The sequence below is a fragment of the Pseudomonas sp. TTU2014-080ASC genome (genome assembly GCF_001446935.1).
GTDB lineage: Bacteria > Pseudomonadota > Gammaproteobacteria > Pseudomonadales > Pseudomonadaceae > Aquipseudomonas.
In genome coordinates, this window is the sequence record NZ_LKKK01000001.1 from 57672 (window position 1) to 288357 (window position 230686).

Consider the following 230686-nt stretch of genomic DNA (forward strand, 5'->3'; position numbering starts at 1 on the left):
CTCACTGGATCTGCACGGCATGACCGTGGAGCAAGCGCGCGACACGCTGTGGGAGTTCATTGCCGAGGCCAATCGCCTGGAAGTCCGCTGTGTGCGCGTTACCCACGGCAAGGCTCAGCGCAAAAATGGCCGGGGCCCGATGATTAAAAGCCACGTCAACACCTGGCTACGCCAGCACCCACAAGTGCTCGGCTTCACCTCATGCCAAGCCAAACACGGCGGAACCGGGGCGGTCTACGTGATGCTCAAACGCCTGATGATGGACGGACGCGACGACTAAGCTGACGCCACTGACAAGCACTACACTTGCCAGTGCCTAACCTGCGCCCTAACCTGCGCACTTTGAAAGACCAACGAGATTCCCATGTCCCTGGAACAAAACTACACCGCTATCCTTGGCCAGCTCGGCGAGGACGTTTCCCGCGAAGGCCTTCTGGATACGCCAAAACGTGCCGCTAAAGCCATGCAGTACCTGTGCCGCGGCTACCAGCAGACGCTGGAAGAAGTCACCAACGGCGCACTGTTCAGCTCCGATAACAGCGAAATGGTGCTTGTGAAAAATATCGAGCTCTACTCCCTGTGTGAGCATCACTTGCTGCCCTTTATTGGCAAAGCCCACGTGGCTTACATCCCTGATGGCAAAGTACTGGGCCTGTCCAAAGTCGCGCGTATCGTCGACATGTACGCCCGCCGCCTGCAGATCCAGGAAAACCTCAGTCGTCAGATTGCCGAGGCTATTCAGCAAGTCACCGGTGCGTTGGGCGTTGCCGTGGTTATTGAAGCCCAGCACATGTGCATGATGATGCGCGGCGTAGAAAAGCAGAACTCCTCCATGGTCACTTCGGTGATGCTCGGTGAATTCCGGGAAAACCCGGCTACCCGCAGCGAATTCCTCAGCCTGATCAACGGCTGAAACCTAAAAAACCGGCCTACGCCGGTTTTTTATTGCCTGTTATCGCAATTACAGCCTTATCTTGGCGAAAAACCGCCAACACCCCCTCCGAAATTGGGACCTAATGGCGGATATCCACCACATCACTTGCCCATAGCTACAATCAGCAGCCGCTCTGTAGCAGGCTGGCACATTTCCTGCCTTCCTCGACCTGCACCTGCCTCTTGGCCCTCCACAAAGGGCGCACCGCCGGCAGGCAGTCACTGTTAGTAACTGGACGAGCGCGACAGCAATATGTGCGCGCCGACCTAAACTGGTTACTACCCCTACCATGGAATGGCATTCCCTATGAAAAAAATACTTTTGTCCTTGCTCTGTGTAAGCGTCATCGGTTGCTCCAAGCAGCCAGACGCTGACTCCACCGTCGATGTAGTGCTCATTGGTGGCGGCATCATGAGTGCCACATTGGGCACCTACCTCACTGAACTGCAGCCAGACTGGAAGGTTGAGGTTTTCGAGCGCCTCGACCAAGTTGCCGCCGAAAGCTCTAACCCCTGGAACAACGCAGGCACTGGCCACTCCGCCTTTGCCGAACTGAACTACACCTCCGAACAGGCCGATGGCAGCATCGACATCAGCAAAGCCGTGGCGATCAACGAATCGTTCGAGATCTCAAAGCAGTTCTGGGCCTATCAGGTTACCCAAAAGGTCCTCAACAACCCTTCCAGCTTCATTAACAACACACCGCACATGAGCTTTGTATGGGGAGACGACAACGTCGAATTCCTCAAAAAGCGCCATGCGGCGTTGCAACACAGCACCCTGTTCCGTGGCATGGAATATTCCGAAGACCCGCAACAGATTAAACAGTGGGTACCTCTGATCATGGAGGGCCGCGATCCGAGCCAGAAAATCGCTGCTACACGCATGTCTATCGGAACGGATGTGAACTTCGGTGAAATCACCCGTCAGCTGTTCAGCTCACTTGCGCAAAAAGACACGGTAAAGATCAACCTGAAGCACGAAGTCCGCGACCTCAAGCGCAATGCTGACGGAACCTGGAATGTTGTCGTGGCCGATCTCGGCAACGCAGAGGCGGAAAAGGTCGTCAAAGCCAAGTTCGTATTTATCGGTGCCGGTGGTGCCGCTCTGAAGCTGCTGCAGAAATCCGGTATCAAAGAAGCAGACGGCTATGCGGGCTTCCCGGTAGGCGGCTCCTTCCTCGCCACCAGCAACCCGGAGATTGTCTCCAAGCACCTGGCCAAGGTGTACGGTAAGGCCTCAGTCGGCTCCCCGCCCATGTCAGTACCGCACTTGGACACCCGCGTGATTGACGGCAAGAAAGTACTGCTATTCGGACCGTTCGCAACCTTCTCCACCAAATTCCTGAAAAATGGTTCGCTGCTGGATATGTTTGGCGCCATTACCACCCACAACATCAGCCCGATGCTGAGTGCAGGCTGGGACAACATCCCACTTAGCACCTACCTGATCGGCCAACTGATGCTCACGGACGACGATCGCCTGGCTTCGCTGCGCGAGTACTTCCCAGAGGCTAAAGCGGCCGACTGGAAACTGATCCAAGCCGGACAGCGCGTGCAGATCATCAAGAAAGACCCACAACACGGCGGTGTGCTGCAGTTCGGCACTGAGGTCGTCAGCGCTGAAGATGGCAGCATCGCAGCCCTTCTGGGCGCTTCACCTGGCGCCTCAACAGCAGCTCCGATCATGCTCTCGCTGATTGAGAAAACCTTCAAAGAGAAGGTTAAAACGCCGGAATGGCAGGCCAAACTCGCGGAAATTATTCCGACTTATGGTCAGAAGCTGAACGGTAATCTCGAACTGACCAATCAGACCCGCGCCTGGAGCAGCGAGCGTCTGGGTCTGCCGTTTGTTGAGGTTCAGCCGGAGGGCCGTCCCGTTCCACAAGCCAACACGGACGCGACTAGCTCAAACGCCGACTCAGAGAACAGCAAGTCGACGGCACTGTGACCCGTTAAACCACTGCAGGAGCCCGAAAACGGGCTGCTGCAGCATCCGCATCATCGACCTTTAAGCGGCTGACGCGGCCTGCTCCGCAGCGGATCAAGCAGACCACTCAGGCCGTTATGATCAATCTCCTGCATTAGGGCCAATAGCCTGCCGATTTCCCCTTTGGGAAACCCTTCACGGGCAAACCAGTTCAGATAGTGGCCCGGTAAGTCTGCCAATAACCGCCCTTTGTATTTGCCATAAGGCATTTCGCGGCTGACCAGCAGCAGTAAATCTTCGGGTTGCATGACGAATCCTGTTACGGCTATGACACCGGCCAGGATTATGACGATGCAAGCCGGTGTAAACCACCCTGCCACGCACAGCCGAACTCAGGTAAGCTGCGCGGCCCTTTTTTCACCCAAGGTTTCTCTCTGCATGATTATTACCGCCCTGCGCAAAGGCCTCGGTCAGTTGATTATCTTCATCGACTGGATCACCCGTCCGGCAAAAATGAAGCGCCCGCAAGCAGCTCAGGCTGCTGTTGAGGTATCAGCCAAATCGCTAAGCCTGTATCAGTTTCAAGCCTGCCCGTTCTGCGTTAAAACCCGCCGCACCCTGCATCGCCTGAATGTGCCGGTGCAATTGCGCGACGCGAAAGAAGACGCACAAGCACGCCTTGAGCTGGAACAGCAAGGCGGCAAGATCCAAGTGCCTTGCCTGCGTATTGAAGACGGCGGGCAGGTCACTTGGCTTTATGAGTCCAAAGCGATCATTGCTTATCTGAATGATCGCTTTGCCAACGTCTGACCCAATAACTGGGGCCATAACAAATGGCCCCAGCATGGTTTAGCGCGGATTGACCTTGATCTTGCCGATCATGCCTGACTGGTAGTGACCGGCGATCAAACAGGCAAAGTCAAACGTTCCAGCTCGGTTAAAGGTCCACAACACCTCTCCGGCTTGTCCAGGATCAACGTGAGACATCCCGGTCTGGCCGTGCTGCATCCCCATACCTTGCAGGACCATGTTGGCGTACTCATCCAACCCCGCCTTTTCCCCCAACACAAATTCATGCTGTACAGCACCCTTGTTAGGCAACACAAACCGTATGGTTTCGCCCTGCTGCACCTCAATCAGTTCAGGACTGAAGCGCATGTTGTCATCCATGCTGATTTCAATGGAACGACTGACAGCTGCCGCATCTCCGGCAATCCCCCAGGGTTGCTGCTCAGGAGCTGCCGCGTGATGGTGACTGTGATCCATCATCTGATCAGCAGCAACGTGGCTGCTGGCAACACTCAAAAATACAGCCATAGCGATGGCGTTCAGGTGCATAATCTATCCTCGAATTAATCCGTATCTGGCCGATCACACGCCCCGAAGGCACGCACAATCGCCGTTTTTGCGTGACGAATACTTAAACGAGGAGGTATTTGGGAGGCTTATCGGCCAGACCGGGTACCGTACTGCGCACGGCAAAAGACCAGGCAGTCAATTGTGAAACCGGAATAAACGGCACTGCCAGATTAAGCGAAGACGTCAAAGCCACACCAGCCGGACAGAAAACGCACAGCGCGCATAAATGACCACCATGCTGGTGAGCCATATCAGCCTGTGCAGCACAGCCAGAGGCCGTCGGGAGAGAATCCTGATGATGCCCCTCATGCGCACTGGCTGACGCACAGTTGCCCCCCTGAACAACCATGCGCACACCTGCCATGCTCTGCACGGACAGAGCACTCAGCAACAGCGCAATCAGGATTAGGCGGATCAGCGGCATAACGGGCTATAAGCAGAAAAAAATAAGCGCTGCACTAAAACACCCTTCATCTGCCTTGTCCACCACCGCCCGTAGGCAAGACGCGAAGAAGCTGGCTATGATCTGGCCCCATGAACCAATCACTGCCCATTCGCCAGCCTTGCCCTCCAGGCGCCTGCAACTGCGGGCGTGAAGAGCTACTGGATAATGCTCAGGCAGACCACCGCATCCTTCTACTGACCCGCAATGAAGAGAAGCGCATGCTGGAGCGTCTGGAGAATCTTGAGAGCCTTGAGCACCTCTACCGCATGCAGCAGAGGATGGAGCAACAGTTGGGGATTCGCCTGAGCGTAGAGCCCGGCTATAACGAAGTGCGCAGCATGCGCGGGATTCAAGTTCTGATCGACGAGCAACCCGGCCTGTGCCGAAAAACCCGCCAGGCGATCCCAACAGCCATTCGCCGCAGCCTGGAGAAGCGCCCTGAGATAGCCTACAGCCTGCTCAACGCGCACGACTTGTTGCGCGATACCTGAACCGGAGCGAGTCCGGTTCAGGCAATAACAGTCAGCGGAGGAACAGGAAGGTCACCGCCAGATACAAACCCGCAGCCAGCGACATCGCCACCGGCAAGGTTAATGCCCAGGCCATCAGAATGTTGCGCACGGTACCGGACTGAAGCCCACTGCGGTTCGCCACCATGGTCCCGGCCACACCCGATGACAGCACATGAGTGGTCGAAACCGGCAGACTAAAGATGTTCGCCAGACCAATCGCCATGGCCGCAGTAACCTGCGCACTCATGCCCTGAGCGTAAGTCATACCGCCCCGGCCAATCTTCTCGCCAACAGTCAGTACAACCCGCTTCCAGCCGACCATGGTGCCCAGCCCCAGAGACAGCGCAACCGCCAGTACAACCCAGAACGGAACGTACTCAGTAGTTGCGGTCAGGTCCTGGCGCAGTTTTTCCAGATCGCTCTTCTCCCGCGCTGGCAGCACATCCAGCTTGGAGACCTTACGCGCTGCATCATCCAGGCACAGCAGATAACGACGCATTTCAATGCGCTGGGCCGGTGGAATGTCCTCGTAATCGTGCACCCCATTGAGAATGGTCAACAGCGAGGCCAGAGTTGCCTCGGTCTGCTGCGGGTCACAGTGGAACTGCTTCGGCAGATCAGAGCCATTACCCTTGCCCAGAGCCAGATACTCAGAGAGCGAATCACTGTTGCGGTGGTAGAAGTCCCCCAGATGGACAGCGGCATCACGGGTGCGGGCAATCTCATAGCCAGTGGCATTAAGATCAACCGCAAAGTGCGCAGGCACGATACCAATCAGCACCAGCATGATCAGACCAATCCCCTTCTGGCCATCATTCGAACCATGCACAAAGCTCACAGCCATGGCCGACGTCACCAGCACCATACGGTTCCAGAACGGCGGGTGCTTTTTACCCTTTTCTTCAATACGCTGCACCGGCGAACTGTGCATGGTTGAGTTGGGTTTCCACAGCTTGAGTGCAATCAGCAACAGCGCAGCTACAGCAAAACCGGCCAGCGGCGAGAACAGCAGCGACATGCCGATATCAGTGGCCTTCTGCCAGTTGACGCCTTCGCCGACGGAAATATCTGTGATCAACGCATTGGCAAGCCCAACACCGAGGATCGAGCCAATCAGCGTGTGAGAGCTGGACGCCGGGATCCCGAAATACCAAGTGCCGAGGTTCCACAAAATCGCCGCTGCCAGCAGGGAAAAGACCATCACCAAACCTTGTCCGGTATTGACGTTGATCAGCAGATCAACAGGCAGCAAATGCACAATCGCATAGGCGACACCAACGCCTCCCAGCAATACGCCTAGGAAGTTGAAAACACCCGAGCAAAACACTGCCAGGTTCGGCGTCATGGCTTTGGTGTAGATCACGGTAGCAACCGCGTTGGCAGTGTCGTGGAAGCCGTTGATGAACTCAAAGGCGAGGACAAAGGTAACGGCAATGACGAGGCAGGCAATCAGCCAGGCGTCCATGCTGGAAAAGAGGGAGAGCATGCAAAAGCACTCGATATTAGCGGGCGCGCATTGTCACAAAGTATTGCGAAAAAATCAGCTTTAACGTGATCCAGCTGAAGCACCATCGTGCAGATTTTGACGAAATACCATGACAGGGCGGGCTCTGCCGCTGGTCGACTTTATCTGTTACTGCCACCTGACGGCCTCAGCGCCCTCGTTGTCCCAGCAAACGGGTCGCGCCCTGGGCCTTCTGGCAATACCAGAACACCCGACTTACGCCACGGGTAATAGCCACGTAAGCCAAGCGCAGACTTTCATCACGCATCGCCGAGTCGTAGTTGTTACTGAAAAAACCACTCTGAGCGTACAGGCCATTGCGTAGCGGGTGCGGCACCGGCGGCATGCAGTCATCCAGGATAATCGCCACTTCCGCCTGCAAGCCTTTGGCCCGGTGAATGGTCATAGCCCGGACCGGTAGCTTTCTGTCCAGCTCAGCCATGATGCGCTTGAGTGGCTCGTTGCGTCGGCTGAGTAGCAACACACCGGTACGTTCACGCTTGCGGGCTGTAGCGTAGGTGCATTGGCTGCGAATCTGCTCAAGCAGTTCGGGCAAGCGCCGATTCAGATCAAAGCGCTGAATCAAACGCACACCATGATCTCCCGCCTCCGTCTCACGGCTGGCCAAACTGGCTTTGCTCTGCTTACAGACAACTTCCTCCAAAACGGCTTCCGCATCCCGGATAACCGGCTCAACGCTGCGGTAGTTAGTTGCCAGCGTCAGCACAGAACTGCGTTTACCACGCCCTTTGCAGGGAAAATGCCGGTCAAAGTCCATAAACAATTCCGGTGAGCTGCCGCGCCAACCATAAATTGACTGCCAGTCATCGCCAATAGCCATGAGACTGACCGGGTTACCCGCACGGACAATCCTCCGCTGAAGCGCCTGCAGCCATTGAACAATTTGCGGCGATATATCCTGAAATTCGTCGATCAAGAGGTGATTAAATGGCGCAAGCAACGCAGCATCAATGACAGAGTCCGTACTGGCGAGCTTATCTGTCAGCACTTGGAAAGCCCAATTAAAGGTAGTCAGCCCTTGCGCTTCAAGCACCTGCTTGAAGCAACGCCAATAAAGCACCAGAGCCTCAGCAAATTGCTTTTCCCGATCAGGGCACTCAAGGGCCCGCACCCGAAGTTGCTCAACCCGTAAGCCGATACTTTCAGCAAATGCACCCTGGGCATAAAACGCCTCATACAGGGGCACTGCCGTGAACTCCCCAGCTAAGGTGATTAACCCTTCTGGGGCTTTGGTCGCTACGACCTGGGGCTCACCCAGCAGCTGCCTGATACATTCAGCAAAGCGTGGTTGCTCGCTAAAACACTGTTGATACGCCTGCTTGAGTAAACGCTGCTGAGCGGGACGCAGACGGGACGCCAGCAGAGGGTTTTCCGGCTCCTGCTCAGCCGCGCCTCGTTCGTCCAGTTGCTCAAACCAGTTGCAAGGCCCCAACAGCCCCTTGGCCAGAAGCGCCATTGCCGAATGAAAGGTGCGCACCATTTGCTGGACCTGGCCCTCAGATAGGTTGCAAGCAAAGTGCCCGGCGACCTTCAGCAGCTGCTGACGCAGCTCGGCGCAGGACGCGTTAGTGAAGGAAATAATGGTCATCTGCTCGGGCTTGATGCCCAGATGAACCAACATAAACATGACCCGCAGAATCAACGTGGTTGATTTTCCAGAACCGGCACCGGCAAAAATTCTCGTCAGAGGCTGCGCACTGAGAATCATCGCCCACTGCTCGGCTGAGGGCGGAGCAATAAGCCCTGCCTCCACAGCTCGAGCAACCTGCTCTTGCATGTTTTTAACCTGAACGGCATCCACTTGCATGGGGACAGCACTGTAGATACCAGTACCAGCCGATTTACTGCGCTTAGCTGCACCACCCGACTTGGGCTTGTCGGCAGTTTTTTTCGGCTTGGCTGACGCGCTTTTCCCTTTGCTCCGGGCAGGTTTGGCTGGAGCGGATGCCTCACGCTCAGCCTGCAAATACGCGGTGGTATGGGGAAAATAGCGCGCCAGGGCGTCGGAGATGAGCTTTTTATAGCGCTGTACAGCAGAGGGCATTCGCTGACCCGTCATGGTGATAGATCATTGAATGATAAGTGTTTTTCGTCATCAGTACGTGACCGGCGAGAGCCTTCATGGCGCCCGCCGGTCTTGTTGCTCAGTCGTGCATACCCACATAACGCGGATGCGCAGCAATACGCGCCAACCAAGCCTGTATCGCTGGATACGGAGCGAGGTCAAAGCCTGCCTCATCGGCCACGTGGGTATACGCATATAGGGCAATGTCAGCAATCGAAAAGAACTCGCCAACCAGATACGGCGTACGCTGAAGCTGCTGTTCCATCACCTTGAAAGCCCTGTAGCCCAACTCCACACACGTCTCATATTCGCTGCGGCGATCATCAGGCATCCCCTGATAAAGCTTGATGAAGCGTGCCACCGCGACATTCGGCTCATGGCTATATTGCTCAAAAAACTGCCATTGCAGCACTTGCGTTCGCAGTCGGGGCTCCGTGGGCAGGAACTCACTGTTATCGGCCAAAAAGTTGAGAATTGCGTTGGACTCCCATAAGCAGCTGCCATCCTCGAGCTCCAGCACGGGAATCTTGCCGTTAGGGTTTTTCTCCAGAAAAGCCGCCTGGCGGGTGTCGCCTTTAAGAATATCCATCGCGACCCATTGGTACTCCAGGCCAAGCAAATGCAGCATCAGCTTGACCTTGTAGCAATTGCCCGAACGGTAATCGCCGTAAACTGTGTACATGACGCCCTCCAAGCCCTGCAGCGCACCGCCCGCCTGTCAGCGGGCCTGTGCCTCACGGATAACAGCAGCCAGACGCTTGATACCTTCATCAAGACGCTCCGGTGCAACATGGCTGAAATTAAGACGCAGATAGCCAGGGTTCAGATCAGGATCAATGAAGAACGGCTCACCTGGCATAAACGCCACATTCTGCGCCAGTGCCTGATCCAGCACAGTGCGAGTATCCATCGGCTGCTTGAGCTTGAGCCAGAAGAACAGACCGCCTTGCGGTACCTGCCAATCCGCCAGATCACTGAAGTGCTCAGCCAGCACACTCTGCATAGCATCTCGGCGCACACGGTAGAAATCACGCAGCTCACTCAGGTGGCTGCGGAATTGCTCAGTACCGAGCCATTGCAGAGCTTGCCACTGGCCAACGCGGTTGGTGTGCAGGTCGGCCGACTGCTTCAGACGCAACAGGTACGGGAACAAATCAGGCGTAGCGATCAGATAACCCACTCGCAAGCCTGGCAGCAGGGTTTTGGAAACAGTGCCGGTGTAAATCCAGCTGGCCTTTTGCAGGCGCGAGACGATCGGCGTCGCGCTGCCAGCATCGAACACCAGTTCACGGTACGGCTCGTCTTCAATCAGCGTTACGCCGAACTCGTCCAGCAGCGCCGCCACGGCATCGCGCTTGGCTTCGCTGTAGCGAACAGCCGACGGATTCTGGAACGTCGGGATCAGGTAGGCAAAGGCAGGCTTACGGGTTTCCAGGGTTTTGCGCAGCGCATCAATCTGCGGACCATCGGCTTCTTGCGGCACCGCGATGCAATCTGCACCAAACAGTTGAAACGCCTGTAAGGCAGCGAGATAGGTCGGAGCTTCCAGCAGCACTTCAGTGCCCGGATCGATAAACAGCTTGCTGGCCAGATCGAGTGTCTGCTGAGACCCGCTGACAATCAGTACCTGGCTGGCTTCACACGGTACACCCAAAGAGCGGGCTTCAGCGGCGATAGCTTCGCGCAGCGCGGGCTCACCTTCACTCATGCCGTATTGGCCCATGCTGACCGGCATTTCGCTCCAGTCGACTTTAGGCAGCATCGGCTCTGCTGGCAACCCGCCAGCAAAGGACATAACCTCTGGACGCTGCGCCGCAGCAAGAATTTCACGAATCAGGGAGCTTTTCAGGCGGGCAACACGTTCAGAGAAAGCCATGGACATCACCGGTAGCAAAGACAAATATAATTAGGTCAAACTGTTTGACCGAAATTACGCCGACAGTAGCAGATACGTCAATATGATTGACCTTAAAAATCCAACCGCCCAACAAAATGCCATGGAAGCCTTCTTCTTCGGCTATCAGGCATTCACCTCAAAAGCGGATGAAATGCTGGCCCGTCGCGGCCTGTCCCGGGTGCACCATCGCATTCTGTTTTTTATCGGTAAGTACCCTGGCATGAGCATGAAGGACTTGCTGTCTTATCTGGGCGTCAGTAAGCAGGCCCTGAGCATTCCTCTGCGTCAGTTGCTGGAAATGAATCTGGTCGAAAGTCTGACCGCCGAGGATGACAAACGTAAGCGCATCTTGGCCTTCACCGCCGAAGGCGCCAAACTCGAGCAGGCGCTGCGCCGCGAGCAAGCCAAACTACTGCAGCGGGCCTTTAGCGAGGCTGGTGATGAAGCTGCCCGAGGCTGGCTGGCTATCAACCAGACCTTGAACCGCATCGTCTGAGCCCTTCTTGCTCAGATAAACTGTACTGGCTACTTATTACAGTCAGTTGAAACTGTACCGCTAACAGAGGTTTTCGCTGTATCGCGACGGATGCCGTCCAGCCCCCTAGTCTGTGCGTCTAATCTGAGAATACAGCTATGACCACCGACCTCCTCCTCGCCTTCGTCCTCTTTGCTCTGGTCAGTTCACTGACACCTGGGCCGAACAACATGATGTTACTGGCCAGCGGCGTGAACTTCGGCATCCGCCGCAGCATCCCGCACATGCTGGGTATTAGCCTGGGCTTTATGCTGCTGGTGGTGTGCGTTGGATTAGGTCTGGGCCAGCTTTTCGATCAAGCCCCCATTCTGCATACGCTACTGCGCTACGCCGGAGCCGCGTATTTACTGTATCTGGCCTGGAAGATTGCCAACGCGGCCACCCCTGACGTACAGAGTGAAAGCTCCGCCAGACCCTTTAGCTTTTTGCAGGCGGCTGCTTTTCAGTGGGTCAATCCAAAAGCCTGGATCATGGCTATTGGCGGTATCACCACGTATGCACCGCATGAGAACTTCACCACCAACGTACTCATCATTGCCGCATTGTTTGCCTTGGTGAATTTACCTAGTGTCGGGCTCTGGGCCGCTGCCGGCACACTCCTACGCCGCTGGCTGACAAATGCGAAAGCACTGCGTATGTTCAATATCGGCATGGCCTTGCTGCTTGTGGCCTCGCTGTACCCTATCCTGACCGATTCTGGATTGTTCTGATGCAACCTACGAGCACTGCCTCTTTGCGGCCGCTGGCCGACACCTCGGTTTCTGCAATTGTCGCCGGTTTTGTCGCCGTACTGACTGGCTTCACCAGCTCCCTGGCCCTGCTTCTACAAGCTGGTAACAACGCTGGCTTGAGCAGCGGGCAAATCTCTTCGTGGATCTGGGCACTGTCCATAGGCATGGCAATTGGTTGTATCGGCCTGTCATTGCGCTATCGGGTGCCGGTGATGATTGCCTGGTCCACACCAGGCGCCGCCTTGTTGATTACCAGCCTTCCCGGCGTTCCCTATGCAGAAGCCATTGGCGCTTATATCTTCGCATCAGCGCTGATTTTGTTGATCGGCCTGACCGGAACGTTCGACCGTCTGATGCGCCGAATTCCCGCCTCGTTAGCTGCGGCCCTGCTGGCTGGTGTGCTATTCAAGATTGCCTTGGAAATCTGTATGGCTGCCGAGCAACACACCCTATTAGTGGTGTGCATGCTGCTTGCCTACCTGCTGGGTAAACGCCTGATGCCACGCTACGCAGTGTTGGCAGCGCTGATTATCGGCGGGCTGTACGCAGGATTAACCGGCCTGCTGGATTTCACAGGCTTTGATGTGCAGATGGCCACGCCGGAATGGACAACGCCTGCCTTCTCACTGGCCGCCATAATCAGCATCGGTATTCCGTTGTTCATTGTGGCCATGGCTTCACAGAATCTGCCCGGCATGACGGTGTTGCGCGCTAACGGTTATGACGTACCCGCCAGCCCGCTGCTGAACAGCACTTCGCTCCTCTCGATTCTACTCGCTCCGTTTGGCAGCCACGGCATTCACATGGCCGCCATCAGCGCCGCTATTTGTGCGGGCCCGGAAGCCCACGAAAATCCGCAAAAACGCTACACCGCTGCAGTGTGGTGCGGCATTTTCTATGCAATCGCTGGAATTTTCGCAGCAACATTAGCTGCTCTTTTCGCTGCTTTTCCCAAGGCACTGATCTTGTCGATTGCAGCCTTGGCGCTGTTCTCGTCAATCATCGGCGGGCTGACTCAGGCGATGCAGGAGCCAGAGGAACGTGAAGCCGCGCTGATCACCTTTCTTGTCACCGCATCGGGCATGACGCTGTTTACCGTCGGCTCGGCATTCTGGGGAATTGTGGCGGGGCTGTTGACGCTGGCGGTGCTGAATTGGGGCAAACCCCGCAACTCAGCCTCCTGAAACGACTTCGCGGCTGAAGCCAGCTCCTGAACGGAGCGACTTCAGCCTCGATTCAATGCACTTAGTCGTTAGCCGCGAACGCGCTTAGGCAGCACATCCTTGAGTTTGGCATGCATGCTACGCAGGGTTTTCTCAGTGGTATCCCAGTCGATGCAGGCATCGGTGATAGATACACCGTACTGCAGCTGGCTGAGATCCTTCGGAATCGACTGATTACCCCAACCCAGATGGCTTTCGACCATCAGACCGACGATGGACTGGTTACCTTCCAGAATCTGGTTAGCGACGTTATCCATAACCAGCGGCTGCAGCGCCGGGTCTTTGTTGGAGTTGGCGTGGCTGCAGTCAACCATGATGTTCGGCTTGATCTTGGCCTTAGTCAGCTCCTGCTCACACACCGCAACACTGACCGAATCATAGTTCGGCTTGCCGTTACCACCACGCAGAACCACGTGGCCGTATGCGTTGCCTTTGGTGGTGACGATGGAAACGCCACCTTCCTGGTTGATACCGAGGAAACGGTGCGGGCTGGAAACAGACTGCAGGGCGTTGATAGCAACGGTCAGACCACCATCGGTGCCATTCTTGAAACCAACAGCCGAGGACAGGCCAGAAGCCATTTCACGGTGAGTCTGGGACTCAGTCGTACGCGCACCAATGGCTGACCAGCTGATCAGATCTTGCAGGTACTGCGGGGAAATCGGGTCCAGCGCTTCAGTTGCGGTTGGCAGGCCCATTTCGGCCAGGTCCAACAGCAGCTTGCGGCCGATATGCAGACCGTCCTGAATTTTGAACGAATCGTCCATGTACGGATCGTTGATCAGACCTTTCCAGCCCACTGTGGTACGCGGCTTTTCAAAGTACACGCGCATCACCAGGTACAAGGTGTCGGACAGCTCTTCAGACAGTGCCTTCAGGCGCGCTGCATATTCGTGAGCAGCCTTAATGTCGTGAATCGAGCATGGACCCACGACGATAAACAGGCGGTGATCCTTACCATCGAGAATATTGCGAACTACCTGACGACCGTTAGTAACGGTGCGCTGAGCCGCTTCAGTCAGCGGGATTTCACGCTTGAGCTGAGACGGAGTGATCAGGGTTTCATTGGAGGCGACGTTCAGGTCATCAATCGGTAAATCAGCCATCGTGCTTGTCATCTATTGTAGGTAATCAGGTACGGCTGCCGGCCTCCAGCGCACTTCCGAAAGCGGAGCGCAGCAGTTGCGAGCGCAGCGGGGTGCAGAACCTTAGCGCGTATAGCCCTGCTTCGACAATGGGCTTATAGGCTTAAAGGCCCGCTATAGGGGTGATTCAGGCCGGCTGTTGGCCAGTCCAAAGCCATCAGCATGCTCTTCAATCCACTGCCGGGCCGCGGTTTCAAAATCGCATGGACAGCCGCACTCCTCAGCCAATTGACGCCTGAACTGCTCAATGCAGCAAACCTGCTCCACCATACGTACCCTGAACAGGGTGTCGTGATCGAGAAAGGCAATCCCTATCAGATAGTGCCCGCCCTCTTTCCGACTCCAAGCCACCAGCCCCGGATAACAGGCATTCGGGCCAAACAGAGGAATTCGCATTTCCACGGCTGTTCCCCGCCTGAACCCTCGCGGGCTGTTACAGGCGATACCGCCCAAACTTATATTGTGCAGGCGCTGTCGTGGTATAAATCGCTGCTTGCGCAGTACCAGCTCAACAGGCATTTCTGTCGGATGACGCAGAAAACGACGCATCGTCGATCCCTCCCGAGCCATCATTCGGACATTACATAGAGCAGTATAGTGACTGAGCTTGAACTGACAGACCTCGACGCAGATCATCAGCTGCTGGAGCTTTCAGGGACTACCCTACTTATTTTCACCAGTACTGGCTGCAGCAGCTGTCGCTGGGCCCGCCTGCATCTACCTGATCTTGAGCTGCCTGTGGAACGCCTTGCCTGGATTGACGCCGGCAATAACGGCGGGCTGGTTTCTCGTTATGAGATCTTCCACCTTCCAGCTTTGTTTGCCATCAAAGATGGCCAGTTTTACGGCCCGGTTCAGGCCATAATGAACCCAACCGCATTAACCCAGGCGCTGAACAACGCCCTGTCGCGCCCTGCTGAGGAATTACCCTGATGAACCCAACACCCCGTATCGGCATTATCGGAGCCGGTGCAATTGGTGGCTTTTATGGCCTGATGCTGGCGCGTGCCGGTTACGACGTGCATTTTTTACTGCGCAGCGAGTACCGGGCGGTTCTTCGCGATGGGCTCCAGCTCAACAGTAGCGTGCATGGCAACCTCACCCTTGAGTCAGTTCAGGCCTACCAGAACACTGCCGAGATGCCCGCCTGCGACTGGCTACTGGTCTGCGCCAAGACCACCAGTAATGCCGAGCTGGCACCGATCATCAGTCAGGTGGCCTCTGCAGGCGCCAAAGTCGTCATGATGCAAAATGGCCTGGGCATTGAAGATGAACTGCGCCCACTGCTGCCTGACTCCCTGCATCTGTTGGCCGGCCTCTGCTACATCTGTGCGCACCGTAGTGGGCCAGGCGTGGTCGAACACCAGTCTCTGGGTAATCTCAATCTGGTCTATCACAGTGGACCGAAAATCGAAGAGAGCGAGCAGCAAGCCATCCTCAGTGAAGGCTGCGAGTTCTTTAAAGCAGCTGGCCTAGACTGTGGAACCATGGCCAATCTGAATCAAGCACGCTGGCAGAAACTGGTGTGGAACGCACCGTACAACGGCCTCAGCGCCCTGTTAGACAGCGACACCAGAGCCATTATGCAGAACGCCGACAGCCGCGCACTGGCCGGTGCCATCATGCAGGAAGTGGTCGATGTAGCCACAGCATGCGGTTATCAGATGCCCAACAGCTTTGTCAGCAAGCTGTTGGCCGCCACAGATCGTATGCCAGACTACCTGCCGAGCATGTACCACGACTTTGCGCTGAAACGGCCGATGGAGTTACACGCTATTTATGAAGTGGCCCTGCAAACCGCCAGAGAAGTAGGCATTGCCATGCCGCGCACTGAAATGCTCTATCAGAGCCTGCGCTTCCTGGCTCAACGTCCTTAATCCAAACAGGAACTACGCCATGAGCAAGGGACTTCACGACAAACTGGTTCTGGCCATCTCCTCCAGCGCCTTGTTCAACCTGCGTGACAGCCATCAGGTATACGAGCGGGAAGGCGTCGATGCCTACCGCCAGTACCAGATTGAACATGAGGAAGAGATTCTCCAGCCCGGAGACGCGTTCCCCTTGGTCGAAAAGCTGCTGGGCCTGAACAGCGCCCTGAAGCAGCAACGGGTGGAGGTAATTCTGGTATCGCGTAACAGTGCGGATACCGGCCTGCGTGCCTTCAACTCTATTCAGCACTATGGATTGAGCATTTCCAGAGCTGCTTTCGTCGGCGGACGCAGCCCGGAACCGTATCTGGCCGCGTTTGGCTGCCATCTATTTCTCTCCACCCACGCCGAAGATGTGCGCCGAGCTTTGGCATCCGGTTTTGCCGCAGCAACGATCCTGTCGGGTGGCGCGCGACGGGCGGCGAGCAACGAATTGCGTATCGCTTTTGATGGAGATGCAGTGCTCTTTTCTGATGAATCAGAGCGGGTCTACCAGCAAGGCGGCCTGGAGGCATTCCAGAGCCACGAACGCCAGTCAGCGCGACAACTGCTCGGAGGTGGACCGTTCAAACCCTTTCTTTCTGCCCTGCACAGCCTGCAACAGGAATTCCCCAGCGAGCAGTGCCCGATCCGTACAGCACTGGTTACTGCGCGCTCGGCACCGGCACACGAACGGGTCATTCGGACCTTGCGTGAATGGAATATCCGCCTGGATGAGTCGTTCTTTCTCGGCGGACTGGATAAGTCTTCCATTTTGGAGACCTTTGGTGCCGATGTGTTCTTTGATGACCAAGCCGGACACTGTGAACGAGCTCGCGATGTCGTCGCGACAGGCCACGTTCCACATGGCATAAGTAATGAGCAGCAGCTTTAATTAATAGTGCGGTCCCATTAAGAAGCTCTCTAGAACGCGTTTTTTCGTATAGCCCCTGCCCATCCGACCGAAAAGCGCCCGCTATACTCTAAAGAGACCAGCCAGTCACGCCGCTAAAGGAGAGCGCATGATTCGCTCCATTCTCTATGCAACCGACCTGGGCGTATACGCACCCTATGTATTGCAACATGCGATTTTCCTGGCTTCCTCCTTCAACGCCAGCCTCTACGTAGTCCATGCAGTCGAACCCATGGGTCTGTACGCAGAGTCAGTGCTGCAGACCTACCTAGATGCGGATGAACTCAAAGAGCTACGCAGTAACGGCCTTAATAGCGTGATGAAGGACCTGAAAAAGCGCGTACTTGAAGGATTCAAGGAAGAAATTCAGGACACCGAGCGCGGCTCAAAGCTGATCAAAGCTGTACACGTCGTACAAGGCGATCCCCCCACCGTTATCCTCGAAGAAGCCCGCAAGCTTGGCGTAGATATGCTGGTTATCGGCAGCCACAGCCATGGAACGGACTCCGGAATTCCACTTGGACGTACTGCTTCACGTCTGGTCCAGCTGTGTGAGATTCCGCTGTATCTCGTTCCGATGCTGCAGCACCGCGCTCACAAGCATCTCTGAAAAATTTCCAATTACACAAAAATGATCTAGATTTAATGCCTTAATAACCACTATGGTTATATCAATGCAGATGACCTGCCGCCGTCATCCGGTTCTTGAGGGATATATATGAAGCTTCAGCAATTGCGCTACATCTGGGAAGTCGCTCACCACGACCTCAATGTATCGGCTACAGCACAGAGTCTTTATACGTCACAACCTGGCATCAGCAAGCAGATACGCCTGCTGGAGGACGAACTGGGCGTTGAAGTTTTTGCCCGCAGCGGCAAGCACCTGACTCGTGTCACACCAGCAGGCGAACGCATCATCAACACTGCTGGTGAAATTCTGCGCAAAGTCGAGAGCATCAAGCAGATCGCTCAGGAATTCTCCAACGAGAAGAAAGGCACCCTTTCCATCGCCACCACCCACACCCAGGCACGTTATGCGTTGCCACCGGTGATCAGCAACTTCATCAAACAGTATCCTGACGTGTCGCTGCATATGCACCAGGGCACGCCGATGCAGATCTCGGAAATGGCTGCTGACGGTACCGTAGACTTCGCCATTGCGACCGAGGGTCTGGAGCTCTTCAACGACCTGATCATGATGCCTTGCTACCGCTGGAACCGTTGCGTCGTGGTTCCTCAGGGACATCCGCTTACCAAGTTGCCGAAGCTCACCCTCGAAGCCCTCGCCGAATACGCCATCGTCACCTACGTTTTTGGTTTTACCGGCCGCTCCAAACTGGACGAAGCCTTCAGCCAACGCGGCCTGACACCGAAAGTGGTGTTTACCGCAGCCGACGCCGACGTCATCAAAACCTACGTCCGCCTGGGCCTGGGCGTGGGGATTGTGGCGAAAATGGCGGTGGACACTCAGTTGGATACCGACCTTGTTGTCCTCGACGCCAGTGAGCTGTTCGAATCCAGCGTGACCAAGATTGGCTTCCGCCGTGGCACCTTCCTGCGTGGGTTTATGTGCGACTTTATTGAACGCTTCGCCCCGCACCTCACCCGTGACGTGCTGGCCAAAGCCGTTCAGTGCCACAACAAGACTGAGCTGGAAGAGCTGTTTGAAGGAATTGAATTGCCGGTGCACTGATCCGGCAAAGCCGACAACAGCCCCACAAAAAAGCCCGTCATTACGACGGGCTTTTGCTTTTAGCCAATGAGTGCCAGAGCCCTACTGGCGCATGCCTTTTCCGCTGACCAACAGGCGGATACAGACCAGATACAGCACCACAGAAGCCGCCACCATAAAGCCAATGGCCACACCAATACTGATATCCGAGACGCCGAGAATTCCGTAGCGAAAGGCGTTAACCATATGCAGGACCGGGTTGGCCAGGGAAACGGTCTGCCAAAACGCTGGCAACAAGGTAATGGAATAAAACACGCCGCCCAGATAAGTCAGCGGGGTCAACACAAACGTCGGGATAATCGAAATATCATCGAAGTTGCGTGCAAAAACGGCGTTAATAAAGCCACCCATGGAGAAGATCGCAGCGGTCAGTACGACCACCAACGCGGTAATCCCCAGATGATGCACCTGCAGATGAGTGAAAAACAGCGACAGCACGGTCACGATCAGCCCCACCGCCAGCCCGCGCAAAATGCCACCAATCACATAGCCGCTGAGGATCACATGAGGTGATACAGGTGACACCATCAGCTCTTCAATGGACCGGTGAAACTTGCTACCAAAGAAGCTCGACACGACGTTACCGTAGGAGTTGGTGATCACCGACATCATGATCAAGCCCGGCACGATGTATTCCATATAGGTGAAGCCACCCATATCGCCGATCCGGCTGCCGATCAGATTCCCGAAAATCACGAAGTACAGCACCATGGTGATCGCAGGAGGAAGCAGCGTTTGTGGCCAGATTCGGGTGAAGCGACGAATTTCACGCACCACAATCGTGTGCAGCGCCACCATGTTCGCTTTGAATTCGGAACCCTGCTCATACGCGGTCATAGCGCCACCTTCTGAAGATTTTTTTCAACCAACGACACAAACAACTCTTCAAGGCGGTTGGACTTGTTACGCAGGCTGAGCACCTGAATATTTTGCAGCGCCAACTGGCGGAACAACTCGGTGATACCCAAGCTCTTTTCCACTTGGACTTCCAAGGTTTGAGCATCAACCACTTTCGCCGGATAGCCCTGTAATTGCGGAGTAGTCAGCAGCGGCTCCGCCAAATCCAGTAGGAATGTCTCCACATGCAGGGTCTTGAGTAGCTCCTTCATGCTGGTGTTTTCGACAATACGACCGTGATCAATGATGCCGATATTGCGGCACAGCTGTTCGGCCTCTTCCAGATAGTGAGTCGTCAGAATGATGGTGATGCCCTGCTCATTCAGCTCAGTCAAAAAGCCCCACATTGAGCGGCGCAGCTCAATATCAACGCCGGCAGTGGGTTCATCGAGAATCAGCAGGCGCGGCTGATGCACCAGCGCCCGCGCAATCATCAAACGACGCTTCATGCCACCTGAGAGCTGCCGCGACGGTACGTCATGCTTGCCCCACAGCCCCAGCTGAGTCAGATACTGCTCGGCACGCTCCTTGGCGATGCGGGCCGGAATTCCGTAGTAACCCGCCTGCGTCACCACGATATCGAAGGGCTTCTCAAACTGGTTGAAGTTGAACTCCTGCGGCACCACACCCAAGCAACGTTTTAACGCCAGAGGCTGTTTGTCCAGATCGTTACCAAACACATTGACCGTGCCACTGCTTTTGGTCACCAGCGTTGAAAGAATCCCGATTGTGGTCGACTTACCGGCACCGTTAGGGCCGAGCAAGGCAAAGAAGTCCCCTTCAGCGACATCCAGGTCAATCCCATGGAGTGCCTGAAATCCGTTACCGTAAGTTTTGGTCAACTGCCGGATGGAAAGAGCAGTACTCATAAAAATCAGCACACCTGCAAAGAAAATGAACGCGCAACAATTAGCGCGCTGAAAAGCGCGCAATTCTAGCGTCAGCTTAAACAGAACCGTAGTAGAGAGTCGTCCGAACAGAAATTAGCGCAATTTAAAACCTAATCGGATGCGCTCAACGCTCGGCGGCACTGGCACATAGACTACACAGCTGGGCTGAGGCAGTTGTACAAATATCCTGATCTTAGCCATCAAGCTGGTCGATACCGGCTCAGCTCTCCTCAGGACAAGGCAACCTCTTCGGCCATATCGCCATCCAACGTCAGGTACATATCGCTGAACAGGTGCGGGTAACAGGCCGCCAAATGGCCAAAGAAGCGCTCTACAGGAAGATCGGCAAACTGACCATGATCATGCAGGTACTCCATATGCCGCTGGCCTTTGGTGTTGTACTCATGGAAAACACTGTCAGTGACGCCATCAAATTCCAAGGGTTCAACCTTGAACAGGCGACACAGGGTGAGGTTGAACGCGGGAGTCGCTTTGACCCAGCGCTGATTCAGGTACAACTCGGTGTAACCGTGCATGGCAAACACTTCGCTGCGGAGTAAGGCAATCAGGCGCGGCGTTGACAGGTGATTACGCACATCCGCCAGACCAATGCGCGCCGGAATACCGCAATGGCGGGCGCAAGCAGCCAGCAGCATGGCCTTAGGCACGCAATAACTCTCTCCTGCCTGGGCGGCCCAGCTGGCTTTAAGTGTTTCCTCATCTCGGCTGAAGACATAAGGGTTGTATCGTATTCGGTCACGCACGGCGTAATAGAGGTTGATCGCCAGCTGCTGTGGCTCTACAGCAGAGCCACGGGCTTGCTCGGCGAACTCGACCACTGCCGGGTGGTCACTATCAATGAATCGGCTGGGCTCGAGGTATTCGCGCATTAGGCTTCTCCGGGGCTGATAATTCAGTCTACTCAGACGAATCCGACCCATGCCATGACGATTCTGCCAAGCTCACCGCTCATGTCGCCAACAAGGGTGACTATGCTGATGACAGTGTTTTGCACATCATCATGGAGGAATATGCATGCTTGTTCTCTGGTTAATCGTATTAGTGCTCGGCATTGCCTTACTGGCTCATCGCCGCGCCGCGCCCTTGCCAGCCATTGCAATGGTGGCCGGCTTCCTGATCCTGACAGCACTGTTGAGCAATATACCCGTCTGGTTGCAGGTGATCTTCTGGGTGGCACTGGCAGCCGTGGCCTTGCCGCTGCTATTACCACAACATCGCCAACGCTTATTCACCCAACCGCTGTACAGCTGGTTCAAGCGCGTCTTGCCGCCGATGTCGGATACCGAGCGTGACGCCATTGAAGCCGGAACTGTCTGGTGGGACGGTGAACTGTTCAGCGGCCGCCCCAACTGGGATACCTTGCTCAATTACCCCAAAGCCCAGCTCACAGAAGAAGAACAGGCCTTCATTGACGGCCCCACCGAAGAACTCTGCGCGATGGTCAGCGACTGGCAGATTGGCCAACACATGGACTTGCCGACCGAAGCCTGGGAGCACATCAAACAGCACGGATTCTTCGCCCTGATTATTCCCAAGGAGTATGGCGGCAAGGGCTTCTCGGCTTACGCTCACTCGCAGGTCGCGATGAAGCTGGCGACCCGTTCTGGCGATCTGGCCTCCACTGTAATGGTGCCCAACTCCCTGGGCCCGGCAGAGCTGCTACTGCATTACGGCACCGATGAGCAGCGTAATCACTACCTGCCGCGCCTTGCCCGCGGGGAAGAGATTCCCTGCTTCGCTCTTACCGGCCCGCTGGCTGGCTCGGATGCCGGAGCCATGCCCGACACCGGGATCATCTGCAAAGGCCAGTGGCAAGGCGAGGAAGTCATCGGCCTGCGTCTGAACTGGGAAAAGCGCTACATCACCCTAGGCCCGGTGGCGACACTGTTGGGCCTGGCCTTTAAAGCCTATGACCCTGAGCACCTATTGGGTGATCAGGAAGAACTGGGCATCAGCCTTGCACTGGTTCCCACCAACACCCCAGGCGTTGAAATTGGCCGCCGTCACCTGCCCTTAGGCGCTGCGTTTATGAACGGGCCCAACTCGGGCAAAGATGTCTTCATCCCCTTGGACTACCTGATTGGCGGGCGCGAGATGCTCGGCAAAGGCTGGATGATGCTGATGAACTGCCTATCTGTTGGGCGCTCCATTTCGCTGCCTGCGGTGGGCACCGGCGCGGCCAAATTCACCAGTCTGACCACTGGTCAGTACAGCGAGATACGCGAGCAGTTCAGCGTGCCCCTATCAGCCTTTGAGGGCATTCAGGAAGCGCTGGCACGGATTGGCGGTAATGCCTGGCTGATGGACAGTGCGAGAATCCTCACGGCCAACGCAGTCGATCTGGGTGAGAAACCCTCCGTCCTTTCAGCCATTCTCAAATACCACCTGACTGAGCGCGGCCGTGAATGCATCCGCCACGCCATGGATGTGCATGGCGGCAAGGGCATCATCATGGGTCCAAACAATTATCTGGCCCGCTCCTGGCAAGGTGCCCCGATCTTCATCACGGTGGAAGGTGCCAACATCCTTTCACGCAACCTGATGATCTTCGGTCAGGGAGCTATCCGTTGCCACCCTTACGTGCTCCGTGAAATGTCCCTTGCGGGCCGTGACGACCAGCAAGAAGCGCTACGGGAGTTTGATCAGCTTTTGCTTGAGCACATTGGCTTTGCCGTCAGCAACGCCGCCAGCAGCCTGTTGCTAAGCCTTGGTTTCGGCATTTTCAGTAAGGCTCCGGGCGATGCTGTAGCCCGCCCTTATTTCCGTGCGCTGAACCGTCTGGCCGCAGCCTTCGCCCTTCTGGCGGACACCAGCATGATGATCCTCGGCGGTGAGCTTAAACGCCGCGAACGCCTGTCTGCCCGCCTCGGTGACGTACTCAGCCATCTCTACCTCGCCTCGGCGGCCCTTAAACGCTATCACGATCTCGGTTATCCAGGGCATTTACAGCCCCTGCTGCGCTGGGCACTGGAAGAAAGCCTGAGCCAGGCTGAACAGGCGTTGGAAGGTCTGTTGCACAACTTCCCGAACAAGTGGCTGGGCTGTGCACTGCGACTACTGGTATTACCGTTTGGGCGCAGACACAAAGGGCCGAGCGACGCACTGGATGCCCAAGTAGCAGAAATACTCGGCCGTCAATCTGGCGATGCCGCACTGGAGGCCGTGCTTGAAGGTTGCTATCGGCCAACACAAGCGGACGACGCCGTAGGTGCTTTGGTGAATGCGCACACTCTGCTTCAAGCCTCCAAAGCGATGAGCAGAAAGCTGCATAAAGCCCATAAATCCGGCGAGTTTGCTGTGAACCCCGGTCAGTCATTAATTGATGCTGCGCTTGAGGCTGGGGTGATCACAGATCAAGAGGCTGCGACGCTGAAAGATGCAGAAAGCGCCCGGCGCGCCGTCATTGATGTCGATGATTTCAGCAAGGAGGAACTGAGCCTGCATCCCGGAAGTATTCGCTAAAGACTGATAGATAACTGACAGGACAGCGGGCGACGCGAGCTTTATACTTGCGCGCCCGTTTTACCTACAGGACAGCGTCATGGCCAACCCTCACCTCGAACACCACCTCTCCCTGCTACAGCATCTGCGTACCATCCTGGTGGCCCTGGGCGAAGCCGAGCAGATTCTCGATGACAGCCACGCCTTGTTTGTTGAACGCTTTGACGAGCTTCTGGCAGACCTGCCGAATGACCCTGATGCCAGCCAATACCTGGGCCAGGACCTGATCAGCCAGATCTTCCAGCGTTACCCGCAAATCGCTCATTTGGTTCCCCGCGACCTGCTGTGGTTCTTCGGCGGCGACTGCCTGCACTTTATGCCCGACGAAGAAATCGAGATGTATCAGACACTCGATGAGCGTCGCTTCCAGGCTGAAGAAAACGATGAGCCGTTTGACTGGAATATGGAAAAACAACTGCTGGCCATGCCAGCTGAGGGCAGTACGCACTAACCCTTCCCAAGGCCGCGCTGCAAGCGCGGCCAGTCCTTCCTTGCTCGCCGTGCTGTGTCCGCCTCCCTTTCAATGCGGCCCTGACTCCTCCTGTTCCAGCACCGCACCTCGCAGTTCCTCACCATCCACAGTCATCTCCCCCCTTAAGGCCTCAGCTGGAGCTGATAGGCACAACACTCCGTTTTTGCACGTCATTTCCAATCAATAAAACAAAGTCAATCAGAAAAATCTATGCATATACCTTGTCGGACGTATGGACAAGATAGAGTCGCGACGGGAAAATGACTGCACAAAAAATTAACACCATTTTCACGTCATATTTTTGACTGATGTTTTATTGACGCCCTATGAATAAAAAACATTAAACTCATTCAGGGCATTAGGAGTTGGAATCCAGGCGTCATAAGGCTTTAAACCAAGCCTGCAGCATTAATCGCTACAACAACCTAACGCATAAGCGATCCTGCGACTTTCCATATAACTGAAGCATTTTTTGCGCGTGCATGCGGCCATCAACAGGTCCGCACTGTCATCGCATGAGGCATTTCCAGCCCATTTTATGGGCCTGAAAGCCCAGCGATTTTTACGTCGTTTTCAATGGCCATGATGGCCAGGGTTTTTAACAAGGAAGTGCATATGAAAGATGCTGTTCTTCTCGTCCCCTGCATTATTTCAGGGGGGTCAGGTACCCGACTTTGGCCTGTATCCCGCGAGAGCCTGCCCAAGCCTTTCATCCGCCTCAATGATGACCAGAGCCTGATACAAAAAACGTATCTGAGAGCTGCACAGCTCCCTGGCGTCACCTGCGTGCTCACCGTGACGAATCGCGAGCTGTTGTTCCAGACGCTGGATCACTATCAGCAGGTCAGCTGCCCCCCCCTCGCACATGACTTCCTGCTTGAGCCCTTTGCCCGGAATACCGCACCAGCGATTGTCGCTGCTGCCTTGCATGTACATCAGCACTACGGTGAGCAGACGCAACTGCTGGTCCTTCCGGCAGATCACCTGATTGCTGACCAAGCCGCTTTCGCCCAGGCCGTAAGCCAGGCTCAGGAACTGGCGAACGCAGGGCATCTGGTTACCTTTGGCATCACGCCTGAACACGCCGAAACCGGCTTTGGTTATATCGAACAAGGTGCCCCCTTGAACCCAGGCTATCGGGTTGAGCGCTTTGTCGAAAAACCTGATCTGGCCACTGCCATCAGCTATTTCAACAGCGGTCGTCACCTCTGGAATGCCGGCATATTTTGTTTTCAGGCCGGGGCCATCTTGAACGCCTTCGAACGCCATGCCCCCGAAATTCTGCAGGCGACTCAAGCAGCTTTCGAGGCTGGCAGTCAAACCCAGACGCCCACCTATACACAGCGAGAGCTGGACAGCACTGCTTTTGCCAACGCTCCCGATCTGTCCATCGACTACGCACTGATGGAACGTGCCGAAAACGTTGCCGTGATCCCCTGCTCCCTTGGCTGGAGCGATGTAGGCAGTTGGCAGTCGCTGCGTGCAACCTACCCGTCTGACGACAACGGCAATCAGGTGCTCGGCGAAGCCGTGCTCCAAGACGTGCACGACTGCTATATCGATTCAGGCAAACGCCTGGTTGCTGCACTCGGGGTTAAGGATCTTCTTATTGTCGATACGCCAGATGCCCTTCTGGTGGCTGACGCCAGACGTGCGCAAGAGGTGAAAGGCATTGCCCAAGAGCTAAAACAGCGCGGCCATGATGCATTCCGCCTGCACCGCACCGTCAGCCGCCCGTGGGGAACCTACTCAATTCTTGAAGAAGGCTGCTGCTTTAAGATCAAACGGATCGTGGTCAAACCCGGTGCCTCACTCTCCCTGCAAATGCACCACCACCGCAGTGAACACTGGATCGTGGTGTGTGGAACGGCTCAGGTCACTAACGGCGAACAACAGTTCCTGCTCAACACCAACGAATCCACCTTTATCCCGGCTGGACACAAGCACCGCCTGAGCAATCCGGGTTTGATTGATCTGGTCATCATCGAGGTGCAAAGCGGCGCTTATCTGGGCGAAGACGACATCGTGCGCTTCGAGGACATCTATGGCCGCAGCCACGGCGAGAACGGGGGGCAAGCATGATGCGCGTTGCCCTGATTATCCCGACCCGAAATGCTGGCCCACACCTTGACCGCCTGCTTGCCGCCCTGGCAGCCCAAACCCGCCAGCCTGATCAGATTTTTGTTGTCGACAGCAGCTCAACAGACAATACCGTGGCGCGCTACCGCGAATTTGGCGCGCAGGTTGAAGTAATCCCGGCGGAATCCTTCAACCACGGTGGCACACGGCGTTGGGCCAGCCAGCAAGTGGATGCGGATGTGCTGATCTACATGACCCAGGACGCCATCCCCACCTCGCCAGACAGCTTTGCCAACCTGCTGGACGAACTCTGTTCGGAAGCCGATATCGGCGTCGCTTACGGCCGCCAGCTACCCCATGAAGATGCCTGCCTGCTGAGCGCACAGTCGCGGCAGTTCAACTACCCGCCACACAGCCGTACCAAGCGCCGCGAGGATGCCGACGAGTTGGGCATTAAAACCTGCTTCAGCTCAGACTCATTTGCAGCCTATCGCAGAGAGGCCTTAGCGCAGTCCGGAGGGTTTCCTGAGGACGCCATCGGCAGCGAGGATGCCTATGTGGCCGCACGCCTGCTACTCAATGGCTACGCCGTACGCTACGCCGCCAACGCCGAGGTGTATCACTCGCATAACTACAGCCTCCTGCAAGAGTTCCGGCGCTATTTCGACATTGGCGTTTTCTACGGCAGAGAACGCTGGATTCGCGCCGCGTTTGGCGGAGCCAAGAATGAAGGATTGCGTTACTTCTGCCAGGAGGTGTCAGCGCTTTTCAGCGTCCGCGCATACCACCTGCTGCCTGAAGTGGTTATCCGCACTTTTTTGAAGCTTGTTGGCTATCGCCTCGGCCAGGCCGAACAGCGGCTGCCGCAATCCCTAAAACGACGAATCAGCATGTTTCCAGGCTACTGGAAATGAAGTTCGCAACCTGAGGAAGTGTCCCCACATGAAGCGCCCATTACTCATGCTTGCCTTGATGGCTCTCGCTGCGTGCAACACACCGGCCCGGATTCCAGTGCCGGACAGCGACACGGTTGACCAGGGCAAACTGGCTTTGACTGAGCTTGCCAAGCTGCCTCCGGCAATTGAGCGCATACGTGTAGGCGACACCCTCAGGATCGTACGGGACTCAGGCGAAATGCCGACGCTGTCTGCGATAAACACCAGCACTATCTATGAGCTGACCCTATATACCGTGCTAACCGACGGCAGCTTCTATTACCCCTTTATCGGCCGCGTCCAGGCCGTCAACCGAACCCCGCAGGACATTGCCGATGAATTGCGCACCAAGCTGGCGGATATCTACCGCGAGCCCGGCGTCACCGTAAACATCAACCAAGCCCCGGGTAATACCGTGTTCGTCGGCGGCGCAGTGCGTAATCCGTCGGCGGTACCTATTCCGCTTGCCAACAACATGGAGCAAGCAATCCTCGGCGTTGGCGGCATTCTCCCGGTTGGAGATGCGCGCCGAGTGGCGCTGCTGCGTGAAGACGAAAACGGCCGCTACAACGCGTTCTTCCTAGATTTCAGCCAGTTGCTCGCAACCGGCCCAGAAGGGCGTAAGAGCCTGCCGCTGCAGCGTGGCGACATCATCTTCGTGCCCAAATCCATGGTTGGAGACCGCATCGAAGGGGTTGATGTTTACCTCAACCAGTTGCTGCCTTTCACCAAGTCCATGGGTGTTGGCTTCAGCTACACCATCAACGATAACTAAGGCGGCGCAGTTCCATGATTGAAATTCGTTCATTACGTGACTTGCTGCGGCTGCTGTTTATTTTCAAACGCGAATTCCGCCTGGCTGCACTGAGTGCTCTGGTCATCATCATCCTGGGTGCCTTCCTGTTGCCCCCCAAATACGAGTCCACTGCCCGACTGCTGGTTAAACCCGGCCGCGACTCCACCATGCCGATTGAGGTCAGTGACCGTCAGACCCTGGTCATGCCGAGCACCCAGCGTGACCCGATCGTGGATGAAGAGCTGATGCTCACAGGCCGTCCGATCATCCGCCAGGTTGCCGAGCGTTACCTTGAGGTGCTGGCCAATCAGCCGCCACCGGAAGGCCTGTGGAAACGCACCAAGTTCTATATGAAGAAAGCCATTGGTGCGGTCTTTAATGGGATTCGCGTCACCCTGGAAACCGTCGGCATTATCGAAGAAACCACGGCCCTGGAACGTCTGGCCAAAGACCTCAAAAAGAAATTCTCAGTCACCCATGAACCCGGCTCTACCGTGATGGAAATCAGTTTTTCCTGGAGCGAGCCGGAAGTTGCGCAGGCAGTGGTTGAAGCCTGGGTTGATATTTATCTGAAGGAGCGCACCCAGGCCCTTGGGCGTAAGAGCCTGTACGTGTTCTATGAGAATCAGACCGCCGACTCCGCCGCACAGATCAAGCAGTACAAAGAACAGATTCTCGACCTGCTCAACACCATCGGCGCAGCGAGCATCGAAGACCGCCTGCAAGACCTGTCTGAGCGCATCAATATCCTGCGCGGTGAGCGCTTTAACACAATTCGCCTGCTGGCCTCATCTGACAGCGCGCTAAACAGTACCCGCGAGCAACTGAAAACCTTGCCTGGCGAGGTGGTTACAGTCCGCCAGATTGCCCTGAACCCAGCGCAACAGGACCTGCGCCGCTTGCTCAACCAGAAGCGTCTTGAGCGCGCAGATATGCTGCGCACTTACACCGATAACGCCCCACCGGTTAAGGCCCTGAATGCCTCCATTGCAGCGTTGGAGAAAGAGGTCAGCCTCGAGGGTGATACCGTCCAGAGTTCAGAAGACCGCGCCCCGAACACCCTGTCCATCCATCTGCAGCGTGTCCTGCTGGATGAAAGCAGCAACAACGCAGCGCTCAAGAGTCAACTGACCGAGCAGGATAAACAGTTGGCCGAACTGGAGGCTCAGCGCAGCGAAGCCATGGCCCTGGAGCCGACGCTGGCACGCCTGAACCGCGAGTTGCAGGCCGCCGAACGCAACTACAGGCTGTACGTTGAAAGCTTGGAAAAATCCCGTATTGACCGCGAGCTGGACAACAGCCAGATCAGCAATATTTCAGTGATCGAAGAAGCCACCTATAACCCAGGACGGGTGTTTCCGAAGACCTTGCTAATGCTGTTTTTGGCCCTGCCTTTCAGCTTGGCTGTCGGATTGTTGGTGGTTTATCTGTGCTATCTGCTGGATCAACGCATCCACGATGGTGGCCTGACTGAAGAAAAACTCGGCCTGCCGCTGTGGAGCACCATCCCGGAGCAAGATACATCCTCCGCTCACAGCAATGCCTTTACCGCCAGCATTTATCGCCTCTACAGCCTGCTGCCTTACCAGCAGATTGAGCAGAGCGGACTTACGCTTGGACTGGTTGCGGCGCGTCCTGGCGAGGGCGTCAGTTTCGTCATTAACAAGCTGCAACAGGTGCTTGAAGAGAACGGCATCAACGTCCGCCGTGAGGGTGGCCCGGCACAGCCCGGCGAAGTACTGCTACTGGATGCTCCGGCACTGACGAGCAGCAGCGGTGCATTCACCAAACTGCGCCAGGCCAACCTGATTGCCCTGGTAGTAGAAGCCCAGAAGAGCACGGTGCCGGTGGTGCAAAATGCCCTGTCGATTCTCGGCACCGCGTTCGGCAAAGTGGATGGCATCATTATCAACCGCCGACGTTTTGAAGTGCCGGCAAAAGTCCTGCAGGCGATTGCCCGATACAGGAGCGCGTTTTAATGCGAATTGCTTTGCTGGCTCCCTTGCCGCCAGAGAAAAACGGGATTGCCGACTACGCCAATAACTTTCGCAACGCCCTGATGGCGTTGGGGGTTGAAGTCGTCACTCCACTCAAAGGCACGGCAATCAACAGCAACAACGTTAAAAGCGTACTGGAGGCCATTAACTGGCACGGCATAGATTTGGTTCATGCCGAGCTCGGTGGCGGACGCCTGACTGAATTCACTGCGCTGCGAGAACTACGCAAGCATTTTCCGCAACTGCCACTCACCGCCACCGTGCATGATCCGGAGCGTCTGGTGTGGCGACGTGAGCGATTGCCCTTCCCTCTGTCCCTGCTTGAGCGACTGCCCAGTCCATTCCCTCAGGCTGCTGTGGTGCTAGCGGACCCGATGACACTGAGTGAAGAACGCCGGCTGGCCCAGCGTCTCAATCGTCTGATCACCCTCACCCACACAGGAGCTGACAGCCTGTCCAGACGCATGCACCTGGACGCCAGCAAGGTCGAGGTGATTTACCACGGCAACGTGCACATCCCGCCGGCCCCATTGCCGCCGATGGAGCCCTTACGCCTGCTCTACTTCGGTTTTATTTACCGCGGAAAAGGCATAGAAGATTTGCTCCAGGCACTGGCGAACCTGTTTGCCGCGCACCCTGAACTGCGTCAGAGCACGCGCCTGACCCTGGCCGGTGGCACCGCCGCCGAAATGGCCTTTGGGGTCAGGGGCAACTACTTGCAGGAACTGGAACAGCTGATCAACGACCTGGACCTGAGCCACGCTATCGACTGGAAGCTGAACCTGCCCACCGAACACATTGCGCAAACCATTCAGGCCCATCATGTGATGGTGCTGCCTTACCGTGAATCAAAAAAACTGGCCCTGCTCGGTCGTCAACGCGGCACCAGCGGCGCGCTGTCGTGGGCCGCTGCGTGCGGTCGCGGGGTGATTACCTCCGACGCCAGAGCATTCGCAGAGGAAGTCGCACTCGGCAATGGCAGCCTCTACCGGCAAGGCGATGTCAGTGCGCTCACCCAACAACTGCGCACCCTTGCACACACACCGGGCCTGGCCCAAGCATGGGCAGACCACGCTCAGGTTATTGGTAAGCAGCGCTTGTGGAGCAACACTGCCCAGCATTTCTATGACCTGTTCAACACGCTGCTTGAGGCCCGATCATGAAAAACGGTCGTGGCATTCTGTTTACCGCGATTCTGATCATTCTGCTCGCCCTGCTCATATCGAGCCTGCTTAGCCGCAAAGCCGACGCTGAAATTCAGGAGCTCAGAGCCCCCCGTGAAGTTGTCTGGAAAGACTTTCTTGGGGTCAACGCCCAGTTCCTCTGGTTCAGCCCTGATCGCTATCAGAAACAGATCGATCGTTTGCAAGCACTGGGGCTGAACTGGGTGCGGATTGACCTGCACTGGGATCAGCTTGAAGTGGCCGAAAACGATTACCGCGTGGCCTCACTCGATCAATTGGTCAAAGACCTGGAAGCACGCCAGCTCAAAGCCATGTTTTACCTGGTCGGCTCCGCGCGGTTTGCCACCACAGCCCCAGTTTCCTCGCCTTATCAGGATCAGTTCCCACCCAAAACACCCGAATTATTTGCCTCGCGCATGGCCATGCTGGCTGATCGTTATCCCAGCGTGGCTGCCTGGCAGGTGTGGAATGAGCCGAACCTGATCGGTTTCTGGCGCCCAGAAGCCGACCCGCAAGGCTACGCCCAGCTACTGCAGGCCAGCACCATTGCCTTGCGTCAGGTTGCCCCAGAAAAGCCAGTAGTGGCTGCCGGTATGGCCTTCTTCAGCGAAATGCCCAACGGTCAGACCATGTTCAATGAGCTCGGTGAACTGGGCGTACAGAACCTGGGCACCATCGCCGCCTATCATCCCTATACCCAATTGCCGGAAGGTAACCATCCGTCACTGCTCAACTTCGTAGCTCAGGCCAACTTTATTAACCGGGCTTTGCGCAACAGCGGCGTACCGGAAATCTGGAGCACCGAATGGGGCTGGTCAGCTTACAAAGGGCCCAAAGAAGCTCAGGACATCATCGGTCTGAGTGGCCAGGCCGATTATGTATTGCGGCGCCTGGCACTGATGAGTGCACTGGATTACGACCGAATTTTTCTGTTCACCCTGAGCGATCTTGATCAGCGTGCGAGTGTGCGGGATCGCGATTACGGCCTGATTGATCTGGAAGGCAACCCAAAACCGGTCTATCTGGCGTTGCAGCGCTTCCTAAAGATAACCGGACCACGCTTGATCCCGGCAGATCCACCGGTTGCCCATGAGCTTCCGGGCGGCACCTTCAGCATCGGCTGGACTCGGGAAGACGGTCGCCATCTCTGGCTATTTTGGGCCGCACGCGGCGGCAAGGTGACCTTACCCAACATCAGCAAGGCGACTTTGCATGACCCACTCAGCGGCAAAGTTACCGAGCTGAAAGGCACGAACGGACTAGAAGTACCGGTCAAAACCAGCCTGCAAATGCTGGTATGGGAGTAATTGCTGCATGCGTATTCTTTGGATCCTTCCCTATTCGCCCTGGCCGACCACCAGCGGCGGTAAGACCCGGCAATTCCATCTGCTGCGCAGCCTGGCAGCCCGAGGTCACCGCATCACCTTGCTCCTGCACAGCAAACAGCCAATGACAGACGCAGAACGCCAAGCTCTGGAACCGATGCTGGAGCGCCTGATCGTCCTGCCACGTCGTCCGTTACGTAGCCTGACCACGCTCACAGCGGCACTCCTCGCGCCCTACCCGTTACTGGCCTGCACCAACGGCATGTCCAAAGGGCTCGAACAGGCAGCGCGCACGCTGCTGCAAGAGTCCTGGGATGTGGTCCAGATTGAGCACAGCTACACCTTTCAGCCTTATGAGAGGGTGCTGCGTGAGCGCCAACAGCCTTTTGTGATGACCGAGCACAATGTCGAGTCCTCACTGGGCAGCGCAACTTACGCCAACATGCCTGCCTGGCTGACGCCCTTCATCCATTACGATCAATGGCGCTACCGCCGCTGGGAGCGCCGGGTGATGAAACATGCCGCACAAGTGATTGCCGTCACCGAACAAGACGCTCAGCAGTTGGGCAGCATGCTCGGACGCACCCTGCCGGTTGTGGTCAACGGTGTCGACTGCGCTCACTTTGCCAGCGCCAATCCGGCACCGGAGCAGCAGCGCATCCTCTTCCTCGGCAATTACGAATATGCGCCCAACGTTGATGCGGTGAAGTGGATGTTGGACGAAATCCTGCCTTTAGTCTGGCAACGCTGCCCACAGGCGCGGGTGGCCATCTGTGGGTATGCTCTGCCTGAACAATGGTCCCAGCGCTGGCCGGATGCACGCATTGAATGGCACGGCTTTGTGCCAGACCTGTTGCAACTGCAATCCAGCAGTTCAGTGTTTCTGGCTCCGCTGCGTCATGGAGGCGGCTCCAAACTGAAAGTTCTGGAAGCCTTAGCTGCGGGTTTACCGCTGGTGACAACCGCCCAAGGCGCTTCCGGTCTGGCGCTGCATCCAGGCGACGACTACCTCGCCGGAGAAAATCCCGGACAACTGGCCGACGCCGTTGTACAGCTGTTACAAACGCCGCAACTGGCACAACAAATGGGCGAAAACGGGCGTGCTTATGTGCGCCAGCAACATGACTGGAGCGTAGCGGCTGCACAACTGGAGCAGGTGTACGCCAAATTGAAAACGGACAACACCCCATGCGCATAGGGCTGGATTACCGCACCGTCGGCACATCGCCGCACTCTGGCATCAGCCGTCAGGTATATGCCCTGGAGGACGCCCTTCAGCACCTGCCGGACTGCAGCGTAACCCGCTTTGCCGTAGCCCCTGTCAACGACCCGATTCGTCAGCACGCACAGTGCCCAGCGTGGAGCTGCGCGGCCACAGCCATGCATCAGCCACACCAGCGCGTGCGCTTCGAGGCGGGTTTTCTGCCTAAGGCCCTGCGCCGCGAACAGATCGATCTGTACATCAGTACTTTCAACATGGGGCTGCCGCTGCCGCCACGGGCGCCGGGGGTGCGCTATGCCCTGCTGATTCATGATCTGTTCCAGATCACGCTGAAGAATTACCACGCTAATCGCCTGAAGGCGCTGCTTTACCGCGTCACCGATTACCTCTCAATCGCCTATGCCTTATATGCAGCGGATCGTGTCTGGACGCCCTCACAGTACAGCGCCGATGAGGCAGCTCGGTTGTTCCCCCATGTTGCCCACAAAATCAGGGTTCTGCCCAATCAGGTTGACGGTTTTAGCGGCGTGCCGGCTGATCTTTCGACCTACAAACTACCGCAGCGTTTCTGGCTACTGGTCGGTACCCGCGAACTGCGTAAGAACGTGCCCTGGTTTGTCGATGCCTGGCAGCAGGCCCGTGCCCACTCTGCCGAAGTCCCGCCTCTGGTTCTGGTTGGCAGCCTTGACCACCTGCCGCCCGAGCAGCGCAACCTGCCTGGTCTGCAGGCGCTGAACGGGCTTAACGATGCACAGTTACACAGCCTTTATCTGCAGGCCGAGCGGCTTTGGCAGCCATCCTATGCAGAAGGGTTTGGCCTGCCGGTGATTGAAGCCCTCAGTGTTGGGACTCCGGTAGCGGTCGCCAGCGGTACTTCACTGGATGAAATCACCCCGCCATCGGCTCCGCGTTTCGCCCCGGACAATGCCCAGGCTTTGAAAAAACTCATGATCGATCTGGCCCACCCTCAGCCTGATGCCGACCCGCAACCACTAAAAGCCTGGGCTGCACGCTACAACCGCGAGGCCTATCAAAAACGCCTGGCTGAACTGATTGAGGAACTGCGTTGAGACTATCTCTCGGCAATCTGACCGCCATCGTTGCTGGCCTGGTTTTTGGCGCGGCACTCCTCCTGCTGTCTCCACTCAAGGCGGCCGCCGCCATCGTTGCCCTGGCGGCAGCGGTCACGGTACTGCGCTTCCCGCTGTGGGGCCTGCTGTTATTTGTTCTGGTGGCGACGTTTGCGCCCTACTCCACCGTCAATCTCGGCATTCGAACCACCGTCAGCGAAGCCATTCTTGCTCTGACCTGGGCCGCGGTAATGTGGCAACTGTTTTTGTCCCGCCTGCCTGCTGTAACCCCGTTACGCGAACGCTCGACGGAACAGATGCTGCTGTGGCTGATGCTGTTTACGGTGGTTCCGTTTGTAGTAGGCAAAGTCACCATCAACGCCCAGGGCAGCGGCCTGTCCAGCTGGCTGCGCTGGTTGTTGAACCTGTCGATTGTGTTCCTCGCAGGCCGCCTGTTGACCGACCCAAAACACCGCGAAACCGTTGTCGTTGCACTGCTACTGGGGACATTGGCAATGCTGGTGATGTCGATCGCGGTGTTTATCCGTTACCGCTCGGCATCCGGCATGGGGCCGATTCTGACTCTGTTTAACTACGGCAATCTGGACACCCTGAAGTTTGGTCTGGAAGCCCTGTCTTCACGCATGGGCTCGCCGTGGATGCACCCAAACGCCACCGGCGGCATCATGGCCCTGCTACTGCCTTTGGCGTTCTGCTATGGCGTCGCTAATCAGGGCTGGCGGCGCGGTCTCGGGCTTAGCGTGGCAGTCTTGGGCGCCGCGGCCGTGCTCCTGGCCAGCTCCCGGGGAGCGATGCTGAGCCTGGCTGCCGTGCTGTTCTGGATGTCCCTGCGCAAAGTGCCCTACACCGGCCGCATGATCATGGTTGGTGCTGCGCTGGTGGTGCTGCTAGTACTAAGCTACCCGCCTTTGCAGGAACGTCTGGCCACCATATTCTCGACTCAAAACGCCAGTACCCAGGTGCGTTTTGATGAATACCGTCTGTTCCCCGAGGCAGTTGCGCGCTATCCGCTGGGCATTGGTTTTAAAGTCGACCCGCCAGTGCCGGGCACTCAACTGATGGGCATTTCCAACCTGTGGCTGAACTTTATGTACAAGGTCGGACTGATCGGCATGCTGCTGTACATCGCTGTGACTTGGCGTTGGTGGCGTGAAGCCCGGCCGGAAAAAGGCCCAATCGTCCTGACCCGTGACAACGCCATCTGGCTGGGCAGCACCGGTGGCATTCTAGCCGCGTTGGTCAGCGGACTATTTGACCATTACTTCAGTTTCGCCGTGGTGATGATCGGCCTGTTCTGGCTGCTGGTCGGGATCAACCTACTTGAGGCGCGCCGCCTGTTTCCAAACCGTCATAAACAGCACCATCAGGCACAGCGACCGACCTTGTCTGCCAACAGGAGCAATGCCTGGTGATTGGCTCGGCGTTCTGGCTCACGGTGGTCACCCTGCTCGGCTTGTGCCTCGGCTTCGCTCGCGAATGGCTGTTGGTGACATCCTGGGGTGCCGGTGAACAAAGCGACGCTTTTCTGATTGGCCTGTTCCTACCCGAAGCCCTGCGCATCTCACTGGCTGGCGGCCTTTTGAGCGCAGCCGCACTGCCCCTGTTTCTGCAACGCACCGGGCAGCGTCAACTCGACTGGCTGGCGGCAATGCTGCCGGCACTGGCAGGCCTGGCACTGCTCCTGAGTCTGCTGATTTACGCCACAGCACCGTGGCTGGTGAAACTGCTCGGCCCCGGTCTCGCCGCGCCGGCCAACGCTCAAGCGGCCAACAACTTACAGGTGCTGGTTTGGTGCATTCCGGGCCTGATGCTACACGCGCTGTTCACTGTTGCGCTGCATGCCAGGGAACGCTTCGTTCTGGCCGGGCTTGGCTCTTTGTTATTCAACCTGCCACCGGTGATTTACCTGAGCCTTAACGGACTCAACAGCGAACCACTGCAGCTAGCCAGATGCTGCTTGCTGGGCAGCCTGCTGATGCCACTGATTCTCCTGCCAGCATTGTGGGCGCAAGGCTGGCGGCCATGGCATTGGCGTCAACCCGGGGCTGAGCTGCGCGAACTGGGCCAACGCATCGGCCCACTGCTACTCAGCAACGCCGCCAGCCAAGGGCTAACCCTGCTGGAGCGGCTGGTGGCGTCCCTGCTCGGTGAAGGCGCGGTGACCTGGGTCAATCTGGCGCGCAAACTGATCAACTTGCCGCTGGTAGCTCTGATGAGCCTGAATCAGGTGCTGCTGAGCATGATGAGCCGCCGCCAAGGCAGTGAACGCCTGCAAATGCTCAGGCGCGGCATAGAAAGCGCCAGCCTGCTGACCCTACCTGCCGGTGTCGGCCTAATTGCAGCGGCTCCCAGCCTGGTCACGCTGATGTTGCCTGAACACGGCAGCCAATCACCCTTACCGCACCTACTCGCTTGGTTCGCCGTACCGCTGGTGATGGGCAGCTGGAATGCACTTCTGGCCCGGTATGCCTATGCCGACGGCGATACCCGCTTGCCGTTGCGTTGCGAGCTGCTCGGCAGCGCAGTCAATGCTGTGCTGCTAGCGGTATTGCCCTTTGCATTTGGCCTCGCCGGACTGCCCCTTGCCGCCAGCGCGGGAGTGATCTGCACAGGCGTACTGCTGATGCACCGCCAAGGCCTTCTGATGTCTCTGCCATGGCTGCGTTTGTGGTTGCTCAGCGGTGTATTGATGGCCACAGCGGCACTGTTCTTACTGCCGATCAAGGCCTTCGCCTTGCAGCTTGGCCTCGCCACAGCATTAGGTGCAGTGGTCTGGCTTGGCATGGCCCTCTGGCTGCGGCCGTGGCGCAAGGATTAATACAGACTAACCGGCAAGCAGGCGTTGCCGGACGATGACTCAACACAGGTGTGTGAAGTGGGGATAGCAGGTTGAAACAGCGCTGGATTCAAATGGATGTTGCACGCGGGATTGGTATTTCGATCATCGTATTTGGCCATGGATGGTTTGTTGCACGCTCACCGGACGTGCTCTATCCCATGCTTTCAGTCTTTATCCTGCCGCTGTTCTTTTTCATCTCTGGAGTGCTGTTCAAACCTGAACAGCCGTTTGCCGAAATGGCCCTGCGCAAAGCCGACGCTCTGCTCAAACCCTTTTTCGTGACCATGCTCGGCTACGTCATCGTGCGTGACCTTATCCGCAACCAGCCGCTGCTGCCGGATATCGCCGGTGTCCTCTATGCCAGCGTAGAAACTCTGCCCTGGCAGGCTTTGTGGTTCCTCCCGCACTTCTGGCTGGCATTGCTTTTCGCTTGGCTGATTTTGCGACTGATCAAACGACTGGAGCTGTCACTGGCGCTCAGTTGCCTGCTGCTGATCGCGCTGTTAGGGCTGGGTATCCTAACCCTCAGGGCCTTCTGGCACTTGCCCGTGCAACTGGGTGGACAGCAGTATCTGCTTCCGGGTCTGCCCTTCAGCCTCGATGTGATGCTGGTTAGCAGTGCCTTCTTCATGCTCGGCTATGTCCTGCGCGACGTCCTGCGCAACCACCGCAGCTCTGTGCTTACGTTGTGCCTGGTGCTGGCAGTCAGCACAGCCGTGTTCCTGTACCAACCTGTGGTCATGGATCTGGCCCAACGCCGTTACGACCACTGGTTCATCACCACCTTCCAGGCCCTGTGCGGTGTTTATATCTGCTGGGCGCTGGCGGGCGTCATTATGCAATGGCCTGCTTTGGGCAAGCTGATGACCTACATCGGCCAGTCGACTCTGATTCTGTTGATTTTTCACGGCGAAATTCAGCACAAAAGCTTTGCCCTGTTCAGACAGCTAGGTCTGTCAGAGGCAGCCTCAGCCAGCATTGCGCTGGTCATTGCCTTTATCGCCCCACTGCTGATCGCCGAAGTGATCAAGCGAGTCAGCCTGCTGCGGGCGCTGTACTTCCCGTTTCCAGTACGCAAGAAAACCGCGCCAGTAAGTGCTGGTTAAAACCCATGCGGGGGCAAGAAAAGCGCCCCCGCATGCGCTTGCATTACACCCGGAAGTGCCCCACCAGCGTCTGCAAATGCTGCCCTAAACGTGCCAGATCCTGACTCGACGCTGCCGTCTCCTCGCCCGCTGAAGCGGTCTGCTCGGAAACATCCCGCACGTTCTGCACGCTGCGGCTTATTTCTTCGGCGACCGCACTCTGCTGTTCAGCAGCAGTAGCGATCTGCTGATTCATCGACTGAATCGTGGCCACCGTCTGGGTGATATTGCCCAGCGCTTCGCCCGCCTTACGGCTCAACGTCACGCTGTTCTCAGTCAGGTTACGGCTGTTCTCCATAATCTCAGCCGCCGACTGGGTGCCTTGTTGCAGGCTGCTGATCAGCGCTTCAATCTCCTCGGTAGATTGCTGCGTGCGCTGAGCCAGGCTGCGCACCTCATCAGCTACCACTGCAAAGCCGCGCCCCGCTTCTCCGGCTCGGGCTGCTTCAATCGCCGCATTCAGCGCCAGCAGGTTGGTCTGATCGGCGACCGACTTGATCACATCCATCACGCTGCCGATCTTGCCGCTCTCCTGTTGCAAACGCCCCATTGCCTCCGCTGAGCGCTGCACTTCGAGAGCCACCCGCTCAATCTGAGCAATCGCCTCAGCCACAACCCGGTCGCCCTGGCTCGCCTCAGTGTCCGCTTGAGAAGCAGCCTGAGCCGCCAGTTCCGCGCTGCGGGCGACGTCATGTACGGTGGCCGACATTTCATGCATCGCCGTGGCGACTTGATCAGTCTCCTCACGCTGTTTGTTGGTGCCGGCGCTGGTCTGCTCGGTAATGGCCGAGAGCTCTTCAGCAGCGCTGGCAATCTGCGCCACGCTGTCACGGATATTGCCGATCAAAGCTTGCAACGAGGAGGTCATACGCTGCACCCCCTGCTGCAACTGGCCGATTTCATCACGCCGGGTGACCTCAATCACCTTCGACAAATCCCCGGACGCAACACGCTCAACATCTGCCAGCGCAGCCTTTAGGGGCACGGTGATCTGCCGGGCTATCAGCCAAGCCGACAGCCCGCCAACTATCAGCGCAATCAGCGTCACAATCACTTGCCAGCGTTTTGCCGCCTGCCCCTCAGCGGCCTGCTGCTCAAGCTGGAAGCCATACAGCTGACCGCTCAGATCGATGATCCGCTGCTGCCTTTCAGTCAACACCGTGCGGGCGTTGGCGATGGCGTCATCGGCACTGCGCCGGGTATCAAACACCGCCCTCGACGCCTTCAAGGTATTACTCAATTCAGCCAGCTGGTCATCAAATCCGCTCAGGGCGCTACCAAGTTGGCTGATGTCCTGCTCTGTCATCTCATAGCGTGCGTACACCGACTTGGCCGCTTCCAGCCCACTGCCATCGGTGCTGTCATGATTGAGGTAATCGGCAGCCGTTTGATGCATCTGCCGCAGGCTATCGAGCCCTCGGCTCAGCGCACGGTAAGCGTTAAAGCGGGATTCGTCATCAACTGGTAGCGCCTCAACAGCGCTTTGCAGCGACAACAGTGTCGTCACCATCTGTGCGTGCAGCTCTGTCAGACGTGCTGCCGAGGCATGTGCGGACTTGTAACCGGCACGCATGTTGTTAAGCGTCGCCTGATAGGCCTCTATCAGCGAGGCCTGCTCGTCCAGCATCTTCACATTGATCGGATTGCTGTATTTATGACGGGTTTCTTCGTGAAGGCTGCGAAAAGCATTCAGGGCGCTTTGCACCTTCTCCGCAAGCGCCTCATCGCCTTGCGCCACCATATATTGCAAGCGCACCACACGAAGTTTGGTCAGGCTCTCACCCAACCCAGTGATGCCATTCATCCATACGCTGCGCTGTACCAACTGGCCAACACCCTGCCAACTGACAACCGCCAGCAGACAGGCCAACAGCAAAATCACCCCAAAGCCCAACAACAGCTTCGCCGATACCTTCAGGTTTCCTAACCAGACGTTCATTCCTATCTCCAGAAGGCTCCGTTCCGACACTCAATCCATTAGCCACACCCTGTGCTTCAGTGCAGGCACATTCGGCTCAGAAATATCTCGGCAGCGCCCCGGAAACCTTTAGACAAAAACAGGCCGAAAGCCGCGAAATAGAGCGAACGAAGCAACACATAAAAGCAAAATAATGGCGCTGAGAATCACTTCTGAGTCCAGACCCGTTGCAGGCCTGCTGAATACGGACAACTGAAAGATTAAGAAAACGACAGGCACAAAAAAGCCGCTCTATTGAGCGGCTTTTTTGTTTATTTGGAGCGGGAAACGAGACTCGAACTCGCGACCCCGACCTTGGCAAGGTCGTGCTCTACCAACTGAGCTATTCCCGCGTACAAATTGGCGTCCCCTAGGGGACTCGAACCCCTGTTACCGCCGTGAAAGGGCGGTGTCCTAGGCCACTAGACGAAGGGGACCTTGGAACTTATTTGAAACCCCGCCTAAGCAGAATTTCTGAAACTGGAGCGGGAAACGAGACTCGAACTCGCGACCCCGACCTTGGCAAGGTCGTGCTCTACCAACTGAGCTATTCCCGCATTTACAACTTGGTACATCTCACTTCGTTAGAAGTGGCGTCCCCTAGGGGACTCGAACCCCTGTTACCGCCGTGAAAGGGCGGTGTCCTAGGCCACTAGACGAAGGGGACGCTGCCCGGAAAACACTTCTCATCCGGCTTCCTAATCGCTTTGCTGTTTAGCTTTGCGCTGGAAGTGGCGCGCATTCTATGGATGGTTTGGATAGTCGTCAACCCTTCTTTTAAAAAAAAATTTAAAAATCAAAGACTTCATCGTCTCGTACTAGCAAAACACTATCTCCGTTTAGGCTAAGCCACTACACTCGAGCGAAAATGGTGACCGAGAGTCCAATCCATGTCCCCACTCTTAATTACCCTTCTGGTAATTGGCGGTGTCGTCCTGCTAATGGCCATCACTTACATTAACCAGATGGTTGAAGCCAATAGAATAGAGAAGGCACGAATCCGTGCCGAACTCACTGATCGCCTTCGCCGCTGTGCCGACCTAAATGAAACCTTTCCCGGCCAGCTTATGTCTCCTGCCCTCAAACAGATGCTGATCCGGCTGCAGATAAATGCCGTCGAGCGACTGCTAACACTTAATAAGAATGACCAAGAAGCTAAGTCCAAGCTCGAAGAGCTGCACAAACAGCAGGCTCTTGGCGATGCGATTGCTATCAATAACCCGCAAGAGCACATTCTCAGCGAAGCCAAAGGTAAAGAAGTTCGCTTCCAGCTGGAGTCCCTACATGCCCAGCTCACCCGCGCAGTTAAAGAAGGCGTGATTACCCCTACCGAGGGCAAACACTGGGTCGGGCAAATTCGCCATATGCTTTGCAAGGTGCATATTGAACTGTTCAGCAACCTTGGCCAGCAGGCACTGCAAAAGCAACAACCTGGGCAAGCCAGACTTGCTTTTGAGCGTGGCGTTCAGTACTTGAGCAAACAACCTGACCAGGTTACGTATAAGGAAGCACTGGCTAAATTCCAAAATCAGCTGGCCCGGGCCAACGCCATGGTTCTGGACAACATCAAACTTGCCAAGGACCAGCCCAGTGAGCTGGATTCTGGACTGAACAGCCTTGGCGGCGATGATGAATGGAAGAAAAAGAACATATACGACTAAGCCTGCCCCATCTGCCGTTCTACTAACACGTCGAGAGTGCACTGTATGAGCCTGACCGTTTTTGGAGCCCCTCTGTCCCCGTTTGTGCGCAAAGTTCGCTTGCTGCTTTTAGAGAAAGGCCTGGACTACCAGCTGGAAATCGTCCTGCCATTCAATAAGCCGAACTGGTACAGCGAGATCAGCCCACTAGGCCGCATTCCCGCACTGAAAGACGGCGATACCGCACTGGCTGACTCCAGCGTGATCTGCCAATACCTAGAAGAGAAATACCCTGAAGCCCTACCTCTGCTAGGCAATTCGCCTGAACAACGTGCCAAAGTCCGCTGGTTGGAGAAATACGCAGATTACGAACTGGCCCCCCAAAGCACCTTTGCAGTGTTCCGTAACCGTATTCTGCTGCCAATGCTGGGCCAGTCGTGCAATGAAGAAGCGGTACAAAAGGCCCTCAGCGAGAAACTCCCGCCGCTGTTCAACTATCTGGAAGAGACATTGGGCGAGCAGGAATACTTCGTAGGCAATCAACTGACCCTGGCGGACCTAGCCATCGCTTCACAGCTGATCAACCTGCAACACGGTGGTGAACAGCTGGACGCCCAGCGCTGGCCACGACTCAGCGCCCATTTCGCCCGCATAAAAGCTCGCCCCAGCACCTCTGCGCTGCTCGAGAGCGAGCACAGGGCACTGGCCAAAATGGCAGGCAAATAACCACAAACAACAAAGCCCGGAACTCCGGGCTTTGTTGTAATTGCAGCGCTTGATTAACAATCAGTCAGTTGCAAGAAGATCTGCGCCAAGCGCTCAATCCCGGCCTGGTCAGACTCACTGAATCGCCCAAGTTCCGGGCTGTCCAGATCCAGCACCCCAATCAACCGACCATCCTTGATCAGCGGCACTACCAGTTCACTGTTGGAGGCGCTGTCGCAGGCAATGTGCCCGGCAAACGCATGCACATCCTCAACCCGCTGCGTCTGGCGGGTCGCCGCCGCAGCTCCGCATACGCCGCGCCCGAAAGGAATTCGCACGCAGGCCACCTTGCCCTGGAAAGGGCCCAGCACCAGCTCCTCCCCTTTGGCCAGATAAAAACCTGCCCAATTCAAATCGCTGAGCTCCTGAAACAGAAAGGCGGAGAACTGCGCTGCATTAGCTACAAAGTCCCGCTCATCTGCCAGTAATGCCTGCAGTTGCGCGTGTAGAAGCGGATAGCCATCCAGGCCCTGCCCGCTTTGTTGTAAATCAATCATCATGATTACTCAGTAATTGCATTCCCACCCAGTCACGGGCGAATTGATAAGCGCAGCGGCCATTCCTGTTACCCCGCGCCAAAGCCCAACGTATTGCCGCCTTTTCCAGTGCCTCATGCCATTCCCAGGTCAAACCGGCCTGGCCGGCATGCACGCCGACCCAGTGCCGCACCACATCAAGAAAGTGCTCTTGGCTGAACGGATAGAAAGACAGCCACAAACCGAAACGATCAGACAGTGCAATCTTGTCCTCCACCGCTTCGTTGGGATGCAGCTCACCATCGACCCGCTCCCAGTTCTCATTGTCGCTTTGTTTCTCCGGTACCAAATGACGTCGGTTGGAGGTGGCATAAAGCAGCACATTGTCCGGGGCCCGCTCAAGCGAGCCGTCCAGCACGGTTTTCAACACCCGGTAATCACCTTCACCGGCCTCAAACGAGAGATCATCGCAGAACAAGATAAAACGCTGTGGCAAGCCACTCAGCGCCTCTACGACGCGCGGCAGGTCCGCCAGATGATCACGTTCAACCTCAATCAGCCGCAGGCCCTCTGGTGCATGTTCAGCAAGCAAGGCCCGAACCAAAGACGACTTACCAGTGCCTCTGGCTCCCCACAACAGCGCATGGTTGGCCGGCAGGCCACTGACAAACTGGCTGGTATTGCGTGCCAACTGATCACGTTGCCGGTCGATACCCAGCAGATCATTGAGATGCAAATCGAGACTGACTGAAAGCGGCACCAGATAACCACTGCGCCCGTCTCGCTGCCAGCGGGCAGCCAGAACTTGGTGCCAGTTGATTTCTGGCTGCAGCGCAGGTAACAAAGGCTCAAGCCGCTCCATCAGCGTCTCAGCGCGAGACAAAAAGCGTTGTAAATAAGCGTCCACACTCCACTCCACATTATTCTGCCAAGGTTCGGGCTGCCGACGCCCCATGCAGATCGGCTATGCTACACGCTCACTGGGAAAGGGATAAAACAATACCGTTATGGATATCGCACTCACTCAACGCCTGTCATACAAGCAGGCAGGCTTGACTGTGTTGGTGGCCTTTATCCTCGGTACCGTTCTCAGCCTGGTGCAAGTAAGCATCGATTACGCCAGTGAAGATGCCTCCATCAATCGTGAAATCAATGCATTGATGGACATCAGTCACAACCCCGCCGCCCGCATCACGTACAACATTGACGCCGAACTGGCCCAAGAGCTGGTCCTTGGCCTGCTGCGTTCGCCTGCTGTGGTCCGCGCTCAGGTGATTGATAACACTCAGCAAGTCCTAGCCAGCGTCAGCCGACCGATGATGCAGAGCAGTTACCGACCGCTTAGTGATTTTCTGTTTGGCCAACGCCGCCTGTTTGTCAGCACCCTCTATATCAACCACGCCCCAGACGAAGCGCTGGGCAAGCTGGTGCTTGAAGTCGACACTTACGCCTATGGCAGCAACTTTCTGCGCCGTTCAATGCTGACCTTGGCCACCGGCTTTACCCGCAGCCTGCTGCTGTCGCTGATCTTGCTGGTGATGTTCTATTTCATGCTGACCAAGCCGCTAACGGGCTTTATTCGCTCCCTCAGTGAACGTGATCTACGTGATCCCAATGCGGAGAAACTGCCCTACCCGCCTGGCCATGAGCGCGATGAGATCGGCGTACTGGTTGACGTAACCAATCGTCAGCTGAGCAGTATCACCACTGAAATTGAGCAACGCCAACAAGCGGAAAACCGCCTGACGCGTTACCTGACTGAGCTGGAAGATATGATCTCCTCCCGCACTCAGGAGCTTGAAGCCGCCAACCGCCGCCTGCTCGATTCCAACCGCGAGCTGCAGGATGCCAAGCGCATGGCGCTGGACATGGCCCAGGCCCGCTCAGCCTTTTTGGCCAACATGAGCCATGAAATCCGCACCCCCTTAAATGGCCTGCTAGGCATGCTCGCGCTGTCTCTGGACGGCCCGCTCAGCGATGAACAACGCCAGCAGCTGTCGATTGCCCACAACTCGGGCAAGGTTCTGGTTGAGTTGCTTAACGACATCCTCGACCTTTCAAAATTTGAAGCCGGTCAGCTGGAGCTTGAGCAAATACCGTTTGACCTGGGGGGCATTGTCGAAGAAACCGCCAGTCTGCTGTCACAAAACACCGCAGCAGGCGTTGAGCTGACCTGTCTGATTGATCCGTATCTGCCGCCGTTACTGCTTGGTGACCCGACCCGTGTCCGACAAATCGTCAGCAACCTGCTATCCAACGCCCTCAAGTTCACCCGTTTCGGACGGGTCGACATCAGCGTCAACAGCAGCGCAACCGGCGTACAGATTATTGTCCGTGACACCGGCATCGGCATTGCCGAAGAGGCCCAGACACGGATTTTCCAGCCTTTCACTCAAGCAGGCGTAGACATCACCCGGCAATACGGCGGTACTGGTCTGGGGCTTGCGCTGACTCGTCGCCTGTGTGAAGCCATGCAGGGCAAACTCAGGCTGAAAACACAGGAAGGCTTTGGCAGCACCTTCTATGTCGACCTTCCACTCAAGCCGCAAAGTACTGCACTGCCTTTACCCTCGCTGCAGGGACGCGTTGTAGTGCTGAGCCCAGGCAGTTCAGGACTCAGCGAACAATTAGCCAGCCTGCTGCCAAGCTGGGGGCTTGATTACGAGCAACTGGACCACAACAGCAAGCTCAATCGCCTGACGGCCGATCTGGTCATCACCGATTGTCCGCAGCGACTGGCCGAACTGCGTGCAGACAGCCGTCTGCCAGTCATTCTGGTCAGTGCCTACGGCCATTTCCTGACTCCTCAGCAAGTTGCCAACCTGAATCCAGTCATTCAGCTAGCCCGCCCCTTGAGCCGCCAGGCCTTGCAGCAAGCACTGGAGCGCTGTCTGGCTCGAGGTGAAGATCCATTCCCCAACCCAACAATTGAGCCCCAGAAAAAACAGCAGTTCACGCTGTTATTGGTAGAAGACAACCCAGTCAACCAACTGGTTGCCAAAGGCATGCTGAATAAGTTGGGTTATCAGATTCTGCTGGCCAACCACGGCGGCGAAGCCCTGCGCCTGCTGAACAAGCATGAAATTGATCTGGTCCTGATGGATTGCAATATGCCGGTAATGGATGGCTATGAGACCACCAGACAAATTCGCCAGCGCGAAGAGTTCAAAGACCTGCCGATCATTGCTCTAACCGCCAATGCACTCTCTGACGAACGCGAGCGCTGCGAAAATGCGGGCATGAACGACTATCTGGCCAAACCATTCCGCAAGGATGAATTGGCATCTCTGCTCAGTCATTGGTTGCACCAAGCTGACTGAGCAAGCCATCCAATTGGCCGCGCAAGTCCGCCAGCGCTTCTATGTCTACATCGTGCTCGCACAGCAGTTGCTGCTTGAGCACTTGTACACGCTGGTAGAGCGCCCAGCCGCTGTCACTGAGGCGCACGTGAACCTCACGCTCATCCACAGACGAACGCTGACGCATAAGCAGCCCCTGGCTCTGCAGACGTTTAAGCAGCGGCGTCAACGTACCTGAGTCCAACAGCAGACGCCTGCCCAATGCCTTAACCGTCGGTTGCTCCGGCGCTTGGACATACCATTCACCCAGCACCAGTAAAACCAGGTATTGCGGGTATGTCAGCTGCAATTCAGCCAGCATCGGCTGGTACGCGCGGATCACTAGGCGTGAGGCGGCATACAATTTAAAGCACAGCTGATTATCCAACTGCAGCAACGGGCTGACGCTGTTCAGATCACTCATTTGAGCAGTGCTTCAATCTCAGTCACCAGATCTTCTGGCTTGCTCAGTGGAGCGAAACGGGTAACGCGCCTGCCATCGCCACTTAACAAGAACTTGGTGAAATTCCATTTAATTGCCTGGCTGCCCAGCACACCTGGCGCACGTTTTTTAAGGGCAGAGAACAGCGGATGGGCCTGGCTGCCATTGACATCAATCTTCTTAAACAGTGGAAAGCTAACCCCAAAGTTCAACTCACAGAACTGTGAGATCGCTGCCTCATCACCCGGTTCCTGTTTGCCGAACTGGTTGCAAGGAAAACCAAGTACCACCAGCCCTTGATCCCGGTAACGCTGCCACAGCTGCTCCAGACCTTTGTATTGCGGGGTAAAGCCGCAGTTACTGGCAGTGTTAACGACCAAAAAGGCTTTGCCTGAAAAGTCTGCAAGTGTCTTCTGCTCGCCGTTGATCGCGGTGATCGGTATATCCAGGAGTTGGGTGCTCATGCTGCTACCTCTGCTTGTTTGATCAGGTAAAGCTAGCTAACAATTAAATTTTGCACAATCTAATTTAATGAAAATAAGGCCCGCTGATAGCGGGCCCGTCTTTAACGGTATGCAGCGCAGCTCCGCGGCGTGTCCTAATCGGTTCGCTCCACCAGATTCAGTGAGGCCGAGTTGATGCAATACCGCAGTCCGGTCGGTGCCGGGCCGTCGGGAAACACATGACCGAGGTGGGCATCGCACTTGGCGCACTTCACCTCAATGCGGTGCATACCGTGGCTGAAGTCATCCACACTGCGGATTACCTGATCATCAACCGGCTGAAAATAGCTGGGCCAGCCACTGCCAGAATCATATTTGGCATCAGAATCAAACAGAGCCGTCTTGCAGCAGGCACAGTGGTAAATACCCGGGACCTTGCTGTCATGGTACTTGCCAGTGAACGCCCGTTCCGTTCCGCCAAGCCGACAAATATGAAACTGCTCCTCGGAAAGCTCTTCACGCCAGGCATCCAGCGGCTTATCCAATTTATCCATGGGTCACTCCTCAACAGAAAAAAGCCCGCACTGCACCTTTGCCAAGGGCGGACTGCAACGTATCATTCGCGCTCAGTCTGTCACCCGCACCCCAACCTGCCAAGGCTCGGCAGCACTAGGTATCGGGCCGGCATCGCCGCCCGGCAGTTTCCAGACCTGCGCCCCTGGTTGAAGTGCGGTATTTCCTTATTTCAGGACCCTATCATGCAGTTCAGCAAATCCAACAAGCTCGCCAATGTTTGTTATGACATCCGCGGGCCGGTGCTCAAGCACGCCAAACGCCTGGAGGAAGAAGGACATCGAATCCTCAAGCTGAACATCGGCAACCCGGCTCCGTTTGGTTTTGAAGCGCCTGACGAAATTCTCCGAGACGTAATCCGCAACCTGCCTACTGCCCAAGGTTACAGCGACTCCAAAGGGCTGTTCAGTGCACGCAAAGCCGTGATGCAGTACTACCAGCAAAAGCAGGTAGAAGGCGTCGGCATCGAAGATATTTACCTGGGCAACGGCGTTTCCGAACTGATTGTCATGGCCATGCAGGCCCTGCTCAACAACGGCGACGAAGTCCTTATCCCGGCTCCTGATTATCCGCTGTGGACCGCATCTGTGGCGCTGGCCGGTGGTAACCCAGTGCACTATCTGTGCGACGAGCAGGCCGGCTGGTTCCCGGATATCGCCGACATGAAGGCGAAGATCACCCCTAACACCAAGGCTTTGGTGCTGATCAACCCGAACAACCCGACCGGCGCTGTCTACTCCAAAGAAGTCTTGATGGATATCGTGGAGCTGGCACGCCAGCACAATCTGGTGCTGTTCTCGGACGAGATTTACGACAAGATTCTCTACGATGAAGCGCAGCACATTTCCACCGCCTCGCTGGCGCCGGATGTGCTCTGCCTGACCTTCAACGGTCTGTCCAAGTCTTACCGCGTGGCTGGTTTCCGCTCTGGCTGGATCGCAATCTCTGGTCCGAAACATCAAGCCAAGAGCTACATCGAAGGCCTCGATATTCTCGCCAACATGCGTCTGTGTGCGAACGTGCCGAGCCAGCACGCGATCCAGACTGCTCTGGGCGGCTATCAAAGTATCAACGACTTGGTCTTGCCCGGCGGCCGCCTGCTTGAACAGCGCAACCGCGCGTGGGAGCTGCTCAATGACATTCCGGGCGTCAGCTGCGTGAAGCCAATGGGCGCACTGTATGCCTTCCCGAAAATCGACCCAAAAATCTGTCCGATCCACAACGACGAGAAGTTTGTGCTGGATCTGCTGCTCTCGGAAAAACTGCTGATCGTTCAGGGCACTGCCTTCAACTGGCCATGGCCTGACCACTTCCGCGTGGTCACCCTGCCCCGGGTTGATGATCTGGAAGCAGCCATCACCCGCATTGGCAGCTTCCTGAGAACTTACAAGCAGTAAGCCACTCACAATCGGTGCAGGAACACCTGCACCGGTTATCTCATACGATCAGTAACGGAAACAGCCTGATGGATTTGCAGATTGACGACTTCTATAAAGACGCCGCCGCAGGTCTGCTGGCCTTGTATCAGGCCTTTCCCAGCAAAACGGCACTTTATGTTGAAGACTTGATCGGCCGCGAAGAACCGGATGAATTTGGCCTGCCTACGCCGCGCCACCAGAGTTGCCTCGGTGCCCTGCTGTGGCTGGCGGAGGAAGGCTATATCCGCTTTGACTCGACGATCGGTTACGACGCTCTGGATCAGGCCGTTCTGACTGAGAAAGCCTTCATGCGACTGACCCGAGGCGTGCCACATGCCATCGACCCGGCGCAGGAACTTCCCCCCAGCGTACGCAGAACAAGGGCTACACTGGCATTTCAGTTACGCGACGCCCTGGCTCAGCGTAACAGTGAGCGTGTGGCACGTCTCACCCGCCTTCTGTTTGAAAGCACGCTGGTCAGCTCAAACGACATAGTTTGAAATAGAAGCTCGGTTGAAGAACCGGGGTAGCCGCCCTTATATAGCCGGCAATAACCAATAGTTTCACCCGTGAGGAGTCTCTACACACCATGATGCGCATTATGCTGTTCCTGGCCACCAACATTGCGGTGTTGATCATTGCCAGCATCACCCTGAAATTGCTCGGGGTTGACCGCTTCACAGGCCAGAACTACGGAAGCCTGCTGGTTTTCTGCGCCGTGTTCGGCTTTGCCGGGTCGCTGGTTTCGCTGTTCCTGTCCAAGTGGATGGCGAAGATGAGCACCAAAACTGAAATCATCACCCAGCCGCGTACCCGTCATGAGCAGTGGCTGCTGCAAACTGTGGAAGAGCTGTCCCGTGAAGCCGGTATCAAAATGCCGGAAGTAGGGATCTTCCCGGCCTATGAGTCCAACGCATTTGCCACCGGCTGGAATAAGAACGACGCACTGGTTGCCGTTAGCCAGGGCCTGCTGGAGCGCTTCTCTCCGGACGAAGTCCGTGCAGTGCTGGCACACGAGATTGGCCACGTTGCCAATGGTGACATGGTAACTCTCGCGCTGATTCAAGGCGTAGTGAACACCTTCGTCATGTTCTTCGCCCGTATCTTCGGTAACTTCGTGGACAAGGTGATCCTGAAAAACGAAGAAGGCCAGGGTATCGGCTACTTTGTTGCGACCATCTTCGCTGAATTGGTTCTGGGCATCTTGGCCAGCATCATCGTCATGTGGTTCTCCCGTAAGCGTGAGTACAAGGCTGACGAAGCCGGTGCTCGCTTGGCCAGCACTGGCGCGATGATTGCTGCTCTGCAACGTCTGCGTGCCGAGCAGGAAGTGCCGGTGAACATGCCTAGCAGCCTGACTGCTTTCGGCATCAATGGTGGCCTGAAGAACGGCCTGGCCGGTCTGCTGATGAGCCACCCGCCGCTGGAAGATCGTATCGAAGCCCTGCGTCAGCGCGGCTAATCCCAGAGCACAACAAGGCGGCCTGCTGGCCGCCTTTTGTTTGCCTGTAAAACCCTCTCAACGCCTACACAGGCTATAAACACTCTCTTCGAGCCGAGTCAGCCCCCGCTTCAAGAAACGCCAGTTCTCCCCCAACACATCCTTCTGCAGCAGCCTTTTAAGTTCCCACTGTGCTGCGAAGAGCTCATCCGCCTCCTGTGAACTGACAGCAAACGGAGGACCGGGCATTTCCTCCTGCGGATAATCCAAACTGACCAATAGTCCCTTACAACCCTGCGGCAATATCATGCTCAAATGCTGAACGTAGCGTTCTCGCATAGGTGGCGGTAATGCAATTAATGCAGCGCGATCGTAAAACCCCCGACACTGCTGCACGTGCTGAGCTTCAAGTGCAAAAAAATCCCCGCAATAGATCTGTACATTGCCAGCGCTGTAGTGCTTGAACCCATCAACCGCCCTCGCGCTCACACTGAGCTTTTGCTCCTTGAAGAAATCTTCAATCGCCACTTGGGACAGCTCGACCCCAACAACCTGAAAGCCTTGCCCGGCCAACCAGAGCAGGTCCAGGCTCTTGCCACATAACGGCACCAGCACCTCAGCGCCAGGTTGCAGATCCAGCACTGACCAATAACGCTGGAGATAGGCATTGACCTCGCCCTGATGGAAACCAATTTCACTGCGCTCCCAGCGGCGATGCCAGAAATCTGCGTCCATACCTGCTCCATTCAGCCTGATGAAGGCATTTAATTAAAATTAACGATAGTAATCCTCAAATTATTCAGCTTTAACGCAAGCCGCTGCTCGCTGAAAATAAGGCATCACTGATGGAGTAAAGCGACATGTTAATGCCCAGCCTGTTTATTTCACACGGCTCACCGATGATCGCTCTAATGCCGGGTGGAACAGGTCAAGCGCTCGCCAGACTGGCGGCGCATTTACCACGCCCTAAAGCGATCGTCGTAATGTCAGCACACTGGGAATCACAAGATTTGCGGGTCAGCAGCAGTAGCCAGCCGCATACTTGGCATGACTTTGGGGGGTTTCCGCCTGAGCTTTACGCGCTGCAGTATCCTGCTCCCGGGAATCCGCAATTAGCTGACGATATTGTTCAACGTTTAAATGATGCGGGCCTACCGGCCAAACCTGACCCACAGCGTCCATTTGACCATGGCACTTGGGTACCACTACGCCTGATGTACCCCGAGGCAAACATTCCTGTGGTGCAGGTATCGTTACCGAGCGCGCAGGACACAGGCTTGATCAAACGCATCGGGGAAGCACTAAAACCACTGAGAGAGCAAGGCATTCTGCTGATTGGATCCGGCAGCATCACCCATAACCTGCGTGATCTGGATCGCTTCGCAGGCCCGGAAGCAGTCGAGCCTTGGGCTCAGGCGTTCCGTGATTGGGTCGTAGAAAAGCTACAGGAAGGTGATATCCAAGCCCTGCTCGACTATCGCAAGCTGGCCCCCAACGCGGTGCGCAGCCATCCCTCTGATGAGCACTTCTTGCCGCTCTACTTTGCCTTGGGCGCAGGCGATGTTTTCAAGATCGAGCATGCCGGCTTCACCTTCGCCACTTTGGGAATGGACATTTACAGCTTCAGTTAATCCAATCAGACCGTGGTGCAATGCAAGCCCCTACCAACGCCTCTTGCATTGCCCACTCCCTGAGCCTCCAAATAACCATGGGTCAGCTCAAGTTCCGGCACGCCCATCCCCTCAGGGCATCCTGTGCAGCGCTGCAACCGTTAAACAGTCGGGCCTTCGACTTCGTCAATAAAATCGGTTGCGTCAGATGGGGCTCGCCACGCATCTAAATCATTTAACACCCCCCGAATTTTCTGTTCAGCCAAAACATTGGCGATCCGGCCTGCGAACAGATGCAACGGTGGCTCGGCCACCTCAGAGGCTTGAAGTATCAAAGCAGCCACTTTCTCAGGATCGCCAGCCTGTTTGCCATCCAAACCGTTCAAGTGCAGATCAAGTGAGGCCTGAGCTTGTGTGTATTCATCAATTGATCGCTGTGCAACCGCCAAGCGCTCCCTTGAGAGAAAGCCAGTCCGTACCGGGCCTGGGTAAACCACCGTCGCGCGAACGCCAAGCTCCGCTAACTCAGCTGACAGCGCCTCCGTCAAACCAGCCAAAGCGAACTTCGAAGCCACATAACTGCCCCAACCGGCATAACCGCCCTGAAATCCAACTATGGAAGCAATGTTGAAGATGTGGCCAGTTCGCTGTTTCCGCAGATGCGGCAAGACGCAACGCAGTACGTGTAAAGGCGCAAACAGGTTTACGTCGAAGTTGCTGCGCAGTTCTGCATCGCGCAGTGCCTCTATCGTTCCGTGCTGCCCGTAACCAGCGTTATTCACCACACAATCGATACCTCCGAAAGCGGCCACGGAAGCTTCCACTGCCCTGCGGACACTCGCCTCGTTGATCAAATCCACCTCCAACACCAGCAGACGCTCATGAGCAGGGCCGAATTCCTCTACCAGGCTTTGCATCGAACGTGACGTGGCAACTACGCAATCGCCGCGTGCTAAAGCTTGTCGAGCCAACGAGAGACCAATCCCTCTGGCAGCACCAGTGATGAACCAGACCTTGGCTGCGGATGCTGTGTCGTGCATTGAAAATACTCCTGTGAAGTAACAGATACAGCCACCAACTCCCTTCCCTGCAGCCTGCAACGTGCAGCCGCCTGTTAAAACGGGCTACTGCAACCAGACGGGATACATCCAGATTTGCAGAGCCTGGTGGCAGGTGGCACAAAAATTACGGCACTCAGTGCGGGCTGGCGGTTGGGCGAACGATGATCTCGTTCAAATCCACGCTATCCGGCTGCGCAATGGCATAGGCGATAGCCTGTGCAACCGCCTCTGGGGGTAAGGCAACGCGACGAAACTCCTGCATCGCCAACCGCGCAGATTCGTCGGTGATGTGATCAGCTAATTCGGACTCAATCACACCCGGAGTTATCAGTGTCACCCTTATGGTCTCGGTTTCCTGACGCAGGCCATCGGAAATAGCCCGAACCGCAAACTTGCTGGCGCAATACACGGCTGATGATGGCCAGACCCGGTGCGCACCAACTGAAGCGATATTGATAATGTGCCCCTGCTCTTGCTGTTGCATGACAGGCAACACAGCAGCAATGCCGTACAGGACGCCACGCACATTAACGTCCAACATTTGATCCCACTCGGCGACTTTTAAAGCTGATAAGGGCGACAGCGGCATAATGCCCGCGTTATTAATCAGCACATCTACCCGGCCGTGATCATCCAGCGCTTTAGCCACAATGCGCTGAAGCCCTTCCAGGCGCGTGACATCCAAGTCCATCGCCACGACCTTACAACCTTCAGCGCGCAGCTCAGTCTGTAGCTTGAGCAGACGCTCCAGACGGCGAGCGCCGATATAAAGAAAGTGGCCCTGCCGGGCTAGATAGCGCGCTGTTGCCTCGCCAATCCCACTGCTGGCCCCGGTCAGAATGATGACTTTAGGGTCTCCCAATACGGTGAGTTTCATGATTTCTCCTTGTCACTGCCTGGCCTTTATGAGCAAGCCAGACGCTTAATGAACAGGTCGAAATCGTAGGTAGCGGAGCCATGGCGGGATAGGCCGATAACTCTTCAATGATTGCCTAATCCTACTCGTTTTCAGCAAATATGAGATTTATAAAGGGTAAATCTATACATTTACTCTTTTTCAGGAGCCTAGGCCGTGCAGACATCCTCCCCTGAACTATCGCGTCAATCAGAGATGGTAAGCCTGATCCGGCAACTGGCACCGCACGAAGGCTATACCCGCTCATTACTCGACGGCGTACGCCTGATGCGTGCAAACCGCCCGCTTGACCGTACACCTGTGCTGTATGAGCCGAGTATCGTGATCGTCTGCCAAGGACACAAACGCGGTTATTTAGCTGACCGGGTCTATCATTACGATGCCCAGCACTATTTGGTCTTATCAGTGCCGCTGCCGTTTTCCAGCGAAACGGATGCCAGTCCTGAAGAGCCCCTGTTGGCAGTGTCCATTCGGTTGGATTTGATGGCCGTCGCCGATCTGGTACTCGAACTCGATAAACACTCAGCCCCAGCGCCTGCAGCACCAGCCGGGATTGTTTCTACACCGCTTAACGCTACGCTTGCAGACGCCACCGTACGCCTCCTGCGCACCCTACGTTCACCGCTTGAGTCCAGTATGTTGGGACCCTCTATTATCAGAGAACTGTGTTTTCACATCCTGATGGGTGAACAAGGTGGCGCCATTCGCGCGGCTCTGGCCTACCAAGGAAATTTCGGGCGAATTGCCCGGGCATTGCAGCGCATCCACAGCGACTACTCGCAGCCACTTGATGTCAGCGGACTAGCCCGCGAGGCCGGCCTGAGTGTTTCGGCGTTCCATGCTCATTTCAGAGCGGTGGCCGCTACGTCCCCGATCCAGTACATAAAATCGGTACGCTTACACCAAGCCAGACTGATGCTCATTCGCGACAATCTAACCGCCGCAGGTGCAGCCTCACGAGTCGGCTATGAAAGCCCATCGCAGTTCAACCGCGAGTTCAAGCGGCTATTTGGTCGTAGCCCCGGTGAAGAAACACGTGAAATGCGCAGCGCATTCGCCCTGATGGAACCGCCCCAGCTTGAACAGGCCATTGCCACCCACTAAACGCTACTGGATGTGCCCAGTTTCTGCACGGACGGCAGGAGTCGCCCCCTCAGCCAAAGGCAAAGCGGATTGCCACTACTCAGACAAAAAAAAGCCCTGCATAAGCAGGGCTTTTTCTTAACGCCGTAGAAATCAGTCTTCGCGATAGCGACGCAGCTTCAACGGTTTGCCACCTACACGGGTGTCTTTCAGCTTGGCCAGCAGACGGTCCAGGCCGTCTTCTGGAAGCTCAACCAGACTGAAGCTCTCACGTACCTGAATACGACCGATTGCTTCACGTGCCAAACCACCCTCGTTGAGGATTGCACCGAGTAGGTTCTTAGCGGCGATTCCATCGCGAGCACCCAACGCAGTACGGCAACGCGCACGGCCTTCTGCCAGCGGCATTGGCGCACGACGCTCACGACCACCTTCGCGCTCAGGACGCGGACCACGCTCAGAGCGTTCTGAACGCTCACGCGGGCCGCCCGGCACCAACGGCTGCTCACGCTCCACTTCAGCCAGGCTCAGCGCCTGGCCGTTGGTAGCCTTGCGCAGCAGTGCAGCGGCCAGGGCACGTGGGCTGCAACCGATATCGGCGGTCAGGCGATCCAGCAGATCACCATGAGTCGCTTCAGCATCAGCAACCAGCGGAGCCAGGCTTGCAGTCAGCTTCTTGATGCGGGCATCCAGTACTTGCTGGGCGTTCGGCAGCTTGACTTCACCCACCTTCTGCCCGGTGACACGCTCGATTACCTGCAGCATACGGCGCTCACGTGGAGTTACCAGCAGCAGTGCACGACCGGTACGGCCAGCCCGGCCAGTACGGCCGATACGGTGTACGTAGGATTCCGGATCGTACGGCATGTCCACGTTCATTACGTGGGTGATACGCGGCACGTCGAGACCACGGGCTGCAACGTCAGTCGCAATTACGATGTCGAGACGACCGTCTTTCAACGAGTCGATTACGCGCTCACGCTGGTTCTGGGCGATGTCACCGTTCAGCGCAGCGGCTTTATAGCCTTTGGCTTCAAGGGCAGCGGCCAGATCCAGAGTGGCTTGCTTAGTGCGCACGAAACCGATCAGCGCATCAAACTCTTCTACTTCCAACAGGCGCAGAACGGCAGCGTGCTTCTGGTCGGCATGGACCATCAGGTGTGCTTGTTCAATGGCCGTCACGGTCTGAGTTTTAGAAGCGATTTTGATGTGCTGCGGTTCACGCAGGTGCTTTTCAGCAATGGCGCGAATCGAATGTGGCAAGGTGGCCGAGAACAGTACGCTCTGACGGCTGGCCGGCATGGCTTCGAAGATTACTTCGAGGTCATCCATAAAGCCCAGTTTGAGCATCTCGTCTGCCTCGTCCAGCACCAGGAACTGGATGGTCGAGAGCATCTTTTCGTCGCGACGAAGGTGATCCACCAAACGTCCCGGCGTTGCCACAATCACTTGAGCCCCCTGACGGATGGCTTTCAGTTGCGGGCCCATCGGCGCGCCACCGTATACCGCCACCACATTCAGGCCAGGCATTTGTTTGGAGTAGGATTCAAACGCGGTGGCCACTTGCAGGGCCAGTTCGCGGGTCGGCGCCAGAATCAGCGCCTGAGGTTCACGCTTGCTTGCATCAATTTTAGTCAGCAGAGGCAAAGCAAATGCAGCGGTCTTGCCGGTACCGGTTTGAGCTTGTCCGATCATGTCGCGGCCAGAGAGGATGACCGGAATAGCCTGCGCCTGAATAGGCGACGGCTCTTCATATCCAATGGCGGTCAGAGCAGCGACGATGCTGGGGTGAAGTCCGAGTGCGGCGAAGCCGCCGATTTCCTGGGTCATGGGTCTGCCTTAAATACATCCGCAAAAGACCCATATTCCAAAGCTGCGCATGCCGTGTACGACCCAAAGGTCACCCTGGCAGCTCTGTCGGCGGGGATTTGCGAAAACATGGTGATAAGTGAATCGTCAAGGATAGTCCGTGGCGGACTGGCTGCCGGAGTTTTGCCCCCGGGCGATTTGCGCTACCTGAACGTGGCCAAGTTTTGACCGGCGCACACTATACCGGAAATCCTGGCCGATGTGTTGAATTCCTGCGAAATTAAACAGGCAATGCGGTAGGCTCAAAAACTATTAATACCTGTAAGCCATATACAAAAAATCTCACTCCTGAGGACATCGCGCCATGAGCACCCACACAGAGGGACGTGTCACCCGAGAAAAACAAGGGCATGTCCTGCTTATCGGCCTTGACCGTGTCAGCAAACGAAATGCTTTCGACATGAGCATGCTCAATGAGCTGGCCTTGGCGTATGGCGAATTTGAGCGCGATGAAGAGGCCCGTGTAGCACTGCTATTCGCCCATGGCGAGCATTTCACCGGCGGACTGGACCTGACCAGCATTGCCGACGATTTGGCCGCTGGTTGGGCGATTCCGGAAGGCGGATATGACCCGCTGGGGACCTTTGGCGGCAAACGCGTGACCAAACCGGTGATTGTCGCGGCTCAGGGCTATTGCTACACCATCGGCATCGAGTTGATGCTGGCCTCGGATATTAACCTATGCGCCAGTAACACCCGCTTTGCTCAGATGGAAGTGCAACGTGGCATTCTGCCTTTCGGCGGAGCCACCCTCCGCTTGCCGCAGATTGCCGGCTGGGGCAACGCCATGCGTTGGCTGCTCACTGGCGATGCCTTTGACGCCCACGAGGCTTATCGCCTGGGGCTAGTGCAGGAAGTACTGGCCACAGAAGAGCTAATGCCTACCGCCCTCAAGCTCGCACAGCGTATCGCTGCACAAGCACCGTTAGGTGTTCGTGCCACATTAGCGTCGGCCAGGCAGGCAGTGATGGAAGGCGAAGCGGCGGCAAGTGCCGCACTGCCGGCTGTTGCCAGTCGTTTACTCGCCAGTGAAGACGCCCGGGAAGGCCAGCAGGCAATGCTCGAGCGCCGTCCAGGTGTGTTCCGCGGACGCTGATCAGCTGGCCTGACGGATACTTCTGATCAGGGATTCCAGGGAATAGCCGAACTTAGGCGCCAGCGCCTCATTGCGCTGGCGTAGGCACTCAAGGTCCAGACTCTGATCAAGATCAGCCGGCACCATCAGCACCACATTGCCCTCTTTCACCGGACACTCCCAGTAATGGCGGTGGAATAAGCCGCGCAGCAGAGCTGCGCCCAGTGGCTTGCCGTCATTGCTGGCCCACTGGTTGATGATCAGCCAGCCACCGGGGTTGAGCTTCTGCTGGCAGCTTTCGAGAAACTTCCACGCAAGGTGCCCGCTGGACGGTCCGTGATCGTTGTACAGATCAACAAACAGCAGGTCAGTTTTCTCCGCGCTATCCAGCAACTCGACAGCATCGCCGATGCGAATGGTCAGACGTGGATCATCCTCAAGGCCCATGTACTCCATTGCCAGACGCGGTACTTCCGGGCGCAGTTCAATCACCTCAACATCTTCCAGCGGCAGGAACTTCAGGCACGCCTGGGTCAGGTTGCCTGCGCCCAAGCCCAGAAACAGAGCGCTTTCCGGCGCTTCGCAGGCCAGCGCGGCCATCAGCATGGCGCGGGTGTAGTCATATTCCAGCCAGCTTGGGTCAGGCATAAAGGTGCAGCTTTGCTCGATGGCTTCGCCAAACTCGAGAAAGCGGTAAGCACCCATTTCGACCACCTGGATAACCCCGAACGCATCATGCACTTCAGCAATCAGTACCGGTTCAGGCATTTGATCGACTGGGGGTAAACCCGGCATCACATCACTCCACCATGACATCCCTGACCATTTTGGCCAGGCGAAAGTCGCCAATTGTCATTGAGCTCACCACCCCAGGTCACGCGATAATTTGTCGCAGCGCTGACTGGATCGCAGAGTCGGCAATCCACAAAAAAACAACAACGGATCGTGAGGTCATCATGCATGCCATTATCGGCGCAGGTCCAATGGGCCTTTGCACTGCCCGACAGTTGCTGAAGTACGGTATCGAATTTGTGGGTTTCGAGCAGCACAACGATGTGGGTGGTCTGTGGGATATCGATAACCCTCACAGCACCATGTACGACTCAGCACACCTGATTTCATCCAAAAGCACCACAGAGTTTACCGAGTTCCCGATTGCTGATGATGTGGCCACCTACCCGCATCACAGCGAGATGCGTCGTTACTTCCGCGATTACGCGAAACACTTCGATCTGTACAAGCATTACCAATTCAACACCCGCGTGGTCAGCGTTGAGCGCCTGGAAAAAGGCTGGAAGCTGATCAGCGAGACCGAAGGCCAGCAGCGTGAATGGCTGGTGGATGGTGTACTGATTGCCAACGGCACCCTGCACACCCCAAACCAACCTGCCCTGCCCGGCACATTTAGCGGCGAGCTGATGCATTCCAGCGACTATCGCTCGGCTGACATTTTCAGTGGCAAGCGCGTTCTGGTAATCGGCTGTGGCAACTCGGCCTGCGATATTGCCGTTGATGCCGTTCACCGCGCCAAATCAGTCGATATTTCGGTACGCCGCGGCTACTACTTCCTGCCCAAGTTCGCTTTTGGTCGCCCTACCGACACACTGGGCGGAGCGGTAAAACTACCCCGCCCACTCAAACAATTTGTCGACGGCCTGCTGGTGCGCACGCTGGTGGGTAAGCCGTCCCAGTACGGCCTGCCTGATCCTGATTACAAGCTCTATGAGTCACATCCGGTGATGAACTCACTGGTACTGCATTACCTCGCCCATGGCGATATCAAAGCCCGTAAGGATGTCTCGCGTATTGAAGGAAACACAGTGACATTCAGCGACGGACAGACAGCTGAGTACGATCTGGTTCTGCAAGGCACCGGCTACAAATTGAATTACCCCTTTATTGACCGTGCCCATCTGAACTGGCCGGAGGGTGCCGGCGCGCCGCAGCTGTACTTGAACATCTTCCATCCGCAATACGATGACCTGTTCATGATGGGCATGGTGGAGGCCTCGGGCCTCGGCTGGCAGGGGCGAGATGAGCAGGCCGAACTGGTGGCACTGACTATCCGTCAGCAACAGACCAATCCGCAGGCAGCCCGGGCATTCCGCCAACAGGTCGAACAAGGCTGCAATCAACGTGAGGATGGCGGCTACAAGTACCTGAAACTTGATCGAATGGCCTATTACGTGCACAAAGACACTTACCGGGCCACACTCAAACAGCAGATTGCTGAATTAAAAAAATAACAACACCTATAAACCTTGCATGCATCAGGTAATCCGCAATGACTGCCGTCAACCTTGAGTTCTCCCCCAGCGCGATGATCGGCCTCAACGCCATCATCGCGCTGATGATGTTTGGTGTATCCCTTGAGCTGCGCATGGATGACTTCAAGCGCATCCTGCTTGCGCCCAAGGCTCCGCTAATCGGCATGCTGGTTCAGTTCGTGCTGTTGCCAGCCTCGACCTGCCTGCTGACCATCCTCCTGCCCATTGATCCTGCACTGGCTATGGGGATGATTCTGGTCGCCACCTGCCCAAGCGGTACCTTCTCCAACATCATGACTTGGATGGCACGCGGCAATGTTGCGGTGTCGGCCAGTGTCACGGCAGTGTCAAGCGTTACTGCGGGGATTTTCACCCCACTTAACTTCGCCTTGTATGCGGGCCTGAACCCTCAGACCCGTGCCTTGCTTACCGAGATCAGTGTTGACCCAATCAGCCTGCTGCTGATGGTGCTGTTAGTGCTGGTATTGCCCATGGCGCTGGGGATGTTTATCGGCCGGATTCGCCCGCTGCTGGCGCAGAAGTTGGAACGGCCGTTGCGCCACTTCTCTTTACTGGTGCTGATTGCCTTTGTTGGCGGTGCCTTTATCAAGAACTACGAGCAGTTTCTGGAGCACTTCCACCTGTTCTTCTGGCTGGTGGTGCTGCTCAACACCATGGCCTTGGCGCTGGGTTACATCTGCGCCCGGCTGTGGCGCTTGCCTGCTGCGGATGTACGCGCGGTCACTCTGGAAACCGGCATCCATAACTCAGCACTGGGCATGGCGCTGATCTTCACCTTCTTCCCACAGGCTGGCGGCATGCTGTTGATCGCGGCCTTCTGGGGTTGCTGGCAACTGCTGGCCGGCCTGGTCCTGGCGCTGTACTGGTCACGCTCAGCACCTGCCGCAGCCCTTACACCTACCTCGATTAATCAAGGCAGTCACTGATGCAAATTGCACTGATCACCGGGGCCGCCAGCGGCCTCGGCTGGGAACTTGCACGCGTCTATCACGCAAAAGGCTACGGTTTGCTGCTCAGCGACATGAATGCCGATTGCCTGGCCGAGCGCGTAGCCTCGCTGGGTGATGAACGCGTGATTGCCGTCAGCGGCGACATCACCGATGAGAGCGTACAAAAGCGCCTGATACGCACCTGCGAAGAACACTACGGGCGGCTCGATGTGCTGATTAACAATGCGGGAATCACCCATCGCTCACCTACTGTCCGTACCGACCCTAGTGTCTTCCGCAAGGTGATGGCCGTGGATTACCACGCGCCCGCCGAGCTGACCCTACGCGCCTTGCCTTTACTGCAACTGACCCGTGGCCAGATTATCGCCATCGGCTCCATGGCAGGCTGGATGCCAGTGCTGGGCCGTGCGGGTTACTGCGCCGCGAAAAGTGCCCTGAGCCAATTCTTTGAAGTGCTACGCGCTGAAGTAAAGCAGGACGGCATCGACATGCTGCTGGTGTATCCGAGCTTTCTCAACACCCCCATTGAACAGAACGCACTCGGCGCGGATGGCCGAGCGGCGCAGCACAAGCGCTCAACCATCGGCAAGATTCGCGGGGCAGACTGGATGGCAGCCCGCATCCTCAAAGCCCATAAAGACGGTTGCGAACGCCTGTTCCCAGACCGTGGCAGCTGGCTGGCCAGTTTGCTCTGGCGCATCGCCCCCGGTCTGTATTACCGCAAGATGAGCGAGCGCTTTGCCGGGGAGATGCTCTGATGGAGATGGCCTGGATCGCTCTGGCAGGTTTTATTCTGCTGGCCTATACGCTGGAAGCCATCACTGGCTTCGGCAGCATCGTAATCGCCTTATCGTTGGGCGCGTTGTTGCTGCCTATCGATCAACTCCTGCCTGTTCTTGTTCCCCTGAATATCTGCATGACCGGCTTTCTGGTCTGGCGGCACCGCCAACAGATCGATCGGCGCTTGCTGCTGGGCATGATACTGCCCGGCATGGTGCTGGGTACCCTGATTGGCTATGCGATTTTGCCGTGGCTGGATGCGGCACTGGCGAAACACCTGTTTGGGGCTCTTGTGCTGTGGTTTGCCGCCCGCGAGCTGTGGCGCATGAAACGCAACGCTGTACAGGTGCCACGCCCCATGTGGCTGAACCGCATCATCAGCCTGTGCGCGGGGATCAGCCACGGTCTGTTTGCCTCCGGAGGTCCGCTTCTGGTGTTCGCACTGGCCGGCACCCAACTCGACAAGGCCCGTCTGCGAGCCACGCTGGTCAGCGTCTGGTTCACCCTTAACAGCTTGCTGACGATTTGCTTCCTGCTCGATGGCAGTCTGAAGCCAGCCCTGCCGCAGATTCTCAGTTATGCCCCGCTGTTGCTGGTAGGTGTATGGATCGGCGAGCGCTTGCACAAACGTTTCAATGAACAACACTTTCGCATTGCGATTTACTTGTTGCTGCTGGTCACCGGCGGCTTGCTTCTTGCCCCATGGAGGCTGATATGAGCCACGACATCATTATTAAAAACGGCCTGTATTTCGATGGCAGCAATCAACCCGGTCAGATTCGCCATATCGGCATCAAAAACGGCCGCATTGATGTGCTCAGCCTGAGCCCGCTGAATGAGAGCGGTTGCCCTAACGTGATCGACGCCAGCGGCAAGTGGATCACACCGGGCTTTCTAGAAATCCACTCGCATTACGACGCTGAAGTAATTGCCGCACCGGCTCTGAAAGAGTCCGTGCGCCATGGTGTAACCACCGTCACCATCGGCTCCTGCTCGATCAGCATGGTGCTGGCCGACCCGATCGACTGCTCCGATCTGTTCACCCGGGTTGAAGCCGTACCGCGTGAGTACGTGCTGCCGATCCTCGAAGAAAAGAAAACCTGGCGCGACGCCAAAGGCTACCGCGCCTTCTACGAGCAACTTGCGCTCGGCCCGAACGTCAACTCCTTCCTCGGTCATTCCGAACTGCGCGTTGCGGTGATGGGCCTTGAACGCGCCACCAGCCGGATCAAACCGACTGAAGCAGAAATGCAGCGCATGGAAGAACTGCTGGAAGAAGCCCTCGACGCCGGTTGCATTGGCTTGTCAGTCATGACCACGCGCCTGGACAAAATGGATGGAGACCGTGCTTGGTCCAGCCCACTGCCCTCCACTTTCGCCACGTGGAAGGAGTTCTCCCGACTGTTTGCCATCCTCCGTCGTCGCGGCGCGGTCCTGCAGGGTGCGCCAAACGCAGTCACCAAGGTTAACGTCTTCGCCTTCCTGTGGCAGGCCCATGGCTGGTTCCGCAAGCCGCTGAAGTGCTCAATGCTGACCGCGCTGGACCTCAAAGCCCAGCCGTTCCTGCACCGCATCACCCGCGCCTCGGGCTGGCTGGCCAACAAAGTGCTGCGCGGGCATTTCCGCTGGCAGACGCTGCCTGCGCCCTTCAACTTGCACCTCGAAGGCCTGAACGTGAACGCCTTTGAGGAGTTTGGAGCCGGGGAAATCCTGCGCAACATCAAAGACCCGGACGAGCTCTACAGCAAAGTCCAAGACCCTGAGTTCCGTGGCTTGTTTAAGAAGCAGGTCAAAGCAGTCCTCACCAAAGGTCTGTGGCACCGCGATTTCTCCGACTGCTGGGTGATCGACTGTCCGGACAAAAGCATGATTGGCAAAAACTTCAAACAGCTCGGCCAAGACCGAGGCTTGGATCCGGTGGACGCCTACTTCGAACTGGCCTGCCAGTACCGCGAAGACCTCAAATGGACGACCTGTTACGGCAACGTACGCATCCCAATCATGCGCCAACTACTGGCCAGCCCCTGGACCCAGCCGGGCTTTGCCGACTCCGGTGCGCACCTGCGCTCCATCGCCCAATACAACTTCCCTCTGCGCTTCCTTAAATATGTGCGCGACGCTCAGCTAGAAGGCGCTCCGTTTATGGAGCTGGGCCACGCGGTGCATCGCCTGACCGGTGAGCTGGCTGATTTTATTGGCGTGGATGCAGGCTATATCCGTGTTGGCGACCGCGCTGATCTGGTCATTGTTAACCCTGAAGGGCTGACCGATGAGCTGGATGAGATGCACGAAGCGCCCATGGAGGTGCTGGGTATGATGCGCGTGGTCAAACGTAACGACGCCGCAGTTGAAGCTACGCTGATCAATGGCCGTATCGCCTACCAACGCGAACAGGGATACCCGGACACGCTGGGTAAAACTCAGGACTTCGGGCGCTTCCTGCCCAGCCAACAGGTACAGCCACGCAATCAAACCGTAGGGCTACAGCCAGCGTTAGCCTGATGCCTGCACCAGGCGTGCCGCCTATCAGTCTTGGTTATCCGTTAGAATGGCCCATTCGCCTAACGGACTGACACCGAGAACTTTTATGCCGCACGCCTGGAGCCCTGAAAGCTGGAGAAGCAAACCGATCCAGCAACAACCGCAATACCCTGATCTTGAGCAGCTGGCGCGAGTTGAGCGCACGCTTGCGGGCTTTCCGCCGTTGGTGTTTGCCGGTGAGGCCCGGGAACTGCGCCGCCAGTTTGCCGAAGTAACTCAAGGCCGGGCATTTCTGCTGCAGGGCGGCGACTGCGCTGAGAGTTTTGCCGAATTCAGCTCCGCCAAGATTCGCGACACCTTCAAAGTGCTGCTGCAAATGGCCATTGTTATGACCTTTGCCGCAGGCTGCCCGGTGGTCAAAGTGGGTCGCATGGCGGGCCAATTTGCCAAACCGCGCTCGGCCAACGATGAAACTGTCGACGGCGTAACCCTGCCCGCCTACCGCGGTGATATCGTCAACGGCATCAGCTTTGATGCAGCCAGCCGCGTGCCGGACCCGGAGCGCCTACTGCAGGCTTATCACCAGTCCACCGCCAGCCTTAACCTGCTGCGCGCCTTCGCCCAAGGCGGCTTTGCCGATTTGCATCAGGTCCATCAGTGGAACCTCGACTTTATTGCCAACTCGGCACTGAGCGAGAAGTACAGCCAACTGGCCGACCGCATTGATGAAACCCTGGCCTTTATGCGTGCCTGCGGTATGGACAGTGCCTCGCAAGTGCGTGAAACCAGCTTCTTCACTGCCCATGAAGCGCTGCTGCTCAACTACGAACAGGCCTTTGTACGTCAGGACAGCCTCACCGGTGGCTGGTACGACTGTTCAGCGCACATGTTGTGGATCGGCGACCGTACCCGCCAACTCGACGGCGCCCATGTTGAATTCCTGCGCGGCGTAGGCAACCCGATCGGGGTTAAAGTCGGCCCGAGCATGGACAGCGAAGAGCTGATTCGCCTGATCGATATTCTCAACCCGGACAACGATCCGGGCCGCCTCAACCTGATCGTGCGTATGGGCGCGAACAAGGTTGAAGCAGGTCTGCCCCGCCTGATCCAGACGGTGCAACGTGAAGGCCGTCAGGTGCTGTGGAGTTCGGACCCCATGCACGGCAACACCATCAAAGCCAGCAGCGGCTACAAAACCCGCGAGTTCGAGCAGATTCTCACCGAGGTTAAACAGTTCTTTGCCGTGCACCAGGCAGAAGGCAGTTATGCCGGTGGCATCCACATTGAGATGACCGGGCAGAACGTCACCGAATGCACCGGCGGCTCGCGCCCGATTACTGAGGCTGGCCTGTCTGATCGTTATCACACCCACTGCGACCCACGCATGAATGCCGATCAGTCCCTGGAGCTGGCCTTTATGATCGCAGAGACGCTAAAACAGGTACGCCGCTGAGCAACCGGCGGGCTGACGCAAGGTCGGCCCGCCCTGTTAAACGCGGCTATGGTGAATAGAACACTCAGGAGGAAATCCAATGACTTGGTCCCTAGGGCTATTGATCTTACTGTCGCTGGCAGCAATTGTCGGCGGCCTGACCGTATTGCTGCGCACTGCCAAACCCTTGCCGCTGACCGATGAGCAACTCAAAAACATCAAGCAGCGTGAAGCCGAGCAGGAACGTAAAGACGAAGCAGAGCGCTGAAATGGCGCAGGGCTGATGTGCGCTGCACAGCGTCACCTGCTCCAACAGCGTCCCAGCCTTAGCGCATGCGCTGCTCCACACCCGCAACTACTACTTTAGTACTGCTTTTGCTGTCTATTGTAGGATTCCCAAAGCCCTCCCTTTGCCCTGTAATACCTGTACAAAAAGAATAGAGATGTAAGGTAATGAAGCTCCGCTTGCCCCTGCCTACCGGGCTTTCACTGCTTGCCTGCATGCTCGCAGCCGCTCCAGCGCCTGCCGCGCCTGAGCTGTTCAATGCAGACGGTTATCGCAGCAGTCATTACCGCAGCCCTACACCGGAACAGGCCACGCCTGCCCGAACCCTGGATACAGCAAGCCTACAACGCCTGCTCAACGAGCAGACGCCGGCACTGATCGACGTATACGGACGTCAGTGGCTGCACGGGCAATTTATTGAAGATGAAGTTCACGCCAATATCCCCGGTAGTACCTGGCTGGCCAACACCGGTTTAGGTGAACTGGACAGGCGCTGGCAGCAGTATTTCGAAGACAATCTGGAAAGAATCAGCCTGGGTAACAAAGACTGGCCATTGGTCTTCTATTGCCGCTCAGACTGCTGGCTGGGCTGGAATGCGGTCAAACGCGCCCATCAACTGGGGTATAGCAACCTTTACTGGTACCGGGATGGTATCGATGCCTGGGAGCAAGCAGGCCTGCCGTTGACGCCCGCCCACCCTGTTGCTGTAACTCCCGGACACTGAACAACCTCTAAAACAGCATCCATGCCACAACCACAACAACCAGAGGCAAGGCCATGTACAAGATTCTGATTGCCGACGACCATCCGCTGTTTCGCGAGGCGATTCGCAGCGTAATCGCCGACGGTTTTCCAGGCAGCACCATAATGGAAACGGCAGACCTGGACAGTGCCCTGGCACTGACTCATGAGCACGACGATCTGGACCTGATCCTGCTCGACCTGAACATGCCTGGCATGCATGGTCTCAATGGTCTGATCAACCTGCGTAACGAAGCCCCGACCATTCCTGTGGTGATTGTTTCTGCCGAGCAGGACAAGCAAATCGTGCTTCAAGCCATCACTTACGGCGCAGTCGGTTTTATCACCAAGAGCTCGCCACGTAACCAGATGACCGACGCTATCCAGCAGATACTCAATGGTAACGTCTACCTGCCGCCGGATATCATCCGCACCCAGAAGTCTGGCTCAACACGCAGTAATCCAGATCACCAGAGCTTCCCGCCGGAGCTACTGCAAGCGCTGACCCGTAAGCAGCTGCTGGTACTGGAACGCATGACCAAGGGCGAGTCGAATAAGCAGATCGCCTACAGCCTCGACATCGCAGAAACCACAGTGAAGGCTCACGTATCAGCGATCTTGCGCAAGCTCAACGTACACAACCGCGTGCAGGCGATTCTGTCAGCGGGTGACATTGATTTCGCAGCGTACCTGCGCCGATAGCTCTTGCTAGTAGTCACCACTGACCCGCGGATTACCCCGACTAATCCGCTTTCACTTACGGCACCTAGGGATAGCTCGCGTCATACAATCCCTGGGTAGTTCCTGTTGTGAACAATGAATTCTGGACACTGGTTTAGGTTTATCCGGCCAGTGACTCGGCGCCCCTGCTCCGCTGATCCGATCACGCCACAACATTTGGCGGTGCTCGATGCTGGTGTAATGGCTACCTTGGTCAGAGTGATACATCAGTTGCTGCGGACAGCCACGAAACTCAAAGGCCACGCGCAAAGCGTGTGTCGTAAGTTGCGCTTCTGCTCGGGGGCATAGGCTTGCTGTGTGAGGAGGTTGCACCACCACGTTCACAACGCAATTTCGCTGCTCATCGGCTCAACGCGGTCGTGCCTGCCCCCATCGACTTACAAGCTTCAGATATTGAATAGCATTGATCCAGAACCAAGCCGGCAGCTTCAAATTTGAAATCGGTACTGGATGACCTTCTGCTCACGTAAACACCGCATTTCACCCATTACTACGCTCCAACAAATGACTGATCGCCGTTTTCAGTTTCATTGGCCGGACTGGCTTATGCATCAAGGTATGCCCCAACTCGCGCATTTGCTGCTTGAGTTCGTTGCTGTAGTTGGCCGTGATCATCAGCGCGGGCAGCGGCGTGCTGCGTCGGGCATTGATCTGAGCTACGGCGTCCACACCGTTTTTGTCGTCGTCCAGGTGATAGTCCGCAATCAACAAATCTGCCTCGGCGTGGAAGTTGTCGACCTGTCTGGCCAGGTCCTCCTCCGACAGCGCAGTGATAACCTGACAGCCCCATGCCTCCAGCAAGGTACGCATGCCCGCACAGATGGCTGCATCGTTATCCAGCACCCAGATACGCGAGCCTCTGAGTCGCTCATCCAACGACTCCGGCGCATCGTGATTGACCTTGGCTTTGGGAGCCTTGGTGCTGATCGGTACCTCAATGGCAAACATTGAACCTTTGCCCTGCTGGGAAGAAACGCGAATGCGATGACCAAGCATCCGGGCGATCTTATCGACGATGGCCAGCCCTAACCCAAGGCCGCGATCATGCCGGCGATGCTGAACATCTCCGCGTTTAAATTCGAGGAATATCTCGCTGAGCTTGTCCTGCGCAATGCCCATTCCGGTGTCCCATACCTCAATCGACAAGCTCTGTTTGCGCCGACGGCACCCCAACAGAACGCGCCCGCTTGGGGTATATCGAATGGCGTTTGTGAGCAGGTTGCGCAGGATCCGCGCCAACAACTGAATATCACTGCGGACCAGGGCTGAACAGCCGACAAAATCCAAGTGCAGCCCTTCGCTCATCGCAATCTGCCGATACTCAACGGCCAGGTTTTCCAGCAGCTCACTGACGGCAAACGGCGCAATGTCCGGCTTGATCACCCCTGCATCCAGCTTGGAGATATCTACCAGGGTGCCCAACAGGTTCTCAACGTCCTCCAGCGAATTACTGACATTGCGCACCAATGCGCTGGTGTCTGTGCCCTGACGCTTCTCCTGCAGTGCACTAGTAAACAGGCGCGCCGCATTCAGCGGCTGCAGCAGGTCATGACTGACCGCAGCAAGGAACTTGGTCTTCGACAGGTTGGCCTGCTCCGCCTCGCTTTTAGCTTCGCGCAGACGAACCTCCATCTGAGTACGCTCGTCGATCTCACGCAGCAACTGGTTGTTCAACTCTGTCAGCTCGGCAGTGCGCTCACGCACCCGCTGCTCCAGATGCTGATAGGCCTGATGCAGCGCTTCGGCCGTGCGGCGGCGCTCGGTGATATCGCGGATCAGCACAAAGATGCCGACCACCTCGCCGGTGGCCAATCGGTTCGGCACGTAGGAGCGCAGCATGTAGCGCTCCTGGCCTTTGTGGTTGGTCTCCGCGACTTCGAAAGTCACACTTTCACCGGACAATGCGCGCTCCACGAATGGTTCCAGACGGCGGCAGTGCTCTTCGCTGTGGACCTCGCGCAGGCTTTGCCCGAGCATTGCTCCGCGCGGCCAGCGGTACCACTCTTCGTAGACTTTATTGGTGAACTGGTAGACCAGATCAGCCGTGAGATAGGCGATCAGCGCCGGCACATGGTCGGTAATCAAACGGATCCAGCGCTCGCTCTCGCTCAGCGCTTCAGCGTGTCGGTGACGCTCGGTGATATCAGTGAAGGTGTTGACGAAGCCACCGGTTGGCAAAGGATGCGTGCGAACTTCCAGCATGCGCCCGTCAAACAGGCACAGTTCCAGCTCCTTGATCGGCTTGCCCTTCTCATCGCACGTCTCCGGGGTTAGCAGTTGCAGCTCACTCTCGGCCATGACTTCCGCAAACGACCGGTGCGCACTGATCGGTGCCAACCCGCACAAATCCAGGAAACGGTGGTTCCAGAGTTCAAGCTGGCCCTCGGCATTAACCATCGCCATGCCCTGAGACAAGTTGTCGACCGCCCGTTGCAATAGCCGCGATTTCTGCGCCAGCGCCTGCTCACGGCGCATGGTTTCGTTGAGTTTGACCTCGGTGATGTCGGTATAGAGGATCACCAACCCGCCTTCACGGGTCGGACGCTCACTGACCTGAACCCAGCGGCCGTCTTGCAAGCGGAACAGGATGTTGTCATCACGGCCACTTCGTTGTTCTTCCACCACCAGCCCGGTGGTGCGACTCAGGCGTTTGATTTCTGCCAGACGTGTACCGGCAATGATCCGCGCCCGGGTACCGGACCAAAAGGATTTGAAGCGACTGTTAAACAGGACGATGCGTTTTTCGCGATCGAACAAGACAAAGCCATCAGAGATGCTTTCAATGGCATCGATCAGGTGCTGGTGGGCCGTTTCAGCGCGCAATCGCGCATCGCTCAATAGCTGGTTGCTCGACTTGAGCTCAGCCATCGCCTGATTCAGCGCATCGGTACGCTCACGCACTTGCTCGGCCAGCACCACGGAATGCTGAAACGCCGCATAGGCATCATCGCCACGGGAATGGACCGACTCGACCCGCTCAATAAGCGCCGCGTTGATCGAACGAAGTTTTTGATTCTGCTGCTCTAGGGATGCGCAGCGTGCTCGCAGTTCCGCTAACTCAGACACGTGTGGGTCGGCCAATGGCAACTCCGGTGAGTGTCTGGTTGATGTGCATGCCATTGAACTGCTCCCCATAGGTGTTGAAGCCGATTACGTTCTGGCTGCGCAGGAAGTCCGACACTTCCTCCACTCCACCTTGCTCTTCAATTTCCATGCGACGTAAAAAGCAGTCGCAGCCGATTGTCAGCAACAGCGGCCCGAGTCTTTCCCGCAACCCTTCAAATACACGCTGAGTATCAGCAAGCAGGGTTCCCGGACGCATCGCGGTCAGCACAATGCCGGTCTCGACTGCGCAGTAAAACGTCAGGCTCAAATCTTCGTTAACGCGCTGGATGGAGCGCACGTAGTACTGCTCGCCAATCCGCACACCCAGAGGATGGGCAGCAAAAACATTGTGATCGAGCGCCTCAACAGGGACGCCAATGAGATCGGCATACTCTTGCGCTGCCGGTACAGCATTCAGTTCGTAAACCCTGCGACTGGTGCTGTCTGCGCGGGTTACCACCAGTTTTTCAGTACGCGGTAACAGGTGGTTGGTGCTGAACACCTCGAAATCCAGCCAGGTATTGAACAGCACCACAACGGCTGCGCCCTTGTGAAATTCGCCACCGTAATACACATGGGTCTGATTGAGGCGGTTGTCATCCCCAGCCGAACCGCCGAAATGTGGAATGCTACCGAAGGCCGCGCTCAGAGCGCCGAGGACAATCTCTTCACGACTGGAAAGACCATCCAACAGGGTCAGGGCAAAGCTGTGGCCTTTAATCGAGGCCAGCTCGTTGGTACGGCATTCGCTGACCAGTTGTTCTACTAGCTGCTGTGCATCCAGCAAACTGAAGCGATCCATCTCGTCGATCAGTTGCCCCGCGATAGAGAAGCTGCGGTGATCAAAGCCAATCGCACTGACACAACCACGATCGTAGCCCTGAGCAGTAATCTCCCCGGCACTGGTGCAGCCGACTAGCTTGACGCCACCAAAATACTGATCCAGCGCTTCACCCAGCGCAGGCAGGTCGTACTCGGCAGAACAGAAGAACAACACAAAACCCAGATGAGGATGAATCAGTTGCCGCGCCAGCTCCTGAGCGACCAGCTCGACATCCGTCGCACACGAGGTCGCCGTAATCACATCATCCATAGGTGCAGGCGACATAACAGGCCCCATCAATACACAAATAATCAGGCTTCGATTTTAGTGGTGGCTCATGCACAGCCCCATGCCACTTGAGTAGCGCCAAAGTCATCCCTAAGTAGCAATTGCATCAATCAAGCACTAGACGGGCAAACCTACGCTGCGTTAGCCCCTGATAAAAAAGCCGGGCATCGCCCGGCTCTCTCAGACCCAACCTGAGCCTAAGGCCAGAACAGCAGGGTCAACACCAGCAGACCGACATAGAAACCAATTTCCAGGGTTTCCGTGATCGGTTGAATACGTTTGATCGCTCCGTAGATGTGCACCACGATCATCATCACGGCGACAGCTGCCAGAAGTTCGAATGTCACGTGAATCGCTTCGCCGGTCAGTGCTGCGCGAAACATCATGGCTTCGATAATCAGAATAAAAGCGCCCAGACAGCGACCAAAGTACACCGCGAGGTCTGTGTGCTCAGGGATAGTCCAGCGCATGACGCGGGACCAGGTAAGCGGAATGGCAAATATCGGTAAGGCAAATACCAGTGTGGTTACGATAGCCAGCACCAGCAGGTATTGCGCAGCATGTTCGCTCCATAAGCCCAGCATAGGATTCACCTCATCTGCGGGCGGCGCTGAAACAGGCAGCGCATCAGAACAAACGGCAGTGCAAGGACCACACTGCTCAAGGGCAACAGGATCAGCAACGCTTGAATATCCATAGTTACCTCCTAAATGAATCGGGCGGGGTTTCCCCCGCCCTCTTCAGTTGGCTGTCTTACCAGTTCAGCACGACGCCCAGTGCCAGGGTGTCAGTGTCTTCGGCCAGGCCGCTGCCTTCTTTCGCATCAATCTCGTACTGGTTGTACTCGGCAACCAGTTTCAGGTTGTCGTTGATGGTGCGGAAGTAAGCGACGCCGCGAGTTTCATAATCGGCCTTAGTACCCAGACCGTTACCGTCATCCTCGGTCTTGCCGTAGGAGATGGCGACGCGGTTTTTACCAAAGGTGTAGGAGCTCTGCAGCAGATAGCCAGTGCTGTCGATTTCACGCAGGCTTGGCTCACCCAGGTTGTTGGTGAAGAACGGGTTGATGCCTTCAGCTTCGAAGCCAGAAGCAGTCACAGAGAAACCACCGATTTTGGCTTGTACGCCGTAGCCCAGGCCTTTGGAGTCAATAGTGTCCACGCTGCTGTCGGTGTTTTCCGAGCTCTGCTGCATACCGTTGATCCAGGAGTAGATGGTCGCACCGCCTACGTCGAACTGGTAGCTGACTTCAGTTTCGTAGCGTGGCTGTTCCTGATAGGACTTGCCGAGCGCACTGTTATCGTTGGTATCAACCGGGTCCATGATACCGACAGCAATGCGCAGGCCTTCAGCCAGGTTGTTGTTGCGGTAGGTGATCTGAGCAGTCGGGAACGGATACGGATAGCCAGTACCGATATTGCCGAAGGACACGCCACCACCATCAACCAGACCCAGGGTATCGCTGACGTTGCCGTAACCCGCCAGCAGCTCATCCAGGAAGATGTTGGAACGCGAGAACAGACCGAAGTCTTTACCAACCAGCACCTCGCCCCACTCAGGCGAAGTTACGGTGCCGTAGAACTGACGAACGTCGATAGCTGTATCGGTACCGCCCGACTCACCGTCGTTGATGGTGACCCAGAAGGACGAACGGGCAGCCAGTTTCAGGCCGTCGACTTCCTTACCGAAGTTGAAGCCAATCCAGTTTGGCAGGAAGCCCATTTTGACGCGGGACTGACGGCGGTCGTACTGCTCACCTTCGCGATCAACGTCACTGTTCACATAGAAGGCGTTGATGTAGCCGTCAGTGGAAAAGGTAACGTCATCCTGGTCATACAGGACAATCTCGGCAGCTGCGTGCTGAGCAGTCACCAGGGCTACAGCCGAGGCGAGCGCCAATGGCAGAAAACGGGTGCTGGCATTCTTGTTGTTCATAACACTCTCCGGTGGATAGGACGACTCGTAACGGTCAGTCGGTCGACGGTGATTATCAAAAACACCCACCAGCCCCCATACGCTGCCATAGCCCTGATCCCTTGCTGCTTTGGAGCGAACATCAGTCGCAGCGCCAAGGTTGTAATACCTGCACCTCCTAAGAAGCAGACCTAAAGACCCCTACCCAAAGTCTTACAACCCTCATAAACAGGCACACCAAAGGCGTACCCGACCAGGTGGCGAGCAAGAGTTATTAAAGGAAGGAAACCAGTGCCAGATCAGGCTGACTGTTCGTGATTACTCAATACAAAGCGGCCGCCGTCACCGCTGGCCAGTGCGCGTTGCGCAGCACAAGCCAACTCCGGTGTCAGGCAATGCAGATGGGCTGTTACCCGCTCAAGATGACTGCTCTCCAGCCCGGCAAGTTGCGCTTGCCAACACTGCTGCGCCAACCCATCGACACTGGCTGCCTCCAGTTGCAGCTGGTGGATTAGCGCCTCACATGCCCTGCTGACTTCCTGCTCACTCAGGCTTTCCAGCCAGCCTGTGCGAGACAGAAGAAATGCCTGGATGTGCTCCAAAATGGCTGATGCCGACAGATGCGGAGATTGCACACCAAACAGTAATCCGCGCCGCCCCTGAATCTGCCGGTACTGGCAAAAGACGGCATAGCCCAATTGCAATTCACTGCGAATACGCTGGTAGAAGCCACTCTGATGCAAGTGCGCAAGCAAGCGCCAACTGGCCTCGGTCAGAGGGGCAGAGTCCGGCTGAGGGCAGAACAGCAACAGTGCGGCTTCGCCTTCGGCGGAAATTTTCTTCCATACAGTCACTGCATGATCCAGCCCCCGGCATTCAGCCGGCCGGACTGCATCACTGGAAGCGAACAACGAAGCAACTGCCAATTGGTCCTCAGCACTGAACCCAATTCCCAGAGCCTCAACATGCATCGTGGCATAACGCTCACGCAGATGGGCGATCCCTTCATCAGCAGTGGCAGTTGGTTCGAGCATTTCGTTGCACTGCAATAAAAGCGCGCGGATCGGCATTCCCGAGAAGCCCGACGAGCCTTCGAATGCCGCTTTCCAACAGAGAATATCCGGATTGGCAAGACGCTCCATCAGCGCCCCAATTACCCGTGTGATCAAGCAGGCAGGCCCATCAATACGCAGTTCAAGGCTGGCCGCCGTACAGTCAATCTGCACACGGAAACCCAACTGTGCGGCCTGCTTCACGACCTTCTGCGAACACACTCGGACCAACTGACGCAGCCGCCCGCTGCCCAGCGGTGCGGCAAAGCTCAGACGCGCCAGCCATACCCCCTGCGCAACAGGGCGTGGGTGACTGTTTACGGGCTCAGGCATCCAGCGCAACCGGGCCGGGATAGGCAACCCAGGCCGCCGCGTGACCTGAGTGAGTAAGGGATTGCTCCCCGGCACGCACCAGCCGGTGCTCACCTTGCCTTCTGGCTCCGGTGGCTGTTTCTGCATGCGCAACACAAAGCCAGTGCCCGGCCACACGGGTGAATCCTCAACCTGAGTGCGAATCACGACATAACGCTGCACATCCTGCATCTGTCTGATCAAACCCTTCACTACCGACTCATCACACGGCTCAGCAATACCGGCCGCGCTTGCTGCAAGCGCTCGGGCGAGCTGCAACGGTGCATTGCTAGTCTCTTGCCAAGATTTAACCTGCTGGTGATTGAACAGCAGCTGTTGGACGTCAGCATGTTTTTCGACAAACCCCAGCCAGTCATTCAGCAGGCGAAGCATTCGGGCTCCGTTGCTGACTCCGTGCAAACTGACTACGAGTACAGCCTGCTCGGCCTCTGCATACACAGGACGCACATAAATACCCTGACAGCCCTCAGACTGGCGTAGCTGCGCAGCAAAACTACCGACCTGTTCATCCATCAGACAAGCCGATAACAGATCAAGCGCATCCGCAGACTTCCCGGTCGCCAACTCCAACGCAAAGCCCAGGTGTACTCCAGACTCTTGTCCGGCAGGCAGCTGCATCCGCGCAGACTGAAAGCGCAGTGGCAAAAGCGAAACCGGTACAGCTGCGTCCTCAAGCGTGCACTCAGGCATAACTGAACCCATCTGCTGAGCGACTGCCCACAACCACTCAAGCGGCTGCGGGCCGACGATGCTCAACTGGCAGTTACCACCGAAATAAAAACGCTGATGCCAGCTGCGTAAAGCCTGCTGGAAGGCAGGAACGCCTACAGGCAAGGTTTCCCGGTTGCCTGCGACAAAATCGGCACAACGGTGCCCGGCCGCCATTGCCTGACCAAAAGCACACCCCAGCAGCGTCTCCGCATCTTGGTTACGTGCTTCAAATTCGGCATGCACAACTTCACGCTCCCGCTCCTGCTCTACCTCACTCAGTAACGGGTGCACCAACATGTCGAACAAACGCAGCAAACCACCTTCAAGCTGAGCAGCAGGCACCTCGAAAAAGAACTCCGTATGTCGCGCCTGCGTGGTTGCGTTGACCTGCCCACCACAAGCCTGAACATATGGCATAAGACGCTGATCGCCACAAAAGCGGGCAGAATCCAGAAACAACATATGCTCCAGAAAATGCGCCAATCCCGGATACCCCAGCGGCTCATCGTGGCTACCTGCAGCAACCCTGACACAGACACCTGCGCGCTTCAGCCATGGCTGGCTGAGCAATGACACAGACAAGCCATTAGGCAAGATGCGGACATCCGCATGCGCGCTCGCACCGGTTGCGGTCAACAAGGCAGTCATAAACGCAGGGCTCTGGTGGGCATATCAGGCGGAGCATCGGTGCCTACAACCACAGGGACAATACTTCTTTGGTAGGAGCCCACTCAGAGCACGGCGCATGCAATGGCTCTAATCTGCGGCCTTCAGGCCTTAGCGCCTCCTCCAGAAGAACTACCGACACACATTAGCGCTTTTACGTTCGATAACCGCCCGACATGCCGATTAGAGGATTGTTTGTGCTGCACTCAAGCAAGGAACATTGGTCTCACCGGGCTCTGGAACGGGCCATGGCCAATAAAAATAATGAGCGTCAGCCAGCGTAAACATCGCCTCTGACACCACTCATTCCTGTTTCGCCAAGTCTTCCTCGCCAGTCCAACTACTGGTCAGGCAGAGGACGCACAATCTGCAGGAATCCTTGCATGAACCGCCACATTTCATCGCCCGAGACGGGCATTCTGGACGTTCAGTCCTTCATCAATACTCAAGCCCTTTCCGCTCATCAGTGGCGCATCGTCCTGATGTGTTTCCTGATCGTTTTCCTCGATGGTCTCGACACCGCCGCGATGGGCTTTATCGCTCCGGCGCTAAGTCACGACTGGGGAATTGACCGCTCAAGCCTCGGGCCGGTTATGAGTGCAGCGCTGATCGGCATGATCTTCGGCGCACTTGGCTCCGGCCCAATTGCTGACCGGTTCGGGCGTAAGCTAGTCCTTGTTGCTGCAGTCTTCCTGTTTGGCCTCTTCAGCCTGCTTTCTGCATACAGCAGCAATCTCGAGCAACTACTGGCCCTGCGTTTTTTAACCGGTCTGGGTCTCGGCGCGGCAATGCCCAACGCCACAACTCTGCTTTCGGAGTACACCCCTGAACGCCTGAAGTCCCTGTTGGTAACCAGCATGTTCTGTGGCTTTAACCTGGGCATGGCCTCCGGCGGACTGATCTCAGCCTGGTTTATTCCGCACTACGGCTGGCAGAGTCTGCTGATTATTGGTGGTGTGCTGCCGATACTGATGGCCGGCATCCTAATGGTCTGGCTTCCCGAGTCCGCCCGGTTTCTGGTGGTACGTAAGGCCAGCATCGAAAAAATTCGTAAAGTTCTTAGTCCGATTGCCCCGCAAGAAGTAGCCAAAGCCCGAAGTTTCAGCGTGCCGGAACTCAACAGCGTAGCGGCCAGTAACGTCTTCAAAATGATTTTCTCCAAGACCTACACCGCCGGTACTCTGCTGTTGTGGCTGACCTACTTTATGGGCTTGGTGATCGTTTACCTGCTCACCAGCTGGCTACCGACACTGATGCGCGACAACGGTGCCAGCCTTGAACATGCCGCGTTTATCGGGGCCATGTTCCAGTTTGGCGGAGTACTAAGCGCCGTCGGCGTAGGCTGGGCTATGGATCGTTTCAACCCGCACAAAGTGATTGCCGGGTTCTACCTGTTAGCCGGGGTATTCGCTTACTGCGTCGGCCAGAGCCTTGGTGAGGTCACGCTACTTGCCACACTCGTTCTGCTCGCAGGCATGTGCGTCAATGGAGCCCAGTCTGCTATGCCCTCGTTGGCCGCACGTTTTTACCCGACCCAAAGCCGTGCTACCGGTGTTTCATGGATGCTTGGAATCGGCCGCTTCGGCGCAGTACTGGGCGCTTGGATCGGTGCTACTTTGCTCGGGTTGGGCTGGAACTTTGAACAAGTTCTGACTGCCCTGCTGGTTCCCGCGATCATAGCCAGCACGGCCATATTCATTAAGGGGCTGGTCAGTCACGCAGACGCTACCTAATCGGCAGCTACCCTACCGCTTTGCCTGCTCATCCCGAGCAGGCAAAGAATCCACCCAAATCAAAAAACAAAGTGCTACCCCAACAGAGGAAACTGAGGTTTAACCGCCCTTATTAGTGAAAAATCCTGAGCACCGAGCCAAAAAAAGATCGTCATCTGACGCTCGCTACATTTGGCCACACCCAACACTCAAACTTCTGTTCCATGTAGTAACGCATTTGAATGACTACATAGTCACATTTTCCACCCAAAATCGTCGTCAACGCCCCGCAGTCGTAAGGCCTCCCAGCTACTCATACAGCATCTGGCACGCTTTCTGCTCAAGACCATCACAACAGTGCTCGGACCTAACGTAAAGCCACTTCAACAAAGCACTACAGGTGGCTTCACGTTGTGCCCGCAGTTCCTCACGGATGAGGCGCAACTACCCAACATTAATCCCATGGGTAATTGCAGAAACTAACCAGGACGGACTCCAATGAAGCTGCTCAATACTCTCTTTTCTTGTGCCCGCTACACCCCTCACGCTAAGAAAATCGCCACCGTGTGCCTGAGCACTTCTGTACTACTCAGCGGCCAGGCAAATGCCGGGTTACTGGACTTTCTGGGGCTGAAAAAAGACGACTATACGCAGACCCGTTACCCAATAGTTTTCAGTCATGGTCTGTACGGATTCGACAGACTTCTCGGTGGTGCGGTTGAGTACTGGCATGGTATTCCCGGTGCACTACGCCAGAGCGGTGCAGATGTCTTCGTTACTGAAGTCTCCCCTGTTAATAGCACCGAAGTCCGGGGGGAGGAACTGCTTCAGCAAGTCGAGAACTACCTGGCCATAACCGGCAAAGGCAAGGTGAATCTTGTCGGCCACAGCCACGGCGGCCCGACCATTCGCTACGTAGCGGGTGTGCGTCCTGATTTGGTGGCCTCAGTCACTACAATCGCGGGCGTTAACAAAGGCTCGGCTCTGGCTGACTACCTGAAAGAAAACCCAGAAAACCCAGTCGCCCGCGCCACAATAGTTGCTCTCGCTGAGGGGCTGGGCGCTCTGATCGACGTACTGTCAGCCGACGGAAAATTCCATAAACAAGACGGCCTGGCCTCACTGGCTGCCCTATCAACTGAAGGCTCGCTGAAATTCAACAGTCGCTTCCCGGATGGCATCCCTAAAACCGACTGCGGTGAAGGTGATTATGTCGTCAAAAACATCCGCTACTACTCATGGAGCGGAGCCAGCCCCAGTACAAACATCTTTGACCCATCCGACCTGATTACCAAAGTGGCCTCACTGACTTTCCCTAAAGGCGTGGCAAATGATGGCATGGTAGGGAGTTGTAGCTCCCACTTAGGCATGGTCATCCGCGACAACTACCGAATGAACCACTTGGACGAAGTCAACCTGATGTTCGGTCTCACCAGCCTGCTGGAAACAAACCCAGTAACGGTTTACCGACAACACGCCAACCGTTTGAAGCTCGCAGGCTTGTAAACAGCCCGCTTTAAGTGACGGTCCGTAAAACATAACAACATCTATCGGTAAGTAGGCAGGCAGGACTGCAATGGTCCTGCCTATTCCAGGGATTGAGGCAGAGATGCCTCTTTAGTGGCCGCCTCATGGAAACATGAGTTTTATAAGTCTAAGAAGGAAGGACTCCTAATGGATCTACATCGTCGCATCACCGCTCGCATGCCGCACAATTTACAGGCTAAAACGCTGGCTGCACTTTGCCTCAGCTCAACACTACTCGTAAGTACGCAGGCCAGCGCCGGGCTGCTGGATTTTCTATTTCCCAAGAAAGATGACTACACCCAAACACGCTATCCAATCGTCCTGAGCCATGGCCTGTTTGGCTTCGGGCAGATTGCAGGCATTGACTATTGGTTTGGCATTCCCGGTGAACTGCGCAAAGGCGGCGCTGAAGTTCTTATTAGTGAATCTTCAGCGGTAAACAGTAATGAAGTCCGCGGCGAGCAACTTATCGCACAACTGGAACAATGGGCTGCAGCAAAAGGCTACAAAAAGTTTAATTTGATCGGACATAGCCAAGGTGGAGGGGACGTTCGCTATGTACTCGGAGCCCGACCTGATCTGGTGGCCTCAGTCACTACCGTCGGGGCGTCACACAAAGGGTCCGGGGTTGCCGATGCAATCGACCTTGCCCCTGATAACCCAGCCATACGCGAGCCCATTGCTGCGGTCGTCAATGTTGTAGGCAAAACAATCAACCTGCTGAGCGGCAACATCCCCTTGCCTCCACAAGATGCCCTGGGTGCACTTGGCTCACTGACCACTGTAGGTGCAGCAGATTTCAACAGACGCTTCCCTGCTGGTATACCAACTACTGCTTGCGGGGAAGGTTCGTATCAGTTGAACGGCATCCGCCTTTACTCATGGATCGGCAGCCACACGCTAACCAACCCCCTAGACGGTGGCAACGACCTCGGCATGGCAGCTGGAGCCCTGGTAAACAGGCTCATGGGCAAAGGCGACAGTGATGGTATGGCTCCAGTCTGTGGTTCTCACTTTGGGCAAGTCATTCGCGACAACTACGTCATGAACCACGTCGATGAAATCAACCATCTTTTCGGGAATGTAAGTCCACTCGAAACCAACCCGAAAACACTTTTCCGGCAGCACGCCAACCGCCTGAAACTTGCAGGTCTCTAATATAAATAGCGGGTTCTGCTTTGCAGAACCCGCACCGTTTGATTGCGAAATCTGGTTATGGGCCCTGCCATCCCTCACGGATAAAAGAGCTCCACTCTGACAGTTCCAATTCAGCCTCAAACAATAAAACCGCCTAAAAATGACGCAAACTGCAATACATAAATCTAATCAGGTGTGAACGTGAAAAAACTGCTTTTACTGATTACCGTGGCATTCATTGTCATTCTGGCTGCGATCATCTTGTTTAACCCACAACCTAAAACCACTGCCGTATCACAGTCCCCACAGCCTGCAATAGCGTCCACCCCAATGGAACAAGTTACGCCAGGCAACAAAGCATCCGCACAGAAAAAGCTGCCACAAATGCCGTCGTACATGCGTGACACGGAAGTAGACGGCGTATTCAAAGTTGATGAGGCAGGCAACCTGCTTATCACCGACGACATCCGACGTATATTCGATTACTTCCTCAGTACGATTGGCGAAGAATCAGTGGAACAAAGTCTAAAGAGACTGCGAGGTTATATTGACAACCAGTTACAAGAGCCGGCCAAAAGCCAGGCGCACGAGATTCTTAATCAGTATCTGCAGTACCAGCATGAGCTTATTGCTTTAGAAATGGAGCACCCTCAAACCACTGACATCAACACTCTCGCCCAACGTGAAGCAGCGGTAAAAGCATTACGCGAACGGATATTCAGCAGTGAAGTCGTAGCAGCATTTTTCGGTAGAGAACAACTCTATAACGAGTTCACCCTACAACGCCTCACCATCCTGCACGACCCTAATCTAAGTGACGAAACCAAAACCGAACGCATCCAGCAACTGCGCGATGCACTTCCAGAAGAAATGCAGGATGACGCATTGACCCGCCTGCTAAGCGAGCTTAACCAAAAATCTGCAGCCCTTCAGGCCAATGGTGGAAGCGCCGCTGATCTGCGCAAATTACGTCAGCAAACTGTCGGCGTAGAAGCCACTGAACGTCTGGAGCAGTTAGACAGCAAACGCTCTGAATGGCAAAACCGCCTGCTTGGATTCCAAGCTGAAAGACAAAAAATCAACGACAACACAGGGCTGAGCGACAACGAGAAAGAACAAGCCATCAAACGCCTGATGGAAGACAACTTCAGCGATACAGAGCGTCTGCGGATCGATGCCGCACTGCAGCTTTATGAGTTGCAGCAAAAAGAAAAGAAATAACTAATAATTGCATGACGGGCGTTGATAGGCATGTATCAACGCCTTGTTATTTGAGCGTTAAGAACTTGGCATGCCCCAGCTATTACTTTCTCAAGAGTTGCTGCAACTCCATCGCACTCTAGGTTTTCGCTGTCTTTTCTTTGAGATAAAAACCACAGCCCTACAAGTGACTCCATCTAGCTCGATAGCCTGCTGAAGTAAATTAAAATCATACTTGTAGCAAATAGGTAAACCTTAGATGGGCTCCCCCCTCCTCCCTTGATTAATATTGCTATATTTGCCAATGGCATTGCATCTGAAGCCGCTCACTCTCACAACATCGCAGGTATACTCCCCCGCCAAACCCTCTGCCGGGTTGCCACCGGCCTTATGAGTACATACCTATGCTCCGTATTACCGAACTGAAGCTGCCCCTCGACCATCCTGACGAGGCGCTGCGCCCCGCTGTTATTCAACGCCTGGGGATCAACGATTCAGATCTGCTCGACTTCACCATCTTCAAGCGCAGCTACGATGCGCGTAAGAAATCCAGCGAATTGCAGTTCATCTACACCATCGACTGCACAGTCAAAGACGAAGAAAAGCTGCTGCAGCAGTTCGCCGATGACCGCCACATCAACATTGCCCCGGATACCCGCTACAAGCCACTAGGACAAGCGCCTGAAAACATCGCAGAGCGCCCAGTCGTAGTCGGCTTTGGCCCCTGCGGTATTTTTGCAGCGCTGATTCTGGCCCAGGCCGGGTTGAAGCCGATTGTGTTGGAGCGCGGTAAGGAAGTCCGTCAGCGCACCAAAGATACCTGGGGCCTGTGGCGTAAGAAGGTACTTAACCCTGAGTCCAACGTGCAGTTTGGTGAAGGGGGTGCCGGAACCTTCTCTGACGGCAAGCTCTACAGCCAGATCAAAGACCCGAAGCACTACGGGCGCAAAGTACTGCAAGAGTTCGTCAAAGCCGGCGCACCAGATGAAATCCTCTACGTCAGCAAACCTCACATTGGTACATTCCGTCTGACTGGCGTGGTTGCCACCATGCGTGAAGAGATCAAAGCGCTGGGCGGTGAGGTACGTTTTGAGCAGCGCGTCAGTGATCTGCTGATCGAAGACGGCCAGCTCAAAGGCGTGGAGCTGGAAAACGGCGAACAGATTCTCAGCCGCCAGGTGGTTCTGGCGCTGGGCCATAGCTCACGTGACACCTTCCGTATACTGGAAAAGCGCGGCGTGTTTCTGGAAGCCAAGCCCTTCTCCGTGGGCTTCCGTATCGAACATCCACAGTCCCTGATTGACCGCGCCCGACTGGGCAAGTATGCCGGCCACCCAAAACTCGGCGCAGCGGACTACAAGCTGGTGCACCACGCTAAAAACGGCCGTGCGGTGTACAGCTTCTGCATGTGTCCCGGCGGTACGGTTGTGGCGGCGACATCCGAGCCTAATCGTGTAGTCACCAACGGCATGAGCCAGTACTCGCGTAACGAGCGCAATGCCAACTCAGGCATCGTCGTGGGCATCACGCCAGAGCAGGATTATCCGGGCGGCCCGCTGGCCGGTGTAGAACTGCAAGAACGCTTGGAATCTCATGCTTACGTTTTGGGCGGCAGCAGCTACGAGGCACCTGCGCAGTTGGTGGGTGACTTTATTGCCGGTAAACCTTCGACTGAGCTGGGCAGCGTCGAGCCGTCCTACAAACCGGGGATCAAGCTGGGTGATTTGGCGTTGGCCCTACCTGACTTCGCCATTGAGGCGATCCGCGAAGCGCTGCCAGCCTTTGGCAAGCAGATCAAAGGTTTCGACCTGCATGACGCTGTACTGACCGGCATCGAAACCCGGACGTCCTCGCCTGTGCGGATTACCCGTGGCGAAGACTTACAGAGCCTGAATGTGAAAGGTCTGTACCCGGCCGGCGAAGGTGCGGGTTATGCCGGCGGTATTTTGTCTGCTGGGGTGGATGGCATCCGCGTGGCAGAAGCAGTTATCCGCAACATGCTCAAGCTCGACTGAACCTAAGCGCTACTGAGGCGCAACTAGCTGCGCCTCAGCCCTCTTCCCACGGTCTGCCGCGGGTGCGCTCGAATAGCTTGACCTTCTTCTGAATCGCAGCCTTCGACAGCATGTGCGCGCTCACCGGAGCAGTGATGAACAGGAACAGCGTGATCAGCAGCTCATGCACGCTTACGCCTTCACCCTGCAAGCTAAAGAACAGGATGGAGCCAATCAGCAAACCGCCAACCCCCAGCGTCGTAGCCTTGGTCGGCCCGTGCAGACGTGTGAAAAAGTCCGGCAAACGATACAAGCCAATCGCGCCGATCAGGATAAACAGGCTGCCAATCAGCAGCGCCAGTGAAATCAATACCTCAGCCCACAATGGCATGGCCGCTCCTCAGTCAATGATGTCGCCGTGAAGCAGGTGTTTACCCACCGCAACCGTGCTGACAAAACCCATCACTGCAATCAGCAGCGCTGTCTCAAAAAAGATGTTGCTGTTCAACCAGATACCGAACAGCACCACCAGCGCCAAGCCGTTGATATACAGCGTATCCAGTGCCAGCACCCGATCCGGCATGCTCGGTCCTTGAATCAGCCGCGCGACGTTAAGGGCCAGCGCCAGTGAGATAAGCACCAGGCACACCGGCATTACGTACGTGAGCATTCGAATATCTCCATCAGCGGTGCTTCGTAGCGTTGTTTCACTTCATCAATCAGCGCTTGCCGGTCTGGCACATCAAGGCCGTGCAGCAGAAGAATCTTGTGATCGGCGCTGAGCCCAGCAGAAACTGTACCCGGCGTCAGCGACACGATGCTGGACAGCACCGCCAGTACGAAGTCGTTTTCAATATCCATCGGCACATCGACGAAGGCCGGATTCAGCCGCTGCGGCGACCCCAGCACTAACTTCGCCACCTGCAGGTTGGCGATGATGATGTCGTAGAACACCTTCAGCATGAAGGTAACCAGCAACAGCGGTTTACGGATGCGTGGCACCTCAAGCAAAAAGTGCTGAGTCAGCTGCACAATCGCCCAGCCCAAGAACAGCCCCAACAACACTTGGCCGAAGGCGATGCTGTTAACCATCAACAGCCAGAGAACGGCCAGCACCAGCATCATCAACGGATGGGGGAAGAGTCGTTTCATGCCTCACCTCCACGGACGATGGCCAGATAGGGTTGTAGATTCAGCAACTGTTCAGCGGTGGCCTGCATATACGCGCTGATCGGTTGCGCCGCGATTACCAGGACAATACTGCCGCTAAGCAAACCTGCCGTGGCCAGCAGTCTGACCGGGTCAGCTTTCTGCGCCACACCCGACACGTGCTGGCCCGCCCAGAACAACGCACTACCTGCCCGACTCAGGGCGATTAGCAGGCCCAATCCGCCGACCAGCAGGATCGGCCACAGCAGCAGCGCCTGGCCCTGATCCAGCACGGCGCGCAGCAGCATGACCTTACCGAGAAAGCCGGAGAACGGCGGCAAGCCGGCCACAGAGATACAACCAACAAAGAACAAACCGCCGAGCAGTAATGGCTGCTGCACTGCACCTGGCTGAAGTAACTCGCCTTGAGCCTCACCACGTTGACGGCTGATCAGGTCAGCCAAGAGGAACAGGCCTCCTGCAACCAGCGTACTGTGAACCAAGTAGTACATAGCAGCTGCCAGACTTTCTGAGTTGCCCAAGGCGAAACCGGCGAGCAAGGTACCGACCGACACCACCACCAGATAAGCCAACAGCACCTGCAACTGACGCGCCGCCAGCGCCCCGATAACACCCGCAACAATGGTCAATGCCGCCAGCCACCACAGCAGATCGTGGGCGAGAAATGCCAGCTCATTGGCGGCCCCACCAAAAATCAGGGTGAAAACGCGGATTATCGCGTACAGCCCGACCTTGGTCATGATCGCAAACAGCGCAGCCACCGGCGCGGTAGCCGCTGCGTAGGCACGTGGCAGCCAGAAGTACAGCGGTAGAATGGCCGCCTTCAGCGCAAATACCACCAGCAGAAAGTAAGCCGCTGCGGCAATCAGCGGCGCAGTCTCTGAGTCGGCCTGCCCCACCTTGACCGCCAGGTCAGCCATATTCAGCGTCCCGGTCAACCCATAAAGAATACCCACGCCTATCAGAAAGAACGACGATCCCAGCAAGTTCAGCACTACATAGTGCATACCCGCCTTTATCCGCGCCCCGCCATTGCCATGCACCAGCAGCACGTAGGAAGAAATCAGCAGGATTTCGAAGAACACGAACAGGTTGAACAAGTCGCCGGTGAGAAATGCCCCGTTAATGCCCAACAGCTGAAACTGGAAGATCGCATGAAAGTTCGGCCCGCGTTCATCGTCACCCCGCGCACCATAAATCAGCGCCAGACTGGCGAGCACCGAGGTTAACAGCAGCATCAGCGCGCTAAGGCGATCCAGCAGCAAAATGATGCCGAACGGCGGCTGCCAATTGCCCAGCGCGTAGATGCGTAACTGATCATCACTGGCCTGCAACAACAGACACAGCGCAACAGGCACCAAAGCGAATGTCGCCAGCAGCGACAGCACACGCTTGGCAGGTTTACCCATGCGGTGAACGACCAGCAGGGTCGCTCCCATAAACAGCGGAATCAGAACAGGGAGAATCAACAGATGGTTCATGCGCGCGGCTCCTCGCCATCGACATGATCCGTCTTAAGTTCACCCAAACCACGCAGCGACAGCACCACGACAAAAGCAGTCATCGCAAAGCCAATCACAATTGCCGTGAGCACCAGTGCCTGTGGCACCGGATCGGCATATTCAGTCGCACCGGTATTGAGTACCGCGGCTCCACCAGTTACTAAACGCCCCATACCAAACAGGAACAAGTTGACTGCATAAGAGAGCAAGGTAAGCCCCAGCACCACCGGAAAAATCCGTCCGCGCAGGATCAGGTAAATCCCTGAAGCGCTCAAAATGCCAAGCGTAATAGCGAATACAATTTCCATCAGAGTACCTCCTCGCTCGACTCATCTTGGCTGACGTGACCAATGTTAGAGAGGATCAGCAAGGTCGCACCGACCACGGCCAAATACACCCCAAGGTCAAAGAACAACGCAGTGGCTAGCTCAATTTCTCCAATCAGCGGAATCTCGAAATGACCAAACGACGTGGTCAGGAACGGATAACCAAATGCCAGACTGCCCAACCCCGTCAGGCCGGCCAACAACACGCCCCACCCCGCAATGGCGTGATAGCTCAATGGCTGGCGGGTCTGAGTCCAAGTCACACCATGGGAGATGTACTGCAGGATCAGCGCAATCGCAGTGATCAGCCCCGCAATAAAGCCGCCGCCAGGCAGGTTATGGCCGCGCAGGAAGATAAACACCGACACCAGTAAGGCCATCGGTAACAGCAGACGGGAGAGCTTGTCGAGAATCATCGGATGGCTGTCAGTGGACCACAGACGCCCGAACGCATCGCGCTCAGGATGCGGCAGATGCAACCCATGCAGTAAGGCGTAAATACCCACGGCAGCAATCGCCAGCACGGTGATCTCGCCCATGGTATCGAAGCCACGGAAGTCCACCAGAATCACGTTCACCACATTGGTGCCGCCACCGCCCGGGATACTGTTCTGCATAAAGAATGAGGCAATGCTGTCGTATGGACGGGTCATCACCGCATACGTCAGCAAGGCAATCAAGGTACCGACTGCCAAGGCCACCAGCAAATCACGCAACACCCGCGCACTGCTAGACTCTGGCGGCGTGCGATCGGGCATGAAGTACAGCACCAGCATCAGCAGGATGATGGTCACCACCTCCACCGACACCTGAGTCAGCGCCAGGTCAGGAGCCGAGTAACGTGCAAACGCCAGAACCACCATCAGGCCTGCACCGCCGATAATCATCAGCGCGATCAGCCGTTCACGGTGATAGACCACGGTCAGTAGCGAAGTCAGGCACAGCACGGCAAAGCCCAGCACGGTCAGACCGTCCACCGGCGTATACGGCAGTGATCCGCGCAATTGAGTCAGCGGGCTCAATGCAATGATCACCAGCACCAGCACGCTGCCCAGCATCCACAGCAGATAACGCTGCTGCGAGCCGTTCTCCAGCAAGCCGGTCACTCCCCGGGCAAATCTTTGCAGGCTGCGCATGGACTGCTCAAACAAATAAAGCGCACTGAGCACTGGAAGTCCCGCGTACCAGCTGAACAGCGGCTTGCGGCAAGCGTATATAAGCATGCCGCCGAACAGTGCGACACAGCTCATGATCAGCGGCAAATTAAAGCCATGCCAGATCGCCAGACTGTATTCAGGCAGTTGCCCGCCAAGTGCAGCCGAAGCACTGGTCGCCAGCAGCGGCGCGACGGTATAAGCCGGCACAACTCCGACCAGCAGGCAGAGGAATACCAAAATCTCTACCGGAGCCTTCATGTAGCGCGGCGGCTCATGAGGCGGGTATTTGGGCAGATCGATCGGTTCGCCGTTAAAGAACACGTCGTGAATAAAACGCAGCGAATAGGCCACTGCGAAAGTCCCGGCCAAAGTCGCAACGGCCGGAATCAGCCAGTTGAAACCACCGAGCAGACTGGAGTTCAGGGTTTCGTTGAAGAACATTTCCTTACTCAGGAAGCCATTCAGCAACGGCACCCCCGCCATCGCAGAAGCCGCAACCATGGCCAGTAGTCCAGTGTGCGGCATGTACTTCCACAGGCCGTTAATCTTTCGCATATCTCGGCTGCCGGTTTCATGATCAATGATGCCAGCCGCCATAAACAACGACGCTTTGAAGGTAGCGTGGTTAATGATGTGGAACACCGCAGCCACAGTGGACAACTGCGTATCCAGACCAAACAACAACGTAATCAGCCCCAGATGGCTGATAGTTGAATAGGCCAGCAGGCCCTTAAGGTCATGCTGGAACAGCGCCATCGCGGCACCCACCAACAACGTGGTCATACCGGTCAAACTAACCAAGTAGAACCACAAATCAGATCCAGACAACGCCGGATACAACCGTGCCAGCAAGAACACCCCGGCCTTGACCATGGTCGCAGAGTGCAGATAAGCCGACACTGGCGTCGGTGCAGCCATTGCGTGAGGCAACCAGAAGTGGAACGGGAACTGGGCCGACTTGGTAAACACTCCCAGCAGCACTAAGACCAGTGCCAGCGGGTAAAGGGCATGGTTGATGATCAGGTCACCGGATGCCAGCACCTGGGTCAGTTCAAAACTGCCAACGATATGGCCGATCAGCAGAATACCGGCGAGCATCGCCAGGCCCCCGCCACCGGTTACTGCCAGCGACATCCGCGCTCCACGCCGGGCATCCGAGCGGTGCCCCCAAAAGCCAATCAGCAGGAATGAAGCGAGGCTGGTCAACTCCCAAAACATCGCCAACTGCAGGAGGTTTTCAGACAGCACCACACCGAGCATCGCGCCCATAAACAGCAGCAAATAGGAGAAGAAGCGCCCCATCGGCTCCTTGTCCGACAGGTAGTAACGGGCATACAGGATCACCAGCAGGCCAATGCCCAAAATCAGCAGAGCAAATAGGAATCCCAAACCATCCAGGCGCACGCCCAGATTCAAACCCACTGCGGGTAACCAATCATAGGTGGCCAGCAGCGTCTGGCCTGCAAAAACCGCTTCGTAGTGCGAGAACAAGATAAATAAGGCAATGACGGGAGCGATTGCAGTCGCCACAGCACAGGCTGTGCGGCTTAATCGCTCGCCCAGCAAGGCCAAAAAAATGCCCAAAAACGGCAAGGCGATGATCATCGCTAGCGTCATAGAAATCCCCTTATTCAAAACTGGCGCAAGTCCAGGTACCGACTAACGCCACCTAACTTCCATCTGCTGCACGAATATGACGTTCCGAACCGGCTTCAGCTCTATGCTTAGAAAAGCTTGTACAGTAGTTCGGATGACAAAATGGACTCGATTATCCATAACTATCATCAAACAGTCATGGATAGAATTATTACTAAACACTCTATTTAAGCATGCGTAGCCTGCAACCTGTACGCACCGCTAAGCCACTGGTTTATTTGGGAAAGTTAATAAAAAACCGGATCAGCCAGCGCTGACCCGGTTTTCTGATGCATCAGTGAGTAACGCGACTGGTGCCGTTAACGGTCATGATGCGGACACGCTCGCCTACGCGGAAAATCTGATTTTCCTGCACTTCCTGCACATAAGCCCGCAGACTGCCGTCATCTTCACGCACAGTGATCTCGACGCCCTGAGTCCGAGTCAGGCCCTCTTCGGTTGCGGCGCCTAACAGCCCGCCTGCTACGGCACCGATCACAGCAGCCACGGCACTGGCGCGGCCCCCCCCGACACCACTCCCGGCAACGCCGCCGACAATGGCGCCAGCACCTGAGCCAATTGGGGTTTTGGTACCTTCAATTTTCACCGGGCGCAGCGACTCAATCGTCCCCAAACGCACGGTCTGCACCTGCCGCGCTTCTTCCCGGGAATAAGAATCCCCAGTCAGATTAGACGTACAACCGCCCAGCAAGGCCAGCGAACCCAGTGAAACCGCCACAACAATCGCTTTACGCATCTTTTATCTCCACACAGGCTTTGCGGCTGCAAGCCGCGCCTGGACTTACTGATTCATACCCGACTTACTGCGACCTTAAGCCATCGCCCGGATACTGTTTAAACAGGCTGATACCCGGCAATTTTCCATAACCGGGCAATATCGCTGGCACGGGCTTGAAGCTCGTACTCAGCATCTGCGCAGGCCTGCTCCAGCGTCATCGGGCCGGGTACCACACTGAAGGCGGCCACAACTCCTGCCTGATACATCTGCTGATAGCCCTCTCCTAAACTGCCAGCCAGAACCACAACCGGAATTCCATGGGACTGCGCCAATTTGGCAACACCAACCGGGGTTTTGCCGTGCAAGCTTTGAGCGTCGAAACGCCCTTCACCCGTGATAACCAGATTAGCTCCGGCCATGGATTGCGCCAGACCGGTTAGTTCGGTCACCAATTCGACACCCGGACGGAAGCAAGCGTTCAAAAAAGCCCGCGCAGCAAATCCCAAACCGCCCGCTGCCCCCACGCCTGGTTCCTGACTGAAGTCTTTACCCAGATCAGTAGCCACAACCACAGCCAGTTGCCGCAACGCATCATCAAGCTGTTCTACTTGGGCGGCCGATGCCCCCTTCTGCGGACCGAATACCGCAGACGCGCCGTACGGTCCGCACAATGGATTATCGACATCAGCAGCAACCTGCACGCTGACATCAGCCAGACGCGGATCAAGACCACTGCGATCAATCCGATGCAGCCCCGACAACGCCGCGCCTCCGTGCGCGAGCGTCTGGCCCTGCGCATCGAGAAAGCGCACCCCAAGCGCACGTAACAAGCCGGTCCCGCCGTCGTTTGTCGCACTGCCACCCAGGGCCAGAATGATATGACGAGCTCCCGCATCCAGTGCAGCACTGATCAACTGCCCTGTGCCATAAGTACTGGTACGGCCAGGATCGCGCTGTTCAGGCGCAACCAGAGCCAAGCCACTGGCGGCTGCCATCTCAATCAGCGCTGTTCCACCGGGCAACCAACCCCAATGCGCGTCCACCGGCTTGCCCAGCGGCCCCTCCACAGTTGTAACCCGCCGTTCGCCCCCAATGGCTGAAAGCACAGCGTCTACCGTGCCTTCGCCACCATCGGCCATTGGTCGTAGAACAATCTCTGCCTGAGGAAATACCGCTTTCCAGCCCCGACCGATAGCCGCTGCAACCTGCGCGGCCCCTAGGCTTTCCTTAAAAGAGTCGGGGGCAATCACCACTTTCATCAACCACCTCATGCGCGTTGTTCATCCCTGAGTAGCCGGTGCAATTAATACAACACTGCGACGGCACAGCGGGCACTGCGACATTGCTGCGCCTTCAACCGCCAGCCAGACATGCCGTAAGCTACCGGGCTTGATTGGGGAGCGTTATGGATTATTTCATTGTTGTTATCACCACCGTCACGGGACTGTACTTCCACTGGTGGATTTATGTGCGCATAAAGCGCTGGATGGACCGCGACCTGGCGCTGTCTCATGCAGGAGAGTCGGCAGAGAAACGCGCGTATATGCTGGAACGTCTGCGAGAGGCTCAAGCTAAGAGGATCAAGCGCAGCGACCTGCCTGCATGGCTGCAAGAGGCCGCTGAGCACTATCGCGAATAAGCAATCACGGATAGCTAGCTGCGCAGCCGCTACCGCCGGCTGCGGGATCCCACTCAGGGAGCCAAGCGCTCCCGCTTCCACACGCCGGCTTCAAGACGATAATTGAGGCGATCATGCAAACGGCTAGCACGCCCCTGCCAAAACTCAATGCGCTCAGGTAGCAACCGGTATCCACCCCAGTGCGGAGGGCAATGAGGCGCTGTGTCGAGGAAACGCTGCTCAGTGTCGGCCAGCAGCGCTTCAAGCTCTGCACGACCGTCAATCACACGGCTTTGTGGAGAGGCCCAGGCTCCCAGGCGGCTGCCCAGCGGGCGAACCTGAAAGTAGGCATCAGACTCCTCAGCACTGACCTTCTCAACCCGGCCTTCGATGCGCACCTGGCGCTCCAGCGTCGGCCAGAAGAACGTCATAGCCGCGAAGGGGCTGCCAGCCAGGTGTTGCCCTTTCGCACTTTCGTAGTTGGTGAAGAAGGTAAAGCCGCGATCATCCAGCGCTTTTAGCAACAGGACACGACAATGCGGGCGACCATTTCCGTCAACGGTCGCCAGAGTCATTGCATTAGGTTCTACGGGGAGCTGCTCGGTTTTAACCGCATCGGCAAACCAGCTCTGGAAAAGCGCAAACGGCTCAAGTGGAGCATCTGCTTCACTCAAGCCGTCTCGGGTGTAGTCGCGGCGCATATCCGCCAATTTCTGAGTCATGGCACATCCTCCTGAATGTGCCTAGCTTAACCGCGAGCGCGCGATTTAGCTTGATCTGAGGCAATCCGCCTCAGTTCATTAACGAGTGACAGGCTTTTCGGCCTTGGCCACCGTCTTGGCATTTTTATCTGCGGCCTTCTTCACATCTGCTACCACTGCTGCCGGAGCCGCAGCCGGCTGGCTGTACTGGGCAATCAGCGCATTGAGAGTGTCTTTGGAGGTCAGCATGATTTCAACGCGGCGGTTAAGTGCACGGCCTTGCGCACTGTCGTTAGCAGCACGCGGTGCCACAGAACCCAGGCCGCGCGATGTCAGACGGTTCTGCTTGAGGCCACTCATGCGGAAAATGGATGTGAAAGCGCGGGCACGCTGTTCACTGAGTTCAAGGTTCGTTTTGGCATCGCCGCTGCTATCGGCGTGACCCAGAATCAGAACACCAATGGTGTCGTCACTCTCAACCATTTTTGCCATGCGAGTCAGCGGCCCGAGCATGGACGGCAGCATCATATTCGGACGATCAGGGTTAAACGCTCCCTGAACCGGCGCAGTGATCACCAGGATGTTTTCGCGACGCTCGTATTCAAAGTGAGTGCCTTTGATAGCCTCTTTAACTTTAGGTTCGTAGTCGTCAAGACGAGCCTGGGTCACGGCAGGCGGAGGCATTTTTACAACTTGCGGTTTTTCATCCTTCGAGTCTCCAAAACCCAGCGAACTCAATTTAAAGGAGCCTAAATCCATGGAGCTGCAACCGCTGACAAGCAGGCAGAGAGTGAGTGCGAGTGTTTTATAGGCTGGCATCATGAATTCACTATTAGAGAAAGAAGAAAGAATTTAAGACCTTAGGGCCAATACTTAATAAGTTGCCTAGCAGTTTAGCTGAGCTTTTTACAAACAGGCAGCTAGGATTTGCGCCAGTTTCTGTGCCCGAGGGTCCATCAAGACGAACGGTCCCAGATTGTTTGTCACAAAACCGAATGCAACGTCCCGCTCAGGATCAGCAAAACCGATTGAGCCACCTGCTCCCGGATGGCCGAACGCCTGCGGCCCCAAACCATAAGTTGCATTAGGTACATCAGGTTGGTCCAGCATGCAACCCAAACCGAAGCGAGTTGAGGTCATAAGTGTCTTGTCCTCACCTACCGCATGCTCGCGGGTCAGCTCGGTCAGCATGTCATTCTCCAGCAAGCTGCCATCAAGCAAGCCCGCATAGAAGCCTGCCAAACTGCGGGCATTACCATGTCCGTTCGCCGCAGGCTGCTGCATGCGCCGCCATTCGGGCTTGTTGGTGCTAGTCATTACCGATGGCGGATTAGTAAATGCACGCGTACTCATGGCCGCTGGCTGGCTCATGGTGACTTTCAGTAACCGCTGCGCCGCTTCGTCGCCCAGATTGCCTTTACCCCGGGTGATCACCGCAACCCGCTCAAACTCCTCATCAGCCAAGCCAACATGGAAATCCAGCCCCAGCGGCCTTGCCGTACGCGCCACAATCGACTCACCTGGCCCGCGCCCCTCAATCCGGCGCAACACCTCACCCACCAGCCAGCCGTAAGTGATTGGCGCATAGCCATGGCCAGTTCCCGGCGTCCACCATGGCTGCTCAGCGGCCAGCGCCGACGTCATAGTCTCCCAGTCGTAGAGGGCCTCAGGCGGCAGCAGATCATGCAATGCAGGCAAGCCCGCCTGATGACTCAACAGCTGACGCAGGGTGATTTTTTCCTTACCGGCGGCCGCAAACTCTGGCCAGTAACGGGCAATCGGAGCGTCCAGCTCCAACATACCTTCAGCAACCAGCTGCAGGGCTGTCACAGCGGTGAAGGTTTTGGTGCAGGAAAACAGATTCAGGATGGTGTCGCTGTGCCAGGCCTGCTGCCCCTCGCGGTCCATTACTCCGGCCCAGAGGTCGACCACGGTTTCGCCGCCCACCATCACACACAGCGCCATGCCACGTTCCTGAGGATTCTCAAACAGCGCCGCAAAAGCATCGCGCAACGCCTCAAAACGAAGATCAAAATAGCCCTGAATCTGCACTCACCTTACTCCTGTAATCTGTATGCCCTAAGGCACAACCGAAAACGACGCACGTTTCCGGGCACACTGCATCACGGTTTGGCAGCCGCCGTACCTTCAAGTTGCTGTTTTAAGGTCTGCACTGCCTGGCGGTTGCTGCGCTGCACCGACTTAACGAACTCATCCCACGGCCGGTCAGTTATGGCTACCAGCCCCAAATGGCCATTCTCGCCATCCAGTAGCCTTCCGGTCACTGGTTGATCGAGATACTGGAACCAGTGCACGCCCACAATCTGCGGCTCTTCTAGAGCCTTGCTGAGGAACTGGGCATACGCAGGACCGCGTTCAGCCTCTTTGTACACCTCACTCACTCCACCCCAGAATGGGCCTCGGTCGCGGGAACCAAAGTGAAACTCAGTGACCATCAAAGGCTTATCCAGCTTACGTAGCACCTCAAAGTCGTAACCTTGCTGCGGCTCACGGGTGTAGAAGTTGAAGCTGAGCACGTCACAGATGGCAGCGCAGGCGCTCACTGCCTCCGGAATGCTGCTGGCAAAGCGTCCGCCCAACAATAGATGGTTAGGCGCATGCCATTTAAGCGACTCAGAGATGGTTTTGAAGTAGGTCTGCGCATACAAGCTCAAAAAGGCCTGCATGTCTGCTTCAATGGCCGGATATTCAGGGCTTGGCAGCGGCGCTTCAAAGCCTGGGTCTTCCATCAGCTCCCAAGCCTGCAGCTGGATGCCCCAGGCCTTGGAGAGTCCATCCTGATTACGGTACTTATCCCGCAACTGTTTGAGGAAGGCGCGCTTGGCCGGAACGTCGGTGGTCAGGCGCAATGTCGAATAGGCCAACGCATAACGGCCATTGGGATCTTCAGCCGGCCCGGCCCAAGCAAGCTCATTATCGGCAAAGAAACCAATCAGCCAGGGGTTATCCCGCACATCCCGAGCGGCAATCGCCACAGCCCGCTCAGCCGCCATGGCAAAGCGCGGATCAAATGGGTCTGGCATTGCCCCCCACCAATCCACCCCGGTACTGATGGTGCTGAAATCCCCCCTGATCGACAGCGGCAGCGTAAAAGGCACTCGTGGATTTACAGCGAACTCCGGGTCACTCCAGTTGCCAATTGTATTGAACCCCCAAGCTAGCAGGCGATCCTGACTGCGTTGCCGCCACGCCAGCGGATCAAACTGACCATAAGTACGCTGCAGGTTGGCCGCATAAAAATCGAACCAGCGCCCCTTAGCAAAGGCCCTATCACGATTAGAGCCATTGCCGTCCTGGTGATCAGCCGAACCGTAGAATGCGGCCAGAGCCTCCCCTTCTTTAGGTAAGGCACTGAACATGGACTCACGGCCTTCGATGTAAGTAGCGTTCTGCCCACTGTTAACCGCATTGACGCCCAGGGAGAAAAACGGGTTGCCATCCGGCGTCACCAAAAACCAGCGGCCGTTACGTTTTTCCGTATGGAAAAAGCCGGTTTTGGTTAACGGAGTGTTCGTCTTCCAACCACCGTAAGCATCCAGCTCATCTCCCCGCACCAGAGTCTTCTGAAGCTGTAGGGCCTCTTCCGCAGCTGCCTGCTGCAACTGCTCGTCGCGCTGAATCTTGCCCGGCCAACGGCCATTCGTGTACTGACCGTAGGCGTCGACGATGCCTTGGTAGATGGCCACTTCAGGCGATTTGGGCTGCACTGCAACATGGCTGATCAGCACACTCTGCGCCGAATCTGGATTCGGCACCGACAGGCTCACGGAGCGCACCAGCGCTTTATCCAGCTCACCGTTCACCGATTCGGCCAACAACACTCGACGCCCATCGTATTGAACCGGCATCGGCACACCAGCACGCATGCCATGCCGCTGCGGCGACGTCTCATACAAGGGGATTAGCAGCGTTTGCGCGGGTCCCGCGCGCAGATTGAGGCGGCTTTTCAGCAACTGACCTGCACCACTTTCAATCTCAACATCCAAGGTCAGATCCCAGTCCATCGCGTTTTGAATCCGCACGCTAAGCGCTTCCTGGTCGGACCAGTCCCAGCTACCGCTCTGTGGCGTGAGGCGCAAAGTCGGCTGCTTGGCAGACTGAAAAACCACGCGCCGGAACACTTCACCACCCGGCGACTCCTCGCCCTTGAGATCGGGCAATTCCGCGTCCTGTGTGACAACCTGAACGACATCCAACGGCCGGACAAAGTTGAATAGCTCTTGCTTATCTTGGGCAGCAACGGCCGACGCACACCCCAACAACACCCACGCACATACATGCAACCGCAGTCTGAACTTCACGCAACAAACTCCCTCAAGCGCATACCTCATCCGCCACTGGCGCAAATGCAGTGATCAGGAACATGAAATGGCTGACCGCATTGTGCTCGCGGCGTTCACTGATTCGCCAGAGGATTCCCGTTGAATCAACTGATTTCGCGGCGAAACGGCGGTAGTGCATTGAGAATAGCCTTGCCATAGCGCTGCGTGACCATCCTCCTGTCGAGCAGCGTGATCACGCCACGGTCCGCCTCAGTACGCAACAATCGTCCGCAAGCCTGGACCAGTCGCAGGGAAGCATCCGGCACAGCAATTTCCATGAACGGATTACCACCACGCGCCTCAATCCACTCCGCCAGTGCCGCCTCGACCGGGTCATCGGGCACGGCAAACGGAATCTTGGCGATCACCACGTGCTCACAATAGGCACCTGGTAAGTCCACACCTTCGGCGAAACTGGCCAGCCCAAACAACACACTCTCCTCGCCGCTGTCGACTCGCGCCTTGTGCTTGTTCAGAGTTTCCTGTTTGGAAAGATTGCCCTGAATAAACACCCGTTTACGCCAGTCGCGTTCAAGCCCGTCGAACACGTCCTGCATTTGTTTACGCGACGAGAACAACACCAGCGTGCCCTTTGAACCGGCCACCAACGCTGGCAACTCACGAACAATCGCAGCCGTATGCCCAGGCACATCGCGAGGGTCTGCATTCAGATTAGGAATGCGCAGTACACCCGCGTCAGCATGGTGAAACGGGCTTGGTACCACCGCAGTCACCGCATTCTTTGGCAGCCCCGCGCGCATCCTGTAGCGGTCAAAACTACCCAGTGCGGTTAGCGTTGCAGAGGTCACCAGCACACCGTAAGCCACATTCCATAAGTTGCGGCGCAGGGTTTCAGCGGCCAGGATCGGGCTGGCATTGACCTCAATGTCGTACAGCGCGCCACTGTCCGCCAGGGTCAGCCAGCGGGCCATCGGCGCACTTTCATCCGGGTCTTCCGTAGTGAAGGCCAACCACAGTTCCCAATTGCCCTGAGCACGGGACAGCAAACTGCCAAACAGCGGGTACCACTCTTCGGCCTGATGGCTGGCAATGCCCACCGAACCCTCGCCATCCATTGCCTCCTTCAACAGGTCGGCAATACCCGTGTACAGATCCGTGAGTTTGGAAAAGCCCTTTTTCAGCTCCAGGCCCAGCTCAACCAGATGCTCCGGTACAACGCCTCCGGGAAAGCGGTGACGAGGCCGCTCACGCCCTTCCATATCCTCGCCAGCGCGGAAATCTGCCAATTGCTCACACGCCGCAAACATGAACTGCTGTTGTGTTTTGATCTCACGGGCCAGCTCAGGAATCTGCTCAATCAAGCGACCGAGATCACCGGGCAGCGGATTTTGCGCCAGGAGCTTTGTCAGGTTCTTCGCGGTCTGCTCAAGCCAGTCAGCGGTGGAGCGCAGCCGGGTGAAGTGGGCGAAGTGGCCGATGGCTTTGTCCGGCAGATGATGGCCTTCGTCGAAGACGTACAGTGTGTCGCGCGGGTCCGGCAGCACCGCACCACCACCCAGAGCCAAGTCAGCCAAAACCATGTCGTGGTTGGTGACTATCACGTCCACCTTGCCCATGCCTTCACGGGCTTTGTAAAAGGTGCATTGCTGGAAATTCGGACAATGACGCCCGGTACACTGGCTATGATCCGTAGTCAGCTGCCCCCAGCGCGCGTCATCCAGCTCTTCCGGCCAACTGTCACGGTCGCCATCCCATTTATTGCCCGCCAGCTTTTCGATCATGACGTTGAACAGCTTCTGGCTCTGCTCGTCCACGTCGATCTTGAAGCCTTCCTCCTCAAACAGTTGCGCAGTCGCGCTCTGCGCCTGGCCTTCCTGCAGCAGGAGGTCAAGTTTGGACAGGCATAGGTAGCGCCCGCGCCCTTTAGCCAGGGCAAAGCTGAAGCTGAGACCGCTGTTACGCATCAGATCCGGCAAGTCCTTATGGACGATCTGCTCCTGCAGCGCCACGGTGGCAGTGGCGATCACCAGCCGTTTACCGGCTGCCTTGGCAGTCGGAATGGTTGCCATACTGTAGGCCACCGTCTTACCGGTGCCCGTCCCCGCCTCCACCGCGACAACTGCCGGTTCGCCAACCCGGCGACCTTCATCATCGGTTTGAATGGTGCCCAGTACCTTGGCGACTTCGGCAATCATCAAACGCTGGCCGTAACGAGGCTTGAGCGACTTGGCTTCAAGGAAACGGCTATAAGCGCCTTGAATCTGGGATTTTAGTTCGGGACTGAGCATGAAATACGCGACGCGGGAGGCTGGATAAATTTTCAGTGTCTGAAATCGGCGGCTATGATAGCGCGCTAATTGATAACGCGCTGAACCGCTTACCTCAGAGGAACCTTCATGACTCCATATGCCATGTCTTACAGCCTGCATGTACTCGCCGCCCTAATCTGGGTCGGCGGCATGTTCTTCGCCTGGATGGTACTGCGCCCAGCTGCCGTCAGCGCTTTGGAGGCTCCCTCGCGCCTGAAACTATGGCTGGCAGTATTCCCGCGTTTCTTCTATTGGGTGTGGGCTGCAGTTATCGTGCTGCCGGTAACGGGTGTCGGCATGATGCACTTGTCGTTCAAGGGCTTCCACGGCGCTCCGCGTTATGTACACATCATGATGGGGTTGTATTTGGCGATGCTGGCGCTTTTCCTGCGCATACAGGTACTTCAGTTGCCAGCATTGCGCCGCGCGGTTGAAGCCGAGAACTGGCCTGCCGGTGGTGAAGCGCTGGGGAAAATTCGTCGCTTGGTCGGCACCAATCTGCTGCTCGGCCTGTTGTTGGTGGCCATCGCTGCTGCGCGCCCCAGCTTCTGACAGAACAAGCCCGCTAAGCGATTAACATCGTTTAGCGGGCCCGCACTCAAAACTGAACAATATCGACTTGCCCGTCAGCCCCCGAAGAGCCCGGTTGACCACTCTGCCCCGGTTTACCGGCAGCGGCAGCTGAAGTGCTATACACCAGGCAACCCTTACTGGCCCCGCCCTTACCCGCCTCACCAGCTTGGCCTGGCTCACCGCCGGCGCCACCGGCTACCAAGACCCGGACCTGCTCAAGCGGATAGCTTTCAGGCACTTCAACTCTAACCTTAGCCCCCGCTCCGCCCGGCTGACCATCGCCGCCATCCAACCCATCATGGCCTTTACTGGCCTGGCCCCAGGTGCACCCACCTGGTTTGCCATCAGCACCGGCAAGCCCTGCATACCCGGGCGCACCTTTGCCGCCACGAGCATCTACAACCAGCTCACCCTCAGTGATTTCATTCAGACGCAGAGTGAGGCTACGCCCTGCTGTCGCAGGCTTCGTGTAAGTACCCTGCGCGCCTCGTGCGGAAATCAGCGCATTGTTACCCAACGTCGCGCTGTCGACTTGCAAGCGGACCGGACTCTCTCCTGGTGCAATCGATAAGTGCGCCTGCTGACCAAGGATCAGTTGGCCAATCTGAATTTCCGTGAGTCCAGCTGGGATCAGAAGCGTGCCGTTATCAGCCACTTCCAGGCGATCCACATTCAGCGCGCTGCCAACTGCAGGCAAACGCATCATTGAATTTGCGCTGACCTCAATTGCCGCCTGAGCCAGTGTCAGCGGGCTGAACAACAGTGCCAGCGCCAGGGTTTTCCGCATTTCCAGCCTCCTCCTTTATTTTTAGCTCCGGATCTACAGCCACTTCACCGGGCTGCTCAACCGCCACTGCTTTGTGCACAGGCAAGGCCAGCACATGAAACACACCAAACAGCACAACCTGCAGGCGCTGCCATGAAGATCGGGGCGCAGCCTTTAACTGGCGATTAAAGATGCCAAGTTCCAGTACATGCAAGGCCAGCAAAGCTGCACCCGCAACGCGCAGCATCAACTCAAAAGGCTGAGCAAGCGGCTGATACAAATTGAATAGCACAACTCCCCAGAAGAGCAGCGTTATCAGTTTTCCAAGGAGCCAAAAGGTTTTCATAACACCAACTCAATCATCCAACTGGCCGAAACATTAACCGCTTTAGAACTGGCTCGCCAGCACAACACTAAACCCGACCGCCCCCCAACAGGGCGCTATTACAGCGCCCACACAGCTGGCTTTAATCAGACGAAATAAAAAAGCCAGCCCGGTATGGGCTGGCTTTGCTACGCAGCTAGAAGGGCCAGGCAATCAGGGGCGCGCCTCAACCTCAGCTTCTACACGGCGGTTAACCGCGCGACCTTCTGCGGTAGCGTTGTCGGCCACCGGACGGCTTTCGCCATACCCCACGGCACTGACACGGTCAGACGGCACGCCGTACTCGTTCACCAGCACATCACGTACTGCGCTGGCACGGCGCTCAGACAGGTTCTGGTTGTAGGCATCGCTACCAACAGAGTCGGTGTGACCTTCTACAACCGTGGTGGTTTGCGGATACTGGTTGAGCAGATCAGCCAGATTTTTGATTTCGCCATAGCTTTCCTGGCGAACTTGGGCTTTGTCGAAGTCGAATTTGACATCGAGCTCGACGCGAACAGGTTCAGCCTGCTCAACGACAACCTCTTGTTCAACTACTTCTTCAACCGCTACTGCAACCTGCTCTTCTGCCCCATGAACCCAGCAGTATGCAGCGGCCATACCAGCCCCCAGCGCGGCACCGCCGCCTGCCCACGCAGAACTTTCAATTGCCCCCAACGCAGCACCACCAACACCACCAACGACAGCGCAAGTCGGCCAATCTGTTTTCTGGATGCCGGCACAACCTGTCAACAAGCTACTGGCGGCGATCAGGGGTAATGCTTTCCTGATAATGCTCATCTGTGTGTCTCCTATTGGTAAATCGGCATAAAGCCGATACTGACGAAGTAAAGACCCCAGTTTTAAAATGCGCCAGACAATTACACATTCCGTACCAGTACACCTGTAGCAGATTGGTTTGCTACAGCCTGCCGGGCTTCTGAACCAAATAAGGAATCACATGCCAGCTCCTCAATCAGAGAGAACACCTCAACAAGCCTTAGCAGGGCTGCTGGCGCGCTACTCACCCGAACGCCTACTGCTCGTGGGAAGCCGCGACCTGCCGGCAATCGAGGCATTTGTTCAGGCATACCCAAAATGTCATATCGCCCATGCGGAAAGTGGGAAGTTGCCCGCAGAATTAGCGGGAAAACGGTACGATCTTGCCATTCTTGTTGACTGCCTTGAGCACATGCAGCGACGCGACGCCCTGCAACTTCTCGGCGGCATCCGCAACCTCAACGCGAGTCGCATGGCCGTACTGGTTGATCTGAAAGCCTGCGACTGGAAAGAAACGGATCTCTTCGCCCTCGCCCTGCAAGCCAGCGAACGCTTCCATCGAGGCGAACAGATCCTAACCCTGTTCACTTACGATCTACTCGATTACAAACAGGTACCGGACTGGCTCAACGCCAAGTTTTGGGCCAACCCGGAAAATTTTGGCAAGTACTGGTGGTAACCCCGTGAACAACTCAACCTGCCCCTGCGGCAGCCAGCTGACATTGAACACCTGCTGCGGCCGCTACCATGCTGGTACAGCCGCTCCGACAGCAGAAGCCCTGATGCGCTCGCGCTATAGCGCCTACACACTGGGACTGGTGGATTATCTGGTTACCACCACACTACCAGCGCAACAGTCTGGTCTTGACCGTGAGGCTATTCAAAACTGGAGTTTGGGCAGCACTTGGCTTGGTCTCGAAGTTGAGGACACAGCACTGATTGAGGGGGCACCGGCCCACGCCTGGGTCACCTTTACCGCGCAATGGCAGGATATAAGCGGTAAACAGAGCCACCGTGAACGCTCAGCATTTGTGGAGCACCAGGGGCGATGGTATTTCATCGATCCTACGGTAGACCTTAAACCTGGTCGCAATGACCCCTGCCCTTGCAGCAGCGGCCAGAAATTCAAGAAGTGCTGCTCGGCGTTCTTTTAAACCGACAAGCAGAGCCTCCGTGCTCTGCTTAGAATCTCAATCACTCTTGCAGCTTAAGATGTGTGATATCCGGTACCACGACCGACCCCACGCGCTTGAGCTCGCCCATGTCACTGCCGACAGGAGCCAGACTGAACTGGCTTAAATCTACTGCCGGGGCTTGCGCCTCAGGCTTAGCATCCTGCAAGTCGTTGCCCAAAGGAGCGATACCGAAATCCGGTGCATCGACATCACTGAATGCAGCCATGTACTCATCCCGGGGGGCGACTTTAAGCCGCCCTTGTTCGCCCTGCACCGTCGCAGCAGGCTGCGCAGCAAACGCAGCTACTGGTGCTGGTGCTGGTGCTGGTGCTGGTGCTGTCAACACGATCTCTTCGATCTGCGAGTCCATGTCCACCACCTCAACCAACGCACCGGCGCGTTCTAGGGCTACACGGTATTTTTCAGCGCCAGCTTCATCGAGGTTATTTTTGATCACAATTCTGCGGCCGGAAAACAGCAGCGCCAGTCGTTGCTCATCGGCCTGAAACAGCTTGGCCACATTAGCCTTTACTGTTTCGAGCTGAGCCCCCGGCACCAATTGCGCACTGAATGCAATTTCATAACGAGCCATCGTCACACTCCTGACCTAGTCTTGCGTCACTATGGTGCAGATTATTTCAACTAACAACAGCTTGCAGCTCCGTGCTTGCTTGTTACACTGAGTGGTCATCGGGGGGCTGCAATGTTTTCACAGGCAAAATCATTACAAATACTTAGCCTTGCACTATTACTTGGCCTATTCGGTGGGTTGGCTGGTTGTTCCTCTACTGGCGACCTGAAATCACCGGACATAACCCTACTCAACGTTGAAGTGGTCAGAGCCAAGCTCCTTGAGCAACGATTCAACCTCAAGTTCCGCATTGATAACCCCAACGGTTTCAGTCTACCCATCAGCCAGCTTGAATATCAGGTCACCCTGAACAATGTAGAGCTGACCAAAGGCGAAGCCGATATTTCCCTCAGCGTCCCGGCTCGCGGCCATCGAACCTTTACTGTTCCAGTGCGAACCAACCTCTGGCGTCATGTCCGCCAGGTGGTAAAAGCGCTTGAAGAGCCTGATCACCCAATCCCCTATCAGTTCAAAGGCTCAGTTAAAACCGGCTGGTTTTTTGGTCAACGCGTGCACATGACACGCAATGGCGAGATAATTCCCGGAGATTACATCCCGGAGTAACTTTGCATGAACCAGCATCACGTCCACGGCCCCGACTGCAACCACGATCACGACCACCATCACGATCATGGCCATGTCCACGGTCCTCACTGCAACCATGGTCCACAAGAGCCGGTGCGCAACGCACTGAAGGACGTTGGCCGCAACGATCCTTGCCCATGCGGCAGCCAGAAGAAATTCAAGAAATGCCACGGCGCCTGAGCTGCCGATGAACCCGCTCACACTGACTGCTCTCAGCCTGGCCGCATTCATCATTGTGGCCCTGGCGGGCTATGCGCTGCATCTCTGGCGTAAGGTCTGGATACAACAGCGTCAAAACAAAGAGGCCCAGCAAAGCCGAAAGATTCGGCTGCGCGGAGATTTGCAGATCCTCGCCAGCAGCCTGCTCGACGGCCAGCTGCCGCTTATCGAGGGCGCTATTCGGATCAAAGTCCTGCTCGATAATTATGATTTGGCGCTTAGCCAGAGCAGTCAGTGTGAAATCTTTCAGCGTCTTTATGGCGCTACCGCCCACATCCCAACCCACCAGGGTTGGAAGGCACTCAGCCGCGAACAACACGCCGATTACGAGGCGCTATTTGCACAGCTGCAAGCCCAACATGAACAGGCCGCACATACAGCCGCACGCTGGCTGCTCGAGCACCTACCCAACCCCCACAATAAGAGCTGAACTGTCGCTTCAACGCCTTGTCAGCCTTGGCTGAGCTGGCTAACGTACGCCATCCAGCCATACACGCCTAAACTGTAACCAACTTATTGATCACGCCCGGTAAGGAGCCAGCTGCATGCTAGCGCGCGCATTTCGTCCAATAGCCTGTGTAAGCCTAGCGGCCATTGTGACCGCATCGATTTCACTTACCGGTTGCCAATCATTTCTCAACAGCCGTTACAGCGACAGTGTCCACCCGGATCAGGGCATTGTGAAAATCAAAGGGCTGGCCAACAGTGTAGTCGTGCGTCGCAACCCACTTGGTATGCCACTGATTGAAACCACCACATTCCACGATGCGCTCTTTGCACTGGGTTATGTGCATGCCAGCGACCGTCTAAGCCAAATGGTCGGCATGCGCCTGATGGCCGAAGGCCGCCTGGCCGAAATGGCAGGTCCAGGCGTGCTGGACATTGACCGGTTTATGCGCTCCGTCAACCTCCGGCAGAGTGCCGAGGTGCTCTACAAAAATGCCACACCTCGCTTGAAACAATTCTTTGAGGTGTATGCCCGCGGCGTAAATGCCTACCTCTTCCGCTACCGCGACAAACTACCAATGGACCTAGCTGAGGCGGGTTACCGTCCGGCTTACTGGAAGGCAGAAGATTCGGTGCTTATCTTCTGCCTGATGAATTTCGGTCTATCGGTCAATCTGCAGGAAGAAGTTGCAGCACTGGTGCTCTCACAAAAGGTCGGCGCAGACAAAGTTGCCTGGCTGCTACCAACCTATCCTGATGAGCCCCTGCCTTTTGCTGAAGCGGAAAAGCTCAAAGGGCTTAATCTCACTGGCCAATTAGCCGGGCTTTCTGGCCTGAACCAAGCCGTCAGCCAATTTGCCGACGCCCATATGCTCGGCGTTGCCGCGTCCAACAACTGGGCCTTCGCCCCGGCTAAAACCCGTAGTGGCCGCAGCATTGTTGCCAACGACACCCACCTTCCCCTCTCCATGCCTTCAGCTTGGAACTTTGTACAAATCCGCTCGCCGAAATTTAACGCTGCCGGTGTTTCGATTGCCGGGGTTCCAGCAGTTGTCGCTGGCTTCAATGGCAAGCTGGGCTGGGGCATGACAATGGTCATGGGGGATACACAAGACCTCTACCTGGAGCAGGTGCGCCGTGAAAATGGGCGCTTGTACTACCTGGCAGATGGCAAATGGTTGCCTGTTAAAGAGCGTCAGGAAACCTTCTTCATTAAAGGTGAGCGGCCAATCCGCGAGACTATTTTTGAGACCCGCCACGGCCCGCTGCTGAACTCAGTGCTGGGCGAGCGCAAACACATGCTACAACCGCTGCCGCTGAACAGCGGCTATGGGGTTGCTTTAAAAACGCCAGAGATGAATGGCGATAAAACCCTGGATGCAATGTTCGATCTATCCCGCGCACAGTCCGTGGAACAAGCCTTTGAGGCCACCCGTGAGGTCCGCGCCATCCCGCTCAATATTGTCTTCGCCGACTCGGAGCACATTGGCTGGCAAGTCACCGGGCGCTATCCCAACCGTCGAGCAGGTCTAGGCCTGATGCCATCACCCGGCTGGAACAGCGAATATGAGTGGGATGGCTACGCCGACCCTATGCTGCATCCCTATGATCAGGACCCACCCCAAGGCTGGCTGGGAACAGCCAACCACCGCACCGTGCCCAAAGGGTATGGCATGCAACTGTCCAACTCCTGGTTCTACCCGGAACGAGCTGAGCGTATTGAGCAGTTGGCAAACAGTGGCCGCCATGACACTCAAAGTTCAATCGCCATGCAGTACGATCAAACCTCGCCGTTTGTGGCCAAACTGCAGCGCATGTTCAGCGCACCAGGCATGGCAGAAAGCCTGAAAGCGTCTATTGATGCTCTGCCCCTGGCAGAACGCCACAAAGCCCAAGAGGCGCTGAGCCGTATCAGCAAATTTGACGGCAGAATGTCTGCAACTTCAGCAGATGCAGCGCTTTACAGCGCCTTCCTGTATCAAAGTGCCCGCGACACCTTCCTCGACGAACTCGGACCGGACACAAGTCCAGCCTGGAAGGCACTGGTCGACACAGCCAATAGTTCCTACTCCGCGCAGGCGGATCACCTGCTGGGCCGTGAAGACAGCCCCTTCTGGGACGACACCCACACCGCGCAAAAAGAAGACAAACCCGCCATTCTCGCCCGCAGTCTCGCGGGTGCAGTAACGCTGCTGGAAAATCGCCTCGGCGCTGACCGCAGCGCCTGGCAGTGGGGCAAGCTGCACACGTATACCTGGGCAAGCGACTCGAGCAAACTAGCCCCATCCCTCAGCTCCAGCCAGCGTGCAAGCATTAACGCCATCAAAGGCTATCTGGATCGTGGCCCCTATGCTGCTGGAGGCGACCACGGCACCCTCAACGTAGCTGCTTACGAGTGGGGCGACAACTTCGACACCTGGCTGATTCCAGCCATGCGCATCATTGTCGATTTCGGCCGTGCAGAGCCCATGATCGGACTTAACAGCTCAGGCCAGTCTGGCAACCCTGCCAGCAAACATTACGCAGACGGGATTGATGCCTGGCTCAAAGGTAGCTACATGAGTTTTCCTTTCCGCTCAGAAAACCTCGACAAGACCTATGGCAGCCGCCGCCTACTCCTCACCCCGGATAAATAGTCTGACCAATAAATCAAAGGGCGCTCTAGGCGCCCTTTGATTTGATCAACCCTCACACAACTAAGTGTGCTTCCCGCAGCCGGGAAATGGCCTGCAACCAGCGCGGGTCACTCTTATAATCAATCCCCGGAAACGCCTGCCTACGCATACGCGCAAGCCCTTGTGGCGGTGACACCTTGAGTCGCTGCATCGCACTGAGCGCCAATTCTGCTGAGGCCCGATCGTTACACACAAGCCCCATATCGCAACCGGCCAACATAGCCGCCTCAATACGACTGGCCGCATCCCCCACCACATGAGCACCGGCCATGGACAGGTCATCACTGAAGATCACCCCGTTGAAGTTCAACTCGCCACGCAGAATCTCTTGCAACCAGCGGCGCGAAAATCCTGCAGGCTGACTGTCAACCTGCGGGTAGATGACATGGGCCGGCATCACCGCTGCCAGTTGCTGGCTTAACTTGGCGAATGGCTGCAGATCGACAGCACGAATCTGTTCCAGGCTGCGCTCATCGACCGGAATTGCAACGTGAGAGTCTGCTTCAGCCCAGCCATGCCCTGGGAAGTGCTTACCTGTGGCTGCCATGCCTGCAGCATTCATCCCACTAATGAAGGCACCGGCCAATGCAGTCGCCCGCTGCGGATCACCTTCAAACGAGCGCGTACCGACCACTGCACTACGTTGATGATCGAGATCCAGCACCGGAGCAAAACTCAAATCAAGGCCAACCGCCAATACCTCGGTTGCCATCACCCAACCGCACAACGCTGCGAGTTCTTCCGCGTTGGGGTTATCCGCCAACGCACGCATAGCTGGGATGCGCACAAAGCCGTTACGCAAGCGTTGCACCCGGCCACCCTCCTGGTCCACTGCCAGCAAAACATCAGGACGGACAGCACGGATAGCCGCAGTCAGCTCACGCACCTGACGCGGATCCTCAATATTGCGCGCAAACAGAATCAGGCCAGCCACTTCAGGCTGACGCAGGATCGCTCGATCCTCTGCAGTCAGCCATGTCCCAGCGATGTCCAGCATCAGAGAGCCTTGCAGGGTTACACTCACAGGAATTCCTTATTCAAGCGCTGCGGCCGCCCATTGCGGGCAGGCTGCTTCTTCAATTTGCACGGCACAATGTGCCGGAACTCGGTCGTACAGCTCAATTAACGCATCATTACGCAGACGCACACACCCATGAGACAGAGGCACGCCCATTGGCTCAGTGTCCGGTGTCCCATGCAGATAGATATAACGGCGGAATGTGTCCACATCGCCCAGTCGATTACGCCCCGGCTCACAACCACTCAACCAGAGAATACGCGACAGAATCCAGTCACGCCCCGGGTATTGAGCATGCAGCTCGGGCGACCAAACTTCACCTGTCCAGCGCCGCCCACGCAACACCGCACCAGCGGGCAAACTGCCGCCAATCCGTGCACGGACTTGAAAGCGACCACGAGGCGTACAGCCAGAGCCATTCTTCTCGCCCACGCCATTGAGCGCAGTAGAAACGGCAGTACGAAAGGTCAATACACCATCGGCAAAGCCATAAAGCTGCTGATCAGCGATTGAAATATGGAGTAGATCGAGATTAGGCATGGCGGCTAGCTTAACGGATCAAGCCAAGCTAGCCCATCCACGCGTGTCAGACTTTCCCGGTCTGTACAGCAACTTTATTACGCGGCTTGAGTTGCGCATTGGCCAGCTGCTCATCGTTCAAAGCAGTATCAGAACGCATTCCGGCTGCCAGGAATGGCACCATTAGGCGCATGACCTGCTCAATTGAGGTGTTCACACCGAAATCGTTTTCGGACATAGCCCGTAGCGCTTTGATGCCAGACATACTGAAGGCCGCAGCACCAAGCATAAAGTGCACGCGCCAGAAGAGCTCCAAAGGCGGAATACGCGGAGCCGCCTCATGGACAAGAAGCATGTAACGGCGGAACACCTTGCCATAAACCTCCTCAAGGTATTTGCGCAGGTGCCCCTGACTCTGGCTGAACGCCAACCCCAGCAAACGCATGAATATGGACAAGTCATTACCGCTGCGCGGTTTCACCGAAAGCGCTTGTTCAACCAACAGCTCAAGCAAATCCTCAAGGCTCAGCTTGCACTCAGGCTTGGCTTGCCGACGATCCAGCTCTCGCTCTAGGCTGACACAAAATGGCCCGAGGAAACGGGAAAATACCGCCTGAATCAGCGCCTTCTTAGAGCCGAAGTGATAGTTCACCGCGGCAAGGTTCACCCCTGCCTTGCTGGTTATCAAACGCAGCGAAGTCTCAGCGAAGCCTTTCTCTGCGAAAAGCTGTTCTGCAGCATCAAGAATACGTTCGACAGTTTCCGACTGGGCCATAAAATATCATCTAGCAAACACTTGTTTGAAACATACGTTTCAGTTAATGGGATTGTCAAGCCAACCCGCCGTTTCACTGCTAAATCGACAATTTTACTCTAAGCAAAATAGACGATCAGATCACATTACAAGTTACACAGAACGCCCGTGCTTATTCAGGACGGAACAGTAGCCAGGAATGAAGGAGGATTGCCAACAAGCCAATACTGTATATAATCCCAGTCACTGTACAAAAAGACAGAGATGACCATGCTAAAACTGACGCCACGCCAGGCGGAAATTCTCGCCTTTATCAAGCAGTGCCTAGAAGACAACGGCTATCCCCCTACACGCGCAGAAATCGCTACAGCGCTGGGGTTCAAGTCTCCTAACGCAGCCGAGGAGCATCTCAAAGCGCTAGCCCGTAAAGGCGCAATCGAAATGACACCAGGCGCGTCTCGCGGCATTCGCATCCCGGGTTTTGAACCCAACAATAGCGATGAAGAAGGTTTGCCGGTAATCGGCAGGGTCGCTGCAGGCTCACCCATTCTGGCCCAACAGCACATTGAAGACTCCTGCAAGATCAACCCTGACTTCTTTCACCCTAAAGCCGATTACCTTCTGCGCGTGCGCGGCATGAGCATGAAAGATATCGGTATCTTTGATGGCGACCTCCTTGCTGTGCACACCACTCGCGAAGCCCGCAATGGCCAAGTGGTTGTAGCCCGAATCGATGACGAAGTGACAGTCAAACGATTCAAACGCGAAGGCAACACCGTTTGGCTAATTGCAGAAAACCCCGAGTTCGCCCCTATTGAGGTCAATCTGGAAGAACAGGACTTGGTGATCGAAGGACTAAGTGTCGGCGTCATCCGCCGCTAAAGGAGTCAGCATGCAGTTCCCGCTACCACTGAACCGCCCACAACTGCGACTGTTTGACAGCCTGTTCGCCTCCGCCGCCGCAGACTGGCTTGAGGATTCTGAAACCGAGCCAGCTGCCGACACACAGAGCTCATTCAGCGAAATTTCGCTACGCGGCTCAGCGGGACACTGCCTGACACTGCTTGCCCCTATACTCAAAACCCTCAGTGACAATCAAGACGAGCGCTGGCTTACGCTCATTGCCCCGCCAACCAGCCTGACCCACAGCTGGCTACGTCAGTCCGGTCTCAATCAAGAGAAAATTCTGCTGCTACGCCCTCGCGGCAGCCAAAGTTCACTAGCGCTGGCTGAGGAGGCATTAAAACTGGGGCGTAGCCATACAGTTATAAGCTGGTTACACCCATTACCAAGCCATGCACGCAACCAACTTGAGCGCGCAGCCCGTTCCGGCAAAGCTCAGAGCTTGAATATTAGCTTGGGCTAGTCAGGTGCTTGCAGTGGCAGGTACTACGCACTCATAGCGCCCCGTAACCTGCACTCGGCATTCAGTCTGAGCTGAAGGGCCCCAACGCACACAGCACTTAGTGCAAAACGCGCGGAGTTTCTTCTTCCTGTTGGAAGTTATTTTCGGCCAATCGGCCAGCCATCTGCACGCCTACATTAAGCATGGCTTTGGCAACCTCAAGGTGCTGACCTTGTAAAAATGCTTTGGCATCTGCGGAAAAATCCAGCACAACCAGAGACTCTTCATCCTCTGCACGACGCAATGCAATGCGTCCATCCGGCAGCTCGACAATTTCCAGAAATGACGTTGGCATTTGAAATAGCTCTCCACGAAAGGCCAATAGTGTACCAGCCAGATAGAGTCCCCCCTAGCCCGTCGGTACGCCCAAGCCTTACCACTCGCTTAAGGTTTGACGAAAACGCTGGGCCAGCCCCTTTAATTGCTGCCGCCACATTTCCAGCGTTTCATGATCAAGAAGCTGCTCAGCCTCATCCAGCGAAACCACACTGATCAGCGCTGCTGCCGGGTCCACCTTACCTTCTCGGGCAGGCTGCGGAGGTCTGAACATCTGGTTATAAGCTCTTAACAAGTTCGCCAGCCAGCTTTCAGGAGATTGAGCCAATTCAACCAGTTCTCCAAGCTCCTGACTCGGCGCAGCCTCAAGCACGTCCGGGCGCAAGAATGATTCTGCACGCGGCGCATCATACCCAGGCAAACGGTAATAACCTGCAATTTCATGGCATAGCCCAAGCAATGCGCCATACAGATGGAACAGAGCCGACTCGCGCTCTGCCTGTATCACCGCAAGTGCATTGAGATTATGCGCTTGCTCCGCCTTACGCCAAGACTCAAGAGCCAGGCCGGCATAAAAGATCTTTTGGTTGGTACGAGTATAGAGCTCTTGGGCCACGCTGGCATTCCCCACTACATAACTGAACACCTGAGTGCGCCTACCCATTTAGACGCACACGCCATCCCATTAACTCTTATCTTCGACTTTCCACTTACTGCCGTCATAGAACGCACGCCAGCCTGTAGGCTTACCATCTACCTCGGTCTGCACGTACTGCTCTTTAGTCTTGCGACTGTAGCGGACAACGGCAGGTCGGCCCTGACTATCTTTGGCGGGAGCATCGCACAGATAGTGGTATTTCGGATCAATCTCGTCGCGATGCGGAATCAACTCCAGCACCAGCGGCGCACGGGTTTCACGGTTTTTAGGGAACTGACTGGCCGCTAGGAAAAGCCCAGATGCACCGTCACGCAAAATGTAGGTGTCATCCACCTTTTCGCACTTCAGCTCCGGCATTTTTACCGGATCCATCTTCGGCGGTGCGGCCTCACCACTTTTCAGTAGTTTGCGGGTGTTTTTACATTCACTGTTAGTACAACCAAAGAACTTGCCAAAACGGCCAGTCTTGAGCTGCATTTCGCTGCCGCATTTATCACATTCCAAGCTCGGACCTTCATAACCCTTAATCCGGTACTGCCCTTGCTCGATCTCATAACCGGTGCAATCAGGGTTGTTACCACAGATGTGCAGTTTGCGACTCTCGTCCAGCAGGTAAGCATCCATCGCATTGGAACAAATCGGACAACGACGCTTGCCAAGCAGAACACGGGATTCAGACTCTCCCTCGTCATCCGCAGCAATCTCATCACCCGGCACCAAATTGACCGTAGCCTTACAACGCTCTTTAGGTGGCAACGCATAACCAGAACAGCCGAGGAACACGCCAGTAGATGCAGTTCGAATCGTCATCGGACGACCACACTCACGGCATGGAATATCGGTCATGGTTGGCGAGTTAGCGCGCATTCCGCTGTCGCTTGATTCTGCAGCTTCCAGCTTTTTCTTGAAATCTCCGTAGAACGCATCGAGCAGGTTCTTCCACTCGCGTTCACCTTGAGCAACATCGTCTAGATGCTCTTCCATGCGCGCGGTGAAACCATAATCCATCAGATTTGAAAAGCTCTCGCCCAATCGGTCAGTGACGATCTCGCCCATCTTTTCCGAATAGAAACGACGGTTATGCAAGGTTACGTAACCACGATCCTGGATGGTGCCAATGATGGCCGCATACGTCGAAGGACGACCAATGCCCCGCTTTTCCATTTCCTTGACCAGGCTGGCTTCAGAGTAACGCGCTGGCGGCTTGGTAAAATGCTGGCTGGGATCAAGCTTGAGCAACTTCAGTGCTTCACCCTGAGCCATTTCCGGCAGTACATCATCTTCGCCAGGCTTGCTCTGTTGCGGCAGCACGCGGGTATAGCCGTCAAATTTAAGAATACGACCCTTGGCACGCAGCTCAAACTTGCCTGCGGCCACTGTAACAGCGGTGGACAGGTATTCGGCGGGCGGCATTTGGCACGCCACAAACTGACGCCAGATCAGGTCATAAAGACGCTCAGCATCACGCTCCATACCCGATAGCTGAGTAGGCTTGAGGTTGACATCGGAAGGGCGAATCGCTTCGTGCGCCTCTTGAGCCCCTTCTTTGCTGCTGTAATACAGCGGTTTGGCAGGCAGGTACTTGCCCCCAAACTCTGACTCAATAAAGCCGCGAACCATGTTCAATGCATCGACCGACAAGTTGGTCGAGTCGGTACGCATGTAGGTGATGTAGCCAGCTTCATACAAGCGTTGAGCCATCATCATTGTTTTCTTCACACCAAAGCCCAGACGATTGCTCGCGGCCTGTTGCAAAGTTGAGGTAATGAAGGGGGCAGAAGGCTTACTGCTAGTGGGTTTGTCTTCACGCTTGCTGACGCTATAGGCGGATGACTTTAGCGCTTCCAGCGCGGCCATAGCCTGCGCTTCATTGAGCGGCTTAAATGCCTCGCCGTTTTCACGCACAACTTCGAAACGCACTTTATCGCCCCGCCCGCTGGCTAGGTCTGCGTGCATTTCCCAATATTCTTCCGGCACAAACGCACGGATTTCTTTCTCGCGCTCAACGACCAGCTTTACCGCAACCGACTGCACACGACCTGCGGACAGGCCACGGGCGATCTTAGACCACAGCAGCGGTGAGACCATGTAGCCCACGACACGGTCAAGGAAGCGACGCGCTTGCTGGGCATTGACGCGGTTGATATCCAGCTCACCCGGTTCAGAAAACGCGTCCTGAATGGCTTTCTTGGTGATTTCGTTGAACACCACACGCTTGTAGCGACTGTCATCGCCGCCAATGGATTCCCGCAGGTGCCATGCAATGGCCTCCCCTTCGCGGTCCAAGTCGGTTGCGAGATAGATGGTGTCAGCATCTTTGGCCAAGCGGCGAAGCTCGTCTACGACCTTCTCTTTGCCTGGGAGGATCTCGTACTTGGCCTTCCAGCCATGTTCCGGATCGACGCCCATGCGGGCAAACAACTGACGGCGGGCTTTTTCCTTCGGCGACAGAGCTGGAGCCTCACCGGCGGCAGCCTTGCCTCGTTTGGCAGGCTCTTTGGCAGCAGTGGCCGAGCCACTGGTAGGAAGGTCGCGGATATGACCGATGCTCGACTTCACCACGTACTGGCTACCCAGATACTTGTTGATGGTCTTGGCCTTGGCCGGGGATTCCACGATGACCAGCGATTTGCCCATGGATTGGAAAATTCCTGAAATTCGATAAATAAAAAGCGGGGGTGCAGTACAGATACTAATGCGGCACCGCTATATATAGTGGCGGTCCAGCCAAGGTCAAGTTCAGTGACTGATCGACATGACTCAAGACCGAGTCAATACAGAGGTTTCTGCTTGGATTAAAGCAAAACGCTGAACCAACTCTCCTTCGACCTCAACAGTACTGCAGAACATGTCCAACGGCCTCAGCCACAACCCGAACTCGCCATAGAGTGCCTGATAAACCACCATTGGCTCCTCTGTTTCTGTGTGACGCGCTACACCAAAGACACGATACTCGGGACCTTTGTAATGCCGATATAGACCAGGCTGGATCTGCAAGTCTGTACTCATCGAAACCTGTACTCATAAAAACAAAAACCGGGGCCAAGGCCCCGGTTACGTTTCTCACACCTGCAATTACAGGCGCTCGAAGACGGTGGTAATACCTTGGCCGAGACCCACACACATGGTGGACACACCCAAGGTGCCGCCATTCTGCTTCATCACGTTGAGCAGGGTACCGGAGATACGGGCACCGGAACAACCGAACGGGTGACCCAGCGCAATGGCACCGCCATGTAGGTTAACCTTCTCGTCCATCTTGTCGAGCACTTTGAGGTCTTTCAGTACAGGCAGAGCCTGGGCTGCGAAGGCTTCGTTGAGCTCGATAAAGTCGATGTCGTTGATAGTCAGACCTGCGCGTTTCAGAGCTTTCTGAGTCGACGGCACCGGACCGTAACCCATGATCGCCGGATCCACACCCGCCACAGCCATGGCACGAACAACGGCCATCGGCTGAATCCCCAGATCCTGAGCACGCTGGGCGCTCATTACGATCATGCAGGAAGCACCGTCAGTGATCTGTGAGGAAGTGCCCGCAGTCACTGTGCCACCTTTCGGGTTGAAGGCAGGCTTCAGAGCCGCCAAGCTTTCAACGGTAGTTTCCGGACGAATGGTTTCGTCGTAGTCGAAAACTTTCAGGAAGCCATTCTCGTCGTAGCCTTGCATCGGGATGATTTCATCCTTGAACTTGCCTTCGACGGTTGCCTTGTGCGCCAGACGATGAGAACGCTCACCGAAGGCATCCTGCTGTTCACGGGTGATACCGTGCATTTTGCCCAGCATTTCTGCTGTCAGGCCCATCATGCCTGACGCTTTAGCGGCATACAGGGACAGGTGCGGGTTCGGATCAACGCCGTGCATCATTCCGACGTGGCCCATGTGCTCCACACCGCCCACAACGAACACGTCGCCGTTACCGGTCTGGATCGCCTGCACAGCAGTGTGCAGAGCGCTCATGGAAGAACCACACAGACGGCTGACAGTTTGGCCAGCACTGGTGTGAGGGATCTGGGTCATCAGCGACGCCATGCGGGCGATGTTCCAGCCTTGCTCCAGGGTCTGGTTTACGCAGCCCCAGATAACGTCTTCAACTTCAGCCGGATCAACTTTGGTGTTGCGCTCCAGCAGCTTGCTGATCAGGTGCGCAGACATAGTCTCGGCACGGGTATTACGGTGCATGCCGCCCTTGGAACGACCCATCGGGGTACGACCGAAGTCGACGATCACTGCATCTCTAGGATTCAGGCTCATAAATTCACTCTCGCTCTAGTCGTTGCGCGCTTAACCGAAAAACTTCTCGCCTTTGGCAGCCATTTCACGCAGCTTGGCGGTCGGGGTGTACAGCGCGCCCAGGTCGGCGTACTTGTCAGCCAGGGCTACGAATTCAGCGACCCCGATCGAATCGATGTAGCGCAGTGCGCCACCGCGGAACGGAGGGAAGCCAATACCGTAAATCAGACCCATATCGGCTTCAGCAGCCGAATCGACAATGCCGTCTTCCAGGCAGCGAACAGTTTCCAGGCACAGCGGGATCATCATGAAGTTGATGATGTCCTCATCGGTGACTTCGCGCTGCTCGTACACAACCGGAGCGAGAACTGCCTGGATATCGGCGTCTGCCACTTTCTTCGGCTTGCCACGCTTGTCGGTTTCGTAAGCGTAGAAACCCTTGCCATTCTTCTGGCCCAGACGATTAGCTTCGTACAGCGCATCAACAGCAGTTTTGCGCTCTTCCTTCATACGATCCGGGAAGCCGTCAGCCATTACGTCACGGGCGTGGTGAGCGGTATCGATACCAACCACATCCATCAGGTAAGCCGGGCCCATAGGCCAGCCGAACTTCTCCATGATCTTGTCGATGCGAACGAAGTCCACACCAGCGCTGACCAGTTTGGCGAAGCCGCCGAAGTATGGGAACAGCACACGGTTTACCAAGAAGCCCGGGCAATCGTTAACCACGATTGGGGTTTTGCCCATTTTCTTAGCGTACGCAACGGTGGTTGCAACAGCATGCTCACTGGATTTCTCACCACGGATAACCTCAACCAGCGGCATCATGTGCACCGGGTTGAAGAAGTGCATGCCCACGAAGTTCTCAGGACGCTTGAGCGCTTGAGCCAAGTAGCTGATGGAGATGGTGGAGGTATTTGACGCGATGATGGCGTCTTCCTTCACATGCCCTTCTACCTCGGCCAGCACTGCGTGCTTGACCTTCGGGTTCTCAACAACGGCTTCAACCACGATGTCGACATTGCCGAAGTCGCCGTAAGACATGGTCGGACGAATAGCATTCAGAGCTTCAGCCATTTTCGCCGGAGTCATGCGGCCTTTTTCAACACGCTTGCCCAGCAGTTTGGAAGCTTCGTTCAGACCCATCTGGATACCCTCTTCGCGGATATCCTTCATCAGGATCGGAGTGCCTTTGGATGCAGACTGATAAGCGATACCACCGCCCATGATGCCAGCGCCGAGAACGGCACCCAGTTTCACGTCGTGAGCAATTTCGTCGTGCTTCTTGGCTTTTTTCTTCAGTTCCTGATCATTCAGGAACAAACCAATCAGGCTCTGAGCAACAGAGGTCTTGGCCAATTTGGCAAAACCAGCTGCCTCAACTTCAAGCGCCTTGTCGCGCCCCTGGTTGGCTGCTTTCTGAATGGTCTTAATGGCTTCAACCGGCGCCGGATAGTTCGGACCAGCTTGACCGGCAACGAAACCTTTAGCGGTTTCGAAGCACATCATTTGCTCGATGGCGTTGAGCTTGAGCTTTTCCAGCTTCGGCTGACGCTTGGCTTTGTAGTCCAGCTCACCGGAGATGGCGCGCTTAACCAGATCCAGAGCAGCATCCTTGAGCTTGTCAGCGGCGACCACGGCATCAACAGCACCAACTTTCAGGGCGTCGGCAGGCTTGTTTTCTTTACCGGATGCGATCCACTCGACAGCGTTATCAGTACCGATTACGCGTGGCAGACGGACAGTACCACCAAAGCCTGGGTAGATGCCCAGCTTGACTTCCGGCAGACCAATTTTGGCCGTTTCGCTGGCGACGCGGTAGTCAGCTGCCAGGCACATTTCAAAACCGCCACCTAAGGCGATGCCGTTGATAGCAGCAACAGTCGGTACGGCCAGGTCTTCGAAATCATTGAAGATTTTGTTGGCTTCGAGGTTGCCAGCGACCAGATCTGCCTCAGGCAGCTGGAAGTTGTCGACGAACTCGGTGATGTCGGCACCAACAATGAACACGTCTTTGCCACTGGTAACAATCACGCCCTTGATCGAACCATCAGCCTTGATTGCATCAACAGCTTGACGCAGTTCATTCAGGGTAAGACGGTTGAACTTATTGACGGATTCACCCTTGAGGTCGAACTTCAGTTCGACGATGCCGCTCTCAAGAGCATTTACCGTGATGGCTTTACCTTCGTAAATCATCAACTGATCTCCACGGTATGGAAGCTGAACAGTACACATCGGAGCCAACCAGCAAGCTACTCCACAGATGAATTCTGGAATGTAGCCCCAATCAGCCTGGCACACCCACCGACGCGATAATCGGGCTGGAATGCGCTTGCTCTCGAACAAACGCTCAATTCATACGCCCGTTTGATTTGGGTGTGCACACATTCACGGAAAAGCCAGCGCTTGTCAATTGGGAGTTTCAGGCTTATTGGCCTGTACAAAAAATTACGTTTTAACCACTGAAAGACGCGCAAAAACTCTGATAGAGCGCCTGCTTGTTCAAGCATCACTGAATTAAGTGACAGTCAGCTGACGCTATGCACACCTTAAATCAAGATTCAGAGCAGTCCCATTGGCAGGCTGAATCTTGGCTAATGCAGCGGGTGAATTAGCGACCTGACACAATGGTCAAAAGTCATGCTTATGAAATGCGCTGTAACCAGCTACACTAGGCAGATTGAATCCAGCAATCATTGCTGAAGCGATGATTTGCGCCACCGATTTCCGGCCTGCCTGGCCAGTCTTAAGCCCAGACTCGTTCTGGGCTTTCTTTTTCAGGCTTGCGACTTAAGAAATTCTGCCACGCGTTCCAGAGCGTCCAGCCCACCACGCTCGCCCCACCACACAGCCAACATCCGCTCATTGGCTTCAACCTTATATACGTCTCCCGGCAAGACACGTAACTGCTCAAGCAAGAGCGTGCTATCGCATGGCTCACGCCATTTGTTCAGCCACACTCCAGGCTCTGCCTGCCAGTAGCACCATGTATCTTTACTGCCACGACGGCGGGCACGGTGGTAGTGTGGACACGAATCAGGCGGTGCCTGCATCATCCAGTGCGGCCACTGCTGGGGGGACAGCTGCATCGCCAATCCCATGCGGCGCGCCTGAAGACGCACATCCATACGCCCACGCTGGCGACTGGAAGGCATCAATAAGGACAACGGGCTCAGCACCAAAGCCAGCAATAACAGCATTAACCAATAATTCATTACATATCTCGCAGGCCGTAGCCTGTCACTGGAAAACCGGGAAGGCCATACTAAAACCATCGACCTCAATAGGAGTAACTGCCATGCCTTACCAGCACATTCTGGTCGCTGTAGACCTGACTGAAGAGTGCGACCCGGTCATGCATCGGGCACAGAAAGTGGCCGCTGCGACCGGCGCTCAATTATCCGTGGTTCATGTCGTGGAACCAATGGCCATGGCCTTTGGTGGCGATGTACCAATGGACCTGTCGATGCTGCAGCAACAGCAATTTGATCAAGCCCGCCAGCGTCTTGACTCATTCACAGGTAAATACCCTGATTTGAGCGAGGACCGCCGCCACCTGACCTACGGCCAGCCACGCCAGGAAATTCACCGCTTGGCACAGGAACAGGGCTGCGACCTCATCATTGTGGGCAGTCATGGCCGCCATGGCCTTGCATTGCTGCTGGGTTCTACCGCTAACGACGTTCTCCACAGCGCGCCCTGCGATGTACTTGCTGTGCGCCTGAAAAAGCCCGAGTAAGGTGCGCCAAAGCTGAAACACTCAGCCGCCTGCCGGTGAGTGTTTCAGCCTGTTCTAAGTCAGAGCTTGTAGGACGCCTTAAGCGCCCCGTCAGCCCATTGTGTCGTTGCCTCCCATCACCAGAGGCCGAATTTTCTGCAGCTGTGTTTCCAGCGAATAGGTGATGCTTGAGGACATCGAGAAAAAGCTAAGAAAAGCCTTTAGGTTCGAATCACCCTCACAGGTTGCCTGAATCCGCTGCCAGAAGGCCTGATTCACCAGCTGCAGCTGCTGAAAGGTGCGCACCAGACCTTTCAGATCCCAATCAGCAATGCGGCCTTCTCTTTGATTGAAGTACTGCTGAGTCAGATACAGCGACACCACTCGCAGGGTGAACTCTTTGCTATTGGCAAAAGGCAGATGGTGCAGCGCCATAGGTTTGAGTTTATTCAGAACTGGACACGCACTGGTGGCCATGATCACGCCCAGCAGCGCACGCAGCCCCTCCTCCAGCCCCAGGTATTTCGCGTATTCGCGATCCGGCGTGCGCACGGATACCGAAGCTTTCTGGAATGCTGGCAGGCCCTGAAAATCTTCAATAACCCGATGTAAATCTACAGCGGCCGGACAGTGGCTGTATTGGTCACGGCTGAGCGGGCAGTTGCTGCACTTTTCATGCTCCAGTCGCGCCCACTCAGGCGCATGCTGTGCATCCTGCGCGCAATAGATGCGATCCAGCTCAATCTTGTAGCTGAACTGGTGATCGTCATCGAGGATGATGCTGTACTCGATACTCATATATGTCCCCGCCAGATACTTCAAAATCCTGTCTGAAACCGCATCACCCACACGCGACCGTCAGCCCTCCAGCTCAGCCCAACGCTCAATGAGGTGGTCCAGCTGTTGTTGAGCATTCTGCATAGCCTCCAGCACTGCAGACGTAACCTCCGCCGGCTGCTGATAGAACCCTGGCTCGCTGATCTGCTCCTGCATCGCAGCCAACTTAGCCTCCAGCTCATCGATCTGCCCTGGTATGGCCTCTAGCTCGCGCTGCAGTTTGTAACTGAGTTTCTTCTTATTAGTAGTCGGTGTTGCAGATTCAGGCTCCGACACAACGGTGCTGGCTGCTGGCTCAACGACCGCAGACGCCAGCTCTGGCTTGCCCGCTTTGCTCTCACCCACGCCCAACAAACGGGGAGAACCGCCTTGACGCAACCAATCCTGATAGCCCCCCACATATTCGCGCACCCGACCTTCGCCTTCAAAAACTAAAGTACTGGTGACGACGTTATCCAGGAACGCACGGTCGTGGCTGACCATCAAGACAGTCCCGGAGAAGTTCAGCAAAACCTCCTCCAGCAGCTCGAGAGTCTCAACATCCAGATCGTTAGTCGGCTCATCCAGAACCAACAGGTTGGCAGGTTTGCTAAACAGCTTGGCCAGCAACAAGCGGGCACGCTCACCGCCGGAGAGCGCTTTTACCGGAGTCCGTGCACGCTGCGGGCTGAACAGGAAGTCACCGAGATAGCTGAGCACATGCCGGTTCTGCCCTTCGATTTCAATGAAATCACGTCCTTCGGAGATGTTATCGATGACCGTTTTTTCGAGATCCAACTGATTTCGCAGTTGGTCGAAGTAGGCCACTTCAAGGCGGGTGCCAACTGTGACGGTACCTGTCGTGGGTTGCAGATCACCAAGCATCAGCTTCAGCAGTGTGGTTTTGCCGGTACCGTTAGCTCCCAGAAAGCCAATGCGATCGCCGCGCTGCAAGACCATGGAGAAATCCCGGATCAGCTCAGGACCGCCAGGATGGGCAAAACCAACGTGCTCCAAAACGATAACCTGCTTGCCGGATTTGTCTGAAGCTTCCAACTGAAAACTCGCCTTACCCGTGCGCTCGCGGCGCTGGCTGCGCTCCTGACGCATGGCCTTCAATGCTCGCACACGTCCTTCGTTACGGGTGCGGCGGGCCTTAATGCCCTGACGAATCCACACTTCCTCTTGGGCCAGGCGCTTATCAAAGAGTGCGCTGGCTGTCTCCTCAGCTGCAAGAGCAGCTTCTTTGTGCACTAGGAAGCTGGCGTAGTCGCCGTTCCAGTCAATCAGCCCACCACGGTCGAGTTCGAGAATGCGTGTCGCCAGATTTTGCAGGAAAGAGCGGTCGTGGGTGATAAACAACACCGCCCCCTGAAAGTCTTTCAGCGCCTCTTCCAGCCAAGCAATTGCGCCGATATCCAGGTGGTTGGTGGGCTCATCCAGCAACAGCAGGTCGGGCTCACAGACCAATGCCTGAGCCAGCAAAACCCGGCGACGCCAACCGCCGGACAGTTCAGCCAGAGTCTTGTCAGCGGGCAGCTGCAGGCGACTCAGCGTACTGTCGACCACTTGCTGCAAGCGCCAGCCATCACGAGCCTCCAGCTCCTGCTGGACGCGCATGAGCTTGTTCAGATCCTCATCGGTCTGAATATTCTGACTCAGGTGGTGATATTCGGCCAACAGCTCACCCACACCTTCCAGACCTTGGGCGACCACATCGAAAACACTACGCCCATCTGCAACCGGCAGCTCTTGCGGCAGCTCTCCGATTTTCAGCCCGGGCGCGCGCCAGATCGAACCATCGTCCGGCTTCTGCTGATCCTTAACCAGCTTGAGCATGCTGGATTTACCGGTACCGTTACGGCCGATGATGCAGACCCGCTCGCCTCTGGCGATCTGCCAGGAGACTTTGTCCAGCAACGGCATTGCGCCGTAAGCCAGGGAGACTTCAGAGAATTTGAGCAGGGTCATGGCACGCCTCGACATAACGGCGGGAGCTGCGCGACTGCGCTGGGCAGGCGCTCACGACTCCCGGAGGAAACTTCCGCAGCACGGTGGCTACAAAACTGGGCGCGCATTCTACCCTGAGTTCGACCTGGGGTTGGCAGGCAATTTCCCCAGAAGCACCGAAGCGCACAGCAGATAAAAGGGATTAATGTCATAAACAGACATACCAGACAGCCCTGATTGCAGACCTGAGCCTTCTCCGCCCACTGGCAAACGTCTAAGCTACAAAGACTGCACTACTGCTATTTATGGATGAGTCATGCGCGCCCCTTTGTTGAAACTGCTTTCTTGCCTGTTGGCGACAACGCTCTGCTACACCACTGCCCAGGCTGCCACGCTTGCCCAACAACGCCAGTACTACGATCAAGCCAAAGCAGCCTTGGCCAAAGGTGACAAAGGGCCTTATGAACGCTATGCGCATGTTCTGCGCGATTACCCACTTGAGCCTTATCTGGCTTACGACGAACTGACTGCCCGTCTGAAATGGGCCAGTAACGATGAAGTTGAGAAATTCCTGGCTGAGCACGGCGATCTGCCTCAAATCGGCTGGATGAAACTGCGATGGCTGCGATGGCTGGCCGAACGCGGCGAGTGGAAAACTTTCGCGAACCACTACGATCCGGGACTTAACTTCACTGAACTGGACTGCCTATATGGGCAATACCTTTTCAATCAGGGCATGCGCAGCGAAGCCCACGCTGCCTCTGAAAAACTCTGGCTGGTGGGCAAATCCCAACCTAATGCCTGCGATGCACTGTTCCAGCGCTGGGCGGCCGACGGCCAACTGACCGAAGAGAAACGCTGGCAGCGTGCCAAGCTGGCGGCTGAAGCGCGTAATTACGGCCTGGTCAGCCACCTCGTCAAAAACCTCTCCACCCTCAGCACTCAGGGCCAACTGCTGCTGCAAGTTGCCCAGAAACCTGAGCTGCTGAAACAGACCGGACGCTTTACCCAAACTGATCACGCCACCGGCGATGTGATCAGCCTTGGCCTGCGCCGCTTGGGCCGGCAGGAGCCGGAAGCAGCATTAAGGCTACTGGAAGGCTACGCCCAGCGCATGAAGTTCAGCCAGGATGAGCAAGTGGCGATTGCCCGGGAGATTGGGCTGGCACTGGCTAAGCGCTTCGACGCCCGCGCCCTTGAAGTCATGGCCAAGTACGACCCGCAGCTGCGTGACAATAACGTCACCGAGTGGCGCGCCCGCCTGCTGCTACGACTTGGCCGCTGGGAAGAAGCCTACCAACTGACCAAGCGCATGCCTGCCGAGCTGATCGGTACGAACCGCTGGCGCTATTGGCAGGCCCGCAGCCTGCAACTGGCCAACCCCAACAGCAAGGAGCCAATCCCGCTTTATCAGGCCTTGGCCAAAGAGCGTGACTTCTATGGCTTTATGGCGGCTGATCAGGTCAAGGCGCCGTATCAGCTCAACAACCGACCTCTTGCCCTCAGCCCACAAACCATTCAGAAGGTGCGCAACTCAGCCGCTATCCGACGTGCGTTGGAGTTCCACGCCCGCGGCCAGATCGCCGATGGACGTCGTGAGTGGTACAACGTCACCCGCTTGTTCAGCCGTGATGAGATGGTGGCGCAAGCCCGCATCGGCTATGAAATGGGCTGGTACTTCCCGGCTATCCGCACCATCAGCCAGGCGCAGTATTGGGACGATCTGGATGTGCGCTTCCCCATGGCTCACCGCGATGCCCTTGTCCGCGAAGCACGCAACCGTGACATTCACTCCAGCTGGGTGTTTGCCATTACTCGCCAGGAAAGTGCCTTCATGGCCGACGCCCGCTCGCACGTCGGCGCAATGGGCCTGATGCAGCTAATGCCAGCCACGGCCAAAGAAACCGCTAAACGCTTCGGCATCCCGCTTGCATCACCGCAACAAGCCTTCCGCCCGGAGGTGAATATTCAACTTGGCGCGGCCTATCTGAGCCAGATTTACGGCCAGTTCAATGGCAACCGTGTTCTGGCCTCAGCGGCTTACAACGCAGGCCCTGGGCGTGTTCGTCAGTGGCTGCGTGGGGCCAACCATCTGTCCTATGACGTTTGGATCGAGAACATACCGTTCGACGAAACCCGTCAGTACGTACAGAACGTGCTGTCTTATTCAGTCATCTACGGCAATAAGCTTAATTCACCACAACCGCTGGTGGCGTGGCACGAGCGCTATTTCGACCAGTAACATGAGCACCTGCACGCCCACCTGGGCGTGCAGTCCACCGGCTTATTCCAGCACTTCCACATTCATTCCCGGCAGCAATCGCCCGCTGCCAAGCGGAACTAGGTTCTGCCCGAAGTACACCCCATCTTCACGCTTGCGGAAGGTCATCAGTGTGGTTAGCGGCTCACGGTCTTCACTGCGCTCACCGGTTTCGGGGTCGAGTGTGGTCATGATGCAGCGCGAACATCCCTTGGCCACGCGAAACTCCACCTCGCCGATGCGGATTCGCTTCCAACTGTCTTCCGCATAGGGTTCAGCACCTGTCACCACTAAATTAGGGCGGAAACGCAGCATGGATAACGGACGGCCGACGCGGCGGGAAAGATCATCCAATGATGCTTGGCCAATCAGCAGCAGCGGGAAGCCGTCGGCAAAGGCAACCCGGTCATCGGCTTGAGCAAACTCGGGATAAGTACTCATCACATGCCGCGCTCTGGTCGCGGGCACTTGCACCAGTCGGCATGGACGCTGCAGCCAGTCACTGAACCATTTGGCGGCCTGATCCCCCGCATCTGGCACCTCCAGAGTATCCCGCCAGATGGTGACACCGCGTAAATTCTCGGCTTCAGCGGGTACTGCGACTTCAATCTCCGGCATGCTTGGAGCAGAGATATGCAGCAGCTCCTCCCCCTGCCAACGGGCACGCAATTGGGTGAGCTGAGTGAGTAAGCGCTGAGTCAGAAAGCGTCCGGTTTGTTCATCCACCACCATCCAGCGGCGATCACCGTGAACGCCCAACGCATCCACTTCAGCTTCAGCGAGCCGCTCACCTGCGCAGGATTTGATCGGGTAACGGTAAAGCTCAGAAAGCTGCAGCATGGCCTGTGTCTCGGATAATTGCACTGAGCGACAACTTTAAGTGCATTCCAAGCGAAACCCCAGCGCTTTAGCCGCTGACTTAGTTCTCCGACGATGGATAGAGCAGTTCCAGGCGCTCATGGATGACGTCCACCAGTTTGTCCGGCTGAAACTTTGAGAGAAAGTTATCGCAACCGACCTTCTTCACCATGGCGGCATTAAAGCTGCCAGACAGTGATGTGTGCAGCACCACATACAGGTCCCGCATGCGAGGGTCATTACGAATTTCTGTGGTCAGGCGGTAGCCATCCATTTCTGGCATTTCTGCATCTGTCACGACCATCAGCAGCTTTTCATTCAGATCAACGCCTTCATCAGCCCAAGCCTTGAGCTTTTTCCAGGCGCGCAAGCCGTCGGTGGCGCAGTGACAACGGATATCCAATTGGGACATGGTGCTCTGCAGCTGACTCATGGCGACGCTGGAATCATCTACCAGCAACACCTCACGGCCGCGTGCGTATTCAAGCATGGGGTTAGCCAGTTTCTCCGGCGACACCTTGGTGCTCATCGGGGTGATTTCAGCCAGCACCTTTTCCACATCGATAACTTCAACAATCTGATCTTCGACCTTGGTGATCGCGGTAAGGTAGTGCTGGCGACCAGCGCCCCCTGGCGGAGGCTGAATGGCCTCCCAGTTGAGGTTAAGAATGCGCTCTACCCCACCGACCAGAAACGCCTGCACCGAGCGATTGTATTCAGTGACGATGATGGTGCTGCGTTCATCCGGAACAATCGGGCGCATACCAATTGCTTGCGACAAATCGATCACCGGCAAGGTATGCCCGCGCAAATTAACCACGCCACAGACATAACGATGACGCTGCGGCATCAGCGTCAGCTTCGGCAATTGCAGCACTTCTTGAACCTTGAACACATTAATGGCGAACAGCTGACGTCCGGCTAAGCGGAACATCAGAATCTCCAGGCGGTTCTCACCAACCAACTGGGTGCGTTGATCCACTGTATCGAGAATGCCCGCCATCGTATGCTCCTGATAACCTGCCTAAGGGCCAGACTTAAGTTACTTCATCCTGCGAAAAGCAAGGATGGCACCACCGTAACAGATAGCGCGATGCCATCATGCTCTAAAGACATTCATCGGGCCAGTTCTTTGCACGATTTCAGCTCGTTTTAAACAGCCGACACTGGGCAGGCAAATGCAGACGAATTGCAGCTGGCAAGGCCTGAAAGCGGGACTTATGGGTCTCCATCGGCTCACCGTCCAGATTTAAATCCAGCCCCTCTGGCGCCTCGACTTCAAGCCAGGGCAAACGAGCCGTCACCGCCACACTTTGCACACCGTTGATGCTGCCCGATAGAAAAGTACTCAAAGTGCCCATCGCATCTGACGCGGCCGGGACTATGCAGACATCCAACAGACCATCGTCCACCCAGGCTCCAGGGCAAAGCTCATGACCGCCACCTGCCTGACGCCCGTTGCCAACCCCCAATGCAAGCACCTCGCCTTCCCACTCAAAGTCAGGCCCGGTGAAGCGAGCAAATGACGAGTGCACTTCGGCAAAGCGTGTTAACCCAGTCAGAAAATAAGCTACACCGCCAAGCATGCGTTTGAGGTCTTCAGAGGTATTGGCCGTGACATTGCTGCCAAATCCGCCAGTGGCCATGTTCAAAAAGACATGATCGTCCACCCCGCCTAAATCAACTGGACGTGCAGGCTGATCAAGCAGCGCCAGGGCCTCGCCAGGCGTAAGTGGCACACCTGCTGCCACAGCAAAATCATTGGCCGTACCCAGCGGCATCAGCACCAACGACGCCTCTGTCTTAGCGGTGGCCATAGCCTCGGCCACATCCCGCAGCGTGCCATCACCGCCACCGGCAATCAGGGTGGGATAACCAGCTGCCAGCGCCTCGGTGACAATCCGCTGCGCGTCGCCCCCTTCCCACGTTACCCGTACATCCAGCTGCCAACCTAGCTTGCGACGCGCCGCGACAGCCTCTCGCACCTCCTCATTCATGGCTTGCTTGCCATGCAGAATCAACAGGGCTTTTCGTTCATCCATTTACACGTCCTCATCCAGAGCGTTTGTGCACAGAACCTCAGTATTGCAGAGAGATCCTGCTGCGCAGGGTGAATAGATGAAGACACACATATAATCTAATAATTCGATATTTATGTACTAAAATTGAGCATTTATTATCGAATTGATCTGGTAGATCATGCGCCCATCAACCACGGAATACAGCCAGTAGTCACAGTATTCCCTCACTGAGGACATACACATGATCGAAGTACGCCCCTTCAGCAAACTTGGCCGGGCCAATCATGGCTGGCTGAATGCTCACTACCACTTTTCCTTCTCGGAGTATTACGACCCGTCCCGCATGAATTGGGGAGCGCTGCGAGTCTGGAATGATGATGAGATAGCACCTACCGGTGGCTTTCCTACACACCCGCACCGGGACATGGAGATCATTACTTATGTGCGCAAAGGTGCCATCACCCACCGTGACAGCCTGGGCAACCACGGTCGTACAGAGGCAGGTGATGTTCAGGTCATGAGTGCCGGTACCGGTATCGCCCACAGTGAATTCAATCTGGAAGGTGAAACTACCACCCTCTTTCAGATCTGGATTTTCCCGGACAAAAACGGGCTGGAGCCCTCTTGGGGCACCAAGCCGTTCCCGAAAGGTGAGCGCACCGGCAACTTCGTGGTGCTGGCCAGCGGGCACGAGGAAGACAATGATGCACTGAGTATCCGCGCCGACGCCCGAGTCGTAGCGGCCACCTTGCAAGCCGGGCAAACCGCAGAATATGCGATTGGCTCGAGCCGCAAGGCTTATCTGGTGCCTGCCACCGGCAGCATTGAGGTCAACGGCGCGCAGGCTAATGCCCGCGACGGTGTTGCCGTCTCTGATGAGAGTGTCATCCGGGTCACGGCATTAGAGGACAGCGAAATCGTTCTCGTAGATGTCGCTTGAGTCGTATCCGGGCGGAGCCTGCTCCGCCCGGTCTTTTCTTTAATATCGGTCGATCACTGACCAGACTTATTCAACCCGTGGCGATTACGCTTGTCTCACCGCCGCATCGGCCTATACTAATCAGCCTACCCAAGCCGTCAGGGCCACCTGCACGCATCCTCTCCGCTACACACCAATCTCGCACCAAATACTCATGAACGATCTCGGCTGTACCGCCATCCCCGTTTTGCAAAAATACATCCGCCACGCTGAACACCTCGGTCTCGATATTGAGCCAGCTTTGCGCTTCGCCGGTCTTACCGCCAAAGACCTTGAGGACAACAGCCTACGCATTCCCACCAGCCAGTTTGAACGCCTGCTTGAACACTTGCTGAGCCACTCAAGCGACACGCTTTACGGCCTGAACAGTGCACAGTACGTACAGCCGGGCTCCTGGAGTCTGCTGGGTTACATCACCATGAACTGCTCCACGCTGGGTGAAGCCATGGCGCGGATTCAGCCCTACGAGCGTTTGGTAAGTGATATCGGTAACAGTGATATTCAAACCGTTGCTGACAGCGCCCATCTCAGCTGGAGCTGCCACAGTGCTCCCGGTCAACTCCACCGGCATCTGGTGGAAAATACGCTGGCTAGTTGGCTGCTATTTGCCCGCTGGCTGACCAATACCCACTACTCACCGCGAGAGGTCTGGTTTAGCCACGTACAACCAGAGGGCACTCGCACAGAAGACTACGAGCGCGTGTTTGCCTGTCCGGTGCGCTTTGGTCAGGACCGCAACTGCCTGATCATCCCGCAAGAATACCTAGAGCTGCCGCTCAACCACGGTGATGCCAACCTGCTGCAGTCCCTAGAAGAGCACGCCCAAGGCGTCATGTCCGAACTGGAGCCCAATCAGCCGTTCCCGCAGCAGGTCAAACATGCGCTGCGCCAACAGTTGAGAAATGGCCTGCCACGCAAAGAGCGGGTCGCTGAGCAATTCGCAATGACAGCCCGCACACTGCAACGGCATCTTCAGGTTGCAGGCACTAGCTATCAGCAGATTCTTGAAGAGCTGCGCAAAGAACTGTCAGAACACTATCTGCTGCGTACCGAGCTGCCCGTGCAGACCATTGCCTGCCTGCTGGGTTTCAGCGAACCCCGCTCCTTCCACCGCAGTTTTAAGAGCTGGACGGGCAACACCCCAGGCGAATTCCGTCAGACACAACGCAGCCAATAAGCGGCCAGGCCAAGGACGGCCAGCGCCCTCACCTGCCGCGATCGCGGTGTTAAATCAGCAGCTCGCTTAATGGAATGAAGCGCACGCAATCTCCCTCAGACAAGGTTGTGTGTTCCAACACCTCGGCAAACCCATCGGCCCATGCTGCACTTAGCAACACTCCGGAACTCTGGTTGGGATAGAGCACCACACGACCCTCCTGAACCTGAGCTCGCAGGTATTCGCGGCGCTTACCTGGTTTTGTCCAGGTAAATCCGGCTGGTAACGAGAAGCCCAAGGGCTGCACCTGCTGCACGCCTAAACGTCGCAAAATATAAGGCCTTGCCAGCAAGCCAAATGTGACCAGTGTCGAAGCAGGATTACCCGGCAATCCCATAACCGGCACACCTCGGAACTGGCCAAACGTGAGCGGCTTACCCGGCTTAATGGCGAGCTTCCATAAACTGATCTCCCCCGCTTCACGCAGCGCAATCCCCAGGAAATCTGCCTCCCCTACCGACACACCTCCCGTAGAGAGAATCAGATCAACCTGATTCAGAGCCCCCAAGGCTGCGCGGGTCTGGGCCAAATCATCCGGCAGGATGCCGCCATCCACCACCTCACAGCTCAGTCGCTGCAGCCAACTGATCAGGACTTGACGGTTGCTGTTGTAAATCTGCCCCAGCCCCAGCGGCTGTCCCGGCTCGACCAGCTCATCGCCAGTCGACAGCACCGCAACACGCATACGGCGACGCACATTCAGCTGACTCAATCCCAGCGAAGCCGCCAACCCCAGCTCAACCGGCCCCAAGCGAGTACCAGCAGCCAACACACAATCACCCAGCTGGGTTTCCTGCCCCTGAGGGCGGATGTTCTGACCAGCCTTCATAGGCTCGTTGAATACCACCTGGCCGTCAGCAGTCAGCGTCGTGTTTTCCTGCATCTCAACCGTGTCGGCACCTTCCGGCACGGGCGCACCAGTGAAAATCCGCGCACAAGTTCCTGGCTGCAATGCCTCAGGCGCAGTGCCCGCCACAACACGCTGGGAAACGGGCAAAGGCTGGCCTTGCCAGTCCGCTAAACGCAAGGCGTAACCATCCATCGCACTATTCGGCCAAGGTGGCAGATCAAGCCCGGCGATTACGTCCTGCGCCAACACGCGGCCATCCGCCAACGCCAGACTGACCGACTCATTTTCAACAATCGCAGCGGCTTGCGCCTCAGCCAGCAGACGCTCCAAGGCCTGCTCAACAGAGATAAGTGCAGACAAGGGTGAATGGCTCATCCGCGCCCCTCACAGGCAGCAACGGATTTCAGATGCGGGACAAAATTGCAGGGACGATGACGGTTATCCAACTGCTCAGCCAGAATGCCGTCCCAGGCCGTACGGCAAGCATTTGTCGAACCCGGCATACAACACACCAGCGTGCCATTGGCGAGCCCCGCCAAGGCGCGGGACTGAATAGTAGACGTACCAATATCCGCCACAGAAATCTGCCGGAATAGCTCACCAAAACCATCGACATGTTTGTCCAACAGGCAGGACACCGCTTCCGGCGTACTGTCACGCCCGGTAAAGCCTGTGCCTCCGGTAATCAGCACCACCTGTACCTGGTCATCGGCAATCCAGGTGGCAACCTGGGCGCGAATCTTGTACAGATCGTCTTTAAGCAGTACGCGCTGCGCCAATGTGTGTCCCGCCGCTTGCAGTCGGTCGATCAACAGCTGGCCGGACGTATCGGTTTGCAGATTCCGGGTGTCGCTGACTGTCAGTACCGCTATATTCAGCGGCACAAATACCGCTTCGGTTTTGTCCTTCATGACGGGTTCTCGCAGGTTCGTGAATGCCCGCCGTTATATCACAGCCCTTTAGCGGAGACGCTTCATGTCCGACCACCTCTCCGGACTATCTGTTTTATTACTGGCAGGCGGACGCGGGCAACGTATGGGCGGACGCGACAAGGGCCTGATGCACTGGCATAGCCGGCCGATGGTGGCCTGGATTCATGATGTGGTGCGGCCGCTCACCGATGACTTGATCATCTCCTGCAACCGCAATCACGAGCGTTACTTGGCCTATGCAGACCGCGTTTTCAGCGACGATCAAACCAGCTTCGAAGGACCTCTGGCTGGAATCCGCGTTGGCCTGCGTCAGGCCCGGCACACACATATATTGGTGTTGCCATGCGATGCCCCGCAGGTGGATGCGGATCTGCTCCAGCAACTGATTCAGAAGGTTGGCCCACAGCCCGTAGTCGTGCGCCAAGGTGAATGGGTCGAACCCTTATTTTGCCTGCTACCGAAAGCGCTCTCGGCCAACCTGGAGGAAGCCTGGAATGCTGGCGAGCGCAGTGCACAACGCTGGTTTGCTCAGCACTCGCCGACTTTCGTTACCTGCCAGCCTGGTGATCCACGACTCAACAACTTCAACTCACCGGACAGCCTGAGCCCGGTGAAATAGTTTTTACATAGCCGGGAACTCTGCCAGACAGTTTTTATCATAGGGCATATACCCTTGCTCTAAACAATAAGGAGACACTAAAAAATGAATCAGCGACTCATCCCAGCCATGTTTGTCGCACTGGGTCTGGCAACGCTGGCAGGCTGCTCCTCACCTGCGGTCATCACCCTGAACGACGGTCGCGAGATTCAGACAATCGACGAGCCGGTCTACGATGAAGACTCCGGTTTCTACGAATTCCAGCAACTGGACGGCAAGCGCGCCAAAATCAACAAGGATCAGGTTCGCACCGTAAAAGAACTCTGATCGAAGCCCACAATCACCCGGCACAACCGGGTGATTGATTATTTCTGACAAGCACCAACGTGCATGTAATAGAAAAAATCAAAGCTAACCCCTTGTGCTACAAAAGTTTTTTGGTAAAATGCCGCCCACATTCGGAGTGTAGCGCAGCTTGGTAGCGCGTCTCGTTCGGGACGAGAAGGTCGCAGGTTCGAATCCTGTCTCTCCGACCATTTCAGGTTCAGACAACACTAGCTTTTCTGAATATCACAAAGCCCGCTTAAGCGGGCTTTGTCGTTTCTGGCACTCAGCTTCCAGATCAGCGGCAGCCCTGTCAGCAGCCATTCGCACCCTATAATTAGGCATGCGTGTTCCAACTAAACGCCCAAACACTGCCGCTTACCAATACCCCGACCACTTGCGTTCGCAAGTTCTGGCCGCGCCTAAAGCGCCAGGTGTGTATCTGTTTTATAGCGACAACAATGACCTGCCCCTGTATATCGGCAAAAGCATCGATATACGCGCACGTCTACTGTCTCATCTGCGCACACCTGCAGAAGCCCGCCTACTACAGCAAGCCCGACGCATTGAATACCGCCAGACCGCCGGCGAAATTGGCGCACTTCTGCTCGAGTCACGCCTGATCAAAGAACTCCAGCCGCTCACCAACAAGCGCCTCAGACGCCAGCGCCGTCTGTGTTCTATTCAACTGGTCAACGACAACGTCGAACTCGTCGACACCACTTCCCTCAGCAGTGGTGCAGAACTTTACGGCCTGTTCAGAAGCCGCAAGGCAGCCACTCAAGCCCTGCTCAAATTAGCCGATGAGTACCAACTCTGCCTTACTCATCTGGGCATTGAGCGCCCGAACAGCCGCCCTTGCTTCAGGGCCCAGCTAGGGAAATGCGCTGGTGCCTGCTACGGCGGCGAAACCGTGCAAACCCATAACGCCCGACTGCGCCAAGCCCTGCAAGGCTGGATCGTGCACCACTGGCCCTACGCAGGCCCAATCGCCCTGCATGAGACATTTGAGGACTTGGAGGATTACCACGTCATCAACCAGTGGCATTACCTCGGCACTTACTCCGACGCCCAGCAAGCCCGGACAGCCTCAACCCAAGCTGTCCAACCGTTTGATGCAGACAGCTACAGGATTCTGATGCGCCCAGTGCTATTTGGAAGCGCCCAACTAATCAAACTTTTCTGATTGTTTTATTCCGCAAAAATCAACCCCTCTGATTGGCTGTAACGCCCAGCTCACCTGCCCTACAGGCGATTTAAACAGACTTGGATCGACCTTAAAAATCACCTAAGCATCTGAATAAAAAAGAAATATTCAGAATTTATCCTTGACACAGAACTGTAAAACACTAGAATGGCGACCGCGGGATGGAGCAGTCTGGTAGCTCGTCGGGCTCATAACCCGAAGGTCGTCGGTTCAAATCCGGCTCCCGCAACCAAATTCAAAAGGCCACTCAATGAGTGGCCTTTTTTATTGCCTGCTTGTCTGTCCTCCTCAGGCCGATCCGCAGACCGACCTGAGCACAAGCCAATCATTCAGAGGCTTTAATACCCGCTGAGTCGCTCAATAAGCTTTCAGTGGCACTCTGCACGTAGGCTTCAAGCTGCTTCTTCAGGCTTAGGGTTTGATCCGAGACCTCAATCTGAGAGCCCTTCGGCTCACTGCCGAATTGATAACTCCAAGCCTGTTCCTTCATGCCTTTAGGCTGAATAAGCATCTGATCGCCCTTAATCATCGCCACCGTCTGATCACTGCCCGACGGCTTAAAGATGGCAAAGCCCTGATCGCCTTCAGGCAAATTCAGCAGATCCCTACCCCAGCACTGCTGACGGTACTCACCGCCCAGACGCCCCATAATGGTTGGTACCACATCCACCTGGCTGCCGATGACAGAGGTTTCGCGACCAAACTTGTCCTGCACGCCCGGCGCAATCAGCAGCAAAGGCACATTGAAACGACCCAGATCCATCCCGGTAATCTGCTGCTCATTGCCGAAACCATGGTCACCCAGCACCACAAACAGCGTGTCGTTGAAATAGGGCTCCTTACGCGCCTTTTCAAAGAACTGCCCAAGCGCCCAATCGGAATAGCGCATAGCCGTCAGGTGCTCATTAAGACCGCCGCGATTGGTAACAGGCTCAACCGGTAACGGTGTCGGTAAGGCATACGGAGTATGGTTGGACAGGGTTTGCAGCAACGCATAGAAGGGCTCTTTACCCTGACGTTTTTTCAGCTCGATCAAGGCCCGGTCGAACATATCCTGATCCGATACTCCCCACGTAGGATCTGAGAACACCGGATTCACAAAGTCATTACGGCCAATAAAGGTGGTCATGCCCTGATTACCAAAGAAACCAGACTGGTTATCCCAGGCAAAATCACCGTTATAGACATAGACATCATCGTAGTTGCGCGGCTGCAGCACGGCAGGCAGACCGGAGAGCTTGTGCGCCCCTTCCGGTGTCTGCATGAGGTATTCAAAGCCAGGCAGATTAGGGAAACAGGCCATGGTGGCAAACATACCCTGATGAGTATGGGTGCCATTGGACAGGAAACGCTTAAACAACAGCCCTTCCTTAGCCAGTTCATCAAAGTAAGGCGTTACCGACTGTTTGGCTCCCAGCGCGCCCACCGAGTGTCCGGCAAAGCTTTCAAGCAGAATGACTACCACATTGCGCACGTTCAAGGTGCCATCAGCAACCGGTTGAGTATCGCGGCGCACCGGTGCCTTGTCCGCATCTACCAACGTGTCTTGAGCAGTTAACAGCATCTCGCGAACAATCTGATGAGCCTGCTCGGTTGGCAGCGTGCTTTTCCAGATTCTGTCGCGGTCCTCGCCCATATACTGACGCGCAGCATCAACCAGAGACAGCGTACCGTTAACCCCTAACTGGTTAACAAACAGCGAATCAGTGGTGTAAGCATCGCCCCAGCGCATTGGCGGTCCCTGACGCAGGGTGCCGCGAATTGCCAGAGTGGCCACCACCACACAGCACAGCAGCACTGCCATCCTGGCAGGCCAGCCAGCCACCAACGTCTGCCCGGCTGCTGGCTGACGCGCACACCAGGTCATGCGGTCAATGCGCAGCAACAGCCAGTGCAGGCCGAGCGTGCCCACACCCCACGCGACCAGGTACTGCACGACCGGGTAGCCGTACCAAATCATGCTTAAAACGGTTTTCGGATCTTCCTTTATATATTGGAAGACCAACCCATTGAGGCGCTGATGGAACTCCTTATAGAAGTCCAGCTCCAGGCAACCTAGAAAGATCACCACACTGATGGTGACCAATAGCCAGGCCCGCATCACGCCCCGCGCTGCCATTGCCCGTGCGCTGAACAATGCCAGCAGCAGCGGAATCAGCAGATACGTGGTCAGGCGCAAATCAAAACGCAGGCCATTAGCAAAACCTTCGAGCACAACGCTGGCCGGCGTATCGAGAATCATGTCCCGGTTGTAGACCAACAGAGCCAGACGCAACAGGCTCAGAACAACCATAAGTAGCAAGGCGCTGCCCAACACGAAGGCCATATGGGAGCGAACTGTAGGGATCTTTACATGCTCAGAACTTACATGCTCTGTATTGGATGGATTCGGCATAAAAAGCTTCAGACAATGAATGGGAAAATAGTGAGAACGGCATATGACTTAGAACTACCGCTCTAAGTGCCGACGCGTGCAGCACTTCCGACCAAATGCAGGATTCAGCCGTTTTTAAGGGACTCGCCTGAGCTTAGGCGCTCCAGCGAAATCTGGTGCTTCGATGCTAATGATTGGCCTGTGAAAAATTAGTGAAACTCCCATGCGGACAAGTGCAGCCGCACAAAGTGTTCGGAAAAACCGCTGCCTAAGTATCTAAATGAATGATTTGGCTATAAAAACTTGACTCTCATTGTGAGACGCGTATGATTCGGCCCGCGGGATGGAGCAGCCTGGTAGCTCGTCGGGCTCATAACCCGAAGGTCGTCGGTTCAAATCCGGCTCCCGCAACCAAATTCCGAAAGCCACTCAATGAGTGGCTTTTTTTTGCCTCGATTTTCTAAATATCTGATTCGACTGATATTTTGCTTGACACAAAAGCATATCTCTATAGAATGGCCGGCGCGGGATGGAGCAGTCTGGTAGCTCGTCGGGCTCATAACCCGAAGGTCGTCGGTTCAAATCCGGCTCCCGCAACCAAATTTAAAAGGCCACTCAATGAGTGGCCTTTTTTGTTTCTGACTCCCTCGTCCAAATAGTCAGCTACGCGGGATACCGGCAGTCGTATTTCTCTTGTCGGGGCTTGGAAGTTATCACCATCACCCACATGCTCTTTGGCCAACTCGACACGAGGTGGTTCATGGGCGGTAAGGTTCAGCTTTCTGATGCATCCCCAGACAATGAGCAAAACAAACCTTCACGGTGGCTTGATCACCTAAGCACTTACCGCCAGGCCATCGGCCTCGCACTCACCCTTCTGCTGTTCGGCTTCGGCCTTTTTGCCTGCTGGCATCTTCTCCGCGAACTTGACCCAGACGCCTTGCGCGGCGCAATTTCTGATGTCCCCAGCGGCACGCTGCTGGCGGCGGCCGGTGCTGCTGCAATCAGTTATATCGCCCTGCTCGGGTATGAATGGTCAGCCCTGCGCCTCACCGGTGTGACGCTGCCCTGGCGCGCTATGGCCATGGGCAACTTCTGCGCAAGTGCCATCGCCAACGCCATTGGCTTCTCAGTGCTGACCGGTGGTTCGGTGCGTTATCGCCTGTACTGCCGCTACAACATCAGTACCGGCGATATTGCCCGCATTACGGTGTTCGTCAGCCTTGCACTGGGCTGCGCGCTACCACCACTGGCAGCCGCAGCGGCACTAATTAATCCGCAAGCAGCCGGGTTAGCCCTGCATCTTCCGCCATCCACAGTTAAAGCCCTGGGACTGGGCGTTCTACTGCTGTGCGCCGGAGGAATTTTCTGGCTGAGCCGTTTCCGTGAAGCCGCATCCGCACCTAGGCCCTACGTGAACTTGCGCTTCGGCCAACGCAGCGTGCGCTTGCCCGGCCTCAAGCTGTCGGCAGCACAACTGCTGATTACCTTGTTTGATGTCTGTGCTGCGGCCAGCGTCCTGTATCTGCTGCTGCCAGAGGCCCCACCCCTTCCAGCTTTTTTAATGGTGTACCTGTTGGCACTGGCGGCTGGCGTGCTCAGCCACGTACCTGGCGGCATCGGTGTATTCGAAGCCGTCCTGCTCGCGGCCTTCAGCGGTCCGCTTGAGCCCGCGCCACTGGCCGCTGCCTTGCTGCTTTACCGGCTGATCTACATCGGTTTGCCGTTGGTCATTGCCTGCATGCTATTGCTGACCAATGAGGCCAAGCGCTTAATTCCGGCCGGGCGACAAGCTGTGCGGGCCACTTCCGGGCTGGCGGCTGCGATCTTATCCTTGCTGGTGTTTGGCTCAGGCGTTGTGCTGATTCTGTCCGGAGCAACCCCCGCTGCGGATGAGCGCCTTGAGTACCTGAGCTTCCTCATTCCGCACCGACTGATCGATTTCTCACACCTGGCAGCCAGCCTCGTCGGCATGCTCTGCTTATTGCTTGCCCACGGCCTGCGTCGACGCCTCTCTGCAGCGTGGATGCTGACGGTCATTTTGTTGATCAGCGGGGCTGGCCTGTCCATCCTCAAAGGATTCGACTGGGAAGAAGCAAGCCTGATGCTGCTAACCGCAATCCTGCTGATCATCTTCCGACAGTCCTTCTATCGACCCAGCCGTCTGTTGGAAATGCCCGCCTCACGGGGCAATCTGGTGGCTTGCCTGTGTGTGCTGGGAGCCTCCCTATGGCTGACCCTGTTCGTCTATCAGAACGTGCCCTATTCCAATGAACTGTTCTGGCAGTTTGCGCTGAACGGTGATGCCCCGCGCACGCTCCGGGCTGCACTGGGCTGTGGCCTGTTACTGGGAATTATCGCCCTGCTGTGGCTGCTCAAACCTGTGCAAATGACTATCCACCTCGCCACACCCGAGGAATTGCAGCAGGCCGCAAAAATCGTCGCGGGCTCTGATCAACCGGATGGTGCCTTGGCACTGACCGGAGACAAAGCGCTGCTGCTGCATCCCGATCATGAGTCATTTCTGATGTTTGCCCGCCACGGTCGCAGTCTGATCGCCCTGTTTGATCCGATCGGTGCTGCCGCCTGCCGCGCCGAACTTATCTGGCAATTCCGCGACCTGTGCGACACCTATCGCCTGCGCCCAGTGTTCTACCAAATCCGCGCGGAGAATCTGCCTTATTACATGGACATCGGCCTGACTGCCTTGAAGTTGGGCGAAGAGGCCCGCGTCGACCTGCAGCGTTTTGACCTGCAAGACAAGGGCAAAGCGATGAAAGAGTTGCGCTACACCCTCAACCGGGGCCAGCGTGACGGCCTCTGCCTAGAGATTTACGAGCCAGGCCAGGCACCGTTGGACAGCCTGAAAGCTATTTCCGATGCCTGGATGAAAGGCAAGCAAGTACGTGAGAAAGGCTTCTCGCTAGGCCGTTTTGATCCGCATTACCTTGAGCACTTCCGCATCGCAGTGATCCGCCTCGAAGACCAGCCAGTGGCCTTTGCCAATCTGCTGGAAACCTCAAGCCGCGAACTGGCCAGCCTGGACCTGATGCGCGTGCATCCTGATGCCCCGAAACAGACAATGGAATTTCTCATCATCAACCTGCTACTGCATTACAAAGCCAGCGGGCACAAGCGTTTCAGCCTAGGCATGGTGCCGCTGTCCGGCCTGCAACTGCGCCGTGGCGCACCGCTCACCCAGCGCCTCGGCTCAATAATTTTTCAGCGCAGCGAACAGTTCTATAACTTCAAGGGTCTACGCCACTTCAAGGACAAGTTCCAACCCGAATGGGAGCCACGCTACATGGCCGTCCCAGCGGGACTAGACCCATTAGTTGCACTGGCTGATACAGCCACCCTGATCGCAGGGGGCTATACCGGACTGGTAAAACGCTGAGGACGGCATGCTCAAACCCACCCGCAATCTGACGCTCACCCTGGCCTTCACAGTTCTGCTTATCGCCACACTGCTACTCCACTATGCCGACAACCGCCAGGCACGGATCGAACATAAGCGCCTGGCTGATGGCAGCCAGGTGACAGTCGCGATTTCCGGCGATACACCCAAGGCCCGCGTGCTGCTGGCTGCAGAAGACAGCGCGCGGATGGATGACTCAGCCCTATTGCAACTGGCCGAAGACAGCGGCGCGCAACTGGTTGAGTTCAGCCTGCCGGATAACGACTGCGAGGCCCAGCAAATACGCGCTCAGGGTGCCGCCAGCCTGCTAGGCGGGCATCCAACGCTGGTCGCGGGGATCGGCCAAGGTGCCGCCTTCGCCTGGCGGTGGCTGGCCATGCAGAACAATGAAAACGTCCAGGCGCTTTCAGTCGGCTTTAGCCTGAAACAACCTGACTGCGCTCTGCCCCTGCCTCCAAAAGCCGCCCACGGGCAATGGTTTGCAGCCTGGAATAACAACCCGGACGATCCCAGCGCACGATTTGTTCGCGACCAAAGCAATGCCCAAACCACGATCAGCGAGTACAGCACCAGCCTGCCGGATTTACTGCAACAACGCCTAAGCGATCTGCTTGCAGGTCAGGGTGATGAAATTCCGGTCGTGGAAATCGACAGCAGTGGACAACGCGCCGAGACTCTGACGCTGTTCTATTCCGGGGACGGCGGTTGGCGCGACCTGGACAAAGCCGTGGCTGAAGAAATGTCCAAACGCAACTACGCGGTAGCCGGCATCGACTCACTGCGTTATTTCTGGCAGCACAAAAGCCCCGAACAGGCCGCCACTGACCTCAGCCGGCTGATGCAGCACTACCGTGAACAATGGGGAACTCAGCGCTTTGTTCTGGCCGGATTTTCTTTTGGTGCCGATGTTCTGCCTGCCCTCTACAACCGCTTACCACCGTCAGACCAGCAGCAAGTCGACGCCATTTTACTGATGGCCTTTGCCCGCAGCGGCAGTTTCCAGGTGGAGGTCAAAGGCTGGCTTGGTGCAACAGGCCAAGAAGCCCGCACCGCACCGGAAATGAGCAAGCTGCCTGCCGCTAAAGTGCTGTGCATCTACGGCGAAGAAGAGGCATCAACCAGCGGCTGCACCGAGCCTACTGCCACAGGTGAAAAGTTACGCTTGCCGGGCGGGCACCACTTTGATGAAAACTACCCGGCACTGGCTGAGCGCCTCCTGCAAGCCATCAAGCAAAGGCAAGTGCAGACTGCCAACTATTGATCTGCCTTAACATTGAATTAAGCCCGCGGGGCTACTCTTCCCGGTAAGCCCGCCGCTTCGTGCGGGATACCGAGGAAACCGTGATGTCCATACTTACTCAACGATCTACCCGCTACAGCACGCTCTCCATCAGCCTGCACTGGTTGATGTTGCTGCTAATTGCTGCGGTTTACGCCTGTATCGAACTGAAAGGGAACTTCCCCAAAGGCAGCGACACCCGTGAGCTGCTCAAACAATGGCACTTCATGTTGGGCCTGAGCGTGTTTGCACTGGTCTGGCTGCGCCTGCTGGCCCGGCTGATCCGCCCTGCTCCGCCCATTACCCCGGCTCTGCCCAACTGGCAGGCGGTGCCCGCCAAACTGATGCATCTGGCGCTGTACGCACTAATGATTGGTTTGCCATTGGCAGGCTGGCTGGTACTGAGCGCCGCAGGCAAGCCGATCCCGTTCTTCGGCCTGGAACTTCCCGCATTGATTGGCAAAAACCCCGATCTCGCAGGCAACCTGAAGGAATGGCATGAACTCGGCGGCGTGATCGGCTACTGGCTTATCGGCCTGCATGCAGTGGCAGCAGTTGTTCACCACCACATTCTGCGCGACGACACCCTGACCCGCATGCTGCCAGGCAAATAAGGCGCATCGTTAACGGTGATGGTGGACTTCCACACTGCCATCACCGAAGCGCTCACTACGCCAGCGCATCGGCCTCTGCGAAGATGGCAACGGACTAACCGTCGCAGCCACATGAATCTGGCCATAAGGCGCTGGAAATGCCGGGCCAGCATCGCTAGAATTGCGCACTTTTTGATCAGAGGCGCACAAGCGCCCAGCATCCCCCGTACGCGCCCGAGGTTCACCTGATGTCCACCCCCACCACACCTAAAGTCGGCTTTGTTTCGCTCGGCTGCCCCAAAGCCCTCGTTGACTCCGAGCGCATCCTCACCCAGCTGCGCATGGAAGGCTACGAAGTGGTGCCGACCTATCAGGACGCCGATGTAGTTGTGGTCAACACCTGCGGTTTTATCGACAGTGCCAAGGCCGAATCCCTTGAGGTGATCGGTGAAGCGATTGCGGAAAACGGCAAGGTAATCGTCACCGGCTGCATGGGTGTGGAAGAAGGCTCCATCCGTGAAGTGCACCCGAGCGTGCTCTCCGTCAGTGGCCCGCAGCAGTACGAGCAAGTGCTGAATGCTGTACACGAAGTGGTACCGCCAAGCACCGAGCACAACCCGCTGATCGACTTGGTACCACCGCAGGGCGTCAAGCTGACTCCGCGTCACTACGCCTACCTGAAGATTTCCGAAGGCTGTAACCACAGCTGCAGCTTCTGCATCATCCCGTCCATGCGCGGCAAGCTGGTCAGCCGTCCGGTTGGCGAAGTGCTGAGCGAGGCTGAGCGCCTGGTTAAGGCTGGCGTCAAAGAGCTGCTGGTGATTTCTCAGGACACTAGCGCCTACGGCGTGGACATGAAGTACAAGACCGACTTCTGGAACGGCCAGCCGGTGAAAACCCGCATGACCGAACTGTGCGAAGCGCTGTCGAGCATGGGGGTTTGGGTGCGCCTGCACTACGTGTACCCATATCCGCACGTGGATGAACTGATCCCGCTGATGGCTGCCGGCAAAATCCTGCCGTACCTGGACATCCCCTTCCAGCACGCCAGCCCGAAAGTGCTCAAGGCCATGAAGCGCCCGGCCTTTGAAGACAAAACCCTGGCCCGCATCAAGAAGTGGCGTGAAATCTGCCCTGAGCTAACCATCCGCTCCACCTTCATTGTCGGCTTCCCCGGCGAAACCGAAGAAGACTTCCAGTACCTGCTGGACTGGCTCACCGAAGCCCAGCTGGATCGCGTGGGCTGCTTCCAATACTCGCCGGTTGATGGTGCTCCGGCCAACCTGCTGGACAACCCAGTCCCGGATGACGTGAAGCAAGACCGCTGGGATCGCTTTATGGCGCACCAGCAGGCCATCAGCACTGCACGCCTGCAGCTGAAAGTCGGTAAAGAGATGGAAGTGCTGATCGACGAAGTGGACGATCAGGGCGCTGTTGCCCGTTGCTACGCCGACGCACCGGAAATCGACGGCAGCGTATTTATTGAAACCACAGCGGTTAAACCGGGCGATAAAGTCCGCGTGCGCATCGTTGATGCCGATGAGTACGACATGTGGGCTGAGCTGATCTGAGCAGCATTGCACTTAACAAAAAACCGGCCATGTGCCGGTTTTTTTGGGTCTGCGGATTAGTCGCTCCAGCGGTATTTCAAGGGCATCCAGAGGACGGCTCCTGTAGGGTGAGATAAGACCTCGCAGCGGTTTATCCACCGAGCGCCCGTGCAGCTCACCCATATCATGAAACAGCCAAAATCCATGGTGGGTAACCTGCCGCACAGGCTTACCGTACCCTACAACGGCCCTCACAAAGCCGCGTGATTCAGGCGCTTTCAAGCCCCAGCCGGATCACCCCGGTATCAATCGCCAGATGCACCAGCTCAGCCTGTGAGCTGACCTGCAGCTTGCTCTTAAGCAGGGTCAGGTAGTTGGAGACCGTCTTACTGCTGATGCACAGCTTCTCGGCGATCATCTGGCTTGGCGTACCTTTGGCGAGCATTACGAATATCTCGAATTCGCGCTGGGTCATACCGCGCAGGCGTGGGTCGTTGCTACCTTCACTGTGCGGGTTACAGGCCAGATGCGTGGCCAGAGTTTGTTCGATATAAGGATGCCCGGCCAGCGTGCGGCTGACCGCCTCAACCAGCACTTCAGGCGATGAGGTTTTGGTCAGATAGCCCAAGGCACCGGCATCCAATGCCTGACGTACCAACGGCAGTTCGTCGTGCATGCTGAAGAACAGCACGCGCAGCTGCGGCAAGCGCTGACGAAGTCGGCGTGTGGTTTCCAGCCCGCTGATGCCCGGCAGAGAAATATCCATGATGACCAGATTGGGGATCTCATCCTGCACCATTTGCAGCGCCTGCTCACCGTCACAGGCCTCACGAACCTGCACGTCAGGCAGCAATGCCCGCAGCAAGCTGGCATAGCCCTGGCGAACAACTGCGTGATCATCAACCAACAGAATTTTCATGCTTGGTGCTCCTCTAACGGCAGTGTGAGCGTTAATGCGCAACCTGCGCCCGGACGCGTCAGCACACGTAACTGTGAGCCGAGACTTCGCGCCCGCTCCTGCATAGAACGCAAACCGATGCCTGGCTGCAGCGGCTGCTCAGCGCCACGGCCGTTATCGCGGATAAACAGACGCAACCTGTGCCCCTGACATTGCAGCCGAACCCGAACCTCACTAGCTCCGGCATGCCGGGCAACATTGGTCAGCGCTTCCTGAATAAGACGGTACAGGTGTGCTTTGGTTGGCAAAGGCAACCGCGGCAAATGCTGGCCGACCATCACCCGGCAACGGATACCGGTTGCTTCCTGCCAGTTGTTGCTGAGCAGCTGCAGCGCTTCTTCCAGCTCCAGATGCTCCAGCATCACCGGATACAGATCACGGATCAGACCGCGAAAGCCTTCCTGCAGGCGCTGGGTATGCACCTCCAGTTGCTGCGCGGTGCAACGCACTTGCTCTGGATTATCTGAGACAGCGCGCAGCAGGCAGACCTGCGCGCGAATACCGCTGAGGTACTGGCCCAGATCATCATGCAGAGTCTGTCCAAGCCGTGCCCGTTCGCGTTCCTGCAAAGCCATCAGCGCTTGGGTCAACGCTGTATTGTCGGACTGCACCTTCTGCAGTGTCGTTGCCATCGAGTTGAAATGTGCAGCCAAGCGCCGCGCCTCAAGCACGCTGTGAACCGGCAAACGCGCATCCAACTGCCCCTCACTGACCTGCTGCAGTCCACTCAGCAGCTCGTCAAGTACCTGCAGGCCACTCTGCACCGCCCAGCGAATACTGAGCAAACTGAACACCAGGGCAAACAGGCTCAGCCACAGCAACTGCAGCAGAGAGTCGCATACCTCTTCGATCTCATCTGCCGGGTCGACACTGATGCGCAAACTACGCCCATCCGGCATGTCGACGACACGCGGCTGAGTATCAATGGCAAAGATGTAGTGAATAACCCAAGCCTCAAACGCAGACTCTGGCTGCGCGACAGGCTCATCCTGCCATTGCACCCGTATGTGGCGCAGGTTGCTAATCAGCTCAGGGCTCAGCGACTCAGGATCACGCTGCAGAGATTGATGCAGATAGCCGACAACTGACTCGGCCGCCTGCACCTCGCGCAGCACATCCTCGCGGGCTTGGCGGGTCAGCAGCAGCAACGCAACACTGGTGACCACCATAAAAACGATGGTCACCAGCAGATAGAGACGTCTTAAAGCAGACACTTACTTGACCACGAAATGGCCCAGCATGCCTTTCTTCTCAAGGCCTTTGGCGTAGAACGGAAACTTGCCCGGTTTGATCGGCACGAAGAAGATTTCGGCCTCACCGGCGTCTTCAAACTCCAGCTCAGTCAGGGTGATCAGCTTGATCTCCACACCACCGGCTTCTACTTTGCGCATAAAGATCGAGGTCGCGAACTCCGGTGCCTGGAAGGCATATTCCTTCTGCCCAGTGGAGATAATCTTCAGCTGATACGCCTTACCGGTTTCCAGCTGATATTCGGTCTGGGTCATGCTGTAGTCGTTCTCTTCGCTACCCAGAACCAAATCCGGCAGCGACACGGAACGACGAGTCAGATCACCTGCAGCTTGCAGACTGTCGACACCAATCATGCTGACAATCAGCAGCACCGGCAGCATAAGGGCCTTAAATGTACGCATGGGAAGCACCTATTTTCTTCTTGTTGGGATGTGCCCATGCTAAGCAGCCAGGTCAAGGCATGGATTACTACCTTGGTACTGACTCTAAGGTACTTTAGACAAACAGCTCCGACCACAACGCCGCTTGTCCACTCACCCATAACGCCTGAGCCCCAACTTTAGTCCCAAGCCTTTACCACCTTCGACCCAAAGACCGCTCCAACACAGACTGCTACCGTAAAAGCTGTCGCTTCTGTTGTGAGACTCCACCATGCGTCCCGTGCCTCTGCGTTTCCCCCTTTTACTGGCAACCGCCCTGCTCGCCGCACCACTGTCTGCCGCCCCGAATGACGGTGATCAGGAGCGCGTTGCGCGGGAAATGATCCAGGTTCTCGAAGCCTATGCGGTCTACAAAATGGGCGAGTTTGAAGAGGCCCTGGAGCGTTATCAGGCGCTGGCCGATGCCGGTAATCATCAGGGCATGCTGAATCTGGGCAACATGTACGCAGCGGGCTTAGGCACCAAGGCCGATCTGGAAAAAGCCCTGTTCTGGTATCAGCAGGCGGCCGACTCAGGCGATGCAATCGGCATGTATGAAGTAGCCCGCGCACTCGAAAACGGACTGGGCACCGCGATCGACAAGCAAGCCGCCCGCACCTGGTACACACGCGCAGCCGAAGGTGACAACACCGAAGCGCAATGGCAATTGGGCAAACAGCTTTATGAAGAAGGCCAGAGCAGCGAAGGCTTGCACTGGATCCGCACGGCAGCAAAGGCTGGTGGCCATGCAACCGCCCGGCAGTTCATAGATGAGCTTGAAGGCAGCGGCAAAGCCAAAGCACCCAGCGAAGATGAACAACAGCTGATCCGGCAGCTCTTTGCCGCCAGTAACGCAGCGGCGAACAAACGTGATGCCAAAGCCATGGTGGCCGCCGTTGATGAGGACGCCCAAATCCACATCCGCCTGCCGCAAACCACAAACTGGCAACGCCTGAATCGCGATGAACTACAAGCGCTTTGGCAAAAAACCTTCGAACAAGCCAGCGACTACCGCTACCAGCGTGGCGATTCCGAACTGATCAGTACCGGTGAAGACATCCTCGCCTTTACCGTCATTCAGGAACAGCTGCAAAGCGCCGGCGAACACCAACCACTTGAGTTACACGAGCATGCCACGCTGAACATAAAAGACGGTGCCGCTCGCATCCACAACCTGCGCCTGGACATTCGCCAACTGAGCGACTGAAGCCTGTCAATCGCCTGTTGCTGACACTTTGCGACAGGTTTTTCGCCCCCTTCGATTTACTACCTTAGTAGGAACCCGGCGCGACCTTGGGCATATTTCCCGAGCCCGGTGGGCTTCCTATGCTGGCGACACCCTATTCAGGAGTCGTCTCATGCATTCGTTCAGCCGTTTAATGCTCTGCCTCACCACCAGCCTCGGACTGGCGATGACTGCCAGTGCAAACGAATTGCAGGTGCGTATTGGCTATCTGGGGTACACACCGGATACCGGCCCGCTGCTCTCCAACGTCATTCCCGAGCCGGAAGATGCCGGCCTGCGCGGTGCCGAACTGGCCATCACCGACAGCAACAGTACTGGCCGATTTCTCAAGCACAGCTATCAGCTTGAAGTCGCTGAAAGTGACGACAGCGCCGCGCTGATCGAAGCCGCCCGCAAACAACACGCGGATGGCCTGCGTCTGTTTGTGGTCAACGCCCCCGCCGCCACCTTGCGCGAACTCAGCGCAGCCTTGCCCGACAGCTTACTGGTCAACGCCGGAAGCCCGGACGACGGCTTGCGTCAGCAGCAATGCCTGGCCAACGTGCTGCACACGCTGCCCAGCCGCGCCATGCTGACCGATGCCCTGGCGCAGTTTTTTAATGTGCGCAAATGGAATCGCTGGCTGCTAATTGTCGGCCCCACTGAAGACGATCAGGCATACGCCGCTGCCCTCAAACGCGCCGCCAAACGCTTCGGTCACAAGATTGTGGCGGAAAAGCCCTGGAGCTTTGATAACGACCAGCGTCGCAGCGCCCAATCAGAAATGCCGCTGTTCACCCAAACCGCCGAATACGACGTGGTGGTAGTGGCCGATGAGCGTAGCGACTTCGGCGAGTACGTGCCCTATCAAACCTGGTTCCCGCGCCCAGTAGCGGGCACCCAAGGCCTGACGCCGACCGGCTGGCACAAAACCGTGGAAACCTACGGTGCTGCCCAACTGCAAAAGCGCTTTGAAGCCCACGCTAAACGCTGGATGAACGACCGCGACTTCGCCGCCTGGATCGGCGTACGCAGCATCGCCAGCGCCGTGACCAAACTGCGCAGCACCGATGCTCCGGCCATTCGCCAACTGTCCCTGAGCAACGACCTGCCGCTGGATGGCTTCAAGGGCCGCAAATTGAGCTTCCGCAGCTGGAATGGCCAGTTGCGCCAACCAATCCCGGTCGTGCATCCCCGTGCATTGGTGACCACTTCACCGCAAGACGGCTTCCTCCATCCCACCAGCGAGTTGGACAGCCTCGGCTTTGATCAGCCGGAAGTAACCTGCAACCTGGCCGATCAGGCCTGAACCCCTGCACCTGCCCAGCGCCACCCGCACTGGGCAGTCCCGACTAGAACAAGAGGATAAACCCCATGCGTCTGACATCACTCGCACTGAGCATCGGCCTGACTCTGGCCAGCAGTGCTGCCCTGGCGGCCACGGCCTATGTGTCCAACGAGAAAGACGACAGCATCACCGTCATCGACATGGACAAGATGGAAGTCACCGAAACCATTCCGGTCGGCCAGCGTCCGCGCGGCCTGCTGCTGTCCAGCGACAACAAGTTGCTGTACATCTGCGCCAGTGACTCCGACCGCGTGCAGGTGATGGACCTCGCCACCCGTAAGATCATCAAAGAACTGCCGTCCGGCGCAGACCCGGAGCAGTTCGCCCTGCACCCGAATGACCGCTGGCTGTACATCTCCAACGAAGACGATGCCCTGGCTACCGTCGTTGATACCCAGACTGACGAAGTGCTGGCACAGATCGATGTCGGCGTAGAACCGGAAGGCATGGCCGTCAGCCCGGATGGCAAGTGGGCGGTGAACACCAGCGAAACCACCAACATGCTGCACTGGATCGACACCAGCACCCAACAACTGGTGGACAACACCCTGGTTGACCAACGCCCGCGTCATGTCGAATTTGATTTGGACGGCAAGCGCCTGTGGGCTTCGGCAGAGATCGGCGGCACCGTCAGCATCATTGACGTTGCGACTCGCCAGATCGAAAAAGTCATGACCTTCGCCATCAAAGGCGTCCACCCTGACAAAGTGCAGCCGGTTGGGGTCAAGCTGAGCAAAGACGGCAAGTACGCCTTTGTCGCGCTCGGCCCGGCTAACCACGTTGCCGTGGTCGATGCCAAAACCTATGAAGTACTCGATTACCTGCTGGTTGGCCGCCGCGTGTGGCACATGGCATTCACCCCGGACCAGAAATACCTGCTGACCACCAATGGCGTTAGCAGCGACGTATCGGTGATTGATGTGGCTTCGTTGAAAGTGATCAAGTCGATCAAAGTCGGGCGCTACCCATGGGGCGTGGTTGTCACCCCATGATGGCACTGGAGCTGGATAACATCCGCTTCGCCTATGGCCCACGCCTTGCTCTGCAAGACGTGGGTTTCAGCGTTGCGCCCGGTACTTTCGCCGCCCTGCTCGGCCCCAACGGCGCGGGTAAATCCACGCTTATTGCCCTGCTCACCCGCCTCTACGACCTGCAACAGGGCGAGATTCGGGTGATGGGCCACTGCCTGCGTAAACAACCGCGCCAGGCGTTGGCGCAACTGGGTGTGGTGTTTCAGCAAAGCACGCTGGATCTGGATTTAAGCGTCGAGCATAACCTGCACTATCACGCAGCGCTGCACGGGATCGGCCGCAAAGCGGCGCAGATTCGCATTGATGAAGAACTTGAGCGCCAGCAACTCAGCGAGCGACGTAAAGAAAAAGTGCGCGACCTTAACGGCGGCCACCGTCGCCGCGTAGAAATCGCCCGTGCCCTGCTACACCGCCCGCAATTGTTGCTTCTGGATGAAGCCAGCGTCGGCCTCGACCCGGCCAGCCGTTTAGCGCTCAACCAGCACGTGCGCCAACTGTGCAGCGACAGCGGCCTAGCCGTACTGTGGACCACTCACCTGCTGGATGAAATCCACGACAGCGACGCCCTGTTCCTGCTCAATCGCAGCCGCTTGGTAGCGCAAGGCACAGTGCAGAGCATTCGTGAGGAAGGCGAAACCGATCTGGCCGCCAGCTTCGCCCGCCTGACCGCTAACCCTAAGCCTGCCGCATGATGATGTCCGGAGTGTTGTGATGAATGCCTACTGGTATTGCCTCAAAGGCATCGTGCTGCGCGAATGGCTGCGCTTCGTCCTGCAACGCAGCCGCTTTCTCAGCGCACTGGTGCGACCGTTGCTGTGGCTGCTGGTGTTTGCAGCTGGCTTTCGTGCTGCGCTGGGCATCGCCATCATCGCCCCGTACGACACCTACATCACCTATGAAACCTACATCGTGCCAGGCCTGGCCTGCATGATTCTGCTGTTCAACGGCATGCAAGGCTCGTTGTCCATGGTCTACGACCGGGAAATGGGCAGCATGCGCGTGCTGCTCACCAGCCCGTTGCCAAGAGCCTTCTTGCTCAGCGCGAAGCTGCTGGCCATCGCCCTGATCTCGCTGCTGCAGGTCTATGCCTTTCTCGGCATTGCCTGGCTGTATGGCGTGCAACCGCCTGCGTGGGGTCTGCTGGCTGCTTTGCCTGCGTTGTTGCTAGTCGCCCTGCTGCTCAGCGCGCTGGGGTTGCTGCTGTCCAACGGCATCCGCCAGCTGGAAAACTTTGCCGGGGTGATGAACTTCGTCATCTTCCCCATGTTCTTTCTGTCATCTGCGCTGTATCCGCTGTGGAAGATGCAGGAAGCCAGCGAATGGCTGTACTGGCTGTGCTCCATCAACCCCTTCACCCACGCCACTGAACTGGTGCGCTATGCGCTGTATGAACGGGTGAATGGCATGGCGCTGGGGATTTGCGTGGGACTGACGCTGCTGTTCGCTACATTGGCGGTAGTGACGTTTAACCCGCAGCATGCGGCGCTGAGAAAGGGCTCGTAGGTTCTGTACGAAAAGCTCAGGCAACACATCCCTGGCATGACAAAACTGCGATCAACGCGGTACGGTGGAGCGCTTACAAAAGGAGGTTGTATGGCGCTGCACTTCTGTTTACCGACGGCTGAACTCGACACATCCACACTCAACGCTCCCACGCACTTATTGCGCTCAAGCGATCCGCTTGCCAATCACCTGTTCTGGAGCGCGCAATGACTCATCCCAATACACCACTGCTGTCCCTACAATTCCGCCTCGTTCTGCCAATGCTCTGCCTGGCATTCGGCTATGGACTTGGCTTCATTCAATCGACTGGGTTAGCACTGGCGGTGTTGCTCAGCGCTCTGCTCTTACTGGGTGAGAAATCCCTGCCGACGGGTGTTTGGTGGCTGCTGGCTTTGCTCGGCTGCGCAGCGTTGGTATTTCATTTGCTACCGGGGTTTGGCAGCATCACGCTCTGGCCTGCACGCCAACTCAGTGATGATGCGCCGCCTTATAGCCTTAGGTTTGGCTGGGACAAACTGACCGCTGGAATAATCCTGCTGGCCTGGTGGCTAGGCCAACCCCGCAAAACGCTGAGTAATCCTAAACAAACCGCCTTGGTCGCCCTCGCCACTTTAATTGCAGTGCCCCTACTTGCACTGAGCACCGGCTTGGTCGGCTGGCAACCCAAGCGGCCGGAAGGCTTAGGCTTGTGGCTGCTAGTCAATCTAGGCGTGGTGTCACTGGCTGAGGAATTGCTCTTCCGTGGCCTGCTACAAACCCAATTGGTGCGCTGGCTCGGCGCTTGGACGGGCATCGGCATCAGCACGGCTATTTTTGCAGCCGTCCACCTACCCTTCAGCCCCCTCTTCGCCTTGCTCGCCGGCGTTGCCGGGCTGGGTTACGGCTTGGTGTACCACTTCAGCGGCCGCATCAGCCTGGCGATAGCGGTGCATCTGGCAGTTAATACTCTGCACATCTTGCTGCTGAGCTATCCGCTGCGGTTGCCGATGGCTTAGAGGCACTACACGAATGCAAGGCGGATTAACACAGATTAATCCGCCGCTCACTATCGATGGAATCTACAGAAGCGACTGGGAACGTTTCTCCCCTGTATTTGCGCTACAGCACAACTTTTCATCTGATGGACGGCCAGCTTTAAACGAAATCCGCACATTCAGCACCAAAGCAGAACTACAAAACCGCGAATGGATATCATTGTTTGAAATTAGAGTCCTGGCGATCAGGCCCTCTTCGCAGGGTGTCTGTGAAGGGGGAAATATGCCGACGTGAACGGGTATATGAGGCACTTACTGTCACGAACCCCAGGGCGCAGTGATTAGTAGTGCACAAATAATGAACTCGACTTATCCCACTAATCAATTGATCTTACTGACTTTTTTGTTGGGAGAATACAGAGACCTCCTGAAAAGAAGCGCCCCCATATTAGCGAAATATAGGAAAACACTGGAGAACCATAGATAACGCCACAGCCGGCACTGAAGTTCAACTCGCAGAATATTTTGGTGATTATTAGGTACCAGGCTCAAACTGTGCCCCTCTGCTTTATCTTAAAAAATCTCAAGAATTTAGCGACTAAAGCATTGTTTTAGCGAGAAAATCCTTGCCGCTTCTAAACCACACTTCAATTGCCCAGACACGTAGGCATAAAATATAAATTGATACTCTGCGCTCTCTATTGTTACGTTCATCACAGTCACATCATATTTTGGCCCTCGCACTAGCACCTATAGACCACCCGAGCTATTTTGAGTAGGTTCGCGTTATAGGAAATTTAAATACGCTCCGAATTCAAAGGATCTGAATATGAGAACTCTCTACAGCTTTAGGTCACGAGTCTTCACTAACCCTAAGAAATCCAGCATGCGTATGCTTCTTACTATTATTAAAAGGCTTATAGCATGCAGCATGGTTGCACTGTCTATATGGGTGAATACCGCATCGGCATCGACTGTTACTTATTGGGCTGCATATTGGTACACGCAACCGTCAGGTATACCCCCAACGCGACATAGCGACTATATTTCGGCATGTACAGCAGTTACCGCCCCCCCCAAGAAGCATGGCATTGGACATTGTTAACCGTCGAAGTAGCACCTACTTACTACAGTTGTTATCGAGCCTATACATCAATGTACTGTCCAACCTGTGGAAATCAGTATGCTGGCTGGGCCACCTTAGTATCTCAGTCGTGCCCATATGGCCACGAAGGGCTCATATGCAACACATCGTGCAATCTCCCCAAGCAGGTAATTAATGGTCACTGCATAATTCCAGAGCCTTACCTCAAACAAAAAGGCCCATCCGACTCCTGCCCCAGCACACAAGCAGACAACCCCATCAACTTCGCCATTGGTAATAAATTTCAGCTCGAAACAGACTATCAACCTAGCGGTAATACAACACTGAGCTTTTGCCCCAACAGCAACTCAACCTTCACCTACGATAATCGCGGCTTGCTAAAAACCAAGCTTGATAAAAAAGGTAATCTCACGACTTACGATTACAACGAACGCGACCTAGAAATTTCTCGCACCGAAGCAGCGGGCACACCTCAAGCTCGCACCATCACCACAGAATGGCACCCTACCCTGTTTCTTCCTGTAAGCATTACCGAACCAAATCAGATAACAAGTTATACCTACAACACACAAGGGTAGAAGCTCAGCCAAACAATTACACCACGTTGATTGCAGAGGGAACTGAATCAAATGAATATACTGCGCCTTATAAGTCTGCTCAGCTTGATCATAACTGCCTCAACAGGCTCTGCGCTCTCTCACGCCGCTGATCGCAGCTGGAGTTACACCTACAACAGCCTTGGCTTGATCGAAACAGCTAACGGCCCACGTACCGATGTAAGTGACGTCACCACCTATGCCTATGATGCTCAGGGCCGACTCACTCAAGTTACCAATGCGCTCGGGCATACAACCCAGCTATCCAACTTTGATGCACTGGGTAACCCGCAGACAGTTGTCGACGCGAACAGCGTCACTACAACCCTGACCTACAGCCCGCAAGGATGGCTGACATCCAGCACAACTGCTGGTAGCACCACCAGCTTTGAGCACGATGCCATTGGCCAGATCACCAAGGTTATCCGTGGTGACGGCAGTTGGCTGCAATACACCTGGAGCGCTGCACGCCGCTTAACCAAAATCACCAATAACCTAGGCGAGTCGGTCGAGTACGACTACGACGCCATGGGCAATCGCACTGCCCAGCGCTTGAAAGACGCCAGCAGCACACTGACTCAGCAGCAAAGTTGGGTGTATGACGAGCTTGGGCGGTTGTTGCGTTCAATTGGTGCGGCCAGCCAGACGACCCAATTCGGTTACGACCTCAACGACAACCCCACCCTCAGCACCACGCCCAAATCACAGAGCACAACCAGCAGCTACGACGCCCTTGATCGGCTGGTATCCAGCACTGATCCGCTGAATGGCGTGAGCGCCTTGTCTTATGACGCTCAGGACAACCTCACGCAGGTGACTGATCCTCGCGGTGTCGTCACCCAGTATGAGTACGATGGCCTGGGCAACCTGACCAAACAGATCAGCCCCGACAGCGGCACCACCCTCTACAGTCACGATGCAGCCGGTAACGTTATCAGCAAGACCGATGCGCGTGGTGTGGTAACAACCTACACCTACGATGCGCTGAATCGCCTGACTCACAAGCAGTACCCGGCTACACCTGCACTTAATGTGCAATACAGCTACGACATGACCAGCAATGGCAATTACGGCATTGGCAGGCTCACCGCTCAACAGGATGCCAGCGGCCTGATTGGCTATCAGTACGATGCACGGGGCAATCTGATAGAGCAGATTCGTTCAGTGCAGGTGGCAGGTAATAGCACCTACGACAGCCTCACCTACGCCTACGATGCAGCCAATCAGCTGACCGGCATCACCTATCCTGCCGGCTTTGCGGTGCAGTTCCCGCGTAATGCAGGCGGGCAGGTAACAGCCGTCAATATTGTGATCGGCCAGCAGCCACCGGCCTCATTTGCCAGCGGTTTGAGCTATGCGCCATTCGGTCCACTTAAGAGCCTGAGCTGGGCCAATGGCCTGACCCTGACCCGCACCTACGATCAGGATTACCGGCTTACACAACAAAATGTCGGCACGACATGGCAAGCCAGTTACAGCTATGACGCCAACAGCAATATCCAGACCCTGCAAAGCGGCATGTTCGGCGACCTAGCCTATGACTATGACGCACTCGACCGCCTGACTAAGGAAGAACACAGCAGCGGGCGCCAGGAATACGCTTATGACGCAGTCGGCAACCGCACAGGTAAAACCGTCACTGAGCTAGATAGCAATGGTCAGCCGCTAAGCAGCACGGCCACCGCGTTGAGCTACGCCACAAACAGCAACCGCCTGACCGCAATCGACAGCCAGCCAGTCACCAGCGATGCCGCAGGAAACCTGACTCAAGACCGCGCCACCCGCCAACTGGAGTACGACGCGCAAGGGCGTTTAAGCAAAGTCAGGATTTCCGGCAATGTGGTCGCCGAATACAGCTACAACGCCCTCGGCCAACGTACCCACAAGATCACCAGCAGTGGAATTACCACATTTCTTTACGGCCCAGATGGCCAACTGCTAGGCGAAACCCACTACACCAACACCGGCACAAAACTCAGCAGCCAGTACTACCTGTGGCTCGACAGCATGCCTATTGGCGGTCTGAGCATTAACTACGATGCATTGGGCGCTGTGACCTCAACCACCGCCTTCTACCTGCACGCTGACCACCTCAACACACCACGGCTGGCTACTAACCATGCAGGCCAAGAAGTCTGGCGCTGGAAATCCAATGCGTTTGGTGAAGGCAGTGCAGTCGAGGCACCCGGCAGCGGCTTGAGCGCAATTAATCTGCGCTTCCCAGGACAGTACTACGACAGTGAAAGCGGGCTGTATTACAACTACTTCCGCGATTACGACCCGCAGACTGGGCGCTATGTCGAGAGCGATCCGATGGGGCTCAAGGCGGGGCTGAATACTTATGGATATGTGTTGGGGAACCCGCATAGATACACGGATCCAAGAGGATTAAGCGTACTTACTGCACCTGGCGCAGAGGCAGGGGCAGCAGCCGGAACAGCGATATGCCCTGGCGTAGGGACCTTAGTAGGTGGTGTCATTGGTGCAGGTATCGGAGCCGGATTGAGTTGGTACCTAGGCGACAAGCTATTTAATGAGTCGTCGGACCAACCAGACAACCCACCATCTGTGCCTAAGGATCCAACTCAGCCACCTGGTGAGGGTTGGGAATGGCGCGGTAAGGGTACTCCAGGTTCTAGAGAGGGGGCTTGGTATAACCCTAGCTCTGGCGAATCACTCCATGACGATAGGACCCACCCTCCAGGAAAGGATCCTCACGTCACATATACGGATCCAACTGGCAAACGTTGGGATAATTACGGCAATGGCTGGACGCCACAGTAAGGTTGATGACGATGAATAGAATTCTTGTATCTGAGACGTCTGCCGCGTGGACAGACCATATTTTAGAACGGATCTCTGCGGCTGAGGGAATTGGGCTTCTAGCTTCCAGTGACAAGCTCAAATTAGATCAGGCAATTATAATTTTCCCTGATAATGCCGACTTCTCTTTGATTGCGAAATCAAATCCAGGCGACTCAATAAATGAACTGCTGGATATTCGACAGGATGTATCTGGAAAGTGGGTTGAGCGAGTTGAATGCCTAGAGGACGCTGCGCGGCTCATTCAAGACTTATGCGCTGAAAAAAAGCAAGCATTCATGTTATGTGAGGCAGGATACTCAAAGGTAGGAGATAAATTTTTAGAAAATCATGACTATACACTTTTAGCTGGCAACCCAATATTTCTAGCAGACATCCGTAAGGCCACGCCAATTGAGATTGCAAAAACCCTCAGAGCTGGCCGTTCCACGAGAATACTTGGAGTTATAAAAAGTGAGGTCTCAAACAGAGAAAATCTTAAGGGGCGCAAGGAGTTTTTCTTGTGTGATGCCTTGGACGGAGACTCAATAATTATTTGCCCTCTCGCAGAGGCATAAGCCCACCAAGTAAGTATGGCACTCCACCTACCTCTAGAAACTGCAGATCCCACGTGGGGTGCCAACAAAATCCTTGTAAGAAATTCAATATTCTTTTATCGCTTCCACTTTGGCAGCCCGTTAGTTCTACTTTATCGCCCCCAGCAGGCCGTTCAGACTTTTTCGGTTCAAGGTGTCACGTTAGGCCAGCTGGGTGTTCACGTCGGTACAGCGCTACATATCCCCCAAACCTACCTCGCCCTTCCTTCAACACCATATGCAGCGCCTCTTCCGCCAGCTGATCCAGCAGCATCGGGCCTTCGGGGCGGAACCAGGTGGTGGCCCAGCTCAGTGCGCCCATCAGCAGGCGGCGCAGGATAAAAGGATCGGCTTTGACAAAGCCGGCTTCTTTGGCTTCGGTGAGGACTTGCAGCCAGAGTTGTTCGTACTGGTCGCGCAATTCGAGGATAAAGGCCTGACCTTCCTCTGAAAGCGAGAACCACGCGTGCGAGTAAGTTGCATGGTGCTTTATCCCCCACTTTCTTTTCTGATACCCACTACACCAACACCGGCACAAAACTCAGCAGCCAGTACTACCTGTGGCTCGACAGCCTGCCTATCGGCGGCCTGAGCATTAACTACGATGCATTGGGCGCTGTGACCGCAACCACCGCCTTCTACCTGCACGCCGACCACCTCAACACACCACGGCTGGCTACTAACCATGCAGGCCAAGAAGTCTGGCGCTGGAAGTCCAATGCGTTTGGTGAAGGAATTGCAATTGAAACCTCTGGCAGCGGCCTGAGCGCAATTAATCTGCGCTTCCCAGGGCAGTACTACGACAGTGAAAGCGGGCTATACTACAACTACTTCAGGGATTACGACCCGCAGACGGGGCGCTATGTCGAGAGCGACCCGATTGGGCTCAAGGGCGGCTTGAATACCTATGGGTACGCCTACCAGAATCCGATCAATAACTTCGACCCTGATGGGAGGCTAGTCTGGTTCTTGGGGCTTGGAGCCCTGGGAGGGGCCGGAACAAGTGCTACCGCCGGCGCAGGTTTTTGGACGATGGGTGGGCTGTTGGGAGGGGCGGTGCTTACCGCATCTATTTCCGGCTCTACCCCACAAACTAGTACCGAGACAGAAACCAAGAATTGCCCCAAAACCTGCCCGCCATGCAGAACTGTTAGCGGAAGAATTATTCCCGTTGGCACCTTGGGATATAGACCGCTTGACGTTATTCCAGACGACCAAATGCAGCATGGCGTTTACGGCTCCCATCACAACATGTTCATTGCGCACCAGAACCCAAATAACTGCCAATGCTTCTGGCAGAAGCAGAGTTACGTTCTAAAGCCAGAGCAGCTCCCAGCAACTGCAGTGCCAATGGAGCACTTCGCCAACTGAGGCCCATTATGAAATATGTAACTGGAGAGGAAATTAAGGTCGGCGATCAAGTCAGAGTTGATGCTGGGGACTTAGGCGTAGTGGTAGGAATTATTGAAACCAACTCCTATTCCCATGGCTACTCCGCAGATGATTGGGCATACCTAAAAACCGGCTTGCTTATACTTACGAAAGACTCTGGGCTACTTCACTACCCTGAGCTAGACGAAGAAATTGAACTGATTGCCAGAGATATCTAACTGAGAGATATGCCATGAGAGACAGAGCGCTATTTGCATAGTGCTCTGTCATCGCGTCTCTGGGATCATCATAAACCGTATCAACTTTACCAGCAGGCCGTTCAGGCTTTTTCGGTTCAAGGTGTCAGGTAAGGCCGGCACAGCGTTCAAGTTGATGCAGCGCCTACATATCCCCTAAACCTACCTCACCCTTCTTTCAACACCATATGCAGGGCCTCTTCCGCCAACTGATCCAGCGGCATCGGGCCTTCGGGGCGGAACCAGGTGGTGGTCCAGCTCAGTGCGCCCATTAGCAGGCGGCGCAGGATAAAGGGGTCAGCTTTGACGAAGCCGGCTTCTTTGGCTTCGGTGAGCACTTGCAGCCAAAGTTGTTCGTACTGGTCGCGCAGTTCAAGGATAAAGGCTTGCCCTTCTTCTGACAGCGAGCGCCATTCATAAACCAGCACGGCCATGGCCTCGCCGGTGCCGCCCATAATCGATTGCAGTTCGCAGCGGATCAGCGCCAATACGCGGCCGCGCAGGTCGCTGGCTTCGGCGAGGGCGGCGTGCATCAGGGCGGTGTTGTAGCGGACGGTTTCTTCCATCACTGAGCGGAGGATTTCGTCCTTGCTTTTAAAGTGGTGGAAGATGCTGCCGGACTGAATCCCTACCGCACTGGCCAAGTCACGCACGGTGGTGCGTTCGTAACCCTTGCTGCGAAACAGGTGCGCGGCGGTTTGCAGCAGCTTACCGCGGGCACTTTCCGGGTCGGTGATTTGCCCGCCACTGACCAACTCCTGCAGCACGGCCTGGGCTTTCTGATCGTCCACTTTGTCTTCTCCAAAATCCTGATGCGCCAGTTAAACCACGCTAAAACCGGCTCAAGTGCCCGAATTCCGTGCCATAGAACTGACATATACGCAAATTGCAGGGGAATTTATGCGCTACAGACCAACCAAGCAAGCGCTTGGCACATTTTTAACAAAGAAACACAAACAGGGTCTTTTCAACCAAGCGCTTGCTTGGTAGCCTTCATTTCACCTTAATCCTGTGCTGCGGGCTTATTCCAATGACAAAAACAGTACGCATCGGCTGCGCTTCCGCCTTCTGGGGCGACACTTCCACTGCTGCTGCCCAACTGGTGCGCGGTGCCACCATTGATTATCTGGTTTTCGACTATCTGGCCGAGATCACCATGTCGATCATGGCTGGCGCGAAAATGAAGAAGCCGGACGAAGGCTATGCCAAGGACTTCGTTGAAGTACTGGCTCCCCTGCTGGGCGAGATCGCCGAGAAAAAAATCCGCGTGATCAGCAACGCCGGTGGCGTTAACCCGACTGCTTGCGCAGCCGCCATGGCCGCTGCCTGCGAAAAAGCGGGTGTAAGCCTGAAGATCGCCGTGCTGCACGGTGACAACCTGCAGCCGAAGCTGGGCGAGCTGGCCAAGGCCGGTACTAAAGAGATGTTTAACGGCAACCCGCTGCCGCCATTCTGCGTATCAATGAACGCTTACCTCGGCGCGCCGGGCATTACTGCTGCGCTGGATCAGGGCGCTGACATCGTCATCACCGGCCGCGTGGTCGACAGCGCTGTGGTCAGCGGTGCGATGGTGCATGAGTTCGGCTGGAGCTGGAGCGACTTCGATAAGCTGTCCCAAGCCGCACTGGCCGGTCACCTGGTTGAATGTGGCGCACAAAGCACCGGCGGTAACTTCACCGACTGGCGCGACGTACCGGATTACGAGCACATCGGTTTCCCGATTATTGAAGCCAGCGCAGATGGCAGTTTCACCATCAGCAAGCCGGAAGGCACTGGCGGTCTGGTCACGCCATTCACCGTGGGCGAGCAGATGCTCTATGAAATCGGCAACCCACGCGCTTACCTGCTGCCCGACGTGATCTGCGATTTCAGCGAAGTAAAACTCGAACAAGTCGCTGAGAACGTTGTATCGGTTAAAGGCGCTAAAGGCCTGCCGCCGACCGACCAATACAAAGTCAGCGCCACTCACCCGGACGGTTTCCGCTGCACCGCCAGCTGCCTGCTGGCCGGTATCGACGCCGTGGCCAAGGCCGAGCGCGTGAGCCAGGCGATCATCAATAAGACTCAGGAAATGTTTATCGAGCGCGGCTGGGGCCCTTACCGCGACGTAAACATTGAGCTGCTCGGCACCGAGGCCACTTACGGCCCGCAAGGCCAGCGCAAAGACACCCGCGAAGTGATCGTGAAACTGGCCGTCAGCCACGCCAAGAAGGAAGCACTGGTGCTGTTCTCCCGCGAGATCGCCCAAGCCTCGACCGGTATGGCTCCGGGCCTGACCGGCATCGTCGGCGGCCGCCCGACGGTTTACCCGATCATCCGCCTGTTCTCCTTCCTCGCTGACAAGAGCGCGTGCAACCTGGAAGTGGAAATCAACGGCGAGCGCACACCGGTTAGCCTGCCTGAACTCCCTGCCTACAACGCTGAGCTGATCGGCGCTGATGTGGCCGTAGCCCAACCGCAAGGCCAGGGCGATGTGACCGTGCCGCTGGTGAAACTGGCCGTGGCCCGTTCGGGTGACAAAGGCAACCACAGCAACATCGGTGTGATGGCGCGCAAAGCCGAATACCTGCCGTGGATTGCTGCAGCGCTGACTGAAAGCGCAGTAGCCAAGTGGATGGGCCACACCCTTGAAGGCGGCAAGAGCAAAGTCAGCCGCTGGCATCTGCCTGGCACTAACAGCCTGAACTTCCTGCTGGAAAACGCACTGGGCGGCGGCGGCGTTGCCTCCCTGCGCATCGACCCGCAAGGCAAGGCGTTTGCTCAGCAGTTGCTGGAGTTCCCGGTAGCGGTACCTAAAGAGTTGGCGGCGAGCCTGTAAGGCTGGTGTTGCCCTTATTGGTGGATCGATAAAACGCGATCCACCCTACGGGACTGACGAACACTGTGTAGGGTGGATGACGCTTTATTCATCCACCAGCTTTTGGCGGAAGACACCTGACATGGCTTCTGCCTTATGAATAGGACAAAAACAACAATGGCATATGACTCAGTCTTCAAGCCGGGCCTGTTCAGCGGCCAGACCATCGTGGTCACCGGTGGCGGCAGCGGCATTGGTCGCTGCGTAGCTCACGAGCTGGCCCATTTGGGCGCACACGTGGTGCTGGTAGGACGCAAACTGGAGAAGCTGGAAAACACCGCCGCAGAAATCCGTGAAGACGGCGGTGAAGTCAGCTTCCACGCCTGCGATATCCGCGATGAAGAAGCGGTCAAGGCCATGGTCAAGGCGATCATCGCCGAGCGCGGGCAGATTCATCATCTGGTCAACAACGCCGGCGGCCAGTTCCCTGCCCCGCTGATTGGCATCAACCAGAAAGGCTTTGAAGCCGTGGTGCGTACCAATCTGGTGGGTGGCTTCCTCATCGCTAAAGAAGTGTTTATGCAAAGCATGAGCAAGCATGGCGGCAGCATCGTCAACATGCTCGCAGACATGTGGGGCGGCATGCCGGGCATGGGCCACTCCGGTGCAGCTCGCGCCGGCATGGAGAACTTCACCAAGACCGCCGCTTACGAGTGGGGCCACGCCGGTGTGCGGGTTAACGCCGTAGCGCCGGGTTGGGTCGCCTCAAGTGGCATGGACACTTATCCGGAGTCGATGAAAACCATGATCCGCAACCTCAAGGATCACGTGCCGCTGCAGCGCATTGGCACCGAATCCGAGATTGCTGCGGCCATCGTTTTCCTGCTCTCCCCCGGCGCTAATTTCATCAGCGGCAACACCATCCGCATTGATGGTGCCGCCAGCCAGGGCACCCGTGCCTGGACCCTCGGCAAAGCGAAGAACAGCGAGTCCTATAACGGTTTCCACCGGGCCTATTTGCCTGAAGTGTTCAAGGAGTAAATCTGATGCCAGTCATCCAGTCGGAAATTGACGTTCACGGCGAAGGTTTCGCCCAGAACCGTGATGCCATGCTCGCTGCAATCCAGAGCTTCCGTGAAGTCGAACAAAAGGTGTTGGATAAGGCTAACGAAGCCAAAGCCAAGTTTGAGCGCCGTGGTCAGTTGCTGCCGCGCGAACGTCTGAACCTGCTGCTCGATCCGGGCGCGCCGTTCCTTGAGCTGTCCTCCCTGGCCGGTTACAAGCTGCACGACGATAAAGACGGCAGCATGGCCGGTGGCGGCATCATCGCCGGGATCGGCTACATCTCTGGCATCCGTTGCCTGGTGCTGGCCAACAACAGCGCCATTAAAGGCGGCACCATCTCCCCGACCGGTCTGAAGAAGTCCCTGCGTCTGCAGCAGATTGCCTTCGAGAACAAACTGCCGGTGGTGACCCTGGCCGAGTCCGGCGGTGCCAACCTGAACTACGCCGCAGACATCTTCGTTGAAGGTGCCCGTGGCTTCGCCAACCAGGCGCGCATGTCAGCCATGGGGCTGCCGCAAATTACGGTGGTGCACGGTTCCAGCACCGCCGGTGGTGCGTACCAGCCGGGTCTGTCTGACTACGTGGTGGTTGTACGCGGCAAGGCGAAAATGTTCCTCGCTGGCCCGCCTCTGCTGAAAGCCGCGACCGGTGAAATCGCCACTGACGAGCAACTGGGTGGCGCAGAGATGCACGCACAGGTTGCCGGTACTGCTGAATACCTGGCTGAGAACGATGCCGACGGCGTGCGCTTGGCCCGTGAAATCCTCGGCATGCTGCCGTGGAATGCTCAACTGCCGACTCGCCCGCAGAAGACCTGGCGCGAGCCGCTGTACCCGGCTGAAGAGCTGCTGGGCATCGTGCCGAACGATGCGAAAAAGCCTTACGACGTGCGCGAAATTATCGCCCGCATCGCTGACGGCTCTGAGTTCCTCGACTTTAAAAACGAGTTCGACAGCCAGACCGTGTGCGGCCACCTTGCAATCGAAGGTCAGCCGTGCGGCTTTATCGGCAACAACGGCCCGATCACTCCGCGTGGCGCGGCCAAAGCGGCGCAGTTCATTCAGCTGTGCGAGCAGAGCAACACGCCGATTCTGTTCTTCCACAACACCACCGGCTTTATGGTCGGCACTGAGTCCGAGCAGAACGGTGTGATCAAGCACGGCTCGAAAATGATTCAGGCTGTGGCCAACGCCACCGTACCGAAGCTGACCATCGTCGTCGGCGGCTCCTACGGTGCCGGTAACTACGCCATGTGCGGCCGTGGTCTGGACCCGCGCTTTATCTTCGCCTGGCCGAACAGCCGCACCGCCGTGATGGGTGGCGCGCAGGCCGGTAAGGTGCTGCGCATCGTCACCGAAGACAAGCATGCAAAAGAAGGCAAAGAAGCCGACCCGAAAATGCTCGACATGCTGGAGCAAGTCACTGCGCAGAAACTGGACAGCCAGTCCACCGCGCTGTACGGCACCGCCAGCCTGTGGGATGACGGCCTGATCGACCCGCGTGACACCCGCAAACTGCTGGGCTTTTTGCTCGACATCTGCGACGAAGCCCGTGTGCGTCCGTTGAAAGCCAGCACCTTTGGTGTGGCCCGTCTGTAACCGAACCGCAGTCTCGAACTGACCAATTTGAAAGAAGGAATAACAACGATGAACTTCACTCAAGAACACGAAGAACTGCGCCGCACGGTCAAAAACTTTGTCGACAAAGAGATCAACCCGTACGTCGAAGAGTGGGAAAAAGACGGCCGCTTCCCGATGCGCGAGATCTTTAAAAAGGCCGGCGATCTGGGCCTGCTGGGCATCTCCAAGCCAGAAAAATTCGGCGGTATGGGCCTGGACTACAGCTACTCCGTAGTGGCTGCTGAAGAGTTCGGCACCGCCCATTGCGGCGGCGTACCACTGGCCATCGGCGTACAGACCGATATGTGCACCCCGGCGCTGGCCCGTTTCGGCTCCGACGCGCTGCGTGAAGAGTTCCTCACACCAGCTATCGCCGGTGACGCCATCGGCTGTATCGGTGTATCTGAAGTGGGCGCAGGCTCCGACGTGGCCGGCCTGAAAACCACTGCACGCAAAGACGGCGATGACTACATCATCAACGGCGCAAAAATGTGGATCACCAACAGCCCGCAAGCCGACTTTATCTGCCTGCTGGCCAACACCAGCGATGACAAACCACACGTCAACAAATCCCTGATCGTAGTACCGATGAATACGCCGGGCATCACCCTCAGCCCGCACATCGAGAAGCTCGGCATGCGCTCTTCCGAGACCGCTCAGGTGTTCTTCGATGACGTGCGCGTACCGCAACGCTACCGCATCGGCCACGAAGGCGCAGGCTTCATGATGCAGATGCTGCAGTTCCAGGAAGAGCGTCTGTTCGGTGCGGCCAACATCATCAAAGGCCTTGAGCTGTGCGTTGATCAGACCATCGAATACACCCGCCAGCGCCACACCTTCGGCCAGCCGGTAATCGACAACCAGTACGTGCACTTCCGTCTGGCTGAGCTGCAGACCGAAATCGAAGCCCTGCGCGCACTGGTGTACCAAGCCACCGAGCTGTACATCAAAGGCCGCGACGTAACCAAGCTGGCCTCCATGGCCAAGCTGAAAGCCGGTCGTCTGGGCCGTGAAGTGACCGACAGCTGCCTGCAGTTCTGGGGCGGCATGGGCTTCACCTGGGACAACCCGATCTCCCGCGCTTACCGCGACGTGCGTCTGGTTTCCATCGGCGGCGGTGCGGACGAAATCATGCTCGGCATCATCTGCAAAATGATGGGCACCCTGCCCGGCAAGAAGAAAGGCTAAGGGGCTGTGTGTAGGGTGGATCACGCTTCACCGATCCACCATTGAGATCGCACGGTGGATGTAAAAAGCGACGGCTGCGCGCCCCGATCCACCCTACAGGCTGTGATGTAGGGTGGATCACGCTTCACCGATCCACCATTGAGATTGCACGGTGGATGTAAAAAGCGACGGCTGCGCGCCCCGATCCACTCTACAAAACGCCCACAGATACAGACGAAGTGCGTTAGGCGAATGATTTGAGGAGCCTGCAATGGCTGAATTACCGAATTGCGAAACACTGCTGTTGAACCTTGAGGCCGGCGTGCTGCACGTCACCCTCAACCGTCCGGACAGCCGTAACGCCATGAGCCTGGCGATGGTGCATGAGCTGCGCGCCGTGCTGGCTCACGTTAGCCAACAGGCCGACGTGCGCGCGCTGGTACTGCGTGGCGCCGGTGGCCACTTCTGTGCCGGTGGCGACATCAAAGACATGGCCGGTGCCCGCGCCAAAGGCGGCGACGCTTACCGCGAACTGAACCGCGCCTTTGGTGCCATGCTGGAAGAGTTCCAACGTGCGCCGCTGGTGGTCATCGCCGTACTGGAAGGCGCCGTGCTGGGCGGTGGTTTCGGTCTGGCCTGCATCAGCGATATTGCCATTGCCGACAGCGCCTGCAAATTTGGTCTACCGGAGACCACCCTCGGCATTCTGCCGGCGCAAATCGCCCCCTTCGTGGTCAAGCGCGTGGGCCTGACACAGGCACGCCGTCTGGCTTTGACGGCGGCCCGTTTCAACGGTGAAGAAGCCCTGCGGCTGGGTCTGGTGCACTACTGCGAAAACAGCGACAGCGCTCTGGAGCAACGTCTGGCTGAAGTCATCGGTCAGGTTCGTCAGTGCGCGCCACAGGCCAACGCTCTGACCAAAGCGCTGATTCTGGATACCGAAGAAGAAGCTCTGGGCAGCCTGCTGGATCGCGCTGCCGAGCAGTTTGCCGCCGCAGTGACCGGCCCGGAAGGCATCGAAGGCACCATGGCCTTTATGCAGAAACGTGCCGCCAAGTGGGCGCAATAAACCGATAAAGATCGCACGGTGGATCGCTCATCCCTGATCCACCCACGTAAATCCCCGCGTGGATTAGACGGCAGGAGTAGAACGATAAAATGGCTGCATTCAATAAGATTCTGATTGCCAACCGCGGCGAGATCGCCTGCCGGGTAATGCGCACCGCCAAGGACCTCGGCTACCGCACCGTGGCGGTGTACTCCGAAGCCGACGCCGGGGCGCGCCACGTACAGGTTGCCGACGAGGCCGTATGCATCGGCCCGGCGCAGGTCAACCAGTCCTATCTGGTGATCGATAACATCATCGCTGCGGCGAAAAAGACCGGCGCGGATGCCATCCACCCCGGCTACGGCTTCCTCTCGGAAAACGCTGACTTTGCCCGCGCCTGTGAGGCCGCCGGTATCGTCTTTATCGGCCCGACCGTGGAAGCGATCCACCTGATGGGCTCTAAGCGCCTGTCGAAAATCGCCATGCTCGAAGCCGGTGTGCCGTGCATTCCGGGCTACGAAGGTGCCGCGCAGGACGACGAAACCCTGATCGCCGAAGCTGGCCGCATCGGCTACCCGCTGATGATCAAAGCCAGCGCCGGTGGCGGTGGCCGCGGCATGCGTCTGGTCCACGAAGCCAGCCAGCTGCAGGAACAAATCCGCACCGCCCGCTCCGAAGCACAGAACGCCTTCGGCTCCGGCGAGCTGATTCTGGAACGCGCTGTGATCCGTCCGCGCCACGTGGAAATTCAGGTATTCGGCGACCAGCACGGCAACATCGTTTACCTCGGTGAACGTGACTGCTCCGTACAGCGCCGCCACCAGAAAGTGGTTGAAGAAGCGCCGTGCCCGGTGATGACCCCAGAGCTGCGTAAAGCCATGGGCGAAGCCGCGGTTAAAGCTGCTGCCAGCGTGAACTACGTGGGTGCCGGTACGGTGGAATTCCTGCTGGATGCCAGCGGCGAGTTCTTCTTCCTGGAAATGAACACCCGCTTGCAGGTAGAGCACCCGGTTACTGAGCTGATAACCGGGCAAGACCTGGTGGCCTGGCAAATCCGTGCTGCCGAGGGCCAGCCGCTGCCGCTGACGCAGGAGCAAATCCAGCTCACCGGCCACGCCATGGAAGTGCGTCTGTACGCTGAAGACTCCGCTAAAAACTTCCTGCCGCAAACCGGCCGCGTGCTGCGCTGGGAGCCTGAGCTACTGGATGGCGTGCGTATCGACCACGGTCTGGTGGAAGGTCAGGAAGTCACCCCGTTCTACGACCCGATGCTGGCCAAAGTCATCGCTTACGGCGCAACCCGTGAGGACGCCCGCCGCAAGCTGGTTCGTGCCCTGGAAAACTGCGTGCTGCTGGGCGTTAACGGTAACCAGCGCTTCCTCGCTAACCTGCTGGCCAACCCGGAATTCGCTGCCGGTAACGCCACCACTGCCTTTATCGCTGAGCACTTCGCTAGCGACGAAAGCCTGACCCCGCAAGCCCCGGCAGCCAACGAACTGGCCATTGCCGCCGCCCTGCTCTATCAAGCTTCCGCCAACAGCAATGCGCACCAAGGTGGTCTGGCTGGCTGGCGCAGTGCTGGCAGCGCGCCATGGCGCTTCACCCTGAAACAGGGCGAGCAGAAGTTTACCGTCGAACTCGACGTTCTCGGCAGCGGTGCACAAGCACATGTGCGCGCCCAAGTGGGTGAAGCACAAGTTGAGCTGAAACTGCTCAACAGCGATGACCGCTGGCTGACGCTGGAACAAGATGGCGTGCGCCGTCGTCAGGCGTACCATCTGGATGGCGACAAAGTCTGGCTGTTCGGCCACTTCGGTAATCTGGAGCTGATCGACGTCACCCACGAACCGGCCGGTGGCCAGAACGCCGCCAGCAGCGGCGCGGTGAAGGCACCGATGGATGGTGCAATCGTCGATGTGCTGGTGGAAGAAGGCGCCAAAGTCAGCAAAGGCCAGCTGCTGGTCGTGCTGGAAGCCATGAAGATGGAGCATCCGCTTAAAGCAGGCGTGGACGGCACCGTCCGCCGCGTCGGTGTGAACAAAGGCGATCAGGTTAAGAATCGCCAACTGCTGGTGGAGATCGAAGCAGACGAAGCCTGATTCGTGAACCTCCCCGGCCCTGCCTGGCCCCGCCCCGGTACTGGTTTCGACCAGCGCTGCGGCGGGGCTGTTTCGTTTAACCGCATACCTTTGCAGGAAACTTCTAAAAACGTAGGCAAGGCAGTCAACACAAGGCAAAAACAGGCGAAAAAGCGCAGTTTACGTGGTGTAAATGAGCATTTTGAGCGTGTTTTTAACGCAGTGATGGCAACGTAGGTAGTTTTTAGAGGTGCCCTGATGTTGGTTTGACCCATCGCGTAAACAATAAAAAGCACCGGAGGCTTATATGTCACTGCAAGGTAAAACCCTGTTTATCACCGGAGCCAGTCGCGGCATTGGCCGTGAAATCGCCCTTAAGGCAGCCGCTGATGGCGCCAATATCGTAATCGCCGCCAAGAGCGCCGAAGCCCATCCGAAACTGGCCGGCACCATCCACTCTGTCGCAGCCGAAGTGGAAGCCGCAGGCGGCAAAGCGCTGGCCATCCAACTCGATGTTCGCGATGAAGAAGCCGTGCGCGCCGCCATGGCCAAGGCCGCCGAGCACTTTGGTGGAATTGATGCGCTGATCAACAACGCCGGGGCCATCAAACTGGTGGGCGTGGAAAAGCTCGAACCCAAGCGCTTTGACCTGATGTACCAGATCAACACCCGCGCCGTGATGGTCTGCAGCCAGGCCGCGTTGCCCTATCTCAAGCAAAGCGGCGGACACATCATCAACCTCTCCCCGCCCCTGAACCTCGATCCTAAATGGTTCGCCCAGTACGGCCCTTACACCGTGACCAAGTACGGCATGAGCATGCTGACCTTGGGCATGAGTGAGGAATTCAAGAAGCACGGCGTAAGTGTCAACTCGCTGTGGCCGCGCACGGTGATTGCCACAGCGGCCATTGAGTTCGAGTTGGGGGGGCCACAAGTTTTCAAAAATGCCCGCACGCCGGCGATCATGGCCGATGCGGCTTACGCCATCTTGAGCACCAGCGGCCGCAGCCTGACAGGCCGCCTGCTGATCGATGATGAAATCCTCGCAGAGCAAGGCGTCACCGACTTCGACCAATACCGCTACGACCCAAATGGCGGTGAGCTGATGACGGATTTGTTTGTGGAGTAAACGCGTTAGCCAATTGCGCAGTCTGCCCTTGCAGGGTTTATCTCTTGCAAGAGCAGACCGCCCAAGCGGGCAATGACTCAGTAGTAAACCACCTGGACCACCATCATTGCTTCAAATGGTCCCTCCTCAATATCTGCTGCTATCGGCACCATTGTTGCTGTAAATGGGACGATAATTTGCGGCTGGTTCGGTTCAAACTTGGCCAAAGGGAAAGGCTCGTTAAATGGAACCAGGTTGTTCAGTTGATCCCGGATTTGTATACCGAACTTGCTGTTTGCTGCCGGCAACATCATGTAATCGCCGTCTTTATAAGACGTCACAAAGGTCGCACCAATATTGATGGCAGTTTCGCAAACCTTGTTTAACTCCAGAGTGAAACTTCTGGTTGGTGCTGGCGGTGAAAAACCTGTGGTGGTGGTTTGCACCGTTCCGAAGTTGACAGTTCCCGGTTCCGGTTTAGCCGTAACATCAACGACGCAGTCTGTGCCGGTAATATTTTGCAAACCCCGCAGTTGGTAACGGAAGTTTCCGTGTGGGTTTGACGGGCCATCATACAAACCATACTTCCCATCTAACTGGAAAACGTCGTACGTATCTTGAGTCGGTGTTTTCAGTGGTTCCAATCCGCGCTTACGAATCACGACCTGAAACGTAATATTGGCCCGCACCAAAGTGCATTGCTTCATCGCCGGATAGGTAACCGTCCATGGGCAGGCGTGTGAGGTATAACCGGTATAGACACCGTCAGAAGGATACGAACTCCAGTCGCCATCCCAGTTTGTTCGGCCTTTGTAGACCAGACCAAACTCAATCCCCCAGGCAGGGGAATAAATGCCCGAAGGGTTTCCGTAGAAATAGATGGGATCGTCTTCACCAGGATATGAATCAGGGTGTTTCCAGCATTCGGCTGGAACCGTGTGTGTGCGTGATCGCCAAATAATGGTGCCATCAGGGACCGTCGCGGGCACTGATACCGGGCCAATATCCTCAGTCAGATAAGAGTCGCCTGTGATTGACTTGCAATGCAAAGCCCATGACGGAACGGAGAACGAAAGCAACAGTGCAAACAGCCCAAGCATTGACCAGAAGTGGCTATTGGAGGTGTCCCTGGGCTTCATGGCTGCGCAGCCTTGCACTCAAGAGCGCTGCAACTGAAATGTGTATCTGCCTGACCACCGTAATCATTCATGTTGGACACAAACAGTTCTTTAAAGCCGGTCTGGCTCATGGGGAATTGGGCGCTGCCGAAAGGTTCGATCATCACTGTTTCGATCGGCATACTGGTTTTTTCTGCACCAGCCAGAAGCCCTACTACGGTGATATGAAACGCGGTCGGGTTTTCAATCGTTAGTTTTTTAGCGGCTGAGTCGAGTTTGATTTGTAGGCCCTCAGCTAAATCCCCACCACGCTCACGCTTTACGGCTGCGGGGCGATAGAACAATTTGATCTTCGATTGCAGGGCAATTTGAATCGTATTGACGGCCCCGCTCTTAGGCGGAATTTCACGCACATTCAAATAGAAGACCGACTCACGATCTTTCGGCAGTTCCGCTTCAGGTAATTTAACGATGCGTAACAGGGAGCTTTCATTAGCCTCAATACGCTGCAGTGGAGGTAGAACCATAAAGGGGCTGGTGATTTTCTCGCCGCTTTCATTTTCAATCCATGACTGCACTACAAACGGTAGTTCAGCACTTCTGTTGTTCAGGGTAACGCCTACAGACTTAGCCGCTTCGTCATAGATGATACGAGTACGGTCCGGAGAAACCGCCGCCTGAACCAACAAGGGCACACACAGACTGGCCGCCAAGCTAATGCGCTGAATAAGGCGGCGATTTAGCAAACAAAACATATGAATTCTCCAAACATCAAACATTGGTAAGCCGGTGTGCTTATTGGCAACGCACCGGTTTGGCTACGTTGGTAACAATTCCACCTTCCGGTAGTTCGGCCAGCTTGCAGCTCTGGCCATCGCCCCAACGCACAATCAGATCTGCACCTGCCTTAACACCCAGCAGGTAGGTCACCCCCTGCTCACCGACAATGCCAACTTCCCGATTGGTAGCAGTGTCTTGAACCGATGCACCAAACGGCACGAAGTCACCACCATCCTGAGTAACCTCGATGAAGGCGTTATAACCACGGCCGGCGGCAAAATTGACGTGGCCAATCGCCCCCTCAGTGAGCGTCATGCGTTGAATTGGGTTGGCCACCTCTACATCGAGTGGCAGCTCATTGACATTCACGCGGGCTTCATAGGCTTGGAAGGACGGCACCCCATCAACCACCACATGCCCTTTGCTGTTGGTGCGTGCAAGACCGGCGAATGCCACCCCTTCGACACCATCGGTTGAAGCCAGCAAGCGGGTATCGCCGTTTGAACCATTGGCGTGGGACACCAAACCATGAGAAGTCAGCACGAGTGAGCTGTTGACGCTCGCAGTGACTGAACGATAGGTACTGCCATCTGTGGTGGCCGAGGCATTCGCCCGGTAAGAGGCCGTACGCTTGCTTACGTTAGCGCTGGCACTGCGCTGCTCACCCACCGCGCCGTAAACCTGGTAGTTGATGCCCTGGCCATCGTCATAGCTATAGCCCATTGTTGCCCCCGGATCACCGGAGCCTGTGTGCTGCAAAGTGCTCGAGACCACCGCACCATTACCCAGTGGAAGGCTGAGTCCGAGGTAAATCTGAGTGTCATCATTTAATGTGTTGCGGGTCTGATAGGCGGACAGATGCACGTTCAGGTTATGCAACCCTGCGATTGAAAAACGCCGAGCCAGGGTCAGGCCAAAGCGATTGTTTGTCGGCGCATCCCAATAGGTGGAATGGTCATAGGAAAAACTGGCCGACATCCATGGGAAGTTCTTGGCCAAGGTAATGGAATACCGCTGCTTCCCCGAGTTCATGGAATAGGAGTTAGGCGCGCCAACAAACTGCGAGAAGTTGGTGAATGATTTTTCCGAGAAGCGATACCCCAGAAAGCGCAGATCAGTGCCAATTGAATCAAATCGCTTGGAATAGTTAATCCGGTAGGAATTACCTTCCGTGACCTCATCACTCCAGTACAACTTCGCCCGGGCATTGGTCACATCCACAGACAGCGCGCCCAGACTGCCGAGATCCTTACCGATACCAAAAGCGCTGGATAAGTAATCATCAGCCGCCAGCACACCGCCATACAGCGTTACCTCCATAGGCAGGCCATAGGCGAGTTCCGAACTGATGAAGTTAGGCTCAATACCGCCACCCGTGAGCCTGGGGCGGCCAGCTGAAATCTTGTAACGCAGCTCATCTTCACGGGCGAGAAAAGGTACGGTCGCGGTGGCTACCGTGAAATTCTGCTCAGTGCCATCTTCTTCCTTGACCGTTACATCCAATAAGCCCTGAACACTACTATCCAGGTCCTGAATGCTGAACTGACCTGGCGTGACCGTGGTGGAGTACAGCACGCGCCCTTCTTGGGAAACCGTAACTGTCGCGTTGGTTTGCGCCAGGCCACTGATCAACGGCGCATAACCGCGGAGCCTAAGCGGCAACATACGCTCGTCACTACTGAGTGTTGCGCCCTTTAAAGCAAAGGTGTCGAAGATGTCCGAGTTCAGGTAGTCCTCTCCCACGGAGAACTTTGAACGTATTGAAGGTAACGCCCGGTACGCGTAAAAGCGGTTGAACTGTAAGGTCTTATCATTGAACGTGCTGCTGTAACTGCCGCTTTCTTTCTGTGCCTGGTAATCAGCCCGAATCCGCCAGGCATCGATGTTAAGTCCGGCAGTGCCGTAACTCTGCAGGGAATTAGACTCACCATTGGAACCCCCACCGGTAGCATGCCGGTGGTTGGCGATTACCCGGTAGTCCAGAATCGCGCCATTGATCCCGTCACTCCAGGCAGCAGGCGGCATGTAGCTGGGATCGTCGTATTCAAACGACACTTGGGGCAGGCTAATTGAAAGTCGCGCCAATCCCGCCTGATAGTTAACTTTGGAATTATCAATCGCATCCAAACTAACGCATTCAGTTCCGGCATGATATGGCAGTGACTGCAAAACACTTGGCTTAAGACCAAACTTCTTTATTAAGTCCGAACGCAGACACGGATAAGTTTCAACCCCTTCTCCGCTAGTTATAAATTCTATCGACTCACTCCCATAGCTTCTCTGATTAACAACTATGTCAAGCAGATAAACACCCGGAACCACATACTGACCACGAGCAAACTTCTCCAAACTCACGCCAGTATCACTATCGATATTAAGAAACTCAGAGTTAAACTCTAACGCCTCAACAGAAGACGTAGCCAACCCCAGCACACAAAGAAAAAAACATCCGCGACGGATCACTAGATCCACCTTTTTATATAGGAATTTAACAAGAAGAAAGGGGCAGTCGCGCCCCTTTCATTTACAACTTATCGGCTAGTGCGACTTAGTTGTAAGCAACGGTAAAGTTGACAACGCTGTCAGCTTCACCAGGAGTAACGGTAGCTGCAGTCGATTCGTACATAGCACCGAAGCTGATAGTGTTGTTACCGTCTTGCAGAACAACCGGAGCAACCTGCTCTTTACCGTTTTCCAGCATCTCACCAGCGCTGGCCTGCAGGCGGATAGCAACGTTTTCAGCCAGACCAGTAGTAGCGAACAGAGCTGGAGAAGCTGGGTCCTGAACGCCAGAGAAGGTGAAGCGAGCATTTTTCTGGGTGCTGGTATCGCACTCAGTCAGAACGATGTCGAACTTGTTCGGGCTGGAACGATCGCCAACAGCCTTGAACTGGCTAGCCGGAACCTGCCCCAGGGAAACAGTCTGATCCATGCTGCCAGCATCAATACCGCATGCACCGGAGACGATTTCACCGATGAAGCGAACAGTGCCAGGGTTACCGCTGCTTGGAGTTGCGGAAAAGGCAAGGGAGGACATACCCAGAACAACAGTGGCAGTGGCAGCTACAAAAATCTTTTTCATGAACGGTCTCTCATAATTTAATTATCGGTCACACTTCAAACCAGGCTCCCCAGAGAAAACATACTTAACCGATATATTGACAAATTACCGAATTAGCAATTCGTCACATGCACCGATTACTCAAGCAATCGGCATAGCGATATAAGTGAAAGATCATTAACCTAGGATCAATCAACCCAGCGAAGTAATGAAACAATAAATCAGGAGGGATTCTACGTATGCAAGGACTACCCTAACGGCCAGTAGGGATTTCCTTACATAAAAGAAAAACAAAATATACATTAAGAAAAATCACACACAGACAGCTAATTACCAAAGAAAGCATGCACAAACCGCAAGATCACTCCCAAAAATCTAATGTTACATTTCCCAAAAAATCTAACTTCAATAATGCGAAACTAAACCTATACACATATTCAGCTTTTCTGTATGCGACATATATCTACGCCATTACCCTCGACATTATTTAACGAGGGTAATTGGCGCAATACCGAAGGGCTGCCTGCGAGACAGGTAAACGACTGCACTCACTCCCCGAGTGCAGTCTCTACTTGGTGGTGACACAGGCCTTGTAGGTGAGAACGATCCACTCCCAACCATTGGCCGCTGCGCCCCGCCTCGTGCCTGGGCAGCCAAAGCGGGCCGACCGGATGTAATGACTCCGGTTGAATCCTGAGTAATTCAGCCAGGCTAATCACACAGACTCGGCCCTGATCGCCTTCGATTTCGGTGTCGTGGGCGAACACCTGCACGTGGACAGCTTCACGATCAAAAGCCGTAAACACCGGCATACACCCGACAGGCTCAGGTCGGTAGCGCCAGTTGCGCTCATGGGTATCGATCAGGATCAGTTGCCACTGATCAGTATCACTCCGTTCCTCACACGCCATGCGCGGAACATAACGGCAGGCAGCCAGATAGCGACCATCCTCAGACCAGATCATCGCGGGGCTGATGTCGCTCATGCCGATGCCAGACGCCGTGAGCAGGCAGCCGCCACCTCGGGGCGAGTGCTCACGAGGATAGTTGTCGCGATATTCGGTTTCAGCGCCAAACAGCCATGCAGCATCTCGCCGAGATGGTGAGGGCAAAACAAAATCACCGGCGGCATTGGCCACTTGCGGACGCGACACGACTCGCCAGCCCGGCACGGGCCTTAGGTGGCCGTCCCGCAACTGCAGAATAAGCTGCTCGTAATACAGACGCGCGTCGGTTTGCTGGTGAATAAAGGATGCAGCCTGCTCGGGCTCTGGCGGCAGTTGGTCGTAACGCCGCAACGGGTTGTACAGATCGCCCTCACTCAATCGCCCCAAGACCCGATACAAGCTCAGCTCACCGCCTCGGAAATCCACCAGGCGCGTGAATAGAATCCCTTGCTGCAGGGGTATCAGTGTGCGCTCAACAACATCTGCCACAACCAGCCGGTGCGCGACTGCGGGCGCATCAGCAAAGGCCACCAGCGCAATGTAACGGCCACAATCAGAAACCCGGTGATCCAGTAGCCAAAGCCCTGCCAGCGCCCAGTCACCGATACAGCAACAGTAGGCCGCCACGCGGTTGGCCTGATCATTTTCCTGCCATACGAATTCAGCCCTCTCGCCGTTTTGCAGCAACGCTGAACGCACCGTCTGCTGCTTTGCACCCTCAGCCAGCGGCAGCACGTACTGAATTTCGCTGCAATGGCTTGGCCTGAGCATCACACGCCCCTGCGGGTCATAGCCACAAACGGTTTCGATATCACTGAGCGTGTGCTGCAGGTAATGGCCATAACCCCAGGCGTTGACCTCAGGAAAATCAAACTGCCCACTGATGATCAATGCATCAGCCGTTAATGCAGCCGCCACGCCCAAACACACCACCGGCTCATCTGCTCGGAACTCAGTCGGTTGCGGCAACAACCGCCAGCCATCTCCGCTGCGCCACAACCAATAGTCGTTGGCCCACTGCTCCTGAGAGTCCAGCTGTTTGGCCCGACAGACAAAGGCCTGGCCATCGGGCCGCCATATCACCGGCTCATCCTGAGCAATCAGCAAATCACTGTCCTGGCCTTCCACCTGCAAGCGGTACACCGGATAGTTCAGAGGTTGCAGCGGGTCGTCCAGGTTCTTCAGAGCATCAGGTATATAACGCTCTGCGGTGACAACACGCTCACCCACAGGAGCCGGCATGTAGCGTTTGGCCGCTGCACTGTCCCACTCACCACCTGGCTCCAACCACAGGTCATATACGGGCTCCAGCAGCACCGCCAGTTCAGGTTGAAGCAACGCCTGCAGCGTGATCCGGGCAGGCTGGTTGTCTGTGAGTGGGCTGTTACGGCCTATCACTTCCGTCTCAGTGACGTCATCGATCTCCCAGAAGCCGCTTATGTGCGAATGCCGATAAACCGTACGCGTGTGCCGATCCAGCACCAGCAAGCCCCAACCAGAACGGCTGGGCAGCGGGGCCACAAAGTAGCGCCCGTCCGCAGAAAAACGCATGGACGTGCCGATCCCGCTCAACAGCACTCCATCAGGGAACAGATAGCTGGCAACAAGCGGCCCACCCATTCCTATCTCTGCAGCACCGAGACAGCGCAGCGGTTCCCCTTCGGGGGTAAGCACGGGGCTGTCCTGCCAGGCGCTACCAGTTGAAGCGGGCGGTTCTTGCTCGCCATCCGTCGCCGTTAAATCGGCGATCCCCAGCTTGCGTTCAAACGCCGCCTGCCCTGCCAGCCCCCCGAGAAGCATCAGCACGCCCAGAGGTCCCCCTAACCAGAATGGGAGCCAGTAGAAGAACGAGAACGCCGTGCCCAACACCACACCGGTCAGACTCCAGCTAATGCTTTTGGCGATTTTCAGCAGGCCCAAGCGTGCGCTTAACCAGCACAACAGCGCAGTCACCACCAACAACACAACGGAGAAATGCGGAGTCAGGATGGCGGCCGCAACCATCGGCCCGAACATGCGAAAGAGCAGCCAAATCGCGCGGTCGATGGCGGCAAAGAAGGAGCGCTTCTTCGGCGGCTTTGCTTGGTTTTTTCTGTTCAGACGTTTGAACATGGCCATCCCCGCTGCACGAACAAGAAGCTAGTGTACTGACTCGCCCCAACTGGGTGCACGCCTATCTAAAGACCAGCCCGGCGAGGTCATTCACTTCACCGGTATTTGCCCAACTGACTGCCCGCCCCCGCGCCACAGTCATAGTCTCCCCCACCCGCTTGCACTAGAGTCGATGACTCTACGCTGACGATACATGACCGGGCCCATGAACCAGAACGACCTGATTACACCCCTGCGTTTTCTTGCTCGCCTGCCCCATCGCTTTCATCAAACACCGCGCATGCTGCAAGGGCTGTACTACACCGCCATCCGCAACCGGGAGAAGAAGCTGTCATTAGCTTGGGCCCTTGACCGCGCTGCACGCCTTCACGGTCAGCGCCCGGCGCTGATGGATGAGACCCGCTGCCTGAGCTACGGCCAGTTCAACGCGTGGACCAATCGCCTGGCCTGGGCCTTTAAAGCTGAAGGTGTAGGCCATGGCAGCGTGGTGGCTGTCATGCTGGAGAACCGTCTGGAGTTGCTGGCGATTCTGGCCGGGCTAAGCAAACTGGGCGCTGTCAGTGCACTGATCAACACCACCCAACGCGGCAAGGTGCTGGCCCACAGTCTGAATCTGGTAGAGCCGACATTTGTTGTGATCGGCGAGGAGCTGTTACCCGCCTACGATGAAGTCAGACCGAATCTGAACACCGCACTAAATCCTTACTGGGTTGCCGATCAGGATTGCCTGGCTGGCCCCGGACAAGAGCCGCCACATTGCATCAACCTGATCAGGCTGACGCACAACCAATCTTCGGAAACCCCACCAGACGCAGCTCAGGTCAGGATGAAAGACCCCTGCTTTCTGATCTACACCTCCGGCACCACAGGCTTGCCCAAAGCCTCAATCATGAGTCACGGCAAGTGGATCAAATCCTACGGAGGCTTTGGCCACTCCGGGCTCACCCTGAACAATCAGGATGTGCTGTACCTGACCCTGCCCTGCTATCACAACAACGCCGTGACAGTCTGCTGGTCCGCCGTGCTGGCCGGTGGCGCCGCTATTGCCCTGCGCCGTAAATTCTCCACATCGGCCTTTTGGCCCGATGTTAAGCGCTACAACGCCACCTGCTTCGGCTATATCGGCGAGCTGTGCCGCTACCTGCTCAACCAGCCACCCTGCCCGGAAGAACACAACAACAGCCTGCGCTGCATGATTGGTAACGGCCTGCGCCCGAGCATTTGGAATGAATTCAAGTCACGCTTCGGGATTGATCAGATCACCGAGTTCTACGCATCCAGCGAAGGCAACATCGGCTTCACCAACGTATTCAATTTCGACAACACCGTAGGTTTCACTACGGCTACGTTCAGCATCGTGCGCTACGACCTGGAAAATGACTGTCCACTGCGCAACCGCAAGGGCTACATGATTGAAGCTCCGAAAGGTGAAGCGGGCCTGCTGATAAGTGAGATCAGCCCCAAATGGCCTTTTGACGGCTACACCGACCCAAGCAAGAGCGAAGCGGCCATCCTGCGCAACGTGTTCAAAAAGGGGGACGCTTGGTTCAACACTGGCGACCTGATGCGCAACATCGGCTGCAAGCATGCTCAGTTCGTAGACCGCTTGGGCGATACCTTCCGCTGGCGCGGCGAAAACGTCTCCACCACTGAAGTGGAAAACGTCATCGGCAGTTTTCCCGGTGTTGAAGATGCGGTGGTGTACGGCGTGGAAATCCCCGGCACAAACGGTCGCTGCGGCATGGCTGCGATTCGCATGAGCGTAGGCATCGAACTCGACGGTAACGCCCTGCTCGCCTACCTTGATGCAGAGTTGCCAGCCTACGCAGTGCCAGTCTTCTACCGTCAGCTTCAAACAGTTGAAACGACGGGTACCTTCAAATACAAAAAGGCAGATCTTAAGAGCGAAGCCTACGACCCATCCAAGGTCACAGATCCCCTATGGACCAGGCTGCCCGGCGACAAGCAGCTTACAGCCATAAGACCCGCCATTTATGAAGCAGTTACGGAGCGTTGTTATCGTTTCTGACACTGCTCCGGCGGAAGATTGGTGCCCGGGCGATTCTACTGTTTGAACTCGAAATTCAGCTGTGCGCCCTCAACGCTGTCCCAGTAATCGCCCTGAATGTTGTCATTGGTAATCAGCTTGCCATTAAGCTGGAAAGGGCTTTCAGGTGCAGGCTTTTCCTCAAATAAGGGCGGCAACAGTTTTTCCGGTTGAGTGTCGTCCTGATCATATGGCTTGAGCGGATCGAACACATTTGGATTCAGGCTCAGATTAAGCGGCTCGTGCTCTACAGAGTCCTTGCTGGTAACACTCCGACTCTGCGGTTTGAACGTAGGCTTATTTGCAGCATTGGCCTGTTTAGGCTCAATGGCATTTTCAGTTGCTGGAGCAAGTTGTACCGGCGAATCAGGTTGATCTGGCTCAACCACTGCCTGGGATGCAGGCTCTGCCGGTTGAGCAGAATGAGATTGGTGACTATCAGCGGGCGGCGTTAGCTCTGCGGGCGACTTGTCGCTCGGCTTATCACAAGCGGCCAAAAACAGAACCACAGTCAGAAGCCCGATACGGCGAAATAGTAGAGACATAGTATTAATAGATAACGATGAAGAAGCGCTATGCTGGCCTCTGCAACCCGCACTGGCAAGCGGGTTTTGTCCACCCTGCCAATTTAAAAGTGCAGACATATCGGCAACCTCAATTACCGATATGTCAGAAGTGCTATCTATTTGGACTTCTGCAACTCATGCAGCTGGACTTCAATATCCAGATCCGGGTTTTCGCGCTGAATTTTTTGCTTAAGCACCTCAGCCTCGCTGGACTTTCCGTCTTCACGTAATTGCAGCAACTCCTTCAACTGCTCCATAACAGCAGCATCAAGATCAGTCATCTGGGCCTCATCTGCTGAAGCAACCGGCGCAACCGGAGCACCAGCTGCCGCTGCCGAATAGTGCTGCGGGCTTACTTCACTCAGTCGCTCCTGCTTAAAACTCTCAGCGAAAACGGCATCAGGCTTGGCCACTCTGGCACGCATTTCCGGTGCAGGTGCAGCCATTTGCAGTGGCGCATGTATCGGTGCTTGTCGCGCAGCAGCTGGCATCACGGCCGAAGCAGGAACAGCATCATAGGTTGCTGATGCGGGCTCAAACTGACGCCAAGTCAGACTGACTGCGACCCCCAGGCAGGCCACCCCCGCCAGCGCCAGTGACCAGCGCTGCTGGCCGCGACCAGCAAATAACCAAGCCTTAATACGTGCGGCAAGGCTGCGTTCTTTTTCCACGGCGACACGCTGCTCTATTGCTGCACGGGCAGCGGCAAGAATCCGTGCATCCAGTGCGGCACTTGGCTCACCCTGCGCGTGTGTACGGAAGTGCTCCAGCATCTGCCGCTCTTGCTCAGGAGTCATGGGTGGTTGGTGCTTCATAGGGACAACTCCTCGGCCGCAGGATCAGCCAGCAACCGACGTAACTTCTGCATTGCATAGCGTAAACGGCTCTTTACCGTCTCCGCGGGAGTCTGAGTCAACTCCGCGATATCAGATAATTCCAGATCACCGTGGGCACGCAGCAAGAAGACCTCCCGCTGCTCCTCAGGTAAGTCTGCCAGCGCAGCCTGTAAACGCTGTTGGTCTCTGCTCAGGTTGAGCTGCTGCTCAGGACTTGGCTGCGGGTCGGGCTGGGCATGTTGAGTTTCATCGTACTCATCATGCCCAGCCTGGTGCCGACCGTTCTTACGCCAGTGGTCAATCAGGCGGTTACGGGCGATCTGAAACAACCAGGTTTTGAACAGCACCGATTCGCGCTGATCACTCTGAGTACGGATCAGGCTCATCCAGGTGTCCTGAAATACCTCTTCGGCCAGAACCTGATCGCCACACAAGCCCAAGATGAAGCGAAACAAGCCAAGCCGGTGTCGTTCATATAACTGGGTAAAAGCCGCGGCATCACCGCGGCGGTAGCGTCGCAACAAGGCGACATCATCTTCCATGAGGGGCTGATTCACTGTTGCACTCGTGCAGGCGTGGAACGGGAGTTCTCAGTTTGCAGGCTGCGGGCCAGTTCTGCCAACTGGACGAACTCTGCCCGCAAGCCAAAGTGATCCTCCCCCTTGGCCTTGCGCGCCAGCTCCACACTATCCGCCATAGTGAAATCTCCCATGTAAGTTGAACCTTTGAGCTGCTGGGCAAATGCTGACACCGCAGCAGCAAAACGCAGGTCGTCGCTGGCTTGCTCAATCGGCTTCACATCAGCTGCGGCAATCGGCTGTTCGAGTAGCTTGCTGTTGCTCTGGCCTACGGGCTTGTAGCGAATCCGCAACCAGGCCATTTCACCGGCTTTGCCGTTGGGCTTATCTGCATTTTGGTAACGCAGAGGCTCCAACCAGCCTTTGTTGCCGCGGGGAATCACTTCATACAACGCTGTAACCGTATGCCCTGCTCCAATCTCACCGGCATCCACTTTGTCATTACTAAAATCCTCACGCTTGAGTGCACGGTTTTCATAGCCCAGCAGACGATATTCACTGACCTCAGCCGGATTGAACTCCACCTGAATCTTCACATCACTGGCCACCGTCGCCAGGGTTGAACTGAGCTGCTCGACCAACACCTTGCGGGCCTCACGCAAGTTGTCGATGTAGGCATAGTTACCGTCTCCGGCATCGGCCAACTGCTCCATCAAGCGCTCGTTGTAGTTGTCCGTACCAAAACCGAGTGTTGTCAGAGAAACGCCCGTTTTGCGCTTCTCAGCAGCCAGGTCTTTTAGTGCATCGAAGTCACTGACACCAACATTGAAGTCACCGTCAGTGGCTAAAAGGATTCGGTTGATACCATTTTTAATGAAGCCTTGTTCTGCCTGCTTATAGGCCAACTGAATCCCTGACTCACCTGCCGTGGAGCCACTGGCGATCAACTGATCGATGGCTTCTCGAATCTTCGCCTTGTCCTTTCCCGACGTGGGTTCCAGTACAACCTGAGACGACCCGGCATAAGTCACCAGCGATACTTTGTCCTCCGGCCGCAGTTGATCCACCAACAGTTTCAAGGTCGACTGCACCAGTGGCAGCCCTTCTTTACGGTCCATCGAGCCAGAAACATCTACAAGAAACACCAAATTGGCTGGCGGCAACTCTGCTGTCTGCACATCCGACGCCTTGATCGCTATACGCAGCAAGCGACTTTGAGCATTCCAAGGGTTTGTGGCCAGATCCGTCTGAATACCGAACGGAACATCCCCTCTCGGCAGCGGGTAGTCATAAGGGAAATAATTGACCATTTCTTCCAGTCGTACAGCATCCTTGGGCGGTAATTGCCCCTGGTTGAGGAAGCGACGTACGTTGGAATAGCTGCCGGTATCGACATCGATACTGAAGGTAGAAACCGGGCTCTGCGCCACAGAATGCACTGGATTGTCATCCTGCTTCTGATACTGCTCCCGGCTTGGCTCGCGATAAGCTCGCTCCATCTGCATGTCCGGCATAGGCATAGCAGCGTAGGCAGCGACGGGCATAGGCATCACCGGATGGTGAGCGCGGCTGGCTTTCTCGATCCCCAGATTTCGGCTCACCTCAGCCTTACTGACTTGATCAGCTTGCTGTTCCTGAGTGCTGGAGTTACAGGCCGAAAGCGTTAGAGCGAGCGGTACAGCAAAGCCGGCTAACAGCGGTCGGAATACCGAATTAGGGTAAGACATGAGGCGTCTCCTGATACGAGTGATAAACCATTCGCTCAGGTAGACGCAGAGACAAGCTAATACGGGTTAAGCGCTGCCGGGGAATTCCCCGACAGCAGATGCTCAGGCGCTTTCCATCTCGGCCTGACACAGTTGAGTAGCCAGTAAACCCAAAGTCATCACCGCCCGCTCACTCTCGCGGTTCCACGGCACCCCGCAGTTAAGCCGAATACAGTGGTTGAACTGCTCGGTGTTACTGAAGATCAGCCCCGGCGCAATGCTTATCCCCTGTTTCAGGGCCTGCAGATGAATGTCTTTGGTATTCACACGTGCAGGCAGACTGACCCAGAGGATAAAACCACCTTTAGGGCGACTGATCTGCGTGCCTTCCGGGAAGTACTGCTGCACCGCCAACTGGAACAGGTTGAGGTTTCTGCGGTACTCCTGCCGGATAGTTCGCAAATGCCGGTCATATCCACCGTTTTCCAGATAGGCCGCCACGGCCATCTGCGTCACGCTGCACGCCGAATAAGTGGTGAAGGTCTGTAAACGCTCGATCTCTTCTTGATGCCGTCCAGCCACAACCCAGCCAATCCGAACACCTGGTGACAATGTTTTGGAGAAGCTGGAGCAGTAGACCACGCGGGCATCACGGTCCAGAGCCTTCAGAGCCCGGGTCGTGCCCTGCTCAAACATCAGCTCGCCGTAAATATCATCCTCAATCACCTGGAAGTCATAGCTCTCTGCCAGCCTGAGCAGGTGCCGCTGCCGCTCTTCCGGCATCGTGCTTCCCAGCGGATTACTCAGTCGCGTAGTCAACACCAACGCTCGGATAGGCCACTGATTGGCCGCCAACTGCAAGGCCTCAAGGCTGATGCCGGTGGCCGGGTCACTGGGAATCTCAATAACTTTCAGCCCCAACAGGTCAGCTACCTGTAACAGGCCGTAATAGGTCGGCGACTCCACTGCAATCAAGTCACCAGGACGAGTCAGTACCCGCAGGCTCATGTGCACAGCATCCACACAACCGTGGGTAATCACCACTTCAGACGGGTCCACCACAACCCCGGCATCTCGCATGCGAATGGCAACCTGGCGGCGCAACAACTCATAACCAGGACTGAACATATAGCCGAAGGCACGGGCTGTCTGAAAACGCGTGACCTTAGCCAGCTGCTGGCTCAACGCGCGAACCGGCAGGTACTCCACATGTGGCACTGCCGCCCCCAGCGGAAACACACCATCGCGCCGGGACTCTGACAGCACTTGGTTAATGATGCTGCCGCGAGTCACCAGGCCAGGTCGTTCCACCCGGGCAATATCCGGTGTAGCAGCCGTCAACGCCGGGCTCTGGTGAACATAAAAGCCCGACTGCGGGCGAGCCCGAATCAGGCCCTGATCTTCGAGGTTAGCGTAGGCTTGCAGGACGGTTGCATGGCTCACATTCAACTGCGTGCTCATCTTACGCACCGAAGGCACACGCTCTCCGGGCTGATAAACACCACGACGGATATCATCCGCCAGTTGTTGAGCAATACGCTGATACAGCAACAAACTCGTCATAACCCCGCCTCCCGCTAACTGAACCGTTACAGTATAGGCAGTTGACACGACTGAACCGGCACAGTTTATTTTTTTGTCGCCAGTACAGAAACTGCACCTAAAAATAAAAAGCCCCGCACAAGGCGGGGCTTACATAGCCGCGCGGAGCAAGTCAGCGCATCAGGCCCAGCTTGCCGTTCTCATCCGAGATCACCACTTCCACACGGCGATTCTGGGCACGGCCTTTTTCTGAGGCATTCACAGCAACCGGAAAGCTTTCACCGTATCCCTGCACCTCGATGCGCTTGGAATCGATGCCCAGCTCAACCATCACATCCGCCACCGCCTGAGCTCGCGCTTTGGACAAGCGCAGATTGTCCTCCTCGGCACCAGTGTTATCGGTGTAGCCCTCAATCCGCACCACCCGGCGCGGATTGAGCTGCAGATACTGCACCAGCTTCAGAACTGCGCGGTTAGCCGCAATGTGCAAATCAGCGTGACCGGTATCGAACAGCACATCGCCCAACGTCATCACCAGACCACGCTCAGCCTCGTTCGAAGCCAGACTTGCAATCTGCTCCTCAAGCCAGCTGCCCTGATCCTGCACATTCAAAAACCGGGCCTCGCGGACTGCCAGACGCAGGCGCTGTTCATCCAGTTCAAGCCTGGCAGCCTGCTCCTGATTAAGGTTCAACTGGCTCTTTTGCTCGGCAATCGCCGAATACTGCCGGCTCAAGTATGCATAGTGGGCGACATCGTCAGAGCTGCCCCAATAGTTACTCAGGCGCTCAGCGCGGGCCAGCGACTCGCCAGCACGGATCAGATCCTTGGGCGCGCTGCGCAGTACATCTGCATCACCACTAAGACGCTCATACGCCTCCTGTGCCTGCTGCAACTCAGCCATGCTCTGGGGACTGCTGGCACAGCCACTGAGCACGGCAGATCCAGTCAACACAGCCAAGGCAAATAACGAAACTCTCATTGCAAGCCCCCAAGCTGCTTACGCAAGCGTGTAATGCCATTGCGCAACTCGGTCAGCTGTTGCTTGCTCTTGGCGGTCAGGTGCTCTGCTTCAGCCAGGCGCGCATCCAGTTCGGCCTGCTCCGCGTAAGTACGGGCCTCTTTGAAAGCCCCCTCCGTCACTGCAGCCTGAGCCAGGGAAAACTTCTCTTCGGCCTGACGCAAATTGGTGGAGTCGTCTGGACTAACGCCCAGCGATTTGGCTTGGCTGATCGCCTGCTCTGTCAGACGGATTTGTTCAACAGGTTCTGGATCGGTAGATGCACAGCCAGCAAAAATCAGCGGCAGCAGCGCAACGCAAAGATGACGGTAACTCACTCAAATTCCCTACTCTTTAGCCTCATCCGGGCTGGGTAGCTGTTGCTCTTTCCATAGTTTCAGGTTGTTTTCCAGCAAACGCGCCGGCACGCCTTTATCCATGGCCTCTGTCATTTTCTGCGCAAGCTTACCCCTGAGCCAGGCATCATTACAGGCTGAATTGTGGGACAGCGTCAGATAGAGCCCTTCGCTGGAGATCGGCGGGTCCAGCACCAGCAAGTTCTCCCCAAACCCTTCACTGTCTGCCAGCGCCTGGCCAGGGTAGCGCTCATACAACACATAATCGGTACGTCCGAGCAGTAGCTTCTTAAACGCCTGAGTCAGACTGGATACTCCCTCCAGCGTCAGGTTGCTCTTCGCGTAAGCATCGAATTCCTGACCAAAGCTGTTGTTGACCAGCGTGTCACCCGTACGTCCTTTCAAGTCTTCCCAGCTGGCATACGGAAACTCCGCCCCCCGGTTCACCCAGACCACATTAGCCGTGGTGTAAAACGCCGGATGGATGTAATCCATAACCGCCAGACGCGGTTTGGTGAGAAAGGCACCGGCGATTAAGTCAACACGCCCCATGCGAACTTCATCCTGAGCCCGCGACCAAGGGCCGGTATAAATGACATCAATGTTCAGTTCGAGTTCTTTACCGATGTACTTAAGCAGGTCAGCGTTAGCACCAATGAGTTGCTGCGGATTCTGCGGGTCGCGCCATAAATACGGCGGATATTCCGGATTGCCAGTGGCAACCAGGCGCTCACACTTTCCCGCGCCATAAGAAACCACTGGCACAAGCAAGAGCCCCAACACAACTGCAACGGATTTACGCCAACCACGTTTTAGCATCGGTTATTCCCGGAATAAAAATGCAAGTTCGGCTTATACACTCGCGAACGACTACCTTGAAATACTAGCTCATGTTACTGCCGTGCTATCACCTCCACGGTTGCGCGCACAATAAAGATATCGGGCAGATAAGAAATTGACGGTGGTCAGAAGTAGATAACTTATTCATAAAGCGCCTAATACTCCATACACCAGCGCTCCACACAACGTCGGCAGGGCCACACCGCCACGGGCAACTAAACGTACCAACACCACAACCGCCAGAGCCAGCGCAGTACGTGACAACTGTGACGGTGCAAATGCAGGCGCAATCACACCCCAGACAGACACCATCAACAACGCACTTATCGCAGCCGGGCCAACACCTGCCAACCAGCGCCCCATACGATTGGATGCCACTGACTCCGATCTGTGCTGGCGGCGGGCATGCCTAAAGGGCAACCAGCGCAGCAAAAAAGTGCCAATACCACAGGCAAGTATTATCCAGAACATTTCAAGCATCGGCCTTCCCCCAAACAGCATGGGCCAACGCACCTGCCAGAATAGCCAGAACCAATGCATTGTAATTCGCGAGATACAAACCCAGCAGCGCTGCAGTGACTGCAGCTACTCCAATCGGCAACCACCAGCGGCGCACTCCGGTTTCCAGCAGCAGCGCACAGAACAGCGCAGGCAGTACAAAGGCCAGGCCATCGCGCACCGCATCAGGCCACTGACTGACCTCGCCCACCAGCACTACCCCTATCAGTGTGCCGCCGACCCAGGCTACATACGCTCCGACCTGCAGCCCTAGCAACCAATACTCACGGGCAGCAGGCGCAACCGACGGCATCTTGCTCATAGCTGTAGCGAAGACTTCATCGGTCAGCCCGAAAGACTGCAACGGGCTGCGCACCTGTGGTGGGGCGGATAACCCCGGAACCAGCGCTGGCCCGTAAAGGACATGCCGCGCATTCATCAGCATCACCGTCGGTAGTGCAGTCCACATCCCAGCCCCGGAAGCGAGAAGCGAAATCAGCAGAAATTGGCTGGCACCGGCATAGACCAGAAAAGACACCAGCACGGCGATAGATGGTGGCAGGCCTGCCTGAACAGCAGCCACTCCAAACGAGAAGGCAATCGGCAAATAACCGGCCGCAATAGACAAACTGTCAACGAGACCTGCACCCACCATGCGCAGCTTGGAACGCATCACCTGCATGAACTGCACCCTCTTCTCATTCGGGACTCCTAATAGAGCGCCTTGCGCACATTTAGCCAAGCCTCAACTCAACTCCATTTACCCAACCACTTACAACACTAACTTCACCCAAGCATTAAAATTCCGACACAAAAAACCCGCTCAGAGAGCGGGTTTTTTTAAGCTGCAAACTGAATTAAACCAGTTTTTCCAGCTCAGGTACGGCTTCGAACAGATCAGCAACCAGACCGTAGTCAGCAACCTGGAAGATAGGCGCTTCTTCGTCTTTGTTGATCGCAACGATCACTTTCGAGTCTTTCATACCAGCCAAGTGCTGGATCGCACCGGAGATGCCCACCGCGATGTACAGCTGCGGAGCAACGATCTTACCGGTCTGACCAACCTGCATGTCGTTCGGTACAAAGCCTGCGTCAACCGCGGCGCGGGAAGCGCCCACAGCAGCACCCAGCTTGTCAGCCAGGGAGTACAGGTGCTTGAAGTTGTCGCCGTTCTGCATGCCGCGGCCGCCGGAAACGACGATTTTGGCGGCAGTCAGTTCAGGACGGTCAGACTTGGCCAGCTCTTCGCCAACGAAAGCCGATTTGCCAGCGTCGCCACCAACGGACACAGCTTCAACAGCAGCGCTACCGCCTTCAGCAGCAGCGGCATCAAAGCCAGTACCACGAACGGTGATCACTTTGATGGCAGCGGAAGACTGCACAGTAGCAATAGCGTTACCGGCATAGATCGGACGCTTGAAGGTGTCAGCGCTTTCAACAGCGATGATTTCAGAGATCTGGTCCACGTCCAGCTGAGCGGCTACGCGCGGCAGGATGTTTTTGCCGTTGCTGGTAGCAGCAGCCAGGATGTGGCTGTAGCCAGCGCCCAGCTCAGCAACCAGCGGTGCTACGTTTTCTGGCAGCTGATTAGCGAAAGCCGCGTTGTCAGCAACCAGCACCTTGGCAACGCCAGCGATTTTTGCAGCAGCTTCAGCAGCCGCGCCGCAACCTGCGCCAGCAACCAGTACGTGTACATCACCGCCGATCTTCTGGGCAGCAGTCACAGTGTTCAGAGTGACAGGAGCCAGCGCAGCGTTAGTGTGTTCTGCAACAACCAAGATAGCCATTTAGATTACCTTCGCTTCGTTCTTCAGTTTCTCGACCAGTTCAGCTACAGACTTGACCTTGATGCCAGCGCTGCGGGCAGCCGGAGCTTCAACTTTCAGGGTCTTGACGGTAGAGGCGGTGGAAACACCCAGGTCAGCCGGAGTGACGGTTTCCAGCGGCTTTTTCTTGGCCTTCATGATGTTTGGCAGAGACGCGTAACGCGGCTCGTTCAGACGCAGGTCAGTGGTCACGATCGCAGGCAGGTTCAGCGCAACAGTCTGCAGACCGCCGTCGATTTCGCGGGTCACGTTAACTTTGTCACCAGCAACTTCGACTTTAGAAGCGAAAGTACCCTGAGCAAAACCAGTCAGTGCGCCGAGCATCTGGCCAGTTTGATTGTTATCGCTGTCGATGGCCTGCTTACCGAGGATAACCAGCTGAGGCTGTTCTTTATCGACAACGGCTTTCAGCAACTTAGCCACCGCCAGAGAGTTAAGCTCCTCATTGGACTCAACCAGAATGGAGCGATCAGCGCCCAGAGCCAAAGCAGTACGCAGCTGCTCTTGAGCAGTGGACGGGCCGATGGTGACGACAACGATTTCGCTCGCAACACCCTTTTCTTTCAGGCGTACAGCTTCTTCAACAGCGATTTCGCAGAAAGGGTTCATCGACATCTTGACGTTAGCGAGATCGACACCGCTGTTGTCCGCTTTTACACGAACTTTGACGTTGTAGTCGACCACTCGTTTGACAGCTACAAGAACCTTCATGGATTCCTCGTTACTCTCCGGTGAATATGGATGTCGCCAGAAGCGAACATGGCGGGGACGCAAACCGGCCGGGACCGGGAGTCAACCACATGGATGGCAGACACAAAAACCGCCCGTATCTTGACCTCCGGACCGTGACTGGTCAATACCGCAAACAGCCTAGTCATCGGCGGTGTAGTAAGATTCTAACAGCCCTACAGAAAATTCAAACAAACGTTTGTATTGGACGCTGAGGAGCGTGTAGATATAATGCGCCGCCAGTGTTCAAGGATTGCCCCTGACCACACATTAAAACTAGAGAGCCCTGACCAGGAGATTGCCTGTGGAACGCGAATTTATGGAGTTTGACGTCGTCATCGTCGGCGCCGGCCCGTCCGGACTGTCCGCCGCTTGCCGACTGAAGCAGAAAGCCGCCGAAGCGGGTAAAGATATCAGTGTATGCGTGGTCGAAAAAGGCTCTGAGGTGGGTGCACACATCCTTTCCGGTGCCGTTTTTGAACCGCGTGCACTGAGTGAACTGTTTCCAGACTGGAAAGAGCTCGGCGCACCGCTCAACACGCCGGTTAAGCGCGATGACATTTATGTCCTGAAAAACGCCGAAAGCGCCACCAAAGTGCCGGATTTCTTCGTTCCGAAGACCATGCACAACGAAGGTAACTACATTATTTCCCTGGGCAACCTATGCCGCTGGCTGGCCCAGCAGGCTGAAAACCTGGGTGTAGAAATTTATCCGGGCTTTGCTGCTCAAGAGGCGCTGATTGATGAAAACGGCGCTGTATACGGCATCCTGACAGGTGATTTGGGCGTCGACCACGAAGGCAACCCTAAAGAGGGTTATTACACGCCTGGCATGGAACTGCGCGCCAAGTACACCCTGTTCGCTGAAGGTTGCCGTGGCCACATCGGCAAACAGCTGATCAAGAAGTTCAAGCTCGACAGCGAAGCCGACGCTCAGCATTACGGCATCGGCATTAAGGAAATCTGGGACATCGACCCGTCCAAGCACGAGCAAGGCCTGGTAGTCCACACCGCCGGCTGGCCGATGGACATCATGGGCACTGATAACACTGGCGGTTCTTTCCTGTATCACTTGGAAAACAACCAGGTGGTAGTTGGTCTGATCGTCGACTTGTCCTATGCCAACCCGCACCTGTCGCCGTTTGATGAATTCCAGCGTTACAAGCATCACCCGGTGATTGCTCAGTACCTGGAAGGCGGCAAGCGCGTTGCCTACGGTGCCCGCGCCCTGGCCAAGGGCGGCCTCAACTCACTGCCTAAGCAGGTATTCCCGGGCGGCGCACTGATCGGTTGCGACCTCGGCACCATGAACGTTGCCAAGATCAAAGGCAGCCACACTGCCATGAAGTCCGGCATGCTCGCTGCAGAAGCCGTAGCTGATGCACTGTTCGCGGGCCGCGAAGGCCGTGACGAGCTGACAGGCTATGTTGATGGCTTTAAAAACAGCTGGCTGTACGAAGAACTGTTCACCAGCCGCAACTTCGGCCCGGCCATCCACAAGTTTGGCGCAATCATTGGCGGTGGCTTCAACTGGCTGGACCAAAACTTCTTCGGCGGCAAGATTCCTTTCACCCTGCGTGACACCAAGCCGGACTACGCTTGCCTGAAGCCTGCTGCACAGGCTCAGAAAATCAGCTATCCGAAACCAGACGGCAAACTCAGTTTCGACAAACTGAGCTCGGTATTCCTCTCCAACACCAACCATGAAGAGGACCAACCGTGTCACCTGAAGCTGGCTGATGCGAGCATTCCGCTGAGCAAAAACCTGCCGCTGTACGACGAGCCAGCACAGCGCTACTGCCCGGCTGGCGTGTACGAAGTAGTGACTCAGGAAAATGGCGACAAGCGCTTCCAGATCAACTCGCAGAACTGCGTACACTGCAAAACCTGCGACATCAAAGACCCAGCCCAGAACATTACCTGGGTGGCGCCTGAGGGCACCGGCGGTCCTAACTACCCCAACATGTAAGGGGTAAAAACAAAAAGCTCCGTATCGAAAGATACGGAGCTTTTTTATTGGGACTGGTTTAAAGCCCTACTGCCTTATCAGATCAAAATAAATATCAGCAACAGACCACCAAAGAAGCCCCACTTCTCGATGTTATAACGCATACGGTTGCGCTTTTTGAGCGCCTTGCCCCGTAAGCGCAGCGCATACACTTTGCCAAAGAGCCGGTTGAGCGCTCCGGTTTTGTCCCCGGCATCGTTAGGCGCCCCCGCCGCTGCAACCACAGTGCGGCTGAACCAACGGTTAAATGCCGCGGCCCATCCATATTTAAGCGGACGTTCAACATCACAGAACAGGATCAGCCGGTTCTGCTCAGTGGTGTTTTCTGCATAGTGAATGTAGGTCTCATCAAACACCACCGCTTCGCCATCGCGCCAGTGATAGCGCTCGCCATCCACATCGATATAGCACTCAGGGCTGTTTGGCGTTTCCAAACCCAAGTGGTAACGGTAGGAACCGGCATAGGGATCACGATGACGCACCAACTTTGCGCCGGGCGGCAATTCAGCGAACATCGCCGCCTTGACCGAACCGATGCTCTGAACCAGCTCGGTAGTCCGCGGGCACATCTTCATAGCGGACGGGTGATTATCTCCGTACCACTTCAGATAGAAGCGCTTCCAGCCGGTTTTGAAGAAGGAGTTGAAACCAACGTCATCATACTGATCCGACTTTTTGATGGCACCTGCCGCCAGCAGGGCCTGGCCTTCTGTGCGGATCTCTTCCCAGTGATCCTGCAGGACCTTAAGTTCAGGAAACTCGGCAACGTCCAGAAACGGTCGGCTGGGTTTGCTGGAAACCAGGTACAAAAAGGCATTTACCGGGGCAAGAAAACTGGAGTGATCGGTCAGTTGGCGACTCAGTTTATGCCGTACACGCCCGCGCAAATGCACATAGGCAATGGACAGCAGATAAACAATGACGATGAGTACTTTCAAGGGAATGACGCCTATCAAACGGAAGAAGTAAAGCGCTGAGCGATCCGCACGCTGGAGTTTGGGACGCTATACCCCCCATTACTCCGCCCTGCAATGCTCAGCACTGACTAATGACCTCAGCCGGATAATTAGGTTTATATATCGCCCAGACCTTTTGAAATCATCACTCTGCACTCCCCTGCTCAGAGTAATTTCCGGACGTACCTAATGGCCGCAGCCATTAGATTATCAGCCGCCGTATCGCGCAAGTAGTTATGCACCGTTATCAGCCATCATTCACTTGAGATGAATTTAATCTGGCGCGACCGCGATTGGGAAAAACTCTCCGCCGCTCCAGACCCCCAGCCAAGACTGACCGTCAATGTCACGACTAACCGCCAGATCAACCAATTGATAGAACACATTCCGATGAATCAGCGCCTCAAGATTGGTTCGCACGTGCAGGTACGGAGCAGGCTCTTCCGTTTCGGGGGCGAACTCGAAGCGCAGCGGATGTTCAGGGCCGGCGATCACTTCATCATCCACGTTGGTCGTGAACCGCAGTAGCTGCGACTCACCCTCGCCTTCAACCAGCAGCGTCACCGCGACAAAAGGCGCGTCATCAACTTTGATTCCGACCTTCTCTACCGGCGTCACCAGAAAGTAGTCATCACCGTCGCGGCGAATAATCGTGGAGAACAGCTTAACCATGGGTTTGCGGCCAATGGGCGTACCCATGTAATACCAGGTACCGTCACGGGCGATACGCATGTCGATATCGCCGCAGAAATCGGGGTTCCACAAATGTACAGGCGGCAAACCTTTGCCTTGCGCCTTGGGAATCTGGCTCAGCAGGTCGCCGGCCTTACCTGTATCGCTCATCGCACCTTCCTTCAGTTACTCAGCCCCAGCAGACGCTGAGCATAATCGTTCAGCGGCGGGCGTATCAGTTCTTCAGGCTTGGCATCATATAGCGAGAGCAGCCCGCCGCGGTTGCGAATGCGTGTACTGTCCACCAGATAACGGGTGTTGGTTTCGATCAGCATCAGTTGGATCACGCCTTTATCCGTGCCGAGATTTCCCCAGTCCTCTTGTTCCTCCCACTCCTCCACCGAACCGATGCGATCGTCAGCCGAGGCGAAGCGGCTGTACAGAAGGTAGTGCGCACCAAAGCTGCGGGCTTCAGCCAGCGCTTCTTCCAAGCCCAACGGAGTCTTGGCACGACGCACCATCGGGAAGTACTCAACAAAGCCGTTAAAGGCCTCCTCTGCGACGACATTGGGGCGCGGGTAAGCTCCACCCGGAGGTACAAAGTGGCCTTGCGCAATATAAATGTAAGAGTCCGGCTGCAAGCGCCAGTTACTAACCCTCTGGGTATGGCTGTGATCCAGCATGCCCACATCCCGCAGCTGGTTGACCGCACCATCGGCCAGATCACTGGGTTTCATGCAGCCGCCAAGCAGCAGCGTGGCAATCATTAATACCGCTATACGCATACAAAAGCCTCCTGACCGGTGACGGAAAACCGGCGAATAGCCTGTAAATGCAGATTTCGCGCCAGCTTTTGGCTTAATCCCGACTGCATCAGCATGCGCCCAAATCGTTTGATGGAATGCACATATCAATATTCCTAAAAAGTATTTATTGCGTGATTTTTATATCAATAAAATCACGCCTACCGGACCACCGGACTCCCAGAAAACTAATCTCAGAATACAAAGAACCCGACCACTCCTGATGAAGTAGGTCGGCTAATCAGGAGTCTGTCATGCGTAACACATTTATCTACCGCCGCCTGTTTGCCGCCATTGCCGCTGGCAGCTTTGCCCTGAGTGTTCAGGCTGCGGATTTCACCATTGCTTACCAAACCACCGTAGACCCGGCCAAAGTAGCCCAAGCTGACGGTGAGTTTGAAAAGGCCAGCAACGCCAAAATCGACTGGCGCAAATTTGACGGTGGCGCGGAAGTGATCACTGCAGTTGCCTCCGGCGACGTACAAATCGGCTACATCGGCTCCAGCCCAATCACCGCTGCATCCAGCCGTCAACTGCCGATCCAGACCTTCCTGATCGCCGCCCAGCTGGGTGCCTCTGAAGCGCTGGTTGTGCGTGACAGCATCAAAGGCCCGGAAGATCTGAAAGGCAAGAAGATCGCCGTTCCGTTCGTATCCACCGGCCACTACAGCCTGCTGGCTGCGCTGAAGCACTGGAAAGTTGATCCGGCCAGCGTGCAGATCCTCAACCTCGCACCGCCTGCCATCATCTCCGCGTGGAAGCGTGGCGACATCGACGGCACCTACGTATGGGATCCGGCGCTGGGCGTTGCCAAAGAAAACGGCAAGGTGCTGATCACCTCTGGTGAACTGGGCAAGCTGGGCGCACCAACCTTCGACGGCTGGGTCGTTCGCAAGGACTTCGCCGAGAAGAACCCTGACGCCGTACGTGCATTCGCCAAAGTCACCTTGGATGCCTACGCCAAGTACAACCAGGACCCGCAAGCCTGGCTGGCTGACAAAAGCAACATCGACAAGATCGCCAAACTGACCGGTGCCAAGGCTGAAGACATTCCGGGTCTGCTGCAGAGCAACGTGTTCCCGCTGGCTGCCGATCAGGTGCAAGCGCTGGGCGAGCCGACTGTAAAAGCCATCACGGATACCGCTGCGTTCCTCAAGGAACAAGGCAAGGTCGACGCCGTACTGCCGGACTACAGCCCATACGTCACCAACAAATTCATCCCGCAATAAGCAGGGTGATAGGTCGGCACGGATGCCGACCGCTCTCAGCCGCTGTAGGGGATCAACCTGGCAACGGAACGCCTGAGTTAAACACCTGACACCAGCAATACCGCAACACCGTCTTTGTGCCGCAGACCTGAGCGGCACGTTACTGATGAGAACATCGCAAATGGCCTTACTCGAACTGGAGCGCATCAGCGCACAGTACCCCGGCACGGCCGAGCCGGTACTGACGGACATTTCCCTAAGCCTTGGTCCACAGCAATTGCTGGTTGCCCTCGGCCCTTCCGGCAGCGGTAAAACCACCCTGCTCAACCTGATTGCGGGCTTTGTAAGCCCCAGCGCTGGCCGCATCAGCCTCGACCAACACCCTGTCACAGGCCCCGGCGCAGAACGCGGCGTGGTGTTTCAGGACGACGCCCTGCTGCCCTGGCAAAACGTACTTGAGAACGTCTCATTCGGCCTGCAACTGGCCGGCGTAGGCCGCGCCGAGCGCGAAACCAAAGCCCGAGAATTGCTGAAACTGGTCGATCTGGCCGGTTTTGAAAAACGCAGAATCTGGGAACTCTCCGGCGGCCAGCGTCAGCGCGTCGGCATTGCCCGCGCACTTGCTGCCGAACCCCGCGTACTGCTGATGGATGAACCCTTCGGCGCGCTGGACGCCTTCACACGCGAGCAGATGCAAGAGTTGCTGCTGCAAGTCTGGCAGCGCACCGCCAAACCAGTTTTTCTGATCACCCACGACATTGAAGAAGCCGTGTTCCTGGCCACCGATCTGATCCTGCTGTCGCCCAATCCGGGCCGCATCAGTGAGCGACTGAGCCTCGACTTCGGTAAGCGTTACGCCGCTGGCGAGAGCGCCCGAGCGATCAAGTCTGATCCCGATTTTATTGCCACCCGCGAGCATGTGCTTGCGCAGGTATTTGCAGAACGCCAGGGGAATCGCCCATGAGCAGCTTTGAATACATTTACTCCAACGATCAGACCGAACAGCCCAAGCGCCGCGCCCCGCGTCAGCTCAGCCTGTTCGCCATCAGCAGCCTCAGCGTAGGTTTCCTGCTGTGGAGCTGGTGGGCGGTTACCTACTTCGGCTTCATCGAGCCGCTGTTTCTGCCCAGCCCGCAGGCTGTGCTGGAGCGCGGCTGGGTGGTGCTGACCCAAGGCTACATGGGCAGCTCACTGTGGGAGCATCTGGCAGCTAGCTTGCAACGCATCAGTATGGCGCTGGTTGCTGCGGTACTGACCGCGATTCCGCTGGGCATCGCCATCGGTTATAGCCGCATCGCACGCGGCATTTTTGATCCGCTGATCGAGTTCTACCGGCCCATTCCGCCGCTGGCGTACTTGCCGCTGATCGTGATCTGGTGCGGTATTGGTGAGCTGTCGAAGGTGCTGCTGATCTTCCTCGCCATCTTCGCCCCGATTGCCATTGCTACAGCCACCGGTGTGCGCAACGCCGACAAGAGCAAAATCCGTGCAGCCCAAGCTTTAGGCGCGACTCAGGCACAACTGATTCGCCATGTGATTCTGCCCAGCGCCCTGCCCGACATCCTCACCGGCATCCGCATTGGCCTCGGTGTGGGTTGGTCGACCTTGGTTGCTGCTGAGCTGATCGCCGCCACCAGCGGCCTGGGCTTCATGGTGCAATCCGCCGCCCAGTTTCTGGTTACTGATGTGGTGATTCTGGGGATTCTGGTTATCGCCCTGATCGCCTTCGCTTTAGAGCTGGGCCTGCGCGCCCTGCAACGCAAACTTGCACCCTGGCACGGCCAGGCACACTGAGTTGGACGAATTTAGATGAGCATTCAAATTACCCAATTGAGCCCGGCACTGGGCGCGCAGATTGACGGCCTCGACCTGAGCCAGCCGCTGAGCGCCGAACACATAGACGCCATCGAACAAGCCCTGCTTACCCATCAGGTGCTGTTCTTCCGCAACCAGCCGATCACGCCCCAGCAGCAGGCCGACTTCGCCCGCTACTTTGGTGATCTGCACATTCACCCGATTTACCCCAACATCCCCGATCAACCGGAAGTGCTAGTTCTCGACACCGCCGAAACCGACGTACGCGACAACGCCATCTGGCACACCGACGTGACGTTCCTTGAGGAACCGGCACTGGGCGCTGTACTCGCGGCCAAGCAACTGCCGGCGTTTGGCGGTGACACACTATGGGCCAGCAGCAGCGCAGCGTTCGATGCGCTGTCCAAACCGCTGCAACAGTTGCTCGACGGCCTCACCGCCACTCACGACTTCACCCGCTCCTTCCCGCTGGAGCGCTTCGGCAACACGCCAGACGCCCTGGAGCGTTACCACGAGGTGCAGCGTAAGCATCCGCCGCTGACCCATCCGGTGGTGCGCACGCACCCGGTTACCGGGCGCAAAGGCCTGTTCGTTAATGAAGGCTTCACCACCCGCATCAACGAACTTGAGCCTGCCGAAAGCGAAGCGCTGCTGAAGCTGCTGTTCGCCCACAGCACCAAGCCTGAGTTCACCATCCGCTGGCGCTGGCAGGAGAACGACATCGCCTTCTGGGACAACCGCATCACCCAGCACTACGCCACTGACGATTACCGCCCAAACCGCCGCGTGATGCACCGCGCCACTATTCTGGGTGATAAGCCGGTCTGATCCACTGTTTGCAACAGCACGAAGCGCACCCGCCATACAGGCCGGTGCGCTTTTTTATTTGGCTTGGTAAGTACGTCCAACCGGCCAGTGTTTGGCATCTATGTTTATGCAAAAAAACTCTTTTAGATAAGAATATTCCTAGGTTTAAGGTATATGGACCGGACCACCGGAGCAGCTCGTTTTTGATTTTGCTTCGGTGCCCGTCTTCTTTGCGTGGGCCGATGCACCACCTAAAAGAAGAGGAATTCATGGCCAGTCCGACCACCCTTGAGGACACCGTTTCCCACCCGGAAACCCTGCCAGAGACAGCCGCAAACAACGCCCAACCAGACGTTGCCCGAGCCGCTGCTGTCCCTTTGTACCCCGCAAAAATCCTGCAAACCGATGAACAAGCCATCGCTGCCGCCCATGAGCTGGCAGAGGCCGCACAGTTACAGGCGATCCAGCGTGACCGCGAGCGCAAACTGCCCTGGGAGCTGGTCGAACAGTTCACCCGCAGCGGCCTCGGCAGCATTGGCATCCCCCGCGAATTCGGTGGGCCGCAGCTGTCCTACGTCACGATTGCCGAGGTGTTCCGCATTATTTCCACAGCGGACCCGTCACTGGGGCAAATCCCGCAAAACCACTTCGGCCTGATCGGCCTGATCAACGCCGCAGCCACGCCGAGCCAGCGTCGGCGCATCTTTGAAAGCGTGCTCAACGGCTGGCGCATCGGTAATGCCGGGCCGGAGCGCAACAGCAAGCACACCCGGGATATCCGCGCCCGTCTTGAAGAGAAAGATGACCACTGGTTTATCAACGGTGAAAAGTTCTACTCAACCGGCTCCATCTTCGCCCACTGGATCGCGGCCAAAGCACTGGATGAAAAAGACCAACCGGTGCTGGCGCTAATCCAGCGCAAGCGCCCCGGCCTGCGCATCGTCAACGACTGGTCCGGGTTCGGCCAACGCACCACCGCCAGCGGCACCGTCTTTCTGCATAACGTGGAAGTTGATGAGGAGAACCTGATCCCCCTCGCACCACTGGCTGATCGACCGAATATTCAGGGTGCCTTCTCCCAACTGATTCAGGCCGCCATTGATACCGGCATCGCCGCCGCAGCCCTGCGCGACACCATCGCCTTTGTCCGGGAAAAGTCCCGCCCGTGGATTGATGCCAACGTCGAGCGCGCCAGTGATGACCCGTACGTGATTGCCGATATCGGCCGCCTGCAGATCAGCCTGCATGCGGCTGAAATTCTCCTGCGCAAAGCGGCGCGGGTGCTGGATGAAGTCACTCAAAAGCCGATTGATGCCGACAGCGCTGCCCGCGCCTCGATAGCCGTGGCAGAGGCCAAAGTGCTGAGCACGGAGATCAGCCTGCAAGCCAGCGAGAAGTTGCTGGAGCTGGCCGGCAGCCGCGCCACCCTTGCCGAGTTCGGCCTGGACCGCCACTGGCGCAACGCCCGCACCCACACACTGCACGACCCGGTGCGCTGGAAATATCACGCCATCGGCGCCTACCACCTCAATGGCAGCCGTCCTGCCCGTCATTCATGGATCTGACTGATGAACGCTCCCCTGCATAACAAGCCCTACCTGATTCGCAGTGATGCCGAAGCCCTTGAGGTGGCCGAACGGCTGGCCGAGTCCTTTGCCAGCGAAGCCTCCCAACGCGACCGCGAACGCCTGCTGCCTCATATTGAACTGGAACAATTCAGCCAATCAGGTCTATGGGGCATCAGCGTGCCCAAAGCCTACGGCGGCGCGGGTGTGTCCAGTGTCACCGTGGCCAAGGTCATCGCCCGTATTGCCCAGGCAGACAGCTCCCTCGGGCAAATTCCGCAAAACCATTTCTATGCGCTGGAGGTGCTGCGCATCAACGGCACGCCTGAGCAACAAGCGCGACTCTACTCCGACGTGCTGAACGGCCAGCGCTTCGGCAATGCCCTTGCCGAGATTGGCACCAAAACCGCGCTGGATCGGAACACCCGGCTGGAGCGCGATGGCGACAACTTCCGCATAACCGGCCGCAAGTTCTACTCAACCGGCGCGCTGTACGCCCAGCGCATCCCTACGTTGGCGGTGGATGAGCACGGTGTCGGCCATCTGGCCTTTGTCCCGCGCAATGCGACCGGGCTTGAGATCATTGATGACTGGACCGGCTTCGGCCAGCGCACCACCGGCAGCGGCTCGGTGGTGCTGAGTCAGGTGCTGGTGGCAGCCGACGATGTGGTGCCGTTCCAGAGTGCCTTTGAGCGCCCGACAACAGTCGGCCCGTTTGCCCAACTGCTGCACGCCGCGATTGATACCGGCATAGCCCGCGCCGCCTATGAAGACACCCTGAAATTCGTGCGCAGCAATGCCCGCCCATGGATCGACTCCGGCGTCGACAAGGCCAGCGACGACCCGCTCACCCTCAAAGCCATTGGCAAACTGGTCACCCAACTGCACGCCAGCGAAGCGCTGCTGGAATGGGCTGGCGAATTTGTCGATGCAGCCCAGGCCAACCCGACCACCGAAAGCGTGGCGCAAGCCTCAATTGCCGTGGCCGAAGCGCGGGCGATCAGCACTGAAGCCTCGCTGAATATCGCCAGCAAATTGCTGGAACTGGCAGGCAGCCGCGGCACCCTCGCTCACCATAACCTCGACCGCCACTGGCGTAACGCCCGCACCCACACCCTGCATGACCCGGTGCGCTGGAAGTATCACGCGGTCGGCAATTACTACCTCAACGACACCCTGCCACCGCGTCGGGGGACCATCTGATGGCTGAGAAACAGATTCTCCTCAACGCCTTCAACATGAACTGCGTGGGCCACATTCATCATGGCTTGTGGACCCACCCGCGGGACAACTCCAGTCAGTTCAACAGCATTCAGTACTGGACTGAGCTAGCCCAATTGCTGGAGCGCGGCCTGTTCGACGGGTTGTTTATTGCCGACATTCTCGGCGTGTACGACGTGTACCAGCAGTCCGTCGACCTGCCCTTGCAGGAGTCCATCCAACTGCCGGTCAACGACCCGCTGCTGCTGGTGTCGGCCATGGCGGCGGTCACTCAAAACCTGGGCTTTGGCCTGACCGCCAACCTCACCTACGAGCCGCCCTACACCTTCGCCCGCAGGCTTTCCACGCTGGATCACCTGACTAACGGCCGGGTCGGCTGGAACATCGTCACCGGCTATCTGGAGAGCGCCGCCAAAGCCATGGGCCTGAGCGAGCAGATCGAACACGACCGTCGCTACGATCAGGCCGATGAATACCTGGAAGTGCTGTACAAGCTGCTTGAAGGCAGCTGGCAGGATGACGCCGTGGTGGTTGACCGCCAGCGCCGCGTGTATGCCGAGCCGGGCAAAGTGCACAAGGTTCGGCACCACGGCGAGTTCTATCAGGTCGAGGGCTACCACCTCAGCCAGCCTTCGCCGCAGCGCACGCCGGTGCTGTTTCAGGCTGGTTCTTCCGCTCGCGGCCAACGTTTTGCCGGGCAGCATGCCGAGTGCGTATTTATCGGCGGGCAGAATCAGGCAGCGGTGCGCGAACAGGTCAAACAGGTTCGCGCCAGTGCCGTTGCGGCAGGTCGCACGGCGGATTCGATCAAGGTGTTTATGGGCATCAGCGTCATCGTCGCCCCGACCGAAGCCGAGGCCCGCGACAAACACGCCGAATACCTGCGCTACGCCAGCCCGGAAGCGGGCTTGGCGCACTTCTCCAGCTCCACCGGGATCGACTTCTCAACCTACGAGCTGGACGAGCCAATCCGCTACCAGAAGACCAACGCCATCGAGTCGGTGGTGAAGGCCTTTACCGCCAAAGACAGCGGCTGGACCAAGCGCCGCCTGCTAGAGCAACACGCGCTGGGCGGTCGCTACCCGGTCATCGTCGGTTCGCCGCAGCAGGTCGCCGATCAGTTGCAAAGCTGGATCAGGGAAACCGGGCTGGACGGCTTCAACCTCACCCGCATCGTCGCCCCGGAAAGCTATGCCGACTTTATCGAACTGGTGATCCCCGAGCTGCAAAGCCGGGGCGCCTACAAAACCCAATACGCCGAAGGCACGTTGCGCCACAAGCTGTTCGGTCACGGCCCGCGCCTGCCGGATAACCACAGTGCGGCCCACTGGCGCTCACCGGCCAACCTGAACCAATCCAACCAGAAAGCTCACCTTAACCACGCCATTCTTAACCTGCTTTAGCCTGACAAGGATGCATCTATGCGCAGCGCCATTACCCGCCTCACCTTCACCACCCTGCTACTCGCCAACGCCTTTGCCTTTGCTGAGCAACCGCTGAAACTCGGCTCCACCGCTGCTTTTGTCCAGCCGCTGGAAGTGGCGGTAGCTGAGGCGAAAAAACAAGGGCTGGAGGTCGAACTGATCGAGTTCAACGACTGGATCGCCCCTAACGTCAGCCTCGCCAATGGCGATATCGACGTGAACTACTTCCAGCACATCCCCTTTCTGGAAAACGCCAAAGCCGCATCCGGATTTGATCTGGTGCCATACGCGCCGGGCGTGATCAACAACGTGGGGCTGTATTCGAAGAAGTACAAAAGCTTCGATGAGCTGCCCCAAGGCGCCCGCGTCGCCATCGCCAACGACCCGATCAACAGCGGACGCGGCCTGCAACTGTTGGCCAAAGCCGGGCTAATCACCCTCAAGCCCGGTGTCGGTTACAAGGCAACAGAAGACGACATCCTGACCAATCCGAAAAACATAAACATCATCCAGCTCGAAGCCGTGCAGCTGGTTCCGGCCTACGATGACGTGGATCTGGTGCAGGGTTATCCAGCCTATATCCTCCAATCCAAACTGTTCGACGCGACCTCGGCGCTGCTGTTTGACGGGCTGGATCACCCTGAATATGTCATCCAGTTCGTCATCCAGCCCAAGAGCCGGGACGACGCACGCCTGAAGAAATTCGTCGATATCTACCAGCACTCGCCGGTGGTGCGCGCCGCGCTGGATGAATACCTCGGTACGCAGTATCAGGCCGGCTGGGAGCGCTGAACATGAGCGGCTTTCAGACTCACGTGGAGCAAGCCGCCCTCACCGTTGCGCCGCCGCACTTGCACTTTCACGGTGTAAGCAAGCAGTACGACAACGGTGTACACGCCCTCAGCAATATCGAACTGGAGATAAAGCACGGCGAAATCTTCGGCATTATCGGCCGCAGCGGCGCGGGCAAATCCTCCCTGCTGCGCACCATCAACCGCCTGGAACAGCCCAGCAGCGGGCAGATCCTAATCAACAACAGCGACATCGGCCTTTTGGATGAAGGGCAACTGGTGCAGCTGCGCCGTCGCATCGGCATGATCTTCCAGCACTTCAACCTGATGTCCGCCAAAACAGTTTGGCAAAACGTCGAACTGCCCCTGCGCGTGGCCGGTGTGCCGAAAGCCCAGCGGCAACAAAAGGTGCGCGAACTGCTGGAACTGGTCGGCCTGCAAAGCAAGCACAAGGTCTACCCGGCGCAACTCTCCGGCGGGCAGAAACAGCGCGTCGGCATCGCCCGCGCCCTGGTGCACGACCCGCAGATTCTGCTGTGCGATGAAGCCACCAGCGCCCTGGACCCGGAAACCACCCAGTCGATCCTCGCCCTGCTCCGGCAGATCAACCAGCGTCTGGGCCTGACCATCGTGCTGATCACCCACGAGATGGCCGTGATCCGCGAAATCTGCGACCGCGTGGTGGTGCTCGAACAAGGCCATATCGTTGAACAAGGCCCGGTCTGGCAAGTGTTCGGCGCGCCGCAGCACGAGGTCACCCAAACGCTGCTGACACCCTTGCGCCACGCCCTGCCGGACGACCTGCAAGCCCGTCTGCAAGATCACCCCACCAGCCCGGAGGATGCGCTGGTTCTGCGCCTGCAATTTGCCGGTGATAAAGCCGAGCCAGACCTGACCGCCCTCGGCCAAGCCCTCGGCGGCAGGCTTCGTCTGCTAGATGCAGGTATTGAACGCATACAGGGCCACGCATTGGGCTACCTGCTGCTAGCGGTCAGCGGATCACTCCACAGCCGCGATCAACTGATCCAACAGGCACAACAACTGGCCAGCCAAACGGAGGTACTCGGCTATGTCGATCCTATTTGAACGCCTGTGGCAGGGCTTTCTCGACACACTGCTGATGGTCGGCGTGTCGTCCTTTCTCGCGTTGCTGGCAGGGATTCCGCTGGCGGTGTTTCTGGTCACCAGTGGCAAAGGTGGCATCTTCGCAGCGCCCCGGCTGAATCAAGTGCTGGGCAGCATCGTCAACCTGTTCCGCTCCATCCCGTTTCTGATTCTGATGGTGGCGCTGATCCCCTTCACCCGCCTGATCGTCGGCACAACCTACGGTGTGTGGGCGGCTGTCGTCCCGCTGACCATCGCTGCCACGCCGTTCTTTGCGCGCATCGCCGAAGTCAGCTTGCGTGAAGTCGACCACGGCCTGATCGAGGCCGCCCAAGCCATGGGCTGCCAGCGCTGGCATATCGTCTGGCACGTCTTACTGCCCGAAGCCCTGCCCGGCCTTATTGGCGGTTTTACCCTGACCTTAGTCACCATGATCAACTCCTCCGCCATGGCCGGCGCCATCGGCGCAGGCGGCCTCGGCGACATTGCCTACCGCTACGGCTACCAACGCTTCGACAGCCAGGTGATGTTCACCGTGATCGTCGCGCTGGTGGTGCTGGTGAGCGTGATTCAGTACGGCGGGGATCGGTTGGCGAAGGGGGTGAATCGGCGGGGGTGAATGAGGATTGGGGTGTGCTGATAGCGCCTTTCAAGCTCCAAACGACGGCTCAAGCATCACGAATAAAGATATATAAGACATTAACGGCTAGCTTAAATGAATGCTCAATAAGTTCAGCTATGGGGGCTACTTTGAGCAACATAACGTTTGGTTCAAGAGATAGCTTTGGCCCATCCCGAGTGAGCGAAGCGAACGGCTAGAACTAGTTGTTGGACGACAACGTTTCATTCGTCCAGCTACTAATGGGAGCTTTCTTTTCTAAAAAATAAGCACCTAATAATTTATTTAGATAATGACCGCGGTCGAAAATTATTTATAAATCGCCCAAACCACTGACAAGCGATTGGGTCGTTTATCTCTGACGGAAATTATATTTATACATTGTGGAATCGGCTCGACCTGGTATATACGAAGCGAAAAACATAGGCGCTAATTAGCTCTGCAGACCCCAGCGAATGTTATTCATTAGCTCAGCCAACTAATTACCGTAATAAAAAATGGCGGTTGCAAGAGCTGATTGCAACACGGAATTGAAGTTGGAACATCATGCCGCATAGCCAGTGCTTCCTGCATCACCTCGCCCATAACTTCGATCGGGCATTTGAAGTCGAAGCGCTTGCGTGGTCGCATGTTCAGTTGCAGCGCGATAGCGTACAGCTCCTTCTGACTGTGCACCGATAGGTCTGTGCCCTTGGGCAGGTGCTGGCGGGATTAGGTCATTGATGTTTTCGTTACTACCGCGTTGCCAAGGGCTGTACGGGTCGCAGAAGTAGATTGCCACACCGGTTTTCTGGGTGATCTCGGCGTGCCGCGCCATCTCCCTCCTTTGGTCGTAGGTCATGCTCCTACGCAGTGTCAGCGGCATGCCATTGAGAGCTGCACTGAAACCTTCCACCGCCGAGGTCGCTGTCGCGTCATTCAGCTTTACCCGCATCAGGTAGCCACTGGTGCACTCCACCAACGTGCCTACAGACGAGGCGTTGGCCTTACCTTTCATCAGATCGCCATCCCAATGCCCTGGCATCAGCAGGTCTTCGATCTCCGGCGGGCGCACATGAATACTGCCCATTTTTGGAATCTGGCCACGCCGATCTACACCTCCGGAGCGCGGTCTGCGCGTCGCCTTACTGCGCAGGCAGATGATCGGCTCCTTGCGCAGCTCACCGACCGGCAGGGCATAGATCGCGTTGTAGATCGTCTCGCGACAGACGTAGGCTTCTCGAAGGCTGGGGGCTCATGTGACGCAGATTGCCGGCAATCTGCTCGGGAGACAGACGTTCATGCAGCATATGGGCTACTAACTCGAAACGCTCGCTCCCAAGCAGCAACTTTCATCTGGGCGACAGAATTGACGGCGAGCCTTCATCTGCTCTTGGGCAGTGCGGCAGCGTAGCCACCACTGGCATTTCGATTGCGGCTTAACTCACGACTTATGGTCAAAGGTGATCTATCGATCAGGCGAGCAATCTGACGCAGACTGAGCCCTTGGGAACAGCCGATTTGGATAGTGGCGCACTCTTCAACGCTGAGTTCGGTATAAGACATAGGGGCAGCACCGTACCGGAAGGTCAGGTGTTGCAGTCAGTTTTTGCCGCGGTCAATTAATTCTCTGCTAGATGCTCTCTAAAACTCTCTAGCGCAAGCGAAATCGAGCTAGAACCCGGTAGCTCCGGAAGTCAGTCATAAGCATATGAATTTATAGTTGATCGCATGTTCCCGAGTTACTGATAGCTTAATCAGCGAAAGACGTCATTGTTCCTGCTGGCCAACAGAGCGGGTCATGTTTCAACGGATGAAAGTTGCACGCGGGCTTCAAGGACGATAGACCTCTCAGCATTCGCCACATGGCCACTGGGAAATCGCTATGCCTGTTTGAAGTCCATTCAATTGGATTGATAAACGGTACCTGACATGACGGCTACTCTGAAATACTCACCTTCGCGGCTTGCACCAGCCGCACCACACTCCCTAGATATATTCGAACTTAAAGAATCCAATGTTCGCTCTTATTGCCGGGACTTCACCGCCACCTTTCACACTGCCGAAGGATCGACCCTGACCAGCGAACAGGGTCAAGTGTTCATTGATTTCTTCAGCGGTGCGGGGGCTCTGAACTACGGGCACAACAACCCGGTCTTGAAAGCCGCGCTGCTCGACTATATCGACAACAATGGCATCACCCATGGCTTGGATTTCAAGACAACTGCCAAGAAATACTTCTTGACGGCGTTCGATGAACAGATCCTGGCACCACGGAACTTGAAATACAAAGTCCAGTTTCCGGGCCCCACTGGCACAAATGCGGTGGAGGCCGCGATCAAACTGGCCCGCAAGTACACCGGCCGCCAGAACATCGTGGCATTCACCAACGCGTTCCACGGTATGTCCCTGGGCAGTCTCGCTTTGACCAGCAACCCGCGCAAGCGAGCCGGTGCAGGTGTCACCTTGAACAACGTAACGTTCATGCCCTATGACCGGTATTTCGGCGACGATCTGGACACCTCGTTGTATTTGGCCAACATGTTGCGCAGCGGCAGCGGCGTCGATAAGCCCGCCGCCATCGTGCTCGAAACAGTGCAGGGCGAGGGCGGTGTAAACAGCGCTTCTGCCGCGTGGGTGCAGGCGGTGCAGCGTATCGCCCATGAGCATGACACTCTGTTTATCGTCGACGATATCCAGGCCGGCTGCGGCCGCACGGGGGACTTCTTCAGCTTCGAGGCTCTGGGTGTCACCCCGGATATCGTGACCTTATCCAAATCCATCAGCGGCTATGGCTTGCCACTGTCCCTTGTTTTGCTGGCTCCCCATCTGGATGTGTGGGAGCCGGGGGAACATAACGGCACGTTTCGTGGCAACAATCTGGCGTTTGTCACCGGCAAGGCGGTTATCGATCACTATTGGAGCGATGCGAGTTTTACCCGTGTGCTTCGCAGCAAGACCGATTTGCTGGAGCAAGGGTTGCTGACGTTGTCCGAACGCTTTGCCGCAAAGGCACCTAATCGCCTGAAAGGGCGTGGGTTCTTCAGAGGCATTGAGTTTCAGGACAAGGATCTGGCGCAAAAGATTGCGGCACAGGCTTACGCGGGCGGGCTGATTCTTGAAACGTCTGGCATCGACAACCAGGTCTTGAAGTTCCTTCCGGCACTGACCATACCTCCCGCGCAGATCACGCAAGGTTTGCACATACTCGAGCAGGCTTTTGCCGAGGTGACCGAGCCATGAGTGATCAAGTCATTACCCGCCATGCGTCACTCGACGATGCCGAAGCCATCGCACCATTGTTGGACAAATACCGCCAGTTCTATGGTGAAAGCTCCGACCTGGCACGCTCGCTGGAATTCATTAAACAGCGTTTCTTTTTGGGCGAATCCGTCATTGTGGTTGCCGAGTTCAATCATGAAATCATTGGATTCACGCAGTTATATCCCAGCTTCTCAAGTGTCACACTGGAGCGCCTCTGGATACTCAATGACTTATATGTCGAAACCTCCAAACGCAAGAAGGGGGCAGGGCTGGCCTTATTGAATGCGGCAAAGGCATTCGCGCAGACAACTAACGCCAAACAATTGTTTATTGAAGGCGCAGACGATAACCCACGAGCACGAGACCTTTATACTCGATTTGGATTTATCGAGAACACGGCATACCACTATTACCATCTTCCGTTAAAGACATTCCAGGGATAGGAGCTTTACCATGTCAAACACTGTTTTCGATGTTGTGGGTATTGGTTTTGGCCCCTCCAATCTGGCATTGGCCATTGCGCTCGAAGAGTCGGCATCGGCGCTGACGTATCGTTTCCTCGACGCCAAGAAAAAGCCGGACTGGCAGGACGAAATGCTGCTCAGCGGATCGGATATCCAGAACAACCCGTTACGGGATCTTGTGACGCCGCGCAATCCACGCAGCCGTTATGGTTTCGTCAATTACCTGAAAGAAACCGGTCGTCTGTTCGACTACCTCAATTTGCCGCTGACGTATCCGCTGCGACGGGAATATGCCGAATACATCAAATGGGTCGCTGGCCATTTTCTCGGCGATGTGGAGACATCCGCGTTCGTGCAACAGGTCGAACCGCTGTTGTTCAAGGGAGAGCAGGTGTGGAAGGTCACCTATAACGATCAGCGGGTCATGTACGGTCGCACTCTGGTGCTGGGCACCGGGCGTACGGCGAATATCCCGGCGGTATTCGAAGGCCTGATCGGCCCCCGTGTGTTCCACCTCAATCACTATCTGGAGAACATCGACAAGCTGCCCTCGAGCGCGCAGCGTATCGGAGTGGTGGGTTCCAGTCAGAGTGCGGTGGAGATCGTTCTTGATCTTACAGCACGATTCCCGGACAAGAATATTTATTCGCTGCACCGCAGTTTCAGCTTCCGGCTCAAGGACACCAGCCCGTTCAGTGACAAGGTGTACTTCCCGGAATTCATCGACTACTACTTCGGCCTGACGCCTGAAGCCAAATCGCGGCTGGACAAGCAATTGCGCGGCACCAACTACAGTTCCGCCGACGAAGATGTCATCAACGCGCTGTACGTGCGCATCCATGAGGAAAAACTGCAGGGCAAGGAGCGCATCAGGATCCTCAATAACATCGCCATCGGACAGGCGCACATTGATGCGTCGGGTCAGGTGCAATTGGCACTCAAGGAGGTCAATCAGCTGACGCACTCGAGCCTGACGCTGGATGCGCTGGTCCTCGCTACCGGTTTCAAGGACATCGCAGACAAGGAAAACGGCGAGTTGTACCCACCGTTGCTAGCGCCCCATCACCGCCGGTTCCGCACGGATGCCCAAGGAGCCCTGGTGGTCAATCGCGATTACAGCCTGACAGCTTTGGATGACTTGCCGGCGGTGTTTCTCAACGGGTTGTGTGAAAGCTCCCACGGGCTGGGGGATGCGGGCTCGTTCAGCCTGATTTCCTTGCGGGTGGAGCACATTCTTTCGGCCCTGGAGAAAAACCTGGAGCAGGTCGAAACCCCAGTGCAAGCATTGGCTTGATGCCACCCGGCAGCAGGCCGTCCGGGCTGCTGCTTCTAACAAGGAGGTTTTATGTTCACTGCAGCGTTGATTTATATCCTGGCGGTCATAAGCCCGGGACCGAACTTCATCATTGTCAGTCGATTCTCCTCACTGGGCTCGATTTCCACCGGGCTCGGGGCGACGTTGGGCATCTGCACCGTCGGTGTCTTCTTCTCGACCATTTCCCTATTGGGGCTGGCGGCATTGCTGCATGAGTATCCGGCCTTTTCCAAGGTCGCTACCTTGTGTGGTTCGACGTACCTGCTCTACATCGCCTACAGCATCATCAAAAGCGTGTTGGCAAAAAATACCGGCACCACCGAAAGTACTGCCGTTGGCGTCACGAGCTTCGGCAAGGCTTATCGGGTGGGCATCATCACCAACATCAGCAACATGAAGACGATCGCCTTCATGATCAGCATCTACGCCGGTTTTCTCTCGTCGCCGCGCACCGACATCGAAAAGGTCCTGGTGGTCGCGCTGTGTTCCACCCTCGAAGTCATCTGGTATTCCACAGTGTCGTTGCTCTTCGGCCAGGGCCCGATCAAGGCGCTGTTTCTCAAATACACCCGGCAGATCGACATAGGCCTGGCGGTATTTCTGGTGGCGTTCTCTCTCAACAACGCCATTCCAGTCTTGATTGCCAGTCGGTGAGGGTGCGTCATGGAATGGAACGATGTACTCAAGGAAGTGAGCGTGCGCTTCAAATATCGCAGTTGGTTGTTGATCGATGTGCCTCGTGATGACTTGCCACTGAATCGCTTGATACGAAACGTGGCAAACGATTACCGCCAGGTCTCTCTGGTTCTCGACTGCGGCCTTGAAGACGTTTTTTCTATCGTAGACGCCTTGGGGCCGGGGGTCAGCTATGCGGCCTCGTTGCAAGCGGTCAGGAGCGAGGTTGAAGCTGTGGTCGCGGGATTACCGCAGGAGGTTACGCATCAGGGGGGGATTACCCATCCTTTTCGGTTGACGTCAGTCACAATCTGATTCGAACGCTGCTAGCCGATCAAAAACGCTCAGATCAGTTGCTTTTTCGGCTAGATATTGTGGCAATAGCCAGCCGACAGTACAGACATCACTGATTTCGGGACTTCTGTCAGGCGAGAGACAGCTTGGTGGATAAACCGCTGTGCGGCCTTATTCACCCTACAGGGTGCATGCGGGGCACGTAAAAGTAGGGTGGATGACGCTTTTTTCATCCACCAAGCGAAGGTTAGAGCGTCGCAAGTTTCGGGGTTTGAGTTGGGCGCAAGACCGCTGGTGGATAAGCCGCTTTGCGGCCTTATCCACCCTACCGTCCTGACGTTTTATTCATCCACCAAGGCATGTAATTCCTTAAGCCTTCACCACCCGCCGATAGCAATCTTCCGGGCCCAGCACCTTGCCAGAGGTTGAGCACACGCTGATGGTTTGCACGGGTTCGGCTTGGTCGTTATCGAGGAGTTGCGAATAGCTTTCGCCTTCGGCGAACAGGTAGCGCTCGCCCCACTGGCGCAGGCTGACCACGATGGGGAACAGGGAGCGGCCCATTTCGGTGAGGACGTATTCTTTGTAGGCGCTGCCGTCTGAGGCGGGTTGCAGTTCAAAGATGCCCAGCTCCACCAGCTTTTTGAGTTTTGCGCTGAGGATGTTTTTCGCCAGGCCCAGGCGCGATTGGAACTCGCTAAAGCGGCGTACGTCATCATAGGCATCGCGGATGATCATCAGCACCCAGCGGTCGCCAATGGCTTCCAACGCACGGGCGACGGGGCATTCGCTTTCCGCGAGGATGGGTTGTCTGGCCATGGTTCTCCTGCCTTTGGCTTTGTACGAAAAGCGCCTGTGCGCGACGATTTTCGGACAAGACCTTATCTGTTTGATTCAGTCACAGCATAAGTACAGATCAAAACGATATGAGAATTATCTGTACATCCATCAGGGCTTCAGCAAACCATAAGTGGTTTCTTTTTGAAACCAAAATAGGAAGGAAGCCTGAATGCCACAGACAGCGGAAGTTGAAATCGCCCCGGATAACCCTGCAAAGCCCGCTTTGTCACTAAGCCGCGCGCAGACCCTGCTCTTCGCCACCACCTGCGCTCTGGCCGTGGCGAACGTCTACTTCGCTCAGCCGCTGCTGGAGTCCATGGCCCGCGACCTGTCGGTGACGACAGCGGCCATTGGTGTGGTGGTCACCGCTACCCAGATCGGCTACGCAGCTGGCTTGTTGCTGGTGGTGCCGCTGGGTGACTTGCTCAACCGTAAACGACTGATTCTCACTCAGATTCTTTTGTCCGCTGGCACGCTGTGTGCGGTTGGCTTGTCCCCGAACCTGCCCGCCCTGCTCACTTCGCTGCTGCTGGTGGGTTTGCTCGCGGTGGTGGTGCAGGTGGTGGTTGCTTACGCGGCGGCGCTGGCCAGCCCGGATCAACGCGGTCAGGCTGTCGGCACGGTCACCAGCGGTGTGGTGCTGGGCATTCTGTTGGCGCGCTTTATCTCCGGTGCGGTGGCTGATCTGGCCGGTTGGCGCGGTGTGTATTTTGTATCGGCGGCCTTGATGCTGGCGTTGGCTGTGTTGTTGTACCACAGCACTCCGGCCACGGGCGCGGCACCAACTACCGGCGGTTACTGGCCGTTGTTGCGCTCCACCTTTGCGCTGTACAAAACCGAGCGCACCTTGCGGATTCGCGGTGTGTTTGCGCTGCTGATTTTCGCGGCGTTCAGCGTGCTGTGGACGTCCATGGTGCTGCCGCTGAGCGGGCCGCCGCTGTCTTTGTCGCACACTCAGATCGGTCTGTTCGGTCTGGCCGGGATTGCCGGAGCGCTTGCCGCCGCCAAAGCTGGGCAACTGGCTGACCGTGGCCTGGGCAATCACACTACCGGGTTTGCCTTGGCGCTGCTGACGCTGTCCTGGCTGCCCACGGCTTATGTTGAGCACTCCCTTATTGCCATGGTCGTGGGGGTAATTCTGCTGGATTTCGCCGTGCAAGCCGTGCACGTCACCAACCAGAGCCTGATCTTCGCCGCACGGCCGGATGCCCACAGCCGCTTGGTTGGTGCATATATGGTCTTCTATTCCATTGGCAGCGGCCTTGGCGCAATTGCGGCCACTTATGCCTATGCCCAGGGCGGTTGGAACAGCGTCTGCCTGTTAGGTGCAGGCATCAGCGCAGTTGCCTTTGTGTACTGGTTTTATCTCAACCTGACTGACCGCGAGGCACGCCCATGAAACATGTACATCTTTTACTGGCCGTGCTGATAACGGCCATTTGGGGCTTCAACTTCTCGGTGATCAAACTCGGCCTGACCACAGTTGACCCGTTTATTCTGGCCGGGATTCGCTTCACCCTCTGCGCCCTGCCTGCGGTGTTTTTTATCCGCAAACCAGACGTGCCGTGGCGCTATTTGATTGGCTACGGGCTGGTGTTTGGCGTCGGGTTATGGGGCATCGTCAATCTCGGTATCAAGGTCGGCTTATCCGCAGGCATCGCCTCGCTGGTTCTGCAATTCAGCGCCTTTTTCACCATATTGCTGGGTGGCTGGGTGTTCAGGGAGTCGCTCAACCGCTTTCAACTGCTGGGCATACTGGTCGCCTTTGCCGGGCTGCTGTGCATCATCGGCATCAGTGACGGTTCGGTGTCTCTGCCCGGCATTCTGCTGGTCTTGCTGGGCGCTGCCTCGTGGAGCGTCGCCAATGTAATCAGCAAAAAAGCCAATACCCGCGAGGTGTTTGGCTTTCTGGTCTGGTCCGGTCTGTTCGCCCCTATTCCCCTGTTTGCACTGGATTACGCCCTGCACGGCAGCGCCGGTTACAGCGCGCTGGCCAACCAGATCGACACAACCGCTGTGCTGTCGATCCTGTTTCAGGTCTACCCCAATACGCTGTTCGCCTACTGGATCTGGAATTCGCTGCTGAAGACCTACCCAGTGTACACCGTTGCGCCGCTGTCGTTACTAGTGCCGGTATTCGGCATGCTCGGCTCGGTGCTGATATTCGCTGAGGCTGTGCCGCTGACAAAAGCACTGGCGGTTCTGTTGATTCTGTTGGGGCTGACTGTCGGGCTGTATGGGCAGCGGATGGTGAATGCGCTGGCCGCTGGGTTTAGGCGCCCGACCAGTAAATAGCTGTCTAGTCCTGAAATAGGTTTACACCTGCATTAACCCTTTGAGCAGAACCGCTTGAGTGTCACTCAGGAGGAAGGCTCAGAGCCTCCATCGAATCAGTGCTTGAGCATCTGAAAAAACGAATCAATGAAACACTCAAAGCGATCCAACAACACTTTGACGACAACGACGATCTTCGCGGCCAGCGTGATCTGCTGACCAACATCAATGGCATTGCGGACACGACTGCAGCACTGATCCTGGCTGAGCTGGGTGATATCCAGCGTTTTGAAGCAGCCGTACAGTAACGGCATTTGCAGGTCTCAATCCCAGAGTATTGGAGTCGGGCACGCTCACCGCCCTGCCCCGTGGCTCCAGCGGGCGTAGAGGCCGCGGGCGGTGGCGTCGAGGAGGAAGCCGAGGACGCCGATCAGCAGCACCATGGCCATCAGTTCGGAGTACGCCAGGCGGTCGCGGGTGTCGAGGATGTAGTAGCCGAGGCCGGCGCTGACTCCTAGCATTTCGCACGGTACCAGCACAATCCAGAGAATGCCGATGGCCAGGCGCACGCCGGTGAGGACGTGGCCGAGGACGCCGGGGATTACGACGCGGGTCAGGGTTTCCCAACGGGAGGCGCTGAGGCTGCGGGCCAGTTGCAGCCAGCGGGCATCGAGTTGTTTGACTCCGGCAGCGGTGTTGAGCAGGATCGGCCACACGGCTGCGAAGGCCAGCAGGAAGTAGATCGGCTGGTCGCCCACGCCCATCAGCATCACCGCGATCGGCATCCATGACAGCGGCGAGATCATCCGTAAGAACTGGAACGCCGGAGTGGTCGCCCACTCCAGATTGCGCCAGCTGCCCACCAGCAAACCCAGCGGCACGCCGATCAGCAACGCCAGCGCCAGACCAATACCGATACGTTGCAGGCTGACCAGCACATGCTCCGCCAGCTCTGGCCGTTGCAGCAGTTCAAACAGGCTCAGCAGTGTGGCTTGGGGCGTAAACAAGGCCGACAAGCCATCACCGGCAAACAGCGCCATCAGCAGCCACCACAGCGCGAACAGGCTGATCAGCCCCAGAATGCCCAGGCCCCAGGGCCTGAGCTGGGTGCGCAGCAGATCAATCAAACTGCTATCTCCTCGTTACGTTCGAAGCTCTCCGGTGCACCGAAGGCTTTGAGGCCGCCGACAGCTTCGATGCTGCGGCGAACAAAGCGGTCGTCCACCAGATCCTGCGCGGTTACAGCCGGATCAAGCGCAGACAGGAAGCTGTTATTGCCTTCGATCAAGGTGTCTTTCAGGCGGCGCACCAGTTCTTCGGTGTAGCTGGGGAACGGGTACGGCTGGAAGTCGATGCGCTTGTCGGCCCAGTCGCCGTGCTGAATCGCGCCGCTGGCCAGATAGCTTTCACGCTCGCTGTCGGCTGGCGCCAATACGCGGCTTAGCACTTCCGGCGCATGCGGCGTGTAGCGGTTGGTGCCATCTTTGGACAGCAGCTTGGCCGCCTCTTCGCGATTGTCGCGGGTCCACAATTGCGCTTTGACGATGGCGTTGACCACCTTCTGCGACCACTCCGGGCGGTTGTTCAGGTCGTGCTCGTGCATAAACACCACGCAGCAGGCATGGTTGCGCCACACGTCGCCGGTAAAGCGCTGCACGCGACCCACCTTGAGGTTCTCCGCCAGGGCGTTGAACGGTTCGGCGACGATGTAACCGGCGATGCGCTTGCTGGCCAACGCAGGCGGCATGTCGGAAGGCGGCAGCACCACCAGATTGACTTCGTTGGCGGCGATGGTTTGTTTCGCGCCCTTGCTCACCGGCGTCAGGCCGCTGTCGCGCAGCAGTTGCTGCACCACCACGTTATGGATCGAGTACCAGAACGGAATGGCGATGGATTTTCCGCCCAGCTCTTTAACGTCGTTGATGTCCGGCGCAACGGTCAGGCCCGAGCCGCCGACGTGGTTCCACGCCACGACTTTGGCAGGCACTTTGCTGCCGTAACGCGCCCACACGGTCATCGGCGACAGCAGGTGAATGACGTTGACTTGCCCGGAGATAAACGCCTCGATCACCTGTGCCCAGCTGCGCAGCAGCACCGGGCGTTCAGACTTAATGCCTTCGGCCTCAAACAAGCCATTGTTGTGCGCCACCAACAGCGGCGTGGCGTCGGTGATCGGCAGGTAGCCGATCCGTACCGGCGCGTCCGGCTCGCTGGCAGCGCGGGCTTGCAGGCTGGTCAGCAGCGGCATGGCTCCGGCGGCAGTCAGCAGGCTGCTGAGTTTGAGGAAGTCACGGCGGCTGTGGGTTGGATCATCAAGACACATGGGAAGGCTCCAGCGGTTCAAGGGTTGGTCCGTTGTTGCGGCTCGCCCGCCGTAGGGTTTTAAGGATGTCGACGCGCAGGGCGCCAAGCTCATCGACCAGATCAGCCCGTGGCTGCGGCAGGTCGATGTGCCACTCATCGAGCGTGTGCGCTGGGGTGCCACCCAGTAGCAGGATCCGGTCAGACAGCAGCAGTGCTTCATCAATGTCATGGGTGATCAGCACGGCGGTCGTCTGCCGCTCGCGGATCAGGTTCAGCAGCAGTTGCTGCATATCGGCGCGGATGACTTCATCCAGCGCCGCGAAAGGTTCATCCAAAAGCAACACCGCTGGTTCACGGGCCAGACAGCGGGCCAAAGCCGTGCGCTGCGCCATACCGCCGGACAATTCAGACGGATACAGACCACGGGCATAGCCGAGGCCGACCGCGTTAATCGCGCTGTCGACCCGCTCTTTAATGCTGCTGGCAGATGCGCCGGTCTGGGATTTGAAATCCAGGCCGAAAGCGACGTTCTTTTCCATGCTCAGCCAGGGCAGCAGCGATGGGTCTTGGAACGCCACCGCCACGCGCGGATGCGGCCCTGTGAGGCGTTGCCCGCTCACCTGTACTTCTCCGTACTGAGGCTGTTGCAGACCAGCTAGCACCCGCAGCAGGCTGGATTTGCCCACGCCACTGGGGCCGAGAATACTCACCAGCTCGCCCGGCTTCAGGCTCAGTTCAAAGCGCTGCAGCACCTGACGGAACGCAGCGCCTTTGCCGTAGCCAAGGGCAATATCCCGTGCCTCTAAAACAGTCGCACTCATGCGGCTTTCTCCAGCTCGGCACGCAGTTGCACCAAGCTCGGGGTGATCACCGGGATAAACGCCGACTCGCGCCAGCGCCGGGCAAAACCTGCGCCATACGGTTGCAGATAGGCACGGCCACCGCTGGCTTGCAGCTCCAGCTGCACGGCATCGCTGGTCAGTTTGGCCAGCGCGATGCGCAGTTCGAACAGGCGCTTCGGCTGGCCGACAAAGGCTTGTCCGCACAGGCCTTCGTTCAAGGTTTTTTCAATCACACGCAAGTCGCTGCGCAGCTCATCCAACTCCTTTTGCAGCACAGAACGGCTGCCACCCAAATGGGCTTCAATCTCGGCCACCGAGCGCTGTGCCAAGCCCAAAGCCATCGCACATTGCAGCCCGAGGAAGCACGGGCGAACACGGCCGAGGAAGGCTCGGGCATCAGTGGCAATCACGTCCGCCGCTGGCAGTTTCACAGCCTGCAATTGCACCGCTGCGGTGTTGCTGGACTGCATGCCGAGCAGTTGCAGATCGTCACTGCGGCTCAGGCCGGCGAGGTTGCTGTCGATAGCGGCAATAAAGGCCGGCGCATCCGCACGCTCCACCGCTGCGGCCACCACAAAGCCCTGTTTGCGCAGGTTAGTCACCCACGGCAAACGGCCATTGAGGATGAAATCACCGCCCTGCTCTGCGGCTTGCACGCCCAGTTGCTCGATGCCGCTGAGGTGCTTCATAGCGTTGGACAGGCCGCTGGCTCCGGCCAGCTCGCCAGACAGCAGCGGACTCAGCAGACGCTGGGCCAGCTCGCGGTTTTCGCTGTGCAGCAGAAACTCGATAAACGAGCGCTGGCCCCACAGCACAAAGGCCGACGTCAGGGAATGGCTGGCCACTTGGACGACAGCGGCGATGGCGTCTTGTGTGGTGCCGCCATTGCCGCCGAGCTCTGCCGGCACACCCACGCGCAACAAGTCGGCAGCGGCCAGCTGTGGCAGCACCTCGGCAGCATCCAGTTGCCCCAGATCCAGTGCTTCGGCGTGTTGATCAAGCCAATGACGCAGTTGAGTGTTAAGCATGCTGGCAATCTCCTTCATTAAGCCTGTTCAGGCTCCCAGCGGTACGCGGACAGCTCAGGGTTCAGCGGTGTGTGAGCGAAGCTGTTGGCGAAGTTGCACAGAGTCGCCAGGCTGACACCCAGGATCACTTCCAGCGCCTGGCCTTCAGTAAAGCCAGCGTCTTTAAAGGCCAGGTATTCGGCATCGCTGACGTTGCCACGGGTGGCGATTACGGCGCGGGTAAAGGTGGCCAGCGCTTCGTAGCGCTCGTTGGGTAGCTCGCCACGGGCGCGCAGCGCTTCGATGACTTCTTCCGGCAGCTTGGCTTTGTTGCGGGCAACCGCTGTGTGGCCAGCCACGCAGAAATTGCAGCCGTGGGTGGTGGCGGCGATCAGCTGGATCACTTCGCGCTCAGGCAGGCCCAGACTGGCCTTGGCGTTGAGGCCAGAGACAGTGACGTAGGTTTCCAGCGCAGCCGGTGCATTGGCCAGTACAGCCAGCAAATTTGGGATAAAGCCGGAGTTCTTTTTCGCGTTCTCAAGGAACGGCAGGGCTTCTTGCGGGGCAGTTTCCAGGGTCTGGAGGGTAACGCGTGACATAACAATGGCTCCTAACCAAGAGGTGTGGATCTATTCTCTTGGTTATAAAAATTGGCGGCCATATTCTAAAGTCGCGTTCACTTGCTCCAGAGTCTTTCGATTAGACCGATTCGTCCTGTTGCCCTTACCTGCAGTTATTAGAGCGCCCATTCTGGGTCACAAATGGTTTTCGGGCACATCAGCCGAAATGTGGCCGGTATTGTCCTGCACCTCGAACCAGCCATATCCATTTGATTAGGTTGCTAACTAAATAATCAATAGTGATAAAAATCGGATCACTAAGAATGATAGTTACATTTGTATCGTTCGATTCGTGACATGCCTCGGCTGAAAGCAGACTCGCCGCCATATATCACCCTCTGGCGGAAGCTTTACCATGGACCGAATTATTGCAAAGCCCTGGCACGTTTTCTTATCGCTGAGCGCACTGCTGACACTCAGTGCATGCGGCAAATCAGCTGAAACAACTCAAGTACCTGAAGCTACAAAAGTCACCGTTGCTGAGGTGATCAATCAGCCCATTACCGAATGGGATGAATTCACCGGTCGCCTCGAAGCTCCCGAGTCGGTCGTCATCCGCCCTCGCGTGGCAGGCTACATCGACAAGGTGGCCTTCCGTGAAGGCGATCTGGTGAAGAAAGGCGATCTGCTGTTCCAGATCGACCCGCGCCCTTTCGTGGCCGAGGTCAAGCGTCTGGAGGCCTTGCTGCAACAGGCAAAAGCCGCTCAGGTACGCGCTCAATCTGAGGCTGATCGTGGGCAGCGCCTGCTCAACAGCAATGCGATGTCCGCCGAGCTGGCTCAGGCGCGTGTAACGGCTGCTGCGGAGGCCAGAGCCAATACCGCTTCGGTGCAGGCACAGCTGGATACCGCTCGCCTGAACCTTGAGTTCACTCACATCACCTCACCGATTAATGGCCGTGTCAGCCGGGCGTTGGTAACCGAGGGCAATTTAGTTGCCGTCGGCGACACCAACCTCACCAGCGTGGTCAGCACCGACAAGGTTTACGCCTACTTCGATGCAGACGAACAGACCTTCCTCAAGTACAGCCAACTGGCCCGCAGTGCCGGCAGCCAGGTGCGCAGCCCGACACCTGTGTATTTGGGCCTGACCAATGAAAAGGACTTGCCTCATTTGGGCAAGCTGGACTTCATCGATAACCAGGTAAACCCGCAAACAGGGACCATCAGCGGCCGTGCGGTGTTCGATAACAGCGATGGCCTCTTCACCCCCGGACTCTATGCCCGCATCCGTCTGGTCGGCAGCCAGCAATACAAGGCTGTGCTGATTAAGGACGAAGCGGTCGGCACTGATCTGGGCAAGAAATACGTCATGGTTTTGAACAAAGACAATGTCGTCCAGTACCGCGGCATTGAACTGGGCCCGCGTCTGCTTGGCCTGCGCGTTGTGCGCAGTGGGTTGAGTCAGGGCGACCGGATTGTCATCAACGGGCTGCTGCGCATTCGTTCAGGCGACACAGTGAATGCTCAGGTCGCTGCCATGGCTGACGAGGCCACCCTCGCCGAACTGAGCAAGCAGCGAAAGTTGCTTGAGAGCCAGGCCACCGCTCAATCCAATCCCGACATCAGCCCTGCCCCACGTGGCTGACAGGTAGTTCGCATGAATCTCTCTCTTTTCTTTGTTAAGCGCCCCAGATTTGCAGCGGTGTTATCGCTGGTGATCGTGCTTGCAGGCATGATTTCGCTTTTCCAACTGCCCATCAGTGAATACCCGGAAGTGGTTCCGCCCACTGTAGTGGTTCGCGCGTCCTATCCCGGTGCCGACCCGAAAGTCATCGGTGAAACCGTGGCTGCTCCACTTGAACAGGCCATCACCGGTGTCGAAAAAATGCTGTACATGTCATCCCAGGCCAACAGTGATGGACGCCTGACACTGACTATCACGTTTGCTCCGGGCACCGATCTGGACATTGCCCAGGTGCAAGTACAAAACCGCGTCACCCGAACGATGCCGACCCTGCCTGCGGAGGTGCAACGTCTGGGCGTGACCGTAGATAAGTCTTCCCCTGACCTGACCATGGTGGTGCACCTGATCTCGCCGGAAAAGCGTTATGACATGTTGTATTTGTCCAACTACGCAGCCGTAAACATCCGCGACGAAATAGCCCGCCTTGACGGTATCGGTGATGTTCAGGTGGTGGGTCTGGGTCAGTACTCACTGAGGGTATGGCTGGATCCGAACAAAACCGCCTCGCGCAACCTTTCAGCCAGTGATGTGGTCCGCGCTATTCAAGAGCAAAACCGTCAAGTAGCGGCAGGTTCTCTGGGAGCACCACCCTCGCCCGGCAGCAGCTTCCAGTTGTCCATAAACACTCAGGGGCGTCTGGTCACGGAAGAAGAATTTGCCAACATCATCATCCGTGCAGGTGCCAATGGCGAGATCACCCGGTTAAAGGACATTGCCCGTATCGAGCTGGGTTCCAGCCAATATGCCCTGCGCTCGCTGCTGGATAACCAGGAAGCGGTGGCGCTGGCAGTGTTCCAGCTGCCCGGCGCCAACGCACTGGATTTGTCCGACGCGGTCCGTGTGCGCATGGCGGAACTGAAGAAAAGCTTCCCGGAAGGCATGGACTACAGAATCGTCTATGACCCGACAGTGTTTGTCCGCGGCTCGATCGAAGCGGTGGTGAAAACCCTGTTTGAAGCAATGATTCTGGTAGTGCTGGTAGTCATCATCTTTCTGCAAACCTGGCGCGCGTCGATTATTCCACTGCTGGCCGTGCCGGTTTCGCTGGTGGGTACGTTTGCAGCCATGCACCTGCTCGGCTTCTCACTCAACGCCCTGTCGCTATTCGGGTTGGTGCTGGCGATCGGGATTGTGGTGGACGATGCGATCGTGGTGGTGGAAAACGTCGAACGGAATATCGCACTGGGGTTGTCGCCCGTTGAGGCAACGATCAAAGCTATGCGGGAGGTCACCGGGCCGATCGTTGCCACCGCGTTAGTGCTGTGCGCAGTGTTCGTGCCGACTGCCTTTATCAGCGGCCTTACCGGCCAGTTCTATCAGCAGTTCGCCCTGACTATCGCCATTTCAACTGTTATTTCTGCGTTCAACTCCCTGACGCTGTCTCCGGCGCTGTCAGCCTTGTTGCTCAAAGGGCATCACGAGCCCAGGGACAAATTCTCACTGCTGCTGGAGAAGCTGCTGGGTAGCTGGTTATTCAGCCCGTTCAACCGCCTGTTCAGCAAAGCCAGTACCGGTTATGTGGGCATCGTGAAGCGGTTGCTGAGAAGCAGCTCCGTGGCGCTGGTGATGTATGTAGGCTTGCTGGGTCTGACCTATCTGGGCTTCGCCACCACTCCGACCGGCTTCGTGCCGCAACAGGACAAGCAATATCTGGTGGGCTTTGTGCAGATGCCCGATGCCGCCACCCTGGATCGCACTCAGGCAGTGGTTGAACGCATGAGTGCGATCGCCATGGCCAACCCTGGCGTTGAACATGCGGTGGCGTTTCCGGGGTTGTCGATCAACGGCTTCACCAACAACCCGAGCAGCGCTGTGGTGTTTACGACGCTAAAGCCCTTTGACCAACGCACCGATCCGTCTCTCAGCGGCCCGGCCATTACGGCCGACCTGAACCGTCAGTTTGCGGAGATTCAAGACGCCAATATCGCCCTGTTCGGCCCGCCTGCAATTCTTGGTCTGGGTACCCTTGGTGGCTTCCGCCTGCAACTGCAAGACCGCGCCAGTTTGGGCTATGACGAACTGTATAAAACCACTCAGGACATCATCGCTAAGGCCCGTGAGTTACCTGAACTGAACCCTTATTCAGTGTTCAGCACCTATCAAGTCAACGTGCCACAGCTGTACGCCAACATCGACCGGGAGAAAGCCAAGACCCACGGTATTGATCTCAACGAAGTCTTTACCACCTTGCAGGTGTATCTGGGTTCGTTCTACACCAACGACTTCAACCGCTTTGGCCGCACCTTCCAGGTCAATGTGCAAGCTGATCAGCAATTCCGCATGGAGGCTGAGCAAATCGGCCAGCTCAAGGTACGCAACAATCAGGGAGAAATGGTGCCATTGGCGTCCATCCTCACCGTTGAAGAAAGCGCGGGGCCGGATCGGGTGATGCATTACAACGGCTTCCTCACCGCAGAAATCAACGGCGCTGCAGCTCCGGGGTACAGCTCGGGCCAGGCGGAAGCAGCAATCACCAAACTGCTTAATGAGGAACTGCCCAACGGCATGACCTATGAGTGGACCGATATGACCTTCCAGAAAATCCTGGCAGGTAATACCGCGATCATCGTCTTCCCGATCTGTGTGCTGCTGGCCTTCCTGGTGCTGGCTGCTCAGTACGAAAGCTGGAGCTTGCCGCTGGCTGTGGTGCTGATCGTACCGATGACACTGCTCTCGGCCATTGCAGGGGTCATCCTCAGTGGTAGCGACAACAACGTGTTCACGCAGATCGGCTTGATCGTACTGGTCGGATTGGCCTGTAAGAACGCCATTTTGATCGTCGAATTTGCCAAGGAGCAGCAAGAAGAAGGCAAAGACCGTGTGGCAGCTGTGCTTGAGGCCTGCCGCCTGCGTCTGCGGCCGATTCTAATGACCAGTATTGCCTTCATCATGGGCGTGGTACCGCTGGTGCTATCTACCGGTGCCGGTGCAGAGATGCGCCATGCCATGGGTGTTGCGGTGTTCAGTGGAATGCTCGGCGTGACCTTCTTCGGCCTGCTGCTGACGCCGGTCTTCTATGTGCTGATCCGCGCCTATGTCGAGAAAAAAGAGGCCCAGAAAGCGGCGTTGGCACAAGGAGCCGCGCAATGAACGCCATCAGACCTTTGCTAATTCCAAGCCTGCTTAGTCTTGCTCTGAGCGCCTGCGTGGTGGGCCCGGACTACAACACCCCGCAAACCAGTATCACCGCTCCGGCTGAAGCGGCTGCCAGCAACTACGACCGCGCACGCTTTGAAGCACAGTGGTGGGAGCAGTTTGAAGACCCGACACTGAATGCGCTGGTGGAACTGGCACTGGACAACAACTGGGATCTGGCCGTGGCCTTTTCCCGGCTGAAAGCGGCCCGGGCAATCCGTGATGATGTCGCCAATGATCGCTTCCCGACCGTAACCAGCCGCACCTCAGGCGACTTTGGTCGCTCGCTGGTGCCGGGCTCCGACAGTGAACGGCAGAAGACCGAGAGCTATAACCTGGGCCTGGACATGCTCTGGGAAGTTGACTTGTTCGGTCGTATTCAGCGCCAGCTGGAATCCAGCGAAGCGCAGATTGAGGTGGCCGAAGCCGACTTTGAACAGCTGCAAGTCAGCCTGATTGCCGAGCTGGTGGATGCCTACGGCACCCTGCGTGGTGATCAGCAACGCGAACGCATCGCACGGGACAACCTTAAGTTTCAGAAGGAGACCTACGACCTGATCGTGCAATTGCGCGATAACGGCCTGGGCGATCAGCTCGACGTACTGCGCAGCGAAGCCAACCTGGCGGCCACCGAAGCGACCATTCCGCAGCTGCAGGCTGCGGAAGCCGTCTCCAGTAACCGCATCGCCACACTGCTGGGGCAACAAGCTGAGCATCTGAGCGTTGATCTGTCGCCTAAAGCGCTACCAGTCATCAGCAAGGCGCTGCCGGTGGGCGATCCAACTGAGCTGCTGCGCCGCCGCCCGGATATCCGCTCGGCAGAACGGCAGCTGGCTTCAGCTACAGCCGATGTCGGTGTAGCCACTGCGGATTTGTTCCCACGGGTCAGCCTCAGCGGCTTCCTCGGTTTTACTGCCGGGCGTGGTTCACAGCTGGGCTCTTCAGCTGCGCGGGCTTGGAGTCTGACACCGTCGATCAGTTGGCCGGCATTCGATCTGGGCAGCGTAAAGGCACGGCTGCGTCAATCGCAAGCAACCGCTGAGGGCGCATTGGCTATGTACGAACAGCAAGTGCTGTTGGCACTGGAGGAAACCTCCAACGCCTTCAGCAGCTACAGCAAAAGCCAGCAACGCTTGCTCTCGCTGGTACGACAAACCGAAGCCAGCCGCGCAGCCGCCGAACAAGCCACCCTGCGCTACCGCGAAGGCCAAACCGACTACCTGACCCTGCTCGATGCCGAGCGCCAACGCCTGACCGCCGAAGACACCCAGGCCCAAGCCGAGGTAAACGTCTACAGCGGCATCGTGGCCATCTACCGTGCGCTGGGCGGTGGTTTGTCCCCGCAAATCTGATACTCCCCGAGGTTGGCAAAGCCAACCTTTGCCCCATAGCACATTGTGTTATGGGGCTTTTTATTGCGCCGAAAAACACCTGCCCTAACACCCAGCCTTTTTCATGGTGGGTAATCTGCTGCGCAGACTTACCGCACCCTACGATTCGCGCTTGTCCAAACAACGCGAAGATACCGCTACCCGTAGGGTGGCCAAGATCGCGCAGCGATTTGTCCACCATGGCCCGCAATCACACCACCCAATCCGAAATGCCGAAGGCACCTCAGTACTGGTATTGTCGTCAACCTTGGCCATGCCTGACCTCTATCTGCTCCCGAGTTTGCTGCCCCATGACTGCCGCCACTGCCCCTTACCAATGGTTACTCGAAAGTCTGGAGCTGGACACCAGCCTGTTTCATGTCGGCCGTTATTGCGGCAGCTGGCAGGCCAGTACCCAAGGCTTGGCGCGGGCCAGTTTTCATTTGCTGGTGCAGGGCGAGTGCTGGCTGCATCTGCATGAGCAACAACAGAGCATCCTGCTGAATAACGGCGATGCGGTGTTTCTGCTGCGGGACATGGCCTATCAGCTGTCCAACTCGCCATCACCTGAAGAAACCCGCAACAACCCGCGCATTGCCATGCAAGCGCTGGATGCTTCGGCGCGGGATGGAGTCGGGTTGATCTGCGGTTTTTTCCACTTTCGCCCCGGCCTGAGCAGCCTGATTATCGACGCCCTGCCGCCCTATCTGATCCTGCGCGCCGATGCTCCGGCATCCAATGCGGCGCGGCGGTTGTTCGAACTGATTCTGGAAGAATGCGCCCGCGAAGAAGGCCCGGCTGATGCCCTTCTCGAACGCCTGAGCCACTTGCTCTTCCTGTATGTGCTGCGTGATCAGAGCCAGGCCGTGGAAGATTTAAGCGGCGTGCTCGGTCTGGCCAAACACACCCAATTCGCCCCGCTGCTGGAGCAGTTGATCGCCCAGCCGCAGTTGCCCTGGTCGCTGGAGCAGATGGCCGAAATCACCGGCCTTTCCCGCTCGGCTTTTGCCAAACGCTTTCAGGAGCTGGCTGGCACCTCGCCAGGGCAGATTCTCCTCAGCCTGCGTATGCGCCAAGCCTGCCGTCTGCTGCAACAAGGCCAACCGGTGGCAGAAACCGCAGAAGCCTGCGGCTACCACTCGATTGCTGCCTTTACCCGCGCCTTCAACAAAGTGATTGGTGTACTGCCCGGCGCTTATCGCAAGCAGTACACCTGACGGCAGCGCTTACTCGATCTGCGCGCCGGAGGCCTTGGCCACTTCGCCCCAATGTTTGAGGTCATCCTTGATGATCTGGCTGAATTGCTCCGGTGAGGTGTGTTCAACGACGATGCCGTTCTGGGCAAAACGCTCGGCAGTCTCCGGCAGTTGGGCGATTTTGCCCACTTCCTGATTCAGCCGTTGCACCATTTCAGCCGGCGCGTTGGCTGGCAGCACCAGCCCGAACCAGCCTGAAGTTTCCAGACCTTGCAGGCCTGCCTCGGCCGCTGTCGGCACATCCGGGATCAGCGGCGAACGCTCTTTACCGGCAATCGCCAGCCCCTGCACTTTGCCCGCCTGAATCTGCGGCACCAGAATGGTCAGGGTATCCACAGCCACATCCACTTCGCCACCAAGCAGTGCAGTGATGGCCGGAGCGCTGCCCTTGTACGGGATATGCAGCAGATCAACTCCGGCCAGGCTCTTGAACAACTCGCCAGTCAGGTGGCACAGCGTGCCGTTGCCGCAGGAGGAATAGCTGATTTCACCGGGACGTTTTTTCGCCTCGGCGATCAGCCCCTGCAAGTCTTTCACCCCCAGCTTGCTGTTGACTGCGACCACGTTGGGGATGGAGGCCAATACCGACACCGGCGTGAAGGATTTGACCGGATCAAAGCGCAGGTTGTCCGCCAGATTCGGCAGGATGGTCAGTTGCCCGGTGGTGGCCAGCGACAGCGTGTAGCCGTCCGGCTTGGCCTTGGCGGCTGCCTCGGCGGCAATCGCTGTGCCTGCACCCGGTTTGTTGTCGACCACCACCGGCTGGCCCAGTGCCGTAGACAGTTGCTCAGCGTAATAACGGCCGATGGTGTCCGCGCCGCCGCCCGGCGGGAACGGCACGATCAGGGTCAGCGGTTTGCTCGGCCAGTCACCTGCCGCAGCAGACAGGCTGGTGACCATCAGGGTGGCCAGGGTCAGTTTGCGCAGCAGGCCGGAAAAAGTACGGTTCATGGTTTGTCCTTATTCTTAGTCGAAGGTGATGTGGGATTTGCTGACCACGTCGGCGTACTTGGCCGAATCGTTGCGCACTTGCTCAGCAAAGGCTTGCGGTGTGGTCGGCCAGGCAACCAGCCCTTGGGTGGCCAGTTTCTCTTGCACCGCAGGCAGGGCTGCAGCTTTGGCCACTTCGGCATTGAGTTTTTCCAGCACCTCTTTCGGCGTTGCCGCAGGCGCACTCAGGCCGAACCAAGAGGTCACTTCAAAACCCGGATAGCCCAGCTCCGCCACAGTCGGCACGTCCGGCAGCAGTGGCGAACGCTCCTTCGAGGCGATGGCCAGACCTTTGAGTTTGCCGCTCTGAATTTGCGGCGCGAGGATGGTCAGCGTGTCCACCGCAACATCCACGTTGCCGCCTAACACCGCCGTCACCGCAGGCGCACTGCCCTTGAACGGTACGTGCAGAAGATCGGTGCCAGTGGTCAGGCGCAGGTACTCACCGGCCAGATGGACAATGGTGCCGCTGCCGCTGGAGGAATAAGACAGCTCGCCCGGCTTGCTTTTGGCCAGCTCAATCAGCTCCGGCAAGGTCTTAGCCGGCACTTTGTCATTGGCCGCTACCACCAAACCCGTGTAGGCCAGCAGCGACACCGGCGCGAAGGACTTTTCCGGGTCGAACTTGAGGTTATCGACAATATGCGGCAGCACCGTCAGCTGCCCTGTTGGCACCAGCGACAAGGTGTAGCCGTCGGCCTTGCTGTTGGCCACGTACTCCGCCGCAATCGCCGTACCGGCACCGGGGCGGTTATCCACCAACACCGGCTGACCGAGGGACTCGGTCAACGCATCGGCATAGATACGCGCAACGGTATCCGCTGCCCCACCCGGCGGATACGGCACCACGATTTTTACCGCCTGATTCGGCCACTCGGCCGCACCTGCAAGCAAAGAGGCCGACAGGGTTGCCAGCGCCAGCACGCGGCGCAGAAAAGGTTTAGCAGTCATTGTTATACGTCCTGATTTTCACAAAGGGCAGAAAGACCCTGACTGCGTGAGCGGCAGCGTTGGCGCGGCCGTAATCGACGTTGGTCCGGGGAGTTATGCAGCGCAGGTTTAGTGCCTGCGCTGCGGGAAATCATGAGTCCTCGCTGAAGGCCACCTGCCGTGTGGCACGCAGGCGCGGCAACAGCATCAGCAGGATCAAACCGAGGGACAGCAGCAACAGTGTCAGGCTCAGCGGGCGGCTGACAAACACCGAAGGATCACCCCGCGACAGCAGCATCGCTCGGCGCAGGTTCTCCTCCATCATCGGCCCGAGAATAAAGCCCAGCAGCAGCGGCGCAGGCTCACAGCGCAGCTTGATCAGCAGGTATCCGAACAGGCCGAACAGCACTGTCAGCAACACGTCGAACAGGCTGTTATTGACGCTGTACACGCCGATGCAGCAGAACAACAAAATAGCCGGATACAGCAGGCGATACGGCACGCTGAGCAGCTTCACCCAGATGCCCACCAGCGGCAGATTGAGCAGCAACAGCAGCAGGTTCCCGACCCACATGCTGACGATCAGGCCCCAGAACAATTCCGGCCGCTCG

At 56.6% G+C, this 230686-nt stretch carries 205 protein-coding genes, 8 tRNA genes and 5 pseudogenes (2 of these 218 only partly in view); 116 read left to right on the top strand and 102 right to left on the bottom strand.

Annotated elements, in window-relative coordinates:
• The 3 genes from AO726_RS00255 to AO726_RS00265 form a co-directional block, all read left to right on the top strand.
• Window positions 1-280 carry the 3' portion of a Smr/MutS family protein gene (locus AO726_RS00255; protein WP_058066060.1) on the top strand. The gene continues 278 nt to the left of window position 1, outside the view, so 280 of the gene's 558 nt are visible here — the last part of the coding sequence; its start codon lies beyond the left edge, outside the window; it ends in the stop codon at window positions 278-280.
• A gap of 84 nt (window positions 281-364) precedes the next feature.
• Window positions 365-913 carry a GTP cyclohydrolase I FolE gene (folE, locus tag AO726_RS00260; RefSeq protein ID WP_058066061.1) on the top strand — a complete coding sequence of 183 codons (549 nt, stop codon included), beginning with the start codon at window positions 365-367 and terminating at the stop codon, window positions 911-913.
• A 327-nt stretch (window positions 914-1240) separates the two neighbouring features.
• The gene (locus tag AO726_RS00265) at window positions 1241-2884 is read left to right on the top strand and encodes a malate:quinone oxidoreductase (RefSeq protein ID WP_082629013.1); all 1644 of its coding nucleotides are present in this window, start codon (window positions 1241-1243) and stop codon (window positions 2882-2884) included.
• 50 nt (window positions 2885-2934) lie between these two features.
• Here AO726_RS00265 and AO726_RS00270 read toward each other — a convergent pair whose 3' ends face one another.
• Window positions 2935-3171 (bottom strand): DUF3820 family protein, encoded by a 237-nt coding sequence (locus tag AO726_RS00270; protein ID WP_058066062.1) that lies wholly within the window; start codon window positions 3169-3171, stop codon window positions 2935-2937.
• Between the two features lie 130 nt (window positions 3172-3301).
• On the opposite strand from AO726_RS00270, the gene AO726_RS00275 reads away from it, so the two are divergent.
• Complete coding sequence (locus AO726_RS00275; protein WP_058067046.1) at window positions 3302-3673, top strand: glutaredoxin family protein; 372 nt, start codon at window positions 3302-3304, stop codon at window positions 3671-3673.
• Window positions 3674-3712: 39 nt separating this feature from the next.
• Here the strand turns inward: AO726_RS00275 and AO726_RS00280 are convergent, their stop codons facing one another.
• Entirely contained in the window at window positions 3713-4201 is a 489-nt protein-coding gene (locus AO726_RS00280; protein WP_058066063.1) for a cupredoxin domain-containing protein, read from the bottom strand.
• Window positions 4202-4756: 555 nt separating this feature from the next.
• On the opposite strand from AO726_RS00280, the gene AO726_RS00290 reads away from it, so the two are divergent.
• Window positions 4757-5158 carry a hypothetical protein gene (locus tag AO726_RS00290; protein WP_058066065.1) on the top strand — a complete coding sequence of 134 codons (402 nt, stop codon included), beginning with the start codon at window positions 4757-4759 and terminating at the stop codon, window positions 5156-5158.
• Window positions 5159-5189: 31 nt separating this feature from the next.
• Here AO726_RS00290 and AO726_RS00295 read toward each other — a convergent pair whose 3' ends face one another.
• The 4 genes from AO726_RS00295 to AO726_RS00310 all read right to left on the bottom strand — a co-directional run bounded on the left by AO726_RS00295 (window position 5190) and on the right by AO726_RS00310 (window position 10645).
• Window positions 5190-6665: an inorganic phosphate transporter gene (locus AO726_RS00295; protein WP_058066066.1), complete on the bottom strand. Its 1476-nt coding sequence runs from the start codon at window positions 6663-6665 to the stop codon at window positions 5190-5192.
• Window positions 6666-6831: 166 nt separating this feature from the next.
• A complete protein-coding gene (locus AO726_RS00300; protein WP_058067047.1) occupies window positions 6832-8748 on the bottom strand; it encodes a DEAD/DEAH box helicase in 1917 nt (638 codons plus the stop codon).
• Between the two features lie 100 nt (window positions 8749-8848).
• On the bottom strand, window positions 8849-9451 hold the full coding sequence (locus AO726_RS00305; RefSeq protein ID WP_058066067.1) for a glutathione S-transferase family protein: 603 nt from the start codon (window positions 9449-9451) through the stop codon (window positions 8849-8851).
• A gap of 36 nt (window positions 9452-9487) precedes the next feature.
• Entirely contained in the window at window positions 9488-10645 is a 1158-nt protein-coding gene (locus AO726_RS00310) for an aminotransferase-like domain-containing protein (RefSeq protein WP_058066068.1), read from the bottom strand.
• An 82-nt stretch (window positions 10646-10727) separates the two neighbouring features.
• On the opposite strand from AO726_RS00310, the gene AO726_RS00315 reads away from it, so the two are divergent.
• From AO726_RS00315 to AO726_RS00325, 3 genes are all read left to right on the top strand, one after another.
• Window positions 10728-11162 carry a MarR family winged helix-turn-helix transcriptional regulator gene (locus tag AO726_RS00315; protein ID WP_058066069.1) on the top strand — a complete coding sequence of 145 codons (435 nt, stop codon included), beginning with the start codon at window positions 10728-10730 and terminating at the stop codon, window positions 11160-11162.
• A gap of 137 nt (window positions 11163-11299) precedes the next feature.
• A complete protein-coding gene (locus AO726_RS00320) occupies window positions 11300-11911 on the top strand; it encodes a LysE family translocator (RefSeq protein ID WP_058066070.1) in 612 nt (203 codons plus the stop codon).
• A complete protein-coding gene (locus AO726_RS00325) occupies window positions 11911-13116 on the top strand; it encodes a benzoate/H(+) symporter BenE family transporter (protein ID WP_058066071.1) in 1206 nt (401 codons plus the stop codon). The genes AO726_RS00320 and AO726_RS00325 overlap by 1 nt, the downstream gene beginning before the upstream one ends.
• A 68-nt stretch (window positions 13117-13184) precedes the next feature.
• On the opposite strand, the gene AO726_RS00330 is transcribed toward AO726_RS00325, so the two are convergent.
• Window positions 13185-14261, bottom strand: coding sequence for a 3-deoxy-7-phosphoheptulonate synthase (locus AO726_RS00330; RefSeq protein WP_058067048.1), 1077 nt, complete (start codon window positions 14259-14261; stop codon window positions 13185-13187).
• Window positions 14262-14414: 153 nt separating this feature from the next.
• Window positions 14415-14849, bottom strand: a complete 435-nt coding sequence (locus tag AO726_RS00335) for a PilZ domain-containing protein (RefSeq protein WP_058066072.1) — start codon at window positions 14847-14849, stop codon at window positions 14415-14417.
• Between the two features lie 48 nt (window positions 14850-14897).
• Here AO726_RS00335 and AO726_RS00340 point away from each other — a divergent pair, with 48 nt between their 5' ends.
• From AO726_RS00340 to cysB, 5 genes are all read left to right on the top strand, one after another.
• Entirely contained in the window at window positions 14898-15233 is a 336-nt protein-coding gene (locus tag AO726_RS00340) for a thioredoxin family protein (RefSeq protein ID WP_058066073.1), read from the top strand.
• Window positions 15233-16177, top strand: a complete 945-nt coding sequence (locus AO726_RS00345; protein WP_058066074.1) for a putative 2-dehydropantoate 2-reductase — start codon at window positions 15233-15235, stop codon at window positions 16175-16177. Before AO726_RS00340 ends, AO726_RS00345 begins: the two co-directional genes overlap by 1 nt.
• A gap of 19 nt (window positions 16178-16196) precedes the next feature.
• A complete protein-coding gene (locus tag AO726_RS00350; RefSeq protein WP_058066075.1) occupies window positions 16197-17102 on the top strand; it encodes a 5'-nucleotidase in 906 nt (301 codons plus the stop codon).
• Between the two features lie 127 nt (window positions 17103-17229).
• On the top strand, window positions 17230-17730 hold the full coding sequence (locus AO726_RS00355; protein WP_058066076.1) for a universal stress protein: 501 nt from the start codon (window positions 17230-17232) through the stop codon (window positions 17728-17730).
• 108 nt (window positions 17731-17838) lie between these two features.
• Window positions 17839-18813 carry an HTH-type transcriptional regulator CysB gene (gene cysB, locus AO726_RS00360; protein WP_058066077.1) on the top strand — a complete coding sequence of 325 codons (975 nt, stop codon included), beginning with the start codon at window positions 17839-17841 and terminating at the stop codon, window positions 18811-18813.
• Window positions 18814-18894: 81 nt separating this feature from the next.
• Here the strand turns inward: cysB and AO726_RS00365 are convergent, their stop codons facing one another.
• The 3 genes from AO726_RS00365 to AO726_RS00375 form a co-directional block, all read right to left on the bottom strand.
• Complete coding sequence (locus tag AO726_RS00365; protein ID WP_058066078.1) at window positions 18895-19689, bottom strand: ABC transporter permease; 795 nt, start codon at window positions 19687-19689, stop codon at window positions 18895-18897.
• Window positions 19686-20618 (bottom strand): ABC transporter ATP-binding protein, encoded by a 933-nt coding sequence (locus tag AO726_RS00370; protein WP_058067049.1) that lies wholly within the window; start codon window positions 20616-20618, stop codon window positions 19686-19688. The genes AO726_RS00365 and AO726_RS00370 overlap by 4 nt, the downstream gene beginning before the upstream one ends.
• A 251-nt stretch (window positions 20619-20869) precedes the next feature.
• Window positions 20870-21529 (bottom strand): transglutaminase-like domain-containing protein, encoded by a 660-nt coding sequence (locus AO726_RS00375; protein WP_058066079.1) that lies wholly within the window; start codon window positions 21527-21529, stop codon window positions 20870-20872.
• Window positions 21530-21674: 145 nt separating this feature from the next.
• Here AO726_RS00375 and AO726_RS00380 point away from each other — a divergent pair, with 145 nt between their 5' ends.
• From AO726_RS00380 to AO726_RS00440, 13 genes are all read left to right on the top strand, one after another.
• Window positions 21675-24122, top strand: coding sequence for an acyl-CoA dehydrogenase (locus AO726_RS00380; RefSeq protein WP_058066080.1), 2448 nt, complete (start codon window positions 21675-21677; stop codon window positions 24120-24122).
• Between the two features lie 79 nt (window positions 24123-24201).
• Complete coding sequence (locus AO726_RS00385; RefSeq protein WP_058066081.1) at window positions 24202-24612, top strand: PA2817 family protein; 411 nt, start codon at window positions 24202-24204, stop codon at window positions 24610-24612.
• Between the two features lie 636 nt (window positions 24613-25248).
• Complete coding sequence (locus AO726_RS00390) at window positions 25249-26715, top strand: mannose-1-phosphate guanylyltransferase/mannose-6-phosphate isomerase (RefSeq protein ID WP_058066082.1); 1467 nt, start codon at window positions 25249-25251, stop codon at window positions 26713-26715.
• Window positions 26715-27626, top strand: a complete 912-nt coding sequence (locus AO726_RS00395; RefSeq protein WP_058066083.1) for a glycosyltransferase family 2 protein — start codon at window positions 26715-26717, stop codon at window positions 27624-27626. The genes AO726_RS00390 and AO726_RS00395 overlap by 1 nt, the downstream gene beginning before the upstream one ends.
• A gap of 28 nt (window positions 27627-27654) precedes the next feature.
• The gene (locus AO726_RS00400; protein WP_058066084.1) at window positions 27655-28422 is read left to right on the top strand and encodes a polysaccharide biosynthesis/export family protein; all 768 of its coding nucleotides are present in this window, start codon (window positions 27655-27657) and stop codon (window positions 28420-28422) included.
• A 14-nt stretch (window positions 28423-28436) separates the two neighbouring features.
• Window positions 28437-30422 (top strand): GumC family protein, encoded by a 1986-nt coding sequence (locus AO726_RS00405; protein WP_058066085.1) that lies wholly within the window; start codon window positions 28437-28439, stop codon window positions 30420-30422.
• Window positions 30422-31603 carry a glycosyltransferase gene (locus AO726_RS00410; RefSeq protein ID WP_058066086.1) on the top strand — a complete coding sequence of 394 codons (1182 nt, stop codon included), beginning with the start codon at window positions 30422-30424 and terminating at the stop codon, window positions 31601-31603. The genes AO726_RS00405 and AO726_RS00410 overlap by 1 nt, the downstream gene beginning before the upstream one ends.
• Window positions 31600-32931: a cellulase family glycosylhydrolase gene (locus AO726_RS00415; RefSeq protein WP_058066087.1), complete on the top strand. Its 1332-nt coding sequence runs from the start codon at window positions 31600-31602 to the stop codon at window positions 32929-32931. The genes AO726_RS00410 and AO726_RS00415 overlap by 4 nt, the downstream gene beginning before the upstream one ends.
• A 7-nt stretch (window positions 32932-32938) precedes the next feature.
• The gene (locus tag AO726_RS00420; protein ID WP_058066088.1) at window positions 32939-34147 is read left to right on the top strand and encodes a glycosyltransferase family 4 protein; all 1209 of its coding nucleotides are present in this window, start codon (window positions 32939-32941) and stop codon (window positions 34145-34147) included.
• Window positions 34138-35241: a glycosyltransferase family 4 protein gene (locus tag AO726_RS00425; protein WP_058066089.1), complete on the top strand. Its 1104-nt coding sequence runs from the start codon at window positions 34138-34140 to the stop codon at window positions 35239-35241. The genes AO726_RS00420 and AO726_RS00425 overlap by 10 nt, the downstream gene beginning before the upstream one ends.
• Entirely contained in the window at window positions 35238-36674 is a 1437-nt protein-coding gene (locus tag AO726_RS00430) for an O-antigen ligase family protein (RefSeq protein ID WP_058066090.1), read from the top strand. The genes AO726_RS00425 and AO726_RS00430 overlap by 4 nt, the downstream gene beginning before the upstream one ends.
• Entirely contained in the window at window positions 36671-38080 is a 1410-nt protein-coding gene (murJ, locus tag AO726_RS00435) for a murein biosynthesis integral membrane protein MurJ (protein WP_058066091.1), read from the top strand. Before AO726_RS00430 ends, murJ begins: the two co-directional genes overlap by 4 nt.
• A 71-nt stretch (window positions 38081-38151) precedes the next feature.
• Window positions 38152-39207, top strand: coding sequence for an acyltransferase family protein (locus AO726_RS00440; protein ID WP_058066092.1), 1056 nt, complete (start codon window positions 38152-38154; stop codon window positions 39205-39207).
• Window positions 39208-39250: 43 nt separating this feature from the next.
• Here the strand turns inward: AO726_RS00440 and AO726_RS00445 are convergent, their stop codons facing one another.
• From AO726_RS00445 to AO726_RS00465, 5 genes are all read right to left on the bottom strand, one after another.
• Complete coding sequence (locus AO726_RS00445; RefSeq protein ID WP_058066093.1) at window positions 39251-41185, bottom strand: methyl-accepting chemotaxis protein; 1935 nt, start codon at window positions 41183-41185, stop codon at window positions 39251-39253.
• Window positions 41186-41480: 295 nt separating this feature from the next.
• A tRNA-Gly gene (locus AO726_RS00450) sits at window positions 41481-41556 on the bottom strand.
• An 8-nt stretch (window positions 41557-41564) separates the two neighbouring features.
• Window positions 41565-41640 (bottom strand) — tRNA-Glu (locus AO726_RS00455).
• Between the two features lie 44 nt (window positions 41641-41684).
• Window positions 41685-41760 (bottom strand) — tRNA-Gly (locus AO726_RS00460).
• Between the two features lie 34 nt (window positions 41761-41794).
• Window positions 41795-41870 (bottom strand) — tRNA-Glu (locus AO726_RS00465).
• 223 nt (window positions 41871-42093) lie between these two features.
• Here AO726_RS00465 and AO726_RS00470 point away from each other — a divergent pair.
• Together AO726_RS00470 and AO726_RS00475 are read left to right on the top strand one after the other, a co-directional pair.
• The gene (locus AO726_RS00470; protein WP_058066094.1) at window positions 42094-42864 is read left to right on the top strand and encodes a hypothetical protein; all 771 of its coding nucleotides are present in this window, start codon (window positions 42094-42096) and stop codon (window positions 42862-42864) included.
• Window positions 42865-42909: 45 nt separating this feature from the next.
• The gene (locus AO726_RS00475; RefSeq protein ID WP_058066095.1) at window positions 42910-43569 is read left to right on the top strand and encodes a glutathione S-transferase family protein; all 660 of its coding nucleotides are present in this window, start codon (window positions 42910-42912) and stop codon (window positions 43567-43569) included.
• A gap of 53 nt (window positions 43570-43622) precedes the next feature.
• Here the strand turns inward: AO726_RS00475 and AO726_RS00480 are convergent, their stop codons facing one another.
• Window positions 43623-44105, bottom strand: coding sequence for a GAF domain-containing protein (locus tag AO726_RS00480; RefSeq protein WP_058067050.1), 483 nt, complete (start codon window positions 44103-44105; stop codon window positions 43623-43625).
• Window positions 44098-44946: an ATP-binding protein gene (locus AO726_RS00485; RefSeq protein ID WP_446737406.1), complete on the bottom strand. Its 849-nt coding sequence runs from the start codon at window positions 44944-44946 to the stop codon at window positions 44098-44100. Before AO726_RS00485 ends, AO726_RS00480 begins: the two co-directional genes overlap by 8 nt.
• Window positions 44947-45091: 145 nt before the next feature.
• Here AO726_RS00485 and AO726_RS00490 point away from each other — a divergent pair, with 145 nt between their 5' ends.
• On the top strand, window positions 45092-47404 hold the full coding sequence (locus AO726_RS00490; RefSeq protein ID WP_058066097.1) for a hybrid sensor histidine kinase/response regulator: 2313 nt from the start codon (window positions 45092-45094) through the stop codon (window positions 47402-47404).
• Here the strand turns inward: AO726_RS00490 and AO726_RS00495 are convergent.
• The 3 genes from AO726_RS00495 to msrB all read right to left on the bottom strand — a co-directional run bounded on the left by AO726_RS00495 (window position 47376) and on the right by msrB (window position 48861).
• Window positions 47376-47846, bottom strand: a complete 471-nt coding sequence (locus AO726_RS00495; protein ID WP_058066098.1) for a MarR family winged helix-turn-helix transcriptional regulator — start codon at window positions 47844-47846, stop codon at window positions 47376-47378. The genes AO726_RS00490 and AO726_RS00495 overlap by 29 nt on opposite strands.
• Window positions 47843-48328, bottom strand: a complete 486-nt coding sequence (locus AO726_RS00500) for a glutathione peroxidase (protein WP_058066099.1) — start codon at window positions 48326-48328, stop codon at window positions 47843-47845. The genes AO726_RS00495 and AO726_RS00500 overlap by 4 nt, the downstream gene beginning before the upstream one ends.
• Window positions 48329-48462: 134 nt before the next feature.
• Window positions 48463-48861 (bottom strand): peptide-methionine (R)-S-oxide reductase MsrB, encoded by a 399-nt coding sequence (gene msrB, locus AO726_RS00505; RefSeq protein ID WP_058066100.1) that lies wholly within the window; start codon window positions 48859-48861, stop codon window positions 48463-48465.
• A gap of 204 nt (window positions 48862-49065) precedes the next feature.
• On the opposite strand from msrB, the gene AO726_RS00510 reads away from it, so the two are divergent.
• The 3 genes from AO726_RS00510 to htpX all read left to right on the top strand — a co-directional run bounded on the left by AO726_RS00510 (window position 49066) and on the right by htpX (window position 51760).
• Window positions 49066-50277: a pyridoxal phosphate-dependent aminotransferase gene (locus AO726_RS00510; RefSeq protein WP_058066101.1), complete on the top strand. Its 1212-nt coding sequence runs from the start codon at window positions 49066-49068 to the stop codon at window positions 50275-50277.
• 68 nt (window positions 50278-50345) lie between these two features.
• Window positions 50346-50798 (top strand): hypothetical protein, encoded by a 453-nt coding sequence (locus AO726_RS00515; RefSeq protein ID WP_058066102.1) that lies wholly within the window; start codon window positions 50346-50348, stop codon window positions 50796-50798.
• A gap of 89 nt (window positions 50799-50887) precedes the next feature.
• Window positions 50888-51760, top strand: coding sequence for a protease HtpX (gene htpX, locus AO726_RS00520; RefSeq protein ID WP_058066103.1), 873 nt, complete (start codon window positions 50888-50890; stop codon window positions 51758-51760).
• Between the two features lie 57 nt (window positions 51761-51817).
• Here htpX and AO726_RS00525 read toward each other — a convergent pair whose 3' ends face one another.
• Window positions 51818-52474: a thiopurine S-methyltransferase gene (locus AO726_RS00525; RefSeq protein ID WP_058066104.1), complete on the bottom strand. Its 657-nt coding sequence runs from the start codon at window positions 52472-52474 to the stop codon at window positions 51818-51820.
• A 125-nt stretch (window positions 52475-52599) separates the two neighbouring features.
• Here AO726_RS00525 and AO726_RS00530 point away from each other — a divergent pair, with 125 nt between their 5' ends.
• On the top strand, window positions 52600-53370 hold the full coding sequence (locus AO726_RS00530; RefSeq protein WP_058066105.1) for a DODA-type extradiol aromatic ring-opening family dioxygenase: 771 nt from the start codon (window positions 52600-52602) through the stop codon (window positions 53368-53370).
• A gap of 140 nt (window positions 53371-53510) precedes the next feature.
• On the opposite strand, the gene AO726_RS00535 is transcribed toward AO726_RS00530, so the two are convergent.
• Both AO726_RS00535 and AO726_RS00540 read right to left on the bottom strand, forming a co-directional pair.
• On the bottom strand, window positions 53511-54449 hold the full coding sequence (locus AO726_RS00535) for an SDR family oxidoreductase (protein ID WP_241492032.1): 939 nt from the start codon (window positions 54447-54449) through the stop codon (window positions 53511-53513).
• A 94-nt stretch (window positions 54450-54543) separates the two neighbouring features.
• The gene (locus AO726_RS00540) at window positions 54544-55287 is read right to left on the bottom strand and encodes an SDR family oxidoreductase (protein ID WP_058066107.1); all 744 of its coding nucleotides are present in this window, start codon (window positions 55285-55287) and stop codon (window positions 54544-54546) included.
• A gap of 234 nt (window positions 55288-55521) precedes the next feature.
• On the opposite strand from AO726_RS00540, the gene AO726_RS00545 reads away from it, so the two are divergent.
• On the top strand, window positions 55522-56430 hold the full coding sequence (locus AO726_RS00545) for an AraC family transcriptional regulator (RefSeq protein WP_058066108.1): 909 nt from the start codon (window positions 55522-55524) through the stop codon (window positions 56428-56430).
• A gap of 132 nt (window positions 56431-56562) precedes the next feature.
• Here AO726_RS00545 and AO726_RS00550 read toward each other — a convergent pair whose 3' ends face one another.
• Window positions 56563-58239, bottom strand: a complete 1677-nt coding sequence (locus AO726_RS00550) for a DEAD/DEAH box helicase (RefSeq protein ID WP_058066109.1) — start codon at window positions 58237-58239, stop codon at window positions 56563-56565.
• A 343-nt stretch (window positions 58240-58582) separates the two neighbouring features.
• Here AO726_RS00550 and AO726_RS00555 point away from each other — a divergent pair, with 343 nt between their 5' ends.
• The gene (locus AO726_RS00555) at window positions 58583-59374 is read left to right on the top strand and encodes a crotonase/enoyl-CoA hydratase family protein (RefSeq protein ID WP_058066110.1); all 792 of its coding nucleotides are present in this window, start codon (window positions 58583-58585) and stop codon (window positions 59372-59374) included.
• Here AO726_RS00555 and AO726_RS00560 read toward each other — a convergent pair whose 3' ends face one another.
• The gene (locus AO726_RS00560; RefSeq protein WP_058066111.1) at window positions 59375-60148 is read right to left on the bottom strand and encodes a spermidine synthase; all 774 of its coding nucleotides are present in this window, start codon (window positions 60146-60148) and stop codon (window positions 59375-59377) included.
• 161 nt (window positions 60149-60309) lie between these two features.
• On the opposite strand from AO726_RS00560, the gene AO726_RS00565 reads away from it, so the two are divergent.
• The 9 genes from AO726_RS00565 (at window position 60310) to AO726_RS00600 (ending at window position 69014) form a co-directional block, all read left to right on the top strand.
• Window positions 60310-61599: a flavin-containing monooxygenase gene (locus tag AO726_RS00565; protein WP_058066112.1), complete on the top strand. Its 1290-nt coding sequence runs from the start codon at window positions 60310-60312 to the stop codon at window positions 61597-61599.
• A 38-nt stretch (window positions 61600-61637) separates the two neighbouring features.
• The gene (locus AO726_RS00570; RefSeq protein ID WP_058066113.1) at window positions 61638-62567 is read left to right on the top strand and encodes a bile acid:sodium symporter family protein; all 930 of its coding nucleotides are present in this window, start codon (window positions 61638-61640) and stop codon (window positions 62565-62567) included.
• Window positions 62567-63349 carry an SDR family NAD(P)-dependent oxidoreductase gene (locus AO726_RS00575; protein ID WP_058066114.1) on the top strand — a complete coding sequence of 261 codons (783 nt, stop codon included), beginning with the start codon at window positions 62567-62569 and terminating at the stop codon, window positions 63347-63349. Before AO726_RS00570 ends, AO726_RS00575 begins: the two co-directional genes overlap by 1 nt.
• On the top strand, window positions 63349-64089 hold the full coding sequence (locus AO726_RS00580; RefSeq protein ID WP_058066115.1) for a sulfite exporter TauE/SafE family protein: 741 nt from the start codon (window positions 63349-63351) through the stop codon (window positions 64087-64089). The genes AO726_RS00575 and AO726_RS00580 overlap by 1 nt, the downstream gene beginning before the upstream one ends.
• Window positions 64086-65873, top strand: a complete 1788-nt coding sequence (locus tag AO726_RS00585; protein ID WP_058066116.1) for an N-acyl-D-amino-acid deacylase family protein — start codon at window positions 64086-64088, stop codon at window positions 65871-65873. Before AO726_RS00580 ends, AO726_RS00585 begins: the two co-directional genes overlap by 4 nt.
• Before the next feature lie 85 nt (window positions 65874-65958).
• Window positions 65959-67305, top strand: coding sequence for a class II 3-deoxy-7-phosphoheptulonate synthase (locus tag AO726_RS00590; RefSeq protein WP_058066117.1), 1347 nt, complete (start codon window positions 65959-65961; stop codon window positions 67303-67305).
• 79 nt (window positions 67306-67384) lie between these two features.
• Entirely contained in the window at window positions 67385-67552 is a 168-nt protein-coding gene (locus tag AO726_RS20810; RefSeq protein ID WP_082629015.1) for a DUF2897 family protein, read from the top strand.
• 185 nt (window positions 67553-67737) lie between these two features.
• Complete coding sequence (locus AO726_RS00595; RefSeq protein WP_058066118.1) at window positions 67738-68295, top strand: PQQ-dependent catabolism-associated CXXCW motif protein; 558 nt, start codon at window positions 67738-67740, stop codon at window positions 68293-68295.
• A gap of 53 nt (window positions 68296-68348) precedes the next feature.
• Window positions 68349-69014 (top strand): response regulator transcription factor, encoded by a 666-nt coding sequence (locus AO726_RS00600; protein WP_058066119.1) that lies wholly within the window; start codon window positions 68349-68351, stop codon window positions 69012-69014.
• 174 nt (window positions 69015-69188) lie between these two features.
• Here AO726_RS00600 and AO726_RS21355 read toward each other — a convergent pair.
• The 6 genes and pseudogenes from AO726_RS21355 to pqqF all read right to left on the bottom strand — a co-directional run.
• Window positions 69189-69317, bottom strand: a pseudogene (locus AO726_RS21355) (IS3 family transposase); the annotation flags it as partial.
• A 216-nt stretch (window positions 69318-69533) separates the two neighbouring features.
• Window positions 69534-72173: a hybrid sensor histidine kinase/response regulator NahK/ErcS' gene (gene nahK, locus AO726_RS00605; protein WP_082629016.1), complete on the bottom strand. Its 2640-nt coding sequence runs from the start codon at window positions 72171-72173 to the stop codon at window positions 69534-69536.
• On the bottom strand, window positions 72112-73266 hold the full coding sequence (gene nosP / locus AO726_RS00610; protein ID WP_058066121.1) for a nitric oxide-sensing protein NosP: 1155 nt from the start codon (window positions 73264-73266) through the stop codon (window positions 72112-72114). Before nosP ends, nahK begins: the two co-directional genes overlap by 62 nt.
• Window positions 73267-73466: 200 nt before the next feature.
• Window positions 73467-73853 carry a hypothetical protein gene (locus tag AO726_RS00615; protein ID WP_058066122.1) on the bottom strand — a complete coding sequence of 129 codons (387 nt, stop codon included), beginning with the start codon at window positions 73851-73853 and terminating at the stop codon, window positions 73467-73469.
• A gap of 169 nt (window positions 73854-74022) precedes the next feature.
• The gene (locus AO726_RS00620; RefSeq protein WP_058066123.1) at window positions 74023-75204 is read right to left on the bottom strand and encodes a porin; all 1182 of its coding nucleotides are present in this window, start codon (window positions 75202-75204) and stop codon (window positions 74023-74025) included.
• A 278-nt stretch (window positions 75205-75482) separates the two neighbouring features.
• The gene (gene pqqF, locus AO726_RS00625) at window positions 75483-77966 is read right to left on the bottom strand and encodes a pyrroloquinoline quinone biosynthesis protein PqqF (protein WP_058066124.1); all 2484 of its coding nucleotides are present in this window, start codon (window positions 77964-77966) and stop codon (window positions 75483-75485) included.
• 401 nt (window positions 77967-78367) lie between these two features.
• On the opposite strand from pqqF, the gene AO726_RS00630 reads away from it, so the two are divergent.
• The 5 genes from AO726_RS00630 (at window position 78368) to AO726_RS00650 (ending at window position 85575) form a co-directional block, all read left to right on the top strand.
• Window positions 78368-79717, top strand: coding sequence for an MFS transporter (locus AO726_RS00630; protein WP_082629017.1), 1350 nt, complete (start codon window positions 78368-78370; stop codon window positions 79715-79717).
• A 477-nt stretch (window positions 79718-80194) separates the two neighbouring features.
• The gene (locus AO726_RS00635) at window positions 80195-81202 is read left to right on the top strand and encodes a lipase family alpha/beta hydrolase (RefSeq protein WP_058066125.1); all 1008 of its coding nucleotides are present in this window, start codon (window positions 80195-80197) and stop codon (window positions 81200-81202) included.
• Window positions 81203-81400: 198 nt separating this feature from the next.
• The gene (locus tag AO726_RS00640; protein ID WP_058067052.1) at window positions 81401-82381 is read left to right on the top strand and encodes an esterase/lipase family protein; all 981 of its coding nucleotides are present in this window, start codon (window positions 81401-81403) and stop codon (window positions 82379-82381) included.
• A 180-nt stretch (window positions 82382-82561) separates the two neighbouring features.
• Window positions 82562-83581, top strand: a complete 1020-nt coding sequence (locus tag AO726_RS00645; protein ID WP_082629018.1) for a lipase secretion chaperone — start codon at window positions 82562-82564, stop codon at window positions 83579-83581.
• 383 nt (window positions 83582-83964) lie between these two features.
• Complete coding sequence (locus AO726_RS00650) at window positions 83965-85575, top strand: NAD(P)/FAD-dependent oxidoreductase (RefSeq protein WP_058066126.1); 1611 nt, start codon at window positions 83965-83967, stop codon at window positions 85573-85575.
• 34 nt (window positions 85576-85609) lie between these two features.
• Here the strand turns inward: AO726_RS00650 and AO726_RS00655 are convergent, their stop codons facing one another.
• The 8 genes from AO726_RS00655 to AO726_RS00690 all read right to left on the bottom strand — a co-directional run bounded on the left by AO726_RS00655 (window position 85610) and on the right by AO726_RS00690 (window position 93342).
• Window positions 85610-85945, bottom strand: a complete 336-nt coding sequence (locus AO726_RS00655; protein WP_058066127.1) for a Na+/H+ antiporter subunit G — start codon at window positions 85943-85945, stop codon at window positions 85610-85612.
• 9 nt (window positions 85946-85954) lie between these two features.
• Window positions 85955-86224, bottom strand: coding sequence for a K+/H+ antiporter subunit F (locus AO726_RS00660; protein WP_058066128.1), 270 nt, complete (start codon window positions 86222-86224; stop codon window positions 85955-85957).
• Window positions 86209-86706 carry a Na+/H+ antiporter subunit E gene (locus AO726_RS00665; RefSeq protein WP_058066129.1) on the bottom strand — a complete coding sequence of 166 codons (498 nt, stop codon included), beginning with the start codon at window positions 86704-86706 and terminating at the stop codon, window positions 86209-86211. The genes AO726_RS00660 and AO726_RS00665 overlap by 16 nt, the downstream gene beginning before the upstream one ends.
• Window positions 86703-88205: a monovalent cation/H+ antiporter subunit D gene (locus AO726_RS00670; RefSeq protein ID WP_058066130.1), complete on the bottom strand. Its 1503-nt coding sequence runs from the start codon at window positions 88203-88205 to the stop codon at window positions 86703-86705. The genes AO726_RS00665 and AO726_RS00670 overlap by 4 nt, the downstream gene beginning before the upstream one ends.
• Complete coding sequence (locus tag AO726_RS00675) at window positions 88202-88534, bottom strand: Na+/H+ antiporter subunit C (protein ID WP_058066131.1); 333 nt, start codon at window positions 88532-88534, stop codon at window positions 88202-88204. The genes AO726_RS00670 and AO726_RS00675 overlap by 4 nt, the downstream gene beginning before the upstream one ends.
• On the bottom strand, window positions 88534-91326 hold the full coding sequence (locus tag AO726_RS00680) for a monovalent cation/H+ antiporter subunit A (protein WP_058066132.1): 2793 nt from the start codon (window positions 91324-91326) through the stop codon (window positions 88534-88536). Before AO726_RS00680 ends, AO726_RS00675 begins: the two co-directional genes overlap by 1 nt.
• Before the next feature lie 313 nt (window positions 91327-91639).
• Window positions 91640-92101, bottom strand: coding sequence for an outer membrane lipoprotein (locus tag AO726_RS00685; RefSeq protein WP_058066133.1), 462 nt, complete (start codon window positions 92099-92101; stop codon window positions 91640-91642).
• A gap of 98 nt (window positions 92102-92199) precedes the next feature.
• Window positions 92200-93342 carry a glycerate kinase gene (locus AO726_RS00690; protein WP_058066134.1) on the bottom strand — a complete coding sequence of 381 codons (1143 nt, stop codon included), beginning with the start codon at window positions 93340-93342 and terminating at the stop codon, window positions 92200-92202.
• A gap of 146 nt (window positions 93343-93488) precedes the next feature.
• Here AO726_RS00690 and AO726_RS00695 point away from each other — a divergent pair, with 146 nt between their 5' ends.
• Window positions 93489-93722 carry a hypothetical protein gene (locus AO726_RS00695; RefSeq protein WP_058066135.1) on the top strand — a complete coding sequence of 78 codons (234 nt, stop codon included), beginning with the start codon at window positions 93489-93491 and terminating at the stop codon, window positions 93720-93722.
• Between the two features lie 53 nt (window positions 93723-93775).
• On the opposite strand, the gene pdxH is transcribed toward AO726_RS00695, so the two are convergent.
• From pdxH to dinG, 5 genes are all read right to left on the bottom strand, one after another.
• Window positions 93776-94423, bottom strand: a complete 648-nt coding sequence (pdxH, locus tag AO726_RS00700; protein WP_058066136.1) for a pyridoxamine 5'-phosphate oxidase — start codon at window positions 94421-94423, stop codon at window positions 93776-93778.
• Window positions 94424-94501: 78 nt separating this feature from the next.
• A complete protein-coding gene (locus tag AO726_RS00705; protein WP_241492033.1) occupies window positions 94502-95086 on the bottom strand; it encodes an OmpA family protein in 585 nt (194 codons plus the stop codon).
• Window positions 95087-95308: 222 nt separating this feature from the next.
• The gene (locus AO726_RS00710; RefSeq protein ID WP_058066138.1) at window positions 95309-96454 is read right to left on the bottom strand and encodes a serine hydrolase domain-containing protein; all 1146 of its coding nucleotides are present in this window, start codon (window positions 96452-96454) and stop codon (window positions 95309-95311) included.
• Window positions 96455-96525: 71 nt separating this feature from the next.
• Window positions 96526-98712, bottom strand: coding sequence for a beta-agarase (locus AO726_RS00715; protein WP_446737407.1), 2187 nt, complete (start codon window positions 98710-98712; stop codon window positions 96526-96528).
• Between the two features lie 137 nt (window positions 98713-98849).
• A complete protein-coding gene (dinG, locus tag AO726_RS00720) occupies window positions 98850-100994 on the bottom strand; it encodes an ATP-dependent DNA helicase DinG (RefSeq protein ID WP_058066139.1) in 2145 nt (714 codons plus the stop codon).
• A 108-nt stretch (window positions 100995-101102) separates the two neighbouring features.
• Between dinG and AO726_RS00725 the strand changes: the two genes are divergently transcribed.
• Window positions 101103-101567, top strand: a complete 465-nt coding sequence (locus AO726_RS00725) for a CopD family protein (RefSeq protein WP_058066140.1) — start codon at window positions 101103-101105, stop codon at window positions 101565-101567.
• Window positions 101568-101613: 46 nt separating this feature from the next.
• Here the strand turns inward: AO726_RS00725 and AO726_RS00730 are convergent, their stop codons facing one another.
• From AO726_RS00730 to AO726_RS21365, 3 genes and pseudogenes are all read right to left on the bottom strand, one after another.
• Window positions 101614-102375, bottom strand: coding sequence for a hypothetical protein (locus tag AO726_RS00730; protein ID WP_058066141.1), 762 nt, complete (start codon window positions 102373-102375; stop codon window positions 101614-101616).
• Entirely contained in the window at window positions 102311-102700 is a 390-nt protein-coding gene (locus AO726_RS21550) for a DUF1145 domain-containing protein (RefSeq protein WP_082629019.1), read from the bottom strand. The genes AO726_RS00730 and AO726_RS21550 overlap by 65 nt, the downstream gene beginning before the upstream one ends.
• A 192-nt stretch (window positions 102701-102892) precedes the next feature.
• Window positions 102893-103246, bottom strand: a pseudogene (locus tag AO726_RS21365) (OmpA family protein); the annotation flags it as partial.
• Between the two features lie 433 nt (window positions 103247-103679).
• Between AO726_RS21365 and AO726_RS00745 the strand changes: the two are divergent.
• Both AO726_RS00745 and AO726_RS00750 read left to right on the top strand, forming a co-directional pair.
• Window positions 103680-104177: a DUF6231 family protein gene (locus AO726_RS00745; protein ID WP_058066143.1), complete on the top strand. Its 498-nt coding sequence runs from the start codon at window positions 103680-103682 to the stop codon at window positions 104175-104177.
• Window positions 104178-104181: 4 nt separating this feature from the next.
• Complete coding sequence (locus tag AO726_RS00750; RefSeq protein WP_058066144.1) at window positions 104182-104652, top strand: YchJ family protein; 471 nt, start codon at window positions 104182-104184, stop codon at window positions 104650-104652.
• 40 nt (window positions 104653-104692) lie between these two features.
• Here AO726_RS00750 and AO726_RS00755 read toward each other — a convergent pair whose 3' ends face one another.
• Window positions 104693-105265: a hypothetical protein gene (locus tag AO726_RS00755; protein WP_058066145.1), complete on the bottom strand. Its 573-nt coding sequence runs from the start codon at window positions 105263-105265 to the stop codon at window positions 104693-104695.
• 111 nt (window positions 105266-105376) lie between these two features.
• Between AO726_RS00755 and AO726_RS20820 the strand changes: the two genes are divergently transcribed.
• The 4 genes from AO726_RS20820 (at window position 105377) to AO726_RS00775 (ending at window position 109191) form a co-directional block, all read left to right on the top strand.
• Entirely contained in the window at window positions 105377-105868 is a 492-nt protein-coding gene (locus AO726_RS20820; RefSeq protein ID WP_082629020.1) for an LEA type 2 family protein, read from the top strand.
• Between the two features lie 6 nt (window positions 105869-105874).
• The gene (locus AO726_RS20825; protein ID WP_082629021.1) at window positions 105875-106069 is read left to right on the top strand and encodes an SEC-C metal-binding domain-containing protein; all 195 of its coding nucleotides are present in this window, start codon (window positions 105875-105877) and stop codon (window positions 106067-106069) included.
• Window positions 106070-106076: 7 nt separating this feature from the next.
• Window positions 106077-106538 (top strand): DUF2489 domain-containing protein, encoded by a 462-nt coding sequence (locus AO726_RS00770; protein WP_058066147.1) that lies wholly within the window; start codon window positions 106077-106079, stop codon window positions 106536-106538.
• Window positions 106539-106653: 115 nt separating this feature from the next.
• Window positions 106654-109191: a penicillin acylase family protein gene (locus AO726_RS00775; RefSeq protein WP_058066148.1), complete on the top strand. Its 2538-nt coding sequence runs from the start codon at window positions 106654-106656 to the stop codon at window positions 109189-109191.
• Window positions 109192-109243: 52 nt separating this feature from the next.
• On the opposite strand, the gene nagZ is transcribed toward AO726_RS00775, so the two are convergent.
• The 3 genes from nagZ to AO726_RS00790 are packed head-to-tail and all read right to left on the bottom strand — an operon-like array spanning window position 109244 to window position 111542.
• The gene (gene nagZ / locus AO726_RS00780) at window positions 109244-110242 is read right to left on the bottom strand and encodes a beta-N-acetylhexosaminidase (RefSeq protein ID WP_177330535.1); all 999 of its coding nucleotides are present in this window, start codon (window positions 110240-110242) and stop codon (window positions 109244-109246) included.
• A gap of 21 nt (window positions 110243-110263) precedes the next feature.
• Window positions 110264-110788: a L,D-transpeptidase gene (locus tag AO726_RS00785; protein ID WP_058066150.1), complete on the bottom strand. Its 525-nt coding sequence runs from the start codon at window positions 110786-110788 to the stop codon at window positions 110264-110266.
• A 46-nt stretch (window positions 110789-110834) separates the two neighbouring features.
• Window positions 110835-111542: a TetR/AcrR family transcriptional regulator gene (locus tag AO726_RS00790; RefSeq protein ID WP_058066151.1), complete on the bottom strand. Its 708-nt coding sequence runs from the start codon at window positions 111540-111542 to the stop codon at window positions 110835-110837.
• A 249-nt stretch (window positions 111543-111791) separates the two neighbouring features.
• Between AO726_RS00790 and lexA the strand changes: the two genes are divergently transcribed.
• Both lexA and sulA read left to right on the top strand, forming a co-directional pair.
• Window positions 111792-112403 carry a transcriptional repressor LexA gene (lexA, locus tag AO726_RS00795; protein WP_058066152.1) on the top strand — a complete coding sequence of 204 codons (612 nt, stop codon included), beginning with the start codon at window positions 111792-111794 and terminating at the stop codon, window positions 112401-112403.
• 10 nt (window positions 112404-112413) lie between these two features.
• On the top strand, window positions 112414-112887 hold the full coding sequence (sulA, locus tag AO726_RS00800) for an SOS-induced cell division inhibitor SulA (protein WP_058066153.1): 474 nt from the start codon (window positions 112414-112416) through the stop codon (window positions 112885-112887).
• A gap of 97 nt (window positions 112888-112984) precedes the next feature.
• On the opposite strand, the gene AO726_RS00805 is transcribed toward sulA, so the two are convergent.
• The 7 genes from AO726_RS00805 to AO726_RS00835 form a co-directional block, all read right to left on the bottom strand.
• Window positions 112985-113221 (bottom strand): hypothetical protein, encoded by a 237-nt coding sequence (locus tag AO726_RS00805; RefSeq protein ID WP_058066154.1) that lies wholly within the window; start codon window positions 113219-113221, stop codon window positions 112985-112987.
• A gap of 78 nt (window positions 113222-113299) precedes the next feature.
• Window positions 113300-113818, bottom strand: coding sequence for a DUF6586 family protein (locus AO726_RS00810; RefSeq protein ID WP_058067054.1), 519 nt, complete (start codon window positions 113816-113818; stop codon window positions 113300-113302).
• 69 nt (window positions 113819-113887) lie between these two features.
• Window positions 113888-116497, bottom strand: a complete 2610-nt coding sequence (gene topA, locus AO726_RS00815) for a type I DNA topoisomerase (protein WP_058066155.1) — start codon at window positions 116495-116497, stop codon at window positions 113888-113890.
• 123 nt (window positions 116498-116620) lie between these two features.
• Window positions 116621-116857: a DUF1653 domain-containing protein gene (locus AO726_RS00820; RefSeq protein WP_058067055.1), complete on the bottom strand. Its 237-nt coding sequence runs from the start codon at window positions 116855-116857 to the stop codon at window positions 116621-116623.
• A gap of 78 nt (window positions 116858-116935) precedes the next feature.
• On the bottom strand, window positions 116936-118111 hold the full coding sequence (gene fadA, locus AO726_RS00825; RefSeq protein WP_058066156.1) for an acetyl-CoA C-acyltransferase FadA: 1176 nt from the start codon (window positions 118109-118111) through the stop codon (window positions 116936-116938).
• Between the two features lie 30 nt (window positions 118112-118141).
• The gene (fadB, locus tag AO726_RS00830) at window positions 118142-120289 is read right to left on the bottom strand and encodes a fatty acid oxidation complex subunit alpha FadB (RefSeq protein WP_058066157.1); all 2148 of its coding nucleotides are present in this window, start codon (window positions 120287-120289) and stop codon (window positions 118142-118144) included.
• A gap of 581 nt (window positions 120290-120870) precedes the next feature.
• The gene (locus tag AO726_RS00835; protein ID WP_058066158.1) at window positions 120871-121308 is read right to left on the bottom strand and encodes a hypothetical protein; all 438 of its coding nucleotides are present in this window, start codon (window positions 121306-121308) and stop codon (window positions 120871-120873) included.
• Between the two features lie 83 nt (window positions 121309-121391).
• On the opposite strand from AO726_RS00835, the gene AO726_RS00840 reads away from it, so the two are divergent.
• A complete protein-coding gene (locus tag AO726_RS00840) occupies window positions 121392-121832 on the top strand; it encodes a universal stress protein (protein ID WP_058066159.1) in 441 nt (146 codons plus the stop codon).
• Between the two features lie 90 nt (window positions 121833-121922).
• Here AO726_RS00840 and AO726_RS00845 read toward each other — a convergent pair whose 3' ends face one another.
• Both AO726_RS00845 and AO726_RS00850 read right to left on the bottom strand, forming a co-directional pair.
• Window positions 121923-122609, bottom strand: a complete 687-nt coding sequence (locus AO726_RS00845; RefSeq protein ID WP_058066160.1) for a DUF6901 family protein — start codon at window positions 122607-122609, stop codon at window positions 121923-121925.
• A 60-nt stretch (window positions 122610-122669) separates the two neighbouring features.
• On the bottom strand, window positions 122670-124598 hold the full coding sequence (locus AO726_RS00850) for an ATP-binding cassette domain-containing protein (protein ID WP_058066161.1): 1929 nt from the start codon (window positions 124596-124598) through the stop codon (window positions 122670-122672).
• 295 nt (window positions 124599-124893) lie between these two features.
• On the opposite strand from AO726_RS00850, the gene AO726_RS00855 reads away from it, so the two are divergent.
• Complete coding sequence (locus AO726_RS00855) at window positions 124894-126819, top strand: transglycosylase SLT domain-containing protein (RefSeq protein WP_058066162.1); 1926 nt, start codon at window positions 124894-124896, stop codon at window positions 126817-126819.
• Window positions 126820-126861: 42 nt separating this feature from the next.
• Here AO726_RS00855 and AO726_RS00860 read toward each other — a convergent pair whose 3' ends face one another.
• From AO726_RS00860 to yegS, 3 genes are all read right to left on the bottom strand, one after another.
• On the bottom strand, window positions 126862-127677 hold the full coding sequence (locus AO726_RS00860; RefSeq protein ID WP_058066163.1) for an MOSC domain-containing protein: 816 nt from the start codon (window positions 127675-127677) through the stop codon (window positions 126862-126864).
• 79 nt (window positions 127678-127756) lie between these two features.
• Window positions 127757-128698: a chemotaxis protein CheV gene (locus tag AO726_RS00865; protein WP_058066164.1), complete on the bottom strand. Its 942-nt coding sequence runs from the start codon at window positions 128696-128698 to the stop codon at window positions 127757-127759.
• Between the two features lie 139 nt (window positions 128699-128837).
• Entirely contained in the window at window positions 128838-129737 is a 900-nt protein-coding gene (gene yegS / locus AO726_RS00870; RefSeq protein ID WP_058066165.1) for a lipid kinase YegS, read from the bottom strand.
• Between the two features lie 220 nt (window positions 129738-129957).
• Here yegS and AO726_RS00875 point away from each other — a divergent pair, with 220 nt between their 5' ends.
• Window positions 129958-130656 carry a pirin family protein gene (locus tag AO726_RS00875; protein ID WP_058066166.1) on the top strand — a complete coding sequence of 233 codons (699 nt, stop codon included), beginning with the start codon at window positions 129958-129960 and terminating at the stop codon, window positions 130654-130656.
• A gap of 193 nt (window positions 130657-130849) precedes the next feature.
• On the top strand, window positions 130850-131872 hold the full coding sequence (locus AO726_RS00880) for an AraC family transcriptional regulator (RefSeq protein WP_058066167.1): 1023 nt from the start codon (window positions 130850-130852) through the stop codon (window positions 131870-131872).
• A gap of 49 nt (window positions 131873-131921) precedes the next feature.
• Here the strand turns inward: AO726_RS00880 and AO726_RS00885 are convergent, their stop codons facing one another.
• Both AO726_RS00885 and moaB read right to left on the bottom strand, forming a co-directional pair.
• On the bottom strand, window positions 131922-133136 hold the full coding sequence (locus tag AO726_RS00885) for a molybdopterin molybdotransferase MoeA (RefSeq protein WP_058066168.1): 1215 nt from the start codon (window positions 133134-133136) through the stop codon (window positions 131922-131924).
• On the bottom strand, window positions 133133-133672 hold the full coding sequence (moaB, locus tag AO726_RS00890) for a molybdenum cofactor biosynthesis protein B (protein ID WP_058066169.1): 540 nt from the start codon (window positions 133670-133672) through the stop codon (window positions 133133-133135). Before moaB ends, AO726_RS00885 begins: the two co-directional genes overlap by 4 nt.
• A gap of 64 nt (window positions 133673-133736) precedes the next feature.
• Between moaB and mobA the strand changes: the two genes are divergently transcribed.
• The 5 genes from mobA to AO726_RS00915 all read left to right on the top strand — a co-directional run bounded on the left by mobA (window position 133737) and on the right by AO726_RS00915 (window position 136054).
• Window positions 133737-134312 (top strand): molybdenum cofactor guanylyltransferase MobA, encoded by a 576-nt coding sequence (mobA, locus tag AO726_RS00895; RefSeq protein ID WP_058066170.1) that lies wholly within the window; start codon window positions 133737-133739, stop codon window positions 134310-134312.
• Window positions 134313-134396: 84 nt separating this feature from the next.
• Window positions 134397-134618, top strand: a complete 222-nt coding sequence (locus AO726_RS00900; RefSeq protein WP_058066171.1) for a YgdI/YgdR family lipoprotein — start codon at window positions 134397-134399, stop codon at window positions 134616-134618.
• A gap of 132 nt (window positions 134619-134750) precedes the next feature.
• Window positions 134751-134827, top strand: a tRNA-Pro gene (locus tag AO726_RS00905).
• A gap of 131 nt (window positions 134828-134958) precedes the next feature.
• Window positions 134959-135801 (top strand): endonuclease, encoded by an 843-nt coding sequence (locus AO726_RS00910; protein ID WP_058066172.1) that lies wholly within the window; start codon window positions 134959-134961, stop codon window positions 135799-135801.
• A gap of 176 nt (window positions 135802-135977) precedes the next feature.
• Window positions 135978-136054, top strand: a tRNA-Met gene (locus AO726_RS00915).
• Window positions 136055-136147: 93 nt separating this feature from the next.
• Here the strand turns inward: AO726_RS00915 and AO726_RS00920 are convergent.
• On the bottom strand, window positions 136148-138217 hold the full coding sequence (locus AO726_RS00920) for an LTA synthase family protein (protein WP_058066173.1): 2070 nt from the start codon (window positions 138215-138217) through the stop codon (window positions 136148-136150).
• Between the two features lie 316 nt (window positions 138218-138533).
• On the opposite strand from AO726_RS00920, the gene AO726_RS00925 reads away from it, so the two are divergent.
• The 6 genes from AO726_RS00925 (at window position 138534) to rimO (ending at window position 145057) form a co-directional block, all read left to right on the top strand.
• Window positions 138534-138610: transfer RNA gene (locus AO726_RS00925), tRNA-Met, on the top strand.
• 109 nt (window positions 138611-138719) lie between these two features.
• Window positions 138720-138796: transfer RNA gene (locus AO726_RS00930), tRNA-Met, on the top strand.
• Between the two features lie 160 nt (window positions 138797-138956).
• Complete coding sequence (mprF, locus tag AO726_RS00935) at window positions 138957-141593, top strand: bifunctional lysylphosphatidylglycerol flippase/synthetase MprF (RefSeq protein ID WP_058066174.1); 2637 nt, start codon at window positions 138957-138959, stop codon at window positions 141591-141593.
• A 7-nt stretch (window positions 141594-141600) separates the two neighbouring features.
• Window positions 141601-142875, top strand: coding sequence for a virulence factor family protein (locus AO726_RS00940; protein ID WP_058066175.1), 1275 nt, complete (start codon window positions 141601-141603; stop codon window positions 142873-142875).
• Window positions 142876-142958: 83 nt separating this feature from the next.
• Window positions 142959-143507 carry a cytochrome b gene (locus AO726_RS00945; RefSeq protein WP_058066176.1) on the top strand — a complete coding sequence of 183 codons (549 nt, stop codon included), beginning with the start codon at window positions 142959-142961 and terminating at the stop codon, window positions 143505-143507.
• A 227-nt stretch (window positions 143508-143734) separates the two neighbouring features.
• A complete protein-coding gene (gene rimO / locus AO726_RS00950; RefSeq protein ID WP_058066177.1) occupies window positions 143735-145057 on the top strand; it encodes a 30S ribosomal protein S12 methylthiotransferase RimO in 1323 nt (440 codons plus the stop codon).
• Between the two features lie 247 nt (window positions 145058-145304).
• On the opposite strand, the gene AO726_RS00955 is transcribed toward rimO, so the two are convergent.
• The 3 genes from AO726_RS00955 to AO726_RS21080 are packed head-to-tail and all read right to left on the bottom strand — an operon-like array spanning window position 145305 to window position 147646.
• Window positions 145305-145955, bottom strand: a complete 651-nt coding sequence (locus AO726_RS00955; protein ID WP_058066178.1) for a response regulator transcription factor — start codon at window positions 145953-145955, stop codon at window positions 145305-145307.
• A complete protein-coding gene (locus tag AO726_RS00960; RefSeq protein WP_058066179.1) occupies window positions 145952-147208 on the bottom strand; it encodes a HAMP domain-containing sensor histidine kinase in 1257 nt (418 codons plus the stop codon). The genes AO726_RS00955 and AO726_RS00960 overlap by 4 nt, the downstream gene beginning before the upstream one ends.
• The gene (locus AO726_RS21080) at window positions 147209-147646 is read right to left on the bottom strand and encodes a hypothetical protein (protein ID WP_058066180.1); all 438 of its coding nucleotides are present in this window, start codon (window positions 147644-147646) and stop codon (window positions 147209-147211) included.
• A gap of 250 nt (window positions 147647-147896) precedes the next feature.
• Between AO726_RS21080 and AO726_RS00970 the strand changes: the two genes are divergently transcribed.
• The 9 genes from AO726_RS00970 to AO726_RS01005 all read left to right on the top strand — a co-directional run bounded on the left by AO726_RS00970 (window position 147897) and on the right by AO726_RS01005 (window position 158826).
• On the top strand, window positions 147897-148871 hold the full coding sequence (locus AO726_RS00970) for a nuclear transport factor 2 family protein (protein ID WP_058066181.1): 975 nt from the start codon (window positions 147897-147899) through the stop codon (window positions 148869-148871).
• Between the two features lie 172 nt (window positions 148872-149043).
• Window positions 149044-150198 (top strand): ABC transporter substrate-binding protein, encoded by a 1155-nt coding sequence (locus AO726_RS00975; RefSeq protein WP_446737408.1) that lies wholly within the window; start codon window positions 149044-149046, stop codon window positions 150196-150198.
• Between the two features lie 65 nt (window positions 150199-150263).
• Entirely contained in the window at window positions 150264-151229 is a 966-nt protein-coding gene (locus tag AO726_RS00980; protein ID WP_058066183.1) for a YVTN family beta-propeller repeat protein, read from the top strand.
• On the top strand, window positions 151226-151960 hold the full coding sequence (locus AO726_RS00985) for an ABC transporter ATP-binding protein (protein ID WP_058066184.1): 735 nt from the start codon (window positions 151226-151228) through the stop codon (window positions 151958-151960). The genes AO726_RS00980 and AO726_RS00985 overlap by 4 nt, the downstream gene beginning before the upstream one ends.
• Before the next feature lie 19 nt (window positions 151961-151979).
• A complete protein-coding gene (locus tag AO726_RS00990) occupies window positions 151980-152771 on the top strand; it encodes an ABC transporter permease (RefSeq protein WP_058066185.1) in 792 nt (263 codons plus the stop codon).
• Window positions 152772-153001: 230 nt separating this feature from the next.
• Window positions 153002-153766 (top strand): CPBP family intramembrane glutamic endopeptidase, encoded by a 765-nt coding sequence (locus AO726_RS00995; RefSeq protein ID WP_058067056.1) that lies wholly within the window; start codon window positions 153002-153004, stop codon window positions 153764-153766.
• Window positions 153767-154900: 1134 nt separating this feature from the next.
• The gene (locus AO726_RS21370) at window positions 154901-155428 is read left to right on the top strand and encodes an RHS repeat protein (RefSeq protein ID WP_241492034.1); all 528 of its coding nucleotides are present in this window, start codon (window positions 154901-154903) and stop codon (window positions 155426-155428) included.
• A gap of 51 nt (window positions 155429-155479) precedes the next feature.
• Window positions 155480-158230, top strand: a complete 2751-nt coding sequence (locus tag AO726_RS01000) for an RHS repeat-associated core domain-containing protein (RefSeq protein ID WP_058066186.1) — start codon at window positions 155480-155482, stop codon at window positions 158228-158230.
• Between the two features lie 11 nt (window positions 158231-158241).
• Window positions 158242-158826 (top strand): hypothetical protein, encoded by a 585-nt coding sequence (locus AO726_RS01005; RefSeq protein ID WP_152987211.1) that lies wholly within the window; start codon window positions 158242-158244, stop codon window positions 158824-158826.
• 175 nt (window positions 158827-159001) lie between these two features.
• Here AO726_RS01005 and AO726_RS01010 read toward each other — a convergent pair.
• Window positions 159002-159307 (bottom strand): annotated as a pseudogene (locus tag AO726_RS01010) (hypothetical protein); the annotation flags it as partial.
• Window positions 159308-159321: 14 nt separating this feature from the next.
• Here AO726_RS01010 and AO726_RS21555 point away from each other — a divergent pair.
• The gene (locus tag AO726_RS21555; protein WP_446737401.1) at window positions 159322-160215 is read left to right on the top strand and encodes an RHS repeat domain-containing protein; all 894 of its coding nucleotides are present in this window, start codon (window positions 159322-159324) and stop codon (window positions 160213-160215) included.
• A gap of 8 nt (window positions 160216-160223) precedes the next feature.
• Window positions 160224-160454: a hypothetical protein gene (locus AO726_RS01020; protein ID WP_058066189.1), complete on the top strand. Its 231-nt coding sequence runs from the start codon at window positions 160224-160226 to the stop codon at window positions 160452-160454.
• A 185-nt stretch (window positions 160455-160639) separates the two neighbouring features.
• Here the strand turns inward: AO726_RS01020 and AO726_RS01025 are convergent, their stop codons facing one another.
• Window positions 160640-161263 (bottom strand): TetR/AcrR family transcriptional regulator, encoded by a 624-nt coding sequence (locus AO726_RS01025; RefSeq protein ID WP_058066190.1) that lies wholly within the window; start codon window positions 161261-161263, stop codon window positions 160640-160642.
• A 239-nt stretch (window positions 161264-161502) separates the two neighbouring features.
• Between AO726_RS01025 and AO726_RS01030 the strand changes: the two genes are divergently transcribed.
• The 7 genes from AO726_RS01030 (at window position 161503) to AO726_RS01060 (ending at window position 171375) form a co-directional block, all read left to right on the top strand.
• Entirely contained in the window at window positions 161503-163290 is a 1788-nt protein-coding gene (locus AO726_RS01030) for an acyclic terpene utilization AtuA family protein (protein WP_058066191.1), read from the top strand.
• 156 nt (window positions 163291-163446) lie between these two features.
• A complete protein-coding gene (locus tag AO726_RS01035) occupies window positions 163447-164310 on the top strand; it encodes an SDR family oxidoreductase (RefSeq protein WP_058066192.1) in 864 nt (287 codons plus the stop codon).
• A 5-nt stretch (window positions 164311-164315) separates the two neighbouring features.
• Window positions 164316-165932 (top strand): geranyl-CoA carboxylase subunit beta, encoded by a 1617-nt coding sequence (gene atuC, locus AO726_RS01040; protein WP_058066193.1) that lies wholly within the window; start codon window positions 164316-164318, stop codon window positions 165930-165932.
• Window positions 165933-165980: 48 nt separating this feature from the next.
• Window positions 165981-167141, top strand: coding sequence for a citronellyl-CoA dehydrogenase (atuD, locus tag AO726_RS01045; protein WP_058066194.1), 1161 nt, complete (start codon window positions 165981-165983; stop codon window positions 167139-167141).
• A 250-nt stretch (window positions 167142-167391) separates the two neighbouring features.
• A complete protein-coding gene (locus AO726_RS01050; protein ID WP_058066195.1) occupies window positions 167392-168189 on the top strand; it encodes an enoyl-CoA hydratase/isomerase family protein in 798 nt (265 codons plus the stop codon).
• An 89-nt stretch (window positions 168190-168278) separates the two neighbouring features.
• Entirely contained in the window at window positions 168279-170267 is a 1989-nt protein-coding gene (locus AO726_RS01055; protein ID WP_058066196.1) for an acetyl/propionyl/methylcrotonyl-CoA carboxylase subunit alpha, read from the top strand.
• A gap of 286 nt (window positions 170268-170553) precedes the next feature.
• Entirely contained in the window at window positions 170554-171375 is an 822-nt protein-coding gene (locus tag AO726_RS01060; RefSeq protein ID WP_058066197.1) for an SDR family oxidoreductase, read from the top strand.
• A gap of 77 nt (window positions 171376-171452) precedes the next feature.
• Here the strand turns inward: AO726_RS01060 and AO726_RS01065 are convergent, their stop codons facing one another.
• From AO726_RS01065 to AO726_RS01085, 5 genes are all read right to left on the bottom strand, one after another.
• Window positions 171453-172493 (bottom strand): fimbrial protein, encoded by a 1041-nt coding sequence (locus AO726_RS01065; RefSeq protein ID WP_058066198.1) that lies wholly within the window; start codon window positions 172491-172493, stop codon window positions 171453-171455.
• Window positions 172490-173251, bottom strand: a complete 762-nt coding sequence (locus AO726_RS01070) for a fimbrial biogenesis chaperone (protein ID WP_241492035.1) — start codon at window positions 173249-173251, stop codon at window positions 172490-172492. Before AO726_RS01070 ends, AO726_RS01065 begins: the two co-directional genes overlap by 4 nt.
• Window positions 173252-173267: 16 nt before the next feature.
• Window positions 173268-175715, bottom strand: a complete 2448-nt coding sequence (locus AO726_RS01075) for a fimbria/pilus outer membrane usher protein (protein ID WP_342633104.1) — start codon at window positions 175713-175715, stop codon at window positions 173268-173270.
• A gap of 85 nt (window positions 175716-175800) precedes the next feature.
• Complete coding sequence (locus AO726_RS01080; RefSeq protein WP_058066200.1) at window positions 175801-176334, bottom strand: fimbrial protein; 534 nt, start codon at window positions 176332-176334, stop codon at window positions 175801-175803.
• 527 nt (window positions 176335-176861) lie between these two features.
• A complete protein-coding gene (locus AO726_RS01085; protein ID WP_152987212.1) occupies window positions 176862-179372 on the bottom strand; it encodes a hypothetical protein in 2511 nt (836 codons plus the stop codon).
• A gap of 205 nt (window positions 179373-179577) precedes the next feature.
• On the opposite strand from AO726_RS01085, the gene AO726_RS01090 reads away from it, so the two are divergent.
• Entirely contained in the window at window positions 179578-181401 is a 1824-nt protein-coding gene (locus AO726_RS01090) for a long-chain-acyl-CoA synthetase (protein WP_058066202.1), read from the top strand.
• A 35-nt stretch (window positions 181402-181436) separates the two neighbouring features.
• Here AO726_RS01090 and AO726_RS21085 read toward each other — a convergent pair whose 3' ends face one another.
• From AO726_RS21085 to AO726_RS01150, 12 genes are all read right to left on the bottom strand, one after another.
• Complete coding sequence (locus tag AO726_RS21085; protein ID WP_152987213.1) at window positions 181437-182063, bottom strand: hypothetical protein; 627 nt, start codon at window positions 182061-182063, stop codon at window positions 181437-181439.
• Between the two features lie 38 nt (window positions 182064-182101).
• A complete protein-coding gene (locus AO726_RS01100) occupies window positions 182102-182800 on the bottom strand; it encodes a hypothetical protein (protein ID WP_058066204.1) in 699 nt (232 codons plus the stop codon).
• On the bottom strand, window positions 182797-183378 hold the full coding sequence (locus AO726_RS01105) for an RNA polymerase sigma factor (protein WP_058066205.1): 582 nt from the start codon (window positions 183376-183378) through the stop codon (window positions 182797-182799). The genes AO726_RS01100 and AO726_RS01105 overlap by 4 nt, the downstream gene beginning before the upstream one ends.
• Window positions 183375-185066, bottom strand: a complete 1692-nt coding sequence (locus tag AO726_RS01110; protein WP_058066206.1) for a vWA domain-containing protein — start codon at window positions 185064-185066, stop codon at window positions 183375-183377. Before AO726_RS01110 ends, AO726_RS01105 begins: the two co-directional genes overlap by 4 nt.
• A 102-nt stretch (window positions 185067-185168) precedes the next feature.
• Entirely contained in the window at window positions 185169-186608 is a 1440-nt protein-coding gene (locus AO726_RS01115; RefSeq protein ID WP_058066207.1) for an aminotransferase-like domain-containing protein, read from the bottom strand.
• A gap of 151 nt (window positions 186609-186759) precedes the next feature.
• The gene (locus AO726_RS01120; protein WP_446737402.1) at window positions 186760-187491 is read right to left on the bottom strand and encodes an OmpA family protein; all 732 of its coding nucleotides are present in this window, start codon (window positions 187489-187491) and stop codon (window positions 186760-186762) included.
• A gap of 74 nt (window positions 187492-187565) precedes the next feature.
• Entirely contained in the window at window positions 187566-187925 is a 360-nt protein-coding gene (locus tag AO726_RS01125; protein ID WP_058066209.1) for a DUF4398 domain-containing protein, read from the bottom strand.
• A gap of 9 nt (window positions 187926-187934) precedes the next feature.
• Window positions 187935-188762, bottom strand: coding sequence for a substrate-binding periplasmic protein (locus tag AO726_RS01130; protein WP_058066210.1), 828 nt, complete (start codon window positions 188760-188762; stop codon window positions 187935-187937).
• A 165-nt stretch (window positions 188763-188927) separates the two neighbouring features.
• The gene (locus AO726_RS01135; protein WP_342633105.1) at window positions 188928-189323 is read right to left on the bottom strand and encodes an AzlD domain-containing protein; all 396 of its coding nucleotides are present in this window, start codon (window positions 189321-189323) and stop codon (window positions 188928-188930) included.
• The gene (locus AO726_RS01140; protein WP_082629054.1) at window positions 189256-189963 is read right to left on the bottom strand and encodes an AzlC family ABC transporter permease; all 708 of its coding nucleotides are present in this window, start codon (window positions 189961-189963) and stop codon (window positions 189256-189258) included. The genes AO726_RS01135 and AO726_RS01140 overlap by 68 nt, the downstream gene beginning before the upstream one ends.
• A gap of 175 nt (window positions 189964-190138) precedes the next feature.
• Window positions 190139-191068, bottom strand: a complete 930-nt coding sequence (locus AO726_RS01145) for an electron transfer flavoprotein subunit alpha/FixB family protein (protein WP_058066212.1) — start codon at window positions 191066-191068, stop codon at window positions 190139-190141.
• Window positions 191069-191818: an electron transfer flavoprotein subunit beta/FixA family protein gene (locus AO726_RS01150; protein ID WP_058066213.1), complete on the bottom strand. Its 750-nt coding sequence runs from the start codon at window positions 191816-191818 to the stop codon at window positions 191069-191071.
• Between the two features lie 322 nt (window positions 191819-192140).
• Here AO726_RS01150 and AO726_RS01155 point away from each other — a divergent pair, with 322 nt between their 5' ends.
• Entirely contained in the window at window positions 192141-193805 is a 1665-nt protein-coding gene (locus AO726_RS01155) for an electron transfer flavoprotein-ubiquinone oxidoreductase (protein WP_058066214.1), read from the top strand.
• Between the two features lie 77 nt (window positions 193806-193882).
• Here AO726_RS01155 and lpxO read toward each other — a convergent pair whose 3' ends face one another.
• The 3 genes from lpxO to AO726_RS01170 form a co-directional block, all read right to left on the bottom strand.
• Complete coding sequence (gene lpxO / locus AO726_RS01160) at window positions 193883-194782, bottom strand: lipid A hydroxylase LpxO (protein ID WP_058066215.1); 900 nt, start codon at window positions 194780-194782, stop codon at window positions 193883-193885.
• 291 nt (window positions 194783-195073) lie between these two features.
• A complete protein-coding gene (locus AO726_RS01165) occupies window positions 195074-195643 on the bottom strand; it encodes a DUF1285 domain-containing protein (protein ID WP_058066216.1) in 570 nt (189 codons plus the stop codon).
• A gap of 11 nt (window positions 195644-195654) precedes the next feature.
• A complete protein-coding gene (locus tag AO726_RS01170) occupies window positions 195655-196257 on the bottom strand; it encodes a DUF4823 domain-containing protein (protein WP_058066217.1) in 603 nt (200 codons plus the stop codon).
• 272 nt (window positions 196258-196529) lie between these two features.
• Here AO726_RS01170 and tauA point away from each other — a divergent pair, with 272 nt between their 5' ends.
• The 10 genes and pseudogenes from tauA (at window position 196530) to AO726_RS01220 (ending at window position 206829) form a co-directional block, all read left to right on the top strand.
• Window positions 196530-197504, top strand: coding sequence for a taurine ABC transporter substrate-binding protein (gene tauA, locus AO726_RS01175; protein WP_058066218.1), 975 nt, complete (start codon window positions 196530-196532; stop codon window positions 197502-197504).
• A gap of 160 nt (window positions 197505-197664) precedes the next feature.
• Window positions 197665-198447: a taurine ABC transporter ATP-binding subunit gene (gene tauB, locus AO726_RS01180; protein ID WP_058066219.1), complete on the top strand. Its 783-nt coding sequence runs from the start codon at window positions 197665-197667 to the stop codon at window positions 198445-198447.
• Window positions 198444-199277 (top strand): taurine ABC transporter permease TauC, encoded by an 834-nt coding sequence (tauC, locus tag AO726_RS01185; RefSeq protein WP_058066220.1) that lies wholly within the window; start codon window positions 198444-198446, stop codon window positions 199275-199277. The genes tauB and tauC overlap by 4 nt, the downstream gene beginning before the upstream one ends.
• Before the next feature lie 15 nt (window positions 199278-199292).
• Complete coding sequence (tauD, locus tag AO726_RS01190) at window positions 199293-200126, top strand: taurine dioxygenase (protein ID WP_058066221.1); 834 nt, start codon at window positions 199293-199295, stop codon at window positions 200124-200126.
• A 248-nt stretch (window positions 200127-200374) separates the two neighbouring features.
• On the top strand, window positions 200375-201670 hold the full coding sequence (locus AO726_RS01195; RefSeq protein ID WP_082629055.1) for an SfnB family sulfur acquisition oxidoreductase: 1296 nt from the start codon (window positions 200375-200377) through the stop codon (window positions 201668-201670).
• Window positions 201671-201673: 3 nt separating this feature from the next.
• Window positions 201674-202873 carry an SfnB family sulfur acquisition oxidoreductase gene (locus AO726_RS01200; RefSeq protein ID WP_058066222.1) on the top strand — a complete coding sequence of 400 codons (1200 nt, stop codon included), beginning with the start codon at window positions 201674-201676 and terminating at the stop codon, window positions 202871-202873.
• Window positions 202873-204294, top strand: a complete 1422-nt coding sequence (locus AO726_RS01205; RefSeq protein ID WP_058066223.1) for an LLM class flavin-dependent oxidoreductase — start codon at window positions 202873-202875, stop codon at window positions 204292-204294. Before AO726_RS01200 ends, AO726_RS01205 begins: the two co-directional genes overlap by 1 nt.
• A gap of 18 nt (window positions 204295-204312) precedes the next feature.
• Entirely contained in the window at window positions 204313-205107 is a 795-nt protein-coding gene (locus AO726_RS01210; RefSeq protein WP_058066224.1) for a MetQ/NlpA family ABC transporter substrate-binding protein, read from the top strand.
• An 80-nt stretch (window positions 205108-205187) separates the two neighbouring features.
• Window positions 205188-206192 (top strand): annotated as a pseudogene (locus tag AO726_RS01215) (methionine ABC transporter ATP-binding protein); the annotation flags it as partial.
• A complete protein-coding gene (locus tag AO726_RS01220; RefSeq protein WP_162491569.1) occupies window positions 206176-206829 on the top strand; it encodes a methionine ABC transporter permease in 654 nt (217 codons plus the stop codon). The pseudogene AO726_RS01215 and the gene AO726_RS01220, both read left to right, overlap by 17 nt.
• Window positions 206830-207357: 528 nt before the next feature.
• Here the strand turns inward: AO726_RS01220 and AO726_RS01225 are convergent.
• Window positions 207358-208374 (bottom strand): annotated as a pseudogene (locus AO726_RS01225) (IS30 family transposase); the annotation flags it as partial.
• 366 nt (window positions 208375-208740) lie between these two features.
• Here AO726_RS01225 and ectB point away from each other — a divergent pair.
• The 5 genes from ectB to AO726_RS01250 are packed head-to-tail and all read left to right on the top strand — an operon-like array spanning window position 208741 to window position 212841.
• Window positions 208741-210051 (top strand): diaminobutyrate--2-oxoglutarate transaminase, encoded by a 1311-nt coding sequence (gene ectB, locus AO726_RS01230; protein ID WP_058066226.1) that lies wholly within the window; start codon window positions 208741-208743, stop codon window positions 210049-210051.
• Window positions 210048-210515 carry a GNAT family N-acetyltransferase gene (locus tag AO726_RS01235; protein WP_058066227.1) on the top strand — a complete coding sequence of 156 codons (468 nt, stop codon included), beginning with the start codon at window positions 210048-210050 and terminating at the stop codon, window positions 210513-210515. Before ectB ends, AO726_RS01235 begins: the two co-directional genes overlap by 4 nt.
• A gap of 10 nt (window positions 210516-210525) precedes the next feature.
• Window positions 210526-211830: a SidA/IucD/PvdA family monooxygenase gene (locus tag AO726_RS01240; RefSeq protein WP_058066228.1), complete on the top strand. Its 1305-nt coding sequence runs from the start codon at window positions 210526-210528 to the stop codon at window positions 211828-211830.
• 51 nt (window positions 211831-211881) lie between these two features.
• Window positions 211882-212505, top strand: coding sequence for a LysE family translocator (locus AO726_RS01245; RefSeq protein WP_058066229.1), 624 nt, complete (start codon window positions 211882-211884; stop codon window positions 212503-212505).
• Window positions 212506-212514: 9 nt separating this feature from the next.
• Window positions 212515-212841 carry a hypothetical protein gene (locus AO726_RS01250; protein WP_058066230.1) on the top strand — a complete coding sequence of 109 codons (327 nt, stop codon included), beginning with the start codon at window positions 212515-212517 and terminating at the stop codon, window positions 212839-212841.
• 348 nt (window positions 212842-213189) lie between these two features.
• Here the strand turns inward: AO726_RS01250 and AO726_RS01255 are convergent, their stop codons facing one another.
• Entirely contained in the window at window positions 213190-213639 is a 450-nt protein-coding gene (locus tag AO726_RS01255) for a winged helix-turn-helix transcriptional regulator (protein ID WP_058066231.1), read from the bottom strand.
• Between the two features lie 190 nt (window positions 213640-213829).
• Between AO726_RS01255 and AO726_RS01260 the strand changes: the two genes are divergently transcribed.
• From AO726_RS01260 to AO726_RS21560, 3 genes are all read left to right on the top strand, one after another.
• Window positions 213830-215059: an MFS transporter gene (locus AO726_RS01260; protein ID WP_058066232.1), complete on the top strand. Its 1230-nt coding sequence runs from the start codon at window positions 213830-213832 to the stop codon at window positions 215057-215059.
• A complete protein-coding gene (locus AO726_RS01265; protein ID WP_058066233.1) occupies window positions 215056-215955 on the top strand; it encodes an EamA family transporter in 900 nt (299 codons plus the stop codon). The genes AO726_RS01260 and AO726_RS01265 overlap by 4 nt, the downstream gene beginning before the upstream one ends.
• Window positions 215956-216053: 98 nt before the next feature.
• On the top strand, window positions 216054-216242 hold the full coding sequence (locus tag AO726_RS21560; RefSeq protein ID WP_058066234.1) for a transposase: 189 nt from the start codon (window positions 216054-216056) through the stop codon (window positions 216240-216242).
• A gap of 45 nt (window positions 216243-216287) precedes the next feature.
• Here the strand turns inward: AO726_RS21560 and AO726_RS01275 are convergent, their stop codons facing one another.
• From AO726_RS01275 to AO726_RS01295, 5 genes are read right to left on the bottom strand one after another with little or no spacing between them, the layout of a single operon-like run.
• Window positions 216288-217049 (bottom strand): ABC transporter permease, encoded by a 762-nt coding sequence (locus tag AO726_RS01275; RefSeq protein ID WP_058067061.1) that lies wholly within the window; start codon window positions 217047-217049, stop codon window positions 216288-216290.
• A gap of 8 nt (window positions 217050-217057) precedes the next feature.
• Window positions 217058-218257: an ABC transporter substrate-binding protein gene (locus AO726_RS01280; protein ID WP_058066235.1), complete on the bottom strand. Its 1200-nt coding sequence runs from the start codon at window positions 218255-218257 to the stop codon at window positions 217058-217060.
• Window positions 218247-219059 (bottom strand): ABC transporter ATP-binding protein, encoded by an 813-nt coding sequence (locus AO726_RS01285; RefSeq protein ID WP_058066236.1) that lies wholly within the window; start codon window positions 219057-219059, stop codon window positions 218247-218249. Before AO726_RS01285 ends, AO726_RS01280 begins: the two co-directional genes overlap by 11 nt.
• Entirely contained in the window at window positions 219056-220108 is a 1053-nt protein-coding gene (locus AO726_RS01290; RefSeq protein WP_058067062.1) for an acyl-CoA dehydrogenase family protein, read from the bottom strand. Before AO726_RS01290 ends, AO726_RS01285 begins: the two co-directional genes overlap by 4 nt.
• Window positions 220109-220125: 17 nt before the next feature.
• Window positions 220126-220686, bottom strand: a complete 561-nt coding sequence (locus tag AO726_RS01295; RefSeq protein ID WP_058066237.1) for a carboxymuconolactone decarboxylase family protein — start codon at window positions 220684-220686, stop codon at window positions 220126-220128.
• 376 nt (window positions 220687-221062) lie between these two features.
• Between AO726_RS01295 and AO726_RS01300 the strand changes: the two genes are divergently transcribed.
• The 4 genes from AO726_RS01300 to AO726_RS01315 all read left to right on the top strand — a co-directional run bounded on the left by AO726_RS01300 (window position 221063) and on the right by AO726_RS01315 (window position 228116).
• Window positions 221063-222295: an efflux RND transporter periplasmic adaptor subunit gene (locus tag AO726_RS01300; protein ID WP_058066238.1), complete on the top strand. Its 1233-nt coding sequence runs from the start codon at window positions 221063-221065 to the stop codon at window positions 222293-222295.
• 12 nt (window positions 222296-222307) lie between these two features.
• Window positions 222308-225484, top strand: coding sequence for an efflux RND transporter permease subunit (locus AO726_RS01305; RefSeq protein ID WP_058066239.1), 3177 nt, complete (start codon window positions 222308-222310; stop codon window positions 225482-225484).
• Window positions 225481-226881: an efflux transporter outer membrane subunit gene (locus AO726_RS01310; RefSeq protein WP_058066240.1), complete on the top strand. Its 1401-nt coding sequence runs from the start codon at window positions 225481-225483 to the stop codon at window positions 226879-226881. Before AO726_RS01305 ends, AO726_RS01310 begins: the two co-directional genes overlap by 4 nt.
• A gap of 329 nt (window positions 226882-227210) precedes the next feature.
• Window positions 227211-228116, top strand: a complete 906-nt coding sequence (locus AO726_RS01315; RefSeq protein ID WP_058066241.1) for an AraC family transcriptional regulator — start codon at window positions 227211-227213, stop codon at window positions 228114-228116.
• Between the two features lie 9 nt (window positions 228117-228125).
• Here the strand turns inward: AO726_RS01315 and AO726_RS01320 are convergent, their stop codons facing one another.
• From AO726_RS01320 to AO726_RS01330, 3 genes are all read right to left on the bottom strand, one after another.
• The gene (locus AO726_RS01320; RefSeq protein ID WP_058066242.1) at window positions 228126-229106 is read right to left on the bottom strand and encodes a Bug family tripartite tricarboxylate transporter substrate binding protein; all 981 of its coding nucleotides are present in this window, start codon (window positions 229104-229106) and stop codon (window positions 228126-228128) included.
• 15 nt (window positions 229107-229121) lie between these two features.
• On the bottom strand, window positions 229122-230096 hold the full coding sequence (locus AO726_RS01325) for a Bug family tripartite tricarboxylate transporter substrate binding protein (protein WP_058066243.1): 975 nt from the start codon (window positions 230094-230096) through the stop codon (window positions 229122-229124).
• 130 nt (window positions 230097-230226) lie between these two features.
• Window positions 230227-230686 carry the 3' portion of a tripartite tricarboxylate transporter permease gene (locus AO726_RS01330; protein ID WP_058066244.1) on the bottom strand. It continues 1046 nt past the right edge of the window, so the window shows 460 of its 1506 coding nt (coding positions 1047-1506); its start codon lies off the right edge, out of view; the stop codon is at window positions 230227-230229.

Bases quoted from the DNA above. Each gene is read 5' to 3' on its own strand.
- AO726_RS00670 (WP_058066130.1), bottom strand. From the start codon at position 88,205: ATGAACCATCTGTTGATTCTCCCTGTTCTGATTCCGCTGTTTATGGGA.
- AO726_RS00595 (WP_058066118.1), top strand. From the start codon at position 67,738: ATGAAGCTCCGCTTGCCCCTGCCTACCGGGCTTTCACTGCTTGCCTGC.
- ectB (WP_058066226.1), top strand. From the start codon at position 208,741: ATGACGGCTACTCTGAAATACTCACCTTCGCGGCTTGCACCAGCCGCA.
- AO726_RS01090 (WP_058066202.1), top strand. From the start codon at position 179,578: ATGAACCAGAACGACCTGATTACACCCCTGCGTTTTCTTGCTCGCCTG.
- AO726_RS01165 (WP_058066216.1), bottom strand. From the start codon at position 195,643: ATGAGCGATACAGGTAAGGCCGGCGACCTGCTGAGCCAGATTCCCAAG.
- AO726_RS00385 (WP_058066081.1), top strand. From the start codon at position 24,202: ATGGCCAACCCTCACCTCGAACACCACCTCTCCCTGCTACAGCATCTG.
- AO726_RS00745 (WP_058066143.1), top strand. From the start codon at position 103,680: ATGCCAGCTCCTCAATCAGAGAGAACACCTCAACAAGCCTTAGCAGGG.
- AO726_RS01300 (WP_058066238.1), top strand. From the start codon at position 221,063: ATGGACCGAATTATTGCAAAGCCCTGGCACGTTTTCTTATCGCTGAGC.
- AO726_RS01050 (WP_058066195.1), top strand. From the start codon at position 167,392: ATGGCTGAATTACCGAATTGCGAAACACTGCTGTTGAACCTTGAGGCC.
- AO726_RS01005 (WP_152987211.1), top strand. From the start codon at position 158,242: ATGAATAGAATTCTTGTATCTGAGACGTCTGCCGCGTGGACAGACCAT.
- tauC (WP_058066220.1), top strand. From the start codon at position 198,444: ATGAGCAGCTTTGAATACATTTACTCCAACGATCAGACCGAACAGCCC.
- AO726_RS01310 (WP_058066240.1), top strand. From the start codon at position 225,481: ATGAACGCCATCAGACCTTTGCTAATTCCAAGCCTGCTTAGTCTTGCT.
- AO726_RS00620 (WP_058066123.1), bottom strand. From the start codon at position 75,204: ATGAACAACAAGAATGCCAGCACCCGTTTTCTGCCATTGGCGCTCGCC.
- AO726_RS00355 (WP_058066076.1), top strand. From the start codon at position 17,230: ATGATTCGCTCCATTCTCTATGCAACCGACCTGGGCGTATACGCACCC.
- tauA (WP_058066218.1), top strand. From the start codon at position 196,530: ATGCGTAACACATTTATCTACCGCCGCCTGTTTGCCGCCATTGCCGCT.
- AO726_RS01210 (WP_058066224.1), top strand. From the start codon at position 204,313: ATGCGCAGCGCCATTACCCGCCTCACCTTCACCACCCTGCTACTCGCC.
- AO726_RS00855 (WP_058066162.1), top strand. From the start codon at position 124,894: ATGCGCGCCCCTTTGTTGAAACTGCTTTCTTGCCTGTTGGCGACAACG.
- AO726_RS01200 (WP_058066222.1), top strand. From the start codon at position 201,674: ATGAACGCTCCCCTGCATAACAAGCCCTACCTGATTCGCAGTGATGCC.
- AO726_RS00400 (WP_058066084.1), top strand. From the start codon at position 27,655: ATGAAGCGCCCATTACTCATGCTTGCCTTGATGGCTCTCGCTGCGTGC.
- AO726_RS00875 (WP_058066166.1), top strand. From the start codon at position 129,958: ATGATCGAAGTACGCCCCTTCAGCAAACTTGGCCGGGCCAATCATGGC.
- AO726_RS00615 (WP_058066122.1), bottom strand. From the start codon at position 73,853: ATGCTGGGCTTATGGAGCGAACATGCTGCGCAATACCTGCTGGTGCTG.
- AO726_RS00845 (WP_058066160.1), bottom strand. From the start codon at position 122,609: ATGAGTATCGAGTACAGCATCATCCTCGATGACGATCACCAGTTCAGC.
- AO726_RS00920 (WP_058066173.1), bottom strand. From the start codon at position 138,217: ATGCCGAATCCATCCAATACAGAGCATGTAAGTTCTGAGCATGTAAAG.
- AO726_RS00310 (WP_058066068.1), bottom strand. From the start codon at position 10,645: ATGGCTTTCTCTGAACGTGTTGCCCGCCTGAAAAGCTCCCTGATTCGT.
- msrB (WP_058066100.1), bottom strand. From the start codon at position 48,861: ATGGATAAATTGGATAAGCCGCTGGATGCCTGGCGTGAAGAGCTTTCC.
- AO726_RS00850 (WP_058066161.1), bottom strand. From the start codon at position 124,598: ATGACCCTGCTCAAATTCTCTGAAGTCTCCCTGGCTTACGGCGCAATG.
- AO726_RS00685 (WP_058066133.1), bottom strand. From the start codon at position 92,101: ATGCGTAAAGCGATTGTTGTGGCGGTTTCACTGGGTTCGCTGGCCTTG.
- AO726_RS01065 (WP_058066198.1), bottom strand. From the start codon at position 172,493: ATGAAGCCCAGGGACACCTCCAATAGCCACTTCTGGTCAATGCTTGGG.
- AO726_RS00300 (WP_058067047.1), bottom strand. From the start codon at position 8,748: ATGCCCTCTGCTGTACAGCGCTATAAAAAGCTCATCTCCGACGCCCTG.
- AO726_RS00325 (WP_058066071.1), top strand. From the start codon at position 11,911: ATGCAACCTACGAGCACTGCCTCTTTGCGGCCGCTGGCCGACACCTCG.
- AO726_RS00985 (WP_058066184.1), top strand. From the start codon at position 151,226: ATGATGGCACTGGAGCTGGATAACATCCGCTTCGCCTATGGCCCACGC.
- AO726_RS00295 (WP_058066066.1), bottom strand. From the start codon at position 6,665: ATGCTCTCCCTCTTTTCCAGCATGGACGCCTGGCTGATTGCCTGCCTC.
- AO726_RS00425 (WP_058066089.1), top strand. From the start codon at position 34,138: ATGCGCATAGGGCTGGATTACCGCACCGTCGGCACATCGCCGCACTCT.
- AO726_RS00475 (WP_058066095.1), top strand. From the start codon at position 42,910: ATGAGCCTGACCGTTTTTGGAGCCCCTCTGTCCCCGTTTGTGCGCAAA.
- AO726_RS01205 (WP_058066223.1), top strand. From the start codon at position 202,873: ATGGCTGAGAAACAGATTCTCCTCAACGCCTTCAACATGAACTGCGTG.
- AO726_RS00990 (WP_058066185.1), top strand. From the start codon at position 151,980: ATGAATGCCTACTGGTATTGCCTCAAAGGCATCGTGCTGCGCGAATGG.
- AO726_RS01100 (WP_058066204.1), bottom strand. From the start codon at position 182,800: ATGAAGCACCAACCACCCATGACTCCTGAGCAAGAGCGGCAGATGCTG.
- AO726_RS00695 (WP_058066135.1), top strand. From the start codon at position 93,489: ATGGATTATTTCATTGTTGTTATCACCACCGTCACGGGACTGTACTTC.
- mprF (WP_058066174.1), top strand. From the start codon at position 138,957: ATGGGCGGTAAGGTTCAGCTTTCTGATGCATCCCCAGACAATGAGCAA.
- AO726_RS01070 (WP_241492035.1), bottom strand. From the start codon at position 173,251: ATGTTTGATGTTTGGAGAATTCATATGTTTTGTTTGCTAAATCGCCGC.
- AO726_RS00370 (WP_058067049.1), bottom strand. From the start codon at position 20,618: ATGAGTACTGCTCTTTCCATCCGGCAGTTGACCAAAACTTACGGTAAC.
- AO726_RS00560 (WP_058066111.1), bottom strand. From the start codon at position 60,148: ATGCCGGGTTTACCCCCAGTCGATCAAATGCCTGAACCGGTACTGATT.
- tauB (WP_058066219.1), top strand. From the start codon at position 197,665: ATGGCCTTACTCGAACTGGAGCGCATCAGCGCACAGTACCCCGGCACG.
- AO726_RS01085 (WP_152987212.1), bottom strand. From the start codon at position 179,372: ATGTTCAAACGTCTGAACAGAAAAAACCAAGCAAAGCCGCCGAAGAAG.
- AO726_RS00515 (WP_058066102.1), top strand. From the start codon at position 50,346: ATGGATTTGCAGATTGACGACTTCTATAAAGACGCCGCCGCAGGTCTG.
- AO726_RS01295 (WP_058066237.1), bottom strand. From the start codon at position 220,686: ATGTCACGCGTTACCCTCCAGACCCTGGAAACTGCCCCGCAAGAAGCC.
- AO726_RS00495 (WP_058066098.1), bottom strand. From the start codon at position 47,846: ATGAGTGATCTGAACAGCGTCAGCCCGTTGCTGCAGTTGGATAATCAG.
- AO726_RS21550 (WP_082629019.1), bottom strand. From the start codon at position 102,700: ATGAAAACCTTTTGGCTCCTTGGAAAACTGATAACGCTGCTCTTCTGG.
- AO726_RS01245 (WP_058066229.1), top strand. From the start codon at position 211,882: ATGTTCACTGCAGCGTTGATTTATATCCTGGCGGTCATAAGCCCGGGA.
- pqqF (WP_058066124.1), bottom strand. From the start codon at position 77,966: ATGACTGCCTTGTTGACCGCAACCGGTGCGAGCGCGCATGCGGATGTC.
- AO726_RS00785 (WP_058066150.1), bottom strand. From the start codon at position 110,788: ATGCCTAATCTCGATCTACTCCATATTTCAATCGCTGATCAGCAGCTT.
- AO726_RS00900 (WP_058066171.1), top strand. From the start codon at position 134,397: ATGAATCAGCGACTCATCCCAGCCATGTTTGTCGCACTGGGTCTGGCA.
- AO726_RS00650 (WP_058066126.1), top strand. From the start codon at position 83,965: ATGCTCCGTATTACCGAACTGAAGCTGCCCCTCGACCATCCTGACGAG.
- AO726_RS01290 (WP_058067062.1), bottom strand. From the start codon at position 220,108: ATGCTTAACACTCAACTGCGTCATTGGCTTGATCAACACGCCGAAGCA.
- AO726_RS00485 (WP_446737406.1), bottom strand. From the start codon at position 44,946: ATGGAGCGGCTTGAGCCTTTGTTACCTGCGCTGCAGCCAGAAATCAAC.
- AO726_RS01110 (WP_058066206.1), bottom strand. From the start codon at position 185,066: ATGTCTTACCCTAATTCGGTATTCCGACCGCTGTTAGCCGGCTTTGCT.
- AO726_RS00575 (WP_058066114.1), top strand. From the start codon at position 62,567: ATGCAAATTGCACTGATCACCGGGGCCGCCAGCGGCCTCGGCTGGGAA.
- AO726_RS01240 (WP_058066228.1), top strand. From the start codon at position 210,526: ATGTCAAACACTGTTTTCGATGTTGTGGGTATTGGTTTTGGCCCCTCC.
- fadB (WP_058066157.1), bottom strand. From the start codon at position 120,289: ATGATTTACGAAGGTAAAGCCATCACGGTAAATGCTCTTGAGAGCGGC.
- AO726_RS00770 (WP_058066147.1), top strand. From the start codon at position 106,077: ATGAACCCGCTCACACTGACTGCTCTCAGCCTGGCCGCATTCATCATT.
- AO726_RS01320 (WP_058066242.1), bottom strand. From the start codon at position 229,106: ATGAACCGTACTTTTTCCGGCCTGCTGCGCAAACTGACCCTGGCCACC.
- AO726_RS00705 (WP_241492033.1), bottom strand. From the start codon at position 95,086: ATGCCTCCGCCTGCCGTGACCCAGGCTCGTCTTGACGACTACGAACCT.
- AO726_RS00410 (WP_058066086.1), top strand. From the start codon at position 30,422: ATGCGAATTGCTTTGCTGGCTCCCTTGCCGCCAGAGAAAAACGGGATT.
- dinG (WP_058066139.1), bottom strand. From the start codon at position 100,994: ATGCTCAGTCCCGAACTAAAATCCCAGATTCAAGGCGCTTATAGCCGT.
- pdxH (WP_058066136.1), bottom strand. From the start codon at position 94,423: ATGACTCAGAAATTGGCGGATATGCGCCGCGACTACACCCGAGACGGC.
- AO726_RS00910 (WP_058066172.1), top strand. From the start codon at position 134,959: ATGCGTGTTCCAACTAAACGCCCAAACACTGCCGCTTACCAATACCCC.
- rimO (WP_058066177.1), top strand. From the start codon at position 143,735: ATGTCCACCCCCACCACACCTAAAGTCGGCTTTGTTTCGCTCGGCTGC.
- AO726_RS00470 (WP_058066094.1), top strand. From the start codon at position 42,094: ATGTCCCCACTCTTAATTACCCTTCTGGTAATTGGCGGTGTCGTCCTG.
- AO726_RS00805 (WP_058066154.1), bottom strand. From the start codon at position 113,221: ATGCCAACGTCATTTCTGGAAATTGTCGAGCTGCCGGATGGACGCATT.
- AO726_RS00940 (WP_058066175.1), top strand. From the start codon at position 141,601: ATGCTCAAACCCACCCGCAATCTGACGCTCACCCTGGCCTTCACAGTT.
- AO726_RS01115 (WP_058066207.1), bottom strand. From the start codon at position 186,608: ATGACGAGTTTGTTGCTGTATCAGCGTATTGCTCAACAACTGGCGGAT.
- AO726_RS01260 (WP_058066232.1), top strand. From the start codon at position 213,830: ATGCCACAGACAGCGGAAGTTGAAATCGCCCCGGATAACCCTGCAAAG.
- AO726_RS00530 (WP_058066105.1), top strand. From the start codon at position 52,600: ATGTTAATGCCCAGCCTGTTTATTTCACACGGCTCACCGATGATCGCT.
- atuD (WP_058066194.1), top strand. From the start codon at position 165,981: ATGAACTTCACTCAAGAACACGAAGAACTGCGCCGCACGGTCAAAAAC.
- AO726_RS00860 (WP_058066163.1), bottom strand. From the start codon at position 127,677: ATGCTGCAGCTTTCTGAGCTTTACCGTTACCCGATCAAATCCTGCGCA.
- AO726_RS00265 (WP_082629013.1), top strand. From the start codon at position 1,241: ATGAAAAAAATACTTTTGTCCTTGCTCTGTGTAAGCGTCATCGGTTGC.
- AO726_RS00390 (WP_058066082.1), top strand. From the start codon at position 25,249: ATGAAAGATGCTGTTCTTCTCGTCCCCTGCATTATTTCAGGGGGGTCA.
- AO726_RS00570 (WP_058066113.1), top strand. From the start codon at position 61,638: ATGACTGCCGTCAACCTTGAGTTCTCCCCCAGCGCGATGATCGGCCTC.
- AO726_RS01315 (WP_058066241.1), top strand. From the start codon at position 227,211: ATGACTGCCGCCACTGCCCCTTACCAATGGTTACTCGAAAGTCTGGAG.
- AO726_RS00445 (WP_058066093.1), bottom strand. From the start codon at position 41,185: ATGAACGTCTGGTTAGGAAACCTGAAGGTATCGGCGAAGCTGTTGTTG.
- AO726_RS20820 (WP_082629020.1), top strand. From the start codon at position 105,377: ATGTTTTCACAGGCAAAATCATTACAAATACTTAGCCTTGCACTATTA.
- AO726_RS00320 (WP_058066070.1), top strand. From the start codon at position 11,300: ATGACCACCGACCTCCTCCTCGCCTTCGTCCTCTTTGCTCTGGTCAGT.
- AO726_RS20825 (WP_082629021.1), top strand. From the start codon at position 105,875: ATGAACCAGCATCACGTCCACGGCCCCGACTGCAACCACGATCACGAC.
- AO726_RS00840 (WP_058066159.1), top strand. From the start codon at position 121,392: ATGCCTTACCAGCACATTCTGGTCGCTGTAGACCTGACTGAAGAGTGC.
- AO726_RS01220 (WP_162491569.1), top strand. From the start codon at position 206,176: ATGTCGATCCTATTTGAACGCCTGTGGCAGGGCTTTCTCGACACACTG.
- AO726_RS00545 (WP_058066108.1), top strand. From the start codon at position 55,522: ATGGTAAGCCTGATCCGGCAACTGGCACCGCACGAAGGCTATACCCGC.
- AO726_RS01305 (WP_058066239.1), top strand. From the start codon at position 222,308: ATGAATCTCTCTCTTTTCTTTGTTAAGCGCCCCAGATTTGCAGCGGTG.
- AO726_RS21370 (WP_241492034.1), top strand. From the start codon at position 154,901: ATGTACTGTCCAACCTGTGGAAATCAGTATGCTGGCTGGGCCACCTTA.
- AO726_RS00975 (WP_446737408.1), top strand. From the start codon at position 149,044: ATGCTCTGCCTCACCACCAGCCTCGGACTGGCGATGACTGCCAGTGCA.
- AO726_RS00510 (WP_058066101.1), top strand. From the start codon at position 49,066: ATGCAGTTCAGCAAATCCAACAAGCTCGCCAATGTTTGTTATGACATC.
- topA (WP_058066155.1), bottom strand. From the start codon at position 116,497: ATGGGCAAATCGCTGGTCATCGTGGAATCCCCGGCCAAGGCCAAGACC.
- AO726_RS00375 (WP_058066079.1), bottom strand. From the start codon at position 21,529: ATGCGCGAATACCTCGAGCCCAGCCGATTCATTGATAGTGACCACCCG.
- AO726_RS20810 (WP_082629015.1), top strand. From the start codon at position 67,385: ATGACTTGGTCCCTAGGGCTATTGATCTTACTGTCGCTGGCAGCAATT.
- AO726_RS00555 (WP_058066110.1), top strand. From the start codon at position 58,583: ATGAGCACCCACACAGAGGGACGTGTCACCCGAGAAAAACAAGGGCAT.
- yegS (WP_058066165.1), bottom strand. From the start codon at position 129,737: ATGGATGAACGAAAAGCCCTGTTGATTCTGCATGGCAAGCAAGCCATG.
- AO726_RS01030 (WP_058066191.1), top strand. From the start codon at position 161,503: ATGACAAAAACAGTACGCATCGGCTGCGCTTCCGCCTTCTGGGGCGAC.
- AO726_RS00280 (WP_058066063.1), bottom strand. From the start codon at position 4,201: ATGCACCTGAACGCCATCGCTATGGCTGTATTTTTGAGTGTTGCCAGC.
- AO726_RS00550 (WP_058066109.1), bottom strand. From the start codon at position 58,239: ATGACCCAGGAAATCGGCGGCTTCGCCGCACTCGGACTTCACCCCAGC.
- AO726_RS01135 (WP_342633105.1), bottom strand. From the start codon at position 189,323: ATGCATTGGTTCTGGCTATTCTGGCAGGTGCGTTGGCCCATGCTGTTT.
- AO726_RS00970 (WP_058066181.1), top strand. From the start codon at position 147,897: ATGCGTCCCGTGCCTCTGCGTTTCCCCCTTTTACTGGCAACCGCCCTG.
- cysB (WP_058066077.1), top strand. From the start codon at position 17,839: ATGAAGCTTCAGCAATTGCGCTACATCTGGGAAGTCGCTCACCACGAC.
- AO726_RS00865 (WP_058066164.1), bottom strand. From the start codon at position 128,698: ATGGCGGGCATTCTCGATACAGTGGATCAACGCACCCAGTTGGTTGGT.
- AO726_RS00350 (WP_058066075.1), top strand. From the start codon at position 16,197: ATGAGCAAGGGACTTCACGACAAACTGGTTCTGGCCATCTCCTCCAGC.
- AO726_RS01145 (WP_058066212.1), bottom strand. From the start codon at position 191,068: ATGGCTATCTTGGTTGTTGCAGAACACACTAACGCTGCGCTGGCTCCT.
- AO726_RS00565 (WP_058066112.1), top strand. From the start codon at position 60,310: ATGCATGCCATTATCGGCGCAGGTCCAATGGGCCTTTGCACTGCCCGA.
- AO726_RS01150 (WP_058066213.1), bottom strand. From the start codon at position 191,818: ATGAAGGTTCTTGTAGCTGTCAAACGAGTGGTCGACTACAACGTCAAA.
- AO726_RS00630 (WP_082629017.1), top strand. From the start codon at position 78,368: ATGAACCGCCACATTTCATCGCCCGAGACGGGCATTCTGGACGTTCAG.
- AO726_RS00590 (WP_058066117.1), top strand. From the start codon at position 65,959: ATGCCGCACGCCTGGAGCCCTGAAAGCTGGAGAAGCAAACCGATCCAG.
- atuC (WP_058066193.1), top strand. From the start codon at position 164,316: ATGCCAGTCATCCAGTCGGAAATTGACGTTCACGGCGAAGGTTTCGCC.
- AO726_RS00880 (WP_058066167.1), top strand. From the start codon at position 130,850: ATGAACGATCTCGGCTGTACCGCCATCCCCGTTTTGCAAAAATACATC.
- AO726_RS00305 (WP_058066067.1), bottom strand. From the start codon at position 9,451: ATGTACACAGTTTACGGCGATTACCGTTCGGGCAATTGCTACAAGGTC.
- fadA (WP_058066156.1), bottom strand. From the start codon at position 118,111: ATGAGCCTGAATCCTAGAGATGCAGTGATCGTCGACTTCGGTCGTACC.
- AO726_RS00600 (WP_058066119.1), top strand. From the start codon at position 68,349: ATGTACAAGATTCTGATTGCCGACGACCATCCGCTGTTTCGCGAGGCG.
- lexA (WP_058066152.1), top strand. From the start codon at position 111,792: ATGCTAAAACTGACGCCACGCCAGGCGGAAATTCTCGCCTTTATCAAG.
- mobA (WP_058066170.1), top strand. From the start codon at position 133,737: ATGTCCGACCACCTCTCCGGACTATCTGTTTTATTACTGGCAGGCGGA.
- AO726_RS00270 (WP_058066062.1), bottom strand. From the start codon at position 3,171: ATGCAACCCGAAGATTTACTGCTGCTGGTCAGCCGCGAAATGCCTTAT.
- AO726_RS00420 (WP_058066088.1), top strand. From the start codon at position 32,939: ATGCGTATTCTTTGGATCCTTCCCTATTCGCCCTGGCCGACCACCAGC.
- AO726_RS01035 (WP_058066192.1), top strand. From the start codon at position 163,447: ATGGCATATGACTCAGTCTTCAAGCCGGGCCTGTTCAGCGGCCAGACC.
- AO726_RS00835 (WP_058066158.1), bottom strand. From the start codon at position 121,308: ATGAATTATTGGTTAATGCTGTTATTGCTGGCTTTGGTGCTGAGCCCG.
- AO726_RS00680 (WP_058066132.1), bottom strand. From the start codon at position 91,326: ATGACGCTAGCGATGATCATCGCCTTGCCGTTTTTGGGCATTTTTTTG.
- AO726_RS00665 (WP_058066129.1), bottom strand. From the start codon at position 86,706: ATGAAACGACTCTTCCCCCATCCGTTGATGATGCTGGTGCTGGCCGTT.
- AO726_RS00640 (WP_058067052.1), top strand. From the start codon at position 81,401: ATGCCGCACAATTTACAGGCTAAAACGCTGGCTGCACTTTGCCTCAGC.
- AO726_RS00290 (WP_058066065.1), top strand. From the start codon at position 4,757: ATGAACCAATCACTGCCCATTCGCCAGCCTTGCCCTCCAGGCGCCTGC.
- AO726_RS00315 (WP_058066069.1), top strand. From the start codon at position 10,728: ATGATTGACCTTAAAAATCCAACCGCCCAACAAAATGCCATGGAAGCC.
- AO726_RS00790 (WP_058066151.1), bottom strand. From the start codon at position 111,542: ATGGCCCAGTCGGAAACTGTCGAACGTATTCTTGATGCTGCAGAACAG.
- AO726_RS00635 (WP_058066125.1), top strand. From the start codon at position 80,195: ATGAAGCTGCTCAATACTCTCTTTTCTTGTGCCCGCTACACCCCTCAC.
- AO726_RS21085 (WP_152987213.1), bottom strand. From the start codon at position 182,063: ATGTCTGCACTTTTAAATTGGCAGGGTGGACAAAACCCGCTTGCCAGT.
- AO726_RS01195 (WP_082629055.1), top strand. From the start codon at position 200,375: ATGGCCAGTCCGACCACCCTTGAGGACACCGTTTCCCACCCGGAAACC.
- htpX (WP_058066103.1), top strand. From the start codon at position 50,888: ATGATGCGCATTATGCTGTTCCTGGCCACCAACATTGCGGTGTTGATC.
- AO726_RS01000 (WP_058066186.1), top strand. From the start codon at position 155,480: ATGAATATACTGCGCCTTATAAGTCTGCTCAGCTTGATCATAACTGCC.
- AO726_RS01255 (WP_058066231.1), bottom strand. From the start codon at position 213,639: ATGGCCAGACAACCCATCCTCGCGGAAAGCGAATGCCCCGTCGCCCGT.
- AO726_RS00395 (WP_058066083.1), top strand. From the start codon at position 26,715: ATGCGCGTTGCCCTGATTATCCCGACCCGAAATGCTGGCCCACACCTT.
- AO726_RS21080 (WP_058066180.1), bottom strand. From the start codon at position 147,646: ATGCGTACATTTAAGGCCCTTATGCTGCCGGTGCTGCTGATTGTCAGC.
- AO726_RS00655 (WP_058066127.1), bottom strand. From the start codon at position 85,945: ATGCCATTGTGGGCTGAGGTATTGATTTCACTGGCGCTGCTGATTGGC.
- AO726_RS00335 (WP_058066072.1), bottom strand. From the start codon at position 14,849: ATGCGTCGTTTTCTGCGTCATCCGACAGAAATGCCTGTTGAGCTGGTA.
- AO726_RS00730 (WP_058066141.1), bottom strand. From the start codon at position 102,375: ATGCGGAAAACCCTGGCGCTGGCACTGTTGTTCAGCCCGCTGACACTG.
- tauD (WP_058066221.1), top strand. From the start codon at position 199,293: ATGAGCATTCAAATTACCCAATTGAGCCCGGCACTGGGCGCGCAGATT.
- folE (WP_058066061.1), top strand. From the start codon at position 365: ATGTCCCTGGAACAAAACTACACCGCTATCCTTGGCCAGCTCGGCGAG.
- AO726_RS00775 (WP_058066148.1), top strand. From the start codon at position 106,654: ATGCTAGCGCGCGCATTTCGTCCAATAGCCTGTGTAAGCCTAGCGGCC.
- AO726_RS01280 (WP_058066235.1), bottom strand. From the start codon at position 218,257: ATGTGTCTTGATGATCCAACCCACAGCCGCCGTGACTTCCTCAAACTC.
- AO726_RS00275 (WP_058067046.1), top strand. From the start codon at position 3,302: ATGATTATTACCGCCCTGCGCAAAGGCCTCGGTCAGTTGATTATCTTC.
- AO726_RS00415 (WP_058066087.1), top strand. From the start codon at position 31,600: ATGAAAAACGGTCGTGGCATTCTGTTTACCGCGATTCTGATCATTCTG.
- AO726_RS01060 (WP_058066197.1), top strand. From the start codon at position 170,554: ATGTCACTGCAAGGTAAAACCCTGTTTATCACCGGAGCCAGTCGCGGC.
- AO726_RS01140 (WP_082629054.1), bottom strand. From the start codon at position 189,963: ATGCAGGTGATGCGTTCCAAGCTGCGCATGGTGGGTGCAGGTCTCGTT.
- AO726_RS00405 (WP_058066085.1), top strand. From the start codon at position 28,437: ATGATTGAAATTCGTTCATTACGTGACTTGCTGCGGCTGCTGTTTATT.
- AO726_RS00980 (WP_058066183.1), top strand. From the start codon at position 150,264: ATGCGTCTGACATCACTCGCACTGAGCATCGGCCTGACTCTGGCCAGC.
- AO726_RS01235 (WP_058066227.1), top strand. From the start codon at position 210,048: ATGAGTGATCAAGTCATTACCCGCCATGCGTCACTCGACGATGCCGAA.
- AO726_RS00540 (WP_058066107.1), bottom strand. From the start codon at position 55,287: ATGAAACTCACCGTATTGGGAGACCCTAAAGTCATCATTCTGACCGGG.
- AO726_RS00380 (WP_058066080.1), top strand. From the start codon at position 21,675: ATGCTTGTTCTCTGGTTAATCGTATTAGTGCTCGGCATTGCCTTACTG.
- AO726_RS01055 (WP_058066196.1), top strand. From the start codon at position 168,279: ATGGCTGCATTCAATAAGATTCTGATTGCCAACCGCGGCGAGATCGCC.
- AO726_RS01170 (WP_058066217.1), bottom strand. From the start codon at position 196,257: ATGCGTATAGCGGTATTAATGATTGCCACGCTGCTGCTTGGCGGCTGC.
- AO726_RS01080 (WP_058066200.1), bottom strand. From the start codon at position 176,334: ATGAAAAAGATTTTTGTAGCTGCCACTGCCACTGTTGTTCTGGGTATG.
- AO726_RS01265 (WP_058066233.1), top strand. From the start codon at position 215,056: ATGAAACATGTACATCTTTTACTGGCCGTGCTGATAACGGCCATTTGG.
- AO726_RS01325 (WP_058066243.1), bottom strand. From the start codon at position 230,096: ATGACTGCTAAACCTTTTCTGCGCCGCGTGCTGGCGCTGGCAACCCTG.
- AO726_RS01120 (WP_446737402.1), bottom strand. From the start codon at position 187,491: ATGGCTGAGTTGCAGCAGGCACAGGAGGCGTATGAGCGTCTTAGTGGT.
- sulA (WP_058066153.1), top strand. From the start codon at position 112,414: ATGCAGTTCCCGCTACCACTGAACCGCCCACAACTGCGACTGTTTGAC.
- AO726_RS00885 (WP_058066168.1), bottom strand. From the start codon at position 133,136: ATGAGCCATTCACCCTTGTCTGCACTTATCTCTGTTGAGCAGGCCTTG.
- AO726_RS00690 (WP_058066134.1), bottom strand. From the start codon at position 93,342: ATGAAAGTGGTGATTGCCCCCGACTCTTTTAAGGAAAGCCTAGGGGCC.
- AO726_RS00580 (WP_058066115.1), top strand. From the start codon at position 63,349: ATGGAGATGGCCTGGATCGCTCTGGCAGGTTTTATTCTGCTGGCCTAT.
- AO726_RS00660 (WP_058066128.1), bottom strand. From the start codon at position 86,224: ATGCTCACGTACGTAATGCCGGTGTGCCTGGTGCTTATCTCACTGGCG.
- AO726_RS01250 (WP_058066230.1), top strand. From the start codon at position 212,515: ATGGAATGGAACGATGTACTCAAGGAAGTGAGCGTGCGCTTCAAATAT.
- AO726_RS00955 (WP_058066178.1), bottom strand. From the start codon at position 145,955: ATGAAAATTCTGTTGGTTGATGATCACGCAGTTGTTCGCCAGGGCTAT.
- AO726_RS00500 (WP_058066099.1), bottom strand. From the start codon at position 48,328: ATGAGCACCCAACTCCTGGATATACCGATCACCGCGATCAACGGCGAG.
- AO726_RS01130 (WP_058066210.1), bottom strand. From the start codon at position 188,762: ATGCTAAAACGTGGTTGGCGTAAATCCGTTGCAGTTGTGTTGGGGCTC.
- moaB (WP_058066169.1), bottom strand. From the start codon at position 133,672: ATGAAGGACAAAACCGAAGCGGTATTTGTGCCGCTGAATATAGCGGTA.
- nosP (WP_058066121.1), bottom strand. From the start codon at position 73,266: ATGTCGCCTGCACCTATGGATGATGTGATTACGGCGACCTCGTGTGCG.
- AO726_RS01285 (WP_058066236.1), bottom strand. From the start codon at position 219,059: ATGAGTGCGACTGTTTTAGAGGCACGGGATATTGCCCTTGGCTACGGC.
- AO726_RS00490 (WP_058066097.1), top strand. From the start codon at position 45,092: ATGGATATCGCACTCACTCAACGCCTGTCATACAAGCAGGCAGGCTTG.
- AO726_RS00345 (WP_058066074.1), top strand. From the start codon at position 15,233: ATGAACCCAACACCCCGTATCGGCATTATCGGAGCCGGTGCAATTGGT.
- AO726_RS00675 (WP_058066131.1), bottom strand. From the start codon at position 88,534: ATGGAAATTGTATTCGCTATTACGCTTGGCATTTTGAGCGCTTCAGGG.
- AO726_RS00480 (WP_058067050.1), bottom strand. From the start codon at position 44,105: ATGATTGATTTACAACAAAGCGGGCAGGGCCTGGATGGCTATCCGCTT.
- AO726_RS00725 (WP_058066140.1), top strand. From the start codon at position 101,103: ATGACTCCATATGCCATGTCTTACAGCCTGCATGTACTCGCCGCCCTA.
- AO726_RS00330 (WP_058067048.1), bottom strand. From the start codon at position 14,261: ATGGCTGATTTACCGATTGATGACCTGAACGTCGCCTCCAATGAAACC.
- AO726_RS00585 (WP_058066116.1), top strand. From the start codon at position 64,086: ATGAGCCACGACATCATTATTAAAAACGGCCTGTATTTCGATGGCAGC.
- AO726_RS00755 (WP_058066145.1), bottom strand. From the start codon at position 105,265: ATGGCTCGTTATGAAATTGCATTCAGTGCGCAATTGGTGCCGGGGGCT.
- AO726_RS00945 (WP_058066176.1), top strand. From the start codon at position 142,959: ATGTCCATACTTACTCAACGATCTACCCGCTACAGCACGCTCTCCATC.
- AO726_RS01020 (WP_058066189.1), top strand. From the start codon at position 160,224: ATGAAATATGTAACTGGAGAGGAAATTAAGGTCGGCGATCAAGTCAGA.
- AO726_RS00525 (WP_058066104.1), bottom strand. From the start codon at position 52,474: ATGGACGCAGATTTCTGGCATCGCCGCTGGGAGCGCAGTGAAATTGGT.
- AO726_RS00365 (WP_058066078.1), bottom strand. From the start codon at position 19,689: ATGACCGCGTATGAGCAGGGTTCCGAATTCAAAGCGAACATGGTGGCG.
- nahK (WP_082629016.1), bottom strand. From the start codon at position 72,173: ATGGCATGCACATCAACCAGACACTCACCGGAGTTGCCATTGGCCGAC.